Raw genomic sequence first — 230,686 nt, forward strand, 5'->3', positions numbered from 1 at the left:
GACCTCAGCCAGGTGCTCTTCCTGGCCACGGCCAACATGCGCCACCAGATCCCCGAGCCTCTGGAAGACCGCCTCGAGGTGCTGGAACTCAGCGGCTACACCACCAAAGAGAAGCTGGCCATCGCCCAGCAGCACCTGCTTCCGCGGGCCCTCGAGGGCCACGGAATGAAGGACATGGGCGTGCGTTTCGAGCCCGCCGCCCTTGAAAAGCTCGTGCAGGCCTACACCCGCGAGGCGGGCGTGCGCCAGCTGGAGCGCGAGATCGCCAACATCCTGCGCAAGCTGGCGCGGCACACGCTGCAGCCTCACCTCCTGGATTCGGCGGGCGAGGTCTTCGATCCCGTCATCACCGCGGACCGCGTGCCCAAGCTGCTGGGGCCCGAGAAGATCCTGGAGAATCGCGCCGAGGATACGGCCCCGCCGGGCCTGGTGAACGGCCTGGCCTGGACGCCCACGGGCGGTGACCTGCTCACCATCGAGGCCGCCGTGCTGCCGGGCAAGGGCAACCTCAAGCTCACGGGCAAGCTCGGCGAGGTCATGCAGGAGAGCGCCAACCTGGCGCTGAGCTACGTGCGCGCCCGGGCCGAGCGCCTGGGCCTGAAGCGGGACTTCCTCGACACGGTGGACCTGCACGTCCACGTGCCCGAGGGCGCCATCCCCAAGGATGGCCCCAGCGCCGGCATCACCCTGGCCACGGCCCTGATCTCCGTGTTGACGGGCATCCCCGCCCGCGCCGACATGGCCATGACCGGCGAATTGACCTTGAGGGGCCGCGTGCTGCCCATCGGCGGGCTCAAGGAAAAACTGCTGGCCGCGCACCGCCAGGGCCGCAAGGCCGTGCTCATCCCCAGCGAGAACGCCCGGCATCTGGAAGAGGTGCCCGCCGAGGTCCGCGAGCAGCTCAGCATCCACCTCGTGAGCCACATGGACGAGGTCATTCAGCTGGCTCTCACCCGCATGCCCGAGCCCCTGGGGCCCGAGTCCGCGTCCCCGGCCGCGCCGGCCCCCCCGCGCGAGAAGCCCGCCACGGCGCAGTAATCCCGGAGCGCCAGCCTGCTACCCCCCAGCCTGCTAACCTAGGTCTCATGCGTTTCCTCTCCAGCCACGTCCTCCACTTCGTCGTCATGGGTCTGGGCATCGCCCTGGTGCTGGGGCTCCTGCATCCGACCACGCGGCCCGAGCGGACGCGGGCCTCGATCCTCAAGCACGCGGCCGGGCTCATCGGCATCGGGCTGGCCCTGGCCTGGCTGATGTACCTGCTGCCCCGTCATCCCGTGCGCTTCTAGGAAGGCCGATGGTCGAGAAGGTCCTGGGCCTGTGGGCCACGCTGGAAGCGGGCTGGGAGCGGGCCCGGAGGACGGCCGCGGAGCTGTGGCACGAGATCGCCCGGGCCGTACCGCCCCTGGGCCGCGCGGGCTCCTTCACCTTCGAAGTGCTGAGCAAATACCAGAAGGATGACTGCCTGAGCTACGCGGCAGGCCTCAGCTTCTGGCTCATCGTGAGTCTGGTGCCGCTGTCCACGCTGCTCTTCAAGCTGCTGGGCACCATCCTGGGCAGCCGCGCCTACGGCCCCGGCACGCTCAAGACGCTGCAGGAGATCGTGCCCTATCTGCCCAAGGAATTCGTCTACGACGCGGTGGCCAACAGCCAGAAGATCGGCGGCATGGGCCTTTCCTGGATCGTGCTGCTCTTCGGCAGCTATTGGGGCGTCAGCCAGCTGGACACGAGCCTGGCCCACGTCTTCGGTCTGCGCATCAAGAAGCACCGGCAGACCCGCAAGAACCACCTGCTGCGCCAGGTGGTCTTCCTCGTCGTCGGCCTCCTGTCGACGGTGTTCTTCCTGGCGGTCCTGATCGGCGGCGCGCTGCGGAAATTCCTCCCCGTCAAGCAGATCGACCTGCTGCCCTTCCTGGGGCCCCTGATCGGCCTGGTGGTGATGACGATGGTGCTGCAGCACCTTCCCCGGCTGCACGTGAAGTTCCGCCACGCCTTCCTCGGCGCGGGAATCTCCACGGCCCTCTGGTGGGTGGCGAAGTGGGGCTTCGGCGTCTACCTGCGGCACACCATGACCTGGGGCATCATGTACGGCTCCCTGCTGGGCATCGTGGCGGGCCTCACCTTCCTCTACTACAGCTGCGCCATCCTCCTGCTGGGCGCCGAGATCACCGCCATCTTCTACCGCCACGAGACCGCCGCCACCACCGTGCCTCCGGGGCTGCGGATGAAGGCCGGGGAGCTCGTAAGGCCCGGACGTTGAACCGCTAGGGGCCCGGTCGCGATTCTTCATCGACTCTTCATGGAGCCGGGCCTTCGGGTCGATGATGGAGCTGTCGCACAGTGGGCACAGAGGAGGCGGACCTTGGGGTTTTTCACGAACGACGAGGCGGAACTGGCGCGGACCTTCCTGACCCAGGGCCACGTGCTGGCCCCGGCCGCGGATCGCGTGCAGCTGGACCGGATCCGCCAGTTCGTGGTGGAACGCACGGCGGCGGCCCTGGGCGAGGCGCCCGGCGGTGATCATGGTGAAGATCCAGGCGCCTACCTGGACGGCATCCACACGCGGCTGGACCGGAGTCGCCTCAACGAGCTGCGCCTCGGCCTCATCGAGGGCCTGCGGGCGACGGACTGGTTCCGCGAGGCCTACTTCGCCTGCGGCCGCCCGCTGCTGGAGGCCCTCGTGGGCAACGAGCTGGTGATGCAGCGGGGCCTGGGCCTCTCCATCCAGCTCCCGGGGGACGAATCCTCGCTGCTGCCACTGCATTCGGACGTCTGGTCCGAGGATTCGCCCTTCGAGGTGGTGCTCTGGATCCCGCTGGTGGACTGCTTCCGGACCAAGAGCATGTTCATCCTCCCGCCCGAGGCCGACGCGCGCTGGCGGGACCGCATGCACGCCTTCGCGGGAGGTTCCGCCGAGGCCTTCACCGAGGCGGTGGCCGACGACCTGCACTACCTCGAGGCGCCCTACGGCACGGTGCTCTGCTTCACCCACACGCTGATGCACGGCAATCGCGTCAACCGCGAACCGACCACGCGCTGGTCCCTCAACGTGCGTTTCAAGGGGCTCTTCACGCCCTACTCCGACAAGCAGCTCGGCGATTTCTTCGATCCCATCACCCTGCGGCCCGCCACCCGGATCGGCATGGGCTACCGCATGCCCGGCGGGTTCGGAGGTGAGTAAGGGCCATCGCGGCTACATCGCCAGCCGCCCGGTGCGCGGCACCTCGACGCCGCAGCGGGTCCAGAACCTCGTTGTGCGGGACTATGCCCGGCGCCGCGGCCTGACCTACCTGCTGAGCGCCACGGAATACGCCATGCCGGGCTGCACCATGGTGCTCGAGAACCTGCTGGCGGAACTGCCGCGGCTGGACGGCATCATCTGTTTCAGCATCTTCATGCTGCCCCCGGAACCCGAGCGCCGGGCCGCGATCTACGCCCGCATCCTCGCCGCCGGCGCGACCTTCCATGCGGCGCTGGAGAACCTGTCGCTGAGCTCAGCTTCGGACGTGGGGCCCCTGGAGGACCTCATTGCCAGCGCGCTGCTGCTGCCGGAGGTCCCCTTCGCCGGGCGTTACGAGAAGGCGGAGCAGTCGCTGCTGGAGCAGGGCGGTGCTTTTGCCCGGGCGCTTCACCTAGAGGATTGAAGACCGGGCTCAGTCCTCGTCGCGTCCGCGCATGCTGGCGGGGATGCTGTAGCCGTCGGCCTTGTACTCGTTGATCTTGTTCCGCACGGTGCGCAAGGCGATGTCGAGTTGATCGGCACAGTGGGTGCGGTTGCCCTTGAGGGCGCTGAGGGTCGAGAGCAGCCAGAAGCGTTCAAGTTCGGGCAGGCTGAGGCCCAGGGGCAGCACGACGGGGGTGCCCATGGGAACGCCGACGAGGGGCTTGCGGGGGTCGGCCAGCACGGCACCGGCGGGCGCAGCGGTTTCGCGGCGGGCGGGTGCAGGCGCGGAAGGCGGCATCCAGGCTTCGGTCTGGTGGTCTTCCGGCGGGTCCTCGGGCAGGCCTTCGAAGGCTTCAGCGGGCAGCAGCCAGCGCAGGTCCTGCTGGCTGAGGCGCCGACCCTGGCTGAGCACCACACAGCGCTGGATGACGTTCTCCAGTTCGCGGATGTTGCCCGCCCAGGGATGGCGGGCCAGCGCCGCGAAGAAGCTGGGCATGAGCTCGGGCACGGGGCGGTCATTCTCGCGGGCGTAGCGTTCGGCGAAGTGCGAGGCCAGCAGGCTCAGGTCGCCGGGCCGGTCGCGCAGCGGCGGCAGGTCCAGCGGGATGACGTTCAGGCGGTAGTAGAGATCTTCGCGGAAGCGTCCGGCCTTCACCTCGGTCTGGAGGTCGCGGTTGGTGAGGGCGATGAGGCGCACGTCCACGGGGATGGGGCGGTTGCCGCCGAGCCGGTCCACCGTGCGCTCCTGAAGCACGCGGAGCAGCTTGCCCTGCAGGCCCAGGGGCAGTTCGCCGACCTCGTCGAGCACGAGGGTGCCGCCGTCGGCCTGTTCGAAGCGGCCCTGCTTCATGCCGGTGGCGCCGGTGAAGGCGCCCTTCTCGTAGCCGAACAGTTCGGATTCCAGCAGGTTCTCGGGGATGGCCGCGCAGTTGATGGCGACGAAGGGGCCGCTGCGGCGGGGGCTGGAGCCATGGATGAGCTTGGCCAGCAGTTCTTTGCCCGTGCCGCTCTCGGCCTGGATGAGGATGGTGGCGCGGCTGTCGGCGGCGCGGCGGGCCAGGGCCAGGGTTTCGCCCAGGGCCGGATCCTGCGTGAGGATCACCGGAGCTTCGGAGGCCTCCTCGGCCTTGAGGTGGGTTTCGGATTTCAGCGCCTTGTTCAGGGCGGTGGTGAGTTCTTCGGGGCTGAAGGGCTTGGACAGGAAGTCGAAGGCGCCGAGGCGCATCGCTTCCCGGGCGGATTCCAGGCTGCCGAAGGCGGTGATGAGCAGGACGGGCAGGCCGGGGTCCACGGCCTTCAGGCGGGCCGTGAGCTGCAGGCCGTCCATGCCGGGCATGCGCAGGTCCGTCACGACGGCGTCGTAGGCGCCGGGCCTGACCATCCGGAGCGCCTCTTCGCCGCCCCGGGCCTGTTCGGCGAAGAAGCCGGATCGCTTGAGGCTCATGGCCATGCCGTCCCGCATCCCGGGATCGTCGTCCACCACCAGCACCCTAAGGGGAGTCGCCATAGCTGAGCATCCATGTGGTCGACGTGACCACTTCACCCGTTATCGGGTGCCCGGATCGGGACTGGAGTTTTGTGCGGAGCGGCGCTTCTGGATGCGCTTCTGCACCCGCAGGGGCAGGTCGCCGCTGGCGGCCTCCCCGCGCACGGGATCGCCGTGGCGGCGGATCAGCAGGTAGAGCTGGCGGCGGCTCACGCCCAGGCGCTGGGCGGCCTCCACCCGGTTGCCGTAGGCGCGTCGCAGGGCCTGGTGGAGCAGGAAGCGCTCGAGGGCGTGCAGGTTGGTGGCCAGATCCTCGGCTTCGAAGCGGGGCGGTCCGCCGGCCTCCTCCACGGGCAGCTGGCCCAGCAGCTTCCAGCGCAGCAGGCGGTTCCGCAGCTCCCGCAGGTTGCCCGGGCAGGGCAGGGCGCCGAGCAGGGTGGGCAGCGACCCTTCGAGACCCTCCTCCGCGGCGAGGGCGGCCAGCAGGGCGGGGATGGCCTCGGGGTGCTCGTCCAGCCCCGGCAGCCGCAGGGCCAGGCAGGGCAGGGCGGGCGGCGGGGCCGTGCGCGCGGCCACCAGGCCCCGGGGATGCTCAGACAGCCAGGCGGCGCCGGCCTCCGCGCTGTCGGCGTCGAAGCAGGGCAGACCCCGCCGCGCCGCGAGTTCCGCCGCCAGCACCGACACGCCCGAACCGGCGGCGCCGTAGATCCAGAGGGGCTCGGGCCGCGCGATCAGCTCGTCCAGATGTCCGCCCCATTGGGCGTGGCCCGGCAGGAGGGCGAGGGGGATCACGGCCCTACTTCCCCGGGATCACGTGGAAGAGCACGGCGAAGACGTGGCAGGCGCTGCCGGCCACCACGAAGAGGTGCCAGAGGGCGTGGTGGAAGGGGATCTTCTTCAGGCTGTAGACGCCGGCGCCCACGCTGTAGAAGAAGCCGCCGCCGAAGAGCCAGTACAGTCCGTGGGTGGAGAGCGAGCGCCCCAGCGGCGCCGCGGCGATGACGATGATCCAGCCCATGGCCAGGTAGATGCCCGTGGAGATCCAACCCATGCGCCTCACGAAGGCGGGATCGACGGGCTTCACCGGGGGCGAGTGCAGGTGGTCCACCGGCCCCGGGCGGAGGGCCGACTTGGCGATACGGCCGTAGAAGACCGCCTTGAAGGTGATGCCGAAAACGGCCAGTCCCCACACGATGCCGAAGACGGTCCAGCCCCAGGCAGGGCTGATGCGGCCCAGGGCCGACAGGCAGAAGGGCGTGTAGGTTCCGGCGATGAGGAGGAAGATGGCGGAGTGGTCGAAGACCTTGAAGACCAGCTTCACCTTCGGCCCGCGGAAGGCGTGGTACAGCGTCGACATGAGGTAGAGCAGGATCAGCGTCGATCCGAAGATCGCCGCGCCCACCACGTCCCGGGCCGTGCCGCGCTGGGCGGCGAAGACCACCATCAGCACCAGGCCCGCGATGGCCAGGGCCGTGCCCAACCCGTGCGTGAGGCTGTTGGCCCATTCCTCCCGCGGCGTCTGCGGGGTGGATCCGTGGATGGTGGCCGAGCGGGACATGGCCTCAAGGATGACAGACTCTAGGGCGGGCACCCATGCCCGGGAACCCATCCCCGGGGGACATGGAGCTACTTCAGGTGCTGGTCGAACCAGTGGATCATTTCCCACAGCGTGTGTTCGATGGATTCGCGGGCCGTGTAGCCGTGGCTTTCCAGCGGGAGGGTGACGTAGCGGACGGCCTGGCCGTTGCCTTTGAGGGCGGCGTAGAGGCGCTCGCTCTGGATGGGGAAGGTACCTGAATTGTTGTCGGCCTCGCCGTGGATGAGGAGGATGGGTGCGTTGAAATGATTGGCGGACATGAAGGGCGAGACCTTGAGGTACATGTCCGGCGCCTCCCACAGGGTGCGCCGCTCGCTCTGGAAGCCGAAGGGCGTGAGCGTGCGGTTGTAGGCGCCGCTACGCGCGATACCCGCCTTGAAGAGGGTGGAGTGGGCCAGCAGGTTGGCGGTCATGAAGGCGCCGTAGCTGTGGCCGCCCACCCCCACGCGCTTGGGATCGATGACGCCCAACTCGTCGGCCTTGTCGATGGCGGCTTTGGCGCTGGCCACGATCTGATCCAGGAAGGTGTCGTTCACGGTCTTGGGATCGCCGACCACGGGCATGGTGGCGTTGTCCAGCACCACGTAGCCCGACAGCAGGAAGAACAGGTGGGACATGCCGCCGATGGTGGTGAAGCGGTTCGTGGAACCCGTCACCTGGCCCGCGGTGCTGGCATCCGTGAATTCCAGGGGGTAGGCCCAGACGACGGCGGGGCGGCGCTCACCGGCCTTGTAGTCGGGCGGAAGGTACATCGTGAAACTCAGCGCGACACCATCGGGCCGGGTGTACTTCACGAGCTTCTTCTGGATCTTCCGCAGCTGGGGCAGGGGATCCTGGAAGGCCGTCAGAGCCCTGGTCTCGGCCCCTGTCTCAACCCCTGTCTCGACCTTGGTCTCAGCGCCATGCAGCAGGTAGTTCGGCGCCTCCGCGGGACTTTCACGGCGCGTGATGAAGCGGCCATCGGGCAGCAGGGCGACGAGGGATTCGTAGGCGTCCTTGGCGGACTGAAAGCGGCGTTCGGTCTTCAGGGTGGCGGGATCGAAGCGGTCGAGGAAGGGGCGGTCGCCCTCGGGCGAGGCGCCATTGCCGGCGAGGAAGAGTGCGCCCTCTGATTGGTGCAGGGCCGACTGGCGCAGGGCCACGTGGCCATTGGGAAGCAGCCGCGTCTGGAAGGCGCCGGCATCGTGGTAGCGATCGTTGCTGCTGAGGTCGAAGGCGAGCCGTGCCTGAAAAGGTTTGGCCGGGTCCAGCAGCCAGGTGCGCAGCCAGCGGCGGTCCTGGTCGTACTCGCGGATCACGGCGAGGTCGCCGCGCTCGGCCCATTCCAGGTTCGCGAACCGCGAATGGAGCTGCAGCAGTTCGACGGGCGCGGCCTTGAAGGGCGCGGCCTGCATGAGGATGCGGTCGCGGAAGGCCGCTTTCACCTTGGGATTGCCGCCATCCATGGCCTCCACCCAGGCCAGGGTCGCAGGCTCGGTGGGGCGCCAGTGCAGGCGGCGCGGGCCCGTGCGCACGCCTTCGATGGGGATCTCCTCGGCCAGGGGCAGGTCAGCGGCGAGGTGGACGAGGGCGCCGGAGCGGTCCCAGACCTCCTCGCGCACGGGGAACTGCGCGGCGGGCACCAGGTAGGAGAAGGGCCGCTGGAGCCGCGCCACCAGCAGGAAGCGGCCATCGGGCGAGGGCTCGGCGCTGGCGTAGAGGCCCGGCTTGCCCACGGGATTCACCTGGCCGCTGCCGAGATCCACGAGGACCAGCTGGGTTTGCCCGAGGAATTCGAAGCGCGCCTCGTCATAGGCGTTCTGCAGCAGGTCCTGATGGGTGGGGACGGGTGCGGCCTTGCCCACGTTCTCCTGGATGCGGGGCCCCACGGGCACGGCCGGCGCCTGGGGCGCGGGGCCCTGCTGCTGCGGCACGCCCTTGCAGAGCAGGCGGCCGTCGGGCATCCAGGCCATGGGGCTGCCGAGGATAGCGTTCAACTTGAGGCCCGCGATTTGGCGCAACTTCCCCGTGGCCGCGTCGCCCACCCACAGCTCGTTCGCCCCGGCCGTGGCCCCGATGCACACGAAGCGGGCGCCGTCCGGTGACCAGCGGGGCTGCCCCAGGCTGAGGCCGGAAGGCAGGGCGATGGGCTTCGCGGCGCCCTCCAGGCCCTGGATGGCCAGCGACTTCAGCCGGGGCGGCGTGTGGGGACCGCGGTTGAGGGGATTGAAGCGGAGCCCCGCCAGCCGCGCCATGGGCTGGGCGAGCTCGGCGATGGAGGGGTGGCGCTCGAATTCCGCCAGGAGGAAGCGGTCGCCCCTGGGACTCGCGAGGAGCGAGGGCGTGCCCGGCGCGTCCAGCACCTCCTGGATGGCCCTGGGCGCCTTCTGGTAGGGGGCGGGCTGGGCCAGCAGCGCGAGGCTGAGGAAGGGCGCAAGGGGACGCAGCATGGCAACTCCGGGGCGTGCAGGGATCTTACCACGCCATGCGATGTATGCGCGTCGGGACAGGAGACTAGCTGACGCGGAAGCGCGCGTGGCTGCCGCCGGGGCCCGGCGTGACTTCGAGGCGGGCGGAGATGCGCGCCTTCACCTCTTCGAGGTGGCTGATGAGACCCACGAGACGGCCGCCCTGATTGAGATCTTCGAGGGTGCGCAGGGCCAGGTCCAGCGCCTCGGGATCGAGGCTGCCGAAGCCCTCGTCGATGAAGACGGTGTCGAGGCGGATGCCGCCCGCGTGGCGCTGCACCACGTCCGAGAGGCCCAGGGCCAGCGCCAGGCTGGCCTGGAAGCCCTCACCGCCCGACAGCGAACTCACGGCCCGGGCCCGTCCCGTGTGCGTGTCGGTGATCTCCAGCTGCAATCCGCCGGCCTTACGCTGGTCGGTGCTGAGGGTGGCCCGCCGCAGGGCGTAGCGTTGCTTGCTCATGCGGCGCAGCCGCTCGGAGGCCGATACCAGCACCTCGTCGAGGATGGCACCCTGCACGTGGCGCTCGAAGGAGATGCGGTCGCCGTCGTCGCCCCGGGCCACGCTCGCGAGGTTGGCCACGGCCCGGTAGCGGCGGTCCTGTAGGCCCGAGGTTTCGGCCAGGGCGCGCAGGTCGCCTTCGAGTCGGTCGAGGGCCAGGCGCTCGGATTGGGCCCGACCCAGGGCTTCGGCGGCCTGGGCGAAGCGCGCCTGGGCCGCTTCGCGCTCGGCCTGGAGGGCCGCCAGATCCGGGGCGCTCAGGCCCTCGGCCTGCTGATCGGCCTGGGCGACGCGCTGCTGGGCGGCGGCCAGGTCGGCCGCGTACCGTTCGACCTCATCGGAAAGGGCCTGGATCTCCTCGGGGCGGCGCCGGGCCCGGTCGAAATCCGCGCGGTCGTGGAAGTGCGCTGCGGCGAGGGCCTCGTCGAAGGCTTCGCTGAGACCCCAGGATTCCATGCGCAGGGTCTCGAGCTGCTTCTGGTGGGCCTTGAGGGTGGCCTGGGCGCCCATGGCCGCAAGCCGCGCGGGTTCGCGGTTGGCGCGGGCCGCGGCCAGTTCGGCCTCGGAGGCTTCGAGCTCGGCCTCGGCCTCGCGGCGCTGGGTGGAGAGGGCGCCGGGCACGCGGAGCTCCTGCAGCAGGTCCTCTTCGAGCATCTGCATGCGGGCCTTGGCGCCGGCCTCCTGCACCATCAGGTCGTGCAGGCGCTGGTGGGTTTCCGACAGCTTGGATTCCCACTGGTTGCGCGCCTCTTCGGCGAGCTGCATCAGGCGCTCGACGGAGGCGAGGTTGGCGGTGGCGGCGCGGCTGCGGTCCAGCTCGTCGCGGTGGCGCGATTCCAGGATGACAAGGGTCTCCAGGCTCACGTCGGCGTGCTCGCCCAGGGCCTCGATGAGATCCTGGCGGCGACTGCGGGCGACCTCCAGCGCGGTGTTGCGCGAGGCGGTGGCGTCCTGGGCCCGCGCCAGCACGGTTTCGGCGTCCTCCTGAAGCTCGATGGCCAGGCGCACGTCCTGTTCGTCCGGCAGGTCGAAGGAGGGCTGGGCCGGATGGGGATGCACGTCGCTGCCGCAGACGGGGCAGGCTTCGCCGGGCTGGAGGTTCTTTGCCAGGCGCGCGGCGTGCGCGGCGAGGCGGCGCTCCTGGATGGCGCGGGCCCGCTCGCGCGCGGCCTGCACGGCCTTCTGAGCCTCCAGCTGGGCCTCCTGCACGGTTTCGAGCGCCGCTTGGGCCCGGGCCAGCTCTTCGAGGGAACGCTCCAGATCCTCGCGCTGGGTGCGGCGCTTGCGCACGAGGTAGAGCATGCCTTCGCGACCGGCCTCCAGGGCCGATTCGGTGCGGGCCTCCTGCTGGGCGCCGCGGGCGCGGATCAGCTCCTGCTTGGCGGTCTCGAGGCGCCGCTTCTGTTCCTCGGCCAGCTCGCCGAAGCGGCCCCGTCCGAGGGCGGCTTCGCGGGCCTCGCGGCGGGCGGTCTCCAGGGCTTCGAGCTTGGGCTCCAGATCACGCAGCCGCGCGATGGCGCGGCGCAGCTCATCGCGGCGCACCCCGTGGGATTCGGCGTCGGCCACGGCGGCCTCGGCCTGCACGAGGGCGTCTCCGGCCAGGCGCGCGACGGCGTCGAGCCGGGCCTCTTCGGCCTCCTGCTGGCGGACGCGCTCCAGGACCGCCTCCAGGCGTTCGGCGGCGGGAAGGACGGACACGCAGCGCTTGGCGCGGTCCAGTTCGGTGCGCTGGGCCCCGATGCGGCGCGACTGGGACTGGAGGTTTTCGAGATCCCGCCGGGCCGCGGCCTGCTCCGCCAACCGCTCCGCGGCGCGGGAACCCTCCAGCCAGGCGGCGGACGCGCGATCAAGATCCTGGCCCGCCTGCGTCTGATCGCGCAGCAGGGTGTCGGCCTGTTCCGCGGCCTGCTGCAGGAGGCCGGGCAAGGCCTCGGCGCTGGGCACGCCGGCCTGGGCGAGGCGGCTCTTGATATCGGCCTGGGTGCCGCGCATGGCCTCCTTCAGCGCCTTCTCTTCGTCCGTCAGGGTGGTGGCGAGCCGCGCGTAGCGGGCGGTCTGGAAGAGGGTCTGGAGGATGGCCTGGCGTTCGGCGGAACCGGCCAGCATGAATTCCTGGAAGCGGCCCTGGGGCAGCAGCACGACCTGGCGGAACTGATCGGCCTTGAAGCCCAGGAGCTCGGCCACCTTGGGATCGACCTGGGTGGGCTTCTCGGTGGCGAGGGGGATCTCCTGGCCGTCCTTCAGCTCCCACAGGTTCGCCGTGTAGGCCTGCCGCTTGGTGCCCTCGCCCCGCTGTTTGGGCACCTGCTGTTCAGGGGACCGGGCCACGCGGTAGCGGCGCTCGCCCATGGCGAAGTCGAAGATCACCTGGGTGGGCGTATCGGCGGCCGCGAAGTGGCTGCGCAGATCCCGCGTCTCGCGCTGGCCGCCGCTGGTCTCGCCGTAGAGGGCGTAGCTGATGCCGTCGAGGATGCTCGTCTTGCCGGCGCCCGTGGGCCCGTGGATGAGGAAGAAGGCCTGGTCCTTCAGATCGGCGAAGTCCAGCTCCTGGTGGGCCGCGTAGGGGCCGAAGGCCTCGAGGGTGAGGTGAAGGGGCCTCACGGCCGAACCTCAGCGTTTTGGGCCTCCGCTTCGAGGACGCGCCGCGCGACCTCGAGGAAGATGGCGGATTCCTCGGCGTCCATGGGCCGGCCCTGGACCTCGTGGAAGAAGGACCGGAACAGCTCGCCGGGATCCAGATCCCGCGTGCGGATCACCTCGACCTCGTCGGCGGGCAGGGTCACGGGCGCGGGCTGGATGCCGAGGATGTTGGGGTAGATCTGGCGCAGGCGGGCCATGGCATCGAGCACGGGGCCGTCATCCAGCAGGTCGAGGAAGAGGTAGTCCTCCGAAGGCCCGTGGGGGCCCTTCATCAGATCCTCGAAGTTGCCCCGCAGGCGGCGCAGGTCGCGGCGGGGGCTGATGGGCAGGGGTTCCGTGCGGGCCGGGCCCTGCTCGGGCAGCTCGACGAGGGTGAGGGCCTTCACGTGGCCGGCCTCGGAGGCGCTGTACTTGAGCAAGCTGCCGGCGTAGCGCGCATGGGGCTGGCCGGCCTCCTGGGGCCGGTGAAGGTGGCCCAGGGCCGCGTAGTCGCAGGGCGCGAAGAGAGCGGGATCCACTTCGCCCGTGCCGCCCACGGAGAGGCCCAGCTCCGAATCGGAGACCGCGCCGCCCGCGACGAAGGCGTGGGCCACGGCCACGAACCTGTATCCGGCGGGATGGCGGCGGCGGGCCCGCTCCAGCTGGGAAGCCAGCACATCCTGATGGGTGCGCAGCTCGCCGTCGGCGAGGGCGTAGCGGGCCATGGCGGGATCGGCGTAGGGCAGCAGGTGGAAGGCGGTGCCGCCGATGAGGACGGGCTCGGGATCTGCATCCAGGGGCCCGGCCAGGTGCAGGCCCTGGGCGCCCAGAAAGCTTGATGCGAAGCCCAGCCGCTCGGGGCTGTCGTGGTTGCCCGCGATGATGAGCACGGGCACGCCGCAGCCCCGCACGAGGCGGTCCAGCGTGTCGTCCAGCAGGGCTACGGCCTCCTTGGGGGGCACGGCCCGGTCGTAGAGGTCGCCCGCGACGACGAGGGCCTCGGCCCGGGTCTCGCGCACCATGGCGACGACCTGATCCAGGGCGTGGGCTTGATCTTCCAGCAGGCTCGCGTTGCAGAGGGTCTTGCCCAGGTGCCAGTCAGAAGTGTGGAGAAAGCGCATGGGGATCCGCGGGGAGCCATCGGGCATCGATGGGGAGTATGGCATCTCGGGCGCGGATCCTTCCATGCCGCCCATAGACAACAGGATTATTCTCAAGTTCTGGAACCCATACGGCCGAAGAGGGGGGAGGCCGGTTTTCTGCCGGTCCGGTGCCGCCTCAGCGCATCGAAGTCGGTTCCAGGTCCGGGTGCTCCATGTTCCAATTCGGCAAGAAAGCTGGCCCCACTCGCTCCGCGGCGGATCTGATCTTCACGCTGCTGGGGGAGGGCACCCGCTGGCAGGGCGATATCCACGCGGGCCCCAACGGCCTCCGGGTGGAAGGCGAGGTGGAGGGCAGCATCCTCAGCGAAGGCCAGGTGGTGGTGGCGCCCACGGGCCTCGTCAAGGGCACCATCCAGGCCAAGCACCTCACGGTGAACGGCCGCGTGGAGGGCATCATCAAGGTGGCCGGCTGCCTCGAAATCCTGAAGACCGGATGGGTCGAGGGCGAGGTGGAGATGGGTTCCCTCGTGGTCGATGAGGGCGGCGTCATCCAGGGCACCTGCCAACTGCCGCCCCGCCCCAAGGTGGTGGAGCCGGTACCGCTGGTGCCGCGCCGCGACGAGCGTGTGCCGGACCGCTTCGGCCCCGGGGCGGCCGTGGGTTCGGGCACCCATGGTTCGGCGCCGGAGATCCTCCCCGCACCCCGTTCCCTCGATCGCTTCCGATAAGAGAAACGCCCCGCGTCTGCGGGGCGTTTCATCGGGCTGGACGGAATCCGATCCCTAGCGCTTCGCGCCGGTGAGGTTGGTGGCGTCCAGGTTGGCGTCGTCCAGGTTGGCTTCGCGCAGATCCGCGCCACCGAGGTTGGCGCCGCTGAGCTTGGCCCGGGAGAGGTTCGCCTTGCCGAGGTTCGCGCCGCTGAGGTTGGCCCAGACCATGTTCGCGCCGTTGAGGTTGGCGGCGCTGAGGTCAGCGCCGTCGAGGCTGGCGTCGATGAGGTTGGTGTGGCGCAGATCGGCGCCCGAGAGGTTCACGCCCGAGAGGTTGGCGCCCGAAAGGTTCGCGCCGTCCAGGTAGGCGTCCTGGAGGATGGTCTCGCGGAGGTCCGCCCCGCAGAGGTTGGCGCCGTCCAGGTTGGCCTGGCGCAGGTCCGTGTCCTTGAGGGAGGTCTGGCGCAGGTCCACGCCGCGCAGGTCGGCCCACACGAGGCTGGCGCCCGTGAGGTCGGCGTTCACGAGGTTGGCCTCGTTCAGGTTGGCCTGGTAGAGGTTCGCGCCACTCAGGTTCGCGCGGCTCAGGTTCGCGTTGCTGAGGTTCGTGCGGTACTCGCCGCGGGATTCGGTGGGCAGGGAGGCCAGGTTGGCCTCGCGCAGGTTCGCGCCTTCGAAGTTGCAGGCGAAGAAGTTGCTGCCGCTGAAATCCGAATTGCGCAGGTCGGCGCTGGCCAGGTCGGTGCCGCTGAAATCGGCGCCGAGGCCCTGGGCCCCGCGCAGGATGGCGCCCTTGAGCTTGGCGCCGTTGAGGTTCGCGGCGTTGAGCACGGCGTGGTTAAGGTCCATGCCTTCGAGGCTGAAGCCGCTGAGGTCGACGCCCGACAGGTTCGCGCCCGTGAGCACGGCGCGATCGAGGGTGGCGCCCCGCAGGTTGGCGGCGAAGAGGTTGGCGTCGTGCAGGTTCGCGCTGAGGATGCTGCCTTCGAGGTTGGACCCGGAGAGATCGGCGCCCGAGAGGTCCGCGCCGCAGAGGTTGGCCGTGCGCAGGTCGTCGCCGCTGAGCTTGGCACCGCGCAGGTTGGCGCCGCCCAGGTGCGTTTCGCTGAGCTTGGCTTCGGAGAACATGGCCCCGGCGAGGTTGGCGCCGTCCAGGTTGGTTTCGGTGAGGTCGGCCTTGGAGAGGTCCGCGCCCTTCATGTTCTTGCGGGACAGGTCGACCTTGCTGAGGTTCGCGCCCACCAGCAGGGTGCCCGCGAGCACGGCGCCGTCCAACTGCGCGCCCGTCAGGCTGGCGCCCGTGAGGTTCGCGCTGCTGAGGTTCGCGCCGCCCAGGTTGATGTCGCTGAGGTCGGCCCCGGTCAGATCCGCGCCGCGCAGATCCGTGTTGCCCAGCACGGCCCCGGTCAACTGGGCCGCGCCCAGGTTGGCCCCGGCCAGCACCGCGCCGCTGAGGTTGCAGCCGCTGAGATCGGCGGCATGGAGGTTGGCCTCGCGCAGGTCCGCGCCTTCGAAGACGGCCTGCCGCAGGACGGCCTCGGCGAGATCGGCGCCGCTGAGGTTGGTGCGACCCAGGTCCATGGAGCGCAGGTTGGTGCCGTGCAGGTTGGCGCCGCTGAGGTTCGCGCCCTTGAGCTTGGGCACGTCGTCCTTTTCGTACTTCAGGATGTCGAGGTGGCGCAGGTCGGCGCCGGCCAGGTTGGCACCGCTGAGGTTCGTGCCCTTCAGGTTGGCCCGGCTGAGGTTCGCGCCCTCCAGGTTGGCTTCGGTGAGGCTGGCCCAGTGCAGGTCGGCATCCGCGAGGTTGCTGCCGCCCAGGTTCGCGAGGTTGAGGTTGGCGCCGCCCAGGGTCGCGCCCTGCAGGCTGGCTCCGGAGAGGTTCGCCTTGGCGAGGTTGGCGCCCACGAGGTTGGCCTGGCCGAGGTTCGCGCCTTCGAGGTTGGCGTCCTCCAGCACGGTCTGCCGGAGGTCTGCGCCACTGAGGTCGGAGCCCCGCAGATCCTTGCCGCTGAGGTCGAGGCCCGTGAGCGTCACGCCGTTGAGCTTGGCGCCGGCGAGGTTGGCGCCGCTGAGATTGGGCACCGTGGCCGGCTCGTACTGCTGGATGTCGAAGAAGGTGAGGTCGGCGTTCGAGAGGTTCGCGGCGGAGAAGTTGGCGCCCGCCAGCCGCGCGCGGCTGAGGTTGGCACCTTCCAGGCTGGCTTCGTCGAAGTTGGCCAGGCGCAGGTCCGCGCCCGCGAGGTTGGCGCCTCGCAGCAGGGTCTGGTTGAGCACGGCCCCCGCCAGATTGGCTTCAGACAGGTTGGCCCCGCTGAAGTCGAATCCTCGAAGGTCGAGGCCGCTCAGGTCCGTACGGTGGAAGTTCTTCCCCGAGTTGAGGATGAAGACCACTTCCTTCCGGGTAAGTTCGCTCATGGAGCTTCCTTTGCGGGTTTGTACAGCATTCGATTGGTCCTGAGTTTAGCCCCCGCGCGGTGTGACCATCAACAGGATTTCCCCCATCTGGTCGGCTTTGGGCGCGGGAAAACCTCGATCCGACAGCCGCTTGCGGGGCGCCGGGGGGTGGATCGGGGCGTCCGGCCCCCGGAACCCGTACAAAACGAAGCCCCCTTGCGGGGGCCTCGTCTGTGGTCGAAAGGGGGGGACTACTCCCGTTCGGCCTTGTTGAAGGCATCGGCCAGCGTCGCCTTTTTGAACTCGGGCTGGCGGGCCTTGGCGGCTTCCAGGTCGCCCCGCTCCATGTCCTGCTCCAGCTGCTTGACGGAGAGGCCGATGCGGCGCTCGGTGGGATCGAGCTTCACGATCTTCATGGTGAGCTCCTGGCCGGCGACGAACTCCTTCTGGATGTCCTCCACCCGCTTGCGGCTCAGTTCGGAGACGTGCACCAGGCCCTCGATGCCGTCGCCGAGGTCGACGAAGGCGCCGAAATCGGTCAGGCGGGCGATCTTGCCGGTGATGACGGTGCCCACGTTGTGGTTCTCGAAGAAGATCTCCCAGACGTTGGGTTCCATCTGCTTCACGCCGAGGCTCATGCGCTGGGCCAGGGGGTCCAGGTTGAGGACCTTGGCGGTGACGCTGTCGCCCTTCTTCACGATCTCGCCGGGGTGCTTGATCTTCTTGGTCCAGCTGAAGTCGGACACGTGGATCAGGCCGTCGATGCCCTCTTCGAGTTCGATGAAGGCGCCGAACTCCGTGATGTTGCGCACGGTGCCCGTGACGATCATGCCGGGCTGGTACTTCTCGGCGATGGCCATCCAGGGGTTCGGGGTGATCTGCTTCATGCCGAGGCTGATGCGACGGTTCTCGCTGTCCACCTGCAGGATGAGGGCCTCGACCTGGTCGCCCAGGTTGACCATGCCCTTGGCGGACTTGACCTTCTTGGTCCAGCTCATCTCGGAGACGTGCACGAGGCCTTCGATGCCGGGCTCGAGTTCGACGAATGCTCCGTAGTCAGTGATCGAGACGACCTTGCCCTTGACCGAAGCCTGGATGGGGTAGCGCTCCTCGACGGAGAGCCAGGGATCCGGGAACTTCTGCTTGTAGCCCAAGGAGACGCGCTCGGTGTCCTTGTCGTACTTGAGCACGGCCACTTCGACCTTGTCGCCCACCTGGAACATCTCGCTGGGGTGGTTGAGCCGGCCCCAGGACATGTCGGTGATGTGCAGCAGGCCGTCCACACCGCCGAGGTCGACGAAGGCGCCGTACTCGGTGATGTTCTTGATGGCGCCCTCGACCAGCTTGCCTTCTTCGAGGCCCGCCAGGGTCTCTTCCTTCAGGCTCGCGTTGATGGTCTCGAGGAACAGCTTGCGGGACAGCACGATGTTGCCGCGGCGGCGGTTGACCTTGATGACCTTCATGTCGAAGGACTTGCCGAGGTAGGGATCCAGGTTGCGGACGGGCTTCATATCCACCTGGCTGCCGGGCAGGAAGGCGCGGATGCCGATATCGACCGCCAGACCGCCCTTGACCTTCTCGAGCACGGTGCCGTGCACGGTCATGTTGGAACGGAAGGCCTTCTCGACCTCGTCCCAGATCTTCATCTTCTCGGCGCGCTCGCGGCTGAGGCGCACGTTGCCGTTGGCGTCCTCCAGCATTTCGAGCAGCACTTCGACCACGTCACCCACCTGAACGCCCTGGGTGCCGTCGGGGTTGTTGAACTCGTCGAGATTGACGGTGCCCGACCCCTTGTAGCCGATGTCGACGATGACGTCCTTGCCGCGGATTTCCACGACGACGCCGCGCACGACCTCTTCCTCGCGCAGGCCACGGGTCTCGCCCTGGAGGGCGGCCATGAACTCCTGGCCTTCCGCACTGTCGTCCTCGACATAGCCTGCGTCGAGCACGGTGATGCGGCCCATCTGCTTGGAGCCGAGCCCCTTGATGATTGCTTCTAACTTGGACATGAAGTCCACCTCTTTGGTTAGCCCCCGCGCTCTGGCGGTGGGCTGGAATCCCGGCACACGAAGTCCGGCAGAACGCATAGGTTATCCAGGAAATCCGGGAATCACCAGGGAAAGGTCCCGGGCGTCCCCGTGGCGGAGGGAGTTGCGCCTGTTGGATTGCGTAGGGAAGGGGTCGGACGTCAATGATTGACGGGACTGGAAGGCTCTCGTATATTTTCGATGTCACCATCCACAAAGGAGTTTTTATGAAGAGATTCGTGGGAATGCTTTCCCTGGCCGCCCTGCCCCTGGCGGCCCAGTCCTGGGAGGTCGGCGCCTTCGTGGGGCAGCAGTCCTACAAGTCGTTCTCCTATCAGGACGTCACCATCGGCCACACCGAGGTGAAGCCTGACAGCAAGACCGTGGGCGCCCTGAGGCTGGGGTACAGCCTGGTGGATGTGGGACCCGCCCTCTTCCAGATCAACGCGGCCTACCAGCCCAAGGCCTCCGCCGACATCAAGTTCAACGCGATGGGCATCACGCTCGGTGGCATCACCAAGCTGGACCATTCGGCCAGCAGCGTGGGCCTGGCCTTCATTTTCAAGGCCGGCGTATCTGCCAGCGTGGGTGTGGATTACCGCTGGGACAAGCTGGAGGGCACTTTCCAGAACCTGTCCTCCTCCACGACCTATGGCCGGCCCTGGGCCCGGGCCAACATCGGCTTCGCCTTCCCCACGCCCCTCATGAAGCCCTTCCTGGGCCTCGAAGTGGCCGCGCCCCTCGCGAGCACCAGCGTGGGAAATGCCGGCCCGGCCAACGACGAGGAGGCTCTGAAGGGCATGGCCCCGAAGCTGCAGATCGGCGTCTACGGCGGCATCCGGTTCTGAACCGGGTTCCATCGACGAAAAGGACGCGCCCGTCTGGGCGCGTCCTTTTTTTCAGGCCGAGGTCGGTCCTAGACCGAGATCACCACGATCTCGGGATCCACTTCCTTCTGCAGCATGCCCTCGATGGCCACCAGGGTGCCCGTGAGGCTGGCGGGGCAGCTGCCGCAGGCGCCGACATAGCGGATCATGACCTGCTTCTCGTGGCGGCCCACCAGCTCCAGACCTCCGCCGTCGGCCGCGAGGGCGGGCAGGATGGCGCTTTCCAGCACCATGCGGATGTCTCTCAGCAGGGGATCGTTCTCGTCTTCCACCTTGCTGAACACCCGCGGGGCCGCGGGGGTGCTGGTGCCACCCCCCACGCCAGCGGCGGCGCGGATGGGCGCGGCCAGCAGGGGTAGCATCTCGGGCCAGCCCTTGTCGTCGGTCTTGGTGACCGTGAGGAACTTGTCCTGCATGAACACGGAGGTGACGTGCCCCACGGCGAAGAGGCCCTTGGCCAGCTCGTCGTGTTCGGCCGTTTCCGCATTGGGGAAGGACTTGGGGAAGCCCACGGCCACGGCTTCCTTCAACACGAACTTCACTGCGTTGGGATTGGGCGTGTATTCGATTTCGGCGATCTTGGGCATGTCTACTCCGTGCTCGCTTCTTCCTCGCCCTTGAGCGCGGCATGCAGGGTGGCCCAGGGGAGGACGGCGCACTTCACGCGGCTGGGCAGGTCCTTGACGCCGCTGAAGAGGGTCAGCTTGCCGAGGAGGGGCGTTTGGGTGCCGGGCTCCAGCTCGCCGCGCACCATGCCGCGGAACTGCTCGGCCATGGCCTCGGCTTCGGCGACGGGCTTGCCCTTCACGGCGCCGGTCATGAGGCTGGCGCTGGCCACGTCGATGGCGCAGCCGCTGCCCGTGAACTTGATGTCCTGCACCAGGCCGTTCTCGATTACCAGGGTCAGGTCCAGCTGATCGCCGCAGAGCGGGTTGTGGCCTTCCGCGTGGTGCGTGCAGGCCTCCAGCTTCCCGAAATTCCGGGGCTTCTTGTTGTGCTCCAGGATCACCTGCTGGTACAGCTCGCGGGGGTCGCTCATGAGAACAGCTCGATGGCTTTCTGGACGGCGGATACGAGGACATCCACGTCTTCGCGGGTGTTGAAGTAGGCGAAGGAGGCGCGGGTGGTGGCGGGGACGTTGAAGCGGGTCATGACGGGCTGGGCGCAGTGGTGGCCGGCGCGGACGACGACGCCTTCGCCATCCAGCAGGCTGCCCATGTCGTGGGGGTGGATGCCCTCGACGACGAAGGAGATGACGCTGGCCTTCTCCTTGGCCTGGCCGAGGATGCGCAGGCCCGGAATGGCCGAGAGCCGTTCCGTCGCGTAGACCAACAGCTCATGCTCGTAGGCGGCAATGCGGTCGAGGCCCAGGCCCGTGAGGTAGTCGATGGCCACGCCGAGGCCGATGGCGGCGGCGATGGGCGGCGTGCCCGCCTCGAACTTGCCGGGGGCGGCCATGTACGTGGTCTTCTCCCAGCTGACGGAGCGGATCATGTTACCGCCGCCGTGCCAGGGAGGCATGGCCTCGAGGTGGGCCAACTTGCCGTAGAGCACGCCGATGCCCGTGGGGCCCGAGAGCTTGTGGCCGCTGAAGGCGTAGAAGTCCGCGTCCAGATCCTTCACGTCCACCTGCAGGTGGGGCACGGCCTGGGCGCCGTCCACCAGCACGGGCACGCCCTTGGCGTGGGCCCTGGCGATGATCTCCTTCACGGGGTTCACGGTGCCCAGCACGTTGCTGACGTGCACCACGCCGACGAGTTTCGTGCGCTCGGTGATGAGCTCGTCCAGGGATTCCAGGATGAGCTCGCCCGCATCGGTCATGGGGATGACCTTGATGGTGGCGCCCTTCTCCTGGGCCAGCATCTGCCAGGGCACGATGTTGGCGTGGTGCTCCATGGCCGAGAGCAGGATCTCGTCGCCCTCCTTCACCACCATGCGGCCGAAGGTCTGGGCCACGAGGTTGATGGCTTCGGTGGTGCCGCGGGTCCAGACGATCTCCTTGACCGATCCGGCGCCGATGAACTTGCGCACCTTTTCGCGGGCGGCCTCGTAGTGGTCCGTGGCCTCCTGGCTGAGGGTGCTCACGCCGCGATGGACGTTGGTGTGCTCTTCGCGCTCGTAGTGGGCCATGCGCTCGATGACCTGGACGGGCATCTGTCCGCTCACTGCGCTGTCGAGGTAGATCACGGGCTTGCCGTGCAGCACGCGCGACAGCAGGGGGAAGTCCTTGCGGATGGCGACGACATCGAGGGGTTGGATCAGGGTGCTCATGACAGATCCCCCAGCGAGCCGGCCTGGGTGCGGGCCATGACGAGCTGGCGCAGGGCCCGCCGCAGGCTGGCCACGGGCACGTGGGTGAGCACGTCTGCGGCGAAACCGTAGGTGAGCAGGTTGCGCGCGTCGTCGGCATTGAGGCCGCGGCTCTGCAGGTAGAACAGTTCTTCGGGGTCCAGCGCGCCCACGGTGGCGCCGTGGCTGCACTTCACGTCGTCGGCGTAGATCTCGAGCTGGGGCTTGGTGTCCACGCGGGCGGATTCGGAGAGCAGCAGGTTGCGGCTCTGCTGCTTGGCGTCCGTGCCCTGGGCGAGGGGCGCCACGCGGACCCGGCCGTTGAAGACCGCGCGGGCCTTCCCGTCGACGATGCACTTGTGCAGCTGGTGGCTGCTGGCGTTCGGTTCGGTGTGATGCATGAAGCTGTGGGTGTCGGCCACCTGCTGGCCTTCGAGAAGGGCCAGGCCGTCCAGGCTGGCCTCGGCGCCTTCGGCCAGGCGCACCCAGGGCTGCTGGCGCGAAAGCCTGGCGCCGAAGCTGAGGGTGCGGGAATGGTACTGGCCGCCCTTGGCGACCTCGGCCTTGAGGGTGCCCAGGTGGAAGGCCTCGGCGTCGTCGCGCTGCACGCGCTCGTGGCGCAGGATGGCGCCTTCGGCCACGTGGATCTCCACCACGGGGCAGGTGAGGTAGGTGCCGCTGCCGTGATGCTCTTCCACCAGCTCCAGTTCCGAACCGCGCTCCAGCACCACCAGCACCCGGGGGAAGACGGCGACGGGGGCGTTGGCCTGGGTGATGAAGAGCAGGTGGAGGGGCAGGGCCACCTTCATGTTTTTCGGCACGAGGATGACGGCGCCGTCCTGGAAGCGGGCGGTGTTCAGATCCTCGAAGAGGCCCGCCGATTTGCCGTTGGGCACGCTGCCGAGGGCGTGGCAGGCCTCGCTGGCGTGGGACATGGGGAAGAAGCGCACGCCGGCGGGCACGGCGGAAGCGCAGCTGGCGTGGGGCGCGTGATGCCCGTTCACGAAGACCTGGCGGGTGCCCACCATCTCGGGCAGCAGGTGGCCGCTGATGTCGACCGTGGCTTTCGGAGCCGGCGCGAAGGACAGCCCGGCCAGGGCCTTGAGGTCGGTGTATTTCCAATCCTCGTCCCGGGTCGTGGGCAGGTCGCGGCCAGCCAGGCGGGTTTCGGCAGCCTCGCGCAGCTCGCCCCACTCGGCAGGCCGCGGCCCGGCCAGCAGCTCGGCGACGAGGTTGGAGGTGGCGGCCAGGGTCATCGGGCGCCTCCCGCGGCGGCCTCTTCGAGCACCCAGTCGTAGCCGCGCTCTTCCAGTTCCACGGCCAGTTCCTTGCCGGAGCTCTTGAGGATGCGGCCGCCGGAAAGCACGTGCACGAACTGGGGCTGGATGGTCTCCAGGATGCGGGGGAAGTGGGTGATGATCAGCAGGGCGCGGTCGGCGCGCTGCAGCTTGTTCACGGCGTCGCCCAGGACGCGCAGGGCGTCGATGTCGAGGCCGCTGTCCAGCTCGTCGAGGATGGCGAGCTTGGGTTCGAGCACGGCCATCTGCAGGATCTCGTTGCGCTTCTTCTCGCCGCCGGAAAAGCCCTCGTTGAGGCTGCGGTCGAGGAACTCTTCGCGCATGGATACCAGCTTGATCTTCTCGCGGATGAAATCGTCGAATTCGAGCGGATCCAGTTCGTCGCGGCCCTCGGCCTCGGCCTTCTTGTTGTAGGCCAGGCGCAGGAAGGAGGCGTTGCTCACGCCCGGCACCTCGATGGGGTGCTGGAAGCCCATGAAGAGCCCGGCGCGGGCGCGGGCATCGGCGTCCATCTCGAAGAGGTTCTGGCCTTCGAACAGCACCTCGCCGCCGGTGACCTCGTAGGCCGGGTGGCCCGCCAACACCTTGCCCAGCGTGGACTTGCCCGAGCCGTTGGGGCCCATGATGGCGTGGATCTCCCCCGCCTTGATCTCCAGATCGATCCCCTTCAGCACCGGCGTGCCGTTGATCGAGGCGGTGAGGTTCTTGATCGAAAGCATTCAGGACTCCAAAAACAAAAGAACGACCGCGAATGACGCGAATTTTCGCGAATGGGTGGTGATGTTTTTATTCGCGCCCATTCGCGTCATTCGCGGTTCCATCCTTAGCCCACGCTCCCTTCGAGCTTGAGGGAGAGCAGCTTGGTGGCTTCGACGGCGAACTCCATGGGGAGCTCGCGGAAGACGTCCTTGCAGAAGCCGTTGATGATCATGCTGATGGCTTCCTCGGCGGGGATGCCGCGCTGCTGGAAGTAGAAGAGCTGCTCTTCGCCGATCTTGGAGGTGGTGGCCTCGTGCTCCACCTTGGCGCTGCGGTTCTGCACCTCGATATAAGGGAAGGTGCTGGCGCTGCAGCTTTGCCCGATGAGCATGGAATCGCACTGGCTGAAGTTGCGGGCGCCCTCGGCCTTGGGCTGTACCTTCACGAGGCCGCGGTAGCTGTTGGAACTGTCGCCGGCGCTGATGCCCTTGCTGATGATGGTGCTCTTCGTGTTGCGGCCGATGTGCACCATCTTGGTGCCCGTGTCCGCCTGCTGCTTGTGGTTGGTGAGGGCCACGCTGAAGAACTCGCCGATGCTGTCGTCGCCCAGCAGCACGCAGCTGGGGTACTTCCAGGTGATGGCGCTGCCGGTCTCCACCTGGGTCCAGCTGATGTGCGAGGACTTGCCCTTGCACAGGCCGCGCTTGGTCACGAAGTTGAAGATGCCGCCCACGCCGTTCTTGTCGCCGGCGTACCAGTTCTGCACGGTGCTGTACTTGATGAAGGCGTTGTCGAGGGCCACCAGTTCCACCACGGCCGCATGCAGCTGGTTGGTGTCGAACTGGGGGGCCGTGCAGCCTTCCAGGTAGCTCACGGTGGCGCCTTCCTCGGCCACGATGAGGGTGCGCTCGAACTGGCCCGACTCCTTGTTGTTGATGCGGAAGTAGGTGCTCAGGTCCATGGGGCAGGCGACGCCCTTGGGGATGAAGACGAAGCTGCCGTCCGTGAACACGGCGCTGTTCAGCGCGGCGTAGAAGTTGTCGGCGGAGGGCACCACGCTGCCCAGGTACTTCTTCACGAGCTCGGGATGTTCCTTCACGGCCTCGCTGAAGCTGCAGAAGATGATGCCGACTTCCTTCAGCTTCTCCTTGTAGGTCGTCGTCACGCTGACGGAGTCGAAGACCACATCCACAGCCACGCCCGCCAGGGCCGCCTGCTCGTTGATGGGCACGCCCAGCTTTTCGAAGGTGCGCCTCAGTTCGGGATCCACCTCGTCCATGGAGGCGTACTTGGGGGCTTTGGCCTTGGGCGCGCTGTAGTAGACGATCTTCTGGAAGTCGGGCTTGGGATAGTCGACCTTGGCCCAGTCCGGCTCGGCCATGGTCAGCCAGTGGCGGTAGGCCTTGAGGCGGAACTCCAGCAGCCAGTCAGGCTCGCCCTTCTTGGCCGAAATGAAGCGGATCACGTCCTCGTTCAGTCCGGGCGCGACGCTGTCCGCCTCGATATCCGTCACGAAGCCATACTTGTATTCCTGGCTGGTGACCACATTGAAGGTGGTGCTCATCCTGCCCCCCGAGCCTTCCATTCTGGAATCTCGACTAAAATTGTCAACTTAATAGGCTGTGCCCTCGGTCACGAGCCTGGGTCAGACCTGCCCGGCCTCGTCCAATTCCTTCAAAAGGCCGCGGATCTGAGTCTTGACGCCCTTGGCCTGGCCATCGTTGAGATCCCCCGCATCGGCCTCTAGGCCTTCCTTCAGCAGGAGTCGGGCCTGCTCCCGCTCGCCCAGGCCCGCCAGGGCGGCGCCGAGCTGGAAGTGGTTGATGAGGGTGGGTTCCTTTTCGATGAGGGGGTCCAGCAGGTCCAGCACTTCCTGGTGGTGCTTGAGGGCCAGCAGGTACTGGCCCAGCAGGGTGCGGGCGCGGGGCTCGAGGCCGGGCAGGGGGTGGGTGTGGAGGCGGCGCACCTCGATGAGGTCGTCTTCGGTGACCTGGCCGTTCATGAGGCGGTAGGCCAGGCGCATGAGGGCGGCCTCCCAGGCGCCGGTGCTCTTGGGATGGCGCCCCAGGTAGGCGTCCAGGGCGCGGGTGATCTCGGCCTCGCGCTTCTGTTCCATGAGGTGTTCGAGGACCAGGCGCAGGGCGAGGAAGCAGAGGCGGGGGTGGCGGTCCGAGCAGGCGAAGGCCAGTGCGGGCTTGAGCTGCTTCTCGGGATCCTTCAGGAAGGCCAGGCGGAGGTCGAGCCACTCGGAGCGCTGGCTCCGGCCCTTGCGGCGGACCCGCCTGAGCAGCACTTCGGCGCCCTCGGTCTGGTTCTCGTCGAGCAGGGTCTCGACCTCGTCCAGCATCAGCTGGGTGCCGGCCTTGCCGTCCCGGGCCTCGCGCAGCTGGGGATGATCCTCCGCGTCGAGCATGAGCAGCAGCTGGGGATCGCCGGGGTTCTGGGTGAGGAGTTCCTGCAGGATGGCGAAGGCCTTGGGGCGCTCTTCCTGGAGGAGATAGGCCTCGGCCAGGGCCTCGCGCACGTGCAGGTCCCCGGGCAGGTACGAGCTGGCCTCCTTGAGGGCGGGCACGGCCATGGCGCTTTCGCCGCGGGCCAGGTGGACCTGGCCCAGCAGCAGCAGGGTTTCGCCGTCCTTGCGCCGGGCCACCGCTTCCTGGGCGGCTTCCAGGGCGCCCTGCAGATCGTCCTGATCGAGCAGCAGTTCGGCCAGCATCATGCGCGGCTCGGGATCCTCGGGACGCAGGTCCGCGGCCTGGTGCAGGGCCTCGATGGCCTGGTCCGCGTGCTCGGGAAGCTCCTGCAGCAGCTTGCCCAGCAGCATCCAGGCCTCGAAGTGGCGGGGGCTGAGGCCCACCACCTTGCGCGCGAGGACTTCGGCCTCTTCGAAGTTCTGGGCGGCCTCGTGCAGCGAGGCGATGGTGAAGATGAGCTCGTAGTTCTTGGGGTCCAGGGGCAGGGCCTGGCCCAGGCGCTGGGCCGCGCCGGGCAGGTCGGCGGATTCCAACAGGGCGGTGGTTTCCAGCAGGGCCCGCTTGAGCTGGGCCATGGACTTGGGCCGGGCGATGGGGAGGATGCGGGCGCGGTAACGGGTGAAGAGCTCCCGCGCGCTGATGAGGTGAAGGTTCTCCTCCACCAGGCTCTCCCAGCGCTGGGAGAAGGCGTGGGCATCCAGCTGGCGGTTCTGCTCCATCTCCTGCACGAGCGCCATGAGGCCGTTGCGCAGCATCACCTCGCTGCGCTCCAGCTTGCCCAGCTGATCGGAGACGGTCTCCAGGTAGGTCTCCACCCGGCGCAGGGTCTCCTCGAGGCCCGTGATGCGCTCCAGCAGGTGCTCTTCGAGATCCTCACCGCCGTCGGATTCATCGGGTTCGTCCTCCCAGGTCTGGTCTCCGGCGAGGATGAGCAGGCGCGTGCCGCATTTGAGGCACGTCTCCCGTTCCCCCGGATTCCAGGAGAGGCAGTTCTGGCAATAGGAGCCGGGGAGATCGTTCGCCATGGCTCCAGGATAGAAGGGAACGGACCCGCCTTGTCCTTAGATCTTAGATATCGTCGGAGTTGGGCAGCTCCGCCTTGCGAGGAGCCCGCCAGAGTGAGGACTGGAGGAGCTGGCGCATGGGCGGGAATTCCTTGGGCAGGCGATCGAAGAGCTTCTCGAAAAGCTCTTCGTGGAGCAGCAGCTCCCGGCGCCACTCGTCGCGATCCACCGTCATGACAGCCTGGAATTCGGTGGAGCCGAAACCGGGGATGCCGCTGAGGTTGAGATCCTTCTCGAGGGGCACCCAGCCAAGGGGTCCCTCCACTGCGCCGACGCGGCTCTGCGTGCGCTCCACGACCCACTTCAGCACCCGCATGTTCTCGGAGTAGCCGGGCCAGAGGAACTTGCCGTTGGGTCCCTTGCGGAACCAGTTCACGCAGAAGATCTGGGGTGGGTGGGCGACTTCGCGTCCCATCTGCAGCCAGTGATTGAAGTAGTCGCCCATGTGGTAGCCGCAGAAGGGCAGCATGGCCATGGGATCGCGGCGCACTTCTCCGGTGGCGCCCACGGCGGCGGCGGTGGTTTCGCTGCCGATGGTTGAGGCCATGTAGACGCCGAAGGCCCAGTTCACGGGCTGGAAGACCAGGGGCACCGTGGTGGCGCGCCGTCCGCCGAAGAGCAGGGCGCTGATGGGCACGCCGGATGGATCTTCCCAGGCCGGGTCGATGCTGGGGCACTGGCTGGCGGGGGCCGTGAAGCGGGCATTGGGATGGGCCGCGGGCTTGCCGCTGGCCTTGTCGTGGGGCTGGCCCTGCCAGTTGATGAGGCCGTCGGGCACCTCATCGGTCATGCCTTCCCACCACACGTCGCCATCGGGCGTCAGCGCCACGTTGGTGAAGATGGTGTTCTTCTGGATGGTGAGCATGGCGTTGGGGTTGGACTTCATGCCCGTGCCAGGGGCCACGCCGAAGAAGCCGGCTTCGGGATTGATGGCGTACAGGCGCCCATCCTTGCCGGGCTTGATCCAGGCGATGTCGTCACCCACGGTGGTGATCTCGTAATCCTTGAGCGCTTCGGGCGTGCGCAGCATGGCGAAATTGGTCTTGCCGCAGGCGCTGGGGAAGGCTGCCGCCACATAGGTTTTCGGCATGTCAGGCCCCTGCACGCCGAGGATCAGCATGTGCTCGGCCAGCCAGCCCTCCTCTTTTGCCATGGCGCTGGCGATGCGCAGGGCGAAGCACTTCTTCCCCAACAAGGCATTGCCGCCGTAGCCGCTGCCGAAGCTCCAGATGCTGCGTTCCTCGGGGAAGTGGACGATGTACTTCTCCTTGTTGCAGGGCCAGGGCACGTCCTTTTGGCCTTGTGCGAGAGGCATGCCCACCGAGTGCAAGGCGGGCACGAAGTCGCCGTCACCCAGCACCTCCCAGACCTGCTTGCCCATGCGGGTCATGATCTTCATGTTCACGGCCACATAGGGCGAGTCGGAAAGCTCCACGCCGATCTGGGCGATGGGGCTGCCCAGAGGGCCCATGCTGAAGGGAATGACATAGAGGGTGCGTCCCTTCATGCAGCCATTGAAGAGGCCCTTGAGGTTGGCCTTCATCTGGGAAGGGTCCATCCAGTTGTTGTTGGGACCGGCGTCATCCTTGTGCTTCGAGCAGATGAAGGTGCGGTCCTCCACGCGGGCTACGTCGATGGGATCGCTCCAGGCCAGGTAGCTGTTGGGCCGCTTCTCGGGGTTCAGCTTCCGGAAGGTGCCGGCCTCCACCAGGCGGGCGCAGAGCAGGTCGTATTCGGCGTCGGATCCGTCGCACCAGTGGATGGCGTCGGGTCGGCAGAGGTCCACCACTTCTTCCAACCAACCGAGGAATTTCGGGTTGGTGACGCAGGTGGGCGGGTGGAGAAGGGTCGTAGCCATGAGGGCCCCCGTAGGAAACGGTCCGGCTCATGTTAATCCTGAGTGGCCTGGGAATGTGAACAAAGATGATGCGATGGTTGTTTTTGAATGAAGGCGGGAAGCCGGCGTTGAAAGAAGATTCCCCTCGAAGGTCTTCCTGAAGGTTTTATCCTGTGGGCGTCGAGGGGCACGTATGAGCGACGGCCAGGAAAACAAGGACAAGCGGCAGGAAGCCATGGAATGGGTGAGCAAGGCCTACCAGCTCCACATGAAGGGCGAGGTGGAGAAGGCCATCGGCCTCTACACCAAGTCCATCGAGATCTATCCGACGGCGGAGGCCTACACCTTCCGCGGCTGGGCCCGCTCCTTCGAAAAGGATTACGCGTCGGCCATCGAAGACTGCCACCGCGCCATCGACCTGGACCCCGAGTTCGGAAACCCCTACAACGACATCGGCGCCTACTACGTGGAGCAGGACGAGCCCGACGACGCCATCCCCTGGCTGCGCATGGCCCTGAAGGCCCAGCGCTACGAAAGCTACTGCTTCCCCCATTTCAACCTGGGCAGGGTCTACGAAGCCAAGGGTCAGCTGGACAAGGCCCTGGAGCACTTCCGCCACGCGCTGGAGGAGAACCCCCGCTACGCCCTGGCCGCCAAGGCCGTGGAGCGCGTGAAGGGCAAGCTGGCGGCTCACAATCCGGAAGCCGCGCGCTAGAACCCGCCGGATCGGGTGGGGCGGATTTGCGCCGAGTTGGGGCGCTCTCTGGGAGCTAGTGCCGGCCTCCCTTCAACTCCATCCCCTTCATCTTCTTCCCGGCTCCCGCGTGGGGCCGCTGGGCCTGATGCGTGATCAGGTCGAGGATGGTGTTCATCGTCGCCTCGTCCTCGTCGAAGCCGCCGTGCGTGGTGCTGGTGGATTCGGGGCCGGGGGCCGTCGTCACGCTGAAGGTGCCGGGGCTGAATTCCGGCTGGAGGAGGTTGAAGTCGGTCTCCAGGCCAAGGATCGAGGCCTTCCGCTGTCCTTCGAAGGCGCGCGAGACCAGGTAGAGCAGGGACCGGCTGTAGCCGAGCAGCGCCTTGCAGGTGCTGTCCTGGCTTTCCGTGCGCTCGCTCAGATGGAACTGATGGTAGTGGCCCACCTTCCGGGAGTTGATGTGGGGCAGGAGGCTGTCCTTGAATAGTTGCGTGGTGGCGGCGGGGGCCATGAAGGCGACGGTTCCGAACTGCCAGCCGTTCTTGGCCATCCGGTTGGCGAGGTGGCAGTGGACGATGGCGCCGGCGGAGTGGCCGATCAGGTGCAGGCGCACCTTGTCCCGCCCCATGCCGGCGGACTGCTCGAAGATCTTGTAGAGCAGGGCGGCGCCACTGTTCGCGGAATCGCTGATGGCCTGCGCGTTCTGCTTCATCTCGGACCAGAGGAGGGAGCCGGGTCCCGAGAAGAAGCGCTCCAGCCGCTCGTTCCAGAAGCGCTGCATGTCGTCCTTGAAGGATCCCGTGGGCATGGGCTGGCCTCTCCACAGGTCCTCCAGCCGGTTCTTCAGCGTGGACAGCCAGTCCGTTTCCCACATGAAGAAGATGGGGAAGATCTTCCGACTGTAGAGGGCGGGGATCCAGCGGGCCGCGGTCGTGGCCGCGGCGTCCTCGCCGGTGAGCCCCCCGTGGGCGTAGAGGGCGATGTCGATGGGCTCGTCCTCGTCCAGTTTCCATCGCTTGCGTGCCTCGGGGATATGGATTCCCACGAGGGCCTCGAGATCCTCGACGGTGGTCATGAAGTCGCCGCTGTGGCTGAGGCGGCCGTTGTTCTCCATATCGATGAGGAAGGGATCGATCTCCCGGTTGCGCAGGCGCTCGTCGGCGGAGAGCCGGGTGCGGGTCGCCGTGCCCCTGAGGGTGGAGGCCTCCCGGACATCCGCATGCTGCTGGGTGACGACGCCGAGCTGGGCGACCCAGCAGTCCATGGCGTTGTCGAGCCAGTCTTCGTAGCTGAGGAGGGCGAGCCCGTGGGAGCCCCAGTCATCCCCCCAGGAGTTCTGGATGACGAAGCCCTCGGAGGTGTAGCCCAGGATGGCGAAGGCGTGTCCATCGGGGGTGGACGCGGTGGGATAGGCGATGCGCTTCAGGCCAAGGGCCGGATCTGAGCCCGTGGGATGCTCCCATCCGCCGTGGACGTGCGCACTGGCGTACAGGACCTTCGCCTCGTTCAAGGCGATCTGCATGTCGGTGATCGAACGGGTGTCGAGCCGGTAATAGGCCCCCATGGGCCGATGCGCAGCCTCCCGCCGCCAGTCCTTGGCCGGATCGGCCTCCGGGATGGGGATGAGGTCCGTCCGTTTGGTCCTCCAGAGGGAATCCTTGCAGACCCCGTGCTTGTACCAGCCCTTCAGGGCACCTCGCAGGCTGGATCCGCTGTCCTCGGTGCTGCCCGGGAATTCGTCGTAGCGGCGAGCCATCGCGTAGAGCATGAGGGGAGAGGCGGGCTTCAGCGTCGGGGACCCGTGGAGCAGCTGGTTGATGACGGTGGCCAGGGCGTAGCCCGTGCAGGCCTGCGTCTGATTCTGGTTCAACACGGGGAGGTCCTTGCCCGGAGGCAGAACGGCGCCGGGGAGGATCCCCACGGGAGGCTGGTACAGGCGGTCGCGCAGATCGAGGCGATCGGGGACGACGTTGCAGATTCGGGAGACTTGGGCCATGTTGCGCTCCTGCAAAAAGGACCCTCGGGCGGGTCCGGGGGAAGGGTAGGCCGAAGGCCAGCTGCGCCGTTTCGAGTGGCTTCAACGGCTCTGCTTCTCGCAGCAGACGCAGCGCTGCCTGAAAATGACCACTTGATAAAAAATGGGCCATTCCAAGTCTTCGTCAATGATTTTTGCTGCCGGTGCCGGCCCCGATCACCCGAGAGAAGGCCCTATCGCAGGGCGTGGGCCAGGGCCGTTGCGCTAGGGCGTGGCGCCATTCCCCGAGACGGTGTTGTTGGAGATCGTCAGGTTGGTGCAGGTGACGGGGTAGATTCCGTGACCCGTGTTGCCCGTCACGGTGTTGGTCTGGATGAGATCTCCGTCGCAGAGGTAGACCATCAGCCCGTCCCCCTGGTTGGTCTTGAGCGTGTTGCCGGTGACGGTGAAGGCGTCGGCGTGTTCGCGCAGCAGGAAGCCGAAGCCCACGTTGCCCAGGCTGGTGTTGTTGGTGACCTTGTGTCCGCTGCAGTTGGAGGCCTCGAGTCCGCCGCGGGGCGAGGCGCTGAGCGTGTTCACGCCGTTGCCGCTGAAGGTGTTGCCATCGATGGTCACGTTGGTGGCGAAAGCCAGGCCCGTGTTGGCGATGGGCACGCCGTCCTCCAGGCCATAGCCGGCATTGTTCGCGAAGGTGCAGCCCGTGATCAGCAGGTTGTTCACGGTCTCGCCGGGATTGGGCTCGATGTCGAGGCCATCCTCGGGCAGGGTGCCCGCGGTGTTCTTGAAGGTGGAATCGCGCACCACCATGCCGTCCACGCTGGTGATGGAGAGCCCCTGGCGCCGGTTGTGGTCGGCGGTGACGCCGCAGAAGGTGAGGCTTGAGGAGGCGGAAACGTAGAAGCCGTCGCCCCAGCATTCCCGTGACGTGAGCCCCTGCACGACGACGTTCTGCGCGTGGCTGAGAGAAAGACCGTGGCCCCATTCGCCCGTGGTGCCGGTGTGGAGGGCGCGGTCCCCCTCGATGGCGCCGCCCATGACGGAGACATGATTCGCGTTGGCGATGAGCACCACGGCGTAGTTCGCGGCGCTGTTGGGAAGGGCCTTCAGCACGGCGCCCGAAGCGAGGGAGAGCGTCAGGTTGCTCTTCAGCAGAAGCCCGTAGCCGCCGCTGCCCACGGCGTTGATGCGGTAGGTGCCGTCCGGAATGCTGACGGTGCCCCCGGTGCCCGCCACGGCGTCCACGGCCTTCTGGATGGCGGCGGTGTCGTCGGTGCTGCCGTCGCCCTTCGCGCCGTAGGCGGCGTCGCGCACGTTCACGACGAGGCTGGAGGTGGGCGCCGGAATGCAGGATGCAGAGGGTGGCTGAGGCGGCGGTTGGGGCGTGGATTGGGAAGTTCCACCGCCTCCGCCGCAGGCCCCGAGGCCCAGGAGTGTGAACCCGAGCAGGGCGCCGGGGAGCATTCGGAGGGGCTTGGAAAGGGGCATGCGAAGCATGATGGAGGAACTCCCCTGGAAGCTCAAACCTGTGCGCTGCAAGCCCGCAGAAGGAACGGAACCTTGGCAGGATTGGGGTTGGGCCTTGCCGCCATCACTCGATTCACAAGTCGTTTGATTGAATCAGATCGAATACCGTGACGTCCGTTGATCTTTTGTTGACTCATGGGTTGTTTTTCGTTGAGGATGGGGGCGCCGAGAGCCGGCACGCGTTTTTCCGGACGCCTCGCGCACGTTCAGCTGAATAGGTTTCCACGTTCTTGATGCGGGACCAGGTCGCGCACGAACAAGGCCGGCCGCTCCCGCCCCTTCAGAAGCGAGGGTGCATGAACACCTGCGGCGCATGTTCCTGCGGTACGGCGAGCAGCGAGGGCGACCTGCTCGTCCGGTTGGATGAAACCATCGGGGCCTACCAGACGGTCCCCGGGGGCCTGATCCCGGTGCTCCAGATCGCCCAGGGCATCTACGGCCACCTGCCCGAAACCGCCCTCCAGCGCATCTGCGCGGGCATGGGCAAGTCGTATAGCGAAGTGGCCGGGGTCGTGAGCTTCTACAGCTTCTTCTCCACCCAGCCCCGCGGCCGCCACACCATCCGCGTCTGCCTGGGCACGGCCTGCTACGTCCGCGGCGGCAACCGCGTACTGGCGGGCTTCAAGCAGGCCCTGGGCATCGAGGTGGGCCAGACGACGCCCAATCTCCAGTTCACGCTCGAGGTGGCGCGCTGTCTCGGCGCCTGCGGCATCGCGCCGGCCTGCCTGGTGGACAGCACCGTCCACCAGAGCATCAAGCCCACCCAGATCGCTTCGATCCTCCAGTCCTACGAATGAGCCCGGAGCCTGCCATGACGCGGATCCAAGCCCTTCACCTGTGTTCCGGCGCCGGCTGCGTGGCCGCGGGCTCCGTCCCGCTGGCCGTGGCCCTGCGCGACGCCCTGAATCGGCGTGGCCGTGAGGACGTCCGACTCGTGGAAACCGGTTGCCTCGGCCCCTGCGCGGGTGGCCCGGTGCTGCTTTGCGAGCCCGAAGGCATCCTCTACCAGAAGGTCGCCCTGACGGATGTGGACGAGATCGTCGAAGCCACCGTGGAACGCGGCGAGGTCATCGAGCGCCTGGTCTGCCACAAGGCCGACACCAACGCGCCCCTGGCGCGCGTGCAGGACAATCCCTTCTTCCAGCGCCAGGTGAAGATCGCCCTGCGCAACTGCGGCGTGATCGATCCTGCGAGCATCGACGACGCCATCGCCCACCAGGCCTACGAGGCGCTGAAGAAGGTGCTGCGCGGCATGTCCAGCGAGGAGGTCATCGCCGAGATCAAGGCCTCGGGCCTGCGCGGCCGAGGCGGCGCGGGCTTCCTCACGGGCCTCAAGTGGGAGCTGTGCCGGCGTTCCAAGGGCGCGGTGAAGTACGTGCTGTGCAACGGCGACGAGGGCGATCCCGGCGCCTTCATGGACCGCAGCCTGCTGGAGGGCGATCCCCACAGCGTCATCGAGGCCATGGCCATCGCGGGCTACGCCATCGGGGCGGGCCAAGGTTACGCTTACGTCCGGGCCGAGTACCCACTTGCGGTGGAGCGGCTGGAGCACGCCATCCGGCAGGCGCGGGAGCGGGGCTTCCTGGGCACGAACATCTTCGGCAGCGGCTTCTCCTTCGATCTGGAGATCCGCATGGGCTCGGGCGCCTTCGTCTGCGGCGAGGAGACGGCCCTGATGACCTCCATCGAAGGCAAGCGCGGCGAGCCACGCCCGCGGCCGCCCTTCCCGGCTCAGGCGGGACTCTGGGGCAAGCCCAGCATGCTGAACAACGTGGAGACCTACGCCAATATCCCCGCCATCATCCTGCGCGGAGCAGCCTGGTACGCGGGTTTCGGCACGCCGAAATCGAAAGGCACGAAGGTCTTTGCCCTCGCGGGCACGGTGCGCAACACGGGCCTGGTGGAGATCCCCATCGGCACGCCCCTGGGCGACATCATCTACGAGCTGGGTGGCGGCATCCCCAACGGCAAGAAGTTCAAGGCCGCGCAGCTGGGCGGCCCCTCGGGCGGCTGCATCCCCGTGCAGCACCTGAACGTGCCCGTGGACTACGAGGCCCTGCAGGACCTGGGCGCCATCATGGGATCCGGCGGCCTCATCGTCATGGACGAAGACACCTGCATGGTGGACATGGCGCGCTTCTTCCTCGACTTCGTGCAGGACGAATCCTGCGGCAAGTGCCCGCCCTGCCGCATCGGCACGCGGCGCATGCTGGAGATCGTCGACCGCATCTGCGCGGGCAAGGGCGAAGAAGGCGACATCGAACGCCTGGAGGAGCTGGGGCGCATCATCCGCGAGACATCCCTCTGCGGCCTCGGACAGACGGCACCCAACCCGGTGCTCTCCACCCTCCGCCACTTCCGCGCCGAGTACGAGGCCCACATCCGCGAGAAGCGCTGCCCCGCGGGCGTGTGTCCCGAGCTCGTGCGGGCGCCCTGCCAGAGCGCCTGCCCGGCCAACGTGGACGTTCCGGGATTCATCGCCCTGGTGGGCCAGGGCCGCATCGCCGAGGCCCTGCGCCTGCACCGGGAGCGCAACCCCTTCGCGGCGGTCTGCGCGCGGGTCTGCTTCCACACCTGCGAGGACAAGTGCCGGCGCGGCATGGTCGACGAGGCCATCTCCATCCGCGGCATCAAGCGCTTCATGGTCGACGAGGAGGCCACCATGCAGCACCCGGAGGTGCGCCTCAGCGAGACCAATGCGAAGCGGAAGGTCGCCATCATCGGGGCGGGGCCCGCGGGACTTTCCTGCGCCTACTTCCTGGCGCGCCTGGGCTACAAGCCCCACGTCTTCGAGGCGGAATCCCGGCCCGGCGGCATGCCGGTTCAGACCATTCCGGCCTACCGTCTGCCGCGGGAAATCCTCTCCCAGGAAGTGCGCATGATCGAGCGGCTGGGCGTGCGCATCGAGACCGAGCGCCGCCTGGGCGTGGATTTCAGCCTCCAGGATCTGCGGGACAAGGGCTTCGAGGCGGTCTTCCTCGGCGTGGGCGCGCCCCTGGGCCAGCACCTGGGCATCCCCGGCGAGGAATCCGTGGGCGTGGATGATGCGATCCGCTTCCTGCGGGAGTACAACATCCGCGGCTCCGTGCCCGTGGGCCAGCAGGTGGTCGTCATCGGCGGCGGCAACGCGGCCATCGACACGGCCCGCACGGCCATCCGCCTGGGCGCGGAATCCGTGACCGTGCTCTACCGCCGCACGCGGGAGGAGATGCCGGCCTATGCGGAGGAAATCGAAGAGGCCGAGCACGAGGGCGTGCATATCCGCGTGCTCACGGCGCCGCTGGAGATCCTCTCCTGGGAGGGCCTCGTGACCGGCGTATCCTGCCAGGCCATGACCCTGGCGGAATTCGACCGCAGCGGCCGCCGCCGCCCTGTCCCCGGGAGCGATGCGCCCTTCGTGATCAAGGCCGACCAGGTGATCACGGCCATCGGCCAGCGGCTGGAGCCTTCGCGCGTTCTTGGCGATCTGAAGGTGGGGCTCACCAAGGAGGGGTTCATCGCCGCCGATCCCTACACGGGGCGGACCTCGCTGGACTGGCTCTACAGCGGCGGGGACGCCGTGTCGGGACCTTCTTCGGTGGTGGAAGCCGTGGCCGGAGGCGAGCGGGCCGCCGTGGCCATCGACGCCCAGTTCACCGGGGCCGAGCACGCCTTCTGGCAGAAGGAGAAGGTCTGCACCGTGCCCTTCGATCCCGAGGCCGAAACCCCGCGCTACCCGCGCGCCCACATGGAGCTGCTGCCCGTGGAGCGCCGCCGGGAGAACTTCGCCGAAGTGGAACAGTCCTGGACCGAGCAGGTGGCCGTCTGCGAATCCAAGCGCTGCCTGAGGTGCGACTACCGGGATTCGGAGGCGTGATGCGGTCCTTCCAGTTTGCACGTTCGTCCTCATCCCAAGCCAGGGGGCTTCGATGATCAAGCTCACCATCGACCACAGCGAAGTCGTGGTGCCCGAGGGCACCACGGTGCTCAACGCGGCGCGCCAGGCGGGCATCCGCATCCCGTCGCTCTGCTACCTCGAAGGCGTCCATGTGGTGGGCGGCTGCCGCGTCTGCCTGGTGGAAGTGGAGGGGGCGAAGGCCCTGCAGGCCTCCTGCTCCATGCCGGCTTCCGAGGGGCTGAAGATCCGCACGAACACGCCCAAGGTGCGGGCCGCGCGGCGCACGGTGATGGAACTCCTGCTGTCGGACCATGAAGGCGACTGCCAGACCTGCACCCGCTCCCACGACTGCGAATTCCTCGCCGTCGCCCATGATCTGGACATCCGCGACCTGCACTTCACGGGCGCGAAACACCACCAGCTCACGGACGAGAGCACACCGGCCCTCGTCCGCGATTCGGCCAAGTGCATCATGTGCCGCCGCTGCATCACCGTTTGCAGCGACATCCAGGCCACCGGCGCGCTGTGGGCCCAGGACCGCGGCTTCGAATGCGTGGCGGCGCCTGCCTTCGGGCAGAACCTGGATCGCGTGGCCTGCGTGCAGTGCGGGCAGTGCGCGGCAGTCTGTCCCACGGCGGCCATCACCGAGCGCGATCACATCGAGCGGGTCTGGGCGGCCCTCGCCGATCCGCACAAGCATGTCGTCGTGCAGACGGCCCCGGCCATCCGCGCGGGCCTGGGCGAATGCTTCGGCCTGCCGCCGGGCAGCCTCGTCACGGGCCGCATGACGGCCGCGCTGCGCCGCCTGGGTTTCGACGGCGTGTTCGATACGAACTTCACGGCGGACCTGACCATCCTGGAGGAGGGCACGGAGCTGCTCACGCGGCTCAAAGCGGCCCTCGTGGATCAGAAGCCCGTGGCGATCCCCCAGTTCACGAGCTGCTGCCCGGGCTGGATCAAGTTCGCGGAGTACTTCCACCCGGACCTGCTGCCGAACCTGTCCACCGCCAAGTCGCCCCAGCAGATGTTCGGCGCCCTGGCCAAGACCTACTACGCGAAGACCATCAACCGCCGCCCCGAGGACATCTACGTGGTGTCGGTGATGCCCTGCACAGCCAAGAAGTTCGAGGCGCAGCGTCCCGAGATGAACGCCAGCGGCTTCCAGGATGTGGACGCTGTGCTCACCACCCGCGAGCTGGGCCGCATGATCACCCAGTCGGGTCTGGACTTCACGGCCCTGCCCGACGAGGCCATGGATCAGCCCATGGGCATGAGCTCCGGCGCGGCGGACATCTTCGCCAACACCGGCGGCGTGATGGAGGCGGCCCTCCGCACGGTCTGGTGCCTGGTCACGGGCACGGCCTTCCCCTTCGAGAAGCTGCACGTGGCGCCCATCGAGGGCCTGGAGGGCGTGAAGGAGATCTCCATCACCATCCCCAGCACGGTGCCCGAATGGGACTTCCTGAAGGGCCAGACGCTGAAAGTGGCCGTGGCTCATGGCCTGGCCAACGCCGACCGGCTCATCGAGCAGGTGAAGGCGGGCCAGAAAGCCTACCACTTCATCGAGGTGATGTCCTGTCCCGGCGGCTGCATCGGCGGTGGGGGCCAGCCGCGTTTTACGACCAACGACGTGCGCCGCGACCGCATGAAGGCCATCTTCGCCGAGGACGAAGGCAAGCAGGTCCGCATGTCCCATGAGAACCCGGCCATGGCGACCCTCTACCGCGATTTCCTGGGCGCGCCGCTCAGCGAAACCTCCCACCACCTGCTGCATACGCACTACCAGCGGCGGGAGATCCATCACTGAGAGGCGGTCCGAAATGGCCCCGGGGCTCCCCCCCGGTTCAGAATCTGTGCTGAACTGGAGGGGAGGTCCGCCATGACGTTCACCATCGCCCACAGCCCGGATTCCGACGACGCCTACATGATGGCCCCCCTGGCCCTGGGCTGGATGGACTCCGATCCAGACAGGGCGGCCTTCGACATTCAGTTCATCCGCAAGGACATCGAACAGCTCAATGCCGAGGCCACCGAAAGCCGCTACGACGTCACGGCCATCAGCTTCGGCGCCTACCCCGAGCTGAAGGACCGCTACGACCTGCTGACCGCCGGGTCCAGCATCCAGGAGGGCACGGGCCCCCTGGTGGTGAGCCGCACGCCCATGGCGCCCGCGGATCTGAAGGGCGTGACCATCGCCATCCCGGGTCGCCGCACGAGCGCCTACCTGTCCATGCGGAAGTGGTGCGCCGAGCACGGCTTCGAGGCTTCCGTCGAGTTGCTGCCCTTCGATCAGATCCTGCCGGCGGTGGTGGAAGGCCGCTTCCAGGCGGGCCTGCTCATCCATGAAAGCCAGCTCATGTACCACGACGCGGGGCTGCGCCTCGTGGCGGATCTGGGTGCCTGGTGGAAGCACGCCTACGACCTGCCCCTGCCCATGGGCGGCAACGCCATCCGCAAGGATCTGCCCGCGGACGTGAAGGCGCGCTTCGCCGTGCTGATGCGCAAGAGCGTGGAGATGGCCCGGGCTCGTCACTGGGAGAGCGTGGACTACAGCCAGTCCTTCGGGCGCGGCATGGATCGGGAGATGATCGGCCGCTACGTGAACGCCTGGGTGAACGATTTCACCGTGGACCCCGGTCCCCGGGGCCGGGAGGCCGTGACGAAGCTGCTGGGCCTCGAGCCCGTGTGGATCCAGGGCTAGGATCTAGCGCTGCCCCGGGAATGGGCGTAGCTTGGGATCCCTCCCAGGATTTCCATGCCCAGGCACCGCATCAGCAGCTCGGTGGACGCGTCTCCAGAGACGGTCTGGGCCGTGCTGCTGGACAAGATGGAGCATCCCCAGCGCTACCTTGAGGACGCGCTGGACGCGGAGATCCTCGTGCGGGGCCGGGAGAGCGTGATCCGCCAGCTGGTGCTGCCCAGGGGCGTGTCGTTCCGGGAGCGCATCTCGCCGGATCCGGCGGCGCGCACGGTGACCTTCACCCTGCTGGATCATCCGGCCTACGAAGGTACCGTCGTCAACCGGCTGCTGGAGACGTCGGGTGGCGTGGAGCTGGCCTTCGAGCTGGACTGGAAGCCGCGCCCGGGCTGCGCGGAGGAGGATCCCGATGAGACGCTGGCGCTCATCGACAGCTCCCTGACGCACACCAAGCGCATCGCCGAGGCCCTGCAAAAGGACATCCTGGGGGCCGTGGAGACCTGAGGCCGGGATGGCCGCAGGTTTCTGGGCCAGCGCCACGCAACCCGATTGAACCTTGGCCGGGCCTTCCGGGTCTCTTGACCAAGGAGTCACCGACCTTGCAACCGAGTCCGCCTGAGGATCTCCTGGGATTCGCTGGGCCGCCCCATCCGCGGGGCCATCTCGTGGATCTGAAAGGTCTGGATCCGACGGCTCTGGAGCCGCTGTGGGCCGAGGAGGCGAGCCTCCATTGGGAGGCCCTGCGTTGGCAGGTGTCCAAACCGGAACCCGGGTCCCAAGGCATCGCCTGGGTTCACGGGGATCGCGTACAGGGGTACCGACCGTGGCCACGGACTGCCGGGCCACGCACCTGATGGTCCATCTGGACAACGCCAAGGCCCGGGCCCTGTATCAGAGCCTGGGAGGCCGGGAGACGCACCGGTTCCCCTCCCTGCGGCTGAGGCGACCGGGGCCGCTGCGGGCTTGACGGCGTCTCGCGCCGAGCTTCACTCCCGCCCGGCTTCGAGTCGGAGGCTCAGGCGGCGCTTGTGGCCCTCGCGCTGGATGTCCAGTTCCACGCTGCTGCCCAGGGGCAGGGCCTCGACGGCATCCAGCAGGCCGTCCCAGTCCTCGATGGCGCGGCCGTTCAGGCCCTGAATGAGGTCGCCGGGCAGCACCCGCCGACCCTCGGCGCTCACGCCCTGGAGGCCGGCCCGGGCCGCGGCGCCGCCGCGGATCACCTTGCCCACCATCACGCCCTTCTGGGGGCCGAAGGCGCGCTCGACGAGGCGCGGTTCCACGGGTTCGAAGCCGAGATCGGGCCGCTCCAGGCGGCCCCGCGCGATGAGCTGCGGCACGACGCGGTTTACGGTGTCCACGGGGATGGCGAAGCCGATGCCCGCGCTGGCGCCGCTGGGGCTCTGGATGGCGGTGTTCACGCCGATGAGGCGTCCCGCGCTATCCAGCAGCGGTCCGCCGCTGTTGCCGGGATTGATGGCCGCATCGGTCTGGATGACGCCCGCGATGCGCCGCCGGGTCACGCTCTGGATCTCGCGGCCCAGGGCCGAGACGACGCCGGTGGTGAGGGTCTGGTCCAGGCCGAAGGGGTTGCCGATGGCCAGCACGGTCTGGCCCACCTGCAGGTCCGCGCTGGTGCCGAGGGGGATGGGCCGAAGTTTGGGCGGTGTCTTCGCCATCTGGAGCACGGCCAGGTCCTTGTCCTGGGCGCCGCCCACGTAGGCGGCCTCGTGGCGGCTGCCGTCGGCCAGGGTGATGTAGGCCCGCACGGCGCCTTGGATGACGTGGAAGTTCGTCACCACCCGGCCTTCCGCGTCCCAGATGAAGCCCGTGCCGGAGCCCGCGGGCACCTCGACCACGTCGAGGCCGAAGAGGTCGCGGCTGCGCTCCTCCGTCGTGGTGATGTAGACCACGCTGGGCGCGGCTTCCTTGAAGCGCCGGATGGGCACCTGCTCCCATTCGGGCAGGGGGCCCCGGGGCTCCACGGCCCGCGGGCGCGCCAGGTTCGGCGTGACGGCGTGGCCGCACCAGCCCGCGATGATGCCCGCGGCGACGAGTCCTAGAATGAGCAGGGGCTTGCGCATGGAGGTTCCTCGGAGGGCGAGTGTACCTCCGGTTGGCCGCTTCGGGCAGAGGTGTCCCTCGACTCGGATCGTTCTAGAGCTTGAAGCGCTCCACCACCGCGCGCAGGCCTTCGGCGACGCGGGCGAGCTCGTCGGAGGTCTTGGAGATCTCCTGCACCGTGGAGGCCAGTTCGTGGGTGGCGGAGGCGTTCTGGGCGAGGCGGCCGGTGGTCTGATTCATCATCGACGCCACCGTCTGTCCAGTGGCGGCCTGGCCGCGGGACAGCCCCCCGATCTCCTGGATGCTCTGGGCCACGCCGCCAATGCGGTCGCGGATGGCGCTGAGGCTGGCGAGGGTCGTGTCGACGCTGGTCACGCCGCCGGAGACGACCTCCTGGGTGCGCAAGATGAGCCCCTCGATTTCGCGGGCGGCCAGGGCCGAACGCTCGGCCAGCTTCCGCACTTCCTCGGCCACCACGGCGAAGCCCTTGCCCTGCTGTCCGGCCTTGGCGGCTTCGATGGCCGCATTGAGGGAAAGCAGGTTGGTCTGCCGGGCGATCTCCTGGATGACGGTCACGGCCTGGACGATCTGGCCCGTCACCTCCTGGATGTCCGACATGCCCTGGGCGGTGCCCTGGCCGGCTTCGGCGCTGCGGTCCGTTTCCTGGACGGCTTCGCGGCTGCGGGATTCCGCCTCGTGAGTGCGGCTGGCCACCAGGGTGGCATCGCCGCTGAGGGCCTGCAGGGCCTCCGACACCCGCTCGCCGCCGCTCTTCAGATCCTCGCTGACCTGGGCGATCTCGGCGACGGCCTTGGCCATCTCGTCGGCGGAGGCGGCCAGTTCGATGCTGCCCGAGGCCACGCGGGCTGCGAATTCGGAGACATCCTGGACGATCCGCCGCATGCCGCCGTTGTAGTCGTTGAAGGCGAGGGCCGCCTGGCCGACCTCGTCCTTGACGTCGACGCGGATCTGCTTGGAGAGGTCGCTGGTGCGGAGTCCCTCCACCAGGTGGTGCAGGGGGCGGGCCATCCGGCGCGACAGGCTTCGGGCCAGGACATAGACCAGACCGGAGATGAGGAGCATTCCGGCGAACATCACCGCGGCGATGTTGCGGACTTCGCGATCCACGTCGTCCACGTAGACGCCCGTGCCCACGGTCCAGCCCCAGGGCGCGAAGGTGCGCACGTAGCTCACCTTGGGGTAGAGGCCCGGCTGGCCGGGCTTGGAAAACTCGTAGGCGTGGATGCTGCCTTCCGGCGGCCGGGCCGCGCGTTCGAGGTCGCGGAACAGCTTGACGAGCGCCGGATCGCCGAGTTCGTCCGTGAGCTTGCCATTCCATTCCGGGCGGATGGGGTGGGCCACGATGCGGGGGCCGGCCTCCTGGATCCACAGGTAGTTCGTCTTGTCGTAGCGAAGACTGGCGATGACTTCCTTGGCGCGGGCCTGGGTCATGTCGAGGGGCTGGTGGCCTGCCTGGACCTTGGCCTGCTGCGCCTCGAGCATGGTCACCGCCAGGTCCACCACCTGCCTGACGCCGTCCTGCTTGGCCTTCATGACGGTGGCGTGGAGGGTCGGCAGCACGTAGGCCGCGAAAAACAGCAGGAAAAGGCCGACTGGCAGCAGGCTGAGGGCCAGAACCTTGCTCGAAAGGGAACGGAACTGGAACCGGGTGCGCATGGTGTCCCCCTTTTTCAGGCTTTTCGGCTGAATGATTCCTGGCGTTGACCTTTGGTAGGGTTCGAAATTCTGAATTTACATCAAATAACAAGGTGGGTTGACATGTGACTAGTTCTGACTAAGGTTTTATTCGGATTTTGATTCATGCCTGTTTTGAAGGAGAACGGGCGCTTCATCGAAATCCCATTTTCATGGAGGACATCATGAGCATCCTTCGCACCCGCAACCCCCAGGCCATGCCGGCCACGGCCGCGACCCTGGAGCCCTTCCGTCTCATGCGCGACTTCCTGCGCTGGGATCCGCTTCAGGACTACGACATCAGCCCCTCGCTCGCCTTCATGCCGAGCTTTGACGTGAAAGAAAGTCCCGATGCCTATCAGTTCAAGACCGATCTGCCGGGCATCGTGGAATCCGATCTCGAGATCAGTCTCGAAGGCAACCGCCTGACCGTGGCGGGCAAGCGGGACGAAGAGACTGTCAAGGACGGCGAGCGGATCCACCTCTGCGAGCGCAGCCACGGGCGCTTCAGCCGCACCTTCACCCTGCCCGAGGACGTGGAGGGCGAGAAGGTGGTGGCTGAATTCCGCAACGGCGTGCTGACCCTGATGGTTCCCAAGCGCCCCGAGGTGAGGCCGCGCAAGATCAACGTGGCCATCGGCTGATGCTGTCCGGGGGTTCCGCGCTTATGCGCACACCCCCGGATCGGCGCTGGCCGCAGGGCACCATGAAAGGCCCCGGAGGTCCGGGGCCTTTTTCTAGTTGTAGAAGTAGGTGCGCGGCCCGAAGGTGCCCGGCGCCGTCGCTGTGTTGAACCGCACCACGATGCCCCCGTCGGCAAGGACCAGGTCGGGATGGCCGTCCCCGTCCATGTCGGCGATGGCCACGCCCATGGGGCCCCAGTCGCCCGGGTAGTTCGTGGGGGCCAGCAGGCTGCCCACCGTGGTGGCGTCCTGGAGGAAGACGGACACGGCACCAGAAGCGCCGGACAGGCCCTCGCAGGCGACGGCCACGTCCAGGTGCCCGTCGCCGTTGAGATCACCCACGGCGAGGGCGGTGGCCCGGTAGTCGGTGGCGTAGTGCACGGGGGCCGCGAAGACGCCGGGCGCGGTCTGGCTCAGCACGCTCAGGCCCTGGGTGCTGGGATTGGTGGCGGCGCCCCAGTTGGCGGTGAGCAGGTCCAGCTTGCCGGTGCCGTGCAGGTCGGCGGCCTTGATGGCCACGGGATGCACGCCCGTGGGATAGTCCACGGCGCTCTGCGCGGCGAAGGTGGGCGAGAAGACGAATTGGCGCAGCACGGAGACGGTGTCGGCCGCGGTGGCCACAGCGATATCCAGGTGCCCGTCGCCGTCCAGATCCGCCACGGTCAGGGCCAGGGGATCGCCGCCCGTGGGCAGTGTCACGGGAGCCTGGAAAGTGCCGGGCGTGGTGCCCTGGAGGAAGATCAGCACATTGTTGGCGCCGCTGGCGGCCACGGCGATGTCCACCTTGCCATCGCCGTCCAGGTCGCCCACAGCCACATCCAGCGGCGTGCGCCCCGGGGTGGCCAGCACGACCGCGGGCAGGAAGTAGCCGGGGTGCGCGGGATCCGCCAGGCGGACCGTGACGGTCTGGCTGTCGGCATCGGCCACCACCAGGTCGGGCCGGCCGTCCCCATTCACGTCGGCCGCCACGAGGTTGGCGGGCCCGGTGCCGACGCCGAAGCGGGTCGGCAGGACATAGGTGCCCGACGAGGTCTGGAGCCGCGACGACACGTAGCCCTGGGCGGCGCCGTCGCCGTACCAGGTCGAGACCAGGCCGAGGATGTCGGGCAGGCCGTTGCCGTCGATGTCGGCCACGGCGATGGCATTCACCAGTTCGCCGTAGGCGGGGCCCTCGTGGTAGCTGGATCCCGTGCAACCGAGCAGGGCGAGGATTCCGAGCGAACCGAAGAGCAGGCGGGGGCGGGTGATCCAGGTGGGGATGGGCATGGAGAACTCCGTGAACCTGTGGGAACAAGGGTGGGAGGTGGGCGCGCGGACTGCAAGAGCGCAGAAGTTGGACCCGGATGGGAGCGTCCTGGTTGAGGGCCCGGAAGGTCGCCTCAGGCTTCGCGGGCCCAGGCGCGGTCCAGCAGGTGGGCGACCCCGTGGGCATAGTAGTCCAGCAGGGGCGCCTTGGGGGCGGGCAGGATGAGGTGGCCCTCCTCCAGCACGAGGATGCGCCGCAGCAGCAGGACGCGCAGGCCCACCTCGAAGGCCCGCTGGTACGAGCCCCGCGGCAGGTAGAGGGGCAGCCCGCGCTCCTGGGCCGCCGCGAGTACCTCGACCATGCGGTCCCGCAACTGGGCGCGGCCCGGGGCCGGATTGTCCATGCTGCGATAGACCCAGGCCACGGCCGCCACGGGCGGGATGGGCACCTCCGCCCCCACGGCGCGCAGCAGGGAATCCGCCACGGCCTCCAGCAGGGGGTGCCGCGCCTCCCAGTCCAGGCTGCGCAGGTCCACGCCTTCCAGCGCGGCCTTGGCGTGGATGGGCTGGCCGAAGTTCGCCACGGCATAGCCGAAGCGGTGGAAGCGCCGCGTGGCGCCCCGCCAGGCGAGGCCCAGCAGCCAGAGCGAGGTCCGCCGGAGCAGCGCGAGGGGGCTGCGCCGGGGTTGGCCGAGGGATTCCCGCACGAGGTTGCTGTCTTCCAGCACGCGGTCGTAGTTGATGCCCACGGGGATGAACACGAGATCCTTCGCCCCCGCGCGCAGCATGTAGTCCAGCAGACCCAGCTTGGGCGCCTGCAGGCGGCCGTCCTTGCTCAATCCTCCCTCGATGAAGATGCCCTGGGTGGTGCCCTGGGCCACGGCCCGCTGCACGTAGCGCTCCAGCACGGCGTGGTAGAGCGGATCGCGGAAGCGCCGCCGCACGAAGAAGGAGCCGAAACTGCGGAAGAGCCGTTCCAGGGGCCAGACCCGCGCCCACTCGCCCACGGCGTACGAAATGGAGACGCGGTTCGACAGCAGGAAGGCCACCAGCAGGTAGTCGGCGTTGCTGCGGTGATTCATCACGTAGACGACGGAGGCGTCGCGGGGGATGCGGTTCAGGGCGACCTCGGCGCTGCGCCCGATGCGCACGCGATAGCAGCTGCGCAGCAGCCAACCGGCGAGCCGCTTGCCGAAGGTGTAGGTCGTGAGGAGGTTGAAATTCGGGATGATCTCGTCGAGGTAGAGGCTGGCATCGGCGAGCAGGCTCGCCTCGTCGCGGCCCGTCTCCCGGGCCAGGTCGGCCACTCGGGCCCGCAGGTCCGCATCGGCCAGCATCTCGCGGGTCAGGCGCTGCTTCCGCGTGAGGGTCACCGGGTTCAGGCGGAACCCCAGCGCGCGGCGCGTGCGCAGGGCGTGGCGCCAAGCCCAGCGCCGGATGGCCCGCCGGGCGGCCTTGCGCAGAAGGATCATCAGCACGAGCCCCGCCGCCGCGAGGATCCACCACCAGGTCCGGGGAATCATCGGGCGAGTATGACCGCGATGCGCCGATCTTTGAACGTCCGGCTACTCGTAGCGAAGCGCCTCGATCGGATCGAGCTTGCTGGCCTTGGCGGCGGGGTAGAGGCCGAAACCCAGTCCGACGATGGCGGGCACGAGGAAGGCGGAGGCCAAGGCCCAGGGTGGCACGCTGCCCACGTGCTTGAGCAGCACCTGGCTGAGGATGCCGCCCAGGGAAAGGCCGAGGCCCAGGCCGATGAGCCCGCCCACGAGGCAGAGCAGGGTGGCCTCGGTGAGGAACTGGGCGAGGATGGTGCGGCGGCGCGCCCCCAGGGCCTTGCGGATGCCGATCTCGCGGGTGCGTTCGGTGACGCTCACCAGCATGATGTTCATGACGCCGATGCCGCCCACCAGCAGGCTGATGGAGACCATGCCTCCGGCCGCCAGCATGAGGCTGCCCGTGAGCTTTTCGATCATCTCCACCTGCTTCTGGTTGGTCTCCAGGTTGAAGTTGTCGGGGTCCTCCCCGCGGAGGCCCCGCACCCGGCGGAGGCTCGCGCGCAGCACCTCCTCGGCTTCGGCGGGGGAAAGGGTGGGTTCGACCTGGAGGCGGTAGCTGATGTTCTCCAGCATCCAGGGGTTCATGAATTCCTTGAAGCTGCCAAAGGGGACGTAGACCTCGTTGTCGGGGCCCCAGCTGGCCTCGTCGTCCTGGGGGACGAAGGGCATGTCGCCCTGCTTCTTGAGGAGACCGACGATCTCCGCGGTTTGCCCGTTGATGGTGAAGGTCTTCCCGAGTCCGTGTTCCAGTCCCAGTTCCTCGGCGATGCGGGCGCCGAGCACCACCACAGGGGCGTGCATGCTGCGGTCCGTGGCCGTGAAGGAACGGCCCTCGGACAGTCTGAGGTTGGCGAGATCCAGGCCCCGTTCGCCGATGGCGTGGAGCATCACGCGGCGGGTGACATCGCCCACCTTCGCCGTGTTGCGTCCCCAGATGTACATGTCGGGGGAAGCCACCTTCACCTGGGGCACCATCTCCTGGAGATCGCGGATGGTCTCGTTGTCGAGGGGCTGCCGCTTGATCTTCTTGCCCGCCCGCCAGGCCTTGTTGGACATGCCGGGGCTGAGGAAGAAGGTGAGGCTGCCCTCCTGGTTCACGTCGGCCATGATGCGGGCTTCTAGGCTCTTGGTGAGGTTCACCACGGTGATGACGGAGCCCACGCCGATGATGATGCCGAGGATGGTGAGCACCGAACGCAGACGGTGGGACCAGATGCTTTGGAGGGCGGCGCGGAACTGTTCGGGGGCCCGGGAATAGAGGCTGTTCACTTGGCGGCTCCGGCCTTGGCCAGCTTCACTTTCTGGCCCGCGGCCAGGCCGCTCATACCCTTGGCCGGGCCGGTGATGAGGGTCTCGCCCTCCTTCAAGCCGTCCAGCACTTCGGCGGTGCGCCTAGTCGAAGCACCGAGGCGGATGGTGCGTTCCTCGGCGACGCCATCCTTCACGAGAAAGACGGTCGTCCGGGTGCGGGCCATGAGGCCCAGGCCGCCGCTGCGGTCCTCGCGCTCAAGTACGGCCTGCAGCGGCACCGACAACGTGTTCTTGATCTCGTTGGCCAGCACCGCCACGCGGGCGCTCATGCCCGGGCGCAGGCGGTCCAGATCCGTGCGGCTGCCCTGAAGGACGACCCGCACCTTGTAGTTCTGGGCCTCCTGGTTGCTGAAGTTGCTCTGGGCCTGGCCCCGGTCCGAGCTGTTGGCCACGTTGTAGACCTTGGCCTGGAAGACCAGGCCCGGCAGGGCGTCCACCTGCACCTCGGCGGGCTGACCCACGCGCAGTTTGGAGACTTCCAGTTCGCCCACCTTGGCCTCGGCCAGGATCTCGCCCAGGTCGGAGATCACCATGAGCGTGGCGCCCGCGAGGTTGGTCTGTCCCGCGATGGCCATCTCGCCCTTCTCGGCCTTCAGTCCCGTCACGCGGCCCGTCATGGGGGCGCGGATGACGGTCTTGTCGAGGGCGTCCTGGGCCAGCGCCACCTGGGCCTGGGCCTGCTGCACGGCCACCTTGGCGCGCTGCAGGGCGATGTCGGCGGTATCCCGGGCCAGCTTGGCGTCCTGGAACTGATCCACCGAAATGAGGCTCTGCTTGAAGAGGGCCTCCTGGCGCTGGAAGGTGCCCTGCTGCTTCTTGAAGGTGGCCTCGGCGTTCTCCTGGTCCTGGCGGGCCATGCGAAGGCCCAGCTCGGCATGATGGAGATCCTGCTGGAAGCGCACCTGGTCGAGGGTGACGAGCAGGTCGCCCGCCTTCACGGTCTGGCCGTCCTTCACATGGATCTGCTTGATCTCCCCGGTGACGAAGGTGCCGACGTTCACCTTGGTGAGGGCCTGTATCTCGCCATTGGCGGTGACGCTTTCCTTCACATCTTGGCGCCTGACAGGCTCCACGGTAAACCGCACTTCGGCTTGTGATGACGCGGCGTAGGCCTTCCAGCCGATGAGCCCTCCCACCACGAGAACGGCGCTGCCGACGTACCACCATGTCTTGAGCTTCATGGGTCATCCAAAGGCGGGGCCCGCCGAGCAGGTTTCGGCCGGGCGGGTGATGGGACCATTTTGCTTGGGAAAGCGTATCTGCACGTCACGAATGTGAGGATTTTCCTCTTTTTGTTCCCAGCGAAACGAGGCTCTCCTTGATGGAGAGCCTCGATGAAGGGTGGCCAGGCCGGAGTCCGGTCGTCTACTTGGCCCCGAGTGTGCGCATGAGAATCCCGAGGGCGAAGGGCACCAATGCGCCGATCAGCGCGCCGGCAGACTTCATGCGCACGAGGTGCCGAAGGGCGAAGTAGGCCAGGACCACCTCGGCGATGGAGAAGAGATCCAGGCTGTAGAAGGCGGCCTGCAGTTTCAGGCTTTCGACATGGATGAAGTAGCCCAGCGAGGTCGGGGCGATCTTGTCCGGCGTGAGGCCGCCGATGGGTCGCATCAGGCAGATCACGATGAGCAGGATCATGTGGGGCAGCTTCACGAGGCTGGGCACCACGGCCGCACTGAAGGCCTGGAGGTAGCTGGGGGCTGCCTCTTCGGGCATGGCCTTGCCGATCAGCCAGTAGAAGAGGGCCACGAGGGCCGTCACGGCCGGGATGCCGAACAGCACGCCGAGGATGCCGAAGGGCAGGATGAACTTCTTCTGCATCTCGATGATCATGTCGATCTGGGAGGCCTGCACCTGGGGGTTGCGTTCGAGGATGGGCCGCAGCATCTCGTCCACATCCACCTTCAGGCCCCAGATCACGGTGATGATCAGGCCGCCGACGATGAGCAGGCCCAGGGCCCAGGCCCAGCTGGGAGCCTGGTTCAGCTTCTTGAACAAGGCCACAGGGTCGGTGAACACGCCGACGATTTGGTCCATCAGGCCGGGTGCCGGGGGCCGGGGCGTTTCGGGTTGTTCGCCATACAGGGAGGTGGGCTGATCGCTCATGGGGGCTCCTGATAGTCACGCTAGGCATTCACGATAGGGGGGTGGAAGACCATTGTCGCAGCCACCCGGCGAGTGGGGGGATTCCGCCGGCGGGCGGCGCGCTGGAGCCGGGGGGTGGCCCCTGACAACTCGTCAAGGAATCCTTGAAAAACCTGACAACGCTACCCCTCGGGCCTAGACTGTGTCTTTCTTGTCCTTTCCATCCCCATCAACCGACTTCAGGAGGTCCTATGGCCACCCTCGCCGCCAAGTCCGAAGCCCTGATCGCGCAGGAAAACCAGTACGGCGCCCACAACTACCATCCCCTCGACGTGGTCTGCACCAAGGGCGAGGGCGTCTACCTCACCGACGTGGACGGCAAGAAGTACATGGACTTCCTGGCGGCCTACTCCGCCGTGAACCAGGGCCACAACCACCCCAAGATCGGCGAGGCCATGATCGCCCAGATCAAGACGCTGGCGCTCACCAGCCGCGCCTTCCGCAACGACCAGTTCCCCCCGCTCCTCGAGAAGCTCTGCAAGCTGACCGGCTTCGACAAGGCCCTGCTCATGAACAGCGGCGCCGAAGCCGTAGAGACCGCGCTCAAGGCCATGCGCAAGTGGGGCTACGACAAGAAGGGCATCGAGTACGGCAAGGCCGAGATCATCGTGGCTGACGGCAACTTCCACGGCCGCACGATCTCCATCGTGGGCTTCAGCACCGATCCCGACAGCACGAGCAAGTTCGGCCCCTTCACCCCCGGCTTCAAGATCGTGCCCTACGGCGATCTGGAGGCCGTGAAGCAGGCCATCACCCCGAACACCTGCGCCATCTTCATGGAGCCCATCCAGGGCGAGGGCGGCGTCGTCATTCCGCCCGACGGCTTCCTCAAGGGCCTGCGCGACGTCGCGACCGCCAACAACTGCCTGCTGGTGCTCGATGAGATCCAGTCGGGCCTGGGCCGCACGGGCAAGCTGTTCGCCTTCGAGCACGAGGGCATCCGCCCCGACGGCATCACCATCGGCAAGGCCCTCAGCGGCGGCTACTACCCCGTCTCCGCCTTCCTGGCCAGCGACGAGGTGATGGACGTGTTCACCCCCGGCATCCACGGCAGCACCTACGGCGGCAACCCGCTGGCCTGCGCCACCGCGAGCGCCGCGCTGGACGTCCTCGTCGACGAGAAGCTGGTGGAGCGCGCCGCCGAGCTGGGCGAGTACTTCGCCAAGCGCCTCAAGGGCATGAAGTCCGACAAGGTGGAACTCGTGCGCGTGCGCGGCCTCTGGGCCGGCGTGCAGCTCAAGGAAAGCGCCGGAAAGGCCCGCCCCTACTGCTACAAGCTCAAGGATCGCGGCATGCTCTGCAAGGACACCCACGAGCAGATCATCCGCCTCGCGCCGCCCCTCGTGATCACCAAGGAGCAGATCGACTGGGCCGTGGACCAGCTGGAAGCCGTGCTGGCCTAAGTCCCTGTGCGACTCGTCAGGCAATAGCTGCGCACGCCTGATCTTACGAGGTGTGCGAGGTATGACAAAAGCAGGAGCCAGGTCATGAGACTTGGCTCCTTTCTCTGTACCGCGTGGAACCTGAATCCATGCGTTTCGAAGGACGCATTCCGGGGCGAGTGAATGGGCGTCTGCGGCGTTTATGGCTGCAGCTGATGCCCATCAAATTCATGATGCTGTATGGTCATTTTACGATCCTGCGAGGGGGTGGATCGCGCAAAATAAGGGATCCCACACGACAGAGGAGGATCAAGTGCATCAGCGGCTTCGGTACCTTCTCTCTGCCATTTGCTTGGTCCCTCAATGGATCCTGGCAGTGGCCTTAGCTGGGCCGCTCGGGGCCGCGGATTCGCCCGGCAAGTTCGATTTCCACACCTTTCCACCGGCCCCGGGGCAGGTCCTGGGCGTGGCTTCCCGTCCCCTCTCCGACGGCCGCGGCGGCTTCTGGTTCCTGAACCAGGGGGCCATCTGGCGCTTCGACGCGGGGGGCTACCGCGCCCTGGGAAAGGCCGAGGGCTTTCCCGGAGCGCCCGTGGACGTGGCCCATCCCGAGCCTTCCAGCGGCATGTGGTTCCATGCGGGGCAGGCCTGGTTCCACCTGGATCAATCAGGACTCCGGCCCGTGCCGGGCCTTCCCGAGCCCGATCCGGACGACGCGCTCAGTTTCTTCGCCGTGCGGAATGAGGGCTTCGCCGTCGTGCGCGAAGGCCGTCTGCGCATCTTCGGCTCCGGGCAGGCCGCGCCTGTGGATCTGCCCGCGCCTGGGCCGGGGCGATGGATGCGCGGCTGGCGGGATCCCCAATCGAAGCACCGCCTCCTCGTGGGTGACGCCGGCCTGGCGCGCTGGGATGGCTCGGCCTGGCGGCTGCAGCCACTGAAAGGCCTGCTGGCCGGGCGCCCCCAGGACGTGGTCCGGGATCGCCACGGGGCGGTGTGGATCCGCAGTGACCGCGATCTGATCCGCGCGGAACCGGCATTCAAGCAGTTCGGCAGTCGCCTCGGCTTCACGCGCAACTCCTTCGTCAGCCTGGAACTCGATGGGTTCGGGCGGGTCTGGACCAACGGTCCCGAAGGGCTGGCCTGCATCGACGGCGAGGAAGTCTGGCGGATCGGCGAGCGAGAGGGATTGTACGGCTACCAGGGCTACTGGCCCATCGCCTTCGACGCCAGCGGCACCCTCTGGACCATTTCCGCTTCGGGTTTCCAGTGCCTCAAGGGTGGTTTCCTGTGGCGGATCCTGGAAGAGCCCCACGGACTGCCCCGGGCCATGATGTTCACGATCCGCCGCCTCCGGCGCGATCACGGCCTCTACGTCGGTACCCACGATGGCCTCTACCGCCAGGGTGCCAGCCGGTGGGAGCTGATTCCCGGCACCCGCGGCTGGGCCCTCTTCTCGATGTCGGAGCGGGCCAACGGCGACATCTGGACCTGCGGCAACCCGCCCAATCCGCAGGACCAGGCCCTCCTCTGCATCCGGCCCGGACAGCCCGCCCAGCAGCCGCATATCCAGGGCTTCCCTGCGGGCGTGTGGGTGAATGCCCTGAAGTGGACCGAGAAGTGGGCCGACGGGGACACCCTCTGGTGCGGTACCCAGAAGGGCCTCTACCGTGTGCGCGGCGAAGGCGGGCGCTGGGCGGCCGAACGCGTCACCCTGCCGGGCCAGGATGCGGCGGCCAGCATCTGGGATCTGCAGCGCACCGGAGACGGCACCCTGTGGGTGCTGACGGGCCAGGGCCTGTTCAGCCACGACAGCCGGGCTTGGACGCCCTTCGGAAGGGCCCGCGGCCTCATCGCCGACGAGGTGGCGGGCCTCTTCGCGGGCCCCGATGGCGCCCTCTGGGTGTGCCACGAGCACGGCATCTCCAGTCTGAAGCTCGGTCCCAAGGGCTGGGCCGTGGCGGAGCGCATGGAGAAGGATCATCCCCTGGCTTCCATCGGGGCCGTCGATGGCTGGTCCGATCCCCGCGGCGGCGTCTGGATGCTCACCGGCAGCGATGTCGTGCACTGGGACGGAACGCGCGTGGAGCGCCACACCAAGGCCTTCGGCTTGCCCATCGACAACAACCTGTCGGGCATCTGGGGCGAGCCGGATGGTCGTCTTTGGGTGGGCTCGATCTCGGGGCTCATCTCCTTCGATCCGCGCTTCTACCGTCCCATTCCCGGCCCTCCGGCGCTGGTGCTGGGGCCCGCCCTGGATGGCGGCGGCGGCACCTTCCTGCCCGGCGGCCGGGTGCCCTACCGCCGCCCCGGCGTCAGCTTCAGCCTGCAGCTGCCGCTGACCGAAGGCATCGAGGATCTGTCCGTGCAGACGCGCCTCCTGGGGCTCGACGAGGCCTGGCGGCCCCTGAAGGGCAGCGAGTTGCGATACCCAGGCCTGCCCGCCGGAAGCTACGTGCTGGAGGCCCGGGCGGCGCGCCGGGACGGTCTGATGGGACCCACCCTGAGCTTTCCCTTCGTCGTGATGCCGCCCTGGTACCAGCGGCTTTGGGCGATGGCCGCCCTGGCCCTTCTGGCCCTGGGGGCGGTGGCCCTGCTGCTCCGCTGGCGCACGTTGGCCCTGCAGCGGGACCGGATCCGGCTGGCCCAGCTGGTCGAGGACCGCACCTCGGATCTGGTGACGGCCAACGCCTCGCTGGAAAGCGCCCTGCGGGACATGAAGACCCTCAAGGGACTCGTGCCGATCTGCTCCTACTGCAAGAAGATCCGCGACGACGAGGGCTTCTGGACTCAGCTCGAGCAGGTGCTCGCGGCACGCACGGAGGCGCAGCTGTCGCACGGCATCTGTCCGGACTGCGCCACGCTCGTGATGGAGGAATTCAGGGCCGAGAACAAGAACGAGGGCCTCGCCTAGAAGGCGCCTAGCTGCCCAGGCCCAGCAGCTTCCGGATTTTGCGCATGAGCTGCTGGAATTCCACGGGCTTGGTTTCGAAATCGTTGCAGCCCGCGGCGAGGGCCTTGTCCTGATCGCTCTGCAGGGCGTGGGCCGTGAGGGCGATGATGGGCATGGCCGCTCCCCGCTCTCGCAGAGTCCGCGTGGCATCGAAGCCGTCCAGTACCGGCAGGCCGATGTCCATCAGCACCAGGTCCGGTTGCTCCGCCAGGGCCACCCGCACACCCTCCTCCCCGTTCACCGCGAAGATCACTTCCATCCCCTGGCGCATGAGCAGGCGGGAGAGGGAATCCCGGTTCAGTTCATTGTCCTCGACGAGCAAGATCCTGGGCATGTCCAGCCCTCCGGGTGCGAGCCTGTGCCATGAGCGTTGGGAGTGGATGCCTTGGATCATATCCGCCCGCGCCCGGGTCGTCTCCCACTCAGGCCGGAGGGCCGGCCGAGGGTGTCGCGGCCTTCGCAGGCGTGCGGAACCGCGCCAGCAGCAGGCCCGCGCCCGCCGCGATGACGAAGGTGCCGAACCAGACCGGCTTCGGGCCGGCTTTCGCGTAGGACAGCACGCCGAGCCAGGGGCCCAGCGCCAGCGCCGCCGCGAAGGAGAGGGAGAGCAGCCCCATGTATTCGCCGCGCCGGTCCGGCGGCGCCAGCGTGGCCACGGCATCGCTCATGGCCGGGAAGAGGATCATCTCGCCGAAGGTCCAGGCCACCGTGCAGAGGATGAGGGTCGCGTAGGTGCGGGACCAGGCGATCCCGCCGAACCCGACGGCGAGGCAGAGGCAGCCCAGCAGCAGCAGCCGCCCGTGGCGCCAGTGGGCCATGGCGAGGTTGAGGGGCACTTCCAGCAGCACGATGAGCAGGGTGTTCACCGTGAAGAGCAGGCCGAAGAAGCGGCTGCCCAGGCCCAGGTCGCGCACCACCCAGAGGGGCAGCGTGCCTTCGATCTGGAAGAAGACCATGAGCGCCGGGATGAAGGGCAGCAGGAGGAAGGCCAGGTGCCGGTCCCGCCAGGGACTCTGGCCCGGCACATGGTCATGGGGCAGGGGCTGGGCCGGCGGCGCCTGGATGAAGAGGCCCAGCAGCACGGCGCCGGCCAGGGTGCTGAGGCCGTCGGTCCAGAACACCCAACGATAACTGTGGTGGGCGATGAGCCCGCCCATGGCCGGGCCCACGGCCATGCCGAGGTTGACCGCCAGGCGGTGCAGGGCGAAGACGGCCTTGCGCTGCTCGGGCGCGGCGAGGCCCGTGAGCAGGGCCATGGCGCTGGGCCAGAAGGCCTGGGTGAGACCCGCCCACAGGAAGATGAGCGCGAAGAGCAACGGCTTGGTGGTGGCGAAGGGCAGCAGGAGCAGAAGGGCGCCGGAGGTCCAGAGGCTGGCCTTCAGCACATGCACATGGCCCAGGCGATCCGCCAGGCGTCCGGAGAAGGGGCCCGCCGCCAGGGCGCCGGCGCCGTAGATCATCATTCCGTAGCCCGCTTCGGCGGGCGTCCAGTGGCGGCCCTCCGTGAGGTAGAGCACGAGGAAGGGCAGGGCCATGGTGCCCAGGCGGTTGATGAGGGTGCTGGCGCAGACCAGCCAGACTTCACGCGGGAGGCCCCGCAGGCCCTTCCATGGATTCACAGGCCCGCCTTGAGTTCTGGTTTGGCTTCAGGGCTGCGTTCCCGCCCGCTGCGGCACCATTCGCTCCAGCTGCCTACGTAGAGCGAGGCCCCACGCAGGCCCGCGACCTCCAGGGCCAGCAGGGTGTGGCAGGCCGTGACGCCGCTGCCGCAGTGGACCGTGAGGCGCTCGGCCGGCACGCCGCCGAGCAGGGCCTCGTACTGGGCCCGCAGAAGCTCGGGCGCCTTGAAGCGGCCCGACCCATCCAGGTTGTCGTTCCAGGCCAGGTTCAGGGAACCCGGGATATGTCCCGCGATGGGGTCGAGGGTCTCGCTGTCCCCGCGCCAGCGTTCGGGGGCGCGCACGTCCAGCAGCCTCTGGGTGGCATCGCGACGGATGACTTCCACGGCTTCCATGTCCGCGGTGGGTCGCAGCCAGCGTTCGGCGGGATAGGCCGCCAGGGGCGAGATGGAAGGCATTTCGACAGTCAATGTCCATCCGTCCTGCAGGGCCGCTTGCAGCCCACCGTCGAGCACGGAGACGCGCGCGTGACCCAGGGCCTTCAGCATCCACCAGAGGCGCGCCGCCGCGTTGCCGCCGCTGGCGGCGTCGTAGACGACGACTTCCGTATCGGGGCCGATGCCCCAGGCGCCCAGCTGGGTCGCGAAACGGTCCAGGGGCGGCAGGGGGTGACGTCCCCCCCGCGCGGGATCGTGGCCGGGATCCGCGGCCGTGCTCAGTTGGCGGTTGAGATCCGCGTGGAGCGCGCCGGGCAGGTGGCCGGCCAGATAATCGCTCAGGTCGGGCCGGGCATCCAGCAGCCGGAGGGACGTGTGTCGGGTTCGAAGGTCGGAGGCGGTGATGAGTGACATCCCCCCAGTATGAAGCGAGCGGCGGCGGCGGTACCCTCAAGGCATCTTCCGGAGCCCCCATGTCCGAGGCCGCCAAGTCTGATACCTATGTCCCTGAATCCCGCTGGCGCATGGCGGCGGCTGCTGCGCTGGTGGGTTTCGGCCTGCTGCTGGGCGGTTTCGCCGTCTTTCGAGGCGTCTTCGGTGGCGGGGGCGAAGGGGCCTCCAGCGGCACGGACGTGAGCCGCGTGGCCTTCCGCGATGCCGAAGGGAACCGGCGCACCCTGGCGGATTTCAAGGGCAAGGTGGTGCTGGTGGATGTGTGGGCTACCTGGTGCCCCCCTTGCCGCAGGTCGCTGCCGGAGGTGGCGGAGCTGCAGAAGGCGGGCGGCGAAGCCTACGTCGTGCTGCCGATTTCCGTGGACCGCGGCGGGTGGAACGACGTGAAGCCCTTTCTCGCCCAGAACCCGCAACTCGGCCTCCAGGCCTTCGTGCCGGACGGAGCCAAGGGGCTGGAGCCCTTCGGCGAGATCAGCGGCATCCCGACCACCCTCGTCATCGACCGGAAGGGCAAGCTGATCCAGCGCTGGTCCGGCTACGGCGAAGGGCTGGCGAAGCGGGCCCTGGATGAGGCCCTGAAGGCCCGCTGATGATACGGGCTTCGGATGATTCGACCCGTGAGTCAACTTCCTGATCCCGCCGTCCGATGACGCCTCAGGGGGAGTCATGTCCCGTGCCTGGTTGATGCCATTGCTGCCGCTCGTCCTGCCGCTGGCCCTGTTGGGCTGCAAGGAGGAGCCGCATCGCATCGAGAACGAAAATCTCGGCATCGCCGCCACCTTCCCGGGCCCGCCGAAGCTGCACCGCCACACGGATCCCGGGCCCTTCGGCGAGGTGGAGTGGTTCGACCTGGCCCTGAGCCCCGCGGGCCGGTTGGACGAGACCTTCAGCGTCGCGGTGGGCAACCTGCCGCCGGGGAACAAGGGCGGCACCACGCCCCGGGAGATCCTCACCACCTTCCAGAATTTCCTGGGTTACCGCTTCGGCGCCATCCAGCGCACCGAGCTGCCGGCCGACCGAGGGCCGGGCTTCCGCTACCACGCGAAGAGCCCCACGGGTGGTGTGATCGAAGGCATCGTCGTCGTGCGCCGGGGCCGCCTCCATCACGCCCAGGCCATCGTGCGGCGGCCCGGGGATCCGCGCACCGCCGCCTTCCTGGACGATTTCGAGGTCCGGACGCGCTAGCCTCAGGAACCGGCGCCCAGCGTGGCCTCCACCGCGGCGACCAGGTGTTCGGCCTCGGACTCGGGGCTCAGGCACACGTGGTCACCGGGGACCATGTCGCCGATGCCGATGAAGGGCAGGCCCGCGGCCTGGGCGGCGGCGAGGTCATGGGGGCGGTCGCCCACGTAGAGGTGGGGGCCCGGGCAGCCGTGCAGAGCCCGCTTCAGGAGGCCCGCGCGGTCGTGGCGGGGCAGGGAGCCCAGCCGGTGGATGGCCGGGTCGATGCCCAGCACCTCGGCCTTGAAGGCCAGCAGCTCCGGCGCGTTGCCCGAGACGAGCCAGACCCGATGGCGCTCGGCGAGGCGGTGCATGCCCTCCAGCACGCCCGCATAGCCCACGGCCGCCTGGGCACCGGGGGCGAACACCCGCCGGAAGCGGGCCACGCAGGCCACTTCATAGGCCTCGTAGCCGGTTTCGTCCAGGCCTCGGCCGAAACGCATCCGGTGCAGTTCGTCGACGATTTCCCAGTCCGTGGAGCCCTGGCAGCGCTTCAGCTCCTCGGCGGTGGGCGCCTGGCCCCAGACCTCGCCCAGGGCCTCCCGCAGGATGACGAAGCCGGAACTGAAGTGTCCGAGGGTTCCATCCAGGTCGAAACAGATCGGCACGGCCATCTCCCCATCTGGCCCAGGATCGCATGGGATGGCACTCTGGAAGGGAAGGTGGTTCCTTGTGCGTCGCTTGATCCTTTCGTCCCTCCTGGTCCTTTCCATGCCGGCGGTCGCCCAGGAAGGGCTCCGATACCGGATGCAGCTCTGGATGCGGGGCGACAGCGAGCCCCTGGAGACGCGCTTCCGGCTGCAGTCGACGGCGGGAACGAAGAGCCACAACAAGGTCCAGAAGCCGCGCATGGGCGGCTGGCGCCTGGAATCGGATCGCACCCAGGGCACGCCCTACGCCCAGGCGATGCTGCTGGGCCGCGCCGAGCGGCTGCTCTACCTGGCGGGCCCCTCGCCGCAGACGCGGCAGGAGCCCATCCTCCTTCGCTTCGGCAGCCGCAGCCTACCCGTGTGGAGCCTGGAGATCCCCGCGGGGCTCCACGCCTCCACCGTGCTCGTGGAAATCGGCCCCAAGCTGCTCGCCCTCTGTGACTTCAGCGCCCGCTTCGAGGACGGCGACGTGGCCCGCATGGAACTGCATCTGGAAGGTCTGGACAGCACGGCCTCCCTCGCGCCCGCCGAAGCCGGCACGGCCCTGCTCAGCACGTTGCAGTCCCTGGCCCGCGAAGCCCACCAGGAGGCCGAGAGCAGCGTGACCGTGCGCTGATATAAGCGAGGGGGACCTCCACGCGGTGTCAGGCCAAGCCCGGCCCCCACGCCCGATCCGGAACTGTCGATTCGGCTTCGGCCCCATGGCGGTTATTCTGGAGGACTCGGAGGAGTCATGCCGTTCAGGGATGAATGCGGGGTATTCGGAATCTGCCATCAGGCGGAGGCCTCGCGCCAGACCTACCTGGGTCTCTATGCCCTTCAGCACCGTGGCCAGGAAGCCGCCGGCATCTGCTCGGGCGACGGGCAGGGGCTCCACCTGCACAAGGCCCAGGGCTATGTGGCGGACGTGTTCACCGAGGCGGCCCTGGACGCCCTGCCAGGCGACGCGGCCATCGGCCACACCCGCTACTCCACCACGGGGGGCAACGTGGCCTCCGCGGCCCATCCCTTCCTCATCCACGGCCGCTTCGGCCAGGTGTCGCTCTGCCACAACGGGAACCTGACGAACACTGAGGTGCTGCGGGCCAAGCTCATCGCCGACGGCCATACCTTCACCAGCCCCTCCGACAGCGAGGTGCTGCTGGCGCTCATCAACCGCGCCCAGGCCGACACGCTGGAAGATGCCGTCGTCTCCGCCCTGCGCCAGGCCGAGGGGGCCTTCTCCCTGCTGATCCTGACCGAGGACGCCCTCATCGCCGCGCGGGATCCCCACGGCTTCCGGCCTCTGGCCATGGGCCACGCGGGAGATACCACGGCCTTCAGTTCGGAAACCTGCGCCTTCGACCTCGTGGGCATGACCTACGACCGCGATGTCGAACCCGGCGAAATGGTGGTGGTGCCCCGCGGCCAGGGCCAGATCCGTTCGCGGTTCCCGCTGCCCCGGGTGCAGGCCAAGCCCTGCGTCTTCGAGCACATCTACTTCGCCCGCCCCGATTCGCTCGTCTACGGACGCAGCGTGATGGTGGCCCGCCGCGAGATGGGGCGCCTGCTGGCCCTGCGGCATCCCGTGGAAGCCGATCTGGTCGTGCCCGTGCCCGACAGCGGCGTGAGCGCGGCTCTGGGCTATTCCGAACAGTCCGGCATCCCCTTCGACTTCGGCATCATCCGCAACCACTACGTGGGCCGCACCTTCATCGAACCCAAGCAGAACATCCGCAGCTTCGGTGTGAAGGTGAAGCTGAATCCCGTGCGTCACCTGCTCGCGGGCAAGCGCGTCGTGCTGGTGGACGACAGCATCGTGCGCGGCACCACCAGCAAGAAGATCGTGCAGATGGTGCGTGAGGCCGGGGCCAAGGAGGTGCACATGCGCATCGCCTGCCCGCCCACCACGCATTCCTGCTTCTACGGCATCGACACGCCCAAGCGGCAGCACCTCATCGCCTCGTACATGAGCCTCAAGGAGATCACCGGGTTCGTGGAGGCCGATACCCTCGGCTACCTCGATCTGAAGGATCTGGAAACCTGCATGGGCGATGATGGTGCCGAGGCCGGTTCGGGCTTCTGCTACGCCTGCTTCACGGGCAACTATCCGGTGGCGCCCCATGACTGAACCCAGTCCCGAACGGGCGCCCCAGAGCCCGGACCGATGAGCAGGGGCGCATGAGCACCGGCCCCTCGGGCCCACCCCAGGCTCATTTCGAAGATGGGCTGCGCTTCCTGGCGGCGGCCCTGGCGCTGGATCTGGACCACCGCAACTGCGCGGCCATCGTGTCCACCGCCTGCGACGCCATCCAGTGCTTCCTCCTCGTCTTCGAGGCGGGGGCCCGGCGCCACCTGCCGGATCCCGAGGGCGAGACGGCCCGCCTGCGCGGCCAGATGGAAGCCCTGCTCACGCCGCGCCAGTCGCCCGAAGCCGCCGCCCGCCATGCGTTGGAGGCCGCCCGCCTGGCCCGGGATCAGGCCGCCCGGCTGCTGCCGCTCCTGCTGGATTAGCCACCAGGTTAGAAATTCACCCGGCCCAAGGGCACGTTCTGGGGAACCGGGTTTCCGCCGAAGCGATCCACGGGCATGGTCGCCGCGCCCAGGTGTGTGGGCGGGGCCGCGGACCCGCGGCCCTTCCAGAACTTTTTGAGATCCTCGTGAAACCAGGCGAGGAATTCCTGGAAGGCGATTTCGCGGAGTTCTTCCTTCGTCAGTTCGCCGATCACCTCCACCACCGCGGAGGCAGATGCCTCGGGCACCTTGAAGGTCTTCCAGGGCTTGGAGGCGTCGCCCTCCCCGGCGAGGATCCGGGACAGGAAGGCCTTGTCCAGCCCGGGCCGGGGACTCTCTCCGGCCCAAAGGCCGGTCGCAAGGCAGAGGCAGATGAGGGCTCGCATGACCTTTTGGATGATTCCATGCGCGGCGAGGTTCCCGGGGCCCGGGGCGGCTCCTGGAGCCGGTACACTGGCCCCATGCCCATCGCGATCCTAGGACCCACCGCCTCAGGCAAATCCGCCGTGGCGGTGGCCGTGGCGCGGCGCCTGGGCGGCACCGTCGTCAACGGGGATCCCTACCAGGCCATCGAAGGCCTGGCCATCGGCACGGGCCAGCCGGACGAGGCGGAACGGGGCGGCGTGCCGCACGTGGGCTATGGGATGCTGCCCCTGTCGGCCCGCCCCAACCCCAAGGCCTTCGGCGCCCTGGTCCGGGAGTGGCTCTCGACCTGTCGCGAGCCCGTGCTCGTGACGGGATCGGGCCTCTACCTCCGGGGCGTCTGGAACCAGCTCAGCGACCTGCCGATCGTGGAGCCGCACCTCGTCGAACGGGTGCGGCGCTGGGGCGCGGAGCTGGGCATTCCGGTCCTCCATCGCTACCTGGCGGCGGTGGACCCGGCCCGGGCCTCTGCGCTGCACCCCAACGACAGCGCCCGGGTGCAGCGGGCCCTGGCCCTGCACCTGGCCACGGGGGGCGCGCCTTCGGATTTGCTCTCGGGGCCGGAGACCGGGCTTCCGGCGGGTTGGCGGGTCCTGGTGGTCACGCCCGGCCGCGAGCAGCGGCGGCATCGCGTGGAGGCGCGGGTGGCCGCCCAGGTGCGCGCGGGCTGGTGCGAAGAAGTCGCCCGGCTGGTGGCCTCGGGGCACGCGGAGGATCTGGTGGCCCTGCGTCCCCTGGGCTACGCGGCCTGGATGGCGGGGGGCGATCCGCGCGTCCTGCAGGAAGCCGTCGTGCAGGAGACCCAGGCCTACGCGAAGCGCCAGGCCACCTGGTTCCGCAACCAGCTGCCGGGAGCCGAGGTCTGGGATCCGGATGCCGAGCCGCTGGACGCGGTGTTCGCGCGGCTGGGGCTGCCATGAGACCGACGACCTGGTACGAGGGGCGCACCTCTCTGGACCTGCTGCAGGGCGCAGCGTGGGCCTGGATCGGCCTGCGTTCGGGGGATGGCCTGCACCGCCTGCACAGTGATCTGCTGGTGGCGCTGGACCGCCTGTTCATCGAGCTGCGCTGGGCGGGTGTGCGCCGCGTGGCCCTCAGCGGCGCCGCCTGGATGACGGGCCGGGGCCATCATTTTTCGGCGGGGGCCGATCTGCACGAGGTGGGCGCGCTGGATGCGGTTTCCGCGGAACCCTTCGCCCGGCGCGGGCAGCGCGTGATGAATCATCTCGGCTGGTCCGGATGGCGCAGCCTCACGCTGATCTCGGGAGTGGCCATGGGCGGCGGCTGCGACCTGGCCCTGCACGGGCGGGAGCGCTGGGGCGTGGCGGCGGATGCTTCGGGCAAGGGCGACCTGCGCCTGGCCCATCCGGCGGCCAGGCACGGCATCCTCACGGGCTTCGGCGGCACGGTGCGGCTGCCAGAACTGCTGGGCCCGGACGCCGACCGACTGTTCCGACATTTCGAGACCTGGGATTCGGAGGCGGCCCTTCGCGCGGGTGCCCTCCATCGCCGCCTGGAACCCGAGGCGGTGAAGGCCGCCGTGGAAGGCTGGCTCAGCAGACCCTAGTGATGGCTGAAGGCCTTCAGCATCGGGATGGCCATGGCGGCCAGGGGCAGCAGGCAGCAGCAGACGAGCACGAGTGGGGTCAGCACGGCGCAGACGCCGCGCCAGGTGTCGGTCTTGTGCATGCGCGCCAGGCCCATGCCGATGGCCACCATGCCGGCCAGGTGAATCAGGATGCCGATGTAGGGGATGAGGCCGCCGAGCTGGATGAAGGCGCAGGCGTAGCCGTAGGCCCGGATGCTCTGCTGGGTGCCGGCGCCGGGCTTGAGGCCCCCCCACATCCACAGGAAGAAGTGGTTGAGCGCGCCGCCGACGATCATGCCCAGGAAGCTGAACAGGGGCATGAGCACGAGGATGGTCCCGAAGATCAGCGGCATCACGGCGACCAGGGTCTTGCCTTCGTCTCTTCCGGATTGCTCTAGAGCCGCCATCATGATGCCCAGGCCCACGAAGAAGAAGAGCAGGGCCATGATCAGGAAGATGGGGACCGAGAGCAGCAGCAGGAAGCGCCAAGGCGCGCCCAGGCCCTCGGTGACCGGCACCCGGTCGAAGAGTTCGAGGGGATGGCTGAAGACCATGCGGAACATGCCGCCGACGCGGGACCAGAAGGTTGGGAACGCCTCGGGATCCTCGAAGGGCACGGGCCGCAGAACGGGCGCCGGGGCGGGAGTCGAGGCCGGCGGCGGCTCCCAGATCGGCGGCGCGGGCGGCGGTGGCGGGGCCGGGACATCAAGCTGGATGGCGGGAGGAATCGCCTCGCCGGGGCCCGTGGTCTCGCTCATCCCTCGCTCCTGCAGATGCCGCTACGCTATCACGATAAACATCAGCGATCAGGCTTGGCGGAAGTCCTTGGGCCGCAGGCCCAGCTTCTCCAGACGGGACAGCAGGGTGGACGGCGCCAGGTCCGCCAGGGCCGCGGCCCCGTCGGTTCCGGCGATCTTGCCGCGCGTGTGGTGGAGCAGGCGCTCCAGGTAGGCCTGCTCCTGCGCCTCCCAGGTGGGGGGCTTGCCGATGCGGTCCGTGCGCAGGGGCAGGGCGCCGGGGGGCAGACGCAATTCCCGGCCCGCCGAGAGGATGGCGGCGCGCTCGAGGACGTTGTGCAGTTCGCGCACGTTGCCGGGCCAGGCGTAGGCCTCCAGCTGGTGCCGCACGGAGTCGGGCAGCTGGATGGGCGGCCGGCGATTCTCCCGCGCGAAGCGGTCGAGAAAGCCCTCGGCCAGCGCCGCGATGTCGCCGGGCCGTTCGCGCAGGGGTGGCAGGTGGATGGGGAAGACGCTGAGGCGGTAGAAGAGGTCTTCGCGGAAGCGCCCCTCCTTGACCGCGGCGCGCAGGTCCGCGTGGGTGGCGGCCACGAGGCGCACGTCCACGCGCCGGGGTTTCTCGCTGCCGAGGGGATCGATCTCCTTCTCCTGGATGGCGCGCAGCAGCTTGGGCTGCAGGTCCAGGGGCAGGTCGCCGATCTCGTCGAGGAAGAGCGTGCCCCCGTCCGCCAGCTCGAACCGGCCCTTCCGCGCCGAGGCTGCACCGCTGAAGGCGCCCTTCACGTGGCCGAAGAGTTCGGATTCGATGAGCGTGGCGGGCAGGGCGCTGCAGTTTACCTTGATGAAGGGCTTCTCGCGGCGGGGCGAGAGGTGGTGGAGGGTCTGGGCCACCTTCTCCTTGCCGGTGCCGGTCTCGCCGGTGATGAGCACAGTGGCGGCGGTGGCGGCCACCTGGCGCAGCTGATCGAGGATGCCGCGCATGGCGGGGCTTTCGGCGCGGAGGGGTTCCTGCAGCACGTCGCGGCGCTGGGCCTCGCGGAAGTAGCTGACCTCTTCCACGAGGCTCCGCTCCCGCTCGGCCAGCCGCGCCAGATGCTCGGCCTGCTTGAGCCCCAGAGCCAGCAGGGAGGCGAAGACGCCCACGTGGTGCAGCACGCTCTCGGGGTACTGGCGGCACACCATGGCGTCGAGGGTCATGAGGCCGAAGGTCTCGCCGCGGCTGCGCAGGGGCGCCACCAGGCAGCTGTGGCCGTGGGGCATCTCCAGCAGGCCGTGGAAGGTGTCCTCGCCGGGATCGTCCTCCTCGAAGGTGGCGGGCTTGGAGCGGGCCTTCAGCGCGTTCTGCAGGCGCAGGTTGCCGCGCACGGGGATGAGGGCCTCCGAGAGCTGGGGCGTGGCCAGGGGGCCGACGGCATGGGCGACGCGCAGTCCGTCGCCTTCGCGGAGCAGCACCGTGGCGAGGTCGAAGGGCACGAGCTGGCCCAGCCGTTCGAAGGCATGGACCACCATGCGTTCGGGTTCCTCGCCCAGGGTGAGCAGGGCACCGGCTTCTTCCACCAGGCGCGCCCCGGTCAGGGCGGCATCGAGATCTGGAACGGGCACGGGCACCTCCGGCCTGATTCTCGATATTTCGAGAGCCCGGTCAAGGGGTCACCCAGGAATAAGCGGTTCCCTCCTCCGAAAGGTATACTTCAAAGAGTCTATTCAAAGGATGGGATTGCTCCCCGACGCCACCCACTTCGGTTCCTACCGTCTGCTCTCCCGACTCGGGGAGGGGGCCATGGGCGAGGTGTGGCGGGCCCTGGATCTGCGCCTGGAGCGCGAGGTGGCGATCAAGATCCTGAAGGACGCGGACGACCTGCGCCGGAAGGCTCTGATCGGCGAAGCCAAGCTGGCCTGCCAGCTGAACCATCCCAACATCGCCCACATCTACGACGCGGGTGACGTGGATGGCACACCCTACATCGCCATGGAGCTGGTGGAGGGGCATACCCTGCGCGCCCTGGTGGGCCGGCCCGTGGACGGGGCGCTGCTCCAGGATCTGGCGCGGCAGGCGGCCTCGGCGCTTTCCCACGCGCACCAGAAGGGCATCGTCCACCGCGACATCAAGCCCGAGAACCTGCTGCTGACGGGCGAAGGCCAGCTCAAGATTCTGGATTTCGGCATCGCCCGGCGCGGCGCCGAGGATCCCTCGCTCGGGCCCACCTCCCACCACATGACCCTGGTGGAGCGGACGGCGCCCGGCTACAGCCAGGGCACGCCGGCCTACATGAGCCCCGAGCAGGCCAATGGCCAGCCCCTGACGGGCCAGTCGGACCAGTTCAGCCTCGGCGTCGTGCTCTACGAGCTGGCGACGGCCGTGCATCCCTTCCTGCGCGGCAGCCTCGTCGACACGCTCTACGCGGTGACCCGCGACGAGCCCCGGCCGCTCGCCGAGGCCCGTCCCGACCTGCCGCGCACGCTCCAGGACGCCATCCATCGCCTCATGGCGAAGGCGCCCAAGGATCGCTTCCCCAACCTGCAGTCCCTCGCCGCCGGCCTGTCGGAGAACACGGCCACGGCCATGGCCCCGCACCTGAGCCAGCCCACGGCCCTGCTGCCGAAGGCCCGCCGACGCTGGATCCTGCCCCTGGCGGCCACGCTGCTGGTCGCGGGCACGGGCCTCAGCGTGTGGGCCCTGCGCCGGGGGGATGGTTCGGGCCTGGGTGAAGCGCGCCGGGCCTCGCGGGAGGATTTCACCAAGGGCCGCCGCGTGGTGGCCATCCTCCCCATGGAACAGCTGCAGCCCGATGCCGAGCATGCGTGGCTCAGCAACAGCTTCGCCGACGCCATGGCCTTCGGCCTGGTGCGGCGCGAGGACATGGCGGTGGTGGACCGGCTACGCGTGGTGGAGGCCATGCACCAGCTTGGCGACACGCCGGGCAAAGCGCCCAAGGCCGTGGGCGAACTGGGCCGCCAGCTCAAGGCCGAGCTGCTGGTGCTAGGCAGCTACCAGGTGGTGGGCGGCCAGCTCCGCATGGGCGTGCGCGTGCTGGACGCGGTGCGCGGCGCGACCCTGCACCAGTTCCAGCTGGACCGGCCCATGGCGGATCTGCTGAAGCTCGAAGACGAGCTGCAGCAGCGCCTGCCCCAGGAGATGGGGCTGGGCAGCGATCCGGGTTCGCTGCGCTCCCAGGCCAAGCTGCCGCGCACGCGCGAGCTCTACACGAAGGCGCTGCAGGTCATCACCGACGGCAACCAGGATTCGGTCCGCCTCGCCAATTCCCTGCTCGCCTCGGCCATCGAAGGCGAGCCCGATTACGCTCCGGCCCGCGCGGAGTACGCGTGGACGCTGGCGGAGCTGGGCGCCACCACTGCCCTCGGACAGGGGCGCTACGACACGGCCCAGGACCTGCTGCGCCAGGGGAAGGCCGCCGCGGAAAAGGCCATCGCGCTGGATCCCAGCGCCTCCCAGGCCTACCGCGCGCTGGCCTCCATCCAGCTGCGCATGGGGGATCTCGAAGCCTCCAGCCGCGCGGCGCTGCAGGCCGTGCGGCTCGATCCGGCGGATCACAAGGCCTACGACGTGCTCGCGGATGTCTTCGCCGGGCTGGAAGGCGACGACAACCACCAGGCCGCGCGGCGCTACTTCGAGAAGTCCCTCGAACTATTCCCCGAGGGCTGGCAGGCCCACCACCGCTTCGGCGTGCTGCTGCAGAACGAAGGGGAGCTCCCGGCGGCGCTGCAGCACGCGGATCGGGCCATCGCCCTCCGCCCGGCGGCGGAATACGCCTACGTCACGGCGGCGGACGCCCTCATCTGGATGGGGCGCAGCCAGGAGGCGGAGACCCGCCTGCGCGCGGGCCTGCGCGAGATTCCCGGTTCCAACGTGCTGCGCAGCCTCATGGCCTACACGGCCTGGGACCGCAAGGACCGGACGACGGCGGAAACCTACCTGCACGAACTCGAAGGCGTGTGGCCACCGGACCATTCCAATACCGTCCTGTTGGCCGGCGTGAAGCAGGCCGTGGGAGGCGACGGCGCGGGAGCCAAGGCGCGCTTCGAGGAATACCGACAAAAGCTCGCGGCCGTGGATCTTTCGCAGCGCAAGCACAACGAGCGGCGGGTGATCTCCGTGAACCTCTACCTCATGGCACGCATGGTGGCGAAACTCGGCGGCCGCGCCTCAGCTCAGGCCATGGTGGAACTGGCGGACCGCTTCCACCCCGGCAAGCTGAGGGTGGCCCAGCAGGATCCGGCGTTCCGCTAGCGGCCATGCTCAGAGGGCCTTGGCCTCCGCCACCAGGCCCTCGACGCGGCGTCGCACTTCCTGCATCAGGGCCTCGCGGTCCGCATAGTCGGAAGGGTGGACCGGATGCCCGACCCTCACGGTGTAGGCTCCGGGGCGGATCCTCGCGCTGTCGGGGGCGAGGGTATGGAAGCCCCCGACGGTGGCCATGGGGACGATGGGCACGCCCGCGTCCAGGGCGAGTGCGAAACCGCCCTTCTTGAATGGGAGCATCTGACCCGTGCGGCTGCGGGTGCCTTCGGGAAAGATGACGACGTTCTTGCCGTCGCGGATCTGGAGCGCCGCATCGTGGATGCTGCGCACGGCGCGTTCCCGGTCGCCCCGGTCGATGAAGATGACCCCTGCGGCCCAGGCGGCCCAGCCGACGAAGGGCAGGTACTTCAGCTCCTTCTTGGCGATGTAGACGGCGGGCACGGGCAGGGCCGCGATCAGGACGGGGGGGTCCATGAGGCTTTCGTGGTTGGACATGAAGATGGCGGACTGCCGCCCCTGGCGGATGTCCTCCGGCAGCTGCTCCCAGCCTTGCAAGGTGAAGGGGATCCGACAGAACCAGGCCATGCCGCGGGCGAACATCGGGCCGCAGGTGAAGAAGGCCCGCCGCCGTCCCAGAAAGGGAATGGCCAGGAGGATGGCGAGTACCGTCAGGGGCACCGTCACCATGGCCCAGATGGCCATCACAACCCCGCCGAATCCCGTGTCTCGCCAGTTGGCCACAGCGCCTCCCCGTGCTATCTAAGCTAGCAGTTAAGGAGGTCTTCCGTGGGCATCACCGAGCAGATCCTGGCCGATCACGCGACGCGCAAGGACGTCGATGGCATCACCTGGTTCACGGCCGAGGATCTGAAACGCCTGGGCATCCAGGACCGGCTGTTCACCGTGATGCAGACGGTGCAGCACACGCTGCGCCTGAAGAAGGCCCACCAGGTGGTGGAAAGCCACGGATGCACCGACCGCTGGAGCCTGCAGGACGTGCACTGATTCGACGCCAAGCCACCAGGCCCGGCGGATGGTGCATCCGGCCGGGCCTGGTGGTTTGGGAGGCGTCTAGAGTCGGGGCTCAGGCCTGGAGCGCGGCTTCCATGTCCTTCGCCCGCGGGTGGAGGATCTGGTTCTCCAGGTAGATGTGCAGGTGGAGATCCTCTTCCAGGGTCTTGAAGCCATCGTAGAGCGCGCGGAAGGTGGCGCATCCGTCGGCGGGCGCGGTGTATTCGTTGGTGCAGGCGCGAAGGCGCACGAGCAGGCCGCCCACGGCCTCGTGCTCGGATTCCATGACGCGGATGGGGCTCTGCACGCTGGCGAAGCAGGCCTCGGGGGCCTGTCCGGCCTCCAACCGCCGAATGAAGGGGAAGAGGATCTGCTCTTCCTTCATGAGGTGGGGCATCAGGTCCATGGACAGGGCCTGGTAGATGTCGAAGACCTCGTCGAGTTCGGGATGATTCTCGCCGTGGGCGCGAAGCACCTTCTCGAGCAGGGTGTCGAGGCGAGGCAGCTCGGTGCGCAGGTAGTCGTGATGGGTGGTCACGATGTGATCGAGCAGGTCCGCCAGAGGGGCCTCCATCCAGGCCTGGGGCGAGGGCGTGCCGGCGGCGGGGGCGTCGAGGGCTTCCAGCGCCGCGAGGATGTCGGCGGGGGAACGACTCGCCACTTCGCAGGCCTCCCGCAGAGAGCGGTGGCCGCCACAGCAGTAGTCCACGCCCTGGGTTTCCAGGTAGCGCATGGCCTGGGGCATGGTCAGCACGAGATCGCCCACCTTGGTGTTCAGATCGATGGTCATGAAGCCTCCGAAGGGATCGCGTCCCTGGATCCACGATGCATCAAGGGAGGCGTGAACCGCGTCACATTAACCAACTAAAAAGGTATGATTTTCTTTTATTGAATTCCGGCCAGTTGCGCTTGGACCTTCCCGGATGGTCGGCAAGCCACTGGTCGCTATTCCTTCGGAGAGAAACTCCGATGAGAGACCAAGGCCGGCTGTCCGGCGGACCACCAGGAGTTCCGATGAGTGGCTTCAGCAAGCTGGCCCTTTCCACTGTGATTCTGCTGGGCGCATGCGGTGGTGGCGGCCCCAGCAGCGGCGGCACCAACCCAGGCCAGCCACCGCCGACGGATACGGTGACGGGCACCGTGCGCTACAACGGCGCTCCCCTGGCCGGTGCCCGGGTCCTCCTGTTCAGCACCAATTGGAACCGGTTCGATCAGATCGCGGTTACCGATAGCAAAGGTGTGTACAGCTTTTCGGGGCTTAGTACCATGGGCAATGCTCCCGCCGACTGGCTCATCTGGGCGATGAATCCGAATTTCGGCTTCTATCCATCGGTAGGCAGCGGCGCAGCGGTGATGCGTTGCGGGCAGAACGAATTTCTGCAGGGCTACAATACTGGCGGAGTGGGCCTGGATGTCACGGCCATCCACTTCATCTCCTTGCCCAATGCCTCCCTGAGTGGAGCCGATTTCAACGCCTTCAACCACATGAACGCGCCGGTCAGGCTTGCCAGGACGGGACAAGTGGCCAGCTATGCCGCCGGTGACGACGGAGATCTGCATCAAGGCGCAGCCTGGCCAGTGGCGCGCTTCACCGACAATCAGGACGGCACCGTCACCGACCGCCTCACGGGACTGATCTGGTTGAAGAATGCGGGCACCTTTTCTCCCACGACCTTTCCTCTGGCCCTCGCGGAAGTGGGCCAATTGGCCAGCGGAACCAATGGCTTGACCGACGGGTCCAAGGCCGGGGACTGGCGTCTGCCGAACCTTTGCGAACTGGAAAGCCTGGTGGATGTTTCCACCAGCAACCCTGCTCTCCCCGCGGGCAACCCCTTCACCAATGTCTCCAATGGCATTTACTGGTCTTCCACGGGCTACACGGGCATCAACTGGGGGAGTGTCACCGCGTGGGCCGTTCGTCTTAGCGATGGTCGCTACATCAATGACAGCATCGCCAACGTCAAGGCCACCAGTGCCAATGGCGTCTGGGCCGTGAAGGGTGCTGGCGGAGGAGTGGTCAAACTGCAGGCCACCGGGCTCTGGTCCACCTTTGCCGAAGGCGATGATGGGAAGGTCCAAAGTGGCGTCCATCTCATGTATCCGCGCTGGATTGATAACGGGGATGGAACGACCACGGATACCGTCACGGGTCTGATCTGGTTGCAGCAGGCCAATGCCATCAACCTGCCCTGGGCGGATGCCGTTGCAGCGGTCAACGCCCTGCACAGTGGGCAGTATGGCCTGACGGACGGATCGGTCGCAGGCAGTTGGCGCATGCCTACCCGGAACGAGATGCAGAGCCTGGCCGATCGCCAACAGTCCAATCACGCGGATTACTTCAACAACGTTTTCAATTTCGCGGCCCCCTACGCGGCCACCCTCGGCACCCTGTACCAGGCTGCGCCATTCAAGGGATTTGCGACCTTTCAGTACTACTGGACTTCCACCACCGACGCAGCCGATACCACCAAGGCTTGGACCGTATTCAGCTGCGACTTCGGGGTCTACGACATGGACAAAGCCGCGAGTGGGTACACGCTGGCAGTGAGGTGAATGGGCTCGGGTAATTTGATGAGGTTGATCCCTTTGAGTTCCCGCGTTCAATCCACGGTGATCGATTTGGATACGTTCTTCGGGGCGTCCGGATGGACCCCATGGTCGAGGACAGCCAGACGATCGAGGTAGACCATCTTCAGCACGGACATGCGGAAGGCCAGACGCTGCAGGGCCACGGAGGCCGCGAAGACGAAGAGGTTGGGATCGCCGCTGGCGGGCACCTCGATGTACTTCGACCAGTAGCGCTCGTGGCCCATGGGTTTGCCGGCCACGGCCCGGGCCAGCTCGCTGTGCTTTTCGGCGATGAGCAGGATGTCGGCGCCGCGGATCTTGTGGGTGTGAATCTGGCTGATGGTGATGCGGATGTCGCGCTCGTCGCTGGGGCAGAGGAAGAGCAGCGGATAGTTGGAGAAGCGCGTCTCCACCAGTTCCGGCCAGGCCTGGAGGGATTCGATGCCTCCGGCGAAGGGGCGGCCGTCGCGGCGCTGCTCGTAGAGATCCAGCAGGCCCGCCAGGTCCTGGATGGAGAACAGGGTGTTCTTTCCGAGGATGGTGTTGGGGCCGTGCTTGAACTCGGCGGCGTCGTAGCCTTCGGCGTGGTTGAGCACCACCTCGCGGATCTTGAGGGCGCCTTCGCGGGCCAGCCCGATGAGGCCCGTGCCCAGGAGGTGCAGCGAAGGTTCGAGGTAGAGGCGCGCCGCCGCGTCCTCCACATCCGCCTCGCAGGTGCGGAGGGTGTCCTGGATGAGCTCCTTCGCCCGCTCCAGGTTCGCGGCGATCTTGCGCTCGGTGAGCGAGAAGGAGGCCGCCAACACATAGAGGATGGCCACCTGGTTGACGAAGCTCTTGGTGGCCGCCACGGCGATTTCGGGGCCGCAGAGGATGGGCAGGTAGAACTCGGAAAGCTCCTGCGGGATGCGGCTGTTCTCGTTGTTCACGAGCGAGATGCGCCGCAGGGCGGGCACGCGGGCGCGCACATCCTGGAAGATGTCCACCAGGTCCTTCGTTTCGCCGGACTGGGTGATGCCGATGAGCAGATCCTGCGGGTGGAGCGTGTTCAGGTACATGGACCGGAACTGGCCCGGGTTGCATGGGAAGACCGCCACGCCCGAGAGGTTGTTGAAGAAAGTGGCCGCCACGAGGGCCGCGTGGTACGAGGTGCCCGAGGCCACGAGGAAGATGCGCCCGCCCTCCTTCTGCCCATCGCGGATGGCCTGCACCAGGTCGGCGAGGTGGCGCGTGACGCGGCGGCGCTTCTTCCAGATGAAGAGCAGGTCGAAGAGGGCCAGGGCCTCCTCGCCCTGGGGATGCAGCCGGGCCAGATCCAGGAGCAGCTGGCGCTCATCGGAGAGGGGCTGCCCAATATGGGGGCGGATGGCGTCGGCGTGGGCTTCGACGCGTGTGGCCAATTCCCGGTGGACTGGATCCGATAGCAACGTCTGGAAAGCCTCGGCCAGGGCCGTTTCTTCCACGGTTTCATAGAGGCTCAGCACCTTGTCCACCAAGGCCTTGCAGAGGTCCTTGCGGTCCTCGAAGGCGGCGAAGAGGCCGGCGGTGTCGGGGGCGTGGAAGTAGTACCTCAGCACCGTGTCGAGGTTGTCGGGGGCCGAGGCGATCTCCTGCTCCATGAAGTAGTGGTAGGGCGCGCGCAGCCCCGTGTCGCGCACGTTCAGCTTGGAGCGCTTGGGCCGGGGCCGGGAGAACTGCAGCGTCTCGCCGAGGGTGAAGACGAGGTAGTCGCGCTCGGTGAACCAGAGGCCCTCGCCTTCGGAAAGGGGAATCAGCATGCGCGTCTTGGAGAGCACCGACGTGAGGTCGCTCGAGACGACGACGAAGTCGCCGTGCGCGTCGCTGCCGATGCCCGCGTAGAGCGAAGAACCGGACTTCACGGCCACCACGCCGGGGACCTTGGGATCGGCGAAGGCCGCCGCGTAGGATCCTTCCGCCCGGGCGTCGGCCTTGCGGGCCGCATCCAACAGCAGGAAGGCGCCCTTGGGAATGGGCTCCTTCAGCCCGGCGGCAGCATAGGCCTCGCGGCAGAAGGCCAGGGCGGGCTCGGGGTTCGACAGGTTCGCCGCGTAGGCATCCTCGGTCAGATGGGTGATCATCTCGCCGTCGTTATCCGAAACGACGGCATGTCCCTGGGCCGTCAGGGCGGGTTTCAGCGCGTCCGTATTCGAGATGTTGCCGTTGTGGGCGCCCACCATCTCCACCTTGCAGCGCACGTGGTGGGGCTGGCTGTTCACGTCGCTCACGGCGCCGTAGGTGGCCCAGCGCACCTGGCCGATGAAGCGCTGGCCGGCCTGCTGGTCGATGTGGAGCTCGGGCACCACGCGGCTGGGGGCGCCGACTTTCTTCAGCAGGGTGATGGCGCCCTGGCCATCGATGAAGGAGGCGCCCGTGGAATCGTAGCCGCGGTATTCGAGCCGCTTCAGCAGCTCGCCGGCCTCGCTGCCCATGGCCGATACTTCAGATCCATAGCAAAGCGACACGATTCCGCACACGGTTCGACCCCACTCGATTCATCGGAAAGCACTGGCTTCCATGAGTGTGGGATATAAGCGCTGCTTATGGAACCGGATCGATGCCGCCGCGGGTCAGGGGCGAGCAACGCAGCAGCCGCCAGGAGGTGAGCAGGCCGCCGCGCAGGGTGCCGTATTTCTGGATACAGCCCAGGCCGTAGTGGCTGCAGGTGGGCGTGAACTTGCACTGGGCGGGCAGGTGGCTGGACAGCGTGGCCTGGTAGGCGCGGATGGCGCCGCGGCAGACCCAGGCCGTGGGCTGGAAGCGCACGGGCAGGAAGGCCTCGACGATGAAGAACAGCCCAAGGGCCGCCAGGGGATGGGCCTGCAGCCAGGCCGGGAGCCAGATCATGGCCCTAGGCTTTCGCCGCATCCGCCTCGGCCTTCACCTTGCGGGCCTCTTCGAGGAAGGCGGGGACGAGGTCTTCCTCCTTCACCTTCCGGATGAGTTCGCCCTTGCGGTAGATGAGGCCCTCGCCCGCGCCGCCGGCCACGCCGAGATCGGCATCCTTGGCTTCGCCAGGCCCGTTCACCACGCAGCCCATCACGGCGTACGTGATGTTCTCGTGGTTGATCTGCTTCAGGCCTTCCTCGATCTCGTTGGCCACGCGGTTGAGGTCGATCTGCACGCGGCCGCAGCTGGGGCAGCTCACCATGCGGAAGCCGCCGCTTCTCAGGGCGAGCGAGCGCAGCATCTCGTGGCCCACGCGGCATTCGTCCTCGCCGTCGCCCGTGAGCGAGACGCGGATGGTGTCGCCCAGGCCCTCGGCCAGCAGGATGCCCATGCCGACGCTGGATCGGATGGTGCCGCCGAAGGGCGTGCCGGCTTCCGTGATGCCCAAGTGGAAGGGGTAGTCCACCTGCTTGGCCAGCAGGCGGTAGGCCTGCACGGTGCGGATCACGTCGCTGGCCTTGAGGCTGATCTTGATGTCGTAGAAGCTCTCGCGCTCCAGCGTCTCGATGTGGCGCAGGGCGCTTTCCACCATGGCTTCGGGCGTGGCGGTGCCGAACTTGTCGAGCAGGTCCTTCTCGAGGCTGCCGCCGTTCACGCCGATGCGGATGGGGATGCCCTTCGAGCCGGCCTTGTCCACCACGGCGCGCACGCGATCCTGCCCGCCGATGTTGCCGGGATTGATGCGCAGGCAGGCCGCTCCTGCATCGGCGGCCACCAGGGCCAGGCGGTAGTCGAAGTGGATGTCGGCCACCACGGGGATGGGGCTGCGGTCGCAGATCTGATCGAAGACTTCGCCGGCCTTCTTCGTGGGCACGCTCACGCGCACGATCTCGCAGCCCGCGTTGGCGTAGGCGTAGATCTGGTTGACCGTGGCCTCCACATCCCGCGTGTCCGTCTTCGTCATGCTCTGGACGGTGATGGGCGCGTCGCCGCCCACCGGCACTTTCCCCACCAGGATCTGGCGGGTCTTGCGGCGCGGCGCGAGGGGCAGGGGTTCCTGATCGGACATGGGGCCTCAACCAAAGGATCCATTGTATCCCTGTCGAGACTTTAAGAACTCAGCCAAGATCCGTGCGGCTGCTCTCCGCCAGATCGAGGATCTGCCCCACGGCGTAGGGTTTGGTGACGAAGGTGTGAAGGTTCTGGATCTGGTGGACCACCTGGGTGGTCTGATGGATGAAGGCGCGCAGGTGCTCCAGCTGCTCGGGCGTGGCGGGGGTGTCCTGCTTGGCGAGCTGATCGGCGAGGAGCTGGGCCGAGGCCAGGGGCTGGGCCAGTTCGTGGGCCGTGCCGCCGGCCACGGCGATGAGGGCCCGCTGGCGCTCGCCGGCCACCAGGGCCTCGTTCTGGCGGGAGAGGCGCACCATCATGCGCAGCTTGGCCAGCAGCTCGGGGAAGGAGTAGGGCTTGGTGAGGTAGTCCATGCCGCCGGCTTCCAGGCCCTGGGTCACCCAGTCCTCGCCCACGCGCATGGCGCTGAGGAAGATGACCGGCGTGTGGACGTTGGGGCCCTTCTGACGGATGCGGCGGCAGATCTCGATGCCGTCCATTTCGGGCAGGCTCACGTCCATGAGCACGCCCTCGAAGGCCGTGCGCTGACAGTGGTCCAGGGCCTCGCGCGCGGTCTCGACGCAGGTCAGGCGGAAGGGGTGGCGCTTCAGCTCGAGGCTGAGCACCCGCAGGTTGTCCCGCTGGTCGTCCACCACGAGGATGCGGCCCGGATGCTCGGCGGTGGGGAGGAAGGCTTGTAGCATCCCGGCAGTGTACGTCGAAGCGCGGCCCATGGGAGCCGCGCTTCAGTGGTCAAAGTTCGCCTACTGCTTGAGGTTCAAGGTCTCCTGCAGGAGCTGGTCCGTGGTGGTGACGATCTTGGAGTTCGCCTGGTAGCCGCGCTGGCTGAGGATGAGCTTGGTGAACTCGCCGGCCACGTCGACGTTGGAGAGTTCCAGGTTGGCGCCGAGGACGCCGCCGCGGCCGCCCTGGTTGGCGAGGCCGAAGGTGGGGGTTCCCGAGGCCAGGCTCTGGCCCCAGTGGTTGTTGCCGGTCTGCACGAGGCCGTTGACGTTGTTGAAGGTGGACAGGGCGACCTGGGCGAGGGCGATGACCTGGCCGTTGGTGAAGGTGCCGCTGATGATGCCGTTCTGGTCCACCGTGAGGTCGCGCAGGGTGCCGGCGCCGTAGCCGTCCTGGAAGCTGCTGCTGGTGCTGCTGGCGGCGCTGTACTGGGTGAGGTTCGAGCTGCCGTCCGGGTTCACGATGCCGAACTTGATGGTGCTGGCGGCGGAGCCGTTGCCCCAGGCGATGTTGAGGGTGGGGTTGGCGGCCACGGTGTTGCCGTTGCCGTTGACATCCTGCAGGGTGCCCGAGGCCGAGAAGGTGAGGGTGCCCGTGTTCTGGCCGCCGATGGTGGCGCCGGCGGGGCCCGCGACCGCGTAGGACCAGGTGTTGGTGCCCGTCTTGGTGTAGGTGATGGTGAGGGTCTGGGTGTTGCCCTGGCTGTCGTAGACCTGGATGGGCGTCGTGAGGGCCGAGGTGGCGCCATTGGCGGCGGAGGCATTCAGGTTGACGCCGGTGCGGATGTTCTGGGTGGCAAAGGCGCTGGCGGTGGTGCTGGCATCGATGCGGATCGGGGCCAGGGCCGCGGAGGTGTTGACGTTGCCGGTGACGGGATCGCGGTTCCAGCCCATGACGTTGGATCCGTCGCTGGCCACGAGGTAGCCGGCGTTGTTGCGGGTGAAGTTGCCGGCGCGGGAGAAGACCTGGCGGCCGTCCGTGGTCTGCAGGGTGAAGAAGCCGTTGCCCTGGATGGCCATGTCGAGCGCGTTGCCGGTGCTCTGGAAGGAGGACTGCGAGAAGTCCTGGCTCACGCTGTTCACCTGGACGCCCAGGCCGAACTGGATGGGGTTGCCGTTCCCCTGCGTGGAGACGCCGCCCAGGCTCGTGCTGAAGATGTCCCGGAAGGTCGAGGACGAGCCCTTGAAGCCCACCGTGTTGATGTTCGACAGGTTGTTGCCGATCACGTTGAGGGCGTTGGCGTTGGTGGAGAGGCCGGAAAGGCCGGAGTAGAAGGCGGAATAGAGGCTCATGGGAACTCCTTAGACGCGGAAGCGGATCAGGCGGAAACGCCGAGGACCTTGGACAGGGGGAAGGTGTTGGTGCCGGAGAGGACGGAGATGGCGCCGGAGCTCGAGAAGGCCACCGAATCCACCTTCACGATCAGGCTGGTCTGGAAGGGCACGGCGGTCTTGCCGTCCGGTCCGGTGGCGGTGACGCTCACGGCGTAGGCGCCGTCGGGAAGCTGGTTCCCGGATGAATCCTTGCCGTCCCAGTTCACCGTGGCCTTGCCGGAGTTCAGGTTGCCCTGGGGCAGGGTCGCCACGATGTTGCCCTTGGCGTCCTTCACGGTGAAGGTCACGTTGGCCGCCGAATTCAGATAGATGTTCATGGAGGCTTGGCCGGACTGCAGGTTGAAGCCGGAGCCGTCCACTTCCACCTTCTTGCCGATCATCGACGCGGCCTGGGCCTGGAAGATGCCCGTGTTCTGGGACTGCAGCCCCTGCAGCAGCGTGTTCGTCTGCTGGGCCTGCTCCAGGCTCGAGAAGCTCGTCAGCTGCTGGACCATGGCGTTGGGATCCTGGCTGGATGAGGTCGGATCCTGGTTCTTGAGCTGGGCCACGAGCAGCTGAAGGAAACCGTCCTTGTCGATGGTGTTGCTGGGGCCGGTCTTGGTGCCGCTGGTGGCGGCGCTGGTCGCCGAATTCGTCGCGCCGATCATTCCGGTTTCCATGGGGACCTCCGATGACTGGTGAGAACAGGAAACGTGCCGATCATGCGTAGAGCTCGACGCGGTGCGGGTTCAGGATGGATGGCTGCAGGGTCACCGGTGCTTCTTGCCGGGTGTTCGTGAGGTCCGCCGCCGCCGGTTCGCGGAACGATGGCGCCGAGGGGGCTTCCTGGAAGGGGCGATGGCCCTGGTGGAGATCGAAACTGCCGAGCTGGAGCCCCTGCTCCTTCAACGACATCTCCAGGTGGGGGCGCCCCTCCTGCACGGCCTGGACCGAGCCCGGTTCGGTGACCCACAGGCGGGCGTGCACCTCGCCGCCTTCGACCTTGAGGTGGATGGTCACCTGCCCGAGGGAGTCGGGGTGGAGCTGCAGCTGGGCCTCCTGGACGCCGCCCTTCAGCATCCACTTCAACCCGCCCTCCACCTGGAGCACGGGGGAGGCCGGAGGCGTGGCCGGCGCCGCGGGAGGGGCTGCGGCCGTGGCGCTCGCGGGCGCTGACTCGGCCGTGCGGGACAGCGCATTCAGGGCCGCGAAGGCGGAGCCATCGGGGGTGTGGGTGGTCGAAGACAGGGACAGACCGGGCTTGGACGCCGCGCCTTCGGACGGAGCCGGAGTGGTTTCCGTGCCCGTCATGGGCTGGGCGTTGGCCTTGGCGGCCGCGAAGGTCGTTTCCTGCGCGTTCACCAGGGGGGTCGCAGGCGCGTTCGCCTTGGGGGGCTCCTGGGGGCCCTGGCGCGCCGGGGCGGGCGCATCGAGGAGCTTGGCGGGCTTGTCGGAGGTCGGGGCCGGATCCGCCTGGGCACCGGCCTTCGCCGCGTCCAGGGCCTCGGAGGCCGGGGTCTCCTTGGATCGGGTTTCAGGTTCGGCAAGGACTGCCTGGGCTACCACCTGAGCCGCGGGAAGCGGGGTCGCAGGAGCTGGATCCGGCTGGACCTGGGCCTCGGCCTTGGCGGGCGCCGGGGCCGGCAGGGTGACCGGCGGCGCGGCGGGAAGGGGCGTCGTCGCAGGCTCGGCCTTCGGAGCCGCCGGGGCGGCCTGGCTCCATTGGATGCTGAGGGTCCCGGCCTGTGCGCCCGCGGCCTTGGTCGCCGAGGCTGCCTCGGAGGCGGCGGAGGGCAGGCTCGGCTGGGCGCCCTTCGTCGCGGCGGCGCTGGCATCCAGGGAAGCCGGGCCGGTACCGACGGACGGGGCGGCCGGGATCAGTGGAAGCTCCGTGGGCACCTGAAGGACCACACCCTTCTGTACGGGCATGGGCTGGTCGGTGCTCGGGTCGGTGCTCGATGTCGCGGTGTCACTGCTGGGTTTCGCGGCGTCCGCGCCGGAGGCCGAGGGATCCTTCTTCGATTCGGAGGAGGCCGCCTTGGGACCGGGCTTGGGACTGGGCTTGTCGGTCGCCACCGGGGCGAGAGAATCCGCGTCGGCCCGGTCTTCCGGGGCGCGGACCTTCGCGTCCCGATCGGACTTGGCCTGGCTGCTGGAGGCGTGTTCGGGCGCCTTGGGGGGCGTCGGGGGCTGTACGAACTGGGCCATCAGGCCAGCGAACTGGCCGTCAGACCCATCCGTGCCTTTGGGTTCAGGCCGCTCCGGGAGGGGGCGATCCGGAACCGCCAGGACGGCGGTTGGGCTGGCACTTGCCATGGGCACCTCGGCTCCGGGTGATCCGGATGGACTCGAAGGGCCAGGACCGTGCCGCAATCATTGGGCAAGAGTTGCTACCGGTCGGGGGTCTCAGGCTCCGGGCTCTTTCGGCTTGCTCAGGCCCACGCGCTCCGAAAGGCGGCCGGCCAGCTTCGCATCCAGCGGAGCCAGCTGATCCATGAGCTTGCCGGCCTTCTTCGGCGTCATGCCCGCCAGCAGGGCCACGGCGACTTCCTGATTCTGGTTCGCCAGCTCGCGAAGGGCCTGGGCGCCTGCGGTCGGGTCCATGGCCTCGTAGGTGCGGATGAGCTGCGGATCGATGGCGGGACGGACCTTCAGGTTCTCCAGCTTGGTGAGGGCTTCCTGCACGGCGCGCTCCCGTGCGGCCAGATCGTTGCGGTCCTTGTCGAGGGTGACCTGCAGGGTGGTGAGGCGCTGCTCCATCTGGCGCAGGTCCGCCTCCTTCTGGGCGATGGCCTTCTCCCGGTTCTGAAGCTGGGAAGCCAGTTCGGCCACCTTCACGCCTTCATTGATCGCTGACCTGGCGTCGCCCTTGGGCTCCTGAGCCGACAGCCAGAGCACGCCCGCGGACAATACGACGGGCACGGAGATCCAAAGCAGGTAGCGGGGATTCATGGGGGACTCCGAAGACTCAGGCGCTCTGTCGCTGATGCCGCAGGACGGCCAGTTCATCCATTTCCAGGTTTTCGCGGATCTGCTGTTCCCGCGCGTGCTGCAGTGCCCGACGTTCCTTGAGGCGGACGAGCATGAGGTGATTGCGGTGGGCCAGGGTGAGCGCGTCCCGGGCCGCGGCGACCTGGGCGGAGGCGGCGCGGAGGCGCTCGTAGCCTTCGAGCTGGCGGCGCTCCAGCACGACGAGGTAGCGTTCGCCGGCCCGCCAGAGTTCCAGATCGAGGGCCTGTCCTGTCGCGAGGCGTCGGGATTCGAAGATGGCGAGGCGCTCCTCGGCCAGGGCCTCCAGGTAAGCGCGGGCCTCGCGTTCGGTCTGCAGGGCCCGGGCCAGGGCGCGCTCCGCCTCGCGCTCCAGCGCCTCCCGCAACTTGCGAAGCGGTTCGAGGCGGAAGTGGAAGCGGGCCGCCATCAGCTACCCGCCTTGAGGAACGGCGTGAGGTCGATGCCGAAGATCTGGCCCATGGCCAGCATGGCGTGGCGGTGGTCCGAGCCTTCGGCCGTGGCCTGGCGGAGGAAGGCCTGGATGGCGGGCTGGTACTGGATGGCCTGGTCGATGGCCGTGCTCGATCCCTTGGTGTAGGCGCCGATCTGGATGAGATCCTCCGCATCCTGGTAGGTGGCCATGAGGTCGCGCAGCTTGCTGGCCAGCTGCTTCTGCTCGGGCGGGGCCAGGGCGCTGAAGAGTCGCGACAGGCTGGACAGGACGTCGATGGCGGGGAAGTGGTTCTTCGAACCGAGTTTCCGCGAGAGCACCACGTGCCCGTCCAGGATGCCGCGCACGGCGTCGCTGATGGGCTCGTTCATGTCGTCGCCTTCCACCAGCACGGTGTAGATGCCGGTGATGGAGCCCATGCCTTCGAAGGTGCCGGCGCGCTCCATGAGGCGGGGCAGCAGGGCAAATACCGAAGGCGTGTAGCCGCGGGAGCTGGGCGGTTCTCCGGCGCTGAGGCCGACCTCGCGCTGGGCCATGGCGAAGCGCGTGACGCTGTCCATCATCAGCAGCACGTCCTTGCCCTGGCGCATGAAGTATTCGGCCACGGTGGTGCCCGCCATGGCGCAACGCAGGCGCAGCAGGGGGCTCTGATCGCTGGTGGAGACCACCACCACGCTGCGCTTCAGCCCCTCTTCGCCCAGGTCGTTCTCGATGAACTCGCGCAGCTCGCGGCCGCGCTCACCCACCAGCGTGATCACGTTGACGGCCGCCGACGTGTTGCGCGCGACCATGCCCAGCAGGGTGGACTTGCCCACACCCGAACCCGAGAAGATGCCCACGCGCTGGCCCTTGCCCAGGGTGAGCAGGCCGTCGATGGCACGCACGCCCGTCGACAGCACCTGGTCGATGCGCTTGCGCTGCATGGGGTTGGGCGGCGGGCCCTGCAAGGGCAGGTGGGCCGTGGGTTCGATGGGCGGGCCGCCGTCCAGGGGGCGGCCCAGGGGATCGATGACCCGGCCCAGCAGATCGTTGGCCAGGGGCAGTTCCGACTGGTGGCCCGTGCCCTCCACCCAGAGGCCGGGGCGGATGCCTTCGGTCTCCTCGATGGGCATGAGCAGCACGCGCTGGCCCGAGAACCCGACGACCTCCGCGTGGATGAGGCGGGGCTTGCCCGAGGTATCCGTGCCGTGGATGAGCATCTGTTCGCCCACGGAGCAGTCCGGGCCGCTGGATTCCACCACCAGACCCACGACCTTGGTGACCCGGCCCATCCAATCGCCCTTGGGCAGGCCGCGGGTGCGGGCTGCGAGCAGGGACAGGTCGATGACGCCGCTCACGGCGCCCCCTCCTCCTTCATGCGGGCGATGAGCTGCATGAGCTGCTCGCGGCGGCGCTCCAGGGTGCCGTTGAGGATGCCCTGGGGGGCCTCGAGGCGCAGGCTGCCCCGGGAAAGGCTGCCGTCGGCCAGGAGGGTGAGCCCCGAATGGCCCACGAAATGATCCCCGAGCTGTTCGAGATCCGCGGGATTGAGGTAGATCTGCATGGGCATTTCGCCGTCGCGGCGTCCGCGGGGCAGGGGGAAGGGCAGCTCCTCGAGGATGCGCTCCATGAGGGCCTTCACGGCGCCGGGCGACTGCTCGATCTGCTGGACGGCCAGGTGTTCCCCGACGGCGAGGGAGAGGGCCACCAGTTCCTCATTCAGGGCCTCGCGCAGCATCAGGGAGGTGGAGGCCAGTTCCGCCAGTTGTTCATCGAGGCGCTGGATGTACGACTTGTACTGGCTTTCGCCGAAGGCGCGCCCTTCGGCTTCGCCGGAAGCGAAGCCTTCCTCGTAGGCGTGGCGGGCGATCTCCTGGGCTTGGCGTTCGGCCTCCTGGAGCCGGTCCACCAGGCGCTGCTCGATGGGCACCTGGGAATCGCCGTCGATGCCCGAGGCGATGGAATCCTGGCCATCCTCCAGGTTCTGGCGGGCCATCATGACGTCCACGGGGAAGTACGGAAAGGCCTCCAGGTGCTTGTCCCGGAGGTCTTCGGCCTTGATGTAGCCCTTTGTGCTCATGACGACGCCCTAGGTGACATAGTCCTCGCCCCCGCCACCGCCGATGCTGATGACGCCTTCCTCTTCGAGCTGCCGGACGATCTCCACCACCTCGTGCTGGGACTTTTCCACGTCCTTCAGCTTCACGGGGCCCATGAATTCCATTTCTTCCTTCATGAGTTCCACGGCGCGGCTGGACATGTTGCGGAAGAACTGGTTCTGAAGCTCCTCGCTGGTGCCCTTGAGGGCGATGGTGAGGGTCTTCTTGTCGGCCCGTTTGAGGATCTCGGTGATGCCGTTGTCGTCGATGAGCAGGATGTCGTCGAAGACGAACATGAGGTCGCGGATGCTGGCCGCCAGTTGGGGGTTCTCGGTTTCGATCTTCTCCAGCACCGCGCGGCCCGTGTTGCGGTCCATGCGGTTGAAGAGTTCGGCCACGGCGCGCACGCCGCCGTAGGCTTCCGTCGCGAAGGAGCCCAGGGCCTCGAGCTTCTGCTCGAGGATGAGGCTGATGCGGCGCACCACCTCGGGGCTGATTTCCTGCAGGCTGGCCATGCGCATGGCCACGTCGCTGCGCAGGGCCTCGGGCAGACTCGAGATGAGCTCGGCCGCCTGGCTGGCGTTGAGGTGGGCGAGGATGAGCGCGATGGTCTGCGGGTGCTCGTTCTGGATGAACTTGGAGAGCTGCTGGGGGTTCGCGCGCTCGAGGCTGGTGAAGCCCGCGCTGGATTCCAGGGCCTTCACGAGGCGATCGATGATCTTGCGCGCCACTTCGGGGCCCACGGACTTGATGAGCAGCTTCTTGGCGTATTCGATACCGCCCTGGCTGATGTAGCTGCGGGCCTGGGTCATGGTGTGGAACTCCTCCATGACCTCTTCCGCCACCTCGGGCTGCACATGCTTGGTGATGGCGATTTCGCGGGAGATCGTCTGGATTTCGTCCTCTTCGAGGTACTTGAAGATGTTCGAGGCGGTCTCGTCCCCCAGGGTGACCATGAGGACCGCGGCCTTCTGCATGCCGGTGAGTTTCGCCATGGCCTACCGTCCTTCCTCAAGCAGCCAGGAACGCACCAGCGAGGCCATGGTTTCCGGATCCTCCTGCGAGCCATCCTGCAGCCGCTTCTTGATGAGCTCGCGGCGGCGGGCCTCGGGAGCACTGAAGGCCGCGTCGGCGTTCAGTTCGGCCTCGATCTCGGCCTCGATCTCGGTCATGGACTTCACCTGCACGGGCTTGCGCGGGGTGCCGCTGCCGGACCCTGCGATGGAAGCCTCGCCATCGGCACTGGCCACGCGCATGGGGGCGGGCCGGTTGATGGCGGCGGACATGCGGCGCAGCATGGGCAGGATGAGCATGAAGAAGACTGCCAGGCCGACGACGGCGTAGATCACGCTGGGGGCGAACTGACGGATGAGGTCCACCCAGAACTGCTTCTTGGCCTCGGCTTCCTCCTTCGGATTCGCCTGGAGGGTGGCGAAGGCCATGTTCTCGACGGTGAGCTCGTCGCCACGCTTGGGTTGGATGCCCACGGCCGCAGAGACCTGGTCGCGGATCTTCTTGAGTTCATCGGCGCTGCGAGGGGTCTGCTTCAGCACGGGCTCGCCCTTGGCGTCCTTCTCCCAGGTGCCGATGCTGTCCACGATCACGGCCAGGGTCACGCGCTTCACGGAGCCCGTGGCCTGGTCGATGGCGCGCACGGTCTTGCTGATCTCGTAGTTGGTGGTGGTTTCCTTCTTTTCGGAATTCTCGGTGACGTTGGCCGAGGCGCCGCCGGTGGCCGGGGCCACGTTGCTGGGGGTGCCGGGAATGCCGGCGCCGCCCTCGCGCTTCTGCACCTTCTCGTCCTTCTGCTGGACGCTGCGCTCCACCTGGCCCTGGGGATCGAACTTCTCCTCGTTGATCTTCACCTTGTCGAAGTCCAGGTCCACGTGGGCCGTGGCGCGCACCTTGCCGATGCCCACGACGGGTTCGAGCAGTTCGGTCACGCGGCGGACGAGGTGGTCCTCCTCTTCGCGGGCCACCTTCTTCTGGGCGTCGCTGGCGCCCACCATGGGATCGCGCCCGGTCCGCGAGAGGATGCGGCTGTACTGATCGATGATGACGACCTGCTCGGGCTTGAGGCCTTCGACGCTGGCGGCCACCAGGTTGACGATGGCCTGGGTGTTCTCGTCGGGCAGCATGCGCGAGCCGCGCAGCTTCAGCAGCACGCTGGCCTTGGCGTCCTCCTTGTCTGTCAGGAAGGGGCTGTCATTGGAGGGCGTGATGTGGACGGTGGCCTCGGCGACCTGCTGGAGGCTCATGATCGTTTTCGCCAGCTGGGCTTCCATGGCCCGCCGGTGGATGACCTTCTGGGAGAAATCCGTGGTGCCGAGTCCGGCGTTCTCGAGCTTCTCGAAGCCCAGCTTGTCGCCGGACAGCAGGCCGTCCCCGGCGAACTTGAGGCGCAGCTGGCCCACCTTGCTTTCGGGCACGAGGATGGTGCGCTGGTCGGCGCTGAGCTCATAGGGCACCTGCATCTTGTCCAGCTGGGCCACCATGTTGCTCGCATCCTGGGGCGAGATGTTGGCGGCGAGGACGCCCTTGGATTCCTGGCCGGCCCAGACGCCCAGGCCCCCGAGGGCCAGGAGCACTGTCAGGGAAATGGCGGCCACCATGACGCGCTGGGTGGCGCTCATGCCCCGGAAGGCGCTGGTCAGTTGTTCTGCGAGGTTCGTTTCCCCGGCCATAGGCGTTCCTCAGTCAGGGGTGAGGCCGCGCCGGGAAGCTCGGCCTGCGCTACATCTGCATGCGCATGACCTCGCGGTAGGCGTCGATCAGCTTGGATCGCACGGCCATCATCATCTGGAAGCTAAGATCGGCCTTCTGGACTGCCAGCATGGCCGTGTGCATGTCTGCACTCTCCCCTGTCATCAAGTTCCGTGCCTCACCTTCGGCCTGGGCCGAAACCTGGTTCACTTCCTGGAGGGCTTGCTTGAGGAGATCGCCGAAAGCCAGGCCGCCCTCGGCGCCCGCAGCGCCGCTGTCCAGGCCGGACTTCGCGGTTCCGGACACGGGGTTGAGCGGGGTCAGCTGGGGGATGTTCTGGATGGGGTCCATGGGGCGGGCTCGGGGGAAATGCTCATCACACGATCGGTCGGGGACTCAGAAGGGGCAAGTCGAAATTCCGACAGGTTACTGGACGCGGAGGATTTCCAGGGCCGACGTGGCCATGGCCTTGGCGCTTCGGACGACGGCGATGTTGGCCTCGTAGGCCCGGCCGGCCTCGGTCAGGTTCACCATCTCCTCCACGGGGTTGATGTTGGGGTAGCTCACCACCCCGTCGGCGTTGGCGTCGGGATGGGCCGGCTCGTAGCGGGTGAGGAAGGGCTCCTGGCTCGTCTGGATGGCGGCCACGCGGACGCCCGCGCCGGCCAGGGCCTGGGAGAAGCCCATGTCCTGGGACTGGAAGACCGCGTCCTTGCGGCGGTAGGGGCCGCCCTCCTTCGTGCGCGTGGTCTCGCTGTTGGCGACGTTGGCGGCGATGAGCTGGACCCGCAGCCGCTGGGCGGCCATGCCGGTGCTCGCGATGTCGAGGATGTTGTTGATGCTCATCAGTGCGCGCTCGCTTCTCGGATGAGGAAGTAGAGCTTCCGAAGCTCGACCTGCATGAAGGTGGATGCGTTCTGGTAGGTCATCTGGGTGCGGGCGAGCAGCATGTTCTCCCGGTCCAGGCTCACGTCGTTGCCGTCATTCCGTTCGGAACTGGGCTGGATGGGATCGGTGGAGGGGGGCAGTGAGGCGCTGGGGCTGCCCTGCAGGTGCATGGGGTTGGTGGTGGTGAGGGTATTGGGTGATGTTTGCCCAGAGAGTGCCGACTTCATGGCGCCCTCGAAGCTGAAATCCCGGGTCCGGTAGCCCGGGGTGTCGATGTTCGCCAGGTTGGAGGCGATGAGGGTCTGGCGCTGGGAAGCCAGGGACAGGCCACGATCCATGGCCTGGATCATCCCGTTGCCGCTGGTGAGGTCGAACATGGCGCACCCTGCAGAATGGGCCGGGTGACCCCGGCTGTCCCTGGAAGGATGCAGAGCCCGTGCCGTTTGTCCTTCCACCTATAACGGGTTCAGAAATCGGGGAAGTCTATGACTTGCATCAGGGTGCGGCACCCTTGCTACACTGGCGGCTCATATCGAGGCCCCTATGATCCTGAACACGCGCAAGCACAACGACGTGCTGATCCTCTACCCCGAAGGCAAGATCACGCTTGGCGACGGCGACCAGGAATTGGGCGAGGCGGTTCGTACGGCCCTGTCCAACGGTGAGCGCAAGGTCGTCATCAACTTCAGCAAGGTGAGCTACCTGGATTCTTCAGGCGTGGGCGAGCTCGTCGGCTGCTACACCTCCATCAAGGGCAAGGGCGGGGAACTGCGCATCTGCGGGATGAGCGGCAAGATTTTCAGCCTCATCAAGATGACCAGCCTTCACTCGGTCTTTGAAGTGAAGGACACCGAGGACGAGGCTCTGGCCGGATTCTGATGACGGTGCGCTTTCGCGCCGTCCTGGGCATCGGCCTCCTGGCGCTGGCTTCGGCCGGGGCTCAGGAGGCCGATGCTGTTCGGGTTCTGACCACGGTCCGCATCGACGGCGGGGACGGGGATGACCGCCGCTACGCCCTGGCGGCGCTGGGCCTGAAGCCCGGCCAGTCCGTGGATGGCGCGGGCTTCCAGCAGGCCCTGGCCGCGGTGCGCCTGGTGGACCGCTTCCAGTCCGTGGAAGGCACGCTGGGTGTGGACGGCGCAGTGGTCGTGAAGCTGGAGCCCCTGCTTCCGGTGGCCACCTGGCGCTGGACCGGGGACGCGATTCCCGGCCCCCTGAAGAAGACCCTGCTGCCCGAACTGCGCAAGGGGCAGCGCATGGGCGCTCAGCGCAGGACCTTGCTCACCGGCCTCGCCGAACAGCGCCTGAGGGAGGCAGGGTATCCCGATGCCAGGCTCGAGGCCGTTCTGGAGGAAGGAGGCCGCCACCTCCGGCTGGGGCTTTCGCTGGGCGCGCCTTCCATCATCCGCGAGGTCCGCCTGCAGGGCGATCCGGCCCCCTACACGCGGGAGACGCTGCTGAAGGAGGCCGGCCTGCGCCCCGGCATCTCCTTCTGGACGCCGACCACCATGCGGGAAGCCCAGCGGCGGCTGCGCCAATGGCTGGTGAAGGCCAAGCACCTGGAGGGGGCGGTGCGGCTGGAACCGGCCGCCGAACCCGGCGTGATGAACCTGGACGTGCGCCCCGGCCCAGTGGTGAAGCTGGCCTCCAAGGGGCTGAACGTCATGGCCACCTGGTTCGGCCGGCCCGGCCTGTCGGACTTCGTGCCCCTGGCCCGGGCTGAGCGCTACTCGCCGAGCCTCCTGGATGAAGGTGCGGGCCGCATCACAACCTACTTCCGGAACCAGGGCTACCCGGAAGTGAAGGTCACCTACGAGCGCGTGGTGACGCGCGGAACGGCGGAGCGGCCCGAGGTGGTGACGATCACCTATGTGGTGGATCACGGCGTCCGGCGGAACCTCGGCGAGGTGCGTTTCGAGGGCAACCGCGAACTCTCCGAGAAGGAACTGCGCACGGCGATCGTCCTGCCCAAGCGCTTCCTCCTGCTGCCGCCCCACGCCCGGACCGAAACCGTCAAAGCCCTGGAGGACCGCTTGACCGCGTTCTACCTCCAGCGCGGCTTCCCTGATGTGCGGGTGCGGCGCCGCGTGGACACGGCCAAGGATGGCTCCGTGGACGTGCGCCTGATCATCCGGGAAGGCCAGCGCCGCTTCATCGATGCGCTGGTGCTGGATCTTCCCGACGATGCCGCCTTCCCCCGTCAAAGCCTCTCCCAGAGCCTCCTGCTCGCCCTGTCCGACCGCCCCCAGCCCGTGGCCGGATCGCCGTCGTACCAGTCGGACAGGAGGCATCTGCAGGCCTACAAAGGGACGATGGAGACGACGCCGAAGGGGGTGCGCCTCAGCTTCAAGCCCTCCCTGCCCCTCGTGCGCAACGACCTGGCCCTCGTGGTATCGGACCTGCGCCAGCGGCTGTCTTCCGCGGGGGCCGCCAATCCCCAGGTGAAGCTCGCCTTCGAAGAGGATGGGGAGCGCCCCATCGTCCGGATCCAGGTGCCCGCCCAGCCCCTGGACCGGACCCGTTGCCTCGTGGTGCAGGGCAGTGACCGCACGCGCGCCGAGGCCGTGCTGCGGGAGACCGAGCTGATGCCCGGCGCGCCGCTGGACCCCGTGAAGCTCGACGAGGGGCAGGTCCAGCTCGGCGGCCTGGGCGCCTTCCAGCGCGTCGACCTGCTCACGCTCAAGGACCTTCCCGGGCAGGAACAGGAACCCTGGCAGCGCGGCGACCTGGGCCTGCGCCTGGAAGAGCGCAGCCCCTGGGTGTTCACCGAATCCTTCGGCTACGACAAGACCCAGGGCTACCACTTCGGATGGAACGCCCAGCGCCTGAACGTGGGCGGCATGGGCCGCGTGATGGATTTCGGCGTGCGCGCAGGCGACCAGTCCCTCGACAGCAAGACCCTGCGCACGGCCTTTCCCACGGGCGACATCAAGCGTTCGCTGGACAGCTACAGCCTCGGCTACACGGATCCCTGGTTCATGCCGGGCGCCCTCGATACCTGGCTGCCCTCCCGCACCCGGTTCCGCGCGGAGGGCGCCTACATCATCGAAGCCCAGGCTGCTTTTCTCGCGCGGCGACGCCGCTTCACGCCGAACCTGGAATGGAAGGTCGGCCCCAACGAGGTGGTGCAATTGGGCTACCGTTTCGAGCGGGTGGAGGTGGCTTCGAACACCGACAGCAACGGCAACCAGCTGGTCTCGGACAAGGACCTCTTCCTCATCGCCCGCACGCCCGCCCGCAGCATCATCTCGGCCCCCTACCTGCAGGTGGCCTCGGACCATCGCGACCGGCCCTACGACCCCACCCAGGGCTCCTTCTTCATGGGCCGGCTGGAACTCGCGAACCAGCTGTTCGGCACCTCCATCAACAGCAGCTTCGTGAAGCTGGACCTGCGCCAGCAGTGGAACTGGCCCATGGGCTTCCACGCGGAGAACGGCGTGCTGATGGTCAACCTGAGGGTCGGCGTGGCCCGTCCCACCGCCGAGAGCGCCAAGGATCTGCCGCTGTCGGAACGCTTCTTTGGGGGTGGCTCCTTCACGGTGCGTGGCGTGGAGCCGGACATGCTCGGCAAGCTCGCCCAGGTGAAATCGCTGGATGGCACCACGACGCAGATCATTCCCCTGGGCGGCCAGGCCATTGCCGTCGTGAACCTGGAGTACCGCTTCCCTCTCTTCGGCCAGAGCGTGTGGGGCGAGATCTTCGTCGATTCCGGCCAGGTCTACCGGACCCTGCATCCCGTGGCGCCGGATCCCGGTTCCACGTCGACCGATGACGAAAGGAAGACGCCCTTTCCGCCCCTGCGCACGACGCTGGGGCTGGGCCTGATCCTGAAGGTGGGATTTCCCCTCAAGCTCGAGTACGCCGCCGACTGGAAACGCATCATGGGCCAGCCGCGCACCCAGGATGAGCGGGACACCCAGCTCAAGAGCCTGCTTATTTCCGCAGGATTTCAATTCTAGGTGTCAGATGGTGACAGCGCGGAGGCTTGGGCCATGCCCTCCTGCGCTAGGCTCGATGCAGAGGTGAATGGCCATGCGCATCAACATCCCGGGAGCGCTGCTGGTCCTCGTGCTGGGCGTCTCCCTGGGCCTTCGCGCCCAGGCGCCGCGCCCGCGCGTCACGCTGTTCCAGTCCGAAGGCTTCCCCAGCGTGGATCGCGGGGGCCTCTCCGACGACGCGCTGAAGGAGGCGCTGCAGGGCCTTTCCTGCGAGGTGGACGCCACGCCGGAAACCCTTTCGAAGCGCCTGCAGGCGGGCACCGACGTGCTGGTGCTTCCCTACGGCAGCGCCTTTCCCTTGGCGGCCTGGGAGGCCATCCGCGCCCATCTGGAGCGAGGCGGCGGGTTGGTGGTGCTCGGCGGCGCGCCCTTCCACCAGCCCGTGCTGTGGCAAGTTGATCCCGGAGCGGAACCCGGCAAGCCGCGCGGCCGCTGGGTCCTGGGTCGGCGCCAGCCCACCTTCGCCCGCGAGCTGCTCATAGGCCCCGCGGAGGAACTCTCCGCCGAGGGCCTGGGCGATCCCAAGCTCGCCATCGGTTCGCCGTGGACCACAACAGGGACGAGGGTCTGGCCCCGGCCCTCGCGCACCTTCGCGCTCACGGTGCGCTTCGCCACGAGAAAGGACCAGCCTCGGGAGGACGGCAGCGCCGGATCCCGCGAAGCCCTGCTGCGTCCGCTGCTCCACATGGCGGATGCCGACGGCACGGCCCGCGCCTGTCCGCTGTTGGAGATCGATCGCCTGCGCGGCCTGGGCTCCGGGGGTCGCTGGGTGCTGGCGCCTTCGGATGCGCCACTGAACGCGTCGATGGTGCGGGCCTGCCTCCTGCGGGCACTGGAAGGCCCTTCCGATCTGGACGTGCGGCCCATCAACGCCTGCCTCGAACCCGGCGAATGGCCCCGGTTCCGCGTGAACCTGCATCGCCCGGGAGCCGGTGCCGAAGCCGTGCCCGCCACGATCCGCGCCATCCTGCGCGATGGGCTGGGCCAGGAGGTCGCCGTGGGAGAAGCCTCCCTTGCGGGGCCCCGGGACATCCGCCACGCGGAACTGGTGCTGAGGCCCGCCGCGCCGCTGCCTCCGGGCCTCTACCGGCTGGAGGCGGGCATCCCTGGCAGCAATTGGCGCGTCGAAAGCGGCGTGTGGGTGAAGGACGAGCGGCTGCTGAAGGAGGGGCCCGCCCTCACGGCCTCGCGGGATTGGCTGCGCCTGGATGGCCAGGTCTTTCCCGTCATCGGCACCACGTACATGGCCTCCGACGTGCACCGCAAGTTCCTCTTCGAACCCAATCCGGCCCTGTGGGATCGCGACTTCGAGGCGATGCAACGACAGGGCGTGAACTTTGTGCGCACGGGCCTGTGGACGGCCTGGGACCGCCTGATGCTGGATCCCGGAGCCCTCGACGACACGGCGCTGCGCGCCCTGGACGCCTTCGTTCTCACGGCCGCCAAGCACCGCATGCCCCTCTGCTTCACCTTCTTCGCCTTCCTGCCCCCGGCCTTCGGCGGCGAGAACCCCTACCTGGATTCCCGCGCGCTGGAAGGCCAGAAGCGCCTGCTGGCGCTGGTGGCATCGCGCTACAGGGGCTGCCCCTGGGTGCACTACGACCTCATCAACGAACCCAGCTGCGCGCCCGCCGACGCGCTGTGGACCAACCGCCCCAACCTGGACCGCTTCGAGTTCAGCGCCTGGCGGATCTGGGTCGAGGCGCACCTCGGCACCGACCCCAGCCTGCTGCGGGACCTCTGGCTGGATGGCTCCGAGGAGGTGCTCGGCCTGCCCCGCGTCGAGGAGCTGAGCCAGGCGAACTTCAAGGAGGGCAAGCGCCCTCGTAAGGTGCGCGACTTCCGGATCTTCACGCAGGAGCTTTTCGCCCGCTGGGCGTCAGAGATGCGCGGCGTGCTGCGGGAGGCCGGGGGCGATGTCCTCGTGACCGTGGGCCAGGACGAGGCCGGCCTGCTGGCCAGCCCTTCCCAGCAGCTCATGGCGCCTTCACTGGATTACACGGCCATCCACACCTGGTGGGCCACGGACGATCTGCTGTGGGACTGCGCCGCGGCGAAAGTGCCCGAGAAGCCCATGCTGGCCCAGGAGACGGGCCTCATGCGCCTGGAGGATGTGGACGGCGCGCCCTGGCGCAGCCCCGAAGAAGCCGCCCGGCTGCTGGAGCGCAAGTTCGCCGCGGCCTTCGGCGGCCGGGGCACGGGCGCCGTGGAATGGGCCTGGAACGTGAACCCCTACCAGCCCCTGGAGAACGAGGCGGTCATCGGCTTCCTGCGCCCCGATGGCACGGCCAAGGCGGAGACGCGCGTCCTGCGCACCTTCGCGGACTTCTTCGCCAAGGCCGCCCCGCGCCTGGGGGACTACGCGCCGGATGGGGTGGTGCTCGTTTATCCCCAGTCCCGCATCTTCGCGGGCCGTCCCTTCGGGCCCGACGGTGCCAAGCGCATGGTGCGCGTGCTGGCGGACCGCTTCGGTCTCGTGCCGACGTTGATCTCGGATCTGGCCCTCGATGCGTCGCGCCTGCAGGGCGCCCGGCTCATCCTCGTGCCCATGCCGGAAATGCTGGACGAAGCTGCGGCGCGGGCCCTGCTGAAGGCCCAGGAGGCCGGGGCCCTGATCCTCGTCACGGGCGCCGTGTCGGGAGACGCCCACGGCCGCCTTCCCGAGGCCCTGCGCGAGCTCGGGATCGTGGACGCCGGGCGGCCCCTGTCCCTGCGCGAGCCGACGCCCTGGGGCGGCTGGGCGACCTTCGACGGCAACCTGGGCGAAAGGCTGCGCCGCAGCCTGGCGCCTGATCTGAAGGACCCGAAGGCAAGGCTTTGGCACGAGCCGCTGCCCCTGGAGTTCGCGCGGGAAGAGGAACCCCTGGCCCGCCTGCTGGGCGCGGCGCTGAAGGCCGCGGGCCTGCCTCCTGCGGGCACGGGCGGCCCCGCCGCTTCGCGTGTGCTGGACGCCGGCGACGTGAGCCTCGTCGTCTGCCTGAACGAAGCGCCGGTGGACGTGCGCCGCAGCGTCAAGGTGGGCGGACACAGCCTCGAGGTGCCCGTCGCCGCGGGTCGCACGCGGCTGCTGCTCATGGATCGGAGCAGCGGCAAGGTGCTGGCCGAAACCCCCGGTGCGCCACTGCGCGTGAGATGAGCATGATGATGAAACCTCTCCTGACCTGGTTTGCGACCTCTTTGCTGGCGGCCTCGGGCCCCGAGCCCCTGCCGCTGCCGGCCATTCCCTTCGCGCCCCGTCATTACGTCTGTCAGCGGGCCCTGAAGGCGCCCGTGCTCGATGGGCGCCTGGATGACGAGGTGTGGCAGAAGGCCGCCTGGACCGAGGACTTCGTGGACATCGAAGGCCCGCTGAAACCCGCGCCGCGCCTACGGACTCGCGCCAAGCTGGCCTGGGACGACGAGTACCTCTACGTCGCCGCCGAGCTGGAGGAGCCCGATGTGTGGGCGTACCAGACCGCGCGGGACAGCGTCGTCTTCCAGGACAACGACTTCGAGATCTTCATCGACCCCGACGGCTCTACGAGCCCCTACTACGAATTCGAAATGAACGCGCTGGGCACCGTGTGGGACCTGCTGCTGCTGCGCCCCTACCGGGACGGGGCCCGCGTGGCGGTCAACGGCTGGGACTACCACGGCCTGAAGCGCGCCGTGGCGGTGCAGGGCACCCTCAATCATCCGGGCGACCAGGACCGCGGCTGGACCGTGGAGGTGGCCCTCCCCTGGGCGGCCCTCACGGAGGTGGCGGCCCGCAGCGGAGCGCCGCGCCCCGGCGACCGCTGGCGCCTGAACTTCTCCCGCGTGGAGTGGCGCACCCAGGTGGTGGATGGCCGCTACGAAAAACGGAAGGGGCCGGGCGGGCAGCCGCTGCCCGAAGACAACTGGGTGTGGAGTCCCCAGGGCATCATCGCCATGCACTATCCCGAGATGTGGGGTTTCGTGCAGTTCAGCGCCGAGCCCGCGGGCGCGCCCGAGAAGGCCGCGACACTCACGCCTGAAGACCAGGTGGCCTGGGCCCTGCGCCGCGTGTACTACGCCCAGCGCAACCACCGGCCCGGGTCGAGCCGCTATGGCGCCACGCTGAAGGAGTTGGCCCTGGAGGATCTGAAGCTCCCCGAGGGCTGGACCCTGCGCCTGGAGGGCGGCGAAGCCACCTGGAGCGCCGAGGCGCGCGACGTGAAGGGTACGCGCCTTTGCATCGACCCGCAGGGGGCCCTGCGCCGGGAGGCGATCGTCAAATAGGTCAAATCCGCGGCCATTTCTTCGGCTGTCGGCGGGCGCGGAACCGGGTTACACCTGAGGTTTCCGGAGGCCCCATGGGCATCGATAGCGGTCCAGCCCGGTGGCGCCGGCGCGTCCTGCGGGCCCTCCTGGTGGTGGCGGCCTGCGTCCTGGGGGCCGCGGCACCCGCGCCTTCCGATCAGCTGCGGGGAATTCCGGCGGCGGAACTGGCGCGGCGCATCCGCGCGAACCGCGACCTGGACGAGGTGCTGGAGATGGGGCGGGACCTCTTCAAGGACCGCTTCAACGCGGGCACCGTGTATCCCGAGACCTGGGTGCGGGACTTCGCCACCTTCGTCGACGTGGCGCTGGATCGCGGCGACCGCGGCGAGATCAAGGAGACCCTGCGGATGTTCCTCCGCTTCCAGGGCGCGGACGGCAACATCCCCGACGGCTTCACGCCCCAGAGCGAGGGCCGGTCGGACTATCAGAAGATCCTCAGCCCCTCGGCGCCCCGCCACTGGGCCCACAAGAACACGGTCGTCACCGATCAGGAGAGCTCCTTCATTTTGGCCACCTGCACCTATGTGCGCCGCACGGGCGACCTGACCTTCCTCGATGAACAGGTGGACGGCCAGACGGTGCGGGCGCGCATGCTCCGGGCCCTGGACTTCCTCCTCGCCCAGCGCTGGTCCAGACCCCACGGACTCCTCTGGGGCGCCACCACCATCGACTGGGGCGACGTTCAGCCCGAGCATCCCTGGGGCACCTTTCTCACGAAGGACACCCACCGCGCCATCGGTATCTACAACAACGCCATGCTGGCCCTGGCCCTGGACAGCTTCCTGCCGTTGATGGGGAAGGAGGCCGCGCCGCGTTGGGCGCGGGTGCGCGAGGATCTGGGCCGAGCCGTGCGGACCCATCTCTGGGACGCGAAGCGGCAGAAGTTCCGCCCGCACCTCTATCTTGACGGATCCCCGTTTCCGGCCACCTTCGATGAGGACGCCATCTTCTTCACCGGCGGCACCGTCATCGCCATCCAGGCCGGCCTGCTGGAACCGCGGGAAGCCGAGGCCTCCTTCGCCACCCTGCGCCTCCACGCACGCGAGGACGGGCCCTTCACGACGGTGGGCCTCGTCTGCCATCCCGCCTATCCCGCCGGCTATTTCCAGAACCCTGATCACCAGCCCCACATCTACATCAACGGCGGCGACTGGCCCTGGATCTCGGGCCGCGTCGTGCAGGCCATGATCGCCCAGGGCTTCGTGACCGACGGCTATGCGGAGCTTCTGCCCGTCGTCCAGCGTGTGAAGCGGGACAAGGGATTCTTCGAATGGTACGACCAGGCCGGCCAACCCCACGGCGCCGCCCAGTTCCGCGGCGCCGCCGGCGTCGTGGGCCTCGCCATCAAGCAGCTCCAGGCTTGGGCGGAAGCGCAGAAAACAAAGCCAACCGCGAATGACGCGAATTCACGCGAATGAAAATTGGTCGGCTCTTAGCTTGATTCAAACAGCCTGGTTTTTTTTATTCGCGCCCATTCGCGTCATTCGCGGTTCCAAGCTTTTGACCTACCGCGCCACCTGCCCGCTGAAGTGCAGGACGCTGAAGCATTCGGGGATGTGGGAATCGTAGACGCCGTGGGCGTTCAGGGCCCAGCCGGGACTCTCCTGCACGGTCTTGCCGTGGTAGCGCAGGGCTTCGAACCGGGAGAAGGAGGCGCGCAGGGTGTCGCCCTCCCGGGGCGGGAAAGGGCGGTTCGCGAAGAGGGCCTTCATGCCCTCCCAGGGGAAGGCCAGCTCCACGGTCCAGCCCTGGTCCAGGTGCTTCGGATCGTTGAGGCGGCCCTGCACCTGCACGGCACTCTGCAGGCCCGGGAAGTCCCAGTCCATGAAGGCCCAGCGCTTACCCCGGGGATGCTTGCCGATGCGCGAGGCGTCCTGGTAGCCGCAGAGCACGTCCACGTCCCGCGTGTAGAGGTCGAACTCGGGCCGATCGAAGCGGCTGCCCCGCTTCAGCGCGTCCTGGTAGATGTAGAACACCTCGTAGATCGTGTTCAGCGCGTTGACTTCAAACTCGTAGTAGCAGTCCTCGCCGCCGAAGAACACTTCCACATCGTTGTCGAACCAGATGAAGGAATCCCGCTCGGTCAGCGTCGCGCGCACCTGGGGCTCCTGGATCCAGAAGCCCACGTAGAGGGCCCGCTCGTCCCAGAGGCAGGCCACGCGCGTGTCGAAAAAGCCGGGCTCGCCCGATACCAGATCCACGAAGCGGTGGGATTTCGGCGCGGCGCGCCAGGCGGCCTTGTCGAGATTCCCGTCGATGGCGAAAGCCTCTGGCGCGCGCAGGCAGGTGTAGTGGGCGAGCTGGTCTTCGGGGATGCCGTAGCGTTCCATCAGGGCTTCTCCTGCAGGCGTTGAAGGATCTTCAAAGTCTGTTCGCCGGCGCCGATCTGGTAGCCCTCGCTCAGGTGGACGACGTTGCCGCCGGCATCCACCACGGCGATCACGGGCAGGCGCGAGCCGAGGCCGCGGCCCGTCGCTTCGGAGACCCGCGCCAAGAGGGCCGTGTGCGCGTCCTGCGTGAAGGCGGCCTGGGCGGGAAGCTGGTCGAAGTCGGGACCCAGCGCCTTGGCGTCGGTCCCCTCGGGCAGCAGGAAGATGAGTCGGCAGCCGGTTTTTTCGAAGGCCTCCTTGAGGCCCCGCAGATCACCCATGACGTGCCGCGTGGGCTCCTGTCCCGGAGCCACCCAGAGGAAGACCGCGCCCTTGCCTTCTGCGAGGCTGAGCACGCTTTCGTTCTTCCCCTGCAGGTTCAGCGTCGGGCAGAGCTCCAGGCGGCCCAGGCTGGGCAGGCGGGCCTCGGATTGGCGGAGGCTCAGGGGCATCGGCTTCGTCTCGCCGGACTGGAGGTTGAAGAAGGAAAGTCGCGCCAGCACGGTGCCTCCGGCCACGCGGTTGCCCGTCACGGCCAGGTAGTGACCTTCAGGCAGCTGCAGGCCCTTGGAGAGCTGGCTGAGGGGCTTCTCGTCATCGAAGTCCAGCGTCTTGTAGCGGCCGCCTTCGAAGCGGGCCAGGGTGAAGTGGGTGGCGTATTTCAGATCGGACTGGCCCTCGGCGTGCAACTGGAGGGTGCCCGTCGGCTGGGCGGTGGCGGGGACCTGGGGGCCGAAGGCGGCGGTTTTCCAGACACCATTCCAGAGGAACTGGGGCGTGCGCAGGGCCGGATCGAGGCGGGCGGGCAGGTCCAGGGCGCGGCAGCAGGCCACGAAGAAGATGTCGCGGGAATGGGCGTCGGCTACGCGCAGCTCGAAGACACCACGGGGGCTGAGAGGCACGCGGGAATGGTTGGCCTCGGCGTCGATGCGGATCCGGGCCTGGATCCAGGTCGCGAGGGTCTCCGGATCGCGCCGGGCGGCGGCGATCACGCCCTTCGGCAGGTGCGTCTGCAGGTAGCCGCGGTAGGCGCTGAGCAGCTCGTTGTCGATGCGCGGGCAGAGCACCTGGGAGACGAAGGTCTCGCGGGGCAGCCGCTGGGCCAGGGCGAGGCCGTGCTTCAGGTGATCCGCCAGCACGGCGGCGGGCGTGTCTCGCAGATCCTTGTCGGACAGGGATTCCAGCAGGGGCAGGGCCCAGGGGCGCGTGGCGGGGGTCGTGCCCTGAAGGAAGGCCGTGAGGGCCATCCAGTTGCCGGCACTCTTGGGGATCAGCTTCCACAGCCGCTCGCCGTCGAGGCCGAGTTCCTTCGCCAGGGTCGAGGCCCTCTCACGATCCATGAAGGTGGCGGTGTAGCGCCCGCGAAGGGCGTCCTCCTCCTTCAGGCGCCGTGCGTTCTCTTCGCGGGCGGCCGGCGGGTCGGGCAGGGCGGGGCGTTCCACGGGCGGCACCTGGTCCAGGTCCATCACCTGTTCCTTGGCGGGATCGCCATCCAGCACGAGCTTCACCTCGCCGGGGCTTTCCACCGTGACTTTCTGGAAGCCGAAGGCCTCGCCCTGGCGCGCCCAGAGCAGCAGATCGCCCAGGCCGGTCTCGAGCGACGTCCGGCCTTCCGAATCCGTGATGCGCGAGGCCAGGGGGAAGAACTCGCCGTAGTTGTAGAGCTGGAATTCCACCGTGGCGCCAGCGGCGGGGTTTCCTTCGCGATCCAGCACTTGCACGCGCACGGCCTTCACGGGCGCGTAGTGGGCGGTGAGGTTGAGTTCGGCGTAGCGCTCGGTCCGGCGCACCACGGGCTCCGAGCCCCCGTAGGGCCCGTAGGCGCGGGTGTGCACGAGCATGGCGCGGCGCACGGATTCCCGGAACCAGCCCATGTCCAGGTCGGGCTCGGGCTCGCAGGCGCCGAGGAAATGCCAGGTGCCGTCGATCCAGACCTCCACCCAGGCGTGGTTGTCGTCGCTGTGGGCCCAGCGGGGCGTGTAGACCTGGCGGGCCGGGATGCAGGCGGCGCGCAGGGCCGCCACGGTGAAGGTGGACTCCTCGCCACAGCGTCCGAAGGCGCTCTGGATGGTGGCCAGGGGCCCGCTGGTGCGGCTGTCCGTGCCCTGGTAGGTCGCTCGCTCGTGGCACCAGTGGTTGATCTCCAGGGCCGCCTGCCGCATCGTCAGGCCCTTCACGCGCCGGGCGAGATCGCGGTGGTAGCGGGCGCGGAAGGCATCCAGGTTCTCGTTGTTCACCCGGGGCGGCAGCACGAAGTGGCGGAAGACATCCTCTGGGATGCTTCTGCCCCAAGGCGCCGCCCGGCGGGCTTCGAGGGCGGCGCGCACGGCCTCCAGGAAGAAGGCTCCGTCGAAATCCGCCAGGTCGCTGAGGGGCATACCGGCGTAGAGGAAGCGCAGGGCCTCGCGCTCTTCGGTTGTGAGCTTCTGCTGGAAGACGCCGAAGAGGGCCCGGTCGCGGCCCTTGGCCAGGGTCTTCTGGTGGGCGAAGAGGGCCTGGATCGGTGTCTCGGCTTTGGGCGGGGCGGCCGCCAGGATCACCGGCAGCAGGCAGAGGGAGGCGGCGAAGCAGGTCATGGGCGGTCCGAAAAGGATGGGGATCGGGATCCCATTCGAGGCAGGGGGCGCACGTCAGGGAGGGCCACTGGAAGGAATGCCGAGGGCGCCATGGTAACGGGATGGCGCCTCTCGCCGCCGCACCCCAAAGGGCGATCGTCCGGGTGCAAAGGGAGCGGTGACGCGGGCTTTCGAAAAAATAAGTCCCTCGCCCGTCATGCCAAATACGACGCATCCACCGACACAAAAGGAAAGTGGCCGGGCAGGGAAAGAGGTCCGGAGACTGGGAAGCGGTCGCCGTCTCCCGTGTCAATTGGTGCAAATCGCCTTCCGGAAAGTCCGCTTGTCCCCCAAGGCCCGGTGGCCTGAATCTGGCGGGAGACTCCGGAGCCCCCATGCGGTTCAAGACCCTGCCCATCTTCCTGGCTTTCCTGCTCATGGGCGTGGCGGACGCCATGGGGCCGCTGTCCAGCGCGGTGTCGTCGAACCCGCTGATGGCAGCGTTGATGCCCTTCTTCGTCTTCATCGCCTTCGCACTCTTCAGCGTGCCCGCCGGTGTGTTGGCCGCGCGCATCGGCAAGAAGAACCTGCTGCTCCTGGGCCTGGCGCTCTGCACCGCCGCCGTGGCCGTGCCGGCCTTCCTGAACCCGCCCTTCCCGCTGCTGTTGGCTTCGATCTTCCTGCTGGGCGTGGGCACGACCTTCCTGCAGGTGGCAGGCAACCCGATCATGCGCGATGTGAGCGCCGAGGGTGACTACAGCCGCAACCTCGCGCTGGCCCAGGGCATCAAGGGCGTGGGCAGCACGGCCTCGGCTTTCCTCGTCACCGCCATCACGGGCCTCGCCTTCTTCGCGGCCATGGGCTGGCGGGGCGCCTTCCCGGTCTTCTTCGCGCTCATGGCTCTGGCCCTGCTGCTGGTGATGACGCTGAAGGTGGAGGAGACCCGCACCGAGGTGCCACCCAGCGTGGGCAGTTCCCTGGCCCTGCTCAAGGAGCCCGTCTTCGCGCTGGCGGTGCTCGGCATCTTCCTCTACGTGGGGGCCGAGGTCTGCATGGCCGCCTTCCTCAAGCCCGCTCTCGATGGCCTGGGCCTGAATCCCAAGGCGGCGGCGCTCTTCGGGCCCAGCCTCTTCTTCGGCACGCTCACCGTGGGCCGCCTCGTCGCGGGCAGCGTGCAGGTCTCGGCCCGCACCTTCTTCCGCCTGTCGGCGGGCCTGGGCCTCGCGGGCCTCGCGCTCGTGATGACGGGTGCCAAGCCGCTCGTGCTGACGGGCGTCGTGCTCGGCGGCTTCGGCTTCGCCAACATCTGGCCCATGCTCTTCAGCATCACGGTGGAAGAGCGGCCGGGCCGCGCCTCGGAGCTGAGCGGCCTCATGTGCATGGCCATCAGCGGCGGGGCCCTGGTGCCCCTCGCCATGGCGCGGCTGGGCGGCGGCCGGCCCCTGGCCTTCGCCGTGCCCGCGCTGTGCTTCGGGTACCTGCTGCTGCTCTCCCTGAAGGGCGCCCGGAAGGCGGAGGCCTGAGGTGGGTATCTGGAACGACCCCCGTACCGTCCTCACCCTCGATGCCGGGGGCACCAACTTCGTCTTCGGCGCCATGCGCGGAGGCGAAGAGATCCTCGACGCGCTGACCCTGCCCTCCCACGGGCATGACCTCGAGAAGTGCCTGGCCACGCTGGTGCAGGGTTTTGAGGAGATTCGTAGCCGCCTGACTGAAAGCCCCTGCGCCATCAGCTTCGCCTTCCCCGGCCCCGCGGATTACCCGGCGGGCATCATCGGCGACCTGGCCAACCTGCCGGCCTTCCGCGGCGGCGTGGCCCTGGGCCCCATGCTGGAGGAGCGCTTCGGCATCCCCACCTTCATCAACAACGACGGGGATCTTTTCACCTACGGAGAAGCCATCGCGGGCTTCCTGCCCGAGGTGAATGACGCTCTGGCGGAAGCGGGCAGTCCCAAGCGCTTCCGCAACCTCTTCGGCGCCACTTTCGGCACGGGCTTCGGGGGCGGCCTCGTGCACGACGGCCAGCTCTTCCTGGGCGACAACGCGGCGGCGGGCGAGATCTGGGCCATCCGCAACAAGCTGGATCGCACCTTCACCGCCGAGGAGGGCGTGAGCATCCGCGCCGTGCGCCGCGTCTACGCCACCCGCGCGGGCCTGTCTCTGGAGGAGGCGCCGGATCCCCGCGAGATCTTCGAGATCGCCCAGGGCCAGCGGCCCGGCTGCATCGAAGCCGCGCGCGCCGCCTTCCGGCGCATGGGCGAAGTGGCGGGGGATGCCCTGGCCTGCGCCGCCACCCTGGTGGACGGCCTCCTCGTCATCGGCGGCGGCCTGTCCGGCGCCGCGCCGCTGCTGCTTCCCGCCCTGGTGGGCGAACTGAACGGCCTGCTGGAATCGCCCGCGGGCGCCCGTTTCCCGCGCCTGGAGGTGCGGGCCTTCAACCTGGAGGATCCCATCGAGCGCCGGGAATTCTTCCAGGCGGAAGTCCGCCAGATCCCCGTGCCCGGTTCTTCCCGCACCGTGCCCTACGACCCGCTGAAACGCATCGGCGTGGGCGTCTCCCGGCTGGGCACCAGCCGCGCCACCGCCATCGGCGCCTACGCCTTCGCCTTGGCCCAATTGGACCGATCCTGACGATTCTGGAGCAAGCCATGTCCTTCCTTCGCGCCCTCCTGTGCGCCGCCCTGGCCGTCTCTGCAGCTTCCGCCGCGCCCGTTCGGAAACCCAAGCCCGCGGGTCCCAGGCCCGTGGACCTGGTGGATCCCTTCATCGGGACGGGGGGCCACGGTCACACCTTCCCCGGTCCCAGCCTGCCCTTCGGCATGATCCAGCCGGGGCCCGACACGCGGCTCACGGGCTGGGATGGCTGCAGCGCCTACCACTTCAGCGATTCGGTGATCTACGGCTTCAGCCATACCCACCTCTCGGGCGTCGGTGTCTCCGACTACGGCGACATCCTGCTGCTGCCCGCCACGGGCCCCGTGAAGCTGAAGAGCGGCTACCACGCCAAGGGCGAGCAGGCGCCCACCTTCGATCCGAGCGGCTACGGCAGCCACTTCCGCAAGGATCACGAGCAGGCCTCCGCGGGCTACTACGCCGTCTCGCTGGACGATTACGGCGTGAAGGCCGAACTCACGGCCACGCTGCGGGCGGGCCTCCACCGCTACACCTTCGAGCGCGCCGAAGGCGCCCACGTGCTCCTGGATCTGCAGCACCGCGACGAGGTGATCACTTCCTCGCTCAAGATCGTGGACGATCACACGGTGGAGGGCCTGCGGCGTTCCAATGCCTGGGCCGCGGATCAGCCGGTCTATTTCGTCGTGCGCTTCTCCAAGCCCTTCCGGGCCGAGCTGGCGGTGGACGATCAGCTGCGCGCGGGCCTGCGTTCCGCCGAAGGCAAGAACTTGAAGGCCGTGCTGCGCTTCCAGGTGAAAGCCGGGGAGACGGTGCTGGCCAAGGTGGGCCTGTCCGGCGTGGATGTGGACGGTGCCCGGCGCAACCTCGACGGCGAGCTGCCGGGTTGGGATTTCGAAGGCACCCGCCGCGCAGCCCACGGCGCCTGGGCCAGGGAGCTGGACAAGGTCGAGGTGGAGGGCGGCACGGACAACCAGCGCGCCATCTTCTACACGGCCCTCTACCACGCCTTCCTGCAGCCCAACGTGTTCACGGATGTCGATGGCCGCTACCTGGGCCGCGATCTGAAGATCCACCGCGCGGCGGGCTACACGCAGCACACGGTGTTCAGCCTCTGGGACACCTTCCGCGCCGCCCACCCGCTCTACACGATCCTCGAAACGCGGCGCACCCGCGACTTCATCCAGACCTTTCTGGCCCAGGCGGAGCAGGGCGGCCTGCTGCCGGTATGGGAACTCTGGGGCAACGAAACGGGCTGCATGATCGGCAACCACGCCATCCCCGTCATCGTGGACGCCTACCTGAAGGGCATCCGCGGCTTCGATGCGGAGAAGGCCTTCGAGGCCATGAAGAAGAGCGCCATGCAGGACCGGCTGGGCTTCGCGGCCTACCGCCAGCAGGGCTACATCCCCTTCGATCAGGAGGTGGAAAGCGTCTCCAAGACCCTGGAATACGGCTACAACGATTGGTGCATCGCCCAGATGGCGAAGGTGCTGGGGAAGGCTGATGACTACGCGGTGTTCCTCAAGCGCAGCCAGGCCTACCAGCACCTGCTGGATCCGGAGACGGGCCTCATGCGGCCCAAGGCGAACGGCCATTTCAAGACACCCTTCGATCCCGCGGAAGTCGATCACAACTACACCGAGGCGAACGCCTGGCAGTACAGCTTCTTCGTGCCCCACGACATCTCCGGCCACATGGCGCGCCTGGGCGGCCCCGCGGGCTACGCGGCGAAGCTCGACGAGATGTTCGCTGCCGCCAGCCGCACCAAGGGACGTGAGCAGGTGGACATCACGGGCCTGGTGGGCCAATACGCCCACGGCAACGAGCCCAGCCACCACATGGCCTACCTCTACAGCTTCGCGGGCCAGCCCTGGAAGACCCAGGCCATGGTTCGCCGCCTGATGAATGAGATGTACCACAAGGATCCCGATGGCCTCATCGGCAACGAGGACTGCGGCCAGATGAGCTCCTGGTTCGTGCTCAGCGCCATGGGCTTCTACCCCGTGAATCCCTGCGGCGGCGAGTACGTCATCGGCTCGCCGCTCTTTTCGCGCGTGACGCTGAAGCTGGAGAACGGCAAGCGCTTCGTCATCCAGGCCCGGGGCGAAGGCCCCTACGTCCAGTCCGTGAAGCTGAACGGTCAGGCCTACGGCAAGGGCTTCCTGCGCCACGTCGACATTAAAAAGGGCGGGATGATTTCGTTCACCCTCGGCCAGGCACCGAACCAGGCCTGGGGCTCGGGCGAAGCGGACCGCCCGCACACGTCCGTGAACGAGCACCTCATCCAGCCCGCGCCCTACGTGGCCGAAGGCGACCTGCTCTTCCAGGAGCGCACGGCGGTGAAGCTGGCCTCGCCCCTGTCCGGTGCGGTGATCCACTTCACCTTGGACGGCACCACGCCCACCGAGGCCTCGCCCAGGTACGAAGCGCCCATCGAGCTGCGCGACAGCGCCACCCTGAGCTTTGTGGCCTTCGCCAAGGGCCTGCCGCCGAGCCCCAAGGCCGAGGCCCGCTTCAAGCGCATGCCCGTGAAGTGGGGCGTCGATCTGCAGACGCCCTTCCACCCCCAGTATTCCGCCGGAGGTGCGAATGCCCTGGTGGACGGCATCCGCGGGGGGACGGACTTCCGCCTCGGCGGATGGCAGGGCTTCCTGGGCACCGATCTCGTCGCCGTGGTGGATCTGCGGGCCGCCCAGCCGATCCGCAAGGTGGCCCTGGGCTGCCTGCAGGATCAGAACGCGTGGATCTTCATGCCCGCCGAAGTGACGTTCGAACTGTCGCTGGATGGCCAGGCCTGGGGCCCTGCGCTTCGCGTGGCGAACCCGGTGTCCCCGAAGCAGGACGGTGCCATCATCCACGACTTCGCCGCCGAGGCGGGCGGCCAGCAGGCCCGCTACATCCGCGTGCGGGCGCGCTCCATCGGGCCCTGCCCGGACTGGCACAAGGGCACGCCGGGCGCCAGCTTCCTCTTCGTGGACGAACTCACGGTCGAGTAGGACGGGTCCCAAAGGCCTGCTGGTGTTGGAAGAACGGCAGAAAGGAATGATTTAAGCGGAGGAGAACGGAGGAGCTGAGGAAAGCGGAAATCAAAAAGAGAACGATCTTCTCTCCGCTTTCCTCAGCCCCTCTGCTTCCCTCCGCTTACCGAATTCCTTGGCCTTTTTGGAATTACTTCACCCATTCCGCCAGTTCCGCGCCCGTGTGCAGGATCTCTTCCCGCCGCTTCTTCTCGCGGCCGTCGGGTCCGAGCATGAGGAAGGTGGGGAACACGGAGAGGTTCCAGCGCCGGGCGAGGAGGCGGTTCTCGCGGATCTCCAGCTTGGTCTCCGTGTGGATCTGCACGGAAATGGCCACGCATCCCGCCAGGGCCGCCTGCGCCTCGGGGGAGGGCAGCACCTCCCGCTGGACGTGCTGGCACTGGGGGCTGTAGCCCGTCCAGACGTAGACGAAGAGGGGTTTCCCTTCGGTCTGGGCGCGGGCGAGGGCGGCGCGATACTCCGCCTCACCACGGATGGGGGTCTGGGCCAGGGCGGGCAGCAGGGCCGTGAAGGCTGCGAGCAGACAAGGGCTCAAGCGCATGGGAACTCCGGATAAAAGGAAGGCCGGCGAGGAGCCGGCCTTCCTGGGGTTTCGACGACTGCAGAAGCCTAGAAGTGATAGCTCACGCCGAGCTGCAGCCAGGCGGGCGTGATGGAGTACTTGCCCTGGTCGTGGTAGTGACCGACGGAGCCGCCATTGGTCCAGAGCGGGTTGTCCATGGTCACCTGCTCGCTGCTCGTGCCGGCTTCGACGATCTGGTAGAAGCAGCGCACGGACCAGTGGCGATCCACGAAGTATTCCAGTCCGAACTTGCCGCCCAGCTTCAGGCCCTCGATGGTGTGGCTCGTGTTGCCTGCGGGGTGGACGAGGCCGTCCGCCGTGCTCGTGTAGCTGTCGTAGTCCGAGGAGACCTTCAGCTTGTTGACGTTCACGCCCAGGATGAACTTCAGGTTCTGGACCGGCGTGTTCACGATCAGCTCGCCGCCCAGCTGGGCCTGGGTGTACTTGACGTCGCGCTGCGTGAGCTGGGAGGTGTCGGAAAGGGTGCCGACCTCCGCCGTGAGGCGGTAGCCGGTGCCCGCGAAGCCGGTCCAGAAGGTGCGGCCCGCGTGGATGGAGAAGCCCTTGCTGCCGGGCAGGTCGCCCGAGATGGACTGGCTTCCCTTGTTGAGGTCGATCCCCGTGAACCAGGGGCCGGTGGGATCCTCCGCGCGCAGGCCGAGGGAGCCGATGGCGGCGAGCGCCAGCACCGAGAGCATAGTCTTTCTTGCCATGTGCATTCTCCCTTGGGATTAGAAGCGGAACCCGAAGCTCGCGGTGACCCGGCGGCCGTCATTCCAGTAGTTGTTCGTGGTGCCGGGTTCGGTGGTGCCGAAGCGGGTCACGTCGAGGATCAGGTGGCTGACGCCAGTGGTGTCCGTGGTGTTGAAGGCCGTGTTGTAGGAATTCACGAAGTGGTTCAGCACGTTGTCGATCTTGATTTCGCCGAACATGCGGAGCTTCGCCCAGACCGGCACTTCGTAGTTGATCTGGCAGTTCAGGAACCAGCGGTCGTTCTGGGTGTTGGCGTTGCGGCCGCCGAAGTACTTCTGGTAGCCGGTGGGCGCATCGGGATAGGCCACGCCGTTGGCGTCGTTGGGCAGGTTGGGGATGGCCGGGTTGAAGTCCACGGTGGTGGTGGATCCGAAGTGCGATCCGGTGGCGTAGCGCAGGAACCAGCCCGTGGTGATGCGGCCCGCACCGGCGGGATGCATGGTGGTGAGGAAGAGGTTGATGCGGTGGGTCTGGTCGTTGGCCAGCAGGCCGTAGGGCGCGAAGTCGTTGGCCTTGCCGTTGGCGACCTGCCACTGGCGCTGGCTGTAGTAGCCGCTGACGCCGTAGTCGGCGATCATCTGCCCGGCCACGTCGCTGCCTTCGTTGTTGCCCGTGAGGCGGCTGTAGGTCCAGTTGCCGCCGAAGGTGTACCAGCTCTTGCGCACGGTGAAGTCCAGCTCCAGGCCCTGGTAGTCGCGCTTCAGCTCGTTGCTGTTGAAGACGCGGGTGACCTGGGAATACATGGAGGGCAGGCCCGAGTGGGTCGGGTCCGTGAGCAGCACCATCTGATCCGGCGTGTAGTCCTGGGCGAAGGCCCAGTCGCGGCGCCAGCTGCGGTTCACGTACGTGATGCGGAAACTGGAATTGTTCTTGAAGTTGTGGGCGAATCCGAGGGTATATTCGTCCATGTAGGGCACCTTCAGACTGCCGTCGATGCGCGTGGTCTTGGAGGTGTCGTTGAAGGCCAGCACCTTCTTGTAGTTGTTGAGGTCGTAGAACTGGCTGAGGCTGAGGAAGCGCAGGCCGTACTGGTCAACCCCGCCCACCATGTCGCCGGGGCCCGCGGCGGGCTGTCCGGCGATGCCCGTGAACTGGCGGTCCACCTCGATCTGTTCTTCCGACTTCGTGAGGTACTTCGTGAAGGCCTGGGGCAGGTAGCCCAGCAGGCGGGCGGCGGTGAAGGTCACGAGGTTGGCGTTATCGCCCTTCACGTCGTAGCGGATCTGCACCCGAGGCGAATAGTCGGAGGTGGTGAACACCGTCGAACCATCCGCGTCCTTGGCGATGAACTTCTCCCAGCGCAGGCCGCCCATCACGTTCCAGTGGCTGTTGAGGGTCCACTGGTCGTTGACGTAGAGGGCCTGGTGATCGTTGTTGTAGGTGCCGCCGCCGCCGAGGAAGGTCATCACCGAGGGGATGGGGCCGCTGTAGCCCCCGCCGCTCTCGCCCACACTGGTCCAGTTGGTGCCGCCGGTGTGGATCGTCGGAATGACGATGTTTCCGCTGCCGTTGATGTACATGCCCGGGGCGCGGAAGAGGGCATGGTTGGTGCCCCAGCCGCCCGGGGAGACACGCTGGGACTGGTAGTAGTCCACGCCGAAATCCACCTCGTGATTGCCGAAGGCTTCGAGGTTGGCGGTGACGTTGAGGTTGGCGTTGGTGTTGCGGTCGCCGTCCACGCCCGGGGAGAAGTAGCCGAAGGGCCAGCCGTCGGAGACGCGCGATCCGCTGGCATTGGTGCCGTAGGCGAGAACCTTCTGGCCGTCGCCGCCCTGGGCGACATCGCCGGTGCCGTAGGTCTGGTCGGTCTTCGCCTTGTTGAACTTGCCTTCGATGAACCAGTTGGAGCTGAGGATGCCGCGGTAGACCAGGCTGAGGTTGCGCTGGGCCGTCGTGTTCTGGCCCAGGGCCGCGATGGCGCTGGTGTTCCAGAGGTCGTCGTAGTAATCCGTGGGGCCCTTGGTCTGGTCGGCCTTGAGGTAGCCGGCTTCCAGCGTGTGGTCCGTGTTGATGGCGAAGGTCAGCTTGCCTTCGTAGTATTTGTAGTCGTTCTTGCGGGCGATCTCGGTGCCCGCATCGAAGCGGGTAAAGCGGTAACCCGAGGGCACGAGGCTGCCGGCGGTGGGAAGTCCGGTGGTGGGGTCGGTCTGGGTGAGGGCGTTGATGTTGCTGGCCCAGGTGGGGCCGTTGACCCGGGCCACGCGGAGGGGCCGGTTGTTATCGACGCCCCAAGCCAGAATGCCCGTGTCCGTGCCGCCGGGAACGAGAATCGTCGCCAGGGCGAAGCGCAGTCGGCCGGGAATGATGGGGCCGTTGAGGGTGATGTCGTAGTGCGGGCTGATGGTGTCCTGGTTGATGGAGCGGTAGTCATCCTGGGGCCGGGTGGACTTCCAGTTCAGGCGGGTGGCGCTGGAGCGGATGGAGCCGTGGAATTCGTCGCTGCCGGTCTTCGTCGTGACGTTGATGGCGCCGCCGAGCACGCGGCCGATGCGGGCGTTCAGGGGCGACAGGATGACCTGCACGTCCTCGACGTTGTCCTCCACGAACCAGTTCTCGCCGCCGAAGTAGCCCCGGCTTTCGTTCTTCACCTGGGCGCCGTTCACCTGGTACATCGTGTTGTTCGTGCTGCCGCCGCGGATGGTGGGGCGGTAGGTGTTCGTGTCGTTGACCACGCCCGGTGTCAGCATGGCGGCGCCGAAGAAGCCGCGGTCCTGGGTGGGGATGGTGGCCAGTTCCTCCTGGCTGAAGTTGCTGGCGATCTTCGTGTCCGTCTTGGGAAGGGCCACGCCCTCGCTCACCACTTCCACCGTGGCCGTGGCCACCGTCTGGGTGCGCAGGGTCAGGTCCTGGCGCGAGACCACGCCCAGGCCCAGGTGGATGTCGCGGATCTCGCCAGAGAAGAAGCCTTCCTTGACCACCACCACGCGGTACATGCCGAGGGGCAGCAGGGGGGCCCGCCACTCGCCCTTGGCATCGGTGCTGAGGGTGCGGTCGGCGAAGAGGGCGGGGGAGGTGATGACCACCTTGGCCCCGGCCACGGGACGTCCGGCTTCGTCACGGACGAGGCCGTTCATGGAGGCGGAGGCCTGCTGGGCCACGGCCGCAGTGGCGGCGAGGCAGCAGGCAAGCGCGGTCACTCTGCTTGTGAATCGGTTCATTCGGGATTCCTCCTCGATCCGGCCGTGGCTAGAAACGGAATACGTAAGCGATTTCGATGTGGGGGACGAAGCGCGACTTGGTGTCGAGGGAATCCGCGGCCGTGTGTCCGCCCGTGGTATCCGCCACCGTGCCCGCCACGTGGACGTAGTTCGCCGACGTGTAGTTCAGGAGCAGCACGTTGAATTCCAGGCCTGAGGACTCGTCGATGCGGTAGTGGAAGCCGGCGTAGGGGCTCACTCCCAGGGCGCTCTTGGTGGGCGTGCCGTTGTAGGTGTCGAGGTAGGTGGCCGCGACGGCGCCGGCGGGGCGGGGATCATAGGGATCGTTCTGGCTGCTGTAGCCGTCAGAGACCGTGCCCATGACCTGGTGCTTGAAGCGCGTGAAGTTGAACTGCAGGCCGGCGCTCCAGGTCCACTCGGCCTTGGGATCCCGCTCGTAACCCAGACGCAGGGTCGTCCCATCCAGGCTGTTCTTGCGGGCGTCCGCGGAGTAGCGGGGATCGACGGTCTTCCCGGCGGCGGTGTTCCAGGTGTCGTAGCGGTACTCCTCGCCGGGCTTGTAGAGGTAGCCCAGCTCGGCGCTGAAGCGGCCGAGGGGATGGCTGTAGCCCACTTCGAAACCCATGCCGAAGACGCGGCCATCGAGGTGGTCCTGGAGGGAAGAGGCCTGTCCGGCGACCCGGAACTTGAAGCGGGCGTCGAGGTTGTCCAGCACGCCCTGGGCGGACATGGGGACGGCCGATACGAGGGCGAGCGCCGCCGACAGCGTCAATCGGATTGGGTTCATGGAGGGTCTCCGGGGTGGGGAAGGGAAGAACGGGGGTTGGTGATGCATCAATTTGAAAAATTGTCAAGCGTCAATGAATGTCGGTGTTTAGCCCGCAGCCGCGATCCCTGCTTTGGTACGAACACGCACGAACTGCCATCTGGAACCCTGGTCATCATGGAACTCTACGAATGAAGGCCCGCCAGAAGTAGCCGAAGTTTTATCGGTCTATTTTCACTTTTTGACATGTCTGTACATCGTTTGTTACACGCCGATGCCCACGCGCTGCCGGGGCTCGGAGCCCGGTCGCGCGCGGGGTGGGTTTTCACCAGATCGTGAGGACTTCGCTGCGAAGGGTCTCCAGCAGGGTCTGCGGGTCGGGCGTGTTTTCCAGGTGCTCGCGGAAGCTCTCGTCCATGAGGCGCCGTGCCAGGCGGGCGAAGAGCCGCAGGTGCGCCTCGCCCACATCCTCGCCCGGAAGGGCCAACAGGAGCACGGTGCGGACGGGCGGTTCGTCGGAGGCACCCCAGGCCACGGGCTCGACGAGCCGGAGCATGGCGAGGGTGGCGCATTCCATGGCGTTCGTCTGGCAATGGGGCACGGCGAAACCGTAGCCCACGCCCGTGGCGAAGACACGCTCCCGGGACCAGATGGCCTCCTCGAGGACGCGAGGGGCCCGCGTGCGCCCGCTCAGGAAGGCACGTTCCGCCAGCCGCTTGATGGCCTCCTCCTTGGTGAGGCAGGGAACATCCAGCTCCAGCAGCTCGGCTTCGACGACGGGCCGGGTGGGCTGCCTGGCGCTAGAGGGGCGGAACAGCGCTTCCACGTCCTGGGCGCGGGCGCAGGCCAGGGCCTGCATGGCGAGGTCTTCGCAGGCGGACGCCTCCAAGGTTCCCACCGCGTGCTTGAGATCGAGGATGGCCGAGGGCGCCACGCTCAGCGCATCGAAACCCAGGCCGACGAGCAGGGGCAACAGCTCGGGGCGCGCGGCCATCTCGCCGCAGATGCTGACGGGGCGCTGGGCTGCGCGGGCGGCGCGGACGATGCCATCCAGGAGGCGCAGGGTGACCGGATGCCAGGCGAACTCGGGGCGCGCCACGGCCGGCAGGTTGCGGTCGGCGGCGAACAGGTACTGCACCAGGTCATTGCTTCCCACGCAGAAGAAGTCCGCGTGCTGGGCGAGGGCGCCGAGGCTCAGGGCCGCGGCAGGGACCTCGATCATCGCGCCGAGGGGTGGTGCCGGAACCTGGAGCTGGCGGGCTTCTTCCTCCAACAGCTGACGCACCCAGGCTAGTTCGGAGGCTTCGCTCACCATGGGCACCATCATGCGCAGATGTCCGCCCTGGGCCGAGGCGCGCAGCGCCGCGCGGATCTGGGTGCGGATGATGTCGGAGTGCTGCGCGTACCAGCGGACGGCGCGCTGGCCGAGGAAGGGGTTGGATTCCAGGGGCAGGCGCAGGTAGGGCAGGGGCTTGTCACCACCGGAATCCAGCAGTCTCAGGGTGATGGGACGGTCGCCCGCCGCCTGCAGCACGGCGCGGTAGAGCTCGAATTGCTCATCCTCCGAGGGCGGAACGGCGCGTTCGAGAAACAGCATTTCCGTGCGGAAGAGTCCCACGCCTTCGGCGCCCAGGGCGAAGGCACCACTGGCTTCTTCGGCCAGCGAAAGGTTGGCGAGGATGGCGACGGGATGCCCGTCCCGTGTAGCGGCAGGTTGCGTCGCATGCCGCTTCAGGCGCTCCTGGTGGATCTTCTGGCCTTCGGATTCCACGGAGAAATAGCGCCCCACTTCGGGAGTGGCCGCTTCGATCACGATGCCCTGCGCGCCATCGACGAGGAGCCGCGCTCCCGGCGCAAGGGCCGGGGGCAGCCCGTGGATGCCCGCCACGAGCGGGATGCCAAAGGTGCGGGCCAGGATGGCGATGTGGGAAGTGGGCCCGCATTCGGTGAGCACCATGCCCTTGAGATGCGTCCGGTCCAACCTGGGGAACTGGTTCAGGGGCAGATCCCGGGCCACGAGCACGTAGGGTTCTTCGGGGGTCTGCAGCGGGGCTTCGGGGCCCGGGCCGCCGAGGGCGCGGACGAGCCGCGCGGACAGGCCGCGCACGTCGGCGGCGCGTTCCCGCAGCAGGGCCTGGTCGCTGGCTTCGAGCGTCTTCGCCCAGGCCCGTCCGGCTTCCAGGATGGCCGACCGGGCCGTGAGGGATTGCTCCTGGATGCCCTGGGCCACAGAGCCGCGCCAGGCGCGGTCCTGCAGCATGCCGCGGTGGGCTTCGAGGATGGCCCTCAGCGTGGGGTGCTCCGCGTGGGTGGACTCCGTCAGCAGCTCGCCTTCCACCTGGGCCAGCGCCGCGGCGAAGGTCTTGATCTCCAGATCGGCGGGGGTGTGCCTGAGGCGCGGCTCCTCGGCGGGCAGGGCCAGGCCCGAGGCGAGGACCGCCAGGCCTTCGCCCGCTCCAGGGCTGAGTCCCTGGCCCGTCCACCAGAGGACAGAAGCCTTCTGCAGCAGCTGCGGAATGACCGTGCCGATCCCTCCGCTGGAGGGCGCCGCCGGCTCTTCGTCGGATTCGAGAAAGGCGCCTTCCAGGAAGGTGGAAAGGGCCTCCAGTGCCGATCCGGCATCCTGGCCCTGCACCGCGAGGCGGCAGGGATCTCCGTAGCCGGTGTTGGTGGCGATGAGGCTGAGGAGGTCGCGCAGGTCGGAGCTCCGCCCGGTCTTCTCGTTGAAGAGCAGGCAGTCCGCCCTGAACAGGTGGGCGCGCTCCCGCAGGGCCGCGGCAGGCCTCGCATGGAGGCCGCGGACGAGCGGGAAGGCGAACCTGTGCTGGAAGGTCATGAAGGGATCCTCAGCCCTGCAACCGCTCGAAGACGGCGACGGGATTCTTGATGGCCCACTGCACGGGCACTTCCAGGACCAGGGGGATCTCCTTGAAGCGGTCCCTTCCCATCACGGGGATGTCGGCGGCGAAGATGACGGCTTCGGCCTCGAGGAAATCCTCGCCGGTCAGGGCGTTCTCGATGCCCATGGCGCCCTGGGTCTCCACCTTGACCTGGTGGCCGAGCTTCTCGCCGGTGCGCTCCAGCTGTTCAGCCGCCATGTAGGTGTGGGCGATGCCCGTGGGGCAGGCGGTGACGGCGACGATCTTCATGGGCACTCCGGAGGGACGGGCTGTTTCCAGCCTTTGAGCAGGTTCATGGTCAGGGCCACCACCAGGGTTCCCGCGGCGATGGCTATGAGGTAGGCCACCCGGTGTTCGATCACGGGCAGGACGATGAGCCCGCCGTGAGGCGCGTGATCGCCCACGGTGCCCATCAGGGCGATGACGGCCCCCACCGAGGAGCCCGCCATGATGGTGGGGATGACGCGGATGGGATCGGCGGCCGCGAAGGGGATGGCCCCTTCGGTGATGCCGATGACGCCCATGGCCAGGGCCGCCAGGCCGGATTCCCGCTCCTGCTCGGACCAGCTTGCGGGTCGCAGGAGGGTGGCGAGGCCGAGGCCCAGGGGCGGGATGCAGATGGCCGCGGCACAGGCGCCCATCATGCTGACGTCGCCCTCCTTGATCATGGCCACGCCGAAGAAGAAGGCCGCCTTGTTCACGGGGCCGCCCATGTCGAAGGCGATCATGGATCCGAGCAGCAGGCCCAGCCAGATGCGGTGTCCGCCGCTCAGGTGATGCAGGGCCCCGGAAAGCCAGACCATGAGCCCCTTGATGGGCGGGCCGAGCACCAGCAGCAGCAGGGCGCCGACGAGGGCCGACGTCACCACGGGCAGGATGAGGATCGGCATGATGGGCCGGAGGTTGCGGGGCAGGGGCAGGCGCTTGAAGACCTGCACCATCCAGCCCGCCAGCAGCCCGGCAGCGATGCCGCCCAGGAACCCCGCGCCCACGGCCTGGGCGATGGCGCCGCCCACGAAGCCGGGCACGAGGGCCGGGCGGTCCGCCATGCCGAAGGCGATGTAGCCCGCGAGCACGGGCACCACGAGGGCGAAGGCCGCTTCGCCGATGGTGAAGAGGATCTTGAGGGTCGGCGCCTGGCTGAAATCGGGCCCGATGCCGGGACGCATGGGGGCAAAGCCGATGGCCACCGCGATGAGGATGCCCCCGCAGGCCACGAAGGGGATGACGTGGGACACGCCGGACAGCAGGTACTGCTTGAGGCGGTGCAGGAAGGCGGGCATGGAGGCTTCGGAGAGGGGGTCGCTGGGATCCGGTGGTGGGGGCGTTCAGAAGCTAGCAATGCGTCAAGTCTGTCACGGGTGCCCCACGGTGAAGCGCGTCGGGCGTACATGTGTATCCCAGGGCCATTCTCGCAATTTACGGGACATGGCCTCCGGAAAACAGCCCGAAGATCTATCGCTCCATTTGCACCATTTGACATACCCTCGGAGGCGAGGGCCGAACCTTGAGCGAACCCGTCCGAAACCTGTGGCAGATCCCGGCGGATCCCGAAGACGTGGCCTGGGGCCTCTACATCACGGGCGTCGGCGCCGGCATCACGGACCTATCCTCTCCCAAGGAGGGCTGGCGCCTGCTCTATCTGGTGCGGGGCGCGGCGAACCTAGTTCACGGCGGGCGGAAGCAGCGCCTGGAGGCGGGCCACCTCGTGATTCTGAACGCGCAGAAGGGCGTGACGCTGGTGCCCGATCCCCAGCGTCCGCCGCGGGCCCACCGAGTGGATTGTGCCGGATCCATGCTGGAGCACTGGGCGCGGACCGGCTTTTTTGGGAGCTTTCCCTGCATCCTGCGGCCGGGCTTCGACGAGATCCTGCTGGGTCTGGTGGGCTCCCTGGTGGAGCTGGCGCGGCTTCAGCCCCTGGGCGCCAAGCGGCTGATGTCTGGGGTCGTCAGCCACATGATGGCCCGCCTGGAGACGGTGCGGCATTCGGGCGCCGGGGCCGGCAGCCAGCGCCGCCTGCTGCTGGAGGCCCGGAACCTGCTCGCTGATCCCGAGCACGACCGGCTCGGCCTCGAATCCATCGCCGAGGAACTGGGCGTCAGCTACTCCTGGTTTCGCCAGGCCTTCCGGCGCCAGTCGGGCCTGCCACCCCAGCGCTTCCGCCAGAACCAGCGTATGACGCGGGCCTGCCAACTGCTTTCGGATACGCAACTGCCGGTGGCCAACATCGCGCAGGAGCTGGGCTTCGGCTCACTGTCCTACTTCTCGCGCGTCTTCCGCAAGGAGACGGGCCTTTCACCCACCCTCTGGCGGAAGACCCGGCCCTGAAAAGTTATTCACCGCGAATGACGCGAATCGCCCTTCGGGCGCGCGGTGGTTTTTCGTTTTTCTCTTGATGGGATAAAGAAAGGCGCCCGTCCGGGAACGGGCGCCTTGTCATCAGACCTTGCGATTACTGTTGTGTGAAATCGGGCCAGCAATTGTCTTCGCTGAACCCGCTGCGGAAGGGGCTCATGGCGGGCGGGAGGTTGGGGGCGACCTTGGGATCCACGGCCTTCAGGGCGAGGTCTCGCAGGTCTTCCAGGTGGGCTTTCTGGGTGCGGTCCGCCGCGGCAGTGGCCTTGGCGGAGAAGAGGGCCGCGAGGGCCTTCAGTTCGCCGCGCACGGTGGCGCGGGTGTCATCCATGGGGTTGCCGAAGGGCATCGTCACGCCCGTGAACGCCGCGGGAAGGGCAGGGCCGGTGCCCGCGTTGAGCCGCTCATCCAATTGGGCCAGGTAGGCGCGCTGGAGGTTGCGGCGCAGGGGATCCACCTTGGCGCCGCTGAGCACCTCGGTGTAGATGCCGGCGCGCAGGTCCGCGAGCAGGTCGGCCACGCGGTAGGCCTTGTCCCCGGCGGCGATCTCCTGAGTCTGCAGGCGCGTGGTGCGGGCGCGGTCCAGGAGCGCGCGCAACACGTAGCGCTGCGCATTGAGGAGTTTGACGGAGGGTTCCATGGGGCTGAGGCGCTCGGTGACGGCGGTCTCGAACATCCAGGTGGGCGTCTTGAAGATCTGCTCGCTGAGGAACTTCACGGCCTTGGCCTGCTGGGCCTTGGTGGCCGGCGTGAAGACCGCGCCGGGCTGGTCGCCGTGCTTGTTCTGGCTGTCGTAGCCGCCGACGATGGCGGCCACATGGCCCAGCTCGCGGGTCCACTGGCCCCAGGAGGCGCCGTAGAGCTCTTCGAGGGCGTGGTCGTCCTGGCCCGGCTGGATGGCCATCTTGGGCAGCATCTTCACGATGCGCTGCAGGTTCTTGGTGCCCAGCGTGGTGGCGGCCACCGCATCGGCATCGCCGACGGCCTCGGTGTTCTCGCCGTAATCGCCCAGTTCGGCCTTGGGCGTGCTGAAGCGCAGCCAGGGCTTGGCGTCCTGCTCCTTTGCCCAGGCGTTGAGCGTGGCCTTCTCCTCCTCGGGCGTCTTGGCCTCGGGAATGGGCGCGTAGCCCCACTTCACGGCGAAGATGTCGTAGGGGCCGATCTTGGGGATGAGCAGGGCCGGATCGATCTTGTCCTCGGGCTGCACGAGGTAGTTGAAGCGGCTGTAGTCCATGAGTGTGGCGACGTGGCCCATCTCCTTGAGCCACTTCCCGTCGCGCAGCTTCTCGAAGGGATAGAGCGAGCTGGATTTCATGTTGTGGCGGAAGCCCAGGGAGTGGCCGCATTCGTGGGTGACGACGTAGGCCACCAGATCGCCCATGAGGTCATCGGGCAGGGGCAGCTTCTGGGCGCGGGGATCCACGGCGCCCGCCTGGGTGATGTACCAGTCGCGCTGGAGCTGGAGGATGTTGTGGTACATCACGATGTCGGCGTTGAGAATCTCGCCGCTGCGCGGATCGCTGAGGTGCGGGCCGTAGGCGTTGGCGATGGGCGAGGGTACCCAGCGGATGACGCTGTAGCGCACATCCTCAGGATCGAACTCGGGATCCTCCTCCTTGGTGGGGAAGGGCCGGGCCTGCACGGCGTTCTTGAAGCCCGCGGCCTCGAAGGCCACGTTCCAGGCCTCCACGCCCTTCTTGATGTAGGGCACCCACTGGGAGGGCGTGGCCTTGTCGATGTACCACACGATGGGCTTCACGGGCTCGCTGAGGGCGGCGCTGGGATTTTTCTTCTCGAGGCGCCAGCGCGCGATGATGTTCTCCCGCTTGCTTTCGTGCTCGGGGCTTCCGAAATCCACGCGGGAAAGGCCGAAGTAGCCGATTCGGTCATCCATGAGGCGGGCCATCATGGGCTTTTCGGGCAGGCGCACGATGTCATAGGCCACCGAGACCGAGCCGCTGCGCGCGGGGGGCTGGGGCTGACCCGGCATGGGGGGCAGGCCGGGAATCGTGTGGGGAGCCAGGGAGTAGGTGTGCACCGCATCGACCCGCACGCTGCCGGCGAAGGTCTTGGCGTGGTCCACGAAACTGCGGCTGGGATCCATGGACGTGGCGTTCACCACCTGGCGGGCGGTGAAGTCTCCCACTTCGGAGGTGAACAGCTTGCTCACCTCGATGACGGGGGCGCCGTCCTTCGACAGGGCTTCCACCGGGAAGGCCAGCAGCACGATGTCGCGCTGGGAGGCCTCCACCGCGGAGGCGATGGGGCGGCTGGGGTCGCTGACGAAGGCGTGGTTGACGGCCTGGAAGTAGACCTTGTTCTCCTTCAGGAGGAAGCGCACCACGTCCTCGTTGACGTTCTTGCCCACGTGGTCCGCGCCGACTGGCACCTCGGTGGCGGTGGCCACCATGAGGAGCTCCTTGCCGAGCAGGTCCTTGGGAATCTCGAAGTACAGCTTGCTCTTGACCTGGTGGACCTTGAAGAGGCCCGTCTGCGTCTTCGCCTCGCTCGTGATGACCTTCTCGTAGGGCTTGGGCTCGCCATCAGCCGGCGGAGGCGGCGGGGTGGGCTTCACGCCATTGGCCGCGGGCGCCGGGGCAGGGGCCTGGGTTGGCGCCTCCGCATGGAAGGGCAGGGCCGCCAAGGCAAGGGCCAGGGCGGGGAGCATCGGACGCATGGTTCCTCCAGAAGGGCGGGTAAGACATAGGTTAAGGAATATGTGAACCGCGGTTTATCTAGGTTCCGAAAAATCATCCATTAAGTCGTCTTTGATGACCAGGGGAGTTGAGATTCGGAGTGTTGGATCAGGCCGGGATGGCCGCTCCATGGATGCCTGAAAGGCCGCAAAAGCGGCCTTGGGCTGGTTGGCGCGGGCGGTCTCGACCATCCGACCGCAGCGAAGCGAAGGGAGGGTAGGACGGAATCCGCGAAGCGGATTGCCGCCCGAAGGGCGAGGGGCTGAGCCCCGAGTCTGCATGCGTCCGGCTGGGCACGGGCCTGATCGTCTCCGGCGCTCCGCTGGAGCGCCTCCGCCGGGCCCTATCTGCCCGCCGGACTTTCTCGGCGGTCCGAGACCGCCCGATTGAAGGCATGAAAAAAGGCCGCAAAAGCGGCCTCTTACTGGTTGGCGCGGGCGGTCTCGAACCGCCGACCCCTACCGTGTCAAGGTAGTGCTCTACCCCTGAGCTACGCGCCAGCGCGAACACCCATTCTAGCGGAACGGGGCCGGCTGTCGAGCCTTCAGAACGGGGCGGTCAGGAATTCCAGTACCAGAGCAGGAGTCCGGCCAGGGCGGCGGCCGTCAGGATCGCCCATTTCCCGGCATAGGGATGTCCCAGGGCGAACCGCTCCAGCGGAAGGATGGGATGGATCTCGTGATGGGTGTGGGTGTGGGCGGCCATGGAACCTCCAGGTCGGGAGAACCCGATCCAAGGATGGGTCGGGAGGCGGTCCCGCGCCCGGGAATCCGCCGGATTCTCAATGGGCCAGGAAGGCCGTGGGCCAGAGCCACCAGGCCACGAGGGCGCCGACCAGGGCCAGGGCCCAGTTCAGCAGTTCGGAATGATCGAGGTCCGGATGCCGGAAGGTATGGGCGGCCATGGCAGCCTCCTCTGGAGAGCTTCTTCCGCCCTTCAGATTGGGATGCCCAGGGGCACGCGCCGTGAATTCCTTGAGAAATCGAGGTGCCCTACTCGACGGTCACGCTCTTGGCCAGGTTGCGGGGCTGATCCACGTCGCAGCCGCGCAGCACGGCGATGTGGTAGGCGAGGAGCTGCAGGGGCACGGCGTAGACGATGGGCGCGAGCCAGGGATGGACCGGGGGCAGTTCCAGCACGTCCTCGGCGATGCCCGAAAGCCCCGTGTCGCCTTCGGTGACCAAGGCCAGGATGCGCCCGTCGCGGGCGGCGGCCTCCTGGAGGTTGCTGAGGGTCTTCTCGCGGTGCGTGTCCCGGGGCATGAGGGCCACCACGGGCAGGGTCTTGTCGATGAGGGCGATGGGGCCATGCTTCATCTCGCCCGCCGGATAACCCTCGGCGTGAATGTACGAGATCTCCTTCAGCTTCAGCGCGCCTTCCAGGGCGATCGGGTAGCAGGGGCCGCGGCCCAGGTAGAGGAAGTCGGTGGCGTCCTTCCAGCGTTGGGCCCAGGTCATGATCTTCGGTTCCAGGGCATTGAGGCGCTCCAGATGGGCGGGCAGTTCCCGCAGGCCCTGGAGCAGCTCGGCCTTCAGGGTGGGATCCACCGTGTGCTTGGCCTCGCCCAGCTTGAGGGCCAGCAGGGTGAGTACCGCCAACTGGGTGGTGAAGGCTTTGGTGGAGGCCACGCCGATCTCGGGCCCCGCGTGGGTGAGGATGGTGGCCTCGCATTGCCGGGTGGCGGTCGAGCCCATGACGTTGCAGATGGCGAGGGTGCGGGCGCCGCGGGCCGCGGCCTCCTTCATGGCGGCCAGGGTGTCGGCGGTCTCGCCGCTTTGCGTGATGCCGATGATGAGCGTACCGGGCTGGATCACGGGTTCGCGGTAGCGGTACTCGCTGGCGTAGTCCACTTCTACGGCGACACGGCTCAACTGCTCGATGAGGAACTTGCCCACCAGGCCCGAGTGCCAGCTGGTGCCGCAGGCCACGATGTGGATGCGGGTGAGGGCCGCCAGTTCAGCCTGGGTGAAGGGCAGGTCCAGGGGGATGTTTTCGGCGTCCAGGGGGAGGCGGTTCAGCAGCGTGTTGGACAGGGCCTGGGGCTGCTCGAAGATCTCCTTCTGCATGAAGTGCTTGTAGCCGCCCTTTTCCGCTGCCACAGGATCATAGGGGATGGTGGTGATGGGGCGCTCCACGGGGGTGCCATCCAGGCGGAAGATCCGCGCGCCCTCGCGGGTGAGTTCCACGAGATCGCCGTCCTCCAGGAAGATCACGCGCCGGGTGTGGGGCAGCAGGGGCACGACGTCCGAGGCCAGGAAGGTTTCGCCCTCGCCCAGGCCCAGCACCATGGGCGGCCCGCTGCGGGCAGCGAGGATGCGGTTCGGATCGGTGGCGTGCAGACAGGCCAGGGCGTAGATGCCCTTCATGCGGCCGATGGCCTCGCGGAAGGCGTCGGAAAAGGAGCGTCCCTGTTTCATCAGATGGGACACCATGGCCGGGAAGCATTCCGTATCCGTTTCGGAACGGAAGGTCTCGCCCGCGGCCTTCAGTTCGGCGCGCAGCTCCAGGAAGTTCTCGAAGATGCCGTTGTGGACCGCCACCACCTGCCCGTCGGCGCTGCGGTGGGGGTGGGCATTCTCCTCCGTGGGCCGGCCGTGGGTGGCCCAGCGCGTGTGGCCGATGCCCAGGGGCGTGGGATCAGCCAGGTCCACCTTGCCCGCCAGGTTCACGAGCTTGCCCGACGCGCGGATGACGTTGAAGCCATCAGCCCCCGAGGACAGGGCCACGCCGGCGCTGTCATAGCCCCGGTATTCGAGGCTGCGCAGTCCATCCACCAGGATTCGCGCCGCGCCCTGTTCTCCGATGTATCCCACGATTCCGCACATGGATCCCCCGTTCACTGATCTCAACTTAGCGGGATGGGGCCCGGGATCCAATGTGGTGCATCCGACACGCCCTGCCGCATCGCCAAAACCACAGGTGTGGCAAGCGAGCCCCGCCCCATCGGAACGCCATTGCGAAAGGTACAGGAGCCAAAGCGAAACCCGGATTGGCCGGGCTGGGTGCGGGGCCCTCGGGGGAGGCGCCACAATCACCGAACCCGTAAACAAGCGAAACCCGGCTTTGCCGGGCTTCGCGCGGGGGCCCGGGGGTGTGCGCGCCGCGGGACCCCCGGACAACATCAAGCCAGGCTGCGGATCCGCGCGGCTCGGGTATCGATTTCCGTGATGCGGAAGGCGAAATTGCCATCCACGACGACGACTTCGCCTTTGGCGATGAGCTTGCCATTGACCAGCAGCTCCACCGGCGCGTCGGCACTGCGGTTGAGCTCGAGGATCGCGCCCGGCGTGAGCTTGAGCAGTTCGCCCATCTGCATCTCCGTCTGACCCATGCGGACCACGACCGGCAGCTGGATGTCCAGCAGCAGGTCCAGGTTGCCCGCATCGGGCGGGGGGCCCGAGGCCACAGGAGCCTGCTGGCGCACCGGCGCCGCCAGGGTGGCGGCCACGGAAGCCGGAGAGGGCTCCGGAGCCGGGGGCGGAACCGGCTCGCCCAGGCCCAGCTTGCGCTTGAGCTGCTGGAGCAGGAGGTCGGGGAAGAGCAGGTGGACCGTGGTGCTCAGCGAATCCTGGCTGGTGGGCAGGGCCACATCCTGGAAGCCGCCCTGGCCCAGCTGCTCGGCGAAGGCCCCGGCCTCGGGTGCCATGGCGAGGATCTCCACATTGGCGATGGCGAAGGTTTCGCCGGCGAGATCCGACAGGGTCTGGTTGGCGCTGCCCATGACCTGGTTGAAGGTCTCGGCCAGGGCGTCCTTGGAGTCGCCCACCAGTTCCTCCGCAGGCGCGCCGTCGCCGCCCAACATGAGGTCCACCAGCATGGTGCCTTCCTTGAGGGGCAGCGTGAAGAACAGGGTGCCGTTCAGGCCCTTCTGGTAGTTGGCCTTGACGAGGATGCCGGTGCCTTCCTGAAGCTTGGCGATGGCCGGGGTTTCCAGCATGGCGCCGGCTTCCGACTTCATCTGGAATTCGCGGCCCGTGAGCATGGAGAACACGGAGGCCATGCTTTCGGCGAAGGCGTTGCCGACTTTCTGGAAGAACTCAGTCTCTTGGGCATCCATCGTTCACCCCTCCGACCGGCTGCCGGTCACTTGAAACACGCGTTTGCCGTTGGAATTCAGCGCCACCAGGCCCATGAAACGGGGAATGCCATCCACGCAGAGGTCCAGCTCCGCGTCGAAGCGCTTGGTGAGGGGGATCAGGTCGCCCACCTTCAGCTGGAGCACCTCCTCCATGCTGAGGTTGGTGCCCCGGATCTCGGCCGCGGCCTCCATGTGGCAGCGCTTCAGGCTGGCCATGAGCAGACGGGCCTCCTCGAAGGTGGAGGACTTCTTGTAGCCCGTGAACATCTCCTGGTCGAACTTGCTGGAGATCGGCTCGAGGATGATGCTCGGGATGGCCAGGTTGATCATGCCGCTCACGGGGCCCATCTTCACTTCGAAGACGATGAGCAGCACCACCTCGTTGGGCGCCACGATCTGGATGAGCTGGGGACTGGTCTCGCGGGCCTGGATGCGGAAATCCAGATCCACGATGCCGCGCCAGGATTCACGCATGTCCTCCAGCAGCAGCTTGAGGATGCCGTCGAAGATGCTCTGCTCGATGTCGGTCATCGTGCGCAGGTTCTTCAGGGGTTCGCCGGGCCCGCCCAGCATCTTGTCGATGATGGGAAACACCAGGGTGGGGTTCACTTCCAGGGCCAGCGCGCCTTCCAGGGGCTTGATGGAAATGGCGTTGAAGCAAGTGGGATCGGGCACCGAGAGCAGGAATTCCTGGTAGCTCAGCTGCTCGACGCTCACCAGGTTCACTTCGGTGATCGTCCGCAGGTAGGCGCTGAGCGAACTGGAGAAATTCCGGGCGAAGCGGTCGTGCATGAAGTGCAGCGAGCGCATCTGCTCGCGGCTCACCCGGTCGGGTCGGCGGAAATTGTAGAGGGTGACCTTGCGTTGGATCTGGGCCTTTTTTGCCGGCGCTGGTGCCGCGCCCCGTTCGGGTCCCCCGCCGGCCGCCGGTTTTCCCGCCGGCTTGGTATGGGACTTAAGTAGAGCGTCTACTTCCTCTTGGCTTAGGATCTTGGCCATGGATTACCCTTCGATGTGCTTCTCCAGGAGCTTGCCCCGGAGTCGCAGCATGGCCTTGGTATGCAATTGGGATACCCGGGATTCGGTGATGTTCAGCAGGGTGCCGATTTCCTTCATGGTCAGTTCGTCGAAGTAGTAGAGCTGAACGACGAACTTCTCCTTCTTGGGCAGCACGTCCATGGCGTCCCGGAGGATCTCCTTGATCTCCGAAGATTGGAAGATCTGGTGGGGATCCTCCGCGTCGGGATCGGGCACGAAGCTTATGAGGCTTTCGCCCTCGCCATCCTCGCCCACCTCCACGAAGGTGCCCAGGGTGACGCCCTTCAGTTCGTCCAGGTTCTTGTGCAGCTCCTCGAGGGGGATGCCGAGGTGGACGGCCACCTCCTCGTCCGTGGCCGCCCGCCCGTACTGCTGCTCCAGCATGTGGTAGGCGCCTTCGATGTCCTTCTTCTTGCGGCGCAGGCTTCTGGGCACCCAGTCCAGATCGCGCAGCCCGTCGAGGATGGCACCCTTGATCCGCAGCTCGGCGTAGGTCTTGAACTTGATGTTCCGGGCCGGCTCGAACTTCTCGATGGCGTCCATGAGGCCGAGGATGCCGCTGTTGATGAGGTCGTCCAGCTCCACGTGCGAGGGCAGGCGCGAGGCGATGCGGTGCGCCACGAACTTCACGAGGGGCACGTAATCCTTGATGATCTGTTCGCGGTTGTTGCGATCAAAGGGTTCGGGCGGTTCCGAGGATTCGGCCTCGGGGGCGGAGGGAGCCGGTGCGGCGAGGGTGGCGAGCGGCGCCGGAACGCCCCGCCCGTAAGCCTTGGCGGCGGCCAGCGCGGCCCATGGGCGCAGGGCCGCCGGAGCCTTTTCCACGGCGCGCAGGGCCTCCCCGCTGAGGGGCAGGCCGGGATCGGCGGGTTGGTCCGGGATTGGGCACATGCAGGGACCTATTGAAGTTCGTCGGAAGCGAGCTGCCTCCAGAATGACGCAAAGCCGTCTGGCTGCAAGGATACTTGTCCCAGCAATTGACGAGCCAAGGCCTGGAAGGCATGCGTCGCCGGGCTCCGGGGGAAGAGGTCCACGACGCCGCGCTGCTGGCGCACCGCCTGCAGGATGTGGGGATCATTGGGGATCATGCCCAGCACGTTGAGCTGCTTGCCGAGGAAGCGCTCCGTAGCGGCCTGCAGCTGATCGATGGTCTCCTGGGCTTCATCCACGTTCTGCCCATTGTTCACCAGCAGCCACAGCGGCTTGGTGGCCTCGCGCAGGTGCAGCACCTTCACCATGGCGTAGGCGTCCACCAGGCTCGTGGGTTCGGGCGTGGTCACCAGGATCACCTCCTGGGCGGCCATGAGGAGCTTGAGCACGGAGTCGTGGATGCCCGCCGCCGTATCGATGAGCAGCCAGTCCGCCGTTTCCGCCACCCGCTGCAAGCCCTGCACCAGCCGCAGCTCGCTCATGGTGTCCAGGCGGGTGAGTTCCTGGATGCCGCTGCTGGCCGGGATGATGCGGATGCCCATGGGGCCGTCCAGCAGGATCTCCTCGATGACTTTTTCGCCGCGGATGACGTGTTCGAGCGTGAACTTGGGCGACAGGCCCAGCAGGATGTCCAGGTTGGCCAGGCCGAAATCCGCGTCCATGATGACCACGCGTTGTCCCTGCTGCGCCAGCGCCAGGGCCAAGCCCGCGACGACATTCGTCTTGCCGACGCCGCCCTTGCCCGAGGTGATGGCGACGACGCGGGCCGCGAAGAGCGGCTGCTCGGGGCGCTGCCCCTGGGCCATGGCGCGGAGGCGGGCTGCCTGATCTTGGCTCATTCGGCCTCCTTCACGGGCACGGGGAGGATGAGGTCGGCCACGCGGCGGCTGGTGGCCAGTTCCAGGGCGTCGGGCACTTCCTGGCCCGTGCCGAGGTAGCTGAGGGGCCGCTTGACCCGCGCCAGGGTGCTGAGGATGGGACCGTAGGTGGAGGTCTCGTCCAGCTTGGTGAAGAGCAGGCGGGTGGGCTTCAGGGGTTCGTAGCGCGTGGCGATCTCGGTGAGGTCGCGGGGCTTGGTGGTGGCCGACAGCACCAGGTGGGTCTCCACCTCGGGCAGTTCATCCAGCAGGCCCCGCAGCTGGTTCAGCGTGTCCGTGTCCTTGGGGCTGTGGCCCGGCGTATCGATGAGCACGAGGGCGCGGTCCTGGTAGAAGCGCAGGGCGCTGCGGAGGTCCTCCACGGTGAGGGCGACGTGCAGGGGCACCTGCAGGATCTGGGCGTACTGCTGCAGCTGGTCCACGGCCGCCATGCGGTAGGTGTCCAGGGTGAGCAGGGCCACCTTCTGCTTGAGGTGGAGCTGTGCGTAGGCCGCCAGCTTGGCGAGGGTGGTGGTCTTGCCGACGCCGGTGGGACCCACCAGGGCGGCCACGCGCATCTTGCCGGGATCGAGCTGGATGGGCGGGGCCACGGGGATGAAGTCCGCGATGACGCGGCGTAGGAAGAGCCGGGCCCGTTCTGGATCCACGGCCCCGGCCGCGCCGTCGCCATCCTGATCGGTCAGGGCGCGCTGGGCGTACTCGCAAAGGCGCAGGGCGATGAGGGGCTCCACGTCGTTGGCCACCAGGTCGCCGTACATCTCCAGCAGGCTGGGGGGCAGCTGAAGCTGGGCCGGAGGCATGCCCTGGCGCTGGATGCGGCTCAGCAGGGCCTTCATCTGATCCAGTTCCTTCAGGATCGAGGTGTTGCGCTGGTCATTGTCCTTGAGGGCCGCCACGGCGCCCTTGATCTCCAGCAGTTCCCGGCGAAGGGGCTGGAGGTCCATGGGCGGTGGGGGCGCGGCGGGTTCGCGAGGCGTCCGGCGGGCCGCCGGGGGAACCGGAGGCGCTTCCAGGGGCGCGCGCAGACCGTAGGTGAGCGAGGGCGCACCCGCGGCCTGGGGGGGGATGCCGGCCTGTATCTGAGCCTCATCCACCGCGGCCGTCACTTCGATGATGGATTCCTCGCCCAGGCCCAGAGCCGCGGGGCGCCGCCGGGTGCGGGTGGAGAGGATGAAGGCCTCCTCGCCCATCTCCTTCTTCACGACGTCGAGGGCGTCCTGCATGGATCCGGCTTCGAAGGTCTTCACGCGCATGGTTGGCCCTTCATGAGACAGTTCCCAGGTTCACGACGCGGACATCCAGGGGGACTTCGCTGTGGCTCAGCACGACCAGGTGGGGGAGGGCGCGCTCAAGCATGCGCCGCAGGTGGGGACGCACGACGGGATTGGTGAGCAGCACCGGCTGGGCGCCGGGCAGCAGGGTGGCGATACCGTTGGCGATGCGGCCGAGCAGTTCCTGGGTCCGGCCAGGTTCCAGGGCCAGGAAGCTGCCCCGATCCGTTTGTTCGATGCCGCCCTGGAGGGTCTGTTCCAGCGTGGGATCAAGCACCAGGACGCCCAGCTCGCCGGATTCTGAAAGATGCGGTCCCGTGAGCACGCGGCCCATGGCCTGGCGCACGTATTCGGTGATGAAGCCGATGTCCTTGGTCATGGTGGCCGCGTCGGCGGTGGCTTCGAGGATGCGCGCCAGATCCCGCACGGGCACCCGCTCGCGCAGGAGGTTGTGCATCACCTTCTGGAGCGTGGTCACGCTGATGACGTTGGGGATGAGGTCGTCCACGAGCTTGGGCGTGGATTCCTTCAGGTTGTCCAGCAGGTGCTGGACTTCGGGCCGTCCCAGTAGCTCGGGCGCGTGCTGCTTGATGAGCTCCGACAGGTGGGTGGTGAGCACGGTCGCGGGTTCCACCACCGTGTAGCCCAGCATCTGGGCCCGGTCGCGCAGGTTGTCGGGGATCCAGTAGGCGGGCAGGCCGAAGGCCGGTTCGGAAGTGGGCGTGCCCGCGAGATCCTCGGAGGCCGTGCCGGGATTCATGGCCAGGAACTGGGTGGGCTGGAGCTCCGCCCGGGCGATCTCCTCGCCCCGGAGCAGGAGCCGGTAGGTGTGGGGGGCCAGTTGCAGGTTGTCGCGGATGCGCACAGGGGGCACGACGATGCCCAGCTCCTGGGCCATCTGGCGCCGCACGGCCTTGATGCGTTCCAGCACGGTGCCGCCCTGGTTGACGTCCAGCAGGGGGATGAGGCTGTAGCCCACTTCCAGACCCAGGGGGTCGACCTTGAGCAGGCCTTCCACCCGGTCCGCGCTTTCCGCGGCGGCGGCCTTGGCCTTCTCCTCGGCCGCGGCCTCCTCGGGCACGACATGGGCGGCCTTGGGCAGTTTCCAGGCGGCGTAGGCCATGATGCCGAAGATCGCGGCCATCACCCAGAAGGGGAAGAGGGGCAGGCCCGGCACGATGCCGAAGAAGAAGAGCACGGAGGCCGCGATGGCCAGGGGGCGGTGGTCCGCGCCGAGCTGGCCCAGCACCTCGCTGCCCAGGCCCGTGGAATCACTGCCGCTGCGGGTGGTGAGGATGGCGCCGCCCACGCTGATGAGCAGGCTGGGGATCACCGTCACCAGGCCATCGCCCACCGTCAGGAGGGTGAAAACTTCCAGGGCCTGCGTCACCGGCAGGTTGTAGCGCACCACGCCCAGGATGATGCCCGCCACGATGTTGACGGCCAGGATGATGAGGGCGGCCACGGCGTCGCGCTGGGTGAATTTCACAGCGCCGTCCATGGCTCCGTAGAATCCGGCTTCTTCCTGCAGATCCTTGCGGCGGCGGCGGGCCTCCTGCTCGTCGATGTAGCCCGCGTTCAGGTCGGCGTCGATGGCCATCTGCTTGCCGGGCATGGCGTCCAGGGTGAAGCGGGCGGTCACTTCGGCGATGCGGCCCGCGCCGTGGTTGATCACGAGGAACTGGATGGCCAGCAGGATGAGAAAGACCACCAGGCCGATCACATAGCTGCCGCCCACGACGAACTGGCCGAAGGCCTTCACCATGTTGCCGGCCGCATCGGCGCCCTGGTCACCGGCGAAGAGCAGGATCCGGCGGGTGGTGGCCACGTTGATGGCCAGACGGAAAAGCGTCACCACCAGCAGCACGGAAGGGTATGAGCTGAACTCCTTGGGGCGGCGCACATACATGCCCACCATCAGGATGATGAGGCTCAGCGTGATGTTGAGGACGATGAGCAGATCCACCATGAAGGCGGGCATGGGCAACACCATGACCACCAGCACGATCATCACGAACACGGGCGCAGCGAGATCCGACCGCCGGGCCAGGCGGGCCATATAAGGAAGCAGACGATCGAGGAAGGTCAACATACCGACACCCGCAGGGTGCGGGGCGAGGGGTATGCCAACGACGTGGTGGCGGCAGGATCGGCCCGGTTCAGCGTCGGATCTTCAGCGCATCCCAGCGCTCCGGCGGGTGAAACCGGCATCGGAATCCCGCCCAGCTCACCCGCTGGAAGCTCACCTCGCCCGGCCAGGGAACCCGGTCCAGCCAGCCCCGCAGGGCCCGCTGGAGGCGGAGCCGCTGCTCGGGCTCTACGGCTGTGTCGGCGCCGACCCAGGCGCCGGGTCGCCGGGCCTTCACCTCCAGGAGGCGCAACTCAGGGCCCCGGCTCAGGAGCAGGTCCAGCTCCCAGCGGCCCATTTTCTGACGCCAGGCCACCAGGTCCCAGCCCCGAGCCCAGAAGAGCCAGAGGGTCAGCCGCTCGGCCCGGAGGCCCAGGCGGCGGGCGGCCTCCCCACGGCGGGTCAGGCGAGCTCCCGGGCGTAGAACACCGTGTCCACGGGCATGCGAGGGAAGTCCGGGGGCAGCGCCTCCGGTGCGATCCGGCGGAAGCCGTTGCGTTCGTAGAAGCGGTGTGCCGCCGCCATGTGGGGCAGGGTGCCGAGCCAGAGGCCGGGCAGGCCCTGGGCCCGGGCATGGACCAGCAGCGTGTCGAGCAGGGCCTGGGCCAGGCCGCTGCCGCGCTGGTCCCGGTGGAGGAACATCTTGCGCAGGGCGCCCCCGCCACCGGGAGCCTGGCCGAAATCGATGAGGCCGAGGGTGCCGACCACGCGCTCCCCTTCCATGCCCACCCAGAAACCGCCGCGGCCCGACTGGTAGACCTCGGGGATGCGGCCCAGGTCCGGCTGGTCCGCCGCCGTGATGGGCACGCCGAACTCGATCTGCTGGATGGGCAGGATCAGGTCGAGCACCTGCCCCTCAAGGCCCGGCTGGAAAGGCTGGATGCGGAAAGCCATGGTCCTACTCGTCCCGCCGGGGCAGCAGGAGGCTGCGCTGGACGCGCTCGAGGTTGCCGTGGATGCGGACGATCTTCCAGGCCAGCACCATGGCGTAGCCCAGCCAGACCCAGAGCAGGCGCGGATCCACGGGCGTGCGCTTGAGCACGTCGGTGCCGATGTCCAGGCGCAGGCCCTGGAGGTACCACACGACGGCGCCGAAGGCGATGATCAGGTAGCCCCAGCGGATCCAGTAGGGGCGCAGGCCCTCCTTGACCTTCCAGCGCAGCAACAGCCAGCGGTCGAAGCGGTCCGCCTTCTCCTCGGCGAAATGCAGGGCCAGCAGCTGGTCCACCAGCGGCGCGTAGCGGTGCACTTTCAGTTCCTGGATCTCCTCCTCGCCGTTCAGCTTGCGCAGGAAGGCCGAACGGATCTTGCCGATGCATTCCTCCCAGGGGGCCTCCTCCCTCTGGAGGGAGAGGTGCAGCCGCACGAGGCCCACCCACAGCAGGGCCTGGAACAGCAGCACGACCCAGAGGGACCAGCCCTGCCAGCCCTGGGTGCGGACGAGGTCGAGAAAGCGCGAGAGATCCATGGGACCAGCTTACTGGGGCTGGCCTAGGGCATGTAGATCTCGGTGACGACGTCGCCCTTGAGGCCGAAGGCCACGAGGATCGTCCCGTCGTTCAGGAGGGTCGCCGTGTGGCCCGTGCGCCCCGTGTTCAGGCCCCCCGCGGCGCTCCAGGTGCCAGCCCCGGGATCGAAGATCTCCACCGAGGACAGGGCGCTCGAAGTGCCGTTGGCGCCCCCGGCCACGAGGACCTTGCCGTTGGCAAGTAGGGTGGCCGACTGGCTCGAACGCGCCATGCCCAGGCCTCCGGTCGTGGCGCTCCAGGTGGTGGCCACGGGATCGAAGATTTCGGAACTCGACAGGGTTCCGGAGCCGTCCTCGCCTCCCGCGACGAGCACCTGGCCGCTCTGCAGCAGGGTGGCGGAATGGCTGGTGCGCCCGCCGACCAGGGCGCCGGTGCCGGACCAGGTTCCCAGGGCGGGGTCGAAGAGCTCCGCGCTGGACAGGCCGCTGGTCGCGCCATTGCCCCCGGCCACCAGGACCAGGCCGCCCGAGATCAGCGTGGCGGTGTGGAAGGCGCGGGCCGCGCTTAAGGAGCCGGTGGGGGCCCAGGTGCCCAGGCTGGGATCGAAGATCTCCGCCGTCGCGAGGGATGAAGATGCGTCGGAACCGCCCGCCACCAGGACCTTTCCGCCCGTGAGGAGGGTGGCCGTGTGGTTGGCGCGGGCCGCCGACAGGCTGCCGGTGGCCGTCCATAGCCCCGTGCCTGGATCGTAGCGTTCAGCGGTGGTCGTGTAACCCGAGGCGGTCTGCCCGCCGACCACAAGGATGGTGCCGTCGCCCAGCAGGGTGGCCGTGTGGCCGGATCGCGCGGTGCCGAGGCTTCCGGTGGCCGTCCAGGTCCGCGTCGTGGGGTCGTAGAGCAGGGCGCTGGCGAGCGGATTTCCGTTCAAGGTTCCCCCCGCCATGAGGACCTTGCCGTTGCCAAGGAGGGTGGCGGTGGGGCGGGTGCGTGCGCTTCCGAGGCTGCCCAGGGCCGACCAGGTGCCGGAGGTGGGATTGAAGGTTTCCGTGCTGCCTAGGGGGTCGGTGGCGCTGCCCCCCGCGGCGAGCACGGTGCCGTCCTGCAGCAGGGCGGCCGCATGGCCCGACCTGGCGGTGACGAGGCTGCCCGTGGCGGTCCAGGTTCCGGCCGCGACGGTGTAGAGTTCGGCGCTGGGCGTTTCACCGGAGGCGCCGGTGCCTCCCGCGACGAGGAGCTTGCCGCTGGAGAGGAGGGTGGCCGAATGGCCGCTCCGGGCCGTGCCCAGGGCTCCCGTGGGCGCCCAGGTGCCCCCGCTGGGATCGTAGAGTTCCGAGCTGGCCAGCGGGTTGTTCGAGGCGTCGAGACCGCCCGTCACGAGGACCTTGCCGCTGGAAAGGAGGGTGGCTGTGTGGTTGGTGCGCCCGGTGCCCATGGTGCCTGCGGCGGACCAGGTGCCGAGGGCCGGATCGAAGAGTTCGGGGGCGGCGTTCGATCCCGAGCCGTCCCGCCCGCCAGCCACCAGCACCTTGCCACTTGAGAGCAGTGTGGCCGAGTGGCCGGAGCGACCGGTGGTCAGGCTCCCTGTCGCTGTCCAGAGGCCCGTGCTGGGATCGTAGATGTCAGCCGTGGCGAGGGCTGCGAGGGTCCCATCGGAACCTCCGACCACCAGGACCTTGCCGTTGGCCAAGGTGGTGGCGGTGTGGCCGGAACGGGCGGCGTTCAGGTTGCCTGTGGTCGGACTCCAGGTGCCGAGGGCGGGATCATACAACTCTGAACTGTTGAGGTAGCCGGAGGCGCCGTGGCCCCCGGCCACCAGCACCTTGCCATTGCCGAGCAGCGTGGCCGACAAGCCCGAACGCGCCGTTCCCAGGCTGCCCGTGGGGGCCCAGGTAGCGGAGGCGAGATCGAAGATTTCCGCCGCCGCTTCGGGCGCGCTGCCGAGCCAGGCTCCGCCGACGAGCAACACGCGTCCGCTGGGCAGGAGGGCCCAGGCCCGACCGCTTCGCGCCGCGGAGAGGCCGCCGTTCTTCACCAGCCAGGTGCCGGTCTGGACGGTCACCGTGCGCGCGGCGGTGGCGTGGGTGGCCGCGGGATTCTGGACATCGGCCTGAACCTGGAAGGTGCCCGCGGTACCGGCCGTGAAGCCGAGCAGACCGGTGCCCTGTCCAGAACTGATGGTGCCCGAGCTGCTGCCGGAAATCAGCGTCCACAGGTCGGTCATGCCGGACTGGATGGGGACGCTGGCCTTCATCCAGGTGTCGCCGGGATGCACGGAGATGGGCAGGGCCAGTTCGGCGTTGGGCGCGATCACGGTGCTCGATGCCCCCAGGGTGTGGGTGCCGTTCATGGTCACGCTGCCCGAGGCGGCCACGGGGGTTCCATCCAAGGTGACCTGCAGGTTCTGGTAGCCGGCCAACAGGGCGTAGCTGAAGGCCACGGAGGTGCCCTGGGGGTAGCTCGTGGTGCTCGCGGGCGTGCCCGTGACGCCCGCGCCCAGGTTGACGGTCAGGGCATAGGTGGGCAGGGCGCTGAAGGTGGCCGAGATGGTGGTGTTCGACGTCACGTTGGAGACGGTGTAGCTCGTCAGGGCGCCCAGGGAAGCGCCGTCCACCGTGACGTTGGCCACCTGGTAGCCGGCGTTGGGCGTGATGGTGTAGGCCTGGCTGCCGCCGAAATTCACCGTGGTCACGCCGGCGGGGCTGATGCTCCCGTTGGGCCCGGCGCTGGCCGTGATGGTGAAGGTCTGGATCTGGGCGGTGATGGTCAGGGTGTGGGATGCGTTCATGGTGATGTCGCCGAAGACTGGCGCGGGCGCGCCATCCAGGGTGACCTGCAGGTTCTGGTAGCCGGACTGAAGGAAGTAGCTGTAGTGCACGGCCGTGCCCAGGGGGTAGCTGGCCGTGGACACGGGGGAGCCGGTGGCGCCCGTGCCCAGGTTCACCGTCAGGACGAATCCGGGCGGCAGGGCGAAGCTGGCCGAGATGGTGTGGTTGGCCGCCAGGTTCGAGAAGGTGTAGCTCGTGACGGCCCCCACGGATACGCCGTCCACCAGCACGTCGGCCACCTGGTACCCCGCGTTCGGAGTGATGGTGTAGCTCTGGTTGCTGCCGTAGTTCAGCAGCGTGCTGCCGGTGGGGCTGATGCTGCCGTTGGCCCCGGCGCTGGCGGTGATGGTGAAGGTCTGGATCAGGGCGGTGACCGTGAGGGTATGGGCGGCGTTCATGGTGACGTTGCCCGAGGCGGATACCGGGGCGCCGTCCAGGTGGACCTGCAGGTTCTGGTAGCCGGCCTGGAGGGCGTAGCTGTAGGGCACGACCGTGCCCTGGGGATAGGTCGCTGTGCTCGCGGGCGTCCCAGTCACGCCCAGGCCCAGGGCCACGGTCAGGGTGTTGGTGGGCAGCGGGCTGAAGGTGGCGGAGATGGTGTGGTTGGTGAGGACGTTCGAGAAGGTGTACGAGGCGATGGCGCCCTGAGCGAGCCCATCCACGGTGACGCCGGCGATCTGGTATCCGGCGTTGGGCGTGATGGTGAAGGTCTGGCTGGCGCCGTAGTTCACGGAGACTGCGCCGTTGGGGCTAATGGATCCGTTTGCGCCGGCGCTGGCCGTGAGGGTGAAGGTCTGGATCTGGAAGGTGGCCGAAAGCGTGTGGCTGCTGGTGACGTTCGAGAAGGTGTACGACGTGATGGGTCCGACGGAGCTGCCGTCCACGACCACGTCCGTCACCTGGTATCCGGTGTTGGGCGTGATGGTGTAGGTCTGGCTTCCGCCGTAGGTCAGGGTGGTCACGCCGGCGGGCGAGACGGTGCCGTTCGCGCCGGCGCTGGCCGTGAGGGTGAAGCTCTGGAGCTGGGCGGTGGCGGCCAGGGTGTGCGTGCCGTTCATGGTCAGGCTGCCTGCGGCCGCCACGGGGCTGCCGTCCAGGCTGACCTGGAGGTTCTGGTAGCCCGCCTGCAGGGCATAGGCATAGTTCACGGCCGTGCCCTGGACATAGCTCGCCGAGCTCGCGGGAACGCCCGTCACGCCCGCGCCCAGGTTCACCGTGAGCGCATAGGTGGGCAGGGCGCTGAAGGCGGCGGCGAGGGTGTGGTTGGCCGTCACGTTGCTGAAGGTGTACGTGCCCACGGGGCCGACGGACACGCCGTCCACCGTGACGCTGGCGATCTGGTACCCGGCATTGGGGGTGATGGTGTAGGTCTGGCTGCCGCCCTGGTTGAGGGTGGTCACGCCGGAGGGGCTGACGCTGCCGTTTGCGCCGGCGCTGGCCGTGATGGTCCAGGTCTGGACTTGGGCCGTGGCGGCCAGGGTGTGGGCGCCATTCATGGTCAGGCTTCCCGAAGGCGCCACGGGGTTGCCATCCAGGCTGACCTGGAGGTTCTGGTAGCCGGCCTGCAGGCTGTAGGCGTAGTTCACCACCGTGCCCTGGGTGTAGGTGGCTGTGGCGGCGGGAAGGCCCGTCACGCCCGCGCCCAGGTTCACCGTCAGGGCGTAGCCGGGGAGCGGGTTGACGAGGACCTGCGCGGTGGCCTGGCTGGAACCCGCCCCGTTGGTGGCGGTCAGCGTGTAGATGATCGTGCCCGTGGCATTGGGCGTGGCCGCCTTGCTGGCGAGCCCGGTGACCGAACCGACACCCTGATCGATGCTCAGGCTGGTGGCGCCCGCCACGGTCCATGAGAGCGTGGTCGATTGACCGAGGGTGAGCGTCGTCGGGTTGGCGCCGAAGGCGCTGATGACCGGCGGCCGGGGTGCGGGGTTGACGGTCAGGACCGCGTCGCGGCTGGGTGTGGATCCGGCCGCATTGCTGACCACGCACCGGAAGGTGGCGCCGGCATCCGCCAGGGCTGTCACGCCGACCTGGTACGTGCTGGTGGTGGCGCCCGGAATATCGACCTGGTTCTTCTGCCACTGGTAGGTCGGTGTGGGTTTCCCGTTCGCCGTCACGCTGAAGGCCGCGGGCTGTCCTTCGGTGACGGTGAGGTCGCCGGGCTGGGCCGTGATGGCGGGGGGCCACTGCACCGTTAACGCGCAGGAATTGGATGCGACGCTGCCCAGCCGGTTGGTGAGCAGCACCGAGAAGGTGGCCCCGTCATCGGCCTGGGTGGTGGCGGCGGTGGTGTAGGTGGCGCCGGTGGCGGCGGGGATGGGCACCCCGTCCCGGCGCCACTGGTAGGTGAACGGAGCAAAACCTGCCGCGGTTACCGTGAACGTGGCCGCCTGGCCGACGTTCACGGTCTGGCTGGCGGGTTGGGTCGCAAAGGCCGGTGTGGCTGGGGCGAGGACTTCGGAGGTCTTGGCGCCGCCGCCGCAGGCGAGCAGCCCCATCAGCGCGAGGGCGGCCAGACTCCGGCCGAAGCGGCGAAGGCTTGCGTTCGGATCATCGGGTCTGGGGGACATTCCCATCGAGCGTTCCTGAGCGGTGGCGTCGTGCGGGCGTGGGCCATCTGGAGGGGCAGGATCCTGACCATGGAGAAGGCGCGCTTATCCCTCCTACACAGACTGTGCCAACCCACTTTCCTCACCATCCCCTCGGCTGAGGCGGCTTGGACCGTTAATTGCCTTGGATCCTGGTCGTTGCCATTTCCCCGACCGGCGGCCGACGGCCACCCGGTACCCTGGTTCCCTAGACGTTCACGGCACTTTCCCGAAGGCACCCTTGCTCAAACCCTGGCGTACGTTCACTCTGGCGGCCTGGACCCTCCTCGGTCCGGTCCGGGGCGGGGAGGCCCCGCTGACGACCTTCGAGCGGATGGACACCCTCTATTTCGGCAAGGGGTCCGTGGCGCTGAGCCCCCTGGGGCTCGAGAAACTTGGGCAGTTTGTGCAGGCATGGGGCAAGACGGGCCCCTGGGCCATCGGCATCCCCCGGAACCACGGCGCCTCGGAGCCGGTGGTCCAGGGCCGGGTCCAGGCCCTGATCCACGCCCTCGCAGAGCAGGGCGTGGTCGGCGTAGTGACCCTCGCCACGGAGGCCGTGCCCCGCGACGGCTTCGATCCGATGCTCGTCGGCAAGCTGAAGGCGGATCCTTTTGCGGGCGTGGATCCCAACGAGGACCAGCCCCAGGCCCCTGCCGTGCAACCCGTGGAGCCCGTTCTCCCTTCCGCTCCGGCTCCGGTGCCAGCGCCCGCCTCAGAACCGGCACCGGCCCGGCCGAAGGCCCCGGTCCCCGCGCCCAGGCCTTCCTCCGTCCCCTGGTGGGCCATCCAGGGATCGGTGGAAACCCGGTCCTCCCAGCCCGCCCAGCCTCCGACGGTGCGCCTCGACGCCAAGCCCAGCCAGGTGCTGGGCCTGGGCCTGAACCTGTGGGGCGATTGGGGGCAGATCGACCTGGGCTATTCGAAAACCGCCCAGGCGGAGCAATCCGAACCCACCAACCGGCTCGATGTCTCCACCCAGGCCACGACCTTCTATCGGCAGTGGCGGCTGGGGGCGCAATTCAAGGGAGCCTGGATGCCCATCGGCATCTCCTACGAGGATGAGACCGCCGCCACCACCGCCGTGCTGGCGAAGAACACGCTGATCGTGGATCGGAATGGATTCGCCTGGGTGAGTCTGATGGATGGCGTCAACTTCGCCTACAAGCGCCGGGATCAGACCTTCGCCCTGGACGGGCAGTTCGGCAGAAAGACTCAGGGCCTGAAGCTGGCCGTGGGCCTGCAGATCGACAAGATCGAAAGCCCCCTGAACGTCACGGAATTTGGCTCCTACTCGGACCACATGCTCTTCGCCGCCAAGTACGACCTCGTCGGCGTTCACGCGAGCCTCCAGGGGGATCCCTGGCGGGAGGGCTTTCACGCGGATGCCCTGGAACTGCGGGTCGGGCGCGCGACCGGCATCCACGTGGTGGATCAGTACCGCCTCCTGAATGTCGATGTCGCCAAGCGTCCCTTCAACGAGGCGATGCTTCGATTCGCCCCTTACTACCTGGGTTTCGTCGGGCGCAGCGGATTCGTGCGGATCACGGCGCCGCTGGCCTACACCTGGAATTCCTTCAAGCCGGTGACCGTCCTCCAAGCCAACGGCGACGGCCAGGAAGTGGGCCTCTACGGCACCCGCTCCAGCTTCGGGCTGAAACTCGACCTGGGGCTGCGCTACTGATCAGACCTTGTTCCAGGGCACTTCACCGAGGGCGAGGAAGGCCTCGCCGTTCAGGCCCTGGTCCTCGGCGCGCTTGAGCAGGTGCTGCAGCACTTCGGCCGTGGCCTCGGCGTCCTGCAGGGCGCGGTGGGCGCGGGTATTGGTGATTCCGAGGAATTCGCAGAGTTCGGCCAGGCTGCGGCGCGGCAGCTCGGGGATGAGCTTCTTGGCCAGCAGGCGGGTGCAGACGAGGCGGTGGCGCCGCCAGATGCCTTCGGGCAGCCAGGCCTTGAGGAAGCTGCCGTCGTAGGGCGCGTGATGGGCCACCCAGACGCGGCCTTCGAGCTTGGGCGCCAGCTTCAGCGCCACCTGCTCCCAGGGGGGCGCGCCCGCCAGCATGGGCAGGCTGATGCCCGTGAGGCGCTGGATCTCTTCGGGCAGAAAGCCCTGGATCGAGGCCAGGCTGGAGAAGCGCTCCTCCACCACCAGGCCCGAGAGGCGCACCAGGCCCACTTCCGTGATCTCCGAGGGCTGGAGGAACCGCCCGTCCTTGCCCCAGCGGGCCTTGGGACTGCCTCCGGTGGTCTCCAGATCCAGCACCGCGAACCTCAGCTCCCGCAGGGCGGGCGAGCCGGATTCGAGGAGGGGGGGCTGGGTCATGCGCTGATCAGGGTCTTGAGACCCTCTCTGAAGAGCACGTCCACCTTCTTACCCAGCTTCCGCTGCACGCGGCCCAGGCCGAAGCTCGGATGGTCCATCCAGGCGCCTTCCTCCCAGGGCTCGTTGACGCGGTAGGGGCGGGCCTTGGCACCACCCTGCTCCTCGGCCAGCACCTGCTGGAACTGGGAGACGAGGGAGCCCGGGCGGGGGCCGCCCACCTTGGCGGCGGCGGGGATCCGCGGGTTGCGGGGGAGGGGTTCGGGCTTGGCCGCGCGGAACTTGTGCACAGAGCGGCAGTTCCCGCAGATGAGCTTGTCGGGCACCCCATTGGTCACGGTCAGGACCTGGTGGCGGGTCTCGCCGCCGCAGCGCCCGCAGGGCGCATCCACATCCTGGCCTGCATAGTAAGTCTTCGTCATACCTTCCAGACTAGCATCCGTCAGCGCGCGGCTGCGCGGTTCAGGTGCGCCGCCAGCTTCTTGTCCTCTTCGGAAATGTGGTGGGAGAGCCAGTCCCGGAGGAAATGCATGACCGGAAGGGACAGCATCTGCGAGCCCTTGTCGAGCTTCCCCTGGAGTTCCACCACCTGGCGGGTGAGGTCGTCGTGGACGGCCTTGTGCGCCTTGAAGCCGGGGTAGGCGGACCGCTGCATGAGATCCTCCTCGGTCTTGAAGTGCTCGACGGTGTAGCGGGCGAGGAAGGCGAGGGTCTTGCCGATCTCGTCCTTCCCGTGCCCCGCCTGCATCGCGTCGAACAGGGTGTTCACGTGATCGAAAAGCATCCTGTGCTGGGCGTCGATGATGGGCACGCCCACTTCGTACTTGGACTCCCACTTGATGAATGCCATGACGACCTCCCAGGTCGAGTCCGCCGGATTCATCGGTCGCCCTGGGACGAACATGATTTATGGCGTCGAATGGTTAAATCAAGTGCTGACGGGGGGTCAGTGAGACCCGGGCAGCACCAGGTGGCCCTGGGCGTCCAGCGCGGCGAAGCGGTAACCCTCGGCCTCCAGACGCGGGATCAGCACCGGCAGCACCTTGCCGGCCCGGTCGTGGATGTCGTGGAACAGGAGGATGCCGCGCCGTTCGTGGGCGATGAGCTTCAACACGCGGTCGGCCACGGAACTGGGCACGGGATCGGCCCAGTCCAGGCTGTCGATGTTCCAGAGGACCGAGCGCAGGTGGTAGGTCTGGAGGGCCTGCAACTGCACCGGCGTGCGGGCGCCGTAGGGGAAGCGGAACAGCTGGCTGTGCGCGCCGGGAATGGCCTGCAGCAGCTGGTCGGTCTCGCGGATCTCGAGATCCAGCGCGGCGCCGGTCTCCTTGTTGAGCTGGGCGTGGGTGTAGCTGTGGTTGCCCACGACGAAGCCCCCCTTCACCAGATCCTCGGTGATGCTGGAGAGGGGATTCAGCTTGACCTGGCCCGAGGTTTCCTGGGCGCCGAGGTTGCGACCCACTTCGAAGAACAGGGCCGGCACCTGCTCCTTCTGCAGGAGGGCCTTGATCTCCTCGGTGTAGATCCGGTGGGGGCCGTCGTCGAAGCTGAGGATGAGCACCTTGTCGGGAAGCTCGGTGCCGTTGATCTCGCCGCTGCCCTGGAGACCCGCGGCCGGGGAGGCGATGGCCGGGCCCTTGAGCAGCGGATCGAGCGGGATTCGCTTCTGGAGTTCGGTGACATAGGCGGTCCAGCGCGCCCGCGAGCCTCCCTGGGCCTGGACGCCCGGGCCTCCGAAGACGCGCTGGTACTCCGTTTCCACGAGGCGCTCCACCCGGTCCACCTCGGCGAGATCGCGGGCCAGGCGCTGGTTGAGCATCAGGCCGCCGGGGCTGGTGTCGTGGCGGAGCGGCTTCTGGAGGATCCGCAGCGAATCCCGGAAGGCGAGCCGGTCCAGTTCGAGCAGCTCCGGGTCGGCTTCCATCCAATCGAGCAGCGCGGCGACCACGGGATCGCGCTGGGCGGCGGGCTGCCCGGCCAGCCGCGTCAGCGCGGTGTTCAGCTGGTGGACCAGGTCGCGACGCTCGTGGTGCAGGCGATGGCCGACGGCCAGGGCGCGTTCCAGGTCAGGCCCCTTGAGGTTCGCTTCGTCGGCGAACAGCACAATCAGCTGGCGGTGCACCTCCAGATCGGCCCGCAGCGCCTCCAGCAGCGGCGCAGTGCCGGCCGGTTCCGGGCGGGCCGTGGCTTCGGCGAGGGTGGCCGCGACGGCCAGGGGCGGACGGGTAGCGACCTTTGCGCGCTGATGGCGCAGGGGCCACAGCGCGCCCGCCGCGAGCGCCAAGAGGAGGAGGGGCCAGGTTTTCCGCAGCATGTCAGCCCAGCAGGGCCTTCACCTGGACGAGGCGCTGCTCCTTCTCCTCGGCCTGGCCGCGCAGCTTGGCCACGGCGGCCTCGGGGGCCTTGGTGACGAAGCTTTCGTCGGCGAGGCGGGCGCGAAGGGGTTCCAGCTCCTTCTCTAGCTTGGCCAGTTCCTTTTCGAGCTTGGCCTTTTCGGCGACGGGATCCTTGAGGCCCGCCAGCTCCAGGGCCAGGGTGCCGCCCGCGACCACGGCCACGGTGCGGGTGGCCGTGGCCAGCTCGTCCTTGGTGAAGGTGACCGATTCCAGCCGTGCGATGGATTTCAGGGCCTCGGCGAAGGGTTCCAGTTCCATCAGTGAACAGAAGGCGGGCACGCGCTTGGCGGGATCCACGCCCTGCTCGGCCTTGAGGCGGAGGAAGGCCGAGAGCACTTCCTGGAAGCGGGGGATGATCGTCGCGTCGCCGCCCGTGATCTGAAGGTCCTTTTCATCCGTTGGCCAGCTTCGCAGAGCCAGGAGAGCAGGCTCTGAATCCGGTAATCGGGGCGCGATGACCGCCTCGTGGATCTCTTCGGTGAGGAAGGGCACGAAGGGATGCAGGGCGCGCAGCAGGATGTCGAGGAAGTGCAGGATGGCGGCCTTCTGCCCGGCCGTGCCGCTCACCAGCTGCACCTTGGCCAGCTCGATGTAGGTGGCGCAGAAATCATCCCAGACCAGGTGGTAGAGCAGGTCCGAGGCCTCGTGGAAGCGGAACTCCTCGAGCGCCTTCGTGACGGCGGTGAGCGTGTCCCTCATCTCCTTGATCATCCAGAATTCGGCCTCGCCGAATTCGGGCGTCGTTTCGAGCGTGATGGATTCGTCGAGGTTCATCTGCACGAAGCGTGATGCGTTCCACAGCTTGTTGCAGAAGTTCCGGGAGGCCTCCAGACGCGCCGTGCTCATGGCGATGTCGGTGCCCGGCGCGGCCATGATGGCCAGTGAGAAGCGGAGGGCGTCGGTGCCGTACTCCTCCATCACTTCGAGCGGGTCGATGACGTTGCCCTTGGTCTTGCTCATCTTCTGGCCGCTGGCATCGCGCACGAGGCTGTTGAAGTAGACCTTGCGGAAGGGCACCTCGCCCATCCAGGTGAGGCCCGCCATGGCCATGCGCGCCACCCAGAAGAACAGGATGTCGTAGCCCGTGATGAGCACGCTGGTGGGGTAGTAGCGCTTGAGCTCCTCGGTCTCCTCGGGCCAGCCGAAGACGCTGAAGGGCCACAGGGCCGAGCTGAACCAGGTGTCCAGCGTGTCGGGGTCCTGAGTGAGTTTCGTACTGCCGCAGGTGCAGGCGGCCGGGGCTTCCATCTCCACGTGCAGCTCGCCGCAGGCGTCGCAGGTCCAGGCCGGGATGCGGTGGCCCCAGACGAGCTGGCGGCTGATGCACCAATCCTGGATGTTGGTGAGCCAATGGTTCCACACGGCCGTGTGATGTTCGGGCGTGAACTGGATGGCACCCGAATTGACGGCGTCGAGCGCCTTGGCGGCGGCGTCTTTGACATCCATGAACCACTGCTCGCTGACGAGGGGCTCCAGCACGGCGCCGCTGCGGTCGCTGAGGCTGATCTTGTTGGTGTAGTCCTCCACCTTCACGAGGAAGCCCTGCTCCTCCAGATCGGCCACCACGCGCTTGCGGGCCTCGAAGCGGTCCAGGCCCGCGTAGGCGCCCGCTGCGGCGGTCATCTTGGCGTCGAAGCCGATGATGGTGATGGAGTCCAGCTTCAGGCGCTGGCCCGCGGCGAAGTCGTTGGGATCGTGGGCCGGCGTCACCTTCACGCAGCCCGTGCCGAAGGCGGGATCGACGAAGGTGTCGGCCACCACGGGGATCTGCCGGCCCGTGAGCGGATGGTTCATGAGCTTGCCGATCATGCCCTGGTAGCGCTCGTCGTCGGGATGCACGGCCACGGCGGTATCGCCGAGCATGGTCTCGGGGCGGGTGGTGGCCACGACGACGTCGCCGCTGCCGTCTGCCAGCGGATAGCGCAGGTGCCAGAGCTTGCCGCGGCGCTCCTCGTACTTCACTTCGAGATCGCTGAGCGCGGTCTGCAGGGCGGGATCCCACTGGATCATGCGGGGGCCGCGGTAGATGCGGCCGGCACGGTAGCTTTCGACGAAGACCTTGCGCACGGCCTTGTTGAGCGCGGGATCCAGGGTGAAGCGGTTGCGCGTCCAATCCACGGAGCAGCCCAGGCGCTTGAGCTGGTGCTCGATGGCGCCCTGATTCTTCTCCTTCCAGTCCCAGATGCGCTTCTCGAACGCATCGCGGCCCAGCTGGTGGCGGTCCGTGCCTTCGGCCTTGAGCTGGCGCTCCACCATCATCTGGGTGGCGATGCCGGCGTGATCCGTACCCGGCACCCACAGGGCGTCGAAGCCCTGGGCCCGCTTGAAGCGCGTGAGCACGTCATGCAGGGTGTTCACGAGGGCGTGGCCCATGTGCAGGTTGCCCGTGATGTTGGGCGGGGGAATCACGATGGACCAGGGCTCCTTGCCGCTCTTGGGCGCGGCCTCGAAGGCCTTGGATTCCTCCCACACCGAATACCAGCGGGTCTGCGCCGTCTTGAAATCGAAAGCCTTGTCCATTTCGTGCATTGAAATCCTTGTCTTGGCCTTTTCCAACTCGAAATCGGCGAGCCGATTTCGAGTTGGTACGGACATGGTGGGAACCGCCAACCCAATAAATCAGTTTACCCATGGAAGAAGGAGGGTTCCAGGAGGGTTCGGGAGAGGTGACTCCCAGGTCCGTTGGAATGCGATACCATGGTCGCCATTCGTCCGGAACGGGGACGGGAGGGCACATGCGTCTTCTGCGGATCGTGGCACTGGGACTAGCTGGCGCCCTGGCGGCCGGGCTTGGCGCGGCCGAGGAGCAGCGGACCCTGCCCGCGCCCCACACCAAGGCCAAGCTCATCTGCCACGACTGCCATCAGAAGGAGAAGCCCACCTCGGCCGCTGTGCCCGACGAGGCCTGCATGGTCTGCCATGGCGACTATCCGGCCATGAAGGCGCTCACGAAGGACGCCAAGCCCAACCCGCACGGATCTCCGCACGATCCCATCCTCTGCACGGAATGCCACCGCCAGCACAAGCCGCCGGTGGTGAAATGCCTGGAATGCCACGAAGGGAAATTCACCTTCAAGATCAAATGAAGCAGGCGTCATGACAGGATAGGGGCAGAGGTGAGTGATCCCATGCCCCTTCGAATGCTGCTCCTGTCGATGTTGATGCTTGGATCCCTGGAGGCGAGGGCCGGAGCCCTGATCGAGGGCACGGTGCTGCCCTTCCGCCAGGTGGAGGTGAGCGCGCCCGTCTCCAGTCGCATCGTCGAGATGAAAGTGAAGGAGGGCGATGCCGTGAAGCAGGGCCAGCCCCTGGCCCTGCTCTACGGAAGGCTGGAGGAGCTGGAGATGCAGCGGGCCAAGGCCCTGCTGGAGCGCCGCGAATTCGAAGCCAAGGGGGCCAAGCGGCTCTACGAAAACAAGATCATTCCCGAATCGAAGGCGCTCGAAATGCGCATCGAGCTGGACTTGGCGCGCCTGCAGTACGAGAGCGCGGCCGAGCAGGTGCGCCTGCGCACGGTGCTGGCCCCCATGGATGGCGTGGTGGTCACGCGCACCCACGAGGTGGGCGAAAGCGTGTCCACCGCGCAGCCGATGTTCCGCATCCTCGACCTCAGCCGCGTGCTGGTGCAGGTGGCCGTGGGGCCGAGGACCGTCGCCTCCCTCGCGCTCGGGCAGAAGGTCCGCGTCTCCCTGCCCCAGACGCCCGATTCGTCCGAGCTGAAGGGCGAGGTGGCGCTGGTGGATCCCTGCGCGGATGCCGAAGGCAAGGTGCGGGTGCGCGTGATGGTGGAGAACCCGGAGCGGCATATCCGGTCCGGGATCAAGGCCTTGGTGGAGCTGCCCAGCTCGAAGTGACCGGTCCGATCAGAGCTTCTTGTGGGTGCCGTCGCACATGGGTTTGGTGCCCGTGTGCTTGCAGGCGCAGAACCACTTGGACCCGGTGACATCGGCGGTGTAGGCCATGGGCGTGAAGGGACCGCCCTTGTGCGAGCCGTCGCAGAAGGGCTGGCTCTTGCTCAGGCCGCAGGCGCACCAGTGGTAGGTCTTTCCGGCTTCGACCTCGACCTTGCAGGGGGCCTTCTGGGCGATGTGGGGCGTGGAATCCGACATGGCGATCCTCCGTTCGGGGTGCCTGGCGTGGAAGGTGGAGGCCACTATACCGCCGCTGTCCCCTCCGGGATCAATCGCTCGACATGCGGTCCCACATGTCTTCCCATTCGAGGTCTGTCCACCATTCGCGTTCGAGCCCATCGCAGGTGACGCCGTACGAGGGGCAGGCGACGCAGCCGTCCCCGCGGTGGACCGTCGGATCATGCTGGGGAGGGTAGGCCGCGATCAGGGCCTCGCCGACCTCGCGGGCCTGGCGCTCCTCCCCGCTCATGGGGCGGGAGGGCAGGTCCTGCACGTGGAAGCGGCGCAGGCGTTCCTGGCCTTCGGGAAAGAGGACGGAATTCTCGGCGTCGATGTGGCGCCAGAGGGCATGGCTGTAATCCACCGCCAGGGCCTGCAGCAGCTGGCGCTCCGCGTCGTCGGCGAGGGGGCCGCCGATCAGGTGCTCCATGGCGTCCAGCAGGGCGGCCATGCGCTGGTGTTCGCCCGTGAGCGCGGCGACGGGCCCGCGTTCCGCGGGGACCTCGGCCCTTTCGACCAGGGCTCGGAAGAGCACCTGCTCCTCCTTCTCGTGATGGAAGTCCCCGGCGAAACGGCGGAAGAAGGCCATGAAGCGCGGCCCATCCCCCGGGTCGCCCTGGGCCGCCAGGCGCGCCGTCACGAAGGCCCGCAGCGAGCCCAGCACCTGCTCGATGAGGGCGTGTTCGGCGCGGAGATCCTCGATGAGCTGCATGGGGCCTCGTGGGACGTCCTTCGGACGGTTCGGATGGTTCCGGGGTGGGATCAAAGGGTCCGTTCCCATTCTCGCAGGCCCGGAGGTGCTCCAGGTCGCTTGCGCGGAGATGCATCTGCATATCTGACGTGAATGGGGCCTGTTTTTTCTAATGACTGGCTTGCAAGGGCGGGGCAAGGGGTTCATGGTGGTCAGGCTCGTAATTCGTCCTGCCCTCCCGGCACGTATGACAGAAACAGCCTTGATCAACCCCGGCGCCCCGTCGGGCGCCCCCCTATTCAGGAGACTGTCATGAACACCCGAGTCCTGCTGTGCCTCTCCCTTGGTGCCACCGCGGTCTGGGCCGCCGAGCCCCAGGCCTGGAACTGGCCGAAGGTGGTGCTGATCGGCATCGAGGAGATGAAACCCGGGAAGGGAGCGGCTCACCAGAAGAACGAAACAGCCTGGACGCGGGCCATCGCAGCCGCCAAGTTCCCCTACCACTTCTACGCCATGAGCCCAGTGGCGGGGCCCAACCAGGTCTGGTGGGTCAATCCCGTGGGCACCTTCGCGGACCTGGAGAAGGCCGACGCCTTCATCGGCAAGAACCCCGCGCTCAAGGCCCAGGTTGAGGGTTTCGCGGTCAAGGATGGAGAGATGGTCACCAACAGCCGGACCGAGCTCTATGTGCTGCGCCCCGACCTCAGCCGCAGTCCCGGGACCCTCTACCCGCACTTCTACTGGACCTTCGTCATCCGCGTGAAGCCCGGCCAGGACGAGGCATTCAAGGACTTCGCGAACAAGATGGGTGCGTTCTACGACAAGGCGGGGCTGGCGGCGCACTGGGGCATCTATCAGGGCATGGCGGGGACCACCAATCCCACCTTCCTCGTGGTGGTGCCGCTCCGCTCCATGGCCGACCTGGATGCGGCCATGGCCGATGATCGCAAGTTCGCCGAGACCGCCGGGGAGGAGGGCCTGAAGGGCCTGGCCAAGCTCAGTGCCGAAGCCACGGGCCGGGAGGAGTCCTTCCTCCTGGGCGTGGATCCCAAGATGAGTTATCCGGATGAGGGGGACCTGAAGGCCGACCCCGAGTTCTGGAAGGAGTGGACCGCCAAGCCCGCCGCCAAAGCCAAGCCCGCACCGGCCAAGGAAGAGAAAAAATAGACTGGATGGGAACGGTGCCCATGGGGGGGTGGTGGTAGATTGAGATTCAATTTTCACCACCCAACCCGGAGGATCCATGAAGGCACGTTGGCCTGCCCTCACCTTGTTCGCGGCCACGGCCGTCCTGGTCGCCCCGGCCCAGGAAACCAAGGTCGATAAGACCAAGGTGAAGGTGTCCCCCCTCACCCAGGACACCTCGGGGCGGCCCGCTCCCATCCAGGTGACGCCTCCGCCGCCCACCGGGGGAACCGGCGCGCGTCCGGCCCGGCTCGTCCAGCCTCAGCTCGATGACCTTGAGACGCGGATGGCAGCGCTGGAAGCCCTCGTCGAAAAACAGAAGGCGCAGGTGGCCACCCTGAGCAGTCAGGTCGCCGTGCTGCAGCAGGACAACAACAAGCTGTGGGCCAAGAACATCGCCCTTGAGCTCATCGCCAAGGAATACACGACGCACCAGCACAATCCCGGCACCCTGTTCGGTCAGACCATGCAGGGCAACTTCCACATGGTCTTCGTCACCGATCCGAATTCCCTCAATGCCAGGACCTCGGGACCCCTGCCGGGCAAGTAGCCTCTAGGCTCCCGTTTGGGCAGGGGCCCCCTCCACCCGCATACCCAGGGCGTTCAGCAGCCAGTGGTCGTGGTTGCCGCCCGGGTTGGGGGTGGTGAGCAGCTTCTCACCGGTGAAGATGCTGTTGGCCCCCGCGAAGAAGCAGAGGGCCTGCAGCTCGTCGCTCATCTGCGTGCGTCCGGCGCTGAGGCGGATGCGGCTCTTGGGGAAGAGGATGCGGGCCGTGGCGATCATGCGCACGAGTTCGAGCGGGGGCAGGGGATCCACGTTCGCCAGGGGCGTGCCGTCCACGGCGACGAACTGGTTGATGGGGATGCTTTCGGGCGCGGGGGAGAGTTCCGTCAGTTCCTGCAGGAAGTGGATGCGCTGATCCACCGTTTCGCCCATGCCCACGATGCCGCCTGAGCAGACTTCGAGCCCCGCGGCGCGCACGGCGGCGATGGTTTCGAGCCGCTCGTCGAACTTGCGGGTGTGGATGATGGTTTCGTAGAAATCGCGGCTGCTGTCGATGTTGTGGTTGTAGACCTGGCAGCCGGCCGCCTTCAGGCGCTTCGCCTGGTCCTCGTTGAGCATGCCGAGGGTGACGCAGACCTCCATGCCCATGTTGGATACGCCATGCACCATCTCGAGCACGGCGTCGAAGTTGGCGTCGTCCTTCACCTCGCGCCAGGCGGCACCCATGCAGTAGCGCGTGCTGCCGTTGGCCTTGGCCTCCAGGGCCCCGGCCAGCACCTTGTTCACGTCCTTGAGGGGTTCCACCTTCAGGTCGGTCTGGTAGCGGGCGCTCTGGGGACAGTAGGCGCAGTCCTCGGGGCAGGCGCCGGTCTTGATGGAATCCAGGGTGCAGAACTGGATCTCTTCGGCGTTCCAGTGCTGGCGATGCGCCGTGGCCGCCCGGTAGAGCAGCTCGGGCACGGGCAGGTCGTGGATGGCGCGGATCTCGGCGGGCGACAGGGACATGGGTGGGCTCGCAAAGGTTTCGATTGTACCTGAGATTGCGATCAATCCGAGGAAGCATCCAGGTTGAGCCGGTATCCGACGTTGGGTTCGGTGATGAAGTGCCTGGGCCGGGTGGGATCGACTTCCAGCTTCTTGCGGAGCATGGCCATGTAGATGCGCAGGTAGTGGGTGTTGCCCTCGCCGCCGGGGCCCCAGACCTCGCTGAGCAATTGGCTGTGTGTGGCCACCTTGCCCTGGCGGCGCACCAGGGCTTCCAGCAGGCGGTACTCGAGGGCGGTGAGCTTGACGGGTCGGCCCCCCTGGCTGATCTCGCGCCGTTCCAGGTCGATCCGCAGCCCGCCGCTGCAGATCACGGGATCGGCGACATCGGCCGAAAGGGTGTGGCGCAGCGCCACCCGGATCCGCGCCAGCAGTTCCGCCGCGCCGAAGGGCTTGGCGAGGTAGTCGTCGGCGCCCTGGTCGAGGGCCGCGACCTTGTCCCGCTCCTGATTGCGGGCGCTGAGGATGACGACGGGCTTGCGGCTCCAGGCGCGCAGATCCTTCAGCACGGACATCCCATCGCGGTCGGGCAGCCCGAGATCCAGCAACACCAGATCCGGGTTGTGTGTGCGCGCCATGGCCAGGCCCTCGGCGGCCGTGGCCGCGCTCAGCACCTGGTACTGCTGGCCCGAGAGGGTCGGGATCAGGAAGCGGCGGAGCGACTCCTCGTCCTCGATGATGAGGATCAGCGGCTGGTTCACAGGGCCCCCCCGGGGAGGGTAGGTTCGGCCCCTCCGGGGAAGACGGAATCGGCCGCCTCGGGAGGTTCGGGCGGCGTGCCGTCGAGGGGCAGGGTCACGGTGAAACGCGATCCACCGCCGGGCCGGTTCCCGGCCAGGATGGTGCCGCCGTGGGACTGGGCGATGGCGCGGCAGATGGCGAGGCCGAGGCCCACGCCGCCTTCGCCCGCTCCGGGAAGACGGAAGAACTTGTCGAAGATCCGCTGCTCGAAGCCCTCGGGAATGCCGGGTCCGCGATCCGCCACCTCCAGGTGGATGCATCCCGATTCATCCCAGGCCCGCAGGTCGATGGCTTCTCCGGGCGCGTGGCGCTGCGCGTTCGTCAGCAGGTTCACGAGCAGCTGCTCGATGAGGGCGGCGTCCAGCGGCACCAGGGGCAGGGCCTCGGGCAGGTCCACATGGATGGGCAGGCCGCCCTGGCGCTTTTCCATGCGGCCCAGGGCCGAGCCGACGACCTCTTCCAGGGGCTGCCATTCCTTCTGCACCTGGATGGCGCCGCTTTCCAATCGCGTGAGATCCAGCAGGTTGCCCAGCAGGTGGGCCAGGCGTTCGCTCTCGTCCTGGATCATGGTGAGCAGGTCGCGGCGGGTGGGTTCACTCAACTGTCCCGGCAGCAGCAGGCTGCCCGCGGCGCCGTGGATGGCGGCGAGCGGCGTGCGCAGATCGTGGCCGATGGCGCCCAGGAGCGAACTCCGCATCCGCTCGGTCTCGCTTTCGATCTGGGCCTTCCGTGCCTCTTCCAGCCAGCGCAGCCGCTCGAGCGCCAGCGCGATCTGGACCGCGAAGGCCTTCAGCAGCTCCCAGGTGCCCGGCGGCAATCCCGCCGGGTCCCGCGGCAGGACCTGGAGCACGCCTTCGCTGCGGTCGGTCCCGGTCAGCGACAGGCAGTAGGTGGGCCCGAAGGCGAGGGGTTCCAGGGGATCGCCGAGCCGCTCTTCGACACTGAGCCTGGGCAGCAGATCTTCGGGCGGGGGCAGGCCCGGATCCAGCGAGGGCGGAGGCACGGCTTTCCAGGTTCCGACCTTCGGGAGGAGGAGGCAGGCTTCGACCTTGAACACCCGGCGAATGTGCTCGGAGGCGGTCTGGCCCACCTCCTCGGGGGTGCGGCAGCGCGCCAGGGCCCGGCCCAGCAGGTACAGCGAGGCCGTGTGCATCTCGCGGCGCTGCACTTCACGGGCCTGGGCGCGGAGGCGGTGCAGCAGGCCGATCACCGCCTGGGCGGCCAGCAGCATGGCGAGGAAGAAGAGCAGATTGGGCCATTGGGCGGCGCCACGGCTGAAGCGGGGCGTCTCCAGCAGGAAGCTGTAGAGCAGGGTGCTCAGGACCGAGGCCAGGACGGCCAGGCCCTGACCCCAGCGGTGGGCGATGAAGGTCACGGCCGCGAGATAGACGGGCAGCACGAGGGCGATATTGCCTTCGCGGGGCACCAGCCAGGCCAGGCCCGAGCAGGCCCCCAGCACGCTCAGCATGCCCACCATGGCGCCGAAGCCCAACGGCGGTTGGTTGCCGCCGGCGGCATCGCCCGGATCGTCCAGCACCTCGATGGCCGTGTCGAGGCCGCGGCGCTGCAGCTCGTCGGCGGTGGAATGGCCCACGCGCGCCCAGGGCCAACGGTCCCGCGACCGCCCCAGCAGGAGGGCCTGGGCATGGGTGCCGCGAGTAGCCTCTGTCAGGCCCTGGGCCAGGGTCGGTGCGCGGACGATGCGGATCTCGGCGCCCAGGCGCTGGGCCTCCTGCAGCCAGACCTGCGCCTGCTCGGCATCTTCCGTGATCTGGCCGCCGCCCATGTCCACATGGACGGCGATCCAGGGGACGGATCGCTCCCGGGCCAGGCGGAAGCCCGCCTGGATGAGGCGCAGGGCGCGGGCCTCGGATCCGAGGGCCACGAGAATGGGGCGGAGCGGGGCGTTCATGAAGGTCCAGGGTACCAAGGCGCTGCCATATAAAAAGCGCGTAAAAAGTGGTTCCCGCGGACCCAGGTCACAGGCCCCCCTCTCCATACTTCCGGCATCCGGAACATCCGGACTCGGAGGTTGTTTTATGGCGCCCATGCCACTCAATGTAGGAAACACAGCGTTCATGCTGCTTTGCGCGAGCCTCGTCATGCTCATGACGCCGGGCCTCGCCTTCTTCTATGGCGGCCTCGTGGGCCGCAAGAACGTGCTGACGATCATGACCCAGAGCTTCGTCAGCCTGGGCTGGACCACGGTGCTGTGGTTCGCCTTCGGCTATTCCATGTGCTTCGGCCCCTCCTGGCACGGCATCGTGGGCGACCCCACGCACTACGCCTTCCTGAAGGGCATCACGCTGCAGACCATGTTCACGGGCAATGACGCGGGCATTCCCCTCATCGTGCACGTGGCCTACCAGATGATGTTCGCCATCATCACGCCGGCCCTCATCACCGGCGCCTTCGCGAACCGCGTGACCTTCAAGGCCTACTTCCTGTTCCTCACGGGCTGGCTGATCTTCGTCTACTTCCCCTTCGTCCACATGGTGTGGAGCCCCGAGGGCATCCTGGCCAAGTGGGGCGTGCTCGACTTCGCGGGCGGCATCGTGGTGCACAACACCGCCGGCTTCGCGGCCCTGGCCTCCATCCTTTACGTGGGCAAGCGCAAGGTGGTCGAGAACGTGGCTCACAACGTGCCCCTCATCGCCCTGGGCACGGGTCTGCTGTGGTTCGGCTGGTACGGCTTCAATGCCGGTTCCGAGCTGAAGGTGGACAGCGTCACCGCCAGCGCCTTTCTCAACACGGACGTCGCCGCCTCCTTCGCCGCCGCCACCTGGCTGATGGTCGAGTGGATGAACGCCAAGCAGCCCAAGTTCGTCGGCCTGCTCACGGGTGCCGTCGCCGGCCTCGCCACCATCACCCCCGCCGCGGGCTACGTGTCACTGAGCACCGCCGCCCTCATCGGCATCCTCGCGGGCGTGATCTGCTACTACGCCGTGGCGCTGAAGAACAAGCTGGGCTGGGACGACGCGCTGGATGTCTGGGGCGTTCACGGCGTGGGCGGCCTCATCGGCGTGATCTTCCTCGGCGTCTTCGCCTCCAAGGCCTGGAACCCCGCGGGCACCGACGGCCTGCTGCTGGGCGGCACGGGCTTCTTCGGCAAGCAGATGGCGGCCGTGCTGATCTCCTCCGTGTGGGCCTTCGGCTTCACCTACGGCATGCTCTGGATCATCGACCGCATCACCCCCGTTCGCGTGGGTGTGGCCGCCGAAGAGAAGGGGCTCGACACCGAGCTGCACGGCGAAGAGGCCTATCCCCAGGGCATCTAGCCCCTGGAAGGCCCGGACGGAATCCCTCCGAACCAGCGGGGCGGCTCTTTTGGGCCGCCCCGCTTACATTCTTACCGGAAAAAGTTTCTAGACCCTTCCGTCATGAATTGATCTGCGGCGGTCTGTGCCCTTGTCCACATTCAGGCCCGTTGGGCCGATAGTCTGTGAAAGATTCCGGGGTAAATGGGGGGGGATTGGTCTGCGTGCTAGATTGGGCCATTCGCCGCCCCTCGGCGGGAGGAGTTCTTGTGGCCCATAGCTCCGCCCAGACTGCCATCGCCACCAGCCTGTCCCGCGAACAGCGGGTCCGGCTCTACCGGACGATCTACGCCGCGCGACGCATCGACGACAAAGAGATCACCGGCAAACGGCAGAACAAGGTCTTCTTCCAGATCAACGGCGTGGGCCACGAGGCGGTCCAGGCCGCGGCTTCCATGGTGTTCCGTCCCGGTCACGACTGGTTCTTCTTCTACTACCGCGACCGGGCCCTGGCCTACGGTCTGGGCTACACGGCCAAGGAGATGTTCTTGGGTTCCGTGGGCGCGGTGGCCGATCCCGCCAGCGGCGGCCGCCAGATGCCCAGCCACTGGGGGCACAAGAATCTCAACATCTTCACCACCTCCAGCCCCACGGGCAGCCAGTTCCTGCAGGCGGTGGGCGCCATGGAAGCCGTGGTTCGCGCCGAGCAGGGCGGCCTGCAGGAGCAGCTCGGCATCCGGTCCGACGAGGTGGGCCTGGTCACCACGGGGGACGGCACCTGCAGCCAGGGCGAGTTCTGGGAAGCCCTCAGCAATGCGGTGAACCTGAAGGCGCCCCTGGTATTCCTGGTAGAAGACAACGGTTATGCCATCAGCACGCCCAGCGAGGTGCAGTACCCGGGCGGCAACGTGGCGGCCCTGCTGCAAGGCTACGCCGGGCACGGCCTGCTGATCCTGGACGACGTGGATGGCTGTGATCCCATCGCCAGCTACGAGGCCCTGAAGACGGCCGCCGACCATGCCCGTGCCCGCAAGGGCCCGGCCCTGGTGCGCGCCAAGGTGATCCGCCCCTACAGCCATTCGCTCTCCGACGACGAGCAGCTTTACAAATCCAAGGCCCAGCGCGAGGCCGAGGCCCATCGGGATCCGGTGACGACCTACGCCCGGCACCTGGTGGAGAGCGGGGATCTGACGGAAGCCCAGCTCCAGATGCTGAAGGAAGAAGTGCAAGCCGAGATCGATGCGGCCTGGGACGAGGCGGACGCCGCGCCGCGCCCCGAGCCCGGCAGCTACTACCAGCACCTCTACAGCGAGGAGGTGGATCCAACATCGGCCGCCTTCGACACCGAGCAGGCCGCGGGCGACCAGGCCACGGGCACCAAGACCATGCTCGACCTCATCAACACGACCCTGAAGCAGGAGATGGCGCGGGATCCGCGCATCCTCGTCTTCGGCGAGGACGTGGCCGACGCCAGCCGCGCCGACATCCTCGACGAGGTGAAGGGCAAGGGCGGCGTCTTCAAGACCACCCACGGCCTGCAGAAACTGTTCGGCAACCATCGGGTGTTCAACACGCCCCTGGCCGAGGCCACCATCGTCGGCCGCGGCATCGGCCTGGCCGCCCGGGGCTTCAAGCCCGTGGTGGAGATCCAGTTCTTCGACTACATCTGGCCCGCCATGCAGCAGCTGCGCGACGAACTGGCCAACATCCGCTGGCGCTCCAACGGCGCCTTCAAGTCCCCCATGGTGGTGCGCGTGCCCATCGCGGGCTACCTCATGGGCGGCGCCACCTATCACAGCCAGTGCGGCGAAAGCACCTTCACGCACATCCCCGGCCTGCGCGTCGTCTGCCCCAGCAACGCGCTCGACGCCGCCGGCCTGCTGCGCACGGCCATCCGCTGCGACGACCCCGTGCTCTTCCTCGAACCCAAGCACCTCTACCGGCAGACCCACAACAAGGGCAATGATCCTGGCCCCGACTTCATGATCCCCTTCGGCAAGGCGCGCACCGTGCGGGAGGGCAAGGATCTTTCCGTCATCACCTACGGCTGCACGGTCCATCGCGCGGTGCAGGCGGCCCGCGAGGCCGAAAAGGAAGGCATCTCCGTCGAGATCATCGATCTGCGCTCGCTGAACCCCTACGACTGGGTGGCCATCGAGCGAACAGTCAAGAAGACGCACCGCGTGATCGTGGCCCACGAGGACACGCTCAGCTGGGGCTACGGCTCGGAAATCGCCGCGCGCATCGCCGACGAACTGTTCTTCCACCTGGACGCCCCCGTGCGCCGCGTGGCGGCCAAGGACACCTGGGTGGCCTACTACCCGGCGCTGGAAGACGAGATCCTGCCCCAGCCCAAGGATTTCCTTGAGGCCTACCGCAAAATCATGTCCGTCTGATGCTGTCCGGGGGTTCCGCGCTGCGCGCACACCCCCCGGGTCCCCCGCGCAGAGGCATGGCAGAGCCCTGCCTCTGCTTGTCTGCGGGGATCCCCGTGACACATACATGCTCTCCGGTGGGCCGATATTCCGGGGTACAGCCCCTTCCGCCGATAGGATGAACAGTCCTCCCGGAGGAGACATGCGGATCCTGCCCCTTGCTCTTGCCCTCTGCGCCACCTCGGCCTTCGCCCAGCTGGGCGCGCCGAACCCGGTGTCCAACGGGTTCCAGCGCACCTGGACCTTCGGCGCGCAGAGCTATGGCCCCACCCTCACGGGCCATTTCGAGGGCTCGCAGGACGGCAAGCCGATCTTCCTGGACCTCGACGGGGACCTGGGCCTGGGCAGGGACAAGACCACGCCGGGACTCTTCCTCGACTACCAGGGCCCCCGCTTCGCCTTCCAGGTGTCCAGCGGCTCGGCGGATTACAAGGGCGATCGCACCGTCACGCGCACGGTCACGCTGAACGGCACGAGTTACACGGCCGGCACCCGCGTCCTCTCCCACGTGAAGCTGGCGAGCGTGGATGGCGTGTGGACCATCAAGTTCGTGCGCGACACCGACACCTGGCTGGGCCTCGATCTGGGCGTCCAGGCCTGGACCCTGGACATGGATGCCTCCAGCGCCGACCCGGCCCTGCCCATGGCGGCCAGCACGCGGGTTACGGCCCCCATCCCTCAGATCGGCCTTTCGGGTGGATCCCGCGGCTTCAACGGCGCGGTCGAAAGCAAGGCCTACTTCCACTACCTGGGCTACAAGCAGGCCAAGTACACCCTGTTCGGCGTGGACCTGCGGGTCTTTCCCGTGAACTGGTTCGGACTCCGCGCCTTCTACGAGGGTGGCAGCTTCAAGGTGCCCAAGGGCTCCATCAAGGATGACCTTGATTTCCAGCTGGATCGGAAGGGTGTGGGGCTGGGGGCCGTGGTCCGGTTCTGAGCTGGGGTGATTCTCTCTAAATGCCTGATCGGGAAGATTGGTTGCAAAAAAAAAGGATGGACTTCCGCAATCCTGTCATCCTGTTCGCGTGACCCGCCAAGGGCGGACCTCACGAACATGCTATGACGGCCTTGTCTGGGGAAAGTCATCGCTACAACATCACCAGACATTCTGCAGGAAACAGTCATGGCTCAAGGCACCGTCAAGTGGTTCAACGCTGAGAAGGGCTTCGGTTTCATCACCCCCGACGAGGGCGGCGCTGATCTCTTCGTCCACCACACCGCCATCCAGGGCGGCGGCTTCCGCACGCTGGACGAGAACCAGCGCGTCAGCTTCGAAGTGGCTCAGGGCCAGAAGGGCCCCCAGGCTACCAACGTCCAGAAGCTCTAATTCGAACCGTTCCTAGGACAGGCGGCCCTTCGGGGCCGCTTGTTTCGTTTAAGGGACGCTAATCAGCGGTTCGAGACGGTCGTAATCCAGGCATCCCCCGGAGCGACCATGTCCCCCGTGAACCGGAGCCTCCTGAGGGCGGGGCTCGTCCTGCTCATGCTCTACCTGGCCGCTTCACTCTTTGCGGGCTGGTGCCTGCCCGGGCTGCTCCTGCACGCGCCTCAGCCCCGTCGCGTTCCCGGTGAGGTCGAGACCCGGCTCGCGGCCCTGTCCGCCGTGGGAGAGCGGTGGACGCTCCACGCCGTGCCCTCCGGAGCGGCCCGCTTGCAGGTCCACTGGCTCCACAGATCCGAGGGAAGGGGGGCGGCAATTCTCCTGCACGGGTTCGGGGATGATGCCCTGGGCTCGGCTCCGCGGCTTCAGGACCTTCCGGGCCTGGATGTCCTTTGTTTCACGTTCCGCGGGCGCGATCTGGACCCGTCCGTCCCGACGACGCTCGGCGGTCATGAGCGGGAGGATGTGGCCGCCGTGGTCCATTTCCTGGAGAGCGCGGGCTGGCCGAGGCAGCACCAGGTCCTGGTGGGATCAAGCCAGGGCGCGGGCGTGGCGCTGCTGGCCCTGGCCGATCTGGAACGCGAAGGCGGGCCCTTGGCCGGGGCCCTGCTGGAAAGCCCCTTCCGGGATCTGCGGGACGCGGCCCGCCACCACCTGCGTGGAACGCTGGGTCCCTTCGAGGTGCTGGCCCGGCCGGCGGAGCGCTTCGGAATCTGGCGGGCCGGCCGGATCGCGCGGTTTGATCCCGACACCGTTTCCCCGCTTCGCGCCAGCCGGGGGCTTCAGACCCCCGTGGCCCTGCTGGCGGGCGATGCGGACCAGGTCACGCCCTTGCCGGGAGTACAGGCCATCGCCCGGAACCTGCCGGACCTCACGGTCGTTCCCGGGGCCCAACATCTGGAAGTCGGAGCCCGGCTATCCGGCGGGTGGAGGGCCTGGGCCGACCCGCGCCTGCGGAGCTGGGGACTGTTGCCCTAGTGGTGGCCGTGCCCGTGGTCGTCCGCCACGGCGGGCTTGCCCATGAACTCGGGCTTGCGTCCCAGGAAGATCACCCACAGGCCGTAGAGGGCGAGCGTGCCCAGACCCACGATGAACAGGGCCGGGCGGGCGGCCGCCACGGCGGGGGCGCGGTAGCTCAGCAGGCCCGCGATGCCTCCGAAGAATCCGACCGTGATGAGCAGGATTCCCCAGCGGGCCGCGGCCACGGGGTTCTGGCCCACTTCCTCAGGCAGGGTGCCGAGGGGAGTCTTCACCTCCCCGGCGACATGGGTGCCCTGGAAGATCAGGACGAGGAAAAGGACGAAATAGAAGACCTGGAACATCATGGGCTGTCTCCGTGAAGGACCAGAATCGCATGGGGTATCCATGAATGCGATCACATGGGACAAAATTCCCGGCTTGACAGGTATCAAACGTTTGATTAATCATGGTTCATGAATTAATCATTCGATTGATTCACACCTGAGGACCCTCATGACCCCTCCGGCCCTGAACCAGGACACCCGAACCCGCCTGATCGAATCGGCCATCCAGCATTTCGCCGCCAAGGGCTTCGACGGGACGGGCATTCGCGAGATCGCCAAGAGCGCCAACGCCAACTCGGCGCTGGTGACCTACCACTTCTGCGGCAAGGAAGGCCTCTACCTGGAAGTCCTCAAGGCCATCTTTGCGCGCAAGGAGGTCTGCGCCGTGGCCGAGCTGGAAGGCATCCCGCCGGCCGGGGCGCCCGGGGCCCGCAAGGCCGCCCTCGAAGGGCTTCAGAACTACATCAAGGCCTTCGTGACCGAGCTGATGTCCTGCGACCGGTCCGATCCCCTGAACGAGGCGGCCATGGTGCTCATGGCCAGGGAGATGCAATCCCCCCGGGCCGCCTCGGCGGATCTGCTCATGGAGCACCTGCAGCCCTACGTGACCTACCTGATGAACTGCCTGCAGGTGCTGCGCCCGGATCTGGACGAGGACGACCTCTTCTCCATGGGCGTGAGCATCCAGGGCCTGATGATCCACTACCGGAACTCCCTGGGGATCATCCGCCTCATCCGGAAGAACCCCGACTATCCCGAAGACCTCACCAAAGTCATCCAGCACTTCATCGACTTCAGCCTGAGGGGACTTGGCGTTCCCGAGGCCTTTCCGCAGCCGAGGAACTGACCATGCTCCTGTTCGCCCCACCCGCCCTCCAGGCGCCAGCTCCGGCCCCCGTCCCGGCTGGCGCGCCCCTCAGGCTCGACCTCTCCGGCGCCCTGACCCGCGCCCGGAACGAGAACCCCATGCTCCGCGCGGCCAAGGCCCGCGTCGAAGAGCGCCGCGGCCTCATCACCAGCACCCGCGCCGACGCCCTGCCGCAGCTCTCGCTCATGGGCGATTTCACGCGCACCCGGGATGTCTCCATCCTCAACAGCGGGTTCGCCGACAGCGCCGCGTCCTTCGGCATTTCGCCCACCTCCCTCGTAGGCGCCCGCAGCTTCTACACCGGCCAGGCCAACCTCACCCAGCCGCTGTTCTACTGGGGCAAGCTGGGCACGGCCATCGACATCGCCAAGATGGGCGAGCAGGAGGCCGCCTTCGCCTACACGACCTCGGAACTGGACGTGCTGCATGGCGTCGCCAAGGCCTATCTGGGTGTGCTGAACGCCCAGGCGGAGCAGGAGGTCATCGAGTCCAGACGCAAGACCGCCGAGCAGTTCGTGCAGGACGTGAAGGCCAAGCTCGAGGCCCAGACGGCCACCGAGCTGGACCGCCTCCGGGCCGAGAGCGAACTGCTGGCGGTGATCCCCGATTCACTGCAGGCCGACGCCCAGGTGAAGCGGGCCATCGAGGTTCTCAACGGGCAGCTCGGCCTGGACCCCAAGACCCCCCTCGATTTGGCGGGAATGGGTGAGCTGTCCCTCGGCGCCAAGCCCGCCGGCGCCGAGCGCAGCGAACTCGCCCAGCTCAAGCAGCAGGAGGCGATGTACCGGGCCAACGAAAAGATCATCACCTCGGACCTGCGTCCCAAGTTCGATCTCAGCGCCAGCTACGGCTACCAGGCCGGCAAGACCGAAAACCTGTGGCGGGATCCCTACGACACCTGGAAGGTGAGCGTCACCATGAAGTTCCCGATCTTTGACGGGCTGCGCAGCTCGGGCAAGCGGGCCCAGAACACGGCCCAGCTCGAGCAGGTGAAGCAGGCCCGCATCGACCGGGAAAGGTCGGTGGCCATCGAGCAGAGCAGTGCCGACCGGGAACTGGAAAAGGCCATCGCCTTGAACGAAGCGGCCCGGAAGGCGCATGATGCTGCCCTCGAGGCGCTGCGCATGAGCCGCGAATCCTTCGATCAGGGCCTGATCACCTCGCTCGACCTCCTGCAGGCGGAGCGGGCCGAGCGCCAGGCCGAAAGCCAGCGCCGCCGCGCCGAACTGGGCCTCTGGTCCGCCCGCTTTGATCAGCGCCGCTCGATCGGCCTGCCCCCTCTTTGATGCTGACGAATTTCTCGGAGCCGACCATGAACCGCAAACCCCTTCTTCTCTACGTCGCCCTTCCCGTCGTCGTGATCGCCGGAGCGGCCACCTTCCACCGCGGCAAGCGCAATGACGAGTTGAACCACCAGGCCGCCGTGAAATCCGAAGGCAGCGTGGCCGTGACCCTGGTGCCCGTCCAGGAGCGCAGCTTCCATTCCGCCGTGGCCTTCACCGGCACCCTGCTGGCCGTGAACCGCGCCGAACTGAAGGCCGAAGTCACCGGCCGCGTGACCCGCGTGGCCGTGCAGGAAGGCGACACCGTCGCCGCCGGCGCGCTGCTCGGCGCCCAGGATGAGGACGACTACGTGCTGGGCGTGCAGGCCGCCGAGGCCCAGCTCGCCCAGGCCAAGGCCCAGGCCCTTCAGGCCCAGCGCGACAACGACCGTTCCGTGGCCCTGCTGGAGAAGCGCAGCATCACCCGCCAGGCGGCCCAGCAGGCCGAGACGGCCTATAACGCCACCAAGGCCGCGGCCCAGGCCGCCGACAGCAACTTCGGACTGGCCAAGCTGCGGCTCAAGAAGGCCCGCCTCGTCGCGCCCTTCGCGGGCCAGGTGGCGCGCCGCCTCGTGCAGCCCGGCGAAATGCTGAACCCCGGCCAGACCGCTTTTGAAGTGGTGGACAACCGCAAACTCGAGATCCGCGCCGACCTGCCCACGGAGGCCATGGCTCAGGTGAAGGTGGGCCAGCGCGCCACCTTCCGCGCCGTCGGTCTCGACCGCATGGTGGAAGGCCGCGTCGCCCAGGTGAGCCCCAGCCTTTCCCAGGACGGCCGCACCCTGCGCGTTCGCATCGAAGTCGCCAATCCCGACGGCCTGCTCAAGGGCGGGCTCTTCGTGGAGGGCGTCATCCTCGGTGAGGGCGAAGCCAAGAGCGCGGCCCTTCCGGCCACCCTGCTGAAGGCACAGGACCGGGACGCCGAACTCTACGTCGCCGAGCAGGACACCGCCCGCCGGAAGAAGGTGGTGCTCGGTCCCGAACAGGACGGCTTCCGTCCCGTGCAGGGCCTCGCGGTCGGCGCCCAGGTGGTCGACAGCGGCAAGGATCTGGTGAACGAAGGCAGTCGGTTGCGTGTCGTCAGCGGCGCTGCCGCACAGGGTGTAGTCGGCGCTTCAGCCAAGGGAGGGAAATAACCCATGTTCCTTTCCGACCTCTCCATCCGGCGGCCGGTCTTCACCGTCTGCATCATGCTCGCCCTGGTGGTGCTGGGCCTCTTCTCCGTGAAGAGCCTGGGCATCGACCAGTACCCCAACACGGACATCCCAACCGTTACCGTCTCCGTCGTCTACCCCGGCGCCAGCCCCGAATCCGTCAAGCAGGACGTCGTTCGCAAGATCGAGGAAGCGGTCAACCCCATCGAGAAGATCAAGGAAATCAGCTCCACCAGCCAGGAGGGCCTGGGCACGCTTGTGGTCCAGTTCCAGCTGGGGCGCAACGTCGATAACGCGCTCAACGATGTGCGCACCAAGATCGGCCAGATCCGCCGCGATCTGCCCAGCAACATCGAAGAGCCGGTCATCTCCAAGTTCGACCCGGCCCAGCTGCCCGTGCTCTCCCTCGTGGTGAAGCCCGACGCCAAGCACGCCGGCATGAATGATCGGGAACTCACGCGCATCGCCGAGGACTTCCTCAAGCGCCGCATCGAGAACATCAACGGTGTGGGCAAGGTGGATCCGGCCGGTGGCAGCACCCGCGAGATCCTCATCCAGATCGATCCCCAGAAGCTCGAATCCCAGGGCCTGGCCCTTGCGGCCGTGAAGAACGCCCTGGCCGGCGACACCATGGCCATCCCCAGCGGCAACTTGCTGCAGGGCAACCGCGAGGTGTCCGTGAAGGTGGACGCCAAGGCCAAGTCCGTGGGCGACTTCGAACACGTGATCGTGGGCAACAAGGAAGGCCGCCCCATCGAGCTTCAGGAAGTCGCGAAGATCGTGGACGGCATCAAGGAGAAGCGCAGCCTGGCCCGCCTCAACGGCAAGGACGTGGTGGCCCTGGAAATCCAGCGGCAGACCGGCGGCAACACCGTGGCCATGGTGACGGCGGTGGAGAAGGCGCTGGAGGAACTGAAACCCGAACTGCAGAAGCAGGGCGTGGAAGTGGTCACCGCCAAGGACAATGCCCGCTTCATCATCGACAACGTGGATGACGTGAACGTCTCCATCTACGTGGGTGGCCTGCTCACGGTGATCATCGTCTTCTTCTTCCTGAAGAGCTGGCGCTCCACCCTCATCACCAGCCTCACCCTACCCGTGTCCGTGATCTCGACGTTCATCGTCATGCGGGCCCTGGATTTCACCCTGAACGTGATGACGCTCATGGGCCTCAGCCTGGCCATCGGCATCCTCATCGACGACGCCATCGTCGTGCGCGAAAACATCACGCGGCACGCGGAAATGGGCAAGGACCACGTGACAGCTGCTCGAGAAGGCACAGCCGAGATCGGCCCCGCGGTCATCGCGACCACGTTGTCGATCCTCGCGGTGTTCGTACCCGTGGCCTTCATGGGCGGCATTGTCGGCAAGTTCTTCTTCCCCTTCGGCATCGTGGTGGCCTTTGCCGTCGCCGTGTCGCTGTTCGTGAGCTTCACGCTCGATCCCATGCTCAGCGCCGTGTGGCCCGATCCCGAGCACGAGAAGAGCAGCGATGGCCACGTGCACTACCGGGGCCGCAACCCCATCATGCGGGCCGTGGAAGCCTTCGGCCGCATGCTCGATCGCTGGGAGGGCCTCTACAAGCTGGCCATCGAGTGGTCGCTCAACCACCGCTGGACCGTGCTGGGCCTGGGTTTCGGCACCTGGGTGCTGGCCATGGGCCTGTCGGGCCTGCTCGGCAACAACTTCATGCCCGACTATGACCGCGGCGATCTGCAGGTGACCTTCAAGGCCGAGCCCGGCTCCAGCCTGGCGGCCACCCGCGAAAAGGCCCTGGCCCTGGAATCGACCATCAAGGCCGTTCCCGGCGTGGAGCACACCTACACGACCATCGGCACGGGCCTCAACGGCACTGTGGATTCCGGCGGCATCTACGTGAAGCTGAAAGAAGGCCGCCGTCCCAGCCATATCAACATCCGCCGTCAGATCCGCGAGGGCTTCCGCTCCGTGCCCGGCGTGGATGCGGCCGTGGGCCCCGTGAGTGACTGGGGCATGGCCTATCCGATCATGGTGGCCGTGCAGGCTCCGGAGCGTGACGCCGTCATCCAGGCGGTGCCCCTCGTGAAGGAGGCCCTGCGCAGCGTGCCCGGCGCCGTGGACGTGACCACCAGCCTCGACAGCGGCAAGCCCGAACTGAGGCTCGTCGTCGATCGCAAGGCCGCGTCGGATCTGGGCGTGAGCCCGGCCCTGGTGGCCCAGATGGTCCGCCCCCTCGTGGATGGCGAGAAGGTGGCCAAGTACGAGGACGAGAAGGGCGAGCAGCGCGACGTGCGCGTGCGTCTCGAGGACCAGCAGCGCCGCTTCACGACGCAGCTGGCCAACATGACCGTGCAGAGCACCAAGGATCTGGGCGGCGGCAAGCATCCGCTGGTCCGTCTGAACCAGGTGGTGCGTTTCGAGGAGGGCATCGCGCCCGCCAAGCTGCAGCGCCACGACCTGATGGACGAGGTGGAAGTCGACGCCAACTTCGATGGCTCCACCCTGGGCGAAGTCAGCGCCCTGGCCGCCAAGAAGGTGGAGGACCTGAAGCGCAGCGGCAAGCTGCCGGAAGGCGTGCGTGTCGAATTCCTCGGCCAGACCCGCGATCAGAAGGAGACCGCAGGCTACATGGGCACCTCGCTCCTGCTGGCGGTGTTCTTCATCTACTTCGTGCTGGCCAGCCAGTTCGAAAGCTTCAAGCTGCCCGTCGCCATCATGGCCAGCCTGCCGCTTTCCATGGTGGGCATGGTGCTCATGCTCCTCGTCACCGGCGACTCCATGTCCATGATGACGAGCATCGGCATGATCCTGCTCATGGGCCTGGTGACGAAGAACGCCATCCTGCTGGTGGACCACGCCCTGCACCTGGAACGCGAAGAAGGGATATCGAGGCGCCAGGCCATCATCCGCGCGGGCACCGTGCGGCTGCGGCCCATCCTCATGACCAGCTTCGCCATGGTCGGCGGCATGTTGCCCCTTTTCCTCGCGCTGGGCGCGGGCGCGGAAATGCGCGCGCCCATGGCCCGGGCCGTCGTGGGCGGCATCATCACCTCCACCCTGCTGACGCTGATCGTCGTGCCGGTCTTCTTCGAGTTCGTCGAGGAACTGAGCCTGGCCAAGGCTTGGGCCTGGATTCGCCTGCGCCTCGGCATGGCGCAGCCCGAGCCCCAGGTCATGCGCCCGCAGGTGGAGGCCCCCGATGCCTGAGGCGCCCTTCTACACCACCGTGGAATCGCGCCGCACCATCCGCGACTTCCTTCCAGATGCCGTCCCCCAGGAGGTGCTGGACCGCTGCCTTGACGCGGCCCGGCTTGCGCCCAGCTCCAGCAACCTCCAGCCCTGGCAGTTCATCGTGATCCGCGATCCGAAGGTCCGGCAGGCGGCCAACGCCGCCTGTCTGGACCAGATGCCCGCGAAGACCGCGCCCCTGCTGATCGCCCTCGTCACGCGCCGGGACACCTGGCGCCGCAACCGCGACGAGATCATCCGGATCTTCGAATCCCGCGGCCCCCTGCGCCCGAGCCAGGCCTCCTACTACCGGAAGATCATTCCGGTGGTCTACACCACGGGGCCCTTCGGGCTGCTGGGGCCGCTGAAGCGCGCCTTCAGCCGCGTCACCTCCCTCTTTAAGCCGATGCCGAACCTGATGTCCCGGGGCGATGTCCGCATCATGGCCCACAAGAGCACGGCCCTCGCCGCCGCGACCTTCATGCTCGCCATGCGGGCCGAGGGTTACGACACCTGCCCCATGGAAGGCTTCGATCCCTGGCGGGCCAAGGCCCTGCTGGATCTTCCGCGGGGCGCCGAGGTGAACATGTTCCTCGCCGTGGGCAAGCGCAGCGAGGCGGGCCTGTGGTGGGACCGCGTGCTCATGCCGCGGGACTGGGCCGTCCGGGAGATCTGAGGCCTTCGCGTCAACGGCGGCACCTGAGGGGGCCCGGACAGTTCCGCTGTCCGGGCCCCATCCTTTCGGGATCCGCGACCTTTCTGAAAGACACCTGCGCGGGCCTCGGGCAATCTGGAAGGATCTATGACTGATACGGGCCACGATCTCAGGGATCTCCTCCGGCCGAGCGAGGGGACAGCCACCGCGGCCGAGGCCAGCTTCGATCTCGGTGCCCCGGGCTCCCGCCTGCGGTGGATGTCGCCCGCCGCGCTGGCCCTCGTGCTCGCCAAGTGGATCACGCGCGGCGGACGGGCCCAATCCCTGTGGGTGGATGCCCCCAGCGAGGCCGAGGCGCGCACCCTGGCCCAGGATCTGCAAGTCCTCCTCCCCGGATCGGGAGTGGCGTATTTCCCGGGCTTCACGCCCTATGTCGGCGGTGAGAGCAGCCCCCCGGCCATGGTGCTGCGCGAGCGGCTCTCGGCCCTGGTGGGCCTGCTGGAGCGCCGCGTCCAGGTGCTGGTCACCGGGCCGCTGACGGCCTGCGAAAAGCTGCCCCATCCCACCTGGTTCCAGAAGCAGAAACTCGAACTCACCAAGGGGGCCGAAGTGCCCCGCGAGCTGCTGCTGGAGACCCTCGTGGCCCTGGGTTATCGCCGCACGGAAATGGCCTCGGCACCCGGCGAATTCAGCTCCCGCGGCATGGTCGTCGACCTCTGGCCCGACCACCTGGATCAGCCCCTGCGATTGGAGACCTTCGGCGACGAGCTGGAGCGCCTGAGTCCCTTCGACCCCGACACCCAGCGCCGCACGGGCGATTCCCTCGAGGCCCTCACCCTATACCCGCGCTTCGAAGGCGAGCGGGGCACCGGCGAGGCGCTGATGGCCGCCGTGCAGGCGCGCGCGGACCGCACCCAGGAACCCGAGGACGACCTGGCCTTCCGTCGCGCGCGACTCGCCACCCACGGCCACTTTCCGGGCGAGGAGCTGTTCCATCCCCTGCTGAGCCAGCCCAAGGGGCAGCTTGTCCACTGGGTGCCGCCCTGCCTGCGCGTGCGCCTGGACAGCGCCTGGGAGGATGCGCTGCGTGACGCCGAGCGCGCGCGCATCGAGGAGGGCTTGGCCATGCTGCGCCGCGGCGGCGTCGTCTGCCCCGACTTCGAGGACCGCTTCCTGCCCGGCGATCCCAGCCGTCCCACCCTGCTGCTCACCGAGTGGCAGAGCGAGGCCACCGTGCCTCTCGCCGCCCAGCCGGTGCGCGAGTTCCAGGGCCGCCTCTCGGAGCTGGCCGAGCACCTGCAGGACCTCGCACTCACGGGGCACCGCGTGTACCTGGCGGGCTCCACGCCGGGCATGCGGGACCGCTTCCACGAGATCCTGCGCGAGCACGAACTGCCCCAGGCCCACGGCACCGAAGCCGGATGCCACGCCATCCACCTGCCCCTGAGCGCGGGCTTCCTGCTGAAGGAGCCGGGCCTCGTGCTCTTCACCGAGCGCGAAGTCTTCGGCCGCAAGGCCATCCAGGCGGCGCCCAAGAAATCCCGCAGCTCGGCCTTCCTGTCGGACCTGCGCGACCTCAAGCCCGGCGACCGCGTGGTCCACATGGATCACGGCATCGGCGAGTTCCTCGGCTTCTCCACCCTCACGGCGGGCGGCGAGGAACAGGAGGTGCTGCAGCTGCGCTATGCCGACGGCGGCCAGCTCAACGTCAGCCTCGAGCGGGCCGATCTCGTCCAGCGCTACACGGGCGCAGAAGGCCACCTGCCGCCCCTGGACAAGCTGGGCGGCGCCTCCTGGGCCAAGGTCAAGCGCAAGGCCAAGAAGGCCATCCGCGACATGGCCGACGAGCTGCTCAAGCTTTACGCCCAGCGCAAGCTGGAGAAGGGCCACGCCTATCCATCGGACGGCCCGGACATGGCGGCCTTCGACGCCAGCTTCCCCTTCACGCCCACGCCGGATCAGATCGAGGCCATCGAGGCCGTGAAGGCCGATCTCGAATCGCCGCGCCCCATGGACCGCCTGCTGGTGGGTGACGTGGGCTTCGGCAAGACGGAAGTGGCCATGCGCGCCGCGGCCAAGGTGGCGCTGGAAGGTCGGCAGGTGGCCGTGCTCTGCCCGACCACCATCCTCTGCTTCCAGCATTTCCGGACCTTCCGCGAGCGCTTCGCCGGCTTTCCCGTGCGCATCGAGATGCTCAACCGCTTCGTGGACGCCGCAGACCAGAAGCGCATCCTGCAGGAGCTCGCCGACGGCAAGATCGAGATCGTCGTCGGCACGCACCAGATGCTCGGCGCCCGGGTGAAGTTCGCGGACCTGGGCCTGGTGGTCATCGACGAGGAGCAGCGCTTCGGCGTGGGCCACAAGGAGAAGCTGAAAAAACTGCGCCTCAACGTGGATCAGCTGGCGCTTTCGGCCACGCCCATCCCGCGCACGCTGCACATGAGCCTCACGGGCCTGCGCGAGATCAGCCTGATTGAGACGCCACCGAAGGACAGGCTCGCCATCGAGACCGTGGTGGCGCCCTGGAGCGACGAGCTGGTGCAGACGGCCATCCAGTTCGAGATGCGCCGCGGCGGCCAGGTCTACCTCGTGCATAACCGCGTGGAATCCATCGTCAGCATCGCCGCGCGGGTGCGCGAGCTGGTGCCCGACGCTCGCGTGGCCGTGGGCCATGGCCAGATGACGGACGAGGCCCTGGAGCAGGCGATGCTTGGCTTCATGGAGGGGCGCATTGACGTGCTGGTGGCGACAACCATTGTCGAAAACGGTCTCGACGTGCCCAACGCCAATACGCTCATCGTGCACCGCGCCGACGCCTTCGGGCTCAGCCAGCTCTACCAGCTGCGGGGCCGCGTGGGGCGCAGCGACGTGCCCGCCTACGCCTACCTGCTGATCCCGCCCAAGCACGAGGTCAGCGAGGATGCCCGCAAGCGCCTTCAGGCCCTGGAGGACTTCTCGGAACTGGGCTCGGGTTTCCGCATCGCGGCCATGGACCTGGAGCTGCGCGGCGCGGGCAACCTGCTGGGCGGCGAGCAGTCGGGACATATCCACGACATCGGCTTCGAGCTCTACGTGAAGCTGCTGGAGGAAACGCTCCAGGAGCTTCAGGGCCAGCCCAGCGGCACCTTCGAGGTGAAGCTGGACGGCCTGGCGCCCGGCGCCCAGCTGAGCCGCCGCTGGATCGACCAGGCCAGCGAGCGCCTCGTGGCCTACAAGCGCATCTCGCGCCTGCGCGATGAGCGGGAGCTGGAACTCTACAAGCTGGACCTGGAGGACCGCTTCGGCCACGTGCCGGATGACGATGCCGACACGATCCGCTTCTTCGAACTGCTCAAGGTCAAGCTGCGGGCACAGCATCTGGCGGTATCGGAAGTGGCCGTGGAAAAGGGCCAGCTCAAGTTCCGCCTGAGCCCCCAGACGCCGCTGGATCCTGCCAAGCTCATGGCCTGGGTGGGCCAGAAGAAGGGCGCCCAGTTCAGTCCCGATGGCGCCCTGCGCCTGCCCCTGCTGGGCACCCAGGACGGGCCCATGCTGCAGGCCCAGCGCGTGCTCGCGGAGTGGGCGGGACTTTAGCTCAGACCATCTCCCTGCCGGGGATTCAGCCGTTCAGGGGGACCGGCCGAAAGGCTGGCATGGCCCGGGAAGATCCGGGCCCCTGGGACCGGCGCATGGAAAACGAGAAGATCGGCAATACCCAGAGCCCACGCGCTCTCATTCTGCTGACGGGGGCGGGCCTCATGGGCGGCCTGGTCCTCGCGACCTTCATCGCGGTTTACGGCATCAACCAGGGGGTGGATTCCGCCACGCTGCCGGTGGCGGGACGCACCCTGAACCAGTTCATGGCGGTGGTGCTCACCTGCATCGCCCTCATCGTGCCGCTGACGGCCAACCTCTACACGCCCAAGCTCGTCACGCTCTACGTCAAGCATCCCCTGATCGTCGTGATGCTCTCCCTGCTGCTGGCCAGCCACATCATCTGCCTGGCGCTGAATTTCACGCCCGCGGGCAGCCTGCTCAACCGCCTGCTCGTGGATGCGCTGGCCCTCATCTACCTCGTGGTGATCACCGGGGCCTTGCCCTTTCTCTACGCCATCAGCCGTTTCCTCCGCCCCAGCTACTTCGTTCCGATGCTGACGCGGAAGGCCCTGCGCAGCCTTCGTGTGCTGGGCCAGACCAAGCGCGTGGAGGCCCACAAGGACAACCTCTTCGAGATCATCGACGTGGTGACGAACATGGCGCTCACGGGCATGGCCCGCGGAGACCGGCAGCTGGTCCTGAGATCCATGGGCTCCCTCCACACGCTGCTGGCGGGCATCATCGCCAGCGGCCCCGGGGAGGGCCTGGGCTGGCGGAGCTCGCGACCTTGGTTTGTGCCGGGCCTGGCGAAGGAGGGGCAGGGTTACCTCATCCGCGAGCAGGTCTGGCCCGAAGCCTACGTGCTCGCGCAGACGCTCAAGATCACCGAGGTGGCCACCAAGCGCCAGCACGAGCTGCTGTCCGAACTGGCCAGCCAACTGGTGGACACGGCGCGGCTGGCCAGCGAGGCCGGCACGGAGGCGGTGATCGAGCTGCACGTGATGACCTTCAACATGTTGCTGCGCGAGGCGGTGGAACAGCACGACCTGCGCCGCTTCCAGAACCTCTCCTACTACTACCGCCTGCTCATCGAGGTGTTCCATCCGACCCCGGCCCGCATGCACGAGGCCGCGCGGCACCTGCTCCACTACGCGCGCATGGCCACGCGGGAAGGCCTGGGTTTCGCGTACGAGACCGTGGTCTACGACCTGGGCGAGCTGGTGCTCAGCCTGGGCCGCCAGGGCGAAGAGCGGGCCGTAGAGCTCATCCAGGCCTGGGCCGGACCGATCTGGCAGGACGCGATCACCCACGACACGGGCCTGAAGAAGGTGGGCTGGCGGGCCCTCCTGCGCACCCACTGGGAGGCCCGCACCCTGGGCCTGAAGGAGGTCGCCGACGCCATCTACTGGCGCTTCCTGACGGACGAAGCCATCCACCGGGAGCAGCTGGAGCTGCTCATCGAGGAGAACCGCGAGCTGCACTATGAATTCAACGATCGCCTGATGCGCTTTGCCTATCTCACGCCGCCTGCGGAAGCGGAGGCCCAGGCTTTCCTGGAACAGTGGTAGCGGGCCCCGGGCCGTTCGCCGGTGAAGATCCGCCGTTCGCCGATCCTCCTGTTTGGGCGGTGCCGAAAGGGCTAGCTTGGAACCGTCCCCAGGAGTTCCCATGCTGCCCTTTCTGATCTCGGAAACCGCCTGGCTCGTCCGCGTGATCCAGGCCGTGGGCTTGTTCGTGGTGATCACCGCCTTCGCGCCGGCCCTGCGCGCCGAAGAACGGCACGGCCAGGAACCTCGTATTGCCGCCCTGCACGGTTTCGAATCCGCCGAAGTCCGCCAGCAGGGCTTCACCCTGCCGAAGGCCGCGAAGGTCCACGTCTACGCCCGGGGCGGAGGCATGCGCTCCTTCATCCACGGCCGTGGCGACCAGCCCCTCTTCGCCTATGGCTGGATCCTCAACGCCACCACGCGGGAGGTGGTCTGGCAGATGGACGGATCGAACACCAAGCGCGACTGGGACTACTGGGTGGCGGACCGCTACCTGGACCTGCCCGCGGGCAGCTACGAAGCTTACTTCGCCAACCACGGCTTCGGGCAGAGCCTTCTTTTCGCCCAGTGGACCCGCAACATCGACCGCCGCTCCATCCACACAGAGCACCAGGAGCGTCCCCACGGCTTCCTGGCGGCCTTCGGCGCCGATGAATCCAGCCTGCTGCGCCACTGGCGCGAACAGGTGGGGAACTACGGCATGGAGGTCTACCTCGCCGCGGGCCAGGGGGCCGAGGTGGCCAGCTTCGAGGCGCCCCTGCGCTGGAAGAACATCGTCGTCTCGCTGCCCGCCGCCACTGACGACGGCCACTGGACCCAGGCCTTCCACGTGCGCAAGCCCATCACACTGCATGTCTACGCCGAAGGCGAGGGCAGCGGTCGGAACCTGGCCGACTACGGCTGGATCGTGGACGCCCGCACCCGGGCCCGGGTGTGGGAGATGAGCATGGACAAGTCCCAGTACGCCGGCGGGGCGCAGAAGAACCGCCGCCAGGTGGAAACGATCCAGCTGCCCGCGGGTGATTACGAGGCCAGCTACGTCACGGATGATTCCCATTCCCCGGCGGACTGGAACGCGGCCCCGCCCTGCGACCCCGCCTTCTATGGCCTGACCCTGTCCGTGCCCGCGGACGCGGAGGCTTCGGCGGTCTCCCTGACGGATCCGCTCCATTGGACCGTGGTGGCCGAGCTGGTGCGCGTGGGCGACGACCAGGACCGCCGCACCACCTTCAGCCTCACGGGGCCTCAGTCCCTGCGCGTCTACGCCATCGGCGAAGGGCACCGGGAAGAGATGATCGACGAGGCCTGGATCGAGGATGCATCAGGGACCCGCGTCTGGACCATGGTGCGCAACCACACGAGCCATGCAGGCGGCGCGACCAAGAACCGCCTGGCCGACGAGCTGATTCAATTGCCCAAGGGGACCTACACCCTGCGTTTCAAGACCGATGACAGCCACGCCTACGGCGACTGGAACGACGACGCACCCTGGGATCCCGAGCATTACGGCGTGACCGTCTACGCCCTGAAGTAGGATCCGGTTCTATCCGGAATCCTTCGTGGCTTCCGGGTAGAACCCCGCCGCGCACTGGGGGCAGATTCCGTGGGTGAAGCGGGCCGGGGAATGCTCCTGGATGTAGCTTTCCACCTGGGTCCAGTAGCCCGCGTCGTCGCGGATGCGCTTGCACCAGGAGCAGATGGGGACGAGGCCGCTGAGGGTTTGCACGTCCGCCAGGGCTGCCCGAAGCTCCTTGATGAGGCGTTCGCGTTCGGCCGCCGCCTGCACGCGGGCCGTGATGTCGTGGGCGATGACGGAGATGCCGGACATGCTGCCATCGCCGTGGATGATGGGAGAGGCCGTGAGGGCGACGTGGATGAGGGTCCCGTCCTTCCGCTTGCGGAGGGTCTCGTAGTTGCGCAGCCGCTGACCTTCCCTGAGGGTGCGCAGGAGGTCTCGGGTTAGAGGAAGCAGCTCCTCGGGAACGATCAGGGGGGGCGGCTTTCCGATGGCTTCGGCGGCGGAGTACCCGTACAGGGTGGTGGCGCCTTCGTTCCAATCGGTGATGATGCCGTCCATGTTCGAAGCGTAGATCGCATCCTCCGAGGAATCCACGAGGGCCGCGAGGCGTTCGCTGCGGGCTTCAAGCTGCTTTTTTTCAGATAAGTCGAAGAAGAGCAGCACTGTCCGCTCCTGTCCATCCAGATTCTTGAAGATCGTGGACGAAACATCGGCGGGGAAGCGGCTGCCATCCGCCCGCTTCAAGGTCATTTCGCCCCGGGCGTGTCCCTCTCGTCGGCGGGTCTCGAGGAATTCGTGTGTCCGGGGGTCCGAAGTATCCACCAAGCCTTCGCGGCCCGCGGCACAGATGTCGGCTTCGGTGCACCCGCTGATGCGGCAAGCGGCGGGGTTGGCGGCGAAGATGCGGCCATCCGGCGAGGTGAGCAGGATGGCTTCGGAGCTGTGATCGAAGATGGCCCGGAACCGGGAGGTCTGTTCGCGCAGGGCCGCTTCGCCCTGGCAACGCGCCGTGGTGTCCCGCCAGGTGATGGCCAGCCCGTCGCCCACTTTCACCGCCCGCAGGTCGAGGGCCCGGAACACCCGTTTGCCTGTACCGGGAGGATCCGCTGGGAAATAGACCTCCTGGGACAGGGGCGTTCCCGTGGACACCACCTGCCGGAAGGCCTCGAACAACTCGCCCAGGTCGAGGCGGAGCAGTTCCAGCAGGCGATGGCCCTGGATGTCCTCCCGCTGGCGGTGGTTGAGGCGGCACCCGGCTTCATTGATGTAGTCGAAGCGGAAATCCTCGATCTCGCCACTGGCCGAGCGGAGGGCGGAGAGGAGGACGAACCCGTCCGGCAGGGTTTCGAGGCAGGTGCGGTAGATCTCCCCTGGCCCCACGCCCTCGCGCGCCAGATCCAGCCTCTCCCACGGAGAACTCAGATCCTGTTGTGTCGAATCTTGGGCCATGTGGGGCCTCGGTTCATCGGGACAGCTGGGGAACGTTGAGATGGGCCGGACACGGGGCTGGAGGACGCACCCGCCCATCGAAGCGGCCTGGGAGGGTGGCCCCGCAGGTCGGGCAACCGCCTTCGGCGTCCAGGTCCAGGCTCAGCAGGCGGAACCCTTCGCGCTGGATGAGGGGCCGTCCGCAGCCGGGGCAGAAGGTCGTCGCGCCCTCCGGATCGTGGAGGTTGCCGATGTAGACATGCTTCAGTCCGGCCTCGCGGGCCAGGGCCCGGGCGCGGCGGAGGGCGGCGGGCTGGGTGGGCCGATGGTCCAGCATGCGGTACGCCGGATGGAAGGCGCTGAAGTGGAGGGGAACCTCGACGCCCAGATCGTCGGCGATCCATTCGGCGAGCTGGCGGATCTCCGCCTCCGAATCATTCAGCCCGGGGATGAGCAGGGTGGTGATCTCGGTCCAGACATCCGTGCTGTGGACGAGGTAGCGCAGGGTGTCGAGCACCGGCTGGAGGGAGCCCCCTACCGTCCGGTGGTAGAAGGCATCGTTGAAGGCCTTGAGGTCCACGTTCGCCGCGTCGATGTGGGCGAAGAAATCCCTGCGGGCAGCCTCTTGCAGGTAGCCCGCGGTCACGGCCACGGTGGCGAGGCCTTCGGCATGGCAGGCCTCGGCGACATCCGAGACGTATTCGAGGGAGATGGCCGGTTCGTTGTAGGTGAAGGCCACGCTACGGCAACCCAGGTGCCGGGCCCCCGAGGCCACGGTGTCGGGCGCGGCCCACTCCTGCAGTCGGTCCGGATCGCGGGAGCGGGAGAGGTGCCAGTTCTGGCAGAACCGGCAGGTGAGGTTGCAGCCGACGGTGCCGAAGGAAAGCACCGAGGTGCCCGGCAGGAAATGGTTCAGCGGCTTCTTTTCGATGGGATCCACGCAGAAGCCGCTGCTGCGGCCGTAGGCCGGGAGCACCATGCGGTCGCCGATCCGCTGGCGCAGGAAGCAGCGGCCACGCTGACCCTCGTGCAGGGCGCAGCCGTGGGGGCATACGTCGCAGCGCAGGCGGCCGTCGGCAAGCCGGTGCCAGTGCCGGGCGGGATAAAGGAAGCCCGCGGCGGGCGGGGCATTGAGGGGCGCCGGTCGCGGCTCGTCGCGCCAGGCTTCCACGGTGTAGGTCCAGACCTGCATCCCGGGCGGCCAGAAGGTGGCGGGCCAGCCGGCCTTGAGCTTGAGAGCCGCGAGGAAGGCGCGGGGCTCGGGCATGTGATCCCAGACCTGGGGGAGGAAGGTGGCGCTCCGGCCCTCGTGCTCCAGCAGCAGGCCATCCACGCCCGGCCGCAGCTGGCGCAGCAGGTCCTCCTCGTCGGTGCAGGCGAGCGGGTTCAGCGGCGACAGGAGGGAGACTTCCACGGCGAGGCGGGGCAGCTGCTCGGGTGGAAGGGGCTCGAAGCGGGGATCGTCGAAGGCGGCGGCCCGGGCGTGGCGTCGCACTCCCTCGGCTAGGGAGCCGTCCGGCCAGAGGCTGCCGACGCAGCCCCGGAGCTGGCCATCCAGGGTGAGGGTGACGAAGCTGGCCTGGGGCCGGTCGAAAACAGAATCAGGGGCGGCCTCCTGGTCGTCGGAGGACTCCTCGAGGAGGTGCGGGCCCAGGGCCTCGGCGATGGCCCGCCGGGCCATGCGCGCCAGCCGGTGCCCATCCAGGTCAGGAGGGCTCGGTTTCGAAGAAGGCAAAGGCTCCATAGCCGACCACCTCTTCCATGTCGCCCGCCGTATCGCCCGAGCTGCGGAGGTCGAGCAGGACGGGGTGCAGCTTCCGGCGCTTGGCGGCCTCCAGGAATCCCGCCACGGGGGTGGCCCCGCAGGCGCGTTCGGATTCCAGGCTGGTGTCCAGGTGCAGGATCCTGCGCACGGTCTCCTCGTCCATGGCGCGGCCCACGCGGTAGGGCAGGTAGTGGGACAGGTCCGAACTCACGACGAGGACGGTTTCGGGGCCACCCCACAAGGCCTTCAGCACTTCGGCGATTTGGAAGGGCGTGGCTTCGCCCACGAGCAGCGGGACCAGCTGGGCCTTCGGCGCCACCACCTGCAGGAAGGGCAGCTGCACTTCCAGGGAATGCTCGGGCCGGTGGATGGCTTCGCTGCGGCGGATGTGGGGAAGGCTCGTCAGGGCCTCCTGATCGAGGTCCACGGTGCCGAGGGGGGTCTCGAAACCGCCGGATTCGGGCAGGGCCATGCCGTGGAAAGCCGCGTGGTGGCTGGGGCCGAGCAGGATCACCCGCTCGAGGGTGGAGCCCTCGTGCAGCAGCCGGGCATAGGCACTGGCGGCCACGGGGCCCGAGTAGGGGTAGCCCGCATGGGGCACGATCAGCGCCTTGGGCATGGGCTCTTCCGGCGGCACGTATACGACGGCGAGCATGCGGTCCACGTCCTCCCGCAGGCGGGCGGGATTCCCGGGATAGAAACGACCAGCGACCGAGGGCGGGCGCACCGTCAACATGGCAGCCTCCTGTGCGCAGTAGGGGTACGATCGGTTCCCACCGCGAGGCGCGCAAGACGGGGCCGCGAGATTCTAGACCTGAACGTAAAAAGGCCGGGAATCCCGTCTTTGTTGAGTCTCAGAGTCCGGGATCCCGCTCCGGATGCTCCAGGGTGCTGGGGTCGTGGGGCAGGCTGCCGCGCGGCGAACGGAAGTACGCGTAGGGTGTGGCGTGCAGGAAGTTCGAGACGCGGCTCGTGTAGATGTCGGCGTAGCGCTCGATCTGGCGCGTGAGGTGGCTCTTGTCATTGCCCGCGCGGGTGAGCAGGCCCCAGCGGGGATTGGTCAGTTCGCTGCCGGCCTTGGCCAGGGGGGCGATCACCGCGTCCAGGGCCACCAGCTGGTTGCGCAGTTCATGCACGCGCGCCTCGGCCTCGGCCGCATGGCCGGTGTCGGCATGGTCTGGCGCGTCGCCGTAGCCCGCATGCAGGCGCTGGAGGGTGAGGCGGGCCAGGGAGAGTTGGGCCTCCAGGGCCTCCTTGTCGCGCATGAGGGCGATGAGCCGCAGTTCGGTGGGCCGGTAGGATTCCAGGGCCGAGACCTCGGCCTCCAGTTCGCGCAGCACCAGGGCCGTGCGCCAGCTGAGGCTGCGCTTGCTCACATGCACATCGCCGAACATGTGGTCGCCCACGTAGAGGATCTCGTCGCCGGAAACGCCCAGGTCGCGCTCCACCTGAGCCGCGCATCCGCCCAGGTAGGTGCCGCCGGGGCGTAGCGGGCCGGTCATCGGGCGCAGCAGGCCCGACTCGTCCACCACCTCGAAGAAGGGTCCCTGCTCCGTGAAGAAGATGGGTTTGCGGGCGGAGACGATCACCAGGTCGAAGAGCTGGCGCCAGGTCATGTCCCCGGGCAGGTGGCGGTCGTAGGCGTGGGCCATCATCTTCGAGGTGAAGCTCCACTCCGAGTTGGTGATGAGCAGCAGCTTCTTGCCCGAGAGCTTCTGATCCAGCAGGGCCAGGGCCGAAGCGGGATCCTGCACCACGTAGCGTTCCGGGGCCGCGGCGATCTCGGCCTTCAGGTGGCCTTCCAGGTGCTGGGCGTCCACCCGGGCCCGCACCTGGCGGTAGAGGCTCGCGTATTCGAAGGGGCGGGGCAGGGCGCCGCGATCAAGCAGGTCCACGGCCTGCGCGAAGAGGCAGCCTTCCGACAGGGAGAACAGCGTGTTGAGGAAGACCCAGCGGGAATCCGAAAGGTCCACCAGGGTCTCGGCGTAGGCATCGCGCTGCTCGGTGAATTCGAGCATCCGCGTGCCATGCATGGCCCGCTTCACCAGGCCGAAGCGGTTGGCCTTCACCAGGTTGCCCAGTTCCGTATCGATGACGAGGCCGCGGGTCACCATGCCGGGATCGAAGTCGAGGCCCTCCATGGGCCAGCCCTCGGAGAGCAGGCGTTCGCGGGCCTGGGCGTAGACCATGCGCTCGAAGGCATCCACCCGGTAGTCCACCAGGGTGTAGTCCATGTCGTAGCCGATGGCCCGGACCGACCGCATGTTCAAGGTGCGGTTGCAGAAAATCCCGCGACCGCGGGGGATGTCGGAAAGGTCGGGATTCAGCATGGCCCAGGATAGCAAGGCCGAACCGGGGTTTCCCCGGGTGGTGGCCGGCCCCTTCCCATGCGATTCTGATGCCTCGCGTTCGGAGGCTTCCGTGTCCCTGCTCCATCGATTCCTCGTTCCAGCCCTCATCGTCGCCCTGCCCGCGGCCGCGGCGGAGAAACGGGCCTTCACCATCGAGGACCTCTACCGGCTGAAAGGCGTGCAGCACCTGGCGCTCAATCCCGAGGGTTCGAAGCTGGCCTTCGAGGTCTCCAGCCAGGATCTGAAGGCCGCCACGCGCAACACGCAGATCTGGGTGCTGGACGTGGCCACGGGCCAGACGAAGCAGCTCACCTATTCGGGCAAGTCGGACACGGCGCCCCAGTGGTCGAAGGATGGCAAGACGCTCTACTTCCTGTCGAGCCGCACGGACGGAAGCCAGCTCTGGGCCCTGGACGCCGCCGGCGGCGAGGCCCGCAAGCTCACCTCCTTCGAGGCGGGCGTCGGCGCACCGAAGCTCATGCCGGGCTCGAACCGGGTGGTCTTCGAGGCCTCGGTGTTCCCCGAGGCGATGGCGGACGGGGCCAAGCAGAAGAGCCTGAGCGACAAGCTGGACAACGGCCCGGTGCAGGCCCACCTAGCGGATTCGCTGCTCTACCGCCACTGGACCGAGTGGCGCGACTTCCAGTACACCCACCTCTTCAACGCCAGCTTCGACGGCAAGGTCGAAGCCATCACGACGGGCAAGCAGGACTACCCCGCCTTCTGGCAGAGCTGGGACCTGAGCCCCGACGGCAAGGAGGTCTGCGTCACGACGAACGCGGATCCCGTGCCCGCCCGCAGCACCAACCAGGATCTCTTCCTCATCTCGCTGGAAGGCGACCGCACGCCCCGGCGCATCACCGGCGACAACCCGGCCGCGGATCAGGATCCCAAGTACTCGCCCGATGGCCGCTTCATCGCCTACCGCTTCCAGACCAAGCCCGGCCACGAATCCGACCGCTTCCGCCTCGCCCTCTACGATCGCCAGACGAAGACCCGCAAGGTGCTCACCGAGGCCATCGACAACTGGGTGGACAGCTTCCAGTGGTCCGCCGACGGCAAGGCGATCTGGTTCACCGTGCAGGAGAAGGGCCGCTGGCCGCTCTTCCGCCTGGAGGTCGCCACGGGCAAGACCACGCGCATGCTTGAGGGCCAGAGCATCCGCGAATTCCAGGTGAGTCCCGATCAGAAGGCCGTCTACCTCACCAAGACCCGCGTGGGCGAACCGGCCGAGATCTGGCGCTACGGCTTCGACACCAAGGAACTGAAGCGGCTGACGGGCTTCAACCAGGCCGTGGCCGAGGAAGTCGACATCCGTCCCGCCGAGGAGCAGTGGGTGAAGGGTGCCGATGGCAAGGACATCCACGTCTTCCTCGTGAAGCCCCACGGCTTCGACCCCGCCAAGAAATATCCCCTGATCCTGAACGTGCACGGCGGCCCGCAGATGATGTGGTCCGACACCCTGCGCGGCGACTGGCAGGTCTACCCCGGCGCGGGCTACATCGTGGCCTTCCCGAATCCGCACGGCTCCACGGGCTACGGCCAGGCCTTCACGGACGCCATCAGCGGCGACTGGGACGGCAAGGTTCAACAGGACATCGAGAAGGTGACCGACCACCTGGCTTCGCTGCCCTACGTGGACAAGGACCGCATGGGCGCCATGGGCTGGAGCTGGGGCGGCTACGCCATGATGTGGCTGGAGGGCCACACGACCCGCTTCAAGGCCCTGGGCGCCATGATGGGCGTCTACGACCTGCGCTCCATGCACGGCGCCACCGAGGAGCTCTGGTTCCCCGAGCACGACCTCACGGGCACGCCCTGGGATAAGGCGACCGCCTACGACCGCATGAACCCCAGCAGCCACGTGAAGGCCTTCAAGACGCCCTGCCTCGTCATCACGGGCGAGCGCGACTACCGCGTGCCCTACACGCAAAGCCTGCAGTTCTTCACGGGCCTGCAGGAGATGGGCGTGCCCAGCCGCCTCATCGTCTTCAAGAACGACGGTCACTGGCCCGACAACCTGAAGTCCATGCCCGTCTACTACAACGCCCACCTCGAATGGTTCCAGAAGTACCTGGGCGGCGGCGCCGCCCCCTGGAAGACCGAGGACATGGTGCGCAACCTAGCCTTCGACACCAAGAAGTGAGGACGGGAACTTCGGGGGCCCCGGGTTGAAAACTCAGGGCCCCCCCGCCCGGGATCCGAAGAGATGGGTATCGGAAGGCTTCCGGGCTTCGCCCCAAGGTTCCTGTGCGTCCACTCCTCCAAGGCATCCTGTGGCTCCTGCTGGGGATGGCGATCCCCGTGCCGGCTCCGGCCCAGGCGCCGCCGGAACGGGTCACCCTCCAGCTGAAGTGGCACCACCAGTTCCAGTTTGCGGGCTACTACGCCGCCCAGCAGCAGGGCTACTACCGCGAGGCCGGCCTCGAGTTGGAGATCCACGAAGGCCAGCCCGGCATCGACGTGGTGCAGGAAGTGGTGAGCGGCCGTGCCCAGTTCGGGGTGGGCACCAGCGCGCTCCTGCTCGCCCGGAATCAGGGCCGGCCCGTCGTGATCCTGGCGGCGATCTTCCAGCACTCCCCGGTCATCCTCGTCGCCCGCACCGGGGCCGGCATCGGCTCGGTCCAGGATCTGCCCGGCAAGCGCCTGATGATCGAGAAGCAGTCCGACGAGCTCTTCGCCTACATGCGCAAGGAGGGGGTGTCGGAAAGCTCCGTGACCCTGCTGCCGCACACCTTCAACCCCGAGGATCTGATCGAGGGAAAGGTCGATTGCATCAGCGCCTACCTCACGGATGAGCCGTATTTCTTCGACAAGGTGCGCTTCCCCTACCTGGTCTTCACGCCCCGCATGGGCGGCATCGATTTCTACGGCGACAACCTCTTTACCTCCGACGGGGAACTGAAGGCCCATCCTGAGCGGGTCAAGGCCTTCCGGGAAGCGAGCCTGAAGGGCTGGAAGTACGCCATGCAGCACCCGGAGGAGATCACGGACCTGATCCTCGCGCGCTACGGGAAGGGCCGTGGCCGCGAGTATCTCCTCTACGAAGCCCAGAAGATGAACATGCTCCTCCAGCCGAGCCTCGTGGACATGGGCTACATGTACCGCGGGCGCTGGCAGCACATCCGCGACACCTACGCCGAACTGGGCCTCCTGCCCAAGGGCTTCGATCTGGACAAGGTCCTCTACGAACCCGAGGCAGGTGCGCGGCAGATCAACCGCAGGCTCGCGGTGGCCACGGCGGTGCTGCTGGGCGTGGGCCTCCTCCTCGCCAGCGCCACCCTGATCTTTTCGCGGCTCTACCTCCGGCTGAAGCGCGAGACCGCCTCCCGCGAAGAGGCCGAGAGGGCCATGCGCCTCGAGCAGGAGCAGAAGGTCCAGCTGGAAATCCAGCTGCAGCAGGCCCGGAAGATGGAGAGCCTGGGCAACCTGGCGGGCGGCATCGCCCACGACATGAACAATGTCCTGGGGGCCATCCTCGGCATCGCCTCGGCCAACCAGGAAGCCCAGCCCTCTGACAGTGATACCCACCGGGCCTTCGAGATCATCACCCGGGCCGCCGAGCGGGGCGGGAAGATGGTCAAGTCCCTCCTCAGCTTCGCGCGCCAGAGCCCGGCCGAGCAGCGGGAAGTGAACCTGAACCAGATCATCCGCGAGGAGACGGAACTCCTGGAGCGGACCACCCTCTCCAAGATCCGGTTGGAGATGGACCTGGATCCCGACCTGAAGCCCATGCTCGGGGATGCCGGCGCCCTGACCCAGGTCCTCATGAACCTTTGCGTCAATGCCGTGGACGCCATGCCCGATCGGGGCACCCTCACCCTCCGGACTCGGAACCTCGGGCGGGACAGGATCGAGGTCAGCGTCGAGGACACGGGCTCGGGGATGCCCAAGGAGGTGCTGGACAAGGCCATGGAGCCCTTCTTCACGACGAAGGAGATCGGCAAGGGCACCGGTCTGGGCCTGTCCATGGTCTACAGCACCGTGAAGGCCCACCATGGCGAGGTGGCGCTCGATAGCCACCTGGGCCTGGGCACCCGCGTGACCCTCCGTTTTCCGGCCTGCGATTCCGAATGCCGACCCGGGCAAGCGGAGGGAGATTCCCGGGCCGAGGCCGGTCGCAGGGCCCTCCAGGTGCTCCTGGTGGACGATGACGAGCTGGTGCTGGGCTCCGTCGAGCACGTCCTCCAGTCGCTGGGCCACATCGTTGTGACGGCCGGAAGCGGGGAGATGGCCCTGGACCGGATCGAAGGCGGGTACGAGCCGGATGTGGTGATCCTCGACCTGAACATGCCGGGGCTCGGCGGCCACGGCACCTTGCCCCGCCTCCGGGATCTGCTTCCAAACGTGCCGATCCTGCTTTCCACCGGCCGGGCGGACCAGTCCGCCCAGGCGCTGGTCAAGGCCTATCCCCTCATCACCCTGCTGCCCAAGCCTTTCTCCATCCAAAGCCTGCGGGACCACCTGGAGGAAGTGGCCCGGGGCTGAGGTGTCCCGGGTGCGGGCTCCGTGTGGCAGAGTGGTTTCATTCCTGCCTTGATCCTCCTGTGGGCTTTGCAGGCTCGGCCACGCCCGCCAGGTTCGACGCACGATGAAAAGGACCCTCCGATGACTCGACAATTCCTGCTGGTTCCCGCCCTGCTGGTCGTGGCCTCCACCGCGCCCGCCGGAACGCCTGCGATGGCGCCCGCCAAGGCCGCCTTCGCGCGGTTCAAGAGCGAGTTCATCGAGGCCTACTGGAAGCAGAATCCTGAAAGCGCCGTGGCGGTGGGGTATTACAAGTACGCGGACCGGCTGCCGGTTCCCGATGCGGCGGAACGCCGCCGCAGCCTCGGTTTCGGTGACCTCTGGCTGCGCAAGGCGAAGGCCTTCGATGAGGCGAGTCTGGACGTGCAGGACCGGGTGGACCTCCGCCTGATCCGCAATGAACTCGAATCCGAGCGCTGGGCGGCGACGGTCTTCAGGGGCCATCAGTGGGACCCCTCGAGCTACAACGTCGCGGGCACCTTCGGGCTGCTGCTGGGCACGGAGTACGCCCCGCTGGACGCGCGGCTGCGGGTGGTGGGAAAGCGCCTGCCCCGCGTTCCCGCCTACTACGCCGCGGCCAAGGCGGCCCTCAAAGATCCCACGCTGGAGCACACCCAGCTGGCCATCCTCCAGAACAAGGGCGCCCTGGGCGTCTTCGGCGCGGACTTCCTCAAGCAGGTGGAGGGCTCCACACTGACGAGCGCCGAGAAGGCCCGCCTGAAGGCCGATGCGGCCAGGGCCCAGGCGGCCATCCAGGACTACATCACGCATCTTGAGGGCCTCGAAATGAGGCTGCGGGCTTCGGGATGGCGCAGCTTCCGCATCGGCAAGAAGCTCTTCGAGACGTCGTTCGAGTATTCGATCCAGGCGGGCTGCACGGCCGAAGAGCTGCACCGTCGCGCCCTGGCGGAAAAGGAAAAGCTGCATGGCCGCATGGCGGAGCTGGCCCTCCAGCTCTGGCCCAAATACTTCGGCACCGAGCCCGCGCCCGCCGACCGTCTGGACCTGATCGGCCGCATGGTGGAGCGGCTCTCGCAGACACACGTTTCCGCCGAAGGCTTCGTGGCCGAAGTGAAGCGGCAGATCCCCCTGCTGGAAAGCTGGGTGCGTGAGCATGACCTCGTGAACCAGGATCCGACCAGGCCCCTGGTCGTGCGAGAGACGCCCGAATACATGCGCGGCGTTGCCGGCGCCAGCGTGAGCGCGCCCGGGCCCTACGATCCCAAGGCCAACACCTACTACAACGTCACGCCGCTGGAGGGCACGGCGGCCCAAAAGGAGAGCTACCTGCGGGAGTACAACGAGTACATCCTCCAGGTGCTGAACATCCACGAAGCTATTCCCGGGCACTACGTGCAGCTGCTCCACGCCAACCAGTCGCCCAGCCTCGTGAAGGCCGTCTTCGGCAACGGCGCCATGGTGGAAGGCTGGGCCGTCTACGCCGAGCGCATGATGCTGGAATCCGGCTACGGCGGAAACACGCCCGAGATGTGGCTCATGTATTCCAAGTGGAACCTGCGGGTGGTCTGCAACGCGATCCTGGATTACGGCGTCCACGTCGAGGGGATGGGCGAGGCCCAGGCCATGCGCCTGCTCACGCGCGAGGCCTTCCAGCAGGACAGCGAAGCCCGGGAGAAGTGGCACCGGGCCCAGGTCACGTCGGTCCAGCTCTCCAGCTACTTCGCGGGCTACTCCGCCATCTATGACCTGCGCGAGCGGCTCAAGGCGCAGCAGGGCCGCGACTTCGACCTCAAGCGCTTCCACGAGCAGTTCCTGAGCTATGGCAGCGCCCCGGTGAAGGTCATCCGCGAGCTGATGCTGCCCAAGGTCAATTGACGGGGAAGGCCTCGGCTTCGGGCGCATCCCAATGCGGGGGCGGGAACTCGATACGGAAGCGGGAGCCCCGCCCCACTTCGGTATGCACCTGGATGCGGCCGCCCAGGTCGTCCACCACGGCCTTCACGGAGCCCAGGCCGAGGCCCGTGCCCTTGCCGGCCTCCTTGGTGGTGAAGAAGGCCTCGAACAGGTGGGCCAGCACCTGGGGGGGCATGCCGCTTCCCGTGTCCTCGACCTCCAGCACGGCGCCAGGGCCTTCGCTGCCAAGCCGGACGGTGATGCTTCCCCCGGGCGGCGTCGCATCCTTCGCGTTGCCCACGAGGTTCACCACGATCTGATCGATGAGCGTGCCCTGGGCCCGCACCAGGAGCGGATGGTCCGGCACGACGACGATGAGCCCGAGGCTCTTGGGGATGAGGGCGCGGAGCACCGGTTCGAGCCCGCAGATGTGGGCCGTGAGGTCGAGGATGCTGAGTCCCGGGCCTTCCGGGCGCCCGGTGGCCATCATGCGTTGGGTCAGTTCCCCCGCGCGGACCAGCGCGGTTTCGAGCCGGCCGAGATCCTGCTCGGAGCGGCCAGGGTGCACTTCCGCCGCCAGGCCCAGGTAGCCCAGGGCCGCCGTGAGCAGGTTGTTGAGATCGTGGGCCAGGCCCGCACCCATCGTCGCCAGCAGGTTCATGCGCTGGGTCCGCAGGACGAGGGACTGTGTCTCCGCCAACTCCCGGGTGCGGATCTCCACCTTGGATTCGAGGTGGCGGTTGATCTCGACGTAGTCCCACAGCAGGAGCCCCTGGCGCAGCAGCACGAGGAGGGCGAGGCCGATGAGCAGCCCGAGGCCCATGCCGTCCCGGTGGGCACCCGCGGGCAGGTAGGTGGCCAGGGCCCCGCCGAAGGCCAGGACCACGGGCAGGTAGGGCAGCAGCAACAGAAGGATGCGGTGGGCCGAGGTGGAAGGACGCGTCGACCAGGGCGCCTGGGTCGCCCACCAGAGCATGGCCCAGAAGGGCACGCCGATGACTCGGGAGGGGTGGTAGATGTGGAAGGTGCCGCCGAGGATGGCGTAAGCCCAGAAGGGCACGGTCAGAGCGAAGTAGCCGAGGGCGAGCGCGAGGATCCCCACGGGACTGTCGAGGCTGAGCTGGCGCGCGATGAGGGCGTGGCAGGCCAGGCCCAGGCTGCAGGCGATGAGCAGGAAGAAGGCCTGGAGCAGCAGCTGCGTCTGGGGGTCTCCCGCCACGGGCAGGAGCGGCTTCACGACCCACATCCAGAACATGAGGTAGAGGGCGGTCGCGAAGATGATGCCGTCGAGAAGGGCTCCCCCCCGGCGGCCGGGCTCGCGGGGACGCTGGCTGCGGAAGCCGACGAGGGAGGCGGCCACGGGAAGGATGGACAGCGTCCACCCGGAAAGCTGCGACAGCGGAGGGTGGTGGATGAAGAAACCCTGGACGAACTGCTGGCGCAGGGCCGTGGCGAGGGCGAAGGACACCATCAGGAAGAAGCACCCGACCAGGATCCAGCCCCACCGGTTCAGGGGTTCCCGCCTTGCCCTGCGGAAGGCCTCAAGTCCGGTATAAGGCAGCAGGACGAGGTAGATGAGCGTGGGGACGCCCACCCGCACCGCCGGTGGAAGGGCGGACGGAACCAGGAGGAGGATGCTCGCGCTTCCGAACACCGCAAACATCACCCAAGGGGGCACCCTCGATTCAGCCGTCATGACCGGGATTATCGGATGAAGGCGCGGGAATGGGTGATGAATGGGTTTGGAAGATCGGCGCCTATTTCTTCTTTTTGGTGGGGGACAGCGGGGACGGTTTCACGGATTCGGTCAGCCGGCTGGACAGCTCCGCGCCCCGGTGGGTGGCGCCGTGCACGATGGGTGGTTTGGCCTTCTTGGGTTTCTTGTCGTTGGACATGGTGTCCCTTTTCGGGTCTCCGGTTCAATCGGATTCAGGCCCTGTTGACAGCATGGACCCGATTTTTGGAAGTTTATGAATTTCTTTATTTATATTCACAAATGGGCTTGCAACCACCCCTGCTTCAGCAGGTTCGGCACGGGTGGAAAAACACCCAAGCCCGCCTTGCGGGGGGCCTATGGCAGAGTGGTTCCACCCCTGGAGCCCGCATGCCGCGCTGCCGTTCTGCCCTGTTCCTTCTGCCGGCCCTCGTGTCGACCTTCGCGCCCGTCCTTGCGGCCCAGGCACCACTGGCCTACCACGGTGTGCGGCTCCCGAAGGCCTTCTTCGCGGGCAACCGGGCCAGGCTCATGGCGCGGGCCAAGGCCATGGGGCCAGGCAGCCTGGTGGTGGTGAAGTCCATGCCGCTCCAGCCCAGTTCCGGCGACGGCGAGCACCTCTACCGGCAGGACTCGGACTTCTACTACCTCACGGGCGTGGAAGAGGAGCACGCCGTGGCCCTGCTGGACGCGGACAAGGGCACGTACACGCTGCTCGTGCAGGCCAGCGATCCCCGCCGCGAGATCTACGACGGGCCGCGCCTCGGCGTGGAGGGCGCCAAGGCGAGGGGAGCCGATGAGGCGGCGGTGTTCCCCGCCGCGGAGAAGACGCTGAACGAGGCCCTGGCGAAGGCCAAGCGCATCGTCCTCATCGACAATTTCGACGAGACCTTCCGCACCAAGGTGCTCGACGTGGCCTATCCAAAAGGCGCCGCCACCTGGAAGGGCGATTACGAAAAAAGCCTGGTGGACGGCCGTCCCATCGTCGCCGAGATGCGGCTGATCAAGCAGCCCTGCGAAATCGACATGATCCAGCACGCCGTGGACGTGAGCATCGAAGGGCACCTGGCCGCCATGCGGGGCAGCGCATCTTTCACCAACGAAGGGCAGGTGGCGGCGGCCCTGGAAGGCACCGTGCGCGCCCTGGGCGCGCGCTTCCTCGCCTACGAGACCATCGCCGGGGCGGGCAGCAACGGCTGCGTGCTGCACTACCCCTTCAACGATCAGCCCATCCTGCCCGGCTCGCTCATCCTCATGGATGCCAGCGGCGAGGTGGGCTACTACACCTCGGATATCACGCGCACCTGGCCCGCCAGCGGCACCTTCAGCCCCGAGCAGCGAGCCCTCTACGACCTGGTGCTGAAGGCCCAGGAGGCGGGGCTCCAGGAGGTGCGGCCCGGCCGCCTGCACGAGGCGAGCATAAGGGCGGCCGCCCGCGTCGTCAGCGACGGGCTCGTGGACCTCGGTCTCATCAAGGGGGAGAAGGAGGCGGCCTTCAAGCGGGGCGACTGGAACAAGTTCCTCCCGCACGGCATCAGCCACTACCTGGGCCTGGATGTGCACGATGTCGGCAGCTACGGCGCGCCGTCGGAGTTCCACCGGCACGGCGGCATGCGGCCGCTGGAGGCCGGCATGGTGCTCACCATGGAGCCGGGCATCTACATCCCCAAGGGCATGGAGGGCGTTGACGCGAAATGGCAGGGCATCGGCATCCGCATCGAGGACGTGATCCTCGTGACGCCCGAGGGCTGCCGCAACCTGAGCGCCCGTCTGCCCCGCAAGGCGGAAGAGGTGGAGAAGGTCGTGCGTTCTGGGGCCAAGCTTCGGAAGTAGACGGGGCTCAGAACCGCAGCGTGGCGCCGAGGGTCAGGCCCGTGGCCGTGAGCGTCTTGTCGATGGGGCTCCAGAAGCCCCGCGCTTCGAAGGCCAGCCGCGGCGAGATCTGGTAGCCCAGGCCGCCGTTCACGCCCAGGCGGGTGGCGTTGATGGTGGAGGGCGAGGTGCCCACCGAAGCCACGTGCCACTGGTGGCCGCCGATGGAGGCGATGAGGTAGGCCCCGCGCTCGGGATCCTCGCTGGGGTACCAGAGGCCGTCCATCATGAAGTCCACGGAACCCACCGTCGTCTTGGTGCCGCTGAGGCCGAGGGTGTCGCCCTTGGGGATGTACTGGAAGCCGATGAGGGGACGCAGCACCAGGCCGCCGTTGACGGGCAGGCTGACGAAGACCGCCGCGCCGATGCCGATCTGGCGGTTGGTCAGGTCGATCAGGTCGCCCATGGGCACCAGGGCGTGGGCGCGAAACCCGATGTAGGACTCTTGGTCCTGGGCGACGAGGGGTAGGGAGAGGGCGATCAGTAGGGCCGCGCGCTTCATGTCAAACCTCGTAGGTGGCCAGGATGTCGGCCCAGCGTCCCTGGGCCTTGAGGATGCGCTCGGCGACGGCGCGCAGCAGGCCGTGGCCGCCGGGGATCTGGGTTACCCAGTGGCAGGCGGCCTGCACTTCGGGCACGGCGTCGGAGGGACAGCAGGCCAGACCCACCCGGCGCAGCAGGGGCAGGTCGGGCAGGTCGTCGCCCAGGTGGGCGATCTGGTCATAGGTCAGGCCGTATTTGGCGCAGAGCTGATCGAGCACGGGTTTCTTCGCCAGGTGCCCCGCGAAGCAGTCCTCGACGCCCAGATCCTTGGCGCGGTTCAGGGTGGCCTCCGAAGCCAGGCCGGAAATGAAAGCCACGGGGATGCCGGACCGCTGCAGCCACTTGATGGCCGCGCCGTCCCGCACATGGAAGGACTTGGCGTTGCCGGGCACGGCGCCATAGTGGAGGGCGCCCGTGGTGAGCACGCCGTCGATGTCGGTGCAGAGAAGGCGGATCTTGGCCGCGCGCAGGTCCAGGTCGTCCACGGGTCGCTCCCAGACCAGCCTAGCAAATCCGGGGCCACGGGCAGGGCCCCGGCTCGATTCACCCTGAAATGGGAGGATTTGACGGAAGTTGGCTGGCTGGATGCCTCGACAGGTATACAGTTGCCATCGGACGGTGATTTTCCCTTGACAGGGTCAAAATCCAGATAATCATATGTGCATGGAGTTTTGACCGTGAACCACCAGCTCAGCAATCCCATGATCGATGAAGTGAGCGGCCTCTTCAGCGCCCTGGGGGACACGTCCCGCCTGAAGATCCTGCGCTCCCTGCTGGATTCCAAGACGCCCCTCAGCCAGGGGGCCGTCGCCGAGGCCTCGGGGCTCTCCCAGGCCAACGCCTCGAAGCACCTGGCCTGCCTGGTGCGCGTGGGCCTCGTGAGCCGCGAGCCCGAAGGCAACGCGGTCTACTTCAGCCCCGTCATGCCCCTGGTGGGAGAGCTGTGCGATCTGGTCTGCGGCCACGTCAGCGACCGCGCCCGCATCACGTACAAGGCTTTGAAGTAAGGGGCCCCGGCCCTTTTTTTGTTCTGGAGTATTCCTTTATGAGTATTAAAAGACTCACAGCGCTATTGGTCGCGGGGCTGGGGATGGGGCTTGGCCTCGGCGCCCAGGAACCGCTGACCGTCGAGCGCGCCATCCGCCGGGCCTGGACCGATCAGGCGGGCCTTCGCGCCGGCCAGGCCCTGGTGGAGGGCCGCCAGGCCGAGGCCGAATCCGCCCGAGCCCTGCGCCTGCCCAGCTTCACGCTGAACGCCCAGGGGATGCGGACCAACGAACCCATGATGGCCTTCGGCATGAAGCTGAACCAGGCGCGGATCGGCGCGGCGGACTTCAATCCCCTGGTGCTGAACCATCCCGATCCCATCGGCGCCTACGGCGGCTCCGCGGTGGTGCAGCAGCCGCTCTACGCCGGGGGCCGCATCACCGCCGCCCGCCGGGCCGGCGAATTCATGGCCGAGGCCGAACAGGCCAGCCAGGAGCATCGCAAGCAGGAGACGGCGCGTGCCGTGGTCGAGGCCTACTTCGGCATCCAGGTGGCCGAGCAGGCGCTCGCCTGGGTGGACGACACCCGCGCCTGGGTCCAGGGCATGGAAGATTTCGTCGGCGCCCGGGTGGCCCAGGGACTCATGCTCGAATCCGAGCTGCAGCGGCTGAAGGCCGTGCATGCCCAGGTGGACGCCCAAAAGGCCGAAGTGCTGCGCCAGGTGCACACGGCCCGTTCCGGTCTGGGCCTGCTGACGGGCGGCGGCCCCGTGGAGGGACCGTTGGCTACCGCGCTGGACGTTCAGGAGGCGACCACTCCGGGCGCACCCGTCCGCCGGGCCGACCTGGTGTCCGCGGACCTTCAGGCCCGCGCCGCGACGGAAGGCGCCAAGGCCGCCAGCGGCAACCTGCTGCCTTCCGTGGGACTGGAGCTGGGCGCGGGCACGCTGCACCATTCCTGGTCCGACAAGGGCAACTGGTCCTGGGCCGCCGTGGGTCTCTCCTGGAAGGTGTTCTCGGGGCCCGACCGCGCCAAGGCCAACGCCGCCCGCGCCCAGGCCAATGCCGCGAAGGAGATGCTGTCCTTCAAGCAGCAGCAGGCCGATCACGAGGTGCGCGCCGCCAAGGAGGCGGTGGCGGCTGCCCAGGCCCGCTGCGCCGCGGCGAAGGAATCCCTGCTCGCCGCCGAGACCTCCAAGCGTCTGCGGGAAGCGCGCCACCGCGAAGGCCTCACGCCCCTCACCGATGTGCTCGATGCGGAAGCCGCCCTCCAGGGCGCCCGCAACCTGCTGCTGCAAAGCCTCTATGACCTGCGCACGAACCGGGCGGCCCTGGATCTGGCCACCGGCGCCCCCATCGAAGGAGTCCATCCATGAAACCGACCGTCGTTCTCGTCCTGACGGCCCTGTCCTTGATCACTCTGGCCTGCGGCCACAAGGAGGCCCATTCCGAGGCCAAGGAACTGCCCAGAGTCGCCGTGTCCCTCGTGGCGGGCGCCGCGGCCGAAGGCGGCACCTGGGTGGCCGCCACGCTGCAGTCCACCCGCACGGCCACCCTGTCCACGCGCATGGCCGCGCAGGTCAAGCGGGTGCACGTGCAGGAGGGCCAACGCGTGGCTGCCGGCGCACTGATGATGGCCCTCGGTGACGAGGATCTCCAGGCCCAACTGAAGGCCGCCGAAACGGGTCTGGCCACCGTGCAGGCCCACCACCGCCGCATCCAGGCGCTCTTCGAGCAGAAGGCCGCCACGCCCTCCGAGCTGGAAGGGGCCCAGGCCCAGCTGGCCCAGGCCCAGGCGGGGGTCGCGTCTCTCAAGGCCAACGTGGCCTACACGCAGATCCGCGCGCCCTTCTCCGGCATCGTCCAGTCCCGCAAGGTCAACGAAGGCGACTTCGTCGGGCCTGGCACGCCCCTGGTGGAGCTGGTCGGCGAAGGCGAGCAGGAACTGGTGGCGACCCTGTCCGAGGGAGAGGCCAAGGCCCTGAAAGCCGGCCTCAAGGTGCCTTTCGAATCGGAAGGAATCAAGGGCGAAGCCCAGGTGACGGCCCTGGCCGCGGGCGGCGACGCCTTCAGTCACAAGGGCACCCTGCGGGCCCGGGTGCTGTCGCCCAAGGGGCTGCGCCAGGGCTCCTTCGCCCGCATCCTCGTGCCCGGGGTCAAGGCTGAGGGACTGAGGATCTCGCGCAGCGCCCTCGTGACGCGGGGCGAACTGACCGGCGTCTTCGTGGCCAAGGACGGCCACGCCGAACTGCGCTGGATCTCCCTGGGCGAGGGCGCGGGCGACAGCCTGCCCGTGCGCGCGGGCCTGAAGCCAGAGGATCGCGTCATCGATCGGCCCGGCAGCCTCCAGGACGGCCAGCCCATCGACATTTCCGGCGGGGTGAATCATGGAAAGTAACCCCCGTCTCGGGCTGGCCGGAAGGCTCGCCAAGGGCTTCCTCCGCAGCAAGCTGACACCGCTGCTGGTGCTCGCCTCGCTGATGCTGGGCCTGCTCGCCGTGTGGCTCACGCCGCGCGAGGAGGAACCCCAGATCGTCGTGCCCATGGTGGATCTCTACGTGCCGTTCCCCGGCGCGAGCCCCAAGGAGGTGGAAAGCCAGGTCACGACGCCGCTGGAGAAGCGCCTCTGGGGCATTCCCGGCGTGGAGTACCTCTACAGCGTGAGCCGGCCGGGCATGGCGCTCCTCACCGTGCGCTTCAAGGTGAACGAACCCCAGGAGCCCAGCCTCGTGAAGCTCCACCAGGAGCTGGCCGCCCATCCTGAGCTGCTGCCGCCCGGGGCCATGAAGCCCATCGTCAAGCTGCAGACCATCGACGACGTGCCCTTCCTCGTGCTCACCCTGCATGGGCAGGACCAGACGCCGGGCCAGCTGCGCAAGGTGGCCGAGGTGCTTGGACAGGAACTGTCCACCGTGCCCAACACCGCGCAGGTGAAGGTAGTGGGCGGGGCCCGCCGCATGGTGCGCGTGGAGCCCGATCCGGACCGCATGCGCTCGCTGGGCTTCTCCATGGCGGAGCTGCAGCCCGCCCTGCAGTCCGCCGAGGCCCAGCTGCCCGTGGGCGCGCTGGTGAATCAGGGCCGCCGCACGGAGGTGGAGGCCACGGGCTTCGTCATGCAGGCCGCCGAACTCAAGCGGCTGGTGGTGGGCGTGCGCAACCAGCGGCCCATCTACCTGGGGGACGTGGCGAGCATCGTGGACGCGCCCGAGCCCGAACCCGCCGTCGTGCTCTTCGGCGGGGCAGGGGCCGCGACGGGAAGTGGGGGCTTCGAAACGGCCGTGAGCCTCACGCTCTCCAAGCGCGCGGGAACCAACGCCACGGCCCTCGCCGACCAGGTGTTGGCCAAGGTGGAGGCTCTGCGCGGCAACCTCATCCCGCGCGATCTCAAGGTCACGGTGACGCGCAACTACGGCGAGACCGCCGGCGACAAATCCAACGAGCTGATCGAGCACCTGATGATCGCCACCCTCAGCGTCATCGCGCTCATCCTCCTGGCCATGGGCTGGCGCAGCGCCGTCGTGGTGGGCGTTGCCGTGCCCGTGACCTTGGCGCTCACCCTGCTCATCACCTACCTGCTGGGCTACACGCTGAACCGCGTGACGCTCTTCGCGCTCATCTTCTCCATCGGCATCCTGGTGGACGACGCCATCGTGGTGGTGGAGAACATCCACCGGCACATGCACCTGCCGGGTCAGCGCAAGAGCTTTGCGCGCATGGTGGTGGAGGCCGTCGACGAGGTGGGCAATCCCACCATCCTCGCCACCTTCGCCGTCATCGCCGCCATCCTGCCCATGGCCTTCGTGCGCGGACTCATGGGCCCCTACATGCGGCCCATCCCCGTCGGCGCCAGCCTGGCCATGCTGTTCAGCCTCATCATCGCCTTCGTCATCAGCCCCTGGGCCAGCCTCATCGTGTTCAAGAAGGAGGCCCACCTGCCCGAGGTGGACGAGAGCGGCCTGCATCCGGCCACGCCCGAAACCGTGCCGCCGGAGCCCGAGCACGACTGGCCCCACAAGAACCCCGAGGTGGCCCCCGACAGCCGCATGACGATGCTCTACCGCAAGGTGATGCACGCCCTGCTCACCCGGCCGCCCGTGCGCTGGGGCTTCTTCGCCGGCGTGGTGGCCCTGCTGCTGGGCGCCATGTCCCTGGTGGGCTTCGGTGTGGTGAAGGTGAAGATGCTGCCCTTCGACAACAAGTCGGAGTTCATGGTGCAGCTCGACCTGCCCGCGGGCACGCCCAGGGAGGATGCCCTCGCCGTGGGCCAGGACATCGCCCGCCGCCTGCTGAAGGAACCCACCGTCAAGAACGTGCAGGTCTACGCCGGCGAGGCCGCGCCCTTCACCTTCGTGGGCATGGTGCGCCACAGCTTCCTCCGTCAGGACGCGGAGATGGTCGATATCCAGGTGAACCTGGTGCCCAAGGAGGACCGCAAGGAGCAGAGCCACGCCATCGTCGTGCGGCTGCGCCCCGAGCTGGAGAAGCTTTCGAAACCCGCCGGGGCGCGCATGAAGCTGGTGGAGATCCCGCCTGGACCGCCGGTCATGGACACCATCGTGGCCGAGGTCTACGGACCCACGGAAGCTGAACGCGTCCGCCTGTCCACCGAGGTTCTCGGGGCCTTCCGTAGCGTGGATGGCATCGTCGACGTGGATTCCACGCTGAACGCCACCAGCCCCAAGATCAGCCTGGTGCTGGACCGCGAGAAAGCCGCGCTGCACGGTGTCGCGCCCGCCCACGTCATTCAGACCCTGGCCATGGCGGGCTATGGTCAGCAGGCCGGCGCCTTCCACGTGCTGCGCGGCTCCAGCCAGGTGCCCGTGGTGGTGCAGCTGGCTTCCGCCAAGCGCCAGCACCTGGACCAGCTTCTGCAGCTCACGGTGCCTGGGGCCCGCGGCCTCGTCCCCGTGCGGGAGCTGGTGACCGTCAAGGAGGGCATCGAGGAAGCCGTCATCCATCACAAGAACCTGATGCCCGTGACCTATGTGTTCTCGGATCTGGCGGGCAGCATCGAAAGCCCGGTCTACGCCCTGGCGGCCCTCAACAAGAAGATCGACGCCATGAAGGGCACGGCGGGGGCTTCCGTGCCGCGCCTGGGCCTCGCCCATCCCGAGAACACCGAATCGCTGTCGCTCAAGTGGGACGGCGAGTGGCACATCACCCTCGAAGTCTTCCGCGATCTGGGCATGGCCTTCGCCGCCGTGCTGGTACTGATCTTCGTGCTGGTGGTGGGCTGGTTCGAAAGCTTCGAGATCCCCTGGGTGATCCTGGTGCCGATTCCGCTCTCGCTCATCGGCATCATCCCGGCCCACGGCCTCATGGGCGCCTTCTTCACGGCGACGAGCATGATCGGCTTCATCGCGGGCGCCGGCATCATCGTGCGCAACAGCATCATCCTGGTGGATTTCATCGAGCTGAAGCTGAAGGAGGGCATGAGCCTGGAATCCGCCGTGGAGGAGGCCGGCGTCGTGCGCTTCCGCCCCATGCTGCTGACCGCCGCCGCCGTGCTCGTGGGCAGCGCCGTCATGCTGGCCGATCCCATCTTCCAGGGCCTGGCCATCAGCCTCATGGCGGGCGAGGTCGCCGCCACGCTGCTCTCCCGCATCGCCGTGCCCGTCCTCTACTACCTCGTGGCCCGCCGGGGCCACGCCGCCGAACTTCAGCGGCAGGCTTCCACCCTCACCGAACAGGAGTAACCCATGAACGTCGATCGCATCGTCCACACCGTCGCGGGATCCTTCATCCTGCTGAGCCTCGCCCTGGCGAAGTTCCACAACCCGAACTGGATCTGGTTCACGGTCTTCGTGGGCGCGAACCTGCTGCAGAGCGGGCTCACGAACTGGTGCCTGATGTCTTCCATCCTGCGCAAGCTGGGCGTGCCCGAGGGTGCGGGGGTGGGATGCTCGCGGTGAAGGGCACGGCCCTTCGCCTGGCCCTGGGCCTCGTCATCGGCGGGGCCCTGGGCTACGGCTGGCATCGCCTCGTGGGCTGCAGCACGGGCGCCTGCCCGCTGACGGCCACGCCCCTGCGCGGCATCACGTACGGCGCGGTGCTGGGCCTCATCTGGGCCCTGGCGAGGTAGGGGATGGGGCGCTGCGATTCCCCTGAGGCAGTCCGGGCGCTGCTGGACCGGGGCGGCCTGGTGGTGGACGTGCGCTCCACCTTGGAGTTCGCGGCGGGCGGTCTCCCCGGAAGTCTGAACCTGCCCCTGCACCTGCTGCCGGTCCTCGCCCAGGAACGCCTTCCCTCGGACCGCCCCCTGCTGGTCTGCTGCGCCAGTGGGGCCCGCAGCGCCCAGGCCGTGCAGTACCTCATGCGGCGGGGCTACGAGGCCCACGACCTCGGGCCCTGGACCCTTCTTTCCAATCTGCGTTGAGTTTCCCTGGAGTGCACATGTCGCAAGTCATCCCACACAAGGCATTCGCCCCGAAGCAGGGGAGTCGCTGATGCAGGAATACTGGATCTACCTGATCCCCATCGCGGCGGTGGGCTTCTTCCTGTGGACCCGCCGTTCGGCTTCCGCGGCCGACGTGAAGGGCCTGCTGGCGCGCGGCGCGCAGATCGTCGACGTGCGCACCCAAGCGGAGTTCAAGGCAGGATCCCACCCCAGAGCCATCAACATCCCCCTGGATCAGCTGGAGGCGAGGATGGGGGAGCTGGACCGCGGCCGGCCGGTGTTGATGTGCTGTGAAAGCGGGGCCCGCAGTGGTTCGGGAGTGGCTCTCCTGAAGACTGCGGGGTTCAAGGAGGTGGCCAATCTCGGGTCCTGGCGCCGCATCCAGAGCCTGGTGCCCTGAGCCGGACCTCGCCTTCGGATCCAAGGCGCCGGTGATCCAAGGAAGGCCAGGCTGTTGACAACCTGTGAATGCGTCTCGCGAACATCAGGCCGAGGTGCGGATGACATGAAGGACCGGCGCCCTTCTGCGGCCCTGGTCATGTGAGAATGGGGCGCCTCGCCGCTTCGGGCCGGCGGGATCGGGAGGGACCATGGGTGATCCGCTTTTCTGGCACCGGCTTCAATTCGGGTTCACGGCCACGTACCACTACCTGTTTCCGCAGCTGACGATGGGCCTCGCCTTCATCATCGTCGTGCTGAAGGCACTGGCGCTGAAGACCGGCGAAGCCCGCTACAACGACGCGGCGCGCTTCTGGATCCGCATCTTCGGGATCAACTTCGCCGTGGGCGTGGTCACGGGCATCCCCCTCGAGTTCCAGTTCGGCACCAACTGGGCCCGGTTCTCGCGCATTTCCGGCGGCATCATTGGCCAGACGCTCGGCATGGAAGGCATGTTCGCCTTCTTCCTGGAAAGCAGCTTCCTGGGCCTGCTGATCTGGGGCGAGAAGAAGCTGTCGCCCAAGGGGCACTTCGGCGCGGCGCTGGCGCTGTGGATCGGCAGCTGGCTGTCGGGCTACTTCATCGTGGCCACCAACGCCTTCATGCAGCATCCCGTGGGCCACGTCGTCATGCCCGACGGCACGCTGCAGCTCCAGAGCTTCTGGGCCTTCCTGCTCAATCCCTGGGCCCACGGCCAGTACGCCCACAACATGATGGCCGCGGTGGTGACGGGCTCCTTCGCCGTGGCGGCGGTGGGCGCGTTCTGGATGCTCAAGGGCATCCACACGGAACAGGCCAAACTCAACTTGAGAGTCGGCACCATCCTCGGCCTGCTCTTCAGCGTGCTGGTGGCCTTCCCCACGGGCGACCTGCAGGGCAAGCTCGTGGCGAAGCACCAGCCCGTCACGCTCGCCGCCATGGAAGGCCGCTTCGAAAGCGGCCCGCGCGCCAGCCTCACGCTCATCGGCCAGCCCAATGTGGCCCAGCGCCGGATCGAAAACCCCGTGCAGGTGCCGGCGGTGCTCAGCTTCATCGCCTACGGCACCTTCTCGAGCAACGTGAAGGGCCTGCTGGAATTCCCCGAGGACCAGTGGCCGCAGAACATCGAACTGCTCTACTACAGCTTCCACATCATGGCGGGGCTGGGCACGATCATGATCGCTGTGATGGCCCTGGCCGTGCTGCTGCTATGGAAGGGACGCCTGGACACGAATCGACCCCTGCTCTGGGTGCTGATGCTCGCCTTCCCCTTCCCCTACATCGCCACCACCGCCGGCTGGGCCGTGGCCGAATTCGGCCGCCAGCCCTGGCTCATCTACGGCGTGTTCCGCACCGTGCACGGCGGTTCGCCCACGGTGCACGCGGGCCACACGGCCTTCACCACGCTGGGCTTCGCGGGCATCTTCGTCGTGCTGAGCGTCCTCTTCCTCTACCTGATCGGCCGCGAGATCTCCCACGGCCCCGCTTCCCACCACGCCTAGGAGACCGCCATGGAAATGCTCTGGTTCTGGCTTGTCTCGGTGATGGTCGCCATCTATGTCGTGATGGACGGCTTTGATTTCGGCGCGGGCATCCTGCACCTGTTCGTCGCGAAGACGAACGAGGAGCGCCGCGAAGTGCTCGGCGCCATCGGCCCCTTCTGGGATGGCAACGAGGTCTGGCTGCTGGCGGGCGGAGGCTCGCTGTTCCTCGCCTTCCCCAAGGTGCTGGCCTCGGGCTTCTCGGGCTTCTACCTGGCCATGTGGCTGGTGGTCTGGTGCCTGATGCTGCGCGGCATCTCCATCGAATTCCGCTCCCATGTGCAGGACGGCCTCTGGCGTCATTTCTGGGACGCGGCCTTCGCGGCCTCCAGCCTCGTGTTGCCCGTGCTCTTCGGCGCGGCCCTGGGCAACGTGCTGCGGGGCGTGCCCGTGGATGCCAGCGGCTACTTCGGCATGGCCCTCTGGACCGATTTCCGCCTGGGCTCCCACCCCGGCATCCTGGATTGGTACACGGTGCTCATCGGTGTCTTCGCGCTGGTGACCATGGCGGCTCACGGCGCGGTCTACCTCGGTTGGAAGACGGGCGGCCCCGTGCAGGCGCGCGCCCTGGGCCTAGCCCGGCCCCTGTGGAACCTTGTGATCGTGCTTTGGCTGGCCTCCAGCCTGGCCACCTATGTGGCGAATCCCTCCATCTACCAGAACCTGGCCAAGGCGCCCCTGGCCTGGCTGGGAACCCTGATCTTCCTGGGTGGCCTCGGCACCGTGTTCGTGGGCCTGCAGCGGGAGCGTCACCTGATGGCCTTCCTGGGATCGGGCGCCTTCATCCTCGGCATCCTCGCGGCCACCGCGGCCAACGTCTTCCCGGTGATGCTGAAGTCGAGCCTGGATCCGGCCTTCGACCTCACGGCCTACAACGCCAGCGTGGGCCAGCACGGCCTGCGCACGGGGCTCGTGTGGTGGTGCATCGGTTTCCCGATCGCGATCGGGTACCTCGTGTTCCTCTTCCGTTTCCACCGCGGCAAGGTGGAGGCCGCCGCCGAAGGCGAAGGTTACTGACCGAACCTGCACCATGCAGGGTCGTCGGGGACCCAGGCCTGAACCTTCGTTCGAGGTGGACGCGGAGAATGTCGCCGCTCCCCTCCATCGAAGGATCTAGCCCACTGGAAAAGATCCCAGCAAGTTCATCCATCCGCCCCTTCCGGGTGGCGGGCCCGATGCGAGTCCTTACACTTTGAGCCTCAACGCCTCCCCTGGGGTGGATCATGGCCAAGTTGCTGCTCGTATCGAACCGTGTGCCCTGGACCGTCGCCTGCGCAGGAGGCAAGGGGGTGCTGAAACCCTCTTCCGGAGGCCTGGCGACGGCCCTGGCGGGCACCCACGCGCGGGGCGAGACGCTCTGGGTGGGCTGGCCCGGGGATCTGGGAGGCCTCGACGCGGAGGCGCGCCAGGCCATCCTCGATGAGCTTCAGGCCCAGCGTGTGATTCCCGTGGAGTTGTCCGCCGAGGAGGTGGAGCGCTACTACGAGGGCTTTTCCAACGGCGTGTTGTGGCCCCTGTTCCACTACCTGCTGGACAAGGTCCGCCTGGACACGGACCAGGACTGGGACGCCTATGCCTCCGTGAACCAGCGCTTCGCGGAGGCGGCGGCCGAGCGCGCCGAACCCGGGGATTCCGTGTGGATCCACGACTATCAGCTCATGTTGGTGCCGCGATACCTTCGGGAGCTGCGGCCAGACCTCCGGATCGGGTTCTTTCTCCACATCCCCTTTCCCGCCTACGAAGTGTTCCGCATCCTGCCCTGGCGGGAACTCCTGCTCCAGGGCGTGCTCGCCTCGGATCTCGTGGGCTTCCACACGCCCGGCTACCAGGCCCACTTCGTCAACGCCTCCCGCCGCATCCTGGGGGCCGAATCCCGGGAGGATGGCCTCGACTACGACGGCCACCACGTCGCCCTCGGCGACTACGCCATCGGCATCGACGCCGAGGCCTTTTCGACCACGGCGGCCTCGCCTTCCGTCATGGCGCGGGTGCAGGAGATCCGCCAGGATCTGGGGGGACGCACCCTGATCCTGGGCGTGGACCGACTCGATTACACCAAGGGCATCCCTCAGCGCCTTCTCGCGGTGGAGCGGTACCTGGAGCTGCATCCGGAGATGCGGGACAGCGTCCTCTTCCTCCAGGCCTCGGTGCCGTCGCGGGAGCGCGTGGAAGCCTACGCCCAGTACCGCAAGCAGGTGGACGAAGTGACGGGGCGGATCAACGGCCTGTATGGAAGCCCTTCGCGGGTGCCCGTCCACGTGCTGCACCGGAACATCCCCTTCGAGGAGCTCGTGGCCCTCTACCGGGCCGCGGACGTGATGCTGGTGACGCCGCTGCGGGATGGCATGAACCTGGTGGCCAAGGAGTTCTGTGCCACGCGCGGCGATGATTCGGGGATCCTCATCCTCAGCGAATTCGCGGGCGCCTCGGCGGATCTGCGCGAAGCGATTCTCGTGAACCCCTACGACACCGGCGCCATGGCCGAGGCGCTGGATACGGCCCTGCGCATGCCTCCGGGCCAGGCCAGGGCCCGCATGCGCGCCCTGAGGAAGCGGGTCATCACCCACGATGTGCACCGGTGGGCCGAGGCTTTCCTGCGCGATCTGCACGCCCAGGGCCCGTCGCCGCATCCGATGGCAGCCCACGAGGCCTTCCTGCCCTCGCTGCTGGAGGATGCTTCTGATACGGAACGGATCGCCCTGCTGCTGGACTACGACGGCACGCTGGTGCCCTTCACCGAACGGCCGGAGGAGGCGGTGCCGGATCCGGACCTGCTCGCACTGCTGGAGCGCCTGGCACGCATCGAAGGGAACGAACTGCACCTGGTCAGCGGCCGGGGCAAGGATGTGCTGGATGCCTGGTTCGGCGGAGGTCCCTTCATCCTGCACGCCGAGCATGGCCTGTGGCGGAAGGCCGGGCCGGGCAGTCCCTGGACGGCGCGGATGGACCACAGTCCTGGGTGGAAGCTCGAAGCCAAGACCGTGCTCGAAGGGTGGGCGCGCAACTTCGAGGGGGCGCTGCTGGAGGAGAAGGATCATTCCATCGCCTGGCACTACCGCCAGGTGCGGAGGGGCGTGTCCAGCCAGACCCTCCAGGCCATTCGGGATTCCCTGCGACCCCTCGCGGAGCGCGAGGGACTGGAGGTGCTGGAAGGCTCGAAGGTGCTGGAGCTGCGGCTGCGGGGCGCCCACAAGGGGCTGGCGGTCGACGAGGCCCTCACGACCCAGGGCACCCTTGTCGTGGCCCTCGGCGATGACCGGACCGACGAGGACCTGTTCCGGGCCCTTCCGCCTTCGGCGCTTTCGATCCGCGTCGGGCAGGGCCCCAGCCGCGCGTTGACGCGCCTGCCGGACCCGCGTGCGGTGCGACGGTTCCTCGAGGACCTGGCCGCGGGGCTGGAACGTATCCCACGCAAGGCGCTTGTTTGATTCCTCCGTGATGCCATGCCCGAGATCCCCCTCCTGAACCACGGCCTCATCGGCAACGGCAGTCTGCTCGCGCTGGTGAGTCCCACCAGCGCCATCGAATGGCTCTGCCTGCCGCGCTTCGATGGGCCTTCGGTGTTCGCGCGGCTGCTGGACGCCGAATCCGGCGGCGTCTTCCGCATCTTGTCGGCGGGCGCAGAGACGACCGGGGAGATGGCCTACGAGCCCAACACGAACGTGCTGTGCACGCGGTTCACGCAGGAGGAGGGCAGCTGGGAGCTGATCGATTTCGCGCCTCGCCTGCCCAAGGGCTGGGGCGAGGAGACCCCCATCCGCCTCACGCGGCTGCTGCGGCCCCTGGGCGGGCGCGTCCGGCTGTCCATCGACTTCGATCCCCGCCTCGACTACGGACGCGGTCCCACGCGGATCCTGGCCCTGCACGATTGCCTCGAGGTGCAGGGCACGGGCGGTCCTCTCTACCTGCAGACGAACCTGCCCATCAGCTACGTGATGGGGAAGCGGGAATTCGCCCTGGACGGCCCGATCTTCCTGAGCCTGTCCTACGGCCAGGCGCCGTCCATGACGCTTTCGCAGGCCCAGCACGAACTCGAACTCACGACGGATGGGTGGCACCGCTGGTCCAAGACCTGCGGGCTGCCGCTCTTCAAGCCCGGCATGGTGCTGCGCTCGGCCCTCTGCCTGAAGCTCCACGCCTACGAGGACACGGGCGCCATCATCGCCGCAGCCACCACCAGCATCCCCGAGGCCATGGGCACGGAGCGGACCTGGGACTACCGCTACTGCTGGCTGCGCGACGCCGCCTTCGTCGTGGAAGCGCTGCGGCGCCTGGGCCATCTGCGCGAGGGCGAGCGCTTCCTGCGCTACCTGCGCAACGTGGCCGAGGCGGGCCCGCTGCAGCCGCTCTACGGCATCGACGGCAACCCTTCCGCGCCCGAGCAGATCCTCACGAACCTGTCGGGCTTCGGCGGCCAGGGCCCCGTGCGCATCGGGAACGCCGCCGTGGACCAGCGCCAGCACGACCTGATGGGGGAGCTGGTGCTCTGCCTCGAGACGCTGCTGCGGGATCCGCGGCTCGTCCACGGCGAGGAGGACCTGCGCTTCTTTCCCCTCGTGCGCCGCCTGGTGGAGGAGGCCATCGTCCTCGCGCCCCAGGCCGACACCTCCATCTGGGAATTCCGCAGCCTCCTGCGGAACTACACGTTCTCCCGGGCCATGTGCTGGGTGGCGATCCACCGGGGGGCGGCCCTCGCGGGACGCTTCCAGGAGGCTTCGCTGGCCAGCGCCTGGGAGAACATCGCCGCGCGGGAACAGGAGGTGCTCCTCGAGCGCGGATTCAATGCAGGCGCAGGCTTCTTCACCCAGACGCTGGACGGCGCCTTCCCGGATGCCTCCCTGCTACTGCTGCCGACTCTGGGCCTGCTCGATCCGAAGGACCCGCGCTTCCTCTCCACCCTCGATCAGTACGGTGAACGCCTCACCGAAGGCGGCCTGATGATGCGGTACCGCAACGAGGATGATTTCGGCGCCCCCTCCAGCACCTTCACCATCTGCTCCTTCTGGTGGGCCGAGGCCCTGGCGCTGGCGGGCCGGCTGGACGAAGCCGTCGAGGTCTTCGAGCGGATCTGCGGATTCGCCAATCCCGTGGGCCTCTTCTCCGAAGACATCGATCCTGCCACGGGCCGCCTCTTGGGCAACTTCCCCCAGGCCTACACCCACGTGGGCCTGATCAACGCCGCCATCACCATTTCCGAGCTGCTGGAGGCGCGGGATGGCAAGGTCCGCGCCTGGTCCTGACTGCCTCAGGCATGGGCCTGATGTTTGGCCACGATCCAGTCCACCACCTGATCCAGGCTCATGTTGCTGGAGTCGAGGGCCGTGGCGTCTTCGGCTTGGCGCAGGGGGGCGACGGCACGGCTGCTGTCGGCGGCATCGCGGTGCTGCTGATCCTGCAATACCTCGTCGAAGACCGGCGAGCCGCCCTTGGCTTCGAGTTCCAGGAAGCGCCGGCGGGCGCGGGCCTCGGGACTGGCCGTGAGGAAGACCTTGCAGCAGGCTCCGGTGAAGACCACGGTGCCGATGTCGCGGCCATCCACCACCCAGCCGCCGCTGGCGCCGATGCGGCGCTGCTGCTCCACCAGCACCTCGCGCACGCGGGGCAGGGCGCTCACGGGAGAGACCAGCCGCGTGACCTCCTGGCTGCGGATGGCCTCGCTCACATCTTCTCCCGCGAGGAACACCCGCTCGCCACGCTGGGCGAGGTCGAGGCCCGCCAACAGACCTTCCAGGGCGGCGGCGTCCGCGAGGGAGATCCCGGCACGCAGCACCGCGAGGGCGACGGCGCGGTACATGGCGCCGGTGTCGAGGTACTGCCAGCCCAGACGTGCGGCGACCCGTCTGGCGGTGGTGGATTTCCCCACTCCAGACGGGCCGTCGATGGCAATCAGGGAAAGCACAGAAGCAGTCATTCCTACATTCTGGAGTGCCGCGTCCCGCCGATCCACTGGGTCTCTATTGCTTGATTCCGAATTCCTTCAGGATCTTGGGATCCTTCTCGTCCTGGGCGAGGAGCGTGTGGCAGGTGTCGCAGTCGCCCTTGATGGTGCGGCCGTCGGCGGAGGTGTGGCCGCCATCGTGGCAACGGAAGCAGCCGACGGCTTCTTCGTGGCCGATGTTGTTGGGGTGCGTGCCCCAGGTGATCTTCATTTCGGGGAAGACGTTGCGCATGTAGATGGCCTTGACCACCTCGCCAGCGGTGTCCACCTGGGCGCGCTTGTGCTTGTAGATCTCGGGGTAGCTGGTGCGATAGAACTCGGCGAGGGCCACGGGGATCTTGGCGGCGGCAGTCTTCTGATCGGGGTAGTCCACCTTCAGGAGCTCGAGGGCCTTCTTCTTGAGGAAGGGCAGCTCGGTGTCCATCCGCTTTTCCATCATGGCCTTGTCGAGGGCGCGGTCGGGCAGCTGGAAGGCGTGGGTGGGGCGGTTGTGGCAGTCGATGCAGTCCATATTGCGGATGCTGGCCTTCTCCAGCTTCTCCTTGGGCATCGTCTTGAAGTCATCGGTCACGTACTCAGTCAGCGTGCCGTTCTCCTCGCGGTAGGTGACCTTGGGGATCTCCTGGCGGCGGGGATCCGTCGACAAGTAGCTGATGCGCTCCATGGCATCGAGGTGGCGGCCGTGGATGCCGGTGGTGCCGTTGGGCGTGTGGCCGCCGATCTTCAGCAGGAGGATGGTCGTGGAGGCCGTGTTGGCTTCATCCTCGGCGAACTTGGTGCGGATGATGAGCTTGTCGTCCGTGAACTTCTGAGGCCAGTGGCACTGTTCGCAGGTTTCGCGGGCCGGGCGCAGGTGTTCGACCGGGCTGGGGATGGGCCGGGAGAAGGTGCCGAAGGCCACCGCGAAGAGCTGACGCGAACCGGAGATCTTGGCCCGCACCAGGGCGGGTGCGCCATGGCCGATGTGGCACTGGGCGCAGCCCACGCGGGAGTGGGGCGAATTGAGGAAGGCCGTGTATTCGGGGCTCATCACCGTGTGGCAGGTGAGGCCGCAGAAGCGGTTGGAGTCCATGTACTCCACGCCCTTGATGCCGGCCGTGCCGAGGATGGACACGTTGATGAAGGTGAGCACGCCGACGATGGTGAGCAGGCGACGCACGCTGGGCTGGTTGAAATCCACGGCCTGCAGGGGCAGGACGGGCTCGCCGGCGGCCTTGCGCTGCTTGCGCACGCGGAGGATGCCGACGGGGATCAGCGCCAGGCCCAGCAGGAAGAGCGCGGGGAAGATGAGGAAGAACATGATGCCGGCGTAGGGGTGGACCTGACGCGGGCTCGTGAGTTCCATGAACCAGAACCAGACCAACACGAAGGCCGAGCTGGTGGTGAGGGCCGTGCCCGCCAGGCTGATCCAGTTGTTGCCCAACTGGAACGCCATCCGGAACATGTCTCTGATCCGGGCTCCGATGCTCATGAACAACCTCCATCGCTTAAGTGGCAAGACAGGTGACATCCGAGTAGGAAATGCCTTTGCTTACCCTAATTTCTTCTAAGGGCCCCCGCAAGGTTGTGTCACGGCCCTTCTGAGGGCAACTCCAGCGATATCAATCTGGGGTATTCCGGGTTGTGACAGATGTCCAGCCGGCGAGTGATCCTAGAGATCCTGCTGGCGCAGCAGGTGCAAGAAGGCGTCACCGTACTGCTGAAGCTTTTTCGGACCGACGCCGCTCAGGGCTAAGAATTCGGCTTCGGTGGCGGGCCTGAAGCGCGCCATCTGCTGCAGGGTGGCATCGCTGAAGATCACGTAGGCAGGCACGCTCTTGGCATCGGCCAGCTGCTTGCGCAGCGCCTTCAGCTCTCGGTAGAGCAGCTCTTCGCCCTCCACGGGGCCTTCGGTCAGGGGAGGGCGCGAGCCGCGGGGCGAGCCGCGCTTGGCCTTGCCGGGCTTGGGTGCGGCCTCCAGCGGATCGGCGCCGGAGCAGACGTCACAGGAGGTGCCGCAGGCCTCCATCCGCTCGCCGAAATGCGCGAGCAGGGCCTGGTGGCGGCACCGCGGGGCCTCGGCGAGACGGAACAGATCGCGGGTCTGGCGCTGCTGGGCCTGGGCGAGGGAGGTCTCCAGATCCTCGGTGAAGCGGTCGTAGCTGAGCACGTCGCCCCAGCTGTAGAACATGACGCAGTCAGCTTCGGCGCCGTCGCGGCCCGCGCGGCCGATCTCCTGGTACCAGCCCTCCACGCTCTTGGGCATGTCGCGGTGGATGACGTAGCGGATGTTGCTCTTGTCGATGCCCATGCCGAAGGCGACGGTGGCCACGATGACGTCCACGTCATCGCGCTGGAAGGCCTCCTGTGCGGCCGAGCGGGCCTGCGCGTCCATGCCCGCGTGGTAGGCCGCGGCCCGAATGCCTTCGCCAGAGAGGAAGGCCGCCGTCGCTTCCACGGCCTTTCGCGACAGGCAGTAGATGATGCCGCTTTCGCCGCGCCGGGCCAGCACGAGGCGCAGCATGGCCTCTCGCACCGGGGGCAGGCCCTCGGCGCCCTTGCGGTAGGCGCTGACGCGCAGGTTGGAGCGGAAGAAGGAACCCTGCACTTCCACCGGATTGCGCATCTCCAACTGGGCGGCGATGTCGCGGCGGACCTCGGGCGTGGCGGTGGCCGTGAGGGCGAGGATGGGCACCTGAGGGAAGCGCTTCTTCAACCCGGCCATCGTGCGGTAGGCGGGGCGGAAATCGTGCCCCCAGTGGCTGATGCAGTGGGCCTCGTCGACGGCGATGAGGCGCAGGTCCACCTCGCGCAGCAGGTCGGCGAGGTAGAGTTCGAGCCCCTCCGGCGCGGCGTAGACCAGTTCCATCTCGCCGTTCTTGAGGGCGCGGATGCGCTCGCGGCGGGCTTCGGCGCTGAGGCTGGAATTCAGGAAGGTGGCGCGCAGGCCCGCCTCCGTGAGGGCATCCACCTGATCCTTCATGAGCGCGATGAGGGGCGACACCACCAGCGTGACGCCGCCCAGGAGCCGCGCCGGCAGCTGATAGGTGAGCGATTTTCCGGCTCCCGTGGGCATGATGCCCACGACGTCCCGGCCTGAAAGCACGGCCTCGATGATGGTGCGCTGGCCCGGACGGAAGGTGCCGTAACCGAAGGTGGCCTTGAGCGCCGCTTCCAGATCCGGCGGCGTCTCCAGGTCCGAGGCCAGGGCCTTGAGGGCCGCGATGGAGGTCGGCTCGAAGGCGCCGGGATCCTGCTTGTAGCGGCCTCTCAATGCCTCGAGGCCCTGTCGGCACGCAGCCCTTTCACCGCGTTCCAACAGGGCCTTCAGGAGGCCGATCTCCTCGGAAACTGGTGCCAACTAGCAGCCGCCGTCGAGCAGGGGGCCGGCGGCGGCCCAGAATGCCTGCATCTCCTCGGGTTTTCCGAAGGAGACGCGGATGTGGTTGGGCAGACCGTAGCCCTGCATGGGACGCACGATCACGCCGCGCTGAAGCAGTTCCTTGAACAGCTCGGCGGCGGGGAAGGCGCTTTCCAGCAGGATGAAGTTGCCGCTCGTGCCCGAGATCTGGCAGCGGTGCTTGGCGGCTTCGGTGCGGAAGGCGGCGCGGGCCTCGGTGTTCTTCTGGCGGGAGAACGTTTCGAAGGCCAGATCCTGCACGGCGACTTCCGCGGCGGCCTGGGCCAGGTGGTTGGTGTTGAAGGGGCTGCGCACCCGATCGAGGTAGGTCATCAGCTCCTTCGATCCCAGTCCGTACCCGATGCGCAGGGCCGCCAGGGCGTGGATCTTGGAGAAGGTGTGGAGCACCAGCAGATTCGGCCGCTCGTCGAGGTAGGCGGCGGCGTCGGGGTACTCGGCGGGATCCTCGTATTCGGCGTAGGCCTGATCCACCACCAGCACGATGTCCTCGCGCAGCTCGCGTACCAGGCGCTCCAGGGCGGCGCGCTCGAGGCGGATGCCCGTGGGGTTGTTCGGGTGGCCCAGGTAGACGAGGCGGGTGTCCTCCGCGACGGAGCGCAGGATGTCATCCACATCGAGATCCGTGGCCGAGGCGCGGGATTCGATGACGCGCCCGCCGGCGGTCTGGGTGGCGATGCCGTAGATGGCGAAGCTGTGCTTGGGGATGACGGCGCTGCCGCCGTCCAGGAAGGCCGCCTTGGCCACCATCTCCAGGATCTCGCTGCTGCCGTTGCCGAGCACCACGCGATCGGCCGTCAGGCCCTTCCGCTCGGCGATGCGCTGGCGGAGGTAGAACCCGTCACTGACCGGGTAGAGGCCCAGGCCCTCGAACTCGGAACCGGCGATGACCGAGGCCACGCGGGCCTTCACGGCCTCGGTGGGGCCCCAGGGATTTTCGTTGGAGGCCAGCTTGACGATGCGGGTGAGGCCCAGCTCGCGCTGCACCTCCTGGATGGGTTTGCCCGGCACGTAGAGCGGAATGCGGGAGAGACGGTCGAAGCCGGGAACGGTGGAAAGGCTTGCGTTCATCAGGCTGGCCGTTCGGAGAGGACCTTGTCGACGATGCCGTACTCCAGAGCTTCCTCGGCGCTCATGAAGAAGTCGCGGTCCATATCCTTCACGACCTTCTTCAGGGGCTGGCCCGTGTGCTTGGCGAAGGTGGCCGCGAGGTTGTCCTTCAGGCGCTGGATCTCCTTGAAGGTGATCTCGATTTCCGTGGCCTGGCCCTGGGCGCCACCGCTGGGCTGGTGGATCATGATGCGCGCGTTGGGCAGGGCGAAGCGCTTGCCCTTGGTGCCTGCGGACAGCAGGTGGGCGCCCATGGAGGCGCACTGTCCGATGCAGTAAGTGACGATGTCGTTCTTCACGAACTGCATCGTGTCGTAGATGGCCAGGCCCGCCGTGACGCTGCCGCCGGGGCTGTTGATGTAGATCTGGATGTCCTTGTCCGGGTCTTCGCTTTCGAGGAACAGCATCTGGGCGACGATGGCGTTGGCCACGTTGTCGTCGATGGCGGTACCCAGGAAGATGATGTTGTCCTTCAGCAGGCGCGAGTAGATGTCGTAGCTGCGCTCGCCGCGAGGGGTCTGTTCGATGACGATGGGGGGATAGTAGCTGCTGGGCATGGGCCCTCCGGCTGAGTGAACCAGGATAGCAAGAAGGCGCCTCGCGGCGCCTTCTCCGTCGAACAGACGCAGACTACTTCTTCGCGGTGGCACTCTTCTTGGCCTTGGGCTTCTCTTCGGCCTCGGGTTCGGCCTTCGCTTCAGCCTTGGCGGCCTTCTTGGGCTTTTCTTCCTTGGGCTTTTCCTCGGTGTCCTCGGCCTTCTTCACGGCCTTCTTCTTGGCCTTGGGCTCTTCGGCCGCGTGGTCATGATCGTGGTCACAGTCGGGGCCGTGGACGTGGCCCACGGGCGCCACGGCGGCGGGCTCACCGCCCTCCTGGCCCTCCAGGTCGCCGCCCTCCAGGCCACCGGCGTCGAAGCGGTTCACGGGAAGCCCGGCCTCGCGCTTGCGCTCCAGCTCGACCAGGGCCTCGAAGGCGGCCTTGTCCAGCAGCTCTTCGGTGACCTTGGCGGTGGTGAGCAGGTGCTCGAAGATGCGGTCGGTGCGCAGGCGGCCCTTGATCTCGGTGGTGTTGCCGCGCTTCTCCAACTCGGCCTTGAAGGCTTCGAAGGGCTGCTGAACCTGGTTCTCGGCCATGAAGTTGCGGATCTCGGTGTCGATGTCGGCATCGGGGACTTCGATGGACTCGACATTGCCGATGGCCTGCAGCAGGTAGCCGCTGCGCACGGCGCGCTCGGCGTCGTTCAGGCGGTACTGGCGGTAGGCCTGCCAGTTCACCTTCTTGGGATCCATGCCCTGGCGGGCCACCTGCTGGGCGAACTCCTGGCAGTAGTCGTCGAGCTGCAGGCCCACCATGGAGCGGGGCACCTCGAAGGGCGCCGCATCCAGGAGAGTGTCGAGCATGTTGGCGTGCAGGCGGGCCACGGCGTCGCGCTCGGAGGCCTCTTCGAGGTCCTTCGCCACGGCAGCCTTCAGGGCCTCCAGGTTCTCGTAGGCGCCCATGTCCTTGGCGAACTCGTCGCCCAGGGCGGGGACTTCCTTCTGGCGCAGATCCTTGATCTGGACCTCGTAGGAGAGGGTCTTGCCGGCGAGGACCTTGTTGGCCTCATCCTCGGGATGGGTGAGGGTGAAGCTCTTCTTCTCGTCGACCTTCATGCCCACGAGCTGGGCGTCGAAGGGGCGGGTGGCGTCGATTTCGAGCACCTGGTCCTGGTAGCTCTGAGCCTTGAGGCCCTGGGGCTTCACGCGGATGTCGCAGGTGGCGATGAGGCCCGTGGCCACGGCGCCGTCCTCGACGGGCAGGTACCTGGTAGCGCGCTGGCGCAGGCCTTCGAGGTTCTCGAGGACGGTCGCCTCATCGATGGCGCGCTTCTTCTTGGTCAGGACCATGGCCTTGTAGTCGGGCAGGACGACTTCGGGGGCCACGTCGAACTGGGCGCGGAAGACCGCATCGGCGCCTTCCTTCAGATCCAGCTTCTCGATGGAGGGGTGGGAGATGGGCTGGGCGCCGGTCTCCTGCGCCGCCTTCCAGAAGTGCTTCTCCACCAGCTGCTGGGCCACGTCCGACTGGATCTCCCGGGCGTACTTCTGCATGAGCACGGGGCGGGGAGCCTTGCCGGGACGGAAGCCGGGGATGCGGACCTTCGGGGCGATCTTCGCCACCACGTCGTTGAAGGTGGCGCTCACCTCGGCGGCGGGCACCGTCACTTCGACGGCCTTGCGGGTGGGGGAATTGTGATGGAGGGTGGCGGACATGGAAGCTCCGTGAAGCAAGGGAAAGTTCTAAGAATCATTCGGCTTTCGTGGTGACTCGGGCACATCCTGTGCCCTCGCCCTTCGGGCGGCAATGGCCGCTGGCGCGTCCATTCCGTCCTATTTCGCAATCCTGCGAAATGGTGCGAACGGTCGGACTCGAACCGACACGGTGTGAACCGCTGGAACCTAAATCCAGTGCGTCTACCAGTTCCGCCACGCTCGCAAAAGCCGAATTGTCAAAAACCGGTGGTGCGCCCAGAGCGACTCGAACGCCCGACCCTCAGGTTCGAAGCCTGATGCTCTATCCAGCTGAGCTATGGGCGCGCACCGAATCCCCTAGTCTACCTGGAACGCCCGGGCGCTTCGACCCCAAGGTTGACCGGGCAGGATGCCCGCCTGGAAGCCCCGTCAGGGCTGCAGGCACCAGGCATCCTCGGCCCCGTGCCACCGAAGGGTGGCCAGGGCCGCCTCATCCAAGCCCAGGGCTTGGGCGGCCTGGGCCTCGGAGGTCAAGTCGCAGGGGATGACGCCGGGGTCGTCGGTACCCAGGGCGCAGCGCACGCCGGCCTCAAGCATCCGCGGGAGTGGATGGGGGGCCACGTCGGCGGCGAGGGCGCGGTTGGAGCTGGGGCAGACATCGACGGGGATGCCCCGTTCGGCCAGCAGGTCGAGGGTGGCCGCGTCGGCCCGGATGCCATGGACGATGCGCTCGACACCGCCTTCGAGGATCGCCTCGCGAACGTTCGAACCTGGGCCGTTCTCGCCCGCGTGGGCGGCGATGCGCAGGCCCGCGGACCGGGCCCGGTCGAAGACGGGGGCCCAATCCCGGAAGAGGCAGCCTTCCAATCCGCCGGTGGAGAACCCTTTCACGAAGGCGGGCAGGCCGGGCAGGACCAGGTTGAGGACGTCGTGGCCGTGCTTGGGGCCGAAGTGGTTGACGGCATCGATCACGACGCAGGCGCGAAGGCCCATGGCGCGCGCCTCCGAGAGTCCCTCCTCCACGCCGAGCCAGAAATCTTCCAGAGAGATCTGCTGGCGGTGCACGACGAGGAAATGGGGCGAGGCCCAGAGGTCGAAACCCGTGCCGCCGGCGCGCTGGGTGCGTCGCGCCACAGACAGGGTCGCCTCGCGCACGGCCTCGCGGCTGTCCAGCAGGGCCGCGCCGAAGAGGAAGGCCTCGATGAAGCCGCTGAAAGGCACGGCCTCGCCGGACCAGAGGGTCTCCAGGCTGGCGGGAAGGTTCAGGCCCCGGCGTTCAGAGGCCGCACGCACCCAGGCCGGATCGAGGGATCCCTCGAGATGGGTGTGGCGGTCGATGAGGGGAATGAGGGTGGCTGGGCTCACCCGCACATTATGCTCACGGCTCGCCGGATCCTCGCTGATCACGCTGCGCAGCAGCCGGTCTCGCGATTCAGCGGGGGTCGTCTACTCGTCGTAGTCGTCCATGCGGAGGTCGCCGGGATCGAAGCCTTCGCCGCGGCCGCGCTCGATGGCCACGCCGCTTTCGCTGAAGGTCTCTTCCAGGTTCTCGGCTTCGGGCTCGGCGGCGAAATCATCCTCGATGACGTGGACGCTCTTTTCCTTCTTCACGGCCTTGGGCTTGGCGGGTGCGGCCTTTTGGTTGGCGCCGCATTTGGGGCAGATGGCCTCCGGCTTTCCGAAGTCATAGAACTTCGCCGCGCACTGGAAACATGTGAATTTCTTGCCAAGATCTGCCATTGCCCGTCCTCGTCCGTACCCAAAGGAACAAGGTTCTACCAGAATCAGGCCCGGTTGTCATCCTTGCCGGCAAGGCTTTCAGGCCCAGGGAGCGGCTCCCAATTTGGAAACGTCGCCATCGCATAGCAATTGGATGATGGTGTTGGTAAAAATGCGGTGACGATTTTCGACGGGCTCTCCGAACCGTTCCACAAAGGTGGCCCGGCTTCGCTCGAGCTCATCCCGCAGTTGCTGGTAGAGATTTCCGTTCGTTCGGGCCTGGGCGACCTTGGCCGGGAAGTAGAGTTCCACGTCTCCCACGAGCACTCTGGCCAGGCGCTCGGCGGCGGCGCGGGTCCGGGGGTCCAGGTCGCCCGTGGGGGCGGGGTCGATGGTTTCAGGCACGACCTGGGTGGGTGCGCTGGGATGGGGTTCGGGTTCCGGCTCCGGAGCGGGATGGTGCCGCGGCTCCTCCTCCTTGCCCGCCGCCAGGGAGGCAAGCATGGCCGCGGCGACGAGCACGAGGGCACGGGCCTGCTCGGGGTGGTCGAGGGTCTGGCGCAGGCCGCTGTCCACGAGCACCAGGGCCACGACGCGCCGCTTGTGCAGGAGGGGAAAGATCGCCACCTCTGCGGCTTCGAAGGCGCTGATGGGAGCGAGGAGCGCGGTGTAGGCGGCCCCTCTGCTGCGAATGGTCCGCGTCGAACCCTGGATCAGGGCTTCGAGGTCCGGAGGCGGCACGATGGCGCCGGGCTTGACGGGCGCCTGGGCTTCGAAGCCCCGGAGGGCATAGAGCGAGGCCAAACCCTGCTTGAGGATGAAGAGGGCGCTGCGCTCCACGAGGGGAGAAAGGGCGTCCAGCAGACGCTTGAGCAGGTCGCTTTGGCTGGTGGCGCCTTCCAGCAGGTCCAGGGCGGCCGCCAGGTCCTGGTCTCCGGCGCCCGCGGGCCTGAGGGGCACCTCGTCGGCATCCGACAGCTCCTCCAGGCTCAGGGGCGCCGCGGGTTCTACGGCGGACACCGGGACGGGCACGGCCTCGCGCAGGTCGGCGAGCAGGGCATCATCGGGCTGGAAACGGGCCAGCACGCTCTGCCAAGTGGCCATGACCTCTTCGAGGAGGGCCTGGTTGTGCTGATTGACCCAGGTCTCCAACCGGGTCCGGAGCGCTTCGTTCTGGGGCTGGTCCGCGGGGCGGGGGTCGCTCATCAGGGGCTCACCGAAAGGTTGAACTCAAGGGTATCCCATTCCCCGCGGAATGCCCTTGGCTGGTAATTACCCTGGGGAACCGATAGGATGGCCCAGGTTCCTTGGAGTCGTCTGATGGCGGATCTTTCCATTGCGGTAAGGCAAGTCGGAGATGTGGCGGTGCTCTTGCCCGCTGGCTTCATCAATGCCCACACCGTTCGGGATTTCGAGGAAGGCCTGGAAGACCTCGTGGAGAAGGGCCGCTACACCATCCTGATCAATTGCAAGGACCTCAGCTACATCAGCTCCGCTGGCCTGGGCGCCATCATGGGGCTGATCGAGACGGTCCGGGAGCACGGCGGCGACATCTTGCTGTCGAACCTCCAGGACAACGTCTTCGCCATCTTCGACACGCTCGGCTTCACCCAGCTCTACCGGGTCTTCACCGATGAGGACCAGGCCCTGGCGGCAGCCTCCGAGCGAAAGGATTGAGGGTGGCCGCCAAAATGGACCAATCCCAATTCAGGCTCGTGATCCCGAGTCAGACGCGCTATCTGAACCTCGTGACCGGGCTCGCCAAACGCGCCTCCCTGGTGGCCGGGCTCGACGACGCCACCGCCGCGAAGGTGAGCATCGCCGTGGACGAGGCCGTGACCAACGTGATCATCCACGCCTACGGCGGCGAGGGCGAGCACAGCGTGGAACTGGAACTGCGTTTCACTGCTGAGGCCCTGGAGATCCACATTTGGCATTCGGGCCGGGGCATCCGCGGCGACCAGATGGTGCTGCCCGATCCCAAGGAATACATCAAGCATCCGCGGAAGGGCGGCCTGGGGCTGCTGCTCATGAGCCGGTTCATGGATGAAGTCCAGTTCAAGGCGGACGAGGTGTCCGGCCGCAACGAGTGCTGCCTGATCAAGAAGATCAGCTGAACCGCCAGGTTCAATGATCATGCCGAACAATCCCTTCGACCGCCTCCGCCAGCTGGCCCTGAAGATCCCCGAAGGGGCCCAGGAGCTGCTGCCCCTCATCGACTTCCTGGAGACCTTCCCGGAACAGGGGAGCGACGAGGACCTCGTCCACCTGGTGGGCATCACGGCCATGGGCATCGCCAAGGCGCGCCAGGGTGGGATCTGGGACGGGGGGAAGTGGCTCTTCCTGCGGGGCGCCGCCCCGGCCTTTCCGACCCATCCCGGCGAGGGCTGGCAGGTGCGGCCCTGGCAGTACGCGGATGAGATGTACGGGCACCTGGTCCTGCGGGCCGAGCCCCTTCCGGATTCCGTGCCGCTCCTGCTCTCCATCAGCGCCCCGCTCCTGGCCTGGCGCCGGGCCGAAGCGGTGCGGAGCAGCCAGAACCAGTCCCTGGCCCTGCAGCTGTCCCGACTCAATACGGTCTTCGAGCTGACCCGGAACCTGGGTGAAGTGGAGACGCGGCGGGATCTGGTGCGCCTCATGGCCAACACGCTCATGGGCGAATTCCGTATCATGCGGCTATTGGTGGTGGATCCCCAGGGCCAGGTGCTGCACGCCAAGGGCCTGGGCACGCTGCCTGAAATCCTGGAGGGCGAGGCCCTTCACGACGTGGTGCAGTCGCGGGGGCTCGTCCACGCCATCGAACTGGTGGACCAGACCCACAGCCACGGCTTCGCCTATGCCGCCGATCCGGCGGTGGGGAAGCTGTCGGACGACGATGAAGTCTTCCTGCACACGCTGCTGAACCTCACCTCGTCCCAGCTCTCCAGCCTCGAACTGCGGGAGGCCCGCATCCAGGGCGAGCGCATGGAAAAGGATCTGGATCTGGCCCGCAACATCCAGCGCAGCCTGCTGCCCCAGACCCTGCCCGAGCCCGAGGGCTGGCAGTGCGCGGCGGCCAACCTGCCCTATCAGGCCGTCGGCGGCGACCTCTACGACCTGTGGATGACCCATGAGGAAGGCCGCAGCGATCGCCTGCACCTGGCCGTGGGCGACATCTCCGGCAAGGGCCTTCCGGCCTCGCTGATGATGACCCAGCTTTCCGCGCTGCTGCGGGCCATGGCGGACCGGCGCGTGGAGGACTGGGGCCACCTGGCGGGCCGTGTGAACCGCCGCATGAACAACGTCCGGGACGGAAACCGCTACACCACCCTGTTCGCGGGCAGCCTGAACCCACTGAACGGTGACCTCCGCTACGTGAACGGCGGCCACAATCCCCCGCTGATCGTGAGGGCCAACCGCGAGGTGGTGCGGCTGGCGCCCACGGGGCCCATGGTGGGCCTGCTGCCCGGCGTCACCTTCGCTCAGGGGCGGGTGCACATGGATCCGGGCGATGTGCTCGTGATCTTCACCGATGGCCTCGTCGAGGCGGAAAACGCCGCGGGCATGGAGCTGGGCGACGGGCCGCTGGCGGACGTGGTGTTGCGGCGACCGGATGCCGGGGCCGACGAGCTCTTCGAGGCGCTGCTGGTGGAGGCCTTCCAGCACCTGGAGGACGGCAAATTCCGGGATGACGTGACCCTCGTGGTCATCAAACGGATGGGTTGAACCGGATGGGCTGAACCTTCACTGCAGCCTTTCGTATCCTGGTAGCTGGAGATCGGCGCATGAATCAGACGAAAACCCTTCTCATCATCGTGGCCATGACCGGCCTGCTGGTGTGGATCGGCGGGATGCTCGGGGGCCAGTCCGGCATGGTGCTGGCGATCCTCCTCGGGCTGCTCCTGAACGGCGTGAGCTACTTCTTTTCCGACAAGATCGTGCTGGCCAGCTACGGCGCCCAGCCCGTCTCCCAGGCCCAGGCGCCGGAACTGCACGCCATCGTGGCCAACCTGGCCCAGCGGGCGGGCCTGCCCATGCCGCGCATCGCCATCATTCCCGACGACACACCCAACGCCTTCGCCACCGGACGCAACCCCGAACACGCGGTGGTGGCGGTGACGGAAGGCATCATGCGGGTGCTCAGCCGCCCCGAACTGGAAGCGGTGATCGGCCACGAGCTGGGCCACGTCAAGCATCGCGACATCCTCATCGGCAGCCTGGCGGCGGTGCTCGCCCAGGCCATCATGTTCCTGTCGCGCTTCGCCGGCTTCTTCGGCGCGCGGGACGAAGAGGGCCGCTCCAACCCCATCGCCAGCATCGCCATCATGATCCTGGGGCCCCTGGCCGCCATCATGCTGCAGATGGCCGTGAGCCGCTCCCGCGAATACATGGCCGACGAGTACAGCGCCCATCTGACGGGCCGGCCGGACATGCTGGCCTCGGCCCTGGAACGGCTGGAGGGCTACAACCGGCAGCTGCCCATGCACGATGCCCAGCCCGCCACCGCCCACATGATGATCGTGAACCCCCTCAGCGGCGGCGGCCTCATGAGCCTCTTCTCCACCCATCCCCCCATGGCCGTGCGCATCGAGCGCCTGCGGCGCATGCCCATCGAGGCGCGCTGAAGGATTCACCACGGAGGCACGGAGCACACGGAGGAAAACACGGAGAAAAGCAGTCCATTCTTTCTCGGTATTCTTGACTCAGTGCCCTCCGTGTCTCCGTGGTGGATCTTTAGGCTGGCCCCTGAAATTGAACGACTCCGCCATAGGTGCCGATAGGGCGTTTATGCGGGAACGGCTCGGCAAATTCGAGGTGGTGCGCCTTCTGGGCAAGGGCGCCATGGGCGAGGTCTACCTAGGCCGCGATCCGAAACTGGGCCGCGAGGTGGCCCTCAAGGTCATCACCGCGGGATCGGCCTTCGGAGACGAGGCCCAGGCCCGGTTCGAGCGCGAGGCCCGCGCCGCGGCCCTCCTGAACCACCCCCACATCGTCACGGTCTTCGAGTTCGGCGAAGACGAGGGCCTCTACTACCTGGCCATGGAATACGTGCGGGGGGAGGAACTCGAAGCGATCATCCGGGGCGGGAAGGCGTCCAAGGCCGAGCTGCTGGAAGTGCTGGCCCAGGTGTGCGAAGGGTTGGCCTACGCCCACGAGCATGAGGTCATCCATCGCGACATCAAGCCCGCCAACATCCTCGTCAGCCGCCAGGGCAAGCGCCTCCGCGCGAAGCTCATGGATTTCGGCGTGGCTCAGATGGGGCCCTCGGGCCTCACCCAGGCCGGCACCTGGATGGGCACCGTGAGCTACATGGCCCCCGAGTATCTCGACACCGGCAAGGCCTCGCCCAGTTCCGACCTCTTCGCGATGGGCGTGATCCTCTATGAGATCGTCACTGGCGGAAGGAAGCCCTTCCACGGCGATACCACCACCGGCGTGCTGAACCGGATCCTCCTGCATCCGCACGAACCCCTTCGGTCGGAGGACTTCCAGGATGTGCCCAAGCGGTTGAAGGCCGTGGTGGAGCGCGCCCTGGCGAAGCGACCCGAGGACCGCTACCCCGACGCCGAGGCCCTGGGGGCCGCGATCCGCGAGGCCATGAGCGCGCCCGTCGAAGCCCCTCCTCTGGCCCAGGCCGTCGCCTCCATGGCGCCGGAAAAGGAAGTCACCGCGCCGCGGCTCCGGGTGGGCAAGGGCGGGCAGGGCCAGTGTCTGAGCCTGAAGGTGGCCCTGCGACAGGCCCGCCCGGGCACCGAAATCATCCTGCTCCCGGGGACCTACCGGGAATCCGTGGTGGTGGACAAGGACGTGGCTATTCTCAGCCTGGGCGAGCCGGGCGAGGTGGTGCTCGAAGGCGTGGGCGGCCCGGCCCTGCTGATCCAGACGCCGGGGGCCAGCCTGCGCGGCCTCACCCTCCAGGCGGCGGAGCAACCCGCGCTGAAGATCCTCAGCGGGGCGCCCCAGATCCAAGGTTGCCTGATGAAGTCCGAGGGGCTGGCTGCGGACCTGACAGGGGCGGGAACCTCGGCGGTGTTTCGCGACTGCGTCTTCCAGGGGGTCATGGGCCTTCGGGTGGGCACGGGCGCCAAGGTCCGGATCGAGGGCGGCGGCCTCCAGCTTTTCCGCGAGGCTGGTGTCTGCGTGGAACCGGAGGCACAGGCGTCCATGCAGGGAGTGATGCTCGGCCCGGGCGAAGGCCTGGCGCTCAAAGTGCGTGCCCGCGGTCAGGCCACCCTGGACGGGTGCTCCCTTTCGGGAGACGCCGGATCCGTGGAAGTGGAAGGCGAGGGCGGCGTGCAGCTCAGCCATTGCCGGTTGATGGACAGCCGCTTCGCGGGCCTGCTCGCCCTGGAGAAAAGCCAGGCGATGCTGGAATCCTGCGACCTCGGGAATCACGCCTGCTCGGGGGTGCACGTGCTGTCCGGAGCCAATGTCGTGATGCGCCAATGCCGGGTGGCGGGGAACGCGGGTTTTGGCGTTTCCGTGATGGACCGGGGTCTGGCCACGCTGGAAGGCTGCGTGGTGCAGTCCAACGGTGGGGCAGGTCTGCTGATCCATCACGGCGCCACGGTGCAGGGCCGGAATAGTTCCTTCTCCGAGGGGCGGTCGCTCGGTGTGAACTGCTCCGAAGGAGGCCAGGGTGTGCTGGATGCCTGCGAGATCTCGGGCAATGCCGGGGCCGGTGTGCAGGTGGAGCCGGGGGGCAGCCTCCTACTGGCGCGGTGCACCCTGAAGGAGGGCCGGGACACGGGCCTGCTCCTGCTGGAGGATTCCCAGGTCACGCTGGAGGAGTGTGTGGTGCACCGGAACGCCCGGGGCGGCATCCTCCTCGCCAAGGACGCGGCGGATCCCGTGTTGCGTGGCGGGAACCGCATCGAGGATGGCTTCCACCGGGTCGACGGTGGCGGCAACCTGGTGCGGGTCGCGCCGGTGTCCTAGGTTCTTAGTCGACCAGCCCCGCCAGTTCATCCAGCAGGGGCAGCCAGTTCGGGGTTTCGGCCGAAGGCCAGGGCATGGGGCGGATGAGCGGATCCTCGGTGGCCGGGACCTCGCCTTCGCGAACGATGAGCGCCACGGGCAGCTCGCGGGCCTGGCCGAGACCTTCCAGAAGGGCCTGGATGTCCGCACGCGTGGGGCCTTCCTGAGGGCGGGCCTCCAGCATCAACAGGGGGCAGGCCGAGTGCTTGTCGGCCTGGAACTCGGCCAGGGCCTGGGCGGGTGTGTCCACGGCCTCGGTGCGGAGGAAGCCCGCGGCGCAGAGGGTCTGGCGCAGTGCTTCGCGGTCGGGCCCGGGCGGCATGGCCAGGAGGAGGCGGGTGCACCGGCGCCCCAGCCGCCGCAGGGCGTCGGGGGTCTCCAGGCCGGCGGGCGAGAGGCGGGCGGCGGGCCCCTTGTTCTCGACGGCGCTGCTGCGGGGGCCCGTGTCCTTCGGACTGTCGCCGAGGGTGACCGAGGAGGCGCGCTGCATGAGGTCGCGGATCGTGAGGACGGCCTGGATTTCCTGGAGCTCGGAGTCCTTGAGCTCGCCGAACTGGACCCCGATGATGAACTCGCCATCCCGTTCGCAGGCATTGGCCAGCACGCCGCGGGCGTCGAAGACCGGCAGGTTGGGGAGGTCGCGGATCTTCAGCAGGGGGAAGGATTTCCCCCGTTCGAAGAAGCCCAGGCCCGGCGTCACGCGCATGTGGTCGTCCAGGCGCATGACCCGGTCCACCCGGAAGGCGAGCCCTCCAAGTGAAAGGTTGACGAGGGGCCCCGAAAGCCCGTGGCCGGGAATGCCACCGTCCTGGGCGATCACGTAGGCCTTTTCCCGCGGGCGGAAGGGGTAGCGCTTGTGGCGGCGGCGGTCCGAAGGCGCCATGCGGGCCGGAATGGTGAAGCGGTAGAGCAGGTAGCTTTCGCGGCCGTGGAAGATGGTCGGGGCCTCGAAGCGCTGGTCGCCCAGGGAGAAGATCATCTCGAACACCGCGCCGGGGGCCAGTTCGTGGGGCAGGGGCCGGATAAGCTTCAGGTGCAGCATGGCCTTCGGCACGTCGATGTGCTGGACGCGGGCCGTGTAGGGAAGGGTGTGGGTGCCCTCCACCTTGATGGGGAATTCGATCTCCTGCTGGAAGAGGTCCTGCATGGCCTGGCGGATTTGCGCAGGATCCTCCACCGGCGTGCCACGCCCGGACCATCCGCCTGGTTTGATCTGATTCATCGACCCGCCTTGCTCAAGGCATCGGGCAGTGAGCCATCCAGAATGAGTCCTAGACCGGGGAGGTCATACGTTGAAGAGGAAGTTCATCAGATCGCCGTCCTTGACGACGTATTCCTTCCCTTCGGTTCGCATTTTTCCGGCATCCTTGGCGCCCTGCTCGCCCTTGCACTGGATGAAGTCCTCATAGGCGATGACCTGGGCGCGGATGAAGCCCTTTTCGAAGTCCGTGTGGATGACGCCCGCGGCCTGGGGCGCCGTGTCGCCCTTGTGGATCGTCCAGGCACGGACTTCCTTCACCCCGGCGGTGAAGTAGGTCTGGAGGCCCAGCAGGTCGTAGCTGGCGTGGATGAGGACGTTCAGACCGGGCTCGGCGAGGCCCGCCTCCTCCAGGAAGAGCGGGCGGTCCTCCTCGGGCAGATCCTGAATCTCAGCTTCCAGCTTGGAGCAGATGGGGATGCAGGGGGCCTCCCGCTCGGCGGCCAGGGCCTGCAGCTTCACGTAGTGGGCGTTGCCTTGGGGGTTTCGGATGTCCTCTTCCCCGATGTTGCCGACGAAGAGGGTGGGCTTCAGCGTGAGCAGACCATAGGACTTCACCAGCACCTTGTCGTCGGCGGAAAGGCCGGCGGTGCGGGCCCACTTGCCGTCGTTGAGCACGGCGTGGAGCCGCTCCAGCACGGCCACCATGGCGATGGATTCTTTGTTGCCAGTCTTGGCGACTTTGCGGTGGCGCTCCAGGCCCTTCTCGATGGCGTCCAGATCCTTGATGACCAGCTCGGTCTCGATGATGCTGAGGTCGCGCTCGGGGTTCACGCCGCCCTCCACGTGGGTGACGTTGGTGTCCTCGAAGCAGCGCACCACCTGCACGATGGCGTCGGTCTCCCGGATGTGTCCCAGGAAGGCGTTGCCCAGGCCCTCGCCCTTGCTGGCGCCGCGGACCAGGCCCGCGATGTCGACGAATTCCTGCGCCGCGGGCAGGATGCGCTGGGGCTTCACGATCTCGGCAAGGGCCGCCAGCCGCGGATCTGGCACATCCACCACGCCCGTGTTGGGCTCGATGGTGCAGAAGGGATAGTTGGCCGAAGCCGCGCCCGCGCGGGTGAGGGCGTTGAAAAGGGTGGATTTCCCCACATTGGGCAGACCCACGATGCCACAAGCGACAGCCATTCCATCCTCCAAGCCTTTCAGTATCTCAGAGTGAGGATGTGACGAAAAGAACTGCTTCCGGGGCTTGCGCAAGGGCGCATCGCGCCATACTCTCCCCGCCAAGGTCGGGGAACGGCGAGTGGGAGGCAACATGATTGTGCGGGCGGAATGGCCGGGTTATGTGGTGGACGTCCTTGTCCGCCCCGGCCAGGAAGTGGAAGAGGACGAGCCCCTGATGATCCTCGAGGGCACCGACTCCTCCCGCACCTCCTTCTACATCAACGCGCCGGAAGGCGGAAAGGTCCGGGAGATCCTGCTCGAGGAGGGCGATTTCGCCTACGAGGATGACGACCTCGTGGTGATCGGGGATTCCGACCGGGATGATTAGCTCGCTACACTGGGCCATCGTCCGCACGAGGTGACAGATGGCTTTGGTGTATGCCGGGATGGCAGGGGATGCCGCGGGGACCTGCGTTTCGGCAGGTGACGCGGTGGGCCAGGATGAGGCCTCAGCCATCGCCGAGCTGGCCTGATGGAACTCCGTCTCGAACGCCTTGAGGGAGATGATTCAGGCATCGCGCTGCTGGGCCTGGACCGGCCCGAAGCCAAGAACGCCCTGGGACGGCGGCTCATGGAGGAATTTCGCCGGGCGCTGGCCGAGCTTCGTTCTGATTCGGCCGTGCGCGTGGTGGTGCTGCACAGCCGCGTTCCGGGCGTGTTCTGCGCCGGTGCCGACCTCAAGGAACGCGCGGCCATGTCGCCCGCGGAGACCACGGCCTTCGTCCATGGCTTGAGAAGTGCCTTCACCGAAGTGGAAGATCTGCCCATGCCAGTCATCGCCGTGCTCGAGGGGGCGGCCTTCGGCGGCGGGTTGGAACTGGCCCTGGCCGCGGATCTGCGCGTCGCCGGGGCCGAGGCGAAGCTGGGCCTGGTGGAAACCTCACTGGCCATCATCCCCGGCGCCGGGGGCACACAGCGGCTACCGCGGCTGATCGGCGCGGCTCGCGCCAAGGAGCTGATCTTCACGGCGCGGCGCATCGGCGCCGAGGAAGCCGAGCGCATTGGGCTGGTGGATCGGGTGGCTCCCGCTGGGGGAGCCCTGGATGCGGCCCTGGCCCTGGCCCGGGAGATCCTTCCCAACGGACCCGTGGCCGTGCGCATGGCCAAACAGGCCGTGAACAAGGGGCTGGAGGTGGATCGGGATTCGGGCCTGGCCATTGAGCAGGCTTGTTATGCCCAGGTGATCCCCACCCAGGATCGGCTGGAGGGGCTCGCCGCCTTCCGCGAAAAGCGCAAACCCCAGTACCGAGGCGAGTGATGAGCCATTCCCACGGTTCGATCCCCGGGGGCCAGGGCCCCAGCGCGACGGGGCGCCTGGCCCTCAGCTCCCTGATCTTCGGCTTGAACTTCCTGGTTCAGGGCCTCGGCGGCCTCTGGACCGGATCCCTGGGCCTGGTGTCCGATAGCCTCGAAAACCTGAACGACGCGGCGGTGAACCTGCTCGCCCTGGGCAGCATCCGTTTGGCCAATCGCCGCGAGCCCTGTGATCGCTGGACCTACGGCTGGCATCGCATCGAGATCTTCAACACGCTGCTGGGCGTCTTCCTGCTGGTGGTGCTGGCCGGGGCCGTGCTGTTCGAAGCCTGGGACCGCGTCCGGCATCCGCACGCCATCAAGCTCGGATGGGCCATCGGGTTCTCCCTGCTCGGGCTCGCCCTGAACCTGGCGGCGACCTTCGTGCTCGTACCGACGGAAGGCACGGGGCAGGAACGGGATCTCAATCTGCGCAGCGCCTACCTCCACGCCCTCGGCGACAGCCTGGCGAACGTGGCGGTGGTGGCGGGCATGGTGGTGATCCATTTCACCGGCTGGCGCTGGGTGGACCCCCTGCTGGCCGCGGGCATCTCGATGGTGATCCTCCGCGGTGCGTATCTGCTGCTGAGGGACGCGGTCGGCATCCTCATGCACCGCGCGGCCTTCGATCAGGAGGCGGCCAAGACCGATCTGCTGAAGCTCCCCGGCATCCTCGGCGTGGAGGATCTGCGCTCCTGGCGGGTCTGCAGCCACCTGACGGTCTGCACGGCCCACATCATCGTGGAGGTCGAGCGGCTGGTGGATACGGAAGCCCATCAGCAGCGCGTCGAGCACCTGCTCTGCGACCACTACGGCGTGCGCCACCTCACCCTGCACTTCGAGACCGCGGCCATGGCCGAGCGGCACCTGCACCGCTTCGTCCACGAGCACGAGGCCGAAGGTCACCATCATCACGATCACGATTGACCCCGTTCAGGCCTGCGAGCCCCGCTCGCGCAATGAAAAACGTGCGGCCATTGGGCCGCACGTTTTTTCACTGAAAGCTGATGACGACCGTCACCCCATGCCGTGCTTCTTCATGATGGCGCCGCGCTGGGTGTCGTATTCGGCCTGGTTGATGAGCTGGCTGTCGAAAAGGTCCTTCAGCTCGGTCAGTTCTTCTTTCAGCGACTTCGCGGGTGCGGCGGGGGCGGGCGCGCTGCCGGCAGGGAAGCCCTGCTGGCCCATCATCTGCTGCGATCCGGCCATCTGCTGGCCCATCATGTTGCCCATGCCGAAACCGAGGCCCACGCCCATGCCCATGCCCGCGACACCGCCGGGGTTCTGGGCGGCCAGGGGGATGCTGTCGGCCACCTGCATCTGCGTGTAGGCGCCCATGACCGGGGCCATCATGCCCACGCCGGTGCGCTTGTCCATCATCGCTTCCACTTCCTCGGGAAGGCTGATGTTTTCCACGAAGAACTTGGACAGTTCCAGGCCCATGGTCTTGAATTCTTCGGCGAGCTTCTGACGGACGAGATCCGACAGCTCGTCGTATTTCGAAGCCAGGTCCAGGGCCGGCACCTTGGCCTCGCCCAGCACGTCCGTGAAGCGGCTCATGATGGTCTTGCGCAGCTGCTCGGAAATGTCGGGCACGGTGTAGACGCCGTTGGTGCCCACGAGCTGGCGCAGGAAGGTGGCGCTGTCGACGACCTTGATGGAGTAGATGCCGAAGGCCCGGATGCGCAGCATGCCGAAGTCGGCATCGCGCATCATGATCGGATTCGAGGTACCCCACTTCAGGTCGTTGTAGAGCTTGGTGGAGATGAAGTAGACATCGCTCTTGAAGGGGCTTTCGAAGCCGTACTTCCAGCCTTTCAGCGTGGCGAGGATGGGCAGGTTCTGGGTGGTCAGCCGGTGGGTGCCGGGCTTGAACACATCCGCCATCTGGCCTTCGTTGACGAAGACCGCCTCCTGGCTTTCGCGCACCACCAGCTGGCCGCCGTTCTGGATTTCCTGACCCCGCATGGGGAAGCGCCAGGCCAGGGTGTCGTTGGAATCATCCAGCCATTCGAGAATGTCGAGGAATTGGGCTTTGCCCCAGTCCATCAGACCCATGTCTTGTTCTCCTCGTGGCATCGGCCACAGGTACGATTCTAGGCGCCTTGGCAAATGGGGCGTGGCTTTCGGAGGGAAAAACCGGCGAATCCACGACGGCCACCGGGCAGTCCCCGGAGCGGGCCGTCAGCGGGTCCCCTTCACCATGCGCAGGGGACCTTCGGCCCTGCCCTTGGCCCCGGGCTGGTCGATGCGGGTCTTGCTGTGGATCAGGTGGGTGTCCGAATCGATGACGCAGCGCCATCCCTGGCTTTCATTCGGCACACGGAGATCCACCTCCCAGCCCCCGGAGGCGCCGTTCAGGGGAATGCGGCGGGCCGAGACGGCCTTGCCGCCGGTTTCCTGTTCGGCGATGGCCTTGGCCTCCTTGGCGGATTTGACGGGCCCCGAGGTGTGCCTGCGGGATTTGGTCGTGCCCGCAGCGAACACCAAGGCTGGGACGAGAAGGGCCAGGGCCAAAGGGCGCGCACGCATGGGATCTCCTTGGGGATTTCCGAGGATTCTAGCCAGCTGCCTGCGAGTCGGCAATCAGGCCCGGTAGAGCGCGGCACCCCAGTGCAGGCCCGAATCCAGGGCGGTGAACCTCAGGTTCATGCCCGGGCGGACCAGCACGAGGTCGAGGGCTTCCACGGCCAGGCCTGAGACAGCGCAGACTTCGCGCACGGCCTGGGGCATCAACGTCACGGCGGATTGAGCCGTCGCGGCCCTCGATGATGGCGGGGCCCAGATCTCGGTTGATCCCTGGCCCAAATCGGCGTAACGCCGCTCCTGGATACCGCTGCGCACGCGGATCTACTCATCGGAGGTGTCCATGAGCCGGGACAGCGCCTCGTTGGTGACCACGTAGGGAGGGACGCCAATGCCGGTGCCGGTGCCGGTGATGGCGCGGCGCATGCACGCTCCCGGTGGTTTTGAGTGCCGCTCAGGCTAGCGGGAAGCCGGTGGGTTCGATCCGTGGTTTCAGCGGGCCTCTTCCAGCCCAAGCTCCCGCAGGAGATCCGCCTGATCACTGGGGCGTTCGATCCGCAGGCCCCGGGCTTTGAGCGTGTGGAGCCGCAGGGCTCCGTCGGAAAAACCCAGCAGCACGCCTTCCCGCGTCGCGCGGAAGCGGCCAGGCGGGCAGGGCTCGGCGCTCGGCAGGGCCCAGGCCACTTTCACGGTTCCGGCAGGGGTCTCCAGGAAGGCGTTGGGCCAGGGATCGGCCACGGCGCGGATCTGGTTGAAGGCCTCCTGGACGCCCATTGAAAGGTCCAGTCGGGAATCCGCCGGCTTGCGGCCACCGAAGTAGGTGGAGGGGCCGAGGGTCTTCTGATCGATGTGCTGGGCGGATCCGTCCACCAGTCCGGGGATGGCTCCGCGCACCAGGTCCCGCCCTGCGGCGGCGGCCTTGTCCGTGAGGCTGAGGGCCGTTTCGTCCCAGGCGATGGGCAGCCGGGCCTGGGCGACGATATGGCCGTCGTCGGGCTTCGGCGTCATGGCGTGGAGGGTGATGCCGGTTTCGGTTTCCCCTTTTACCAGCACCCAGTTGAGGGGCGCGCGGCCCCGGTACTTCGGAAGCAGGCTGCCGTGCAGGTTGTAGGCGCCGAGGCGCGGAATCTCGAGGAACCGGGCCTGGATCATCTCCCGGAAATAGAAGCTGAAGAGGAAATCCGGCTGGTGCGCGCGGATGGCCTCGTAGACCGCATCATCATTGAAGGCCGGGGCCATGTGCACCGGAATGCCCTGGGCCTGGGCCACCGCGGCCGGCGGGGTGAACCACTGCTCATCGGCACCCTGCGCGTAGGTGTAGAGGGCGGCCACGTCGACTCCGGCCTCCAGCAGCCCCTCCAGGGCCGCGGTTCCCACGCTGGAATAGGCACAGACAACGGCTTTCGGTTTGGTCATGGGAGCCTCGACCTCCAAGGATCGCATAATCCATTGATTCCCCTGTCCGTAGACCTATGTTGAGTTGGAGGTTTCCGGTGCGCTTGAGAATCCTGCCCTTCCTGCTCAGCGCGGCCCTCCTGGCCGCAGGGGAGGATCCCTTCGAGGCGCCGCCCGAATTGAAGGCCTTCGCGTGGAAACACACCAACACTCAGATGGGGGTCAGCAACAAGGTTCAGGCGCTCGTCCGAGCTTTCTTCGCCTCACCGGAGGAAGGCGGCCTGGGCATCACGTACGACAACACCTATACACGTACGCCAGCCGAGGCCATGCGGGATCGCAAAGCCAACTGCCTCACGCTGACGGCCTTGAACGTGGCCGCCTGCCAGTCCGTCGATATCGAGGCGAATTACGGCGAATCCATGAGGATCAGCCGCTGGCGTCGCGTGGGATCGGTAGTGCGCTACGAACGTCACATCGTCGCGATGGTGCCGGCCGGCCTCATCAACGCGCCATTGATCGTGGATTTCCTGCCGGATGTGCGCCGGGACCTCCACCTCGTCAAGAAGTTGGAACCCAAGCGGGTGAAGGCCCTCTTCTTCAGCAACCGTGCGGTCGAATTAATGGAAGACAACCGGATCGAGGAGGCCTTGGCCTCGGCCAAGCAGTCCATCGAAGTTGATCCCAGCTCGGGCATCGGGTGGAACATCCTGGGTGTGGTCCAGCAGCGCCAGGGGCTCGAAGCCGAGGCTGAGAAATCCTTCCTCAAGTCCATTGCCACCGATCCGAAGGACGGCGCGCCTTGCGGCAACCTGGAGGGGCTGTTGAGGGCCCAGGGGCGCGTGGCCGAAGCCCAGGCCTACCGGGACCGGGGCATGGAGATCCGGAAGGATGACCCCTTCTTCAATGCCTTCCTCGCCGAAGAGGCCTACCGGGACAATCAGTGGGAGGAAGCCGGAAAGCGCATCAAGCAGGCCATCCGTCTTCTCCCGCGGGAATCCGACTTCTATCTGATCCAGGCGCGCATCAGCCTTGCGCAGGGCCAGCGGAAGGATGCCATCAAGGCGTTGGAGAAGGCGCGCAAGTGGGCCCTGCCGGAGATGCAGGCCCGCTACGACAGCAAGCTGGCGTTGCTGAGGGGCGATAAGCCGACCTGATTCAGTTCGCCTCAAGCTCCGCGAGCCGGGTCTGGGCATCCTGGCTGTCCGGGTGATGGAGGAGGCATTCCCGCAGGTAACGGCGGGCGCCGTCCAGGTCCTGCAGTTCCTTCCGGGCCTCGGCGAGGTGGATGAGGGCTTCTTCGGCCTGGGGATCCACGTGCAGGGCCTGCCGCCAGTGGCTTTCCGCCCGGTCCCAATCCCCGAGCTCGGCGCAGGCATGGCCGGCATCCAGGAGGTATCTCAGCCCATGGGGATCCATGCGCACGGCCCTTTCCAGATCCAGGCGGGCGGGAAGCGGATCCCCCAGGTGGGCGCGCGCCAGCCCCAGCAGGTGCCAGTAGGTAGGCCGTTCGCGGCAGGCTTCTCCGAGTCCCTCGAGATAGGGCAGGAGGGCTTCCCACGCGTCCATGCCCGCCAGGCAGTCGGCTTGAAGCAACAGCAGGTCGACATCCTGGGGTTGTTCTTTGAGGAGGGCCAGAACCTCCGCATAGGCCGCTTCGTAATCGCCTTCGGCCACCTGGACCTGGAGCCGCAGGGGCGGATGGTGATCCCCTTGCCGCTCCAGGGGAACCTGGGCCAGCAGCTCCCTGGCGAAGGTGGGACGATCTTCCCACCAGAAGGCGAATTCAGCCCGCCGCAGGTGCCACTCCTGACGGAGCGATTCGCTGTCCTCGCCCTCGGGTAGGGCCAGCCAGGCCCGTTCCAGCGTTTCCAGGGCCTCCTGGTCTCGGTGCAATTCCAGGGCGATCTGGTAGCGTTCCATCCAGAGGCGGAAAGCGTGGGGCAGCTGGGTGATGGCGGTCCCGATCACCCGCCAAGCGCCTTCGCGATCCCCCAGCTGGCGACGGGCCACGGTTTCGGCCAGCCAATGGAGGGGGTGCGTGCGCCGTTCGGGTGGCATGCCCTGGACGAGGGCCAGGGCCTCGGCATGACGCCCGTTCCGAAGCAGGTACATGCCTGCTGCGCCCCGATCCCAGGGAAGGCGCGGGTCGCCATGCCGGGATTCGAGCACGCGGAGCGCCTGTTCGGCCACATCCTCCTTGCCGTGCTGAAGGCCCGCCAACAGGAGGTCTTCGAGCACGAGGGGGTCGTCCCAGGAGAGGGGCAGGGCGGCTTCGAAATGGCGCCAGGCCTGGTGCAGGGACTCCGGATCCGTCGCGCGGAGCAGCAGGATGCCTTGCAGATGCTGCAGACGACCCATCTGAGGGGCCCAGGCGAGCAACCGTTTCCCCCAGGCCAACCGCCGGGCGCTCGGGGTTCCCGGCACCTTCTGGAAGGCCTGGGCCACGAGCAGGCTCTTCCAAAGGGGGAGTCTGGCCAGCTGGGCCTCCAGGGCCTCCACCCAAGCCTGGTCGCGGTGTTCCAGAGACAGGTGAAGGGTGCTTTTCAGCAGGAAGAATCGGTAGCCGAGTTCTCCGCGCATCCAGGGGGGATTGCCCAGGGTCTGGAGCACATCGTAGGGATGGTCACCTTCGGCCCAGCGCTGCTCGGCCCGGAGAAAACGGGGCCGGTCGATCCAGTGGACTCGGGCCCGGATGCCGAGCCAGCCGCCCAGGCCCATGGCCCCGACGGACAGGGTCAGGGCGGAAAGCGGTGAGAGGCCTCCCCCGGGCGAAGTCAGGAGGCCCATGGCGACGACCGCGGCCGAAGCCAGCAGCAGGAGCAGGAGGGCCCGGAGGACCCAGGGTCGTCGAAATACCATCATGGGTCGAGTATGAGCCCGGCGCAGGGTCGCTGGATATCGCCCTCGGGGGGCTTGCATGCAGCGAGCCCCGGGCGGGGCTCGCTTCCAGGAAGAGAAGGGGGATTAGACCTTGTTGACGTTCGCGGCCTGGGGGCCCTTGGGACCCTGCACCACCTCGAAGCTGACGCGCTGCTTCTCTTCGAGGGTGCGGAAGCCCTTGGTCTGCACGGCGGAGTAGTGGACGAAGATGTCAGCGCCCCCCTCATCGGGCGTGATGAAGCCGAAACCCTTTTCGGCGTTGAACCATTTGACGGTGCCTTCGGACATAACGGTTTTCCCGGGGACCCGGCCCCATGCGCCTGGAGGTTGATCGCGCGACACGCACCAGGCATGCGGGTCGCGGGGGCTTGCGCTCCGGAGAAATGCAGGGATCCCCGGCGGGAGTCCCTCCCCCTCTTCACGGCTCTATGGCTGATAAAGATGGTTGGTTGAAAGGGATTCTAGGGTTGGGCGTGGGGGGCTTCAAGACCCAAAATCTGAGGGAGGTATCGGGTTTTGATGGGAGGCGGCGGGGCGCTCCTTCTGTCGGTGAACGCAAAGAAGCGGCCGGTGGGCCGCTTCTTTGCGACTTTCAAGAGGCTGACAGCTCGGTTGCCTGTTGGATTTCAGACAAAAGTGGTGGCCAACCTATGTGTTTGAACGAACCAGCGGTTCACTCCCTGACGATCAATTTCCCTGTTGGATCTCTTTCGCGATCACCAGACGCTGAATCTGGTTGGTTCCCTCATAGATCTGCAGGAGCTTGGCGTCGCGCATGCACTTTTCCACGAGGTAGTCGCGGCTGTAGCCGTTGCCGCCGAGGATCTGGACGGCATCGGTGCTGACTTCCATGGCGGTGTCGGTGGCGAAGGTCTTGGCGATGGCGCTTTGCTTGGAGTTCTTGATGCCGTTGTCGGTCATCCAGGCGGCCTGCCAGGTGAGCAGGCGGCTGGCCTCGATCTTCTTGGCCATGTCCGCGAGCATGAAGCTGATGGCCTGGTTGGCGAAGATGGGCTGGCCGAACTGGATGCGGGTCTTGGCGTAGTCGAGGGCGATCTCATAGGCGGCCCGGGCCACGCCCACACCGCCGGCGGCCACGGCGGCACGGGTCTGATCGAGGGTCTTCATGGCGATGACGAAGCCCATGCCCTCCTTGCCGAGCAGGTTCTCGACGGGCACCTCGGCGTCGTTGAAGTAGAGCTCCACCTGGTTGCTGGCGCGCTGACCCATCTTGTCCATGGCCTTGCCCACCACCAGGCCCGGCGTGTCGCGGGGGACGACGATGCAGCTGGTGCCGCGAGCGCCCTTGGTCGGGTCGGTGCTGCAGAACAGGGCGTACCAGTCGGCGTAGCCGCCATTGGTGCAGTAGCACTTGGTG

At 67.6% G+C, this 230,686-nt stretch carries 189 protein-coding genes, 3 tRNA genes and 1 pseudogene (2 of these 193 cut by a window edge); 79 read left to right on the forward strand and 114 right to left on the reverse strand.

The features are described 5' to 3' along the window. From lon to QSJ34_RS11475, 5 genes are all read left to right on the forward strand, one after another. Positions 1-1,038, forward strand: partial view of an endopeptidase La gene (lon, locus tag QSJ34_RS11455; RefSeq protein ID WP_285575289.1) — the 3' portion only. 1,419 nt of this gene lie to the left of the window's left edge; the window shows 1,038 of its 2,457 coding nt (coding positions 1,420-2,457); its start codon lies off the left edge, out of view; its stop codon occupies positions 1,036-1,038. Between the two features lie 47 nt (positions 1,039-1,085). Next, on the forward strand, positions 1,086-1,286 hold the full coding sequence (locus QSJ34_RS11460) for a hypothetical protein (RefSeq protein WP_285575291.1): 201 nt from the start codon (positions 1,086-1,088) through the stop codon (positions 1,284-1,286). Positions 1,287-1,294: 8 nt separating this feature from the next. After that, on the forward strand, positions 1,295-2,257 hold the full coding sequence (locus tag QSJ34_RS11465; protein ID WP_285575293.1) for a YihY/virulence factor BrkB family protein: 963 nt from the start codon (positions 1,295-1,297) through the stop codon (positions 2,255-2,257). A gap of 102 nt (positions 2,258-2,359) precedes the next feature. Next, positions 2,360-3,178 (forward strand): sporadic carbohydrate cluster 2OG-Fe(II) oxygenase, encoded by an 819-nt coding sequence (locus QSJ34_RS11470; RefSeq protein WP_285575295.1) that lies wholly within the window; start codon positions 2,360-2,362, stop codon positions 3,176-3,178. After that, positions 3,171-3,641 carry an LIC12192 family sporadic carbohydrate cluster protein gene (locus tag QSJ34_RS11475; RefSeq protein ID WP_285575296.1) on the forward strand — a complete coding sequence of 157 codons (471 nt, stop codon included), beginning with the start codon at positions 3,171-3,173 and terminating at the stop codon, positions 3,639-3,641. The genes QSJ34_RS11470 and QSJ34_RS11475 overlap by 8 nt, the downstream gene beginning before the upstream one ends. Positions 3,642-3,650: 9 nt before the next feature. Here QSJ34_RS11475 and QSJ34_RS11480 read toward each other — a convergent pair whose 3' ends face one another. The 6 genes from QSJ34_RS11480 to QSJ34_RS11505 form a co-directional block, all read right to left on the reverse strand. Further along, positions 3,651-5,168 carry a sigma-54-dependent transcriptional regulator gene (locus QSJ34_RS11480; protein ID WP_285575299.1) on the reverse strand — a complete coding sequence of 506 codons (1,518 nt, stop codon included), beginning with the start codon at positions 5,166-5,168 and terminating at the stop codon, positions 3,651-3,653. Positions 5,169-5,207: 39 nt separating this feature from the next. Further along, a complete protein-coding gene (locus QSJ34_RS11485; protein ID WP_285575301.1) occupies positions 5,208-5,939 on the reverse strand; it encodes a helix-turn-helix domain-containing protein in 732 nt (243 codons plus the stop codon). Between the two features lie 4 nt (positions 5,940-5,943). After that, a complete protein-coding gene (trhA, locus tag QSJ34_RS11490; protein ID WP_285575303.1) occupies positions 5,944-6,705 on the reverse strand; it encodes a PAQR family membrane homeostasis protein TrhA in 762 nt (253 codons plus the stop codon). A 68-nt stretch (positions 6,706-6,773) separates the two neighbouring features. Beyond that, complete coding sequence (locus tag QSJ34_RS11495) at positions 6,774-9,173, reverse strand: S9 family peptidase (protein WP_285575305.1); 2,400 nt, start codon at positions 9,171-9,173, stop codon at positions 6,774-6,776. A gap of 64 nt (positions 9,174-9,237) precedes the next feature. Further along, positions 9,238-12,291 (reverse strand): AAA family ATPase, encoded by a 3,054-nt coding sequence (locus tag QSJ34_RS11500; protein WP_285575307.1) that lies wholly within the window; start codon positions 12,289-12,291, stop codon positions 9,238-9,240. After that, a complete protein-coding gene (locus QSJ34_RS11505) occupies positions 12,288-13,430 on the reverse strand; it encodes an exonuclease SbcCD subunit D (RefSeq protein ID WP_285575309.1) in 1,143 nt (380 codons plus the stop codon). Before QSJ34_RS11505 ends, QSJ34_RS11500 begins: the two co-directional genes overlap by 4 nt. A 194-nt stretch (positions 13,431-13,624) precedes the next feature. On the opposite strand from QSJ34_RS11505, the gene QSJ34_RS11510 reads away from it, so the two are divergent. After that, on the forward strand, positions 13,625-14,140 hold the full coding sequence (locus QSJ34_RS11510) for a bactofilin family protein (RefSeq protein WP_285575311.1): 516 nt from the start codon (positions 13,625-13,627) through the stop codon (positions 14,138-14,140). A 54-nt stretch (positions 14,141-14,194) separates the two neighbouring features. On the opposite strand, the gene QSJ34_RS11515 is transcribed toward QSJ34_RS11510, so the two are convergent. Both QSJ34_RS11515 and QSJ34_RS11520 read right to left on the reverse strand, forming a co-directional pair. Further along, positions 14,195-16,537 carry a pentapeptide repeat-containing protein gene (locus QSJ34_RS11515; protein ID WP_285575313.1) on the reverse strand — a complete coding sequence of 781 codons (2,343 nt, stop codon included), beginning with the start codon at positions 16,535-16,537 and terminating at the stop codon, positions 14,195-14,197. Positions 16,538-16,767: 230 nt separating this feature from the next. After that, on the reverse strand, positions 16,768-18,525 hold the full coding sequence (locus QSJ34_RS11520; RefSeq protein ID WP_285575314.1) for a 30S ribosomal protein S1: 1,758 nt from the start codon (positions 18,523-18,525) through the stop codon (positions 16,768-16,770). 245 nt (positions 18,526-18,770) lie between these two features. Between QSJ34_RS11520 and QSJ34_RS11525 the strand changes: the two genes are divergently transcribed. Continuing rightward, on the forward strand, positions 18,771-19,391 hold the full coding sequence (locus QSJ34_RS11525) for a hypothetical protein (RefSeq protein WP_285575316.1): 621 nt from the start codon (positions 18,771-18,773) through the stop codon (positions 19,389-19,391). A 68-nt stretch (positions 19,392-19,459) separates the two neighbouring features. Here the strand turns inward: QSJ34_RS11525 and QSJ34_RS11530 are convergent, their stop codons facing one another. The 8 genes from QSJ34_RS11530 to QSJ34_RS11565 form a co-directional block, all read right to left on the reverse strand. Next, positions 19,460-20,017, reverse strand: coding sequence for a NifU family protein (locus QSJ34_RS11530; RefSeq protein ID WP_285575318.1), 558 nt, complete (start codon positions 20,015-20,017; stop codon positions 19,460-19,462). Between the two features lie 2 nt (positions 20,018-20,019). Then, positions 20,020-20,469: a Fe-S cluster assembly sulfur transfer protein SufU gene (gene sufU / locus QSJ34_RS11535; RefSeq protein ID WP_285575322.1), complete on the reverse strand. Its 450-nt coding sequence runs from the start codon at positions 20,467-20,469 to the stop codon at positions 20,020-20,022. Next, on the reverse strand, positions 20,466-21,701 hold the full coding sequence (locus QSJ34_RS11540) for a cysteine desulfurase (protein WP_285575324.1): 1,236 nt from the start codon (positions 21,699-21,701) through the stop codon (positions 20,466-20,468). The genes sufU and QSJ34_RS11540 overlap by 4 nt, the downstream gene beginning before the upstream one ends. Continuing rightward, entirely contained in the window at positions 21,698-22,975 is a 1,278-nt protein-coding gene (gene sufD / locus QSJ34_RS11545; protein WP_285575326.1) for a Fe-S cluster assembly protein SufD, read from the reverse strand. Before sufD ends, QSJ34_RS11540 begins: the two co-directional genes overlap by 4 nt. After that, entirely contained in the window at positions 22,972-23,736 is a 765-nt protein-coding gene (sufC, locus tag QSJ34_RS11550) for a Fe-S cluster assembly ATPase SufC (RefSeq protein WP_285575328.1), read from the reverse strand. The genes sufD and sufC overlap by 4 nt, the downstream gene beginning before the upstream one ends. 104 nt (positions 23,737-23,840) lie before the next feature. Continuing rightward, positions 23,841-25,280 carry a Fe-S cluster assembly protein SufB gene (sufB, locus tag QSJ34_RS11555; protein WP_285575330.1) on the reverse strand — a complete coding sequence of 480 codons (1,440 nt, stop codon included), beginning with the start codon at positions 25,278-25,280 and terminating at the stop codon, positions 23,841-23,843. 81 nt (positions 25,281-25,361) lie between these two features. Beyond that, the gene (locus QSJ34_RS11560) at positions 25,362-27,215 is read right to left on the reverse strand and encodes a tetratricopeptide repeat protein (RefSeq protein ID WP_285575332.1); all 1,854 of its coding nucleotides are present in this window, start codon (positions 27,213-27,215) and stop codon (positions 25,362-25,364) included. A gap of 43 nt (positions 27,216-27,258) precedes the next feature. Beyond that, entirely contained in the window at positions 27,259-29,112 is a 1,854-nt protein-coding gene (locus tag QSJ34_RS11565) for a phosphoenolpyruvate carboxykinase (GTP) (RefSeq protein ID WP_285575334.1), read from the reverse strand. 172 nt (positions 29,113-29,284) lie between these two features. On the opposite strand from QSJ34_RS11565, the gene QSJ34_RS11570 reads away from it, so the two are divergent. After that, positions 29,285-29,806: a tetratricopeptide repeat protein gene (locus QSJ34_RS11570; protein ID WP_285575336.1), complete on the forward strand. Its 522-nt coding sequence runs from the start codon at positions 29,285-29,287 to the stop codon at positions 29,804-29,806. A 55-nt stretch (positions 29,807-29,861) separates the two neighbouring features. Here QSJ34_RS11570 and QSJ34_RS11575 read toward each other — a convergent pair whose 3' ends face one another. Together QSJ34_RS11575 and QSJ34_RS11580 are read right to left on the reverse strand one after the other, a co-directional pair. Next, on the reverse strand, positions 29,862-31,781 hold the full coding sequence (locus QSJ34_RS11575) for a C1 family peptidase (RefSeq protein ID WP_285575339.1): 1,920 nt from the start codon (positions 31,779-31,781) through the stop codon (positions 29,862-29,864). Between the two features lie 243 nt (positions 31,782-32,024). After that, complete coding sequence (locus QSJ34_RS11580) at positions 32,025-33,254, reverse strand: right-handed parallel beta-helix repeat-containing protein (RefSeq protein ID WP_285575341.1); 1,230 nt, start codon at positions 33,252-33,254, stop codon at positions 32,025-32,027. Positions 33,255-33,580: 326 nt separating this feature from the next. Between QSJ34_RS11580 and QSJ34_RS11585 the strand changes: the two genes are divergently transcribed. The 6 genes from QSJ34_RS11585 to QSJ34_RS11610 all read left to right on the forward strand — a co-directional run bounded on the left by QSJ34_RS11585 (position 33,581) and on the right by QSJ34_RS11610 (position 40,826). Then, on the forward strand, positions 33,581-34,081 hold the full coding sequence (locus QSJ34_RS11585; protein ID WP_285575343.1) for an NADH-quinone oxidoreductase subunit NuoE family protein: 501 nt from the start codon (positions 33,581-33,583) through the stop codon (positions 34,079-34,081). 14 nt (positions 34,082-34,095) lie between these two features. Beyond that, positions 34,096-37,140, forward strand: coding sequence for an NADH-ubiquinone oxidoreductase-F iron-sulfur binding region domain-containing protein (locus QSJ34_RS11590; protein ID WP_285575345.1), 3,045 nt, complete (start codon positions 34,096-34,098; stop codon positions 37,138-37,140). A 52-nt stretch (positions 37,141-37,192) separates the two neighbouring features. Continuing rightward, a complete protein-coding gene (locus QSJ34_RS11595; RefSeq protein ID WP_285575347.1) occupies positions 37,193-38,968 on the forward strand; it encodes an NADH-dependent [FeFe] hydrogenase, group A6 in 1,776 nt (591 codons plus the stop codon). Between the two features lie 72 nt (positions 38,969-39,040). After that, positions 39,041-39,862 carry an MqnA/MqnD/SBP family protein gene (locus QSJ34_RS11600; RefSeq protein ID WP_285575349.1) on the forward strand — a complete coding sequence of 274 codons (822 nt, stop codon included), beginning with the start codon at positions 39,041-39,043 and terminating at the stop codon, positions 39,860-39,862. A 54-nt stretch (positions 39,863-39,916) separates the two neighbouring features. Next, positions 39,917-40,363, forward strand: coding sequence for an SRPBCC family protein (locus QSJ34_RS11605; RefSeq protein ID WP_285575353.1), 447 nt, complete (start codon positions 39,917-39,919; stop codon positions 40,361-40,363). Between the two features lie 319 nt (positions 40,364-40,682). Then, a complete protein-coding gene (locus tag QSJ34_RS11610) occupies positions 40,683-40,826 on the forward strand; it encodes a GNAT family N-acetyltransferase (protein WP_285575355.1) in 144 nt (47 codons plus the stop codon). A 19-nt stretch (positions 40,827-40,845) separates the two neighbouring features. Here QSJ34_RS11610 and QSJ34_RS11615 read toward each other — a convergent pair whose 3' ends face one another. Both QSJ34_RS11615 and QSJ34_RS11620 read right to left on the reverse strand, forming a co-directional pair. Further along, the gene (locus tag QSJ34_RS11615; RefSeq protein WP_285575357.1) at positions 40,846-41,940 is read right to left on the reverse strand and encodes a S1C family serine protease; all 1,095 of its coding nucleotides are present in this window, start codon (positions 41,938-41,940) and stop codon (positions 40,846-40,848) included. Positions 41,941-42,013: 73 nt separating this feature from the next. Next, positions 42,014-43,597, reverse strand: a complete 1,584-nt coding sequence (locus QSJ34_RS11620; RefSeq protein ID WP_285575359.1) for a methyl-accepting chemotaxis protein — start codon at positions 43,595-43,597, stop codon at positions 42,014-42,016. A 203-nt stretch (positions 43,598-43,800) separates the two neighbouring features. Here QSJ34_RS11620 and QSJ34_RS11625 point away from each other — a divergent pair, with 203 nt between their 5' ends. Beyond that, positions 43,801-44,259: an Hsp20/alpha crystallin family protein gene (locus tag QSJ34_RS11625; protein WP_285575361.1), complete on the forward strand. Its 459-nt coding sequence runs from the start codon at positions 43,801-43,803 to the stop codon at positions 44,257-44,259. Between the two features lie 93 nt (positions 44,260-44,352). Here the strand turns inward: QSJ34_RS11625 and QSJ34_RS11630 are convergent, their stop codons facing one another. The 5 genes from QSJ34_RS11630 to QSJ34_RS11650 all read right to left on the reverse strand — a co-directional run bounded on the left by QSJ34_RS11630 (position 44,353) and on the right by QSJ34_RS11650 (position 50,519). Further along, a complete protein-coding gene (locus QSJ34_RS11630; protein WP_285575363.1) occupies positions 44,353-45,564 on the reverse strand; it encodes an FG-GAP repeat domain-containing protein in 1,212 nt (403 codons plus the stop codon). Between the two features lie 113 nt (positions 45,565-45,677). Then, positions 45,678-47,066 (reverse strand): 1-acyl-sn-glycerol-3-phosphate acyltransferase, encoded by a 1,389-nt coding sequence (locus QSJ34_RS11635; RefSeq protein ID WP_285575364.1) that lies wholly within the window; start codon positions 47,064-47,066, stop codon positions 45,678-45,680. Positions 47,067-47,108: 42 nt separating this feature from the next. Further along, positions 47,109-48,371, reverse strand: a complete 1,263-nt coding sequence (locus QSJ34_RS11640; RefSeq protein WP_285575366.1) for an ABC transporter permease — start codon at positions 48,369-48,371, stop codon at positions 47,109-47,111. Next, a complete protein-coding gene (locus QSJ34_RS11645; RefSeq protein WP_285575367.1) occupies positions 48,368-49,594 on the reverse strand; it encodes an efflux RND transporter periplasmic adaptor subunit in 1,227 nt (408 codons plus the stop codon). The genes QSJ34_RS11640 and QSJ34_RS11645 overlap by 4 nt, the downstream gene beginning before the upstream one ends. Before the next feature lie 184 nt (positions 49,595-49,778). After that, the gene (locus tag QSJ34_RS11650; protein ID WP_285575369.1) at positions 49,779-50,519 is read right to left on the reverse strand and encodes a YIP1 family protein; all 741 of its coding nucleotides are present in this window, start codon (positions 50,517-50,519) and stop codon (positions 49,779-49,781) included. A gap of 230 nt (positions 50,520-50,749) precedes the next feature. On the opposite strand from QSJ34_RS11650, the gene rocD reads away from it, so the two are divergent. Together rocD and QSJ34_RS11660 are read left to right on the forward strand one after the other, a co-directional pair. Further along, on the forward strand, positions 50,750-51,961 hold the full coding sequence (rocD, locus tag QSJ34_RS11655; RefSeq protein WP_285575371.1) for an ornithine--oxo-acid transaminase: 1,212 nt from the start codon (positions 50,750-50,752) through the stop codon (positions 51,959-51,961). Between the two features lie 355 nt (positions 51,962-52,316). Then, positions 52,317-54,851, forward strand: a complete 2,535-nt coding sequence (locus tag QSJ34_RS11660) for a ligand-binding sensor domain-containing protein (RefSeq protein WP_285575373.1) — start codon at positions 52,317-52,319, stop codon at positions 54,849-54,851. A 7-nt stretch (positions 54,852-54,858) separates the two neighbouring features. Here QSJ34_RS11660 and QSJ34_RS11665 read toward each other — a convergent pair whose 3' ends face one another. From QSJ34_RS11665 to QSJ34_RS11675, 3 genes are all read right to left on the reverse strand, one after another. Beyond that, on the reverse strand, positions 54,859-55,224 hold the full coding sequence (locus QSJ34_RS11665; protein WP_285575375.1) for a response regulator: 366 nt from the start codon (positions 55,222-55,224) through the stop codon (positions 54,859-54,861). A gap of 88 nt (positions 55,225-55,312) precedes the next feature. Further along, positions 55,313-56,509 carry an MDR family MFS transporter gene (locus tag QSJ34_RS11670; protein ID WP_285575377.1) on the reverse strand — a complete coding sequence of 399 codons (1,197 nt, stop codon included), beginning with the start codon at positions 56,507-56,509 and terminating at the stop codon, positions 55,313-55,315. Then, positions 56,506-57,360 (reverse strand): sulfurtransferase, encoded by an 855-nt coding sequence (locus tag QSJ34_RS11675; protein WP_285575379.1) that lies wholly within the window; start codon positions 57,358-57,360, stop codon positions 56,506-56,508. Before QSJ34_RS11675 ends, QSJ34_RS11670 begins: the two co-directional genes overlap by 4 nt. 59 nt (positions 57,361-57,419) lie before the next feature. Between QSJ34_RS11675 and QSJ34_RS11680 the strand changes: the two genes are divergently transcribed. After that, a complete protein-coding gene (locus QSJ34_RS11680; protein ID WP_285575380.1) occupies positions 57,420-57,989 on the forward strand; it encodes a TlpA family protein disulfide reductase in 570 nt (189 codons plus the stop codon). Positions 57,990-58,065: 76 nt separating this feature from the next. Further along, positions 58,066-58,584 (forward strand): hypothetical protein, encoded by a 519-nt coding sequence (locus QSJ34_RS11685; RefSeq protein ID WP_285575382.1) that lies wholly within the window; start codon positions 58,066-58,068, stop codon positions 58,582-58,584. A gap of 2 nt (positions 58,585-58,586) precedes the next feature. Here QSJ34_RS11685 and QSJ34_RS11690 read toward each other — a convergent pair whose 3' ends face one another. Beyond that, a complete protein-coding gene (locus QSJ34_RS11690; RefSeq protein WP_285575385.1) occupies positions 58,587-59,234 on the reverse strand; it encodes an HAD family hydrolase in 648 nt (215 codons plus the stop codon). A 97-nt stretch (positions 59,235-59,331) separates the two neighbouring features. On the opposite strand from QSJ34_RS11690, the gene QSJ34_RS11695 reads away from it, so the two are divergent. From QSJ34_RS11695 to QSJ34_RS11705, 3 genes are all read left to right on the forward strand, one after another. Continuing rightward, positions 59,332-59,886 carry a hypothetical protein gene (locus tag QSJ34_RS11695; RefSeq protein WP_285575386.1) on the forward strand — a complete coding sequence of 185 codons (555 nt, stop codon included), beginning with the start codon at positions 59,332-59,334 and terminating at the stop codon, positions 59,884-59,886. Positions 59,887-60,003: 117 nt separating this feature from the next. Further along, complete coding sequence (purF, locus tag QSJ34_RS11700) at positions 60,004-61,380, forward strand: amidophosphoribosyltransferase (protein WP_285575387.1); 1,377 nt, start codon at positions 60,004-60,006, stop codon at positions 61,378-61,380. Positions 61,381-61,430: 50 nt separating this feature from the next. Further along, the gene (locus QSJ34_RS11705) at positions 61,431-61,763 is read left to right on the forward strand and encodes a hypothetical protein (protein ID WP_285575388.1); all 333 of its coding nucleotides are present in this window, start codon (positions 61,431-61,433) and stop codon (positions 61,761-61,763) included. Between the two features lie 8 nt (positions 61,764-61,771). Here the strand turns inward: QSJ34_RS11705 and QSJ34_RS11710 are convergent, their stop codons facing one another. Beyond that, on the reverse strand, positions 61,772-62,149 hold the full coding sequence (locus tag QSJ34_RS11710; protein ID WP_285575389.1) for a hypothetical protein: 378 nt from the start codon (positions 62,147-62,149) through the stop codon (positions 61,772-61,774). An 18-nt stretch (positions 62,150-62,167) separates the two neighbouring features. Here QSJ34_RS11710 and miaA point away from each other — a divergent pair, with 18 nt between their 5' ends. Together miaA and QSJ34_RS11720 are read left to right on the forward strand one after the other, a co-directional pair. Further along, positions 62,168-63,106, forward strand: a complete 939-nt coding sequence (miaA, locus tag QSJ34_RS11715) for a tRNA (adenosine(37)-N6)-dimethylallyltransferase MiaA (RefSeq protein ID WP_285575390.1) — start codon at positions 62,168-62,170, stop codon at positions 63,104-63,106. After that, a complete protein-coding gene (locus tag QSJ34_RS11720) occupies positions 63,103-63,753 on the forward strand; it encodes an enoyl-CoA hydratase/isomerase family protein (protein ID WP_285575391.1) in 651 nt (216 codons plus the stop codon). Before miaA ends, QSJ34_RS11720 begins: the two co-directional genes overlap by 4 nt. Here the strand turns inward: QSJ34_RS11720 and QSJ34_RS11725 are convergent. Continuing rightward, positions 63,750-64,532, reverse strand: coding sequence for a YIP1 family protein (locus QSJ34_RS11725; protein ID WP_285575393.1), 783 nt, complete (start codon positions 64,530-64,532; stop codon positions 63,750-63,752). The genes QSJ34_RS11720 and QSJ34_RS11725 overlap by 4 nt on opposite strands. Positions 64,533-64,580: 48 nt before the next feature. After that, on the reverse strand, positions 64,581-66,113 hold the full coding sequence (locus QSJ34_RS11730) for a sigma 54-interacting transcriptional regulator (protein ID WP_285575394.1): 1,533 nt from the start codon (positions 66,111-66,113) through the stop codon (positions 64,581-64,583). Positions 66,114-66,222: 109 nt separating this feature from the next. On the opposite strand from QSJ34_RS11730, the gene QSJ34_RS11735 reads away from it, so the two are divergent. Beyond that, the gene (locus QSJ34_RS11735; protein ID WP_285575396.1) at positions 66,223-68,760 is read left to right on the forward strand and encodes a serine/threonine-protein kinase; all 2,538 of its coding nucleotides are present in this window, start codon (positions 66,223-66,225) and stop codon (positions 68,758-68,760) included. A gap of 9 nt (positions 68,761-68,769) precedes the next feature. Here QSJ34_RS11735 and QSJ34_RS11740 read toward each other — a convergent pair whose 3' ends face one another. Further along, positions 68,770-69,513, reverse strand: a complete 744-nt coding sequence (locus QSJ34_RS11740; RefSeq protein ID WP_285575398.1) for a lysophospholipid acyltransferase family protein — start codon at positions 69,511-69,513, stop codon at positions 68,770-68,772. A 45-nt stretch (positions 69,514-69,558) separates the two neighbouring features. On the opposite strand from QSJ34_RS11740, the gene QSJ34_RS11745 reads away from it, so the two are divergent. Continuing rightward, positions 69,559-69,777, forward strand: a complete 219-nt coding sequence (locus QSJ34_RS11745; RefSeq protein WP_285575400.1) for a hypothetical protein — start codon at positions 69,559-69,561, stop codon at positions 69,775-69,777. Positions 69,778-69,856: 79 nt separating this feature from the next. Here the strand turns inward: QSJ34_RS11745 and ric are convergent, their stop codons facing one another. Further along, a complete protein-coding gene (ric, locus tag QSJ34_RS11750; protein WP_285575402.1) occupies positions 69,857-70,573 on the reverse strand; it encodes an iron-sulfur cluster repair di-iron protein in 717 nt (238 codons plus the stop codon). 224 nt (positions 70,574-70,797) lie between these two features. Here ric and QSJ34_RS11755 point away from each other — a divergent pair, with 224 nt between their 5' ends. Next, positions 70,798-72,336, forward strand: coding sequence for an Lcl domain-containing protein (locus QSJ34_RS11755; protein ID WP_285575404.1), 1,539 nt, complete (start codon positions 70,798-70,800; stop codon positions 72,334-72,336). 47 nt (positions 72,337-72,383) lie between these two features. Here QSJ34_RS11755 and QSJ34_RS11760 read toward each other — a convergent pair whose 3' ends face one another. The 16 genes from QSJ34_RS11760 to flgB form a co-directional block, all read right to left on the reverse strand. Next, entirely contained in the window at positions 72,384-74,798 is a 2,415-nt protein-coding gene (locus QSJ34_RS11760; protein WP_285575405.1) for an SIS domain-containing protein, read from the reverse strand. Between the two features lie 109 nt (positions 74,799-74,907). Further along, entirely contained in the window at positions 74,908-75,132 is a 225-nt protein-coding gene (gene yidD / locus QSJ34_RS11765; protein WP_420798848.1) for a membrane protein insertion efficiency factor YidD, read from the reverse strand. An 85-nt stretch (positions 75,133-75,217) separates the two neighbouring features. Beyond that, positions 75,218-76,324, reverse strand: coding sequence for a flavodoxin-dependent (E)-4-hydroxy-3-methylbut-2-enyl-diphosphate synthase (gene ispG / locus QSJ34_RS11770; RefSeq protein ID WP_285575409.1), 1,107 nt, complete (start codon positions 76,322-76,324; stop codon positions 75,218-75,220). Positions 76,325-76,373: 49 nt separating this feature from the next. Beyond that, complete coding sequence (locus QSJ34_RS11775; protein WP_285575410.1) at positions 76,374-77,069, reverse strand: ATP-binding response regulator; 696 nt, start codon at positions 77,067-77,069, stop codon at positions 76,374-76,376. Between the two features lie 60 nt (positions 77,070-77,129). Continuing rightward, positions 77,130-78,401 (reverse strand): flagellar hook protein FlgE, encoded by a 1,272-nt coding sequence (locus QSJ34_RS11780; protein ID WP_285575411.1) that lies wholly within the window; start codon positions 78,399-78,401, stop codon positions 77,130-77,132. Positions 78,402-78,427: 26 nt separating this feature from the next. Further along, the gene (locus QSJ34_RS11785; RefSeq protein ID WP_285575412.1) at positions 78,428-79,102 is read right to left on the reverse strand and encodes a flagellar hook assembly protein FlgD; all 675 of its coding nucleotides are present in this window, start codon (positions 79,100-79,102) and stop codon (positions 78,428-78,430) included. A 40-nt stretch (positions 79,103-79,142) separates the two neighbouring features. Further along, positions 79,143-80,630 (reverse strand): flagellar hook-length control protein FliK, encoded by a 1,488-nt coding sequence (locus QSJ34_RS11790; protein ID WP_285575413.1) that lies wholly within the window; start codon positions 80,628-80,630, stop codon positions 79,143-79,145. Between the two features lie 198 nt (positions 80,631-80,828). Then, positions 80,829-81,374: a MotE family protein gene (locus tag QSJ34_RS11795; RefSeq protein ID WP_285575415.1), complete on the reverse strand. Its 546-nt coding sequence runs from the start codon at positions 81,372-81,374 to the stop codon at positions 80,829-80,831. 16 nt (positions 81,375-81,390) lie between these two features. Next, positions 81,391-81,840 carry a flagellar export protein FliJ gene (locus QSJ34_RS11800; RefSeq protein WP_285575417.1) on the reverse strand — a complete coding sequence of 150 codons (450 nt, stop codon included), beginning with the start codon at positions 81,838-81,840 and terminating at the stop codon, positions 81,391-81,393. Further along, complete coding sequence (locus QSJ34_RS11805; protein ID WP_420798849.1) at positions 81,840-83,135, reverse strand: FliI/YscN family ATPase; 1,296 nt, start codon at positions 83,133-83,135, stop codon at positions 81,840-81,842. Before QSJ34_RS11805 ends, QSJ34_RS11800 begins: the two co-directional genes overlap by 1 nt. Before the next feature lie 62 nt (positions 83,136-83,197). Next, positions 83,198-83,923, reverse strand: coding sequence for a FliH/SctL family protein (locus tag QSJ34_RS11810; RefSeq protein WP_285575421.1), 726 nt, complete (start codon positions 83,921-83,923; stop codon positions 83,198-83,200). A 9-nt stretch (positions 83,924-83,932) separates the two neighbouring features. Further along, positions 83,933-84,937, reverse strand: coding sequence for a flagellar motor switch protein FliG (gene fliG, locus QSJ34_RS11815; RefSeq protein ID WP_285575423.1), 1,005 nt, complete (start codon positions 84,935-84,937; stop codon positions 83,933-83,935). A gap of 3 nt (positions 84,938-84,940) precedes the next feature. Then, entirely contained in the window at positions 84,941-86,626 is a 1,686-nt protein-coding gene (gene fliF, locus QSJ34_RS11820) for a flagellar basal-body MS-ring/collar protein FliF (protein ID WP_285575424.1), read from the reverse strand. Positions 86,627-86,675: 49 nt separating this feature from the next. Next, positions 86,676-86,996, reverse strand: a complete 321-nt coding sequence (fliE, locus tag QSJ34_RS11825) for a flagellar hook-basal body complex protein FliE (RefSeq protein ID WP_285575428.1) — start codon at positions 86,994-86,996, stop codon at positions 86,676-86,678. A 75-nt stretch (positions 86,997-87,071) separates the two neighbouring features. Continuing rightward, complete coding sequence (flgC, locus tag QSJ34_RS11830; protein ID WP_285575430.1) at positions 87,072-87,491, reverse strand: flagellar basal body rod protein FlgC; 420 nt, start codon at positions 87,489-87,491, stop codon at positions 87,072-87,074. Then, on the reverse strand, positions 87,491-87,910 hold the full coding sequence (flgB, locus tag QSJ34_RS11835; protein WP_285575431.1) for a flagellar basal body rod protein FlgB: 420 nt from the start codon (positions 87,908-87,910) through the stop codon (positions 87,491-87,493). Before flgB ends, flgC begins: the two co-directional genes overlap by 1 nt. Before the next feature lie 166 nt (positions 87,911-88,076). On the opposite strand from flgB, the gene QSJ34_RS11840 reads away from it, so the two are divergent. The 5 genes from QSJ34_RS11840 to QSJ34_RS11860 all read left to right on the forward strand — a co-directional run bounded on the left by QSJ34_RS11840 (position 88,077) and on the right by QSJ34_RS11860 (position 97,230). Further along, positions 88,077-88,412: an STAS domain-containing protein gene (locus QSJ34_RS11840; protein WP_285575432.1), complete on the forward strand. Its 336-nt coding sequence runs from the start codon at positions 88,077-88,079 to the stop codon at positions 88,410-88,412. Continuing rightward, a complete protein-coding gene (locus QSJ34_RS11845) occupies positions 88,412-91,492 on the forward strand; it encodes a BamA/OMP85 family outer membrane protein (RefSeq protein ID WP_285575435.1) in 3,081 nt (1,026 codons plus the stop codon). The genes QSJ34_RS11840 and QSJ34_RS11845 overlap by 1 nt, the downstream gene beginning before the upstream one ends. Positions 91,493-91,565: 73 nt before the next feature. Next, positions 91,566-94,667, forward strand: a complete 3,102-nt coding sequence (locus tag QSJ34_RS11850; protein ID WP_285575436.1) for a hypothetical protein — start codon at positions 91,566-91,568, stop codon at positions 94,665-94,667. Between the two features lie 8 nt (positions 94,668-94,675). After that, entirely contained in the window at positions 94,676-95,770 is a 1,095-nt protein-coding gene (locus tag QSJ34_RS11855) for a carbohydrate-binding family 9-like protein (protein ID WP_285575437.1), read from the forward strand. A gap of 74 nt (positions 95,771-95,844) precedes the next feature. Next, complete coding sequence (locus QSJ34_RS11860; RefSeq protein ID WP_285575438.1) at positions 95,845-97,230, forward strand: glucosidase family protein; 1,386 nt, start codon at positions 95,845-95,847, stop codon at positions 97,228-97,230. Between the two features lie 87 nt (positions 97,231-97,317). Here the strand turns inward: QSJ34_RS11860 and QSJ34_RS11865 are convergent, their stop codons facing one another. Both QSJ34_RS11865 and QSJ34_RS11870 read right to left on the reverse strand, forming a co-directional pair. Further along, positions 97,318-98,142: a carbohydrate-binding family 9-like protein gene (locus tag QSJ34_RS11865; protein WP_285575439.1), complete on the reverse strand. Its 825-nt coding sequence runs from the start codon at positions 98,140-98,142 to the stop codon at positions 97,318-97,320. After that, positions 98,142-100,757 carry a transglutaminase-like domain-containing protein gene (locus QSJ34_RS11870; RefSeq protein ID WP_285575441.1) on the reverse strand — a complete coding sequence of 872 codons (2,616 nt, stop codon included), beginning with the start codon at positions 100,755-100,757 and terminating at the stop codon, positions 98,142-98,144. Before QSJ34_RS11870 ends, QSJ34_RS11865 begins: the two co-directional genes overlap by 1 nt. 374 nt (positions 100,758-101,131) lie before the next feature. Here QSJ34_RS11870 and QSJ34_RS11875 point away from each other — a divergent pair, with 374 nt between their 5' ends. From QSJ34_RS11875 to QSJ34_RS11885, 3 genes are read left to right on the forward strand one after another with little or no spacing between them, the layout of a single operon-like run. After that, positions 101,132-102,259, forward strand: a complete 1,128-nt coding sequence (locus QSJ34_RS11875; protein ID WP_285575443.1) for an MFS transporter — start codon at positions 101,132-101,134, stop codon at positions 102,257-102,259. A gap of 1 nt (position 102,260) precedes the next feature. Beyond that, a complete protein-coding gene (locus tag QSJ34_RS11880; RefSeq protein WP_285575446.1) occupies positions 102,261-103,367 on the forward strand; it encodes an ROK family protein in 1,107 nt (368 codons plus the stop codon). A 17-nt stretch (positions 103,368-103,384) separates the two neighbouring features. Further along, positions 103,385-106,366 carry a GH92 family glycosyl hydrolase gene (locus QSJ34_RS11885; RefSeq protein ID WP_285575448.1) on the forward strand — a complete coding sequence of 994 codons (2,982 nt, stop codon included), beginning with the start codon at positions 103,385-103,387 and terminating at the stop codon, positions 106,364-106,366. 172 nt (positions 106,367-106,538) lie between these two features. Here QSJ34_RS11885 and QSJ34_RS11890 read toward each other — a convergent pair whose 3' ends face one another. From QSJ34_RS11890 to QSJ34_RS11920, 7 genes are all read right to left on the reverse strand, one after another. Further along, positions 106,539-106,949 (reverse strand): thioredoxin family protein, encoded by a 411-nt coding sequence (locus tag QSJ34_RS11890; protein WP_285575450.1) that lies wholly within the window; start codon positions 106,947-106,949, stop codon positions 106,539-106,541. A 68-nt stretch (positions 106,950-107,017) separates the two neighbouring features. Beyond that, on the reverse strand, positions 107,018-107,683 hold the full coding sequence (locus QSJ34_RS11895) for an outer membrane beta-barrel protein (RefSeq protein ID WP_285575451.1): 666 nt from the start codon (positions 107,681-107,683) through the stop codon (positions 107,018-107,020). 18 nt (positions 107,684-107,701) lie between these two features. Then, on the reverse strand, positions 107,702-110,881 hold the full coding sequence (locus tag QSJ34_RS11900; protein ID WP_285575453.1) for a TonB-dependent receptor: 3,180 nt from the start codon (positions 110,879-110,881) through the stop codon (positions 107,702-107,704). 28 nt (positions 110,882-110,909) lie between these two features. Further along, positions 110,910-111,668 carry a hypothetical protein gene (locus tag QSJ34_RS11905; protein WP_285575454.1) on the reverse strand — a complete coding sequence of 253 codons (759 nt, stop codon included), beginning with the start codon at positions 111,666-111,668 and terminating at the stop codon, positions 110,910-110,912. Positions 111,669-111,972: 304 nt separating this feature from the next. Further along, a complete protein-coding gene (ptsP, locus tag QSJ34_RS11910; RefSeq protein ID WP_285575455.1) occupies positions 111,973-114,483 on the reverse strand; it encodes a phosphoenolpyruvate--protein phosphotransferase in 2,511 nt (836 codons plus the stop codon). 10 nt (positions 114,484-114,493) lie between these two features. Further along, the gene (locus QSJ34_RS11915; protein WP_285575458.1) at positions 114,494-114,796 is read right to left on the reverse strand and encodes a PTS fructose transporter subunit IIB; all 303 of its coding nucleotides are present in this window, start codon (positions 114,794-114,796) and stop codon (positions 114,494-114,496) included. Further along, positions 114,793-115,830: a PTS fructose transporter subunit IIC gene (locus tag QSJ34_RS11920; protein WP_285575460.1), complete on the reverse strand. Its 1,038-nt coding sequence runs from the start codon at positions 115,828-115,830 to the stop codon at positions 114,793-114,795. The genes QSJ34_RS11915 and QSJ34_RS11920 overlap by 4 nt, the downstream gene beginning before the upstream one ends. Positions 115,831-116,054: 224 nt before the next feature. On the opposite strand from QSJ34_RS11920, the gene QSJ34_RS11925 reads away from it, so the two are divergent. Next, the gene (locus QSJ34_RS11925) at positions 116,055-116,876 is read left to right on the forward strand and encodes a helix-turn-helix transcriptional regulator (protein WP_285575462.1); all 822 of its coding nucleotides are present in this window, start codon (positions 116,055-116,057) and stop codon (positions 116,874-116,876) included. Between the two features lie 124 nt (positions 116,877-117,000). On the opposite strand, the gene QSJ34_RS11930 is transcribed toward QSJ34_RS11925, so the two are convergent. From QSJ34_RS11930 to QSJ34_RS12000, 15 genes are all read right to left on the reverse strand, one after another. Next, positions 117,001-119,580, reverse strand: a complete 2,580-nt coding sequence (locus QSJ34_RS11930) for a zinc-dependent metalloprotease (RefSeq protein WP_285575464.1) — start codon at positions 119,578-119,580, stop codon at positions 117,001-117,003. A gap of 444 nt (positions 119,581-120,024) precedes the next feature. After that, positions 120,025-120,099 (reverse strand) — tRNA-Val (locus tag QSJ34_RS11935). 58 nt (positions 120,100-120,157) lie between these two features. Next, on the reverse strand, positions 120,158-120,304 hold the full coding sequence (locus tag QSJ34_RS11940; protein ID WP_285575466.1) for a hypothetical protein: 147 nt from the start codon (positions 120,302-120,304) through the stop codon (positions 120,158-120,160). 76 nt (positions 120,305-120,380) lie between these two features. Further along, positions 120,381-120,503: a hypothetical protein gene (locus QSJ34_RS11945; RefSeq protein ID WP_285575468.1), complete on the reverse strand. Its 123-nt coding sequence runs from the start codon at positions 120,501-120,503 to the stop codon at positions 120,381-120,383. Positions 120,504-120,591: 88 nt separating this feature from the next. After that, positions 120,592-122,424, reverse strand: a complete 1,833-nt coding sequence (glmS, locus tag QSJ34_RS11950) for a glutamine--fructose-6-phosphate transaminase (isomerizing) (RefSeq protein ID WP_285575470.1) — start codon at positions 122,422-122,424, stop codon at positions 120,592-120,594. Positions 122,425-122,720: 296 nt separating this feature from the next. Beyond that, positions 122,721-123,656: a flagellar motor switch protein FliN gene (fliN, locus tag QSJ34_RS11955; RefSeq protein WP_285575472.1), complete on the reverse strand. Its 936-nt coding sequence runs from the start codon at positions 123,654-123,656 to the stop codon at positions 122,721-122,723. Between the two features lie 3 nt (positions 123,657-123,659). Further along, positions 123,660-124,676, reverse strand: a complete 1,017-nt coding sequence (fliM, locus tag QSJ34_RS11960; RefSeq protein WP_285575474.1) for a flagellar motor switch protein FliM — start codon at positions 124,674-124,676, stop codon at positions 123,660-123,662. A gap of 3 nt (positions 124,677-124,679) precedes the next feature. Further along, complete coding sequence (locus QSJ34_RS11965; RefSeq protein ID WP_285575476.1) at positions 124,680-125,606, reverse strand: FliA/WhiG family RNA polymerase sigma factor; 927 nt, start codon at positions 125,604-125,606, stop codon at positions 124,680-124,682. 8 nt (positions 125,607-125,614) lie between these two features. Then, on the reverse strand, positions 125,615-126,484 hold the full coding sequence (locus QSJ34_RS11970; RefSeq protein ID WP_285575478.1) for a MinD/ParA family protein: 870 nt from the start codon (positions 126,482-126,484) through the stop codon (positions 125,615-125,617). After that, entirely contained in the window at positions 126,481-127,776 is a 1,296-nt protein-coding gene (flhF, locus tag QSJ34_RS11975) for a flagellar biosynthesis GTPase FlhF (protein WP_285575480.1), read from the reverse strand. Before flhF ends, QSJ34_RS11970 begins: the two co-directional genes overlap by 4 nt. Positions 127,777-127,786: 10 nt before the next feature. After that, positions 127,787-129,886: a flagellar biosynthesis protein FlhA gene (gene flhA, locus QSJ34_RS11980; protein ID WP_285575482.1), complete on the reverse strand. Its 2,100-nt coding sequence runs from the start codon at positions 129,884-129,886 to the stop codon at positions 127,787-127,789. Positions 129,887-129,953: 67 nt separating this feature from the next. Next, the gene (locus QSJ34_RS11985) at positions 129,954-130,328 is read right to left on the reverse strand and encodes a YraN family protein (RefSeq protein ID WP_309568729.1); all 375 of its coding nucleotides are present in this window, start codon (positions 130,326-130,328) and stop codon (positions 129,954-129,956) included. Next, positions 130,325-130,816: a GNAT family N-acetyltransferase gene (locus tag QSJ34_RS11990; protein ID WP_285575484.1), complete on the reverse strand. Its 492-nt coding sequence runs from the start codon at positions 130,814-130,816 to the stop codon at positions 130,325-130,327. The genes QSJ34_RS11985 and QSJ34_RS11990 overlap by 4 nt, the downstream gene beginning before the upstream one ends. Before the next feature lie 4 nt (positions 130,817-130,820). After that, entirely contained in the window at positions 130,821-131,390 is a 570-nt protein-coding gene (locus QSJ34_RS11995; protein ID WP_285575486.1) for a hypothetical protein, read from the reverse strand. 23 nt (positions 131,391-131,413) lie between these two features. Then, positions 131,414-136,783 (reverse strand): Kelch repeat-containing protein, encoded by a 5,370-nt coding sequence (locus tag QSJ34_RS12000; protein ID WP_285575487.1) that lies wholly within the window; start codon positions 136,781-136,783, stop codon positions 131,414-131,416. A 259-nt stretch (positions 136,784-137,042) separates the two neighbouring features. Here QSJ34_RS12000 and QSJ34_RS12005 point away from each other — a divergent pair, with 259 nt between their 5' ends. Beyond that, positions 137,043-138,485, forward strand: a complete 1,443-nt coding sequence (locus tag QSJ34_RS12005) for a hypothetical protein (RefSeq protein ID WP_285575489.1) — start codon at positions 137,043-137,045, stop codon at positions 138,483-138,485. Here QSJ34_RS12005 and QSJ34_RS12010 read toward each other — a convergent pair whose 3' ends face one another. The 5 genes from QSJ34_RS12010 to QSJ34_RS12030 all read right to left on the reverse strand — a co-directional run bounded on the left by QSJ34_RS12010 (position 138,486) and on the right by QSJ34_RS12030 (position 144,037). Beyond that, a complete protein-coding gene (locus QSJ34_RS12010; protein WP_285575491.1) occupies positions 138,486-139,124 on the reverse strand; it encodes a 3'-5' exonuclease in 639 nt (212 codons plus the stop codon). Continuing rightward, positions 139,121-139,543, reverse strand: coding sequence for a hypothetical protein (locus QSJ34_RS12015; RefSeq protein ID WP_285575493.1), 423 nt, complete (start codon positions 139,541-139,543; stop codon positions 139,121-139,123). The genes QSJ34_RS12010 and QSJ34_RS12015 overlap by 4 nt, the downstream gene beginning before the upstream one ends. 20 nt (positions 139,544-139,563) lie before the next feature. After that, positions 139,564-139,971: a bacteriohemerythrin gene (locus QSJ34_RS12020; protein ID WP_285575495.1), complete on the reverse strand. Its 408-nt coding sequence runs from the start codon at positions 139,969-139,971 to the stop codon at positions 139,564-139,566. A gap of 96 nt (positions 139,972-140,067) precedes the next feature. After that, positions 140,068-141,435 (reverse strand): polysaccharide deacetylase family protein, encoded by a 1,368-nt coding sequence (locus tag QSJ34_RS12025; RefSeq protein WP_285575497.1) that lies wholly within the window; start codon positions 141,433-141,435, stop codon positions 140,068-140,070. Between the two features lies 1 nt (position 141,436). Next, entirely contained in the window at positions 141,437-144,037 is a 2,601-nt protein-coding gene (locus tag QSJ34_RS12030; RefSeq protein WP_285575499.1) for a valine--tRNA ligase, read from the reverse strand. 215 nt (positions 144,038-144,252) lie between these two features. Here QSJ34_RS12030 and QSJ34_RS12035 point away from each other — a divergent pair, with 215 nt between their 5' ends. Together QSJ34_RS12035 and QSJ34_RS12040 are read left to right on the forward strand one after the other, a co-directional pair. Then, positions 144,253-144,603 (forward strand): cytochrome c3 family protein, encoded by a 351-nt coding sequence (locus QSJ34_RS12035; protein WP_285575501.1) that lies wholly within the window; start codon positions 144,253-144,255, stop codon positions 144,601-144,603. Between the two features lie 42 nt (positions 144,604-144,645). Next, complete coding sequence (locus QSJ34_RS12040) at positions 144,646-145,371, forward strand: efflux RND transporter periplasmic adaptor subunit (protein WP_285575504.1); 726 nt, start codon at positions 144,646-144,648, stop codon at positions 145,369-145,371. Positions 145,372-145,380: 9 nt separating this feature from the next. Here QSJ34_RS12040 and QSJ34_RS12045 read toward each other — a convergent pair whose 3' ends face one another. Continuing rightward, positions 145,381-145,626: a CDGSH iron-sulfur domain-containing protein gene (locus QSJ34_RS12045; RefSeq protein WP_285575506.1), complete on the reverse strand. Its 246-nt coding sequence runs from the start codon at positions 145,624-145,626 to the stop codon at positions 145,381-145,383. Between the two features lie 70 nt (positions 145,627-145,696). After that, on the reverse strand, positions 145,697-146,359 hold the full coding sequence (locus QSJ34_RS12050; protein ID WP_285575508.1) for a hemerythrin domain-containing protein: 663 nt from the start codon (positions 146,357-146,359) through the stop codon (positions 145,697-145,699). Between the two features lie 291 nt (positions 146,360-146,650). Between QSJ34_RS12050 and QSJ34_RS12055 the strand changes: the two genes are divergently transcribed. Together QSJ34_RS12055 and QSJ34_RS12060 are read left to right on the forward strand one after the other, a co-directional pair. Next, the gene (locus tag QSJ34_RS12055) at positions 146,651-147,505 is read left to right on the forward strand and encodes a hypothetical protein (RefSeq protein ID WP_285575510.1); all 855 of its coding nucleotides are present in this window, start codon (positions 146,651-146,653) and stop codon (positions 147,503-147,505) included. Between the two features lie 76 nt (positions 147,506-147,581). Then, a complete protein-coding gene (locus QSJ34_RS12060; RefSeq protein ID WP_285575512.1) occupies positions 147,582-148,073 on the forward strand; it encodes a hypothetical protein in 492 nt (163 codons plus the stop codon). Positions 148,074-148,076: 3 nt separating this feature from the next. Here QSJ34_RS12060 and bioB read toward each other — a convergent pair whose 3' ends face one another. Genes bioB through QSJ34_RS12075 form a run of 3 tightly spaced genes read right to left on the reverse strand, consistent with a single transcriptional unit; the run spans position 148,077 to position 151,725 of the window. Next, positions 148,077-149,033 carry a biotin synthase BioB gene (gene bioB, locus QSJ34_RS12065; RefSeq protein WP_285575514.1) on the reverse strand — a complete coding sequence of 319 codons (957 nt, stop codon included), beginning with the start codon at positions 149,031-149,033 and terminating at the stop codon, positions 148,077-148,079. Between the two features lie 41 nt (positions 149,034-149,074). Beyond that, complete coding sequence (locus tag QSJ34_RS12070; RefSeq protein WP_285575517.1) at positions 149,075-149,773, reverse strand: response regulator; 699 nt, start codon at positions 149,771-149,773, stop codon at positions 149,075-149,077. Next, positions 149,770-151,725 (reverse strand): ATP-binding protein, encoded by a 1,956-nt coding sequence (locus QSJ34_RS12075; protein ID WP_285575519.1) that lies wholly within the window; start codon positions 151,723-151,725, stop codon positions 149,770-149,772. The genes QSJ34_RS12070 and QSJ34_RS12075 overlap by 4 nt, the downstream gene beginning before the upstream one ends. Positions 151,726-151,861: 136 nt before the next feature. Between QSJ34_RS12075 and QSJ34_RS12080 the strand changes: the two genes are divergently transcribed. From QSJ34_RS12080 to QSJ34_RS12100, 5 genes are all read left to right on the forward strand, one after another. Next, positions 151,862-153,091, forward strand: a complete 1,230-nt coding sequence (locus QSJ34_RS12080; RefSeq protein ID WP_420798850.1) for an ammonium transporter — start codon at positions 151,862-151,864, stop codon at positions 153,089-153,091. A 248-nt stretch (positions 153,092-153,339) separates the two neighbouring features. Beyond that, positions 153,340-155,466: an alpha-ketoacid dehydrogenase subunit alpha/beta gene (locus tag QSJ34_RS12085; protein WP_285575522.1), complete on the forward strand. Its 2,127-nt coding sequence runs from the start codon at positions 153,340-153,342 to the stop codon at positions 155,464-155,466. A 181-nt stretch (positions 155,467-155,647) separates the two neighbouring features. Then, positions 155,648-156,442 carry a porin family protein gene (locus tag QSJ34_RS12090; protein ID WP_285575524.1) on the forward strand — a complete coding sequence of 265 codons (795 nt, stop codon included), beginning with the start codon at positions 155,648-155,650 and terminating at the stop codon, positions 156,440-156,442. A 186-nt stretch (positions 156,443-156,628) separates the two neighbouring features. Next, entirely contained in the window at positions 156,629-156,832 is a 204-nt protein-coding gene (locus QSJ34_RS12095; RefSeq protein WP_243287678.1) for a cold-shock protein, read from the forward strand. Positions 156,833-156,940: 108 nt separating this feature from the next. After that, complete coding sequence (locus QSJ34_RS12100) at positions 156,941-157,864, forward strand: alpha/beta hydrolase (RefSeq protein ID WP_285575526.1); 924 nt, start codon at positions 156,941-156,943, stop codon at positions 157,862-157,864. Here QSJ34_RS12100 and QSJ34_RS12105 read toward each other — a convergent pair. Further along, on the reverse strand, positions 157,861-158,211 hold the full coding sequence (locus tag QSJ34_RS12105) for a hypothetical protein (RefSeq protein WP_285575528.1): 351 nt from the start codon (positions 158,209-158,211) through the stop codon (positions 157,861-157,863). The genes QSJ34_RS12100 and QSJ34_RS12105 overlap by 4 nt on opposite strands. 148 nt (positions 158,212-158,359) lie before the next feature. Between QSJ34_RS12105 and QSJ34_RS12110 the strand changes: the two genes are divergently transcribed. The 8 genes from QSJ34_RS12110 to QSJ34_RS12145 all read left to right on the forward strand — a co-directional run bounded on the left by QSJ34_RS12110 (position 158,360) and on the right by QSJ34_RS12145 (position 172,053). Then, a complete protein-coding gene (locus QSJ34_RS12110; RefSeq protein WP_285575530.1) occupies positions 158,360-159,037 on the forward strand; it encodes a TetR/AcrR family transcriptional regulator in 678 nt (225 codons plus the stop codon). Between the two features lie 2 nt (positions 159,038-159,039). Continuing rightward, complete coding sequence (locus QSJ34_RS12115; protein ID WP_285575532.1) at positions 159,040-160,344, forward strand: TolC family protein; 1,305 nt, start codon at positions 159,040-159,042, stop codon at positions 160,342-160,344. Positions 160,345-160,370: 26 nt separating this feature from the next. Then, positions 160,371-161,516 (forward strand): efflux RND transporter periplasmic adaptor subunit, encoded by a 1,146-nt coding sequence (locus tag QSJ34_RS12120; protein WP_285575534.1) that lies wholly within the window; start codon positions 160,371-160,373, stop codon positions 161,514-161,516. Positions 161,517-161,519: 3 nt separating this feature from the next. Continuing rightward, positions 161,520-164,720 carry an efflux RND transporter permease subunit gene (locus tag QSJ34_RS12125; RefSeq protein WP_285575537.1) on the forward strand — a complete coding sequence of 1,067 codons (3,201 nt, stop codon included), beginning with the start codon at positions 161,520-161,522 and terminating at the stop codon, positions 164,718-164,720. Further along, the gene (locus QSJ34_RS12130; protein ID WP_285575541.1) at positions 164,713-165,417 is read left to right on the forward strand and encodes a nitroreductase family protein; all 705 of its coding nucleotides are present in this window, start codon (positions 164,713-164,715) and stop codon (positions 165,415-165,417) included. Before QSJ34_RS12125 ends, QSJ34_RS12130 begins: the two co-directional genes overlap by 8 nt. Positions 165,418-165,543: 126 nt before the next feature. After that, positions 165,544-168,969, forward strand: a complete 3,426-nt coding sequence (mfd, locus tag QSJ34_RS12135; protein ID WP_285575543.1) for a transcription-repair coupling factor — start codon at positions 165,544-165,546, stop codon at positions 168,967-168,969. 59 nt (positions 168,970-169,028) lie between these two features. After that, positions 169,029-170,540 (forward strand): hypothetical protein, encoded by a 1,512-nt coding sequence (locus tag QSJ34_RS12140; protein ID WP_285575545.1) that lies wholly within the window; start codon positions 169,029-169,031, stop codon positions 170,538-170,540. Positions 170,541-170,640: 100 nt separating this feature from the next. After that, complete coding sequence (locus tag QSJ34_RS12145; protein WP_285575548.1) at positions 170,641-172,053, forward strand: hypothetical protein; 1,413 nt, start codon at positions 170,641-170,643, stop codon at positions 172,051-172,053. A gap of 9 nt (positions 172,054-172,062) precedes the next feature. Here QSJ34_RS12145 and QSJ34_RS12150 read toward each other — a convergent pair whose 3' ends face one another. The 5 genes and pseudogenes from QSJ34_RS12150 to QSJ34_RS12165 all read right to left on the reverse strand — a co-directional run bounded on the left by QSJ34_RS12150 (position 172,063) and on the right by QSJ34_RS12165 (position 177,561). Next, complete coding sequence (locus tag QSJ34_RS12150; RefSeq protein ID WP_285575551.1) at positions 172,063-173,487, reverse strand: PAS domain-containing protein; 1,425 nt, start codon at positions 173,485-173,487, stop codon at positions 172,063-172,065. A 13-nt stretch (positions 173,488-173,500) separates the two neighbouring features. Then, the gene (gene amrS, locus QSJ34_RS12155; protein WP_420798851.1) at positions 173,501-174,658 is read right to left on the reverse strand and encodes an AmmeMemoRadiSam system radical SAM enzyme; all 1,158 of its coding nucleotides are present in this window, start codon (positions 174,656-174,658) and stop codon (positions 173,501-173,503) included. 27 nt (positions 174,659-174,685) lie between these two features. Next, a pseudogene (gene amrA / locus QSJ34_RS18570) lies at positions 174,686-175,210 on the reverse strand (AmmeMemoRadiSam system protein A); the annotation flags it as partial. Continuing rightward, the gene (gene amrB, locus QSJ34_RS12160; protein ID WP_285575555.1) at positions 175,173-175,967 is read right to left on the reverse strand and encodes an AmmeMemoRadiSam system protein B; all 795 of its coding nucleotides are present in this window, start codon (positions 175,965-175,967) and stop codon (positions 175,173-175,175) included. The gene amrB and the pseudogene amrA, both read right to left, overlap by 38 nt. Positions 175,968-176,085: 118 nt before the next feature. Beyond that, positions 176,086-177,561: an HAD-IG family 5'-nucleotidase gene (locus QSJ34_RS12165; protein ID WP_285575558.1), complete on the reverse strand. Its 1,476-nt coding sequence runs from the start codon at positions 177,559-177,561 to the stop codon at positions 176,086-176,088. A 91-nt stretch (positions 177,562-177,652) separates the two neighbouring features. Here QSJ34_RS12165 and QSJ34_RS12170 point away from each other — a divergent pair, with 91 nt between their 5' ends. The 3 genes from QSJ34_RS12170 (at position 177,653) to QSJ34_RS12180 (ending at position 183,945) form a co-directional block, all read left to right on the forward strand. Next, positions 177,653-179,728, forward strand: coding sequence for a S9 family peptidase (locus tag QSJ34_RS12170; protein WP_285575560.1), 2,076 nt, complete (start codon positions 177,653-177,655; stop codon positions 179,726-179,728). A 104-nt stretch (positions 179,729-179,832) separates the two neighbouring features. Continuing rightward, positions 179,833-182,070 carry an ABC transporter substrate-binding protein gene (locus QSJ34_RS12175; protein ID WP_285575563.1) on the forward strand — a complete coding sequence of 746 codons (2,238 nt, stop codon included), beginning with the start codon at positions 179,833-179,835 and terminating at the stop codon, positions 182,068-182,070. A 120-nt stretch (positions 182,071-182,190) separates the two neighbouring features. Then, a complete protein-coding gene (locus QSJ34_RS12180) occupies positions 182,191-183,945 on the forward strand; it encodes a DUF885 domain-containing protein (RefSeq protein WP_285575564.1) in 1,755 nt (584 codons plus the stop codon). Here the strand turns inward: QSJ34_RS12180 and QSJ34_RS12185 are convergent. Continuing rightward, positions 183,938-185,617 (reverse strand): sensor histidine kinase, encoded by a 1,680-nt coding sequence (locus QSJ34_RS12185; protein ID WP_285575565.1) that lies wholly within the window; start codon positions 185,615-185,617, stop codon positions 183,938-183,940. The genes QSJ34_RS12180 and QSJ34_RS12185 overlap by 8 nt on opposite strands. A gap of 103 nt (positions 185,618-185,720) precedes the next feature. Further along, positions 185,721-185,858, reverse strand: coding sequence for a hypothetical protein (locus tag QSJ34_RS12190; protein WP_285575567.1), 138 nt, complete (start codon positions 185,856-185,858; stop codon positions 185,721-185,723). Positions 185,859-186,067: 209 nt separating this feature from the next. Between QSJ34_RS12190 and QSJ34_RS12195 the strand changes: the two genes are divergently transcribed. Next, positions 186,068-187,510: an aminopeptidase P family protein gene (locus QSJ34_RS12195; protein ID WP_285575569.1), complete on the forward strand. Its 1,443-nt coding sequence runs from the start codon at positions 186,068-186,070 to the stop codon at positions 187,508-187,510. A 7-nt stretch (positions 187,511-187,517) separates the two neighbouring features. Here QSJ34_RS12195 and QSJ34_RS12200 read toward each other — a convergent pair whose 3' ends face one another. Continuing rightward, positions 187,518-188,051 (reverse strand): porin family protein, encoded by a 534-nt coding sequence (locus tag QSJ34_RS12200; RefSeq protein ID WP_285575571.1) that lies wholly within the window; start codon positions 188,049-188,051, stop codon positions 187,518-187,520. 1 nt (position 188,052) lies between these two features. Continuing rightward, entirely contained in the window at positions 188,053-188,577 is a 525-nt protein-coding gene (locus QSJ34_RS12205) for a KdsC family phosphatase (RefSeq protein WP_285575573.1), read from the reverse strand. A gap of 192 nt (positions 188,578-188,769) precedes the next feature. Here QSJ34_RS12205 and QSJ34_RS12210 point away from each other — a divergent pair, with 192 nt between their 5' ends. From QSJ34_RS12210 to QSJ34_RS12265, 12 genes are all read left to right on the forward strand, one after another. Continuing rightward, a complete protein-coding gene (locus QSJ34_RS12210; RefSeq protein WP_285575575.1) occupies positions 188,770-189,099 on the forward strand; it encodes an ArsR/SmtB family transcription factor in 330 nt (109 codons plus the stop codon). 83 nt (positions 189,100-189,182) lie between these two features. Then, the gene (locus tag QSJ34_RS12215) at positions 189,183-190,454 is read left to right on the forward strand and encodes a TolC family protein (RefSeq protein WP_285575576.1); all 1,272 of its coding nucleotides are present in this window, start codon (positions 189,183-189,185) and stop codon (positions 190,452-190,454) included. Continuing rightward, complete coding sequence (locus tag QSJ34_RS12220; RefSeq protein ID WP_285575578.1) at positions 190,451-191,476, forward strand: efflux RND transporter periplasmic adaptor subunit; 1,026 nt, start codon at positions 190,451-190,453, stop codon at positions 191,474-191,476. Before QSJ34_RS12215 ends, QSJ34_RS12220 begins: the two co-directional genes overlap by 4 nt. Next, positions 191,466-194,774, forward strand: a complete 3,309-nt coding sequence (locus QSJ34_RS12225) for an efflux RND transporter permease subunit (RefSeq protein WP_285575580.1) — start codon at positions 191,466-191,468, stop codon at positions 194,772-194,774. The genes QSJ34_RS12220 and QSJ34_RS12225 overlap by 11 nt, the downstream gene beginning before the upstream one ends. Positions 194,775-194,777: 3 nt before the next feature. Next, positions 194,778-194,990 (forward strand): YgaP family membrane protein, encoded by a 213-nt coding sequence (locus tag QSJ34_RS12230; RefSeq protein ID WP_285575583.1) that lies wholly within the window; start codon positions 194,778-194,780, stop codon positions 194,988-194,990. Continuing rightward, complete coding sequence (locus tag QSJ34_RS12235) at positions 194,978-195,160, forward strand: DUF6132 family protein (RefSeq protein ID WP_285575585.1); 183 nt, start codon at positions 194,978-194,980, stop codon at positions 195,158-195,160. The genes QSJ34_RS12230 and QSJ34_RS12235 overlap by 13 nt, the downstream gene beginning before the upstream one ends. Before the next feature lie 3 nt (positions 195,161-195,163). Beyond that, entirely contained in the window at positions 195,164-195,454 is a 291-nt protein-coding gene (locus QSJ34_RS12240; protein ID WP_285575587.1) for a rhodanese-like domain-containing protein, read from the forward strand. Positions 195,455-195,524: 70 nt separating this feature from the next. Then, positions 195,525-195,875, forward strand: a complete 351-nt coding sequence (locus QSJ34_RS12245) for a rhodanese-like domain-containing protein (protein ID WP_285575589.1) — start codon at positions 195,525-195,527, stop codon at positions 195,873-195,875. A gap of 190 nt (positions 195,876-196,065) precedes the next feature. Beyond that, the gene (locus QSJ34_RS12250; protein ID WP_285575591.1) at positions 196,066-197,394 is read left to right on the forward strand and encodes a cytochrome ubiquinol oxidase subunit I; all 1,329 of its coding nucleotides are present in this window, start codon (positions 196,066-196,068) and stop codon (positions 197,392-197,394) included. Between the two features lie 9 nt (positions 197,395-197,403). Beyond that, positions 197,404-198,450 (forward strand): cytochrome d ubiquinol oxidase subunit II, encoded by a 1,047-nt coding sequence (cydB, locus tag QSJ34_RS12255; RefSeq protein WP_285575594.1) that lies wholly within the window; start codon positions 197,404-197,406, stop codon positions 198,448-198,450. 206 nt (positions 198,451-198,656) lie between these two features. Beyond that, on the forward strand, positions 198,657-200,861 hold the full coding sequence (locus QSJ34_RS12260) for a bifunctional alpha,alpha-trehalose-phosphate synthase (UDP-forming)/trehalose-phosphatase (RefSeq protein ID WP_285575595.1): 2,205 nt from the start codon (positions 198,657-198,659) through the stop codon (positions 200,859-200,861). Between the two features lie 15 nt (positions 200,862-200,876). After that, a complete protein-coding gene (locus tag QSJ34_RS12265) occupies positions 200,877-202,673 on the forward strand; it encodes a glycoside hydrolase family 15 protein (RefSeq protein ID WP_285575597.1) in 1,797 nt (598 codons plus the stop codon). Between the two features lie 5 nt (positions 202,674-202,678). Here QSJ34_RS12265 and cmk read toward each other — a convergent pair whose 3' ends face one another. From cmk to QSJ34_RS12320, 11 genes are all read right to left on the reverse strand, one after another. Continuing rightward, on the reverse strand, positions 202,679-203,344 hold the full coding sequence (gene cmk, locus QSJ34_RS12270) for a (d)CMP kinase (RefSeq protein WP_285575599.1): 666 nt from the start codon (positions 203,342-203,344) through the stop codon (positions 202,679-202,681). A 43-nt stretch (positions 203,345-203,387) separates the two neighbouring features. Next, entirely contained in the window at positions 203,388-204,842 is a 1,455-nt protein-coding gene (locus QSJ34_RS12275; RefSeq protein ID WP_285575601.1) for a NapC/NirT family cytochrome c, read from the reverse strand. Positions 204,843-205,022: 180 nt separating this feature from the next. Beyond that, positions 205,023-206,711, reverse strand: coding sequence for a RecQ family ATP-dependent DNA helicase (locus QSJ34_RS12280; RefSeq protein WP_285575602.1), 1,689 nt, complete (start codon positions 206,709-206,711; stop codon positions 205,023-205,025). Beyond that, a complete protein-coding gene (gene hisC / locus QSJ34_RS12285; protein WP_285575603.1) occupies positions 206,712-207,839 on the reverse strand; it encodes a histidinol-phosphate transaminase in 1,128 nt (375 codons plus the stop codon). After that, a complete protein-coding gene (gene clpP, locus QSJ34_RS12290) occupies positions 207,839-208,435 on the reverse strand; it encodes an ATP-dependent Clp endopeptidase proteolytic subunit ClpP (RefSeq protein WP_285575604.1) in 597 nt (198 codons plus the stop codon). Before clpP ends, hisC begins: the two co-directional genes overlap by 1 nt. A gap of 73 nt (positions 208,436-208,508) precedes the next feature. After that, on the reverse strand, positions 208,509-210,131 hold the full coding sequence (gene tig / locus QSJ34_RS12295; protein WP_285575605.1) for a trigger factor: 1,623 nt from the start codon (positions 210,129-210,131) through the stop codon (positions 208,509-208,511). A gap of 138 nt (positions 210,132-210,269) precedes the next feature. Further along, positions 210,270-210,354: transfer RNA gene (locus QSJ34_RS12300), tRNA-Leu, on the reverse strand. Positions 210,355-210,378: 24 nt separating this feature from the next. Then, positions 210,379-210,455 (reverse strand) — tRNA-Arg (locus tag QSJ34_RS12305). An 84-nt stretch (positions 210,456-210,539) separates the two neighbouring features. Continuing rightward, a complete protein-coding gene (locus tag QSJ34_RS12310) occupies positions 210,540-211,475 on the reverse strand; it encodes an amidohydrolase family protein (protein WP_285575606.1) in 936 nt (311 codons plus the stop codon). 81 nt (positions 211,476-211,556) lie between these two features. Then, positions 211,557-211,850 carry an FYDLN acid domain-containing protein gene (locus tag QSJ34_RS12315; protein WP_285575607.1) on the reverse strand — a complete coding sequence of 98 codons (294 nt, stop codon included), beginning with the start codon at positions 211,848-211,850 and terminating at the stop codon, positions 211,557-211,559. A 78-nt stretch (positions 211,851-211,928) separates the two neighbouring features. Beyond that, on the reverse strand, positions 211,929-213,035 hold the full coding sequence (locus QSJ34_RS12320; protein ID WP_285575608.1) for a hypothetical protein: 1,107 nt from the start codon (positions 213,033-213,035) through the stop codon (positions 211,929-211,931). 114 nt (positions 213,036-213,149) lie between these two features. Here QSJ34_RS12320 and QSJ34_RS12325 point away from each other — a divergent pair, with 114 nt between their 5' ends. The 5 genes from QSJ34_RS12325 to QSJ34_RS12345 all read left to right on the forward strand — a co-directional run bounded on the left by QSJ34_RS12325 (position 213,150) and on the right by QSJ34_RS12345 (position 218,747). Continuing rightward, positions 213,150-213,506 (forward strand): STAS domain-containing protein, encoded by a 357-nt coding sequence (locus QSJ34_RS12325; protein WP_285575609.1) that lies wholly within the window; start codon positions 213,150-213,152, stop codon positions 213,504-213,506. 14 nt (positions 213,507-213,520) lie between these two features. Beyond that, the gene (locus tag QSJ34_RS12330; RefSeq protein WP_285575610.1) at positions 213,521-213,946 is read left to right on the forward strand and encodes an ATP-binding protein; all 426 of its coding nucleotides are present in this window, start codon (positions 213,521-213,523) and stop codon (positions 213,944-213,946) included. A gap of 19 nt (positions 213,947-213,965) precedes the next feature. Then, positions 213,966-215,534, forward strand: coding sequence for a PP2C family protein-serine/threonine phosphatase (locus tag QSJ34_RS12335; RefSeq protein WP_285575611.1), 1,569 nt, complete (start codon positions 213,966-213,968; stop codon positions 215,532-215,534). 59 nt (positions 215,535-215,593) lie between these two features. After that, entirely contained in the window at positions 215,594-216,433 is an 840-nt protein-coding gene (gene htpX / locus QSJ34_RS12340) for a zinc metalloprotease HtpX (RefSeq protein WP_285575612.1), read from the forward strand. Between the two features lie 163 nt (positions 216,434-216,596). Next, positions 216,597-218,747, forward strand: coding sequence for a protein kinase domain-containing protein (locus QSJ34_RS12345; RefSeq protein ID WP_285575615.1), 2,151 nt, complete (start codon positions 216,597-216,599; stop codon positions 218,745-218,747). Between the two features lie 4 nt (positions 218,748-218,751). On the opposite strand, the gene QSJ34_RS12350 is transcribed toward QSJ34_RS12345, so the two are convergent. Next, a complete protein-coding gene (locus tag QSJ34_RS12350; protein ID WP_285575617.1) occupies positions 218,752-220,008 on the reverse strand; it encodes a PilZ domain-containing protein in 1,257 nt (418 codons plus the stop codon). A 63-nt stretch (positions 220,009-220,071) separates the two neighbouring features. Then, positions 220,072-221,172: a redox-regulated ATPase YchF gene (gene ychF, locus QSJ34_RS12355; RefSeq protein ID WP_285575619.1), complete on the reverse strand. Its 1,101-nt coding sequence runs from the start codon at positions 221,170-221,172 to the stop codon at positions 220,072-220,074. Positions 221,173-221,302: 130 nt separating this feature from the next. On the opposite strand from ychF, the gene QSJ34_RS12360 reads away from it, so the two are divergent. The 3 genes from QSJ34_RS12360 (at position 221,303) to QSJ34_RS12370 (ending at position 223,431) form a co-directional block, all read left to right on the forward strand. After that, positions 221,303-221,539, forward strand: a complete 237-nt coding sequence (locus tag QSJ34_RS12360; RefSeq protein WP_285575621.1) for an acyl-CoA carboxylase biotin carboxyl carrier protein subunit — start codon at positions 221,303-221,305, stop codon at positions 221,537-221,539. A gap of 144 nt (positions 221,540-221,683) precedes the next feature. Beyond that, positions 221,684-222,469: an enoyl-CoA hydratase-related protein gene (locus tag QSJ34_RS12365; protein ID WP_285575623.1), complete on the forward strand. Its 786-nt coding sequence runs from the start codon at positions 221,684-221,686 to the stop codon at positions 222,467-222,469. Then, a complete protein-coding gene (locus QSJ34_RS12370) occupies positions 222,469-223,431 on the forward strand; it encodes a cation diffusion facilitator family transporter (RefSeq protein ID WP_285575625.1) in 963 nt (320 codons plus the stop codon). The genes QSJ34_RS12365 and QSJ34_RS12370 overlap by 1 nt, the downstream gene beginning before the upstream one ends. A gap of 90 nt (positions 223,432-223,521) precedes the next feature. Here the strand turns inward: QSJ34_RS12370 and QSJ34_RS12375 are convergent, their stop codons facing one another. From QSJ34_RS12375 to QSJ34_RS12390, 4 genes are all read right to left on the reverse strand, one after another. Then, positions 223,522-224,562: an SPFH domain-containing protein gene (locus tag QSJ34_RS12375; RefSeq protein WP_285575628.1), complete on the reverse strand. Its 1,041-nt coding sequence runs from the start codon at positions 224,560-224,562 to the stop codon at positions 223,522-223,524. A gap of 126 nt (positions 224,563-224,688) precedes the next feature. Then, entirely contained in the window at positions 224,689-225,036 is a 348-nt protein-coding gene (locus QSJ34_RS12380; RefSeq protein WP_285575630.1) for a PepSY domain-containing protein, read from the reverse strand. A 54-nt stretch (positions 225,037-225,090) separates the two neighbouring features. After that, complete coding sequence (locus tag QSJ34_RS12385; RefSeq protein ID WP_285575632.1) at positions 225,091-225,246, reverse strand: hypothetical protein; 156 nt, start codon at positions 225,244-225,246, stop codon at positions 225,091-225,093. A gap of 276 nt (positions 225,247-225,522) precedes the next feature. After that, positions 225,523-226,446: a formyltransferase family protein gene (locus QSJ34_RS12390; protein ID WP_285575633.1), complete on the reverse strand. Its 924-nt coding sequence runs from the start codon at positions 226,444-226,446 to the stop codon at positions 225,523-225,525. 77 nt (positions 226,447-226,523) lie between these two features. Between QSJ34_RS12390 and QSJ34_RS12395 the strand changes: the two genes are divergently transcribed. Next, positions 226,524-227,582: a tetratricopeptide repeat protein gene (locus QSJ34_RS12395; RefSeq protein ID WP_285575635.1), complete on the forward strand. Its 1,059-nt coding sequence runs from the start codon at positions 226,524-226,526 to the stop codon at positions 227,580-227,582. A 1-nt stretch (position 227,583) separates the two neighbouring features. Here QSJ34_RS12395 and QSJ34_RS12400 read toward each other — a convergent pair whose 3' ends face one another. The 3 genes from QSJ34_RS12400 to QSJ34_RS12410 form a co-directional block, all read right to left on the reverse strand. Next, complete coding sequence (locus QSJ34_RS12400; protein ID WP_285575637.1) at positions 227,584-229,287, reverse strand: tetratricopeptide repeat protein; 1,704 nt, start codon at positions 229,285-229,287, stop codon at positions 227,584-227,586. A 105-nt stretch (positions 229,288-229,392) separates the two neighbouring features. Continuing rightward, a complete protein-coding gene (locus QSJ34_RS12405) occupies positions 229,393-229,596 on the reverse strand; it encodes a cold-shock protein (RefSeq protein WP_285575641.1) in 204 nt (67 codons plus the stop codon). 399 nt (positions 229,597-229,995) lie between these two features. Next, positions 229,996-230,686, reverse strand: the 3' portion of a protein-coding gene (locus QSJ34_RS12410; RefSeq protein ID WP_285575644.1) for an acyl-CoA dehydrogenase family protein. It continues 455 nt past the right edge of the window; the window shows 691 of its 1,146 coding nt (coding positions 456-1,146); its start codon lies beyond the right edge, outside the window; its stop codon occupies positions 229,996-229,998.

It is taken from the genome of Geothrix limicola, assembly GCF_030268085.1.
Classification (GTDB): Bacteria; Acidobacteriota; Holophagae; order Holophagales; family Holophagaceae; genus Geothrix; species Geothrix limicola.

Coding starts and splice junctions, on each gene's coding strand:
- fliN (WP_285575472.1), bottom strand. CDS start 123,656: ATGGATGCCCAAGAGACTGAGTTCTTCCAGAAAGTCGGCAACGCCTTC.
- QSJ34_RS12115 (WP_285575532.1), top strand. CDS start 159,040: ATGCTCCTGTTCGCCCCACCCGCCCTCCAGGCGCCAGCTCCGGCCCCC.
- QSJ34_RS11870 (WP_285575441.1), bottom strand. CDS start 100,757: ATGACCTGCTTCGCCGCCTCCCTCTGCCTGCTGCCGGTGATCCTGGCG.
- QSJ34_RS11800 (WP_285575417.1), bottom strand. CDS start 81,840: ATGGCGGCCCGCTTCCACTTCCGCCTCGAACCGCTTCGCAAGTTGCGG.
- QSJ34_RS11460 (WP_285575291.1), top strand. CDS start 1,086: ATGCGTTTCCTCTCCAGCCACGTCCTCCACTTCGTCGTCATGGGTCTG.
- mfd (WP_285575543.1), top strand. CDS start 165,544: ATGACTGATACGGGCCACGATCTCAGGGATCTCCTCCGGCCGAGCGAG.
- QSJ34_RS11540 (WP_285575324.1), bottom strand. CDS start 21,701: ATGAGCACCCTGATCCAACCCCTCGATGTCGTCGCCATCCGCAAGGAC.
- QSJ34_RS12320 (WP_285575608.1), bottom strand. CDS start 213,035: ATGAGCGACCCCCGCCCCGCGGACCAGCCCCAGAACGAAGCGCTCCGG.
- QSJ34_RS11875 (WP_285575443.1), top strand. CDS start 101,132: ATGCGGTTCAAGACCCTGCCCATCTTCCTGGCTTTCCTGCTCATGGGC.
- purF (WP_285575387.1), top strand. CDS start 60,004: ATGCCGTTCAGGGATGAATGCGGGGTATTCGGAATCTGCCATCAGGCG.
- QSJ34_RS12230 (WP_285575583.1), top strand. CDS start 194,778: ATGAACGTCGATCGCATCGTCCACACCGTCGCGGGATCCTTCATCCTG.
- QSJ34_RS12215 (WP_285575576.1), top strand. CDS start 189,183: ATGGGGCTTGGCCTCGGCGCCCAGGAACCGCTGACCGTCGAGCGCGCC.
- QSJ34_RS11685 (WP_285575382.1), top strand. CDS start 58,066: ATGTCCCGTGCCTGGTTGATGCCATTGCTGCCGCTCGTCCTGCCGCTG.
- QSJ34_RS11520 (WP_285575314.1), bottom strand. CDS start 18,525: ATGTCCAAGTTAGAAGCAATCATCAAGGGGCTCGGCTCCAAGCAGATG.
- QSJ34_RS11810 (WP_285575421.1), bottom strand. CDS start 83,923: ATGAGCACAAAGGGCTACATCAAGGCCGAAGACCTCCGGGACAAGCAC.
- QSJ34_RS12045 (WP_285575506.1), bottom strand. CDS start 145,626: ATGTCGGATTCCACGCCCCACATCGCCCAGAAGGCCCCCTGCAAGGTC.
- QSJ34_RS12345 (WP_285575615.1), top strand. CDS start 216,597: ATGCGGGAACGGCTCGGCAAATTCGAGGTGGTGCGCCTTCTGGGCAAG.
- QSJ34_RS11845 (WP_285575435.1), top strand. CDS start 88,412: ATGACGGTGCGCTTTCGCGCCGTCCTGGGCATCGGCCTCCTGGCGCTG.
- QSJ34_RS11965 (WP_285575476.1), bottom strand. CDS start 125,606: ATGTGCCCAATCCCGGACCAACCCGCCGATCCCGGCCTGCCCCTCAGC.
- QSJ34_RS12195 (WP_285575569.1), top strand. CDS start 186,068: ATGCCGCGCTGCCGTTCTGCCCTGTTCCTTCTGCCGGCCCTCGTGTCG.
- QSJ34_RS11895 (WP_285575451.1), bottom strand. CDS start 107,683: ATGGCAAGAAAGACTATGCTCTCGGTGCTGGCGCTCGCCGCCATCGGC.
- clpP (WP_285575604.1), bottom strand. CDS start 208,435: ATGCCCAGCAGCTACTATCCCCCCATCGTCATCGAACAGACCCCTCGC.
- ychF (WP_285575619.1), bottom strand. CDS start 221,172: ATGGCTGTCGCTTGTGGCATCGTGGGTCTGCCCAATGTGGGGAAATCC.
- QSJ34_RS11840 (WP_285575432.1), top strand. CDS start 88,077: ATGATCCTGAACACGCGCAAGCACAACGACGTGCTGATCCTCTACCCC.
- QSJ34_RS11510 (WP_285575311.1), top strand. CDS start 13,625: ATGTTCCAATTCGGCAAGAAAGCTGGCCCCACTCGCTCCGCGGCGGAT.
- QSJ34_RS11865 (WP_285575439.1), bottom strand. CDS start 98,142: ATGGAACGCTACGGCATCCCCGAAGACCAGCTCGCCCACTACACCTGC.
- QSJ34_RS12240 (WP_285575587.1), top strand. CDS start 195,164: ATGGGGCGCTGCGATTCCCCTGAGGCAGTCCGGGCGCTGCTGGACCGG.
- ric (WP_285575402.1), bottom strand. CDS start 70,573: ATGACCATCGATCTGAACACCAAGGTGGGCGATCTCGTGCTGACCATG.
- QSJ34_RS12315 (WP_285575607.1), bottom strand. CDS start 211,850: ATGGCAGATCTTGGCAAGAAATTCACATGTTTCCAGTGCGCGGCGAAG.
- QSJ34_RS11680 (WP_285575380.1), top strand. CDS start 57,420: ATGTCCGAGGCCGCCAAGTCTGATACCTATGTCCCTGAATCCCGCTGG.
- QSJ34_RS12360 (WP_285575621.1), top strand. CDS start 221,303: ATGATTGTGCGGGCGGAATGGCCGGGTTATGTGGTGGACGTCCTTGTC.
- sufD (WP_285575326.1), bottom strand. CDS start 22,975: ATGACCCTGGCCGCCACCTCCAACCTCGTCGCCGAGCTGCTGGCCGGG.
- QSJ34_RS11905 (WP_285575454.1), bottom strand. CDS start 111,668: ATGAACCCAATCCGATTGACGCTGTCGGCGGCGCTCGCCCTCGTATCG.
- QSJ34_RS11605 (WP_285575353.1), top strand. CDS start 39,917: ATGCCCAGGCACCGCATCAGCAGCTCGGTGGACGCGTCTCCAGAGACG.
- QSJ34_RS11705 (WP_285575388.1), top strand. CDS start 61,431: ATGAGCACCGGCCCCTCGGGCCCACCCCAGGCTCATTTCGAAGATGGG.
- QSJ34_RS12275 (WP_285575601.1), bottom strand. CDS start 204,842: ATGAGCATCGGAGCCCGGATCAGAGACATGTTCCGGATGGCGTTCCAG.
- miaA (WP_285575390.1), top strand. CDS start 62,168: ATGCGCGGCGAGGTTCCCGGGGCCCGGGGCGGCTCCTGGAGCCGGTAC.
- QSJ34_RS11580 (WP_285575341.1), bottom strand. CDS start 33,254: ATGCTTCGCATGCCCCTTTCCAAGCCCCTCCGAATGCTCCCCGGCGCC.
- QSJ34_RS11505 (WP_285575309.1), bottom strand. CDS start 13,430: ATGCGCTTTCTCCACACTTCTGACTGGCACCTGGGCAAGACCCTCTGC.
- ptsP (WP_285575455.1), bottom strand. CDS start 114,483: ATGACCTTCCAGCACAGGTTCGCCTTCCCGCTCGTCCGCGGCCTCCAT.
- QSJ34_RS11585 (WP_285575343.1), top strand. CDS start 33,581: ATGAACACCTGCGGCGCATGTTCCTGCGGTACGGCGAGCAGCGAGGGC.
- cmk (WP_285575599.1), bottom strand. CDS start 203,344: ATGACTGCTTCTGTGCTTTCCCTGATTGCCATCGACGGCCCGTCTGGA.
- amrB (WP_285575555.1), bottom strand. CDS start 175,967: ATGTTGACGGTGCGCCCGCCCTCGGTCGCTGGTCGTTTCTATCCCGGG.
- QSJ34_RS11675 (WP_285575379.1), bottom strand. CDS start 57,360: ATGTCACTCATCACCGCCTCCGACCTTCGAACCCGACACACGTCCCTC.
- QSJ34_RS11915 (WP_285575458.1), bottom strand. CDS start 114,796: ATGAAGATCGTCGCCGTCACCGCCTGCCCCACGGGCATCGCCCACACC.
- bioB (WP_285575514.1), bottom strand. CDS start 149,033: ATGTCCCTGTCGCCCGCCGAGATCCGCGCCATCCACGACCTGCCCGTG.
- glmS (WP_285575470.1), bottom strand. CDS start 122,424: ATGTGCGGAATCGTGGGATACATCGGAGAACAGGGCGCGGCGCGAATC.
- fliE (WP_285575428.1), bottom strand. CDS start 86,996: ATGGACCCCATCCAGAACATCCCCCAGCTGACCCCGCTCAACCCCGTG.
- QSJ34_RS12035 (WP_285575501.1), top strand. CDS start 144,253: ATGCGTCTTCTGCGGATCGTGGCACTGGGACTAGCTGGCGCCCTGGCG.
- QSJ34_RS11900 (WP_285575453.1), bottom strand. CDS start 110,881: ATGAACCGATTCACAAGCAGAGTGACCGCGCTTGCCTGCTGCCTCGCC.
- QSJ34_RS12095 (WP_243287678.1), top strand. CDS start 156,629: ATGGCTCAAGGCACCGTCAAGTGGTTCAACGCTGAGAAGGGCTTCGGT.
- hisC (WP_285575603.1), bottom strand. CDS start 207,839: ATGAACGCAAGCCTTTCCACCGTTCCCGGCTTCGACCGTCTCTCCCGC.
- fliG (WP_285575423.1), bottom strand. CDS start 84,937: ATGGCGAAACTCACCGGCATGCAGAAGGCCGCGGTCCTCATGGTCACC.
- QSJ34_RS12030 (WP_285575499.1), bottom strand. CDS start 144,037: ATGGACAAGGCTTTCGATTTCAAGACGGCGCAGACCCGCTGGTATTCG.
- QSJ34_RS11795 (WP_285575415.1), bottom strand. CDS start 81,374: ATGAATCCCCGCTACCTGCTTTGGATCTCCGTGCCCGTCGTATTGTCC.
- cydB (WP_285575594.1), top strand. CDS start 197,404: ATGGAAATGCTCTGGTTCTGGCTTGTCTCGGTGATGGTCGCCATCTAT.
- QSJ34_RS12220 (WP_285575578.1), top strand. CDS start 190,451: ATGAAACCGACCGTCGTTCTCGTCCTGACGGCCCTGTCCTTGATCACT.
- QSJ34_RS11970 (WP_285575478.1), bottom strand. CDS start 126,484: ATGAGCCAAGATCAGGCAGCCCGCCTCCGCGCCATGGCCCAGGGGCAG.
- QSJ34_RS12055 (WP_285575510.1), top strand. CDS start 146,651: ATGAACACCCGAGTCCTGCTGTGCCTCTCCCTTGGTGCCACCGCGGTC.
- QSJ34_RS12380 (WP_285575630.1), bottom strand. CDS start 225,036: ATGCGTGCGCGCCCTTTGGCCCTGGCCCTTCTCGTCCCAGCCTTGGTG.
- QSJ34_RS12025 (WP_285575497.1), bottom strand. CDS start 141,435: ATGCTGCGGAAAACCTGGCCCCTCCTCCTCTTGGCGCTCGCGGCGGGC.
- QSJ34_RS11690 (WP_285575385.1), bottom strand. CDS start 59,234: ATGGCCGTGCCGATCTGTTTCGACCTGGATGGAACCCTCGGACACTTC.
- QSJ34_RS12330 (WP_285575610.1), top strand. CDS start 213,521: ATGGACCAATCCCAATTCAGGCTCGTGATCCCGAGTCAGACGCGCTAT.
- QSJ34_RS11570 (WP_285575336.1), top strand. CDS start 29,285: ATGAGCGACGGCCAGGAAAACAAGGACAAGCGGCAGGAAGCCATGGAA.
- QSJ34_RS11930 (WP_285575464.1), bottom strand. CDS start 119,580: ATGCGTCCGATGCTCCCCGCCCTGGCCCTTGCCTTGGCGGCCCTGCCC.
- QSJ34_RS12015 (WP_285575493.1), bottom strand. CDS start 139,543: ATGACGAAGACTTACTATGCAGGCCAGGATGTGGATGCGCCCTGCGGG.
- QSJ34_RS11615 (WP_285575357.1), bottom strand. CDS start 41,940: ATGCGCAAGCCCCTGCTCATTCTAGGACTCGTCGCCGCGGGCATCATC.
- QSJ34_RS11650 (WP_285575369.1), bottom strand. CDS start 50,519: ATGAGCGATCAGCCCACCTCCCTGTATGGCGAACAACCCGAAACGCCC.
- QSJ34_RS11645 (WP_285575367.1), bottom strand. CDS start 49,594: ATGAAGCTCAAGACATGGTGGTACGTCGGCAGCGCCGTTCTCGTGGTG.
- rocD (WP_285575371.1), top strand. CDS start 50,750: ATGGCCACCCTCGCCGCCAAGTCCGAAGCCCTGATCGCGCAGGAAAAC.
- QSJ34_RS11890 (WP_285575450.1), bottom strand. CDS start 106,949: ATGCGCTTGAGCCCTTGTCTGCTCGCAGCCTTCACGGCCCTGCTGCCC.
- flgC (WP_285575430.1), bottom strand. CDS start 87,491: ATGAGCATCAACAACATCCTCGACATCGCGAGCACCGGCATGGCCGCC.
- QSJ34_RS12125 (WP_285575537.1), top strand. CDS start 161,520: ATGTTCCTTTCCGACCTCTCCATCCGGCGGCCGGTCTTCACCGTCTGC.
- QSJ34_RS12375 (WP_285575628.1), bottom strand. CDS start 224,562: ATGGGTCTGATGGACTGGGGCAAAGCCCAATTCCTCGACATTCTCGAA.
- QSJ34_RS11805 (WP_420798849.1), bottom strand. CDS start 83,135: ATGGGCCGGGTCACCAAGGTCGTGGGTCTGGTGGTGGAATCCAGCGGC.
- QSJ34_RS11625 (WP_285575361.1), top strand. CDS start 43,801: ATGAGCATCCTTCGCACCCGCAACCCCCAGGCCATGCCGGCCACGGCC.
- QSJ34_RS12260 (WP_285575595.1), top strand. CDS start 198,657: ATGGCCAAGTTGCTGCTCGTATCGAACCGTGTGCCCTGGACCGTCGCC.
- tig (WP_285575605.1), bottom strand. CDS start 210,131: ATGTCCGCCACCCTCCATCACAATTCCCCCACCCGCAAGGCCGTCGAA.
- QSJ34_RS11695 (WP_285575386.1), top strand. CDS start 59,332: ATGCCGGCGGTCGCCCAGGAAGGGCTCCGATACCGGATGCAGCTCTGG.
- QSJ34_RS11920 (WP_285575460.1), bottom strand. CDS start 115,830: ATGCCCGCCTTCCTGCACCGCCTCAAGCAGTACCTGCTGTCCGGCGTG.
- QSJ34_RS11720 (WP_285575391.1), top strand. CDS start 63,103: ATGAGACCGACGACCTGGTACGAGGGGCGCACCTCTCTGGACCTGCTG.
- QSJ34_RS12225 (WP_285575580.1), top strand. CDS start 191,466: ATGGAAAGTAACCCCCGTCTCGGGCTGGCCGGAAGGCTCGCCAAGGGC.
- QSJ34_RS12090 (WP_285575524.1), top strand. CDS start 155,648: ATGCGGATCCTGCCCCTTGCTCTTGCCCTCTGCGCCACCTCGGCCTTC.
- QSJ34_RS11860 (WP_285575438.1), top strand. CDS start 95,845: ATGGGCATCGATAGCGGTCCAGCCCGGTGGCGCCGGCGCGTCCTGCGG.
- QSJ34_RS12265 (WP_285575597.1), top strand. CDS start 200,877: ATGCCCGAGATCCCCCTCCTGAACCACGGCCTCATCGGCAACGGCAGT.
- QSJ34_RS11995 (WP_285575486.1), bottom strand. CDS start 131,390: ATGGATCTCTCGCGCTTTCTCGACCTCGTCCGCACCCAGGGCTGGCAG.
- QSJ34_RS12140 (WP_285575545.1), top strand. CDS start 169,029: ATGGCCCGGGAAGATCCGGGCCCCTGGGACCGGCGCATGGAAAACGAG.
- QSJ34_RS12350 (WP_285575617.1), bottom strand. CDS start 220,008: ATGAATCAGATCAAACCAGGCGGATGGTCCGGGCGTGGCACGCCGGTG.
- ispG (WP_285575409.1), bottom strand. CDS start 76,324: ATGTCCGATCAGGAACCCCTGCCCCTCGCGCCGCGCCGCAAGACCCGC.
- QSJ34_RS11735 (WP_285575396.1), top strand. CDS start 66,223: ATGGGATTGCTCCCCGACGCCACCCACTTCGGTTCCTACCGTCTGCTC.
- QSJ34_RS12190 (WP_285575567.1), bottom strand. CDS start 185,858: ATGTCCAACGACAAGAAACCCAAGAAGGCCAAACCACCCATCGTGCAC.
- QSJ34_RS11525 (WP_285575316.1), top strand. CDS start 18,771: ATGAAGAGATTCGTGGGAATGCTTTCCCTGGCCGCCCTGCCCCTGGCG.
- QSJ34_RS12400 (WP_285575637.1), bottom strand. CDS start 229,287: ATGGTATTTCGACGACCCTGGGTCCTCCGGGCCCTCCTGCTCCTGCTG.
- sufC (WP_285575328.1), bottom strand. CDS start 23,736: ATGCTTTCGATCAAGAACCTCACCGCCTCGATCAACGGCACGCCGGTG.
- QSJ34_RS12000 (WP_285575487.1), bottom strand. CDS start 136,783: ATGTCCCCCAGACCCGATGATCCGAACGCAAGCCTTCGCCGCTTCGGC.
- trhA (WP_285575303.1), bottom strand. CDS start 6,705: ATGTCCCGCTCGGCCACCATCCACGGATCCACCCCGCAGACGCCGCGG.
- QSJ34_RS12180 (WP_285575564.1), top strand. CDS start 182,191: ATGACTCGACAATTCCTGCTGGTTCCCGCCCTGCTGGTCGTGGCCTCC.
- QSJ34_RS12020 (WP_285575495.1), bottom strand. CDS start 139,971: ATGGCATTCATCAAGTGGGAGTCCAAGTACGAAGTGGGCGTGCCCATC.
- QSJ34_RS11480 (WP_285575299.1), bottom strand. CDS start 5,168: ATGGCGACTCCCCTTAGGGTGCTGGTGGTGGACGACGATCCCGGGATG.
- QSJ34_RS12405 (WP_285575641.1), bottom strand. CDS start 229,596: ATGTCCGAAGGCACCGTCAAATGGTTCAACGCCGAAAAGGGTTTCGGC.
- flhF (WP_285575480.1), bottom strand. CDS start 127,776: ATGCGCGTGAAGACCTTCGAAGCCGGATCCATGCAGGACGCCCTCGAC.
- QSJ34_RS11665 (WP_285575375.1), bottom strand. CDS start 55,224: ATGCCCAGGATCTTGCTCGTCGAGGACAATGAACTGAACCGGGATTCC.
- QSJ34_RS11940 (WP_285575466.1), bottom strand. CDS start 120,304: ATGGCCGCCCACACCCACACCCATCACGAGATCCATCCCATCCTTCCG.
- fliF (WP_285575424.1), bottom strand. CDS start 86,626: ATGGCCGGGGAAACGAACCTCGCAGAACAACTGACCAGCGCCTTCCGG.
- QSJ34_RS12105 (WP_285575528.1), bottom strand. CDS start 158,211: ATGATGTTCCAGGTCTTCTATTTCGTCCTTTTCCTCGTCCTGATCTTC.
- QSJ34_RS11945 (WP_285575468.1), bottom strand. CDS start 120,503: ATGGCCGCCCATACCTTCCGGCATCCGGACCTCGATCATTCCGAACTG.
- QSJ34_RS12040 (WP_285575504.1), top strand. CDS start 144,646: ATGCCCCTTCGAATGCTGCTCCTGTCGATGTTGATGCTTGGATCCCTG.
- QSJ34_RS11465 (WP_285575293.1), top strand. CDS start 1,295: ATGGTCGAGAAGGTCCTGGGCCTGTGGGCCACGCTGGAAGCGGGCTGG.
- QSJ34_RS12145 (WP_285575548.1), top strand. CDS start 170,641: ATGCTGCCCTTTCTGATCTCGGAAACCGCCTGGCTCGTCCGCGTGATC.
- QSJ34_RS12060 (WP_285575512.1), top strand. CDS start 147,582: ATGAAGGCACGTTGGCCTGCCCTCACCTTGTTCGCGGCCACGGCCGTC.
- flhA (WP_285575482.1), bottom strand. CDS start 129,886: ATGTTGACCTTCCTCGATCGTCTGCTTCCTTATATGGCCCGCCTGGCC.
- QSJ34_RS12390 (WP_285575633.1), bottom strand. CDS start 226,446: ATGACCAAACCGAAAGCCGTTGTCTGTGCCTATTCCAGCGTGGGAACC.
- QSJ34_RS11630 (WP_285575363.1), bottom strand. CDS start 45,564: ATGCCCATCCCCACCTGGATCACCCGCCCCCGCCTGCTCTTCGGTTCG.
- QSJ34_RS11565 (WP_285575334.1), bottom strand. CDS start 29,112: ATGGCTACGACCCTTCTCCACCCGCCCACCTGCGTCACCAACCCGAAA.
- QSJ34_RS11590 (WP_285575345.1), top strand. CDS start 34,096: ATGACGCGGATCCAAGCCCTTCACCTGTGTTCCGGCGCCGGCTGCGTG.
- QSJ34_RS12150 (WP_285575551.1), bottom strand. CDS start 173,487: ATGGCCCAAGATTCGACACAACAGGATCTGAGTTCTCCGTGGGAGAGG.
- QSJ34_RS11990 (WP_285575484.1), bottom strand. CDS start 130,816: ATGGCTTTCCGCATCCAGCCTTTCCAGCCGGGCCTTGAGGGGCAGGTG.
- flgB (WP_285575431.1), bottom strand. CDS start 87,910: ATGTTCGACCTCACCAGCGGCAACGGGATGATCCAGGCCATGGATCGT.
- QSJ34_RS11850 (WP_285575436.1), top strand. CDS start 91,566: ATGCGCATCAACATCCCGGGAGCGCTGCTGGTCCTCGTGCTGGGCGTC.
- QSJ34_RS12245 (WP_285575589.1), top strand. CDS start 195,525: ATGCAGGAATACTGGATCTACCTGATCCCCATCGCGGCGGTGGGCTTC.
- QSJ34_RS11725 (WP_285575393.1), bottom strand. CDS start 64,532: ATGAGCGAGACCACGGGCCCCGGCGAGGCGATTCCTCCCGCCATCCAG.
- QSJ34_RS11530 (WP_285575318.1), bottom strand. CDS start 20,017: ATGCCCAAGATCGCCGAAATCGAATACACGCCCAATCCCAACGCAGTG.
- QSJ34_RS11495 (WP_285575305.1), bottom strand. CDS start 9,173: ATGCTGCGTCCCCTTGCGCCCTTCCTCAGCCTCGCGCTGCTGGCCCAG.
- QSJ34_RS11760 (WP_285575405.1), bottom strand. CDS start 74,798: ATGGGCAGCGAGGCCGGCGAGCTGCTGAAGCGGCTCGAATACCGCGGC.
- QSJ34_RS11595 (WP_285575347.1), top strand. CDS start 37,193: ATGATCAAGCTCACCATCGACCACAGCGAAGTCGTGGTGCCCGAGGGC.
- QSJ34_RS12130 (WP_285575541.1), top strand. CDS start 164,713: ATGCCTGAGGCGCCCTTCTACACCACCGTGGAATCGCGCCGCACCATC.
- QSJ34_RS11785 (WP_285575412.1), bottom strand. CDS start 79,102: ATGGAAACCGGAATGATCGGCGCGACGAATTCGGCGACCAGCGCCGCC.
- QSJ34_RS12335 (WP_285575611.1), top strand. CDS start 213,966: ATGCCGAACAATCCCTTCGACCGCCTCCGCCAGCTGGCCCTGAAGATC.
- QSJ34_RS12365 (WP_285575623.1), top strand. CDS start 221,684: ATGGAACTCCGTCTCGAACGCCTTGAGGGAGATGATTCAGGCATCGCG.
- QSJ34_RS11575 (WP_285575339.1), bottom strand. CDS start 31,781: ATGGCCCAAGTCTCCCGAATCTGCAACGTCGTCCCCGATCGCCTCGAT.
- htpX (WP_285575612.1), top strand. CDS start 215,594: ATGAATCAGACGAAAACCCTTCTCATCATCGTGGCCATGACCGGCCTG.
- QSJ34_RS12075 (WP_285575519.1), bottom strand. CDS start 151,725: ATGAACGCCCCGCTCCGCCCCATTCTCGTGGCCCTCGGATCCGAGGCC.
- QSJ34_RS12120 (WP_285575534.1), top strand. CDS start 160,371: ATGAACCGCAAACCCCTTCTTCTCTACGTCGCCCTTCCCGTCGTCGTG.
- sufB (WP_285575330.1), bottom strand. CDS start 25,280: ATGAGCACCACCTTCAATGTGGTCACCAGCCAGGAATACAAGTATGGC.
- QSJ34_RS12235 (WP_285575585.1), top strand. CDS start 194,978: ATGCTCGCGGTGAAGGGCACGGCCCTTCGCCTGGCCCTGGGCCTCGTC.
- QSJ34_RS12010 (WP_285575491.1), bottom strand. CDS start 139,124: ATGACCCAGCCCCCCCTCCTCGAATCCGGCTCGCCCGCCCTGCGGGAG.
- QSJ34_RS12080 (WP_420798850.1), top strand. CDS start 151,862: ATGCCACTCAATGTAGGAAACACAGCGTTCATGCTGCTTTGCGCGAGC.
- QSJ34_RS11620 (WP_285575359.1), bottom strand. CDS start 43,597: ATGCGCACCCGGTTCCAGTTCCGTTCCCTTTCGAGCAAGGTTCTGGCC.
- QSJ34_RS11515 (WP_285575313.1), bottom strand. CDS start 16,537: ATGAGCGAACTTACCCGGAAGGAAGTGGTCTTCATCCTCAACTCGGGG.
- QSJ34_RS11560 (WP_285575332.1), bottom strand. CDS start 27,215: ATGGCGAACGATCTCCCCGGCTCCTATTGCCAGAACTGCCTCTCCTGG.
- sufU (WP_285575322.1), bottom strand. CDS start 20,469: ATGAGCGACCCCCGCGAGCTGTACCAGCAGGTGATCCTGGAGCACAAC.
- QSJ34_RS12050 (WP_285575508.1), bottom strand. CDS start 146,359: ATGCAGCTCATCGAGGATCTCCGCGCCGAACACGCCCTCATCGAGCAG.
- QSJ34_RS11790 (WP_285575413.1), bottom strand. CDS start 80,630: ATGGCCCAGTTCGTACAGCCCCCGACGCCCCCCAAGGCGCCCGAACAC.
- QSJ34_RS12325 (WP_285575609.1), top strand. CDS start 213,150: ATGGCGGATCTTTCCATTGCGGTAAGGCAAGTCGGAGATGTGGCGGTG.
- QSJ34_RS11755 (WP_285575404.1), top strand. CDS start 70,798: ATGAGTGGCTTCAGCAAGCTGGCCCTTTCCACTGTGATTCTGCTGGGC.
- QSJ34_RS11600 (WP_285575349.1), top strand. CDS start 39,041: ATGACGTTCACCATCGCCCACAGCCCGGATTCCGACGACGCCTACATG.
- QSJ34_RS12200 (WP_285575571.1), bottom strand. CDS start 188,051: ATGAAGCGCGCGGCCCTACTGATCGCCCTCTCCCTACCCCTCGTCGCC.
- QSJ34_RS11710 (WP_285575389.1), bottom strand. CDS start 62,149: ATGCGAGCCCTCATCTGCCTCTGCCTTGCGACCGGCCTTTGGGCCGGA.
- QSJ34_RS11775 (WP_285575410.1), bottom strand. CDS start 77,069: ATGCTACAAGCCTTCCTCCCCACCGCCGAGCATCCGGGCCGCATCCTC.
- fliM (WP_285575474.1), bottom strand. CDS start 124,676: ATGGCCAAGATCCTAAGCCAAGAGGAAGTAGACGCTCTACTTAAGTCC.
- QSJ34_RS11885 (WP_285575448.1), top strand. CDS start 103,385: ATGTCCTTCCTTCGCGCCCTCCTGTGCGCCGCCCTGGCCGTCTCTGCA.
- QSJ34_RS11855 (WP_285575437.1), top strand. CDS start 94,676: ATGAAACCTCTCCTGACCTGGTTTGCGACCTCTTTGCTGGCGGCCTCG.
- amrS (WP_420798851.1), bottom strand. CDS start 174,658: ATGCAGGTCTGGACCTACACCGTGGAAGCCTGGCGCGACGAGCCGCGA.
- QSJ34_RS12100 (WP_285575526.1), top strand. CDS start 156,941: ATGTCCCCCGTGAACCGGAGCCTCCTGAGGGCGGGGCTCGTCCTGCTC.
- QSJ34_RS11635 (WP_285575364.1), bottom strand. CDS start 47,066: ATGATTCCCCGGACCTGGTGGTGGATCCTCGCGGCGGCGGGGCTCGTG.
- QSJ34_RS12165 (WP_285575558.1), bottom strand. CDS start 177,561: ATGCTGAATCCCGACCTTTCCGACATCCCCCGCGGTCGCGGGATTTTC.
- QSJ34_RS12370 (WP_285575625.1), top strand. CDS start 222,469: ATGAGCCATTCCCACGGTTCGATCCCCGGGGGCCAGGGCCCCAGCGCG.
- QSJ34_RS11780 (WP_285575411.1), bottom strand. CDS start 78,401: ATGAGCCTCTATTCCGCCTTCTACTCCGGCCTTTCCGGCCTCTCCACC.
- QSJ34_RS12110 (WP_285575530.1), top strand. CDS start 158,360: ATGACCCCTCCGGCCCTGAACCAGGACACCCGAACCCGCCTGATCGAA.
- QSJ34_RS12250 (WP_285575591.1), top strand. CDS start 196,066: ATGGGTGATCCGCTTTTCTGGCACCGGCTTCAATTCGGGTTCACGGCC.